Genomic DNA, 229,116 nt, shown 5'->3' with positions numbered 1-229,116 from the left:
AAGAAGAAGGGCCAGCGCGGCCCGCGGACCCTCGTGGTCACCGCCGGCCCGCTGACCGGCACCAAGATCACCCTCGGTGACCAGCCGATCCTCATCGGCCGGGCCGACGACTCCACCCTCGTCCTCACCGACGACTTCGCCAGCTCCCGGCACGCGCGGCTGACCAACCGCGGCGGCCAGTGGTACGTGGAGGACCTCGGCTCCACCAACGGCACCTACCTGGACCAGCAGCGCGTCCAGGGTCCGCTGCTGGTGGCCCCGGGCCAGCCGATCCGGATCGGGCAGACCGCGCTGGAGCTGCGGTCATGAGCCTCGTGCTCCGCTACGCGGCCCGCTCCGACCGGGGCCTGATCCGCGGCAACAACCAGGACTCGGTCTACGCCGGCCCGCGGCTGCTCGCCGTCGCCGACGGCATGGGCGGGCACGCCGCCGGCGACGTCGCCAGCAAGGTCGTCATCGCCGCGCTCGAGCACCTGGACGACGACACCCCCTCCGGCGACATGCTGCAGTCGCTGCGCGCGGCGGTCTTCGAGGGCAGCGAGCACCTGCGCGAGGTGATCCGCGAGGCCCCGCAGCTCGAGGGCATGGGGACGACGCTGACCGCCGTCCTGTTCGCCGGCGGCCGGCTGGCCCTCTGCCACGTCGGCGACTCGCGCGCCTACCTCCAGCGCGACGGCGTCCTGTCGCAGATCACGCACGACGACACCTTCGTCCAGACGCTGATCGACGACGGCCGGATCACGCCCGAGGAGGCCAACCACCACCCGCAGCGCTCGCTGCTGCTGCGCGCGCTCAACGGGCAGGAGGTCGAGCCCGACCTCTCGATGCGCGAGGCCCGCGCCGGTGACCGCTACCTGCTCTGCTCCGACGGCCTCTCCGGCGTGGTGAGCGAGGAGACGCTCGCCGAGGCGCTCAAGGACCCCGACCCGCAGTCGACCGCCGACCGGCTGATCGAGCTCGCGCTGCGCAGCGGCGGCCCCGACAACATCACGGTGATCGTCGCCGATGTCGTCGAGAACGGCGGCCAGCCCGCGCGGATCGACCCGGTCGTCGACGGCGCCGCCGGCGACAACGTCGGCCAGCGCCAGGTCGACCCGCGCTCGGCCGCCGGCCGGGCCGCGCTCGCCGATCCCACCCCGCCCGCTCCGCCGCCGACCGTCCAGTCCGGCGCCGCCCCGCCGCCCCGCCGCCGGCGGCCGCTGCGGCTGGCGCTGCTGGCCGTCGGGCTGGTCGTCGTCCTGGTGGGGGCCGGGATCGGCACGTACGCGTGGGCGCTGCAGCACTGGTTCGTCGGCGTCGACGGCGCCGGGGACGACGCCCACGTCGCGGTCTTCCGCGGCCTGCACACCTCACCGTTCGGCGTGGACCTCTACCGGATGGACGAGGCCACCGAGCTCCTGGTCAGCGACCTGACCCCCGCGGCGCGCAGCCGGGTGCGCGACGGCATCGAGGCCGACGACGCCGGCGACGCCGACCGCATCCTCTCCGCGCTGCGCGAGCAGCGGCTGCCGGTCTGCCGCACGAGCAGCGGCAAGGCCAGCACGCCCACCCCGTCCCGCCCCGCCACCTCCACGACAGCGACCCGGACGTCGTCGTCCGCCGAGCCGGGAGTGGACTGCCGGGAGGAGAAGTGATGTCGGGCCCGTCCACCGACCCGCGCGCCGTGGCCGCCAACGCGCCCAAGCGGCGCGGCACCGAGCTGGCGCTGCTGGCCTTCGCGCTCCTCATCACCCTCGCGGCGCAGTGCATCGTCGACCTCACCGTGACCGGGTCGCTGCGGCCCGAGCTGGCCACCTTCGGCGCGTGGATCACGGCCCTGTGGGTCGTGGCCCACCTGGTGATCCGCAAGTGGGCGCCCTACGCCGACCCGCTGCTGCTGCCCGCGGTCGCCCTGCTGGTCGGGCTCGGTCTCGCGGTCATCCACCGGCTGGACCTCGCCGAGGCCCAGGACGGCGGCGAACCGGGCAGCAGCGCCGCCACGCAGCTGCTGTGGGCCACGATCGGCGTCGCGCTGTTCGTCGCCGTCCTCGTGGTGATCCGCGACCACCGGGTGCTCTCCCGCTACGCCTACACGCTGATGCTGGTCGGGCTCGTCCTGCTCGCCCTCCCGGCGCTGCTGCCGGCGGCGATCTCCGAGGTCAACGGCGCCAAGATCTGGATCCGCGTCGCCGGCTTCTCCATCCAGCCCGGCGAGTTCGCCAAGATCTGCCTGGTCGTCTTCTTCGCCGCCTACCTGGTCGACAAGCGCGACGTCCTCGCGCTGGCCAGCCGCAAGGTGATGGGCCTGGAGCTGCCGCGCGGGCGCGACCTCGGCCCGGTGCTCGTGGCCTGGCTGCTGTCGATCCTCGTGCTGGTCTTCGAGCGCGACCTCGGCAGCTCGCTGCTGCTGTTCGGCATCTTCGTGGTGATGCTCTACGTGGCCACGGAGCGGGCCAGCTGGCTGCTCATCGGCCTGGGCCTGTTCGCCGGCGGCGCGTTCCTCGCCTACCAGATCTTCGGCCACGTCCAGGCCCGCGTGGACGTCTGGCTGGACCCGTTCGCCTACCGGGACACCTCGGGCTACCAGCTGGTCCAGTCGCTGTTCGGCCTGGGCACGGGCGGCCTCTTCGGCGCCGGCCTCGGCGGCGGGCGGCCGGATCAGGTGCCGGTGGCCAAGAGCGACTTCATCGCCGCCGCGATCGGCGAGGAGCTGGGCCTGTTCGGCCTGGTCGCGGTGATCATCGTCTACCTGATCCTGGTCGAGCGCGGCCTGCGCACCTCGCTGATCGTCCGCGACGCCTTCGGCAAGCTGCTCGCCGCCGGCCTGGCGTTCGCCATCGCCTGGCAGGTGTTCGTCGTCCTCGGCGGCGTCACCGGGCTGCTGCCGCTGACCGGCCTGACCACCCCGTTCCTGGCCTACGGCGGGTCGTCGCTGGTGGCCAACTTCGGCCTGGTCGCCCTGCTGGTCCGCATCAGCGACGCCGCGCGCCGCCCGGCCACCCCGCCGGCCCCGCAGCCGCCGCGGCTGGGCGATGCGCCGACCGAGATCGTGCAGTCGTGAACGCGCCCCTGCGCCGCGTGGCGATCAGCGTGCTCGTGCTGTTCACGCTGCTGATCATCAACGTCAACTACATCCAGGTGGTCCGCGCCGACAAGCTGCGCGAGGACCCGGCCAACACCCGCGTGCTGGCCGAGGAGTACGAGCGCGAGCGCGGGTCGATCGTCGTCGAAGGCAGCGAGATCGCGCTGTCCACCCGGACCGACGACCGGCTGACCTACCTGCGGCAGTACCCGCAGGGGCCGCTGTACGCGCCGGTGACCGGCTACTACTCGCTCGTCTACAACACCGCGGGGCTCGAGCGCGCCGAGAACGACGTCCTGGCCGGCAACGACCCGCGGCTTTTCGCCCGGCGGCTGGCCGACCTGTTCACCGGCCGCGACCCCTCCGGCGGCGACGTCGTCCTCACCCTCGACCCGACCGTGCAGCAGACCGCCATGGAGGCGCTCGACGGGGTCACCGGGGCGGTCGTCGCGCTGAACCCGAAGACCGGCGCCATCCTCGGGCTGGCCAGCACGCCCACCTACGACCCGAACCTGCTCTCCAGCCACGACCCGGCGGGGATCCGCGACTACGCCGCCCAGCTCGGCGGGGCCAGCCCGGACCCGCGGATCAACCAGGGCATCCACGAGCGCTACTCCCCCGGCTCGGTGTTCAAGGTCATCGTCTCCGCAGCGGCCCTCGAGGACGGCTACACCCCCGAGACCACGGTCCCCGCGCCGGACCTGCTGACCCTGCCCGGGACGAACACCACGCTGGAGAACTTCAACGGCGAGAGCTGCAACGGCGGCGCCGACCAGTCCCTGATCGACGCGCTCACGATCTCCTGCAACACCGCCTTCGCCCAGCTCGGCATCGACCTCGGCGAGGACAAGATCCGCAGCATGGCCGAGGCGTTCGGGATGGACGGCGAGGGCTTCGAGATGCCGCTCCCGGTCGTGGGCAGCACCATCGGCGAGATCGAGAACGACGCGCAGCTCGGGATCAGCTCGATCGGCCAGCAGGACGTGCAGATGACCACCATGCAGGGCGCGATGATCGCCGCGGCAGTGGCCAACGGCGGCTCGCTCATGCAGCCCTTCCTGGTCGACCAGGTGCGCGCACCCGACCTCACCGTCATCGACCAGACCGACCCCGAGGAGAAGAGCCAGCCGGTCTCCGAGGAGGTCGCCGGCGAGCTGCGGGACATGATGGTCAGCGTCGTCGAGAACGGCACGGGCCGGCGGGCGCAGATCCCCGGCGTGACCGTGGGCGGCAAGACCGGGACCGCCGAGGTCGGCGACGGGGTCAACCCGCACACCTGGTTCGTCGGCTTCGCCGGCGAGGGCGATCGGCAGATCGCCCTCGCGGTGTTCGTCCGCAACGGCGGCAAGAGCGGGACGGAGGGCACCGGGGGCGACATCTCCGCCCCGATCGCCCGTCAGGTGATGGAGGCCTATCTCGGGGAACAGGGGGGCTGATGACACTCTCCCTGGGCACCCTGCTCGCCGGGCGCTACGAGATCACCGCCCCCGTCGCCGTCGGCGGCATGGGGGAGGTGTGGCGCGCCCGCGACCGGGTCCTCGACCGCACGGTCGCTGCCAAGGTGCTGCGCAGCGAGTTCACCGGCGACCCGAACTTCCTCGCCCGCTTCCGGAACGAGGCCCGCCACACCGCGGCCCTCTCGCACCCGAACATCGCCTCGGTCTACGACTACGGCGAGACCGTCGACGAGCGCACCGGTGCCAACCTGGCGTTCCTCGTCATGGAGTTCGTCGAGGGGCAGCCGCTCGTGTCGATCCTCCACGACGAGGGCCGGCTGCCCGTCGACTGGACGCTGCACGTGCTCGGCCAGGCCGCCGAGGGGCTCTCCGCCGCGCACCGTGCCGGGGTCGTGCACCGCGACATCAAGCCGGGCAACCTCATGGTCCGGCCCGACGGCGTGGTCAAGCTGACCGACTTCGGCATCGCCCAGGCCCGCGACGCGGCGCCGCTGACCCGCACCGGCATGGTGGTCGGCACCGCCCAGTACCTCTCCCCCGAGCAGGCGCAGGGCTTCGAGGTCACCGCCGCCTCGGACGTCTACTCGCTCGGCGTGGTGGCCTACGAGTGCCTGACCGGCGTGCGCCCGTTCGACGGCGCCTCGCAGGTCGCCATCGCGCTCGCGCACATCAACCGGCCACCGCCCCCGCTGCCCGAGGACATCCCGCCGGCGGTCCGGGCGCTGGTCGAGCGCGCGCTGTCCAAGGACGCCGCGCAGCGGTTCCCGGACGGCGGGGCGTTCGCCGAGGCGATCCGCGAGGTGGCGGCGGGTGGCTCGGCGCCCGCGACGGGCGCGTCCACCGACGTCCTCGCCGTCCCGGAGGGGGCCACCCAGGTCTTCGGCGCGGCCACCGGCGCCGCCGTGGCCGCGGCAGCCGGCGCGCCGACGACGTCGCCGCGGCCGATGCCGCCGCTGCAGGGGCCGCCGGCCGACGAGGACGGCGCGGCCGGCGAGCCGTGGGAGGAGGAGCCCCGGCGCCGCCGCCGCTGGGCGCTGATCGCCGCGGTCGTGCTCGTGCTGCTCCTGCTGGGCGCCGGCGGCTGGTACCTGCTCGGCAGCGGCGGCGACGACTCCGGCGGCGGCAGCCAGGCGACCGCCTCGACGACCAGCAGCGCCCCCACCTCCGCGGGCACCGTGGCCATCGACACCGACAGCTTCATCGGCCGGGACTTCGACGACGTCCGGGCGCAGCTCGAGGGCCAGGGGCTGACCGTCACCCGCGCCGAGGCCTCCGGCGCGCTCCTGGCCGATCTGGGCCGGGAGCTCGACCGGAACGCCGTCGCCGGCTCCGACCCCGCGAACACGACCGTGCCGGTGGGCTCGGGCGTCACGCTCTTCGTCGCCTCCGACGGCTTCACCCCCGACAGCGGCGAGGGCGGCGACACCACCCAGCAGCCGCAGCAGACGACGACGTCCGCGGCCCCGACGACGGCGCAGCCGACCACGGACGAGCCCACGACCGACGAGCCGACGACCGAGCAGCCGACGACGGAGGAGCCGACGGAGCAGCTGCCGGGCGAACCCGCGGACCCCGGCGGTGGCGGTGGCGGTGGCGGTGGCGGTGGCGGCGAGCCGACCGGGGGCGAGACCCCCACGGCCGAGCCGCAGACGCCGCAGGCCGGTGCGGCCGTTGTGGAGGATGGGACGGCGTGATCGCCTTTCCCTGCGCATCCCGGTTTCGGGCGTCCGCAGCGGTTAGGCTGCCCGACGGCCCCCTCCGGCTCTGCCGGGGCGTCCCCCGGGGCGCGCACGGCACCACCCGAGAGGACCTCCGATGACCACCCCGCAAGTGCTCGGCGAGCGCTACGAGATCGGCGGGGTCCTCGGCCGCGGCGGCATGGCCGAGGTCCATCGCGGCCGCGACCTCCGGCTCGGCCGTGAGGTGGCCGTCAAGGTCCTGCGCCAGGACCTCGCCCGCGACCCCTCCTTCCAGGTCCGCTTCCGCCGCGAGGCGCAGGCCGCCGCGTCGCTGAACCACCCCGCGATCGTCGCCGTCTACGACACCGGCGAGGACCGCACCGCCAGCGGCGCCACCCCGTACATCGTCATGGAGTACGTCGAGGGCGAGACGCTGCGCGACGTCCTCCGGCGCGAGGGCGTGCTCACCCCCGAGCGGGCCATGAAGTTCGCCGCCGACATCTGCGGCGCCCTGGACTTCAGCCACCGCAACGGCATCGTGCACCGCGATGTGAAGCCCGGGAACGTGATGATCACGCCCTCGGGCTCGGTCAAGGTCATGGACTTCGGCATCGCGCGCGCGGTCTCGGACTCCGCGGCCACCATGACCTCGACCGCCGCGGTGATCGGCACCGCGCAGTACCTCTCGCCGGAGCAGGCCCGCGGTGAGGGCGTCGACGCCCGCTCCGACGTCTACTCCGTCGGCTGCCTGCTCTACGAGCTGGTCACCGGGGCGCCGCCGTTCACCGGCGACTCCCCCGTCGCCGTGGCCTACCAGCACGTGCGCGAGGACCCGCGGCTGCCGTCGTCGATCAACCCGGACGTGCCGCCGGAGCTGGACGCGATCCTGCTCAAGGCGATGAGCAAGAACCCGGCGAACCGCTACCAGTCGGCCGCGGACATGCGCAACGACCTCCAGCGGGCCATGGCCGGCCAGCGGGTCGAGGCCACGCCGGTCATGAACGACGCCGAGAAGACCACGATCCTGGCGGCCGCGCCCGGCGGGTACGGCGGCTACGGCCACGACGACGGGGACTGGGGCGAGGAGGACGAGGCCGCGCGCCGCAAGCGCCGGAACCGCATCATCGCGATCGCCAGCATCGTCGCCGTCCTGCTCATCGGCGGCGTGATCACGCTGGCCGTGCTGCTCGGCGGCAACGACGACAACACCCCGCCGGCCACGCAGCAGGTGACCGTGCCGAACGTCGTCAACGCGACCGAGGCCGACGCCCGCTCCCAGATCGAGTCGGCGGGCCTGGCCGTCGGCACGGTGACCCCGCAGCCCAGCACGCCGGAGCAGAAGGGCCTGGTGCTCTCCACCAACCCGGCCGCCGGCGCCAAGGCCGACGAGGGCGCGAAGGTCGACCTCGCCGTCGGTGCGGGCCCGAACACCCTGGCCATCCCGGCGGTCATCAACCTCGACGTGGACCAGGCGCGGGACAACCTCCGGGGCGCCGGTTTCACGGGGAACATCAACACCGACCAGGTGGACAGCCTCGAGGCCGAGGGCACCGTCGTCGACGTCGACCCGGCGCAGGGCTCGCAGGCCGCGCTCGACGCCGAGATCACGCTGTCGGTGTCCGACGGCGACGCGCCCATCCCGACGGTCGTCGGCCAGCAGCAGGACGCCGCCCAGGCGGCCCTCCGCGACGCCGGGTTCACCAACGTCACCGTGGAGCAGGCCGAGGACTCCACGCAGCCCGCGGGCACCGTCGTCGGCGTCAGCCCGGGCGAGGGCCAGCAGGCCAGCGCCGGCACCCAGATCACGCTCAGCGTGGCCACCGCCCCGGCCGCGCCCACCGAGCTGACCGTGCCCTCAACCGTGGGCCAGACCGAGGCGCAGGCTCGGCAGACCCTGGCGCAGGCAGGCTTCACCAACATCGTCACCCAACCCACGGAAAACGACGGGACGCACGAGGTCGGCACCGTTGCGAACTCCAACCCGGAGCCTGGTGACCAGGCCGCGCCCGACGACGAGATCACGCTGTTGGTCTTCGGCCAGCCCACCGTGGGCGGCTGAGCCGGCCGCTGACGCGATGAGGGCCCCCTCCCGATCCCGGGAGGGGGCCCTCGTGCGTTCCGGGGCTCAGGCGGGCGTGCCGACCAACCGGCGGGCGCTCGCGGAGGCGGCCTCCACCATGGCCTCGTCGGGCGCCAGGCCGCAGGCGGCCAGCCAGTTGGCGAGCATCCGGTGGCCGCCCTCGGTGAGCACCGACTCGGGGTGGAACTGCACGCCCTCGATCGGCAGCTCGCGGTGGCGCAGCGCCATGACGACGCCGGACTGCGTGGAGCCGGTGACCTCGAGTTCGGCGGGCACGGTCTCGGGGTCGACGGCCAGGGAGTGGTACCGGGTCGCGGTGAACGGCGACGGCAGGCCGGCGAGGACCCCGGCGCCGGTGTGCAGCACCTGGCTGGTCTTGCCGTGCAGCAGCTCCGGCGCCCGCACGACCTCGGCCCCGAAGGCCTCGGCGATGCCCTGGTGGCCCAGGCACACGCCGAACACCGGCGTGCCGGCCTCGGCGGCCGCGCGGACCATCGGGACGGTCACGCCCGCGTCGGCCGGGGTGCCGGGCCCGGGGGAGAGCAGGACGCCGGCCACGCCGAGGTCGGGGAGCTCGTCGACGGTGACGGCGTCGTTGCGCCGGACGATGCAGCGCACGCCGAGCTGGCCCAGGTACTGGACGAGGTTGTAGACGAAGCTGTCGAAGTTGTCGACGACGAGGACGGGCCGGGTCTCGGGCACCCCCCAGGTGTACACGCTCAGCGCGGGGCCGCGTACTGGAGGTCCAGCGATCCGGTGTACTTCGGCAGCGTGACCTGCGCCCGCTCGTGCACGGTGAAGGTGAGCCCGAACGCCTGCACGGCCTGCTGCAGGATCCCCACCTGCGGGGAGGCGGCCAGCTGCGCCCGCACGGCGTCCGCGTCGCCGATCGCGGTGATGACGAACGGCGGGGAGTAGGTGCGCCCCTGCAGCAGGAGCACGTTGCCCACGCAGCGGACGGCGCTGGTCGCGATCAGCCGCAGGTCCATGATCGCAACGCCGTCGGCCCCCGCCGCCCACACCGCGTTCACGACCGCCTGCACGTCGGACTGGTGGATCACCAGGTCGTCGGGGCGGGCGTTGGTCGGCAGCGTGCCGTCGGCGCGGGGCGGCGCGTCGTCGAGGGTGATCTCCACACCGGGGCCGGACAGCGGCACCACGGCCGCCGACAGCGCCCCCGCGTCGGCCGCGTCCCGGGCCGCGGCGACGTCCCCGTCCCGGGAGGCCGCCTGGTCGGTCAGCCGCTGCGCCTGCTCCTGCAGATCGTCGAGCAGCTGCTGCTGGCGGTCGTTGGCGCGGCTGCGCTGGCCGATCAGGCTGGAGAGCTCGGTGACGTCGCCGGCCCGAAGGTCGGTGCCCTGGGCTGTCCGGCCCGACGTGGCGAACAGCAGCCCGGCGGCGAGCGCGACCACTGGCACCAGCGCCGTCCACGCCGAGGGCCGCGAGAACCGCAGCCGGGCGGGCAGGAGGGAGCCGGAGCGGGCCACGGCACCTCCTCGAGCGGGGGCCCCGGGGGGCACGATCGGGCGGCCACGACATGGCGGAACGCGACGGTCGCCCGTTGGCAGCTTAGGCTGGGAGGCAGTGGCGGCCGGGGACGACGGACCGGCGCCCGCGGAGGGAGTTCGCACGGTGCCCAAGTCCAAGGTGCGCAAGAAGTCGGTCTACACGCCGCCGGAGGGCGCGCTGCAGTCCCGCGGGGCGCGGGCCGTGAAGCCCAGCCCCCGCTGGTACGCCGTCCTCATGGTGGCCCTCATGCTGCTGGGCCTGGTGTGGATCGTCGTGTACTACGTGGCCGGCGACAAGATCCCGCTGATGGTCTCCCTCGGCGCGTGGAACTTCGCGATCGGCTTCGGCGCCATGGTGGCCGGTCTGGTCATGTCGATGCGCTGGCGCTGAAGAAGCCCCCTCCTGCCCCCCCCTCGCACGCTCGGGGCGGGACCCTGCAGGAGGGCCGCCTCGCACGGCCCGAAGGCCCTCGTCCCCCTGGGACGAGGGCCTTCGGCGTTTCCGGGCTGGGGATGCTGTGCACAGACCGACGCTTCGTCCACAGGTCGACATGGCGCTTCACCCCCAGGGTTGTCCACCGAGTGTGGAGAGAGGGAACCGGTCGTCACATCGTTGACCTGCGCAAATGCGCTGGGAGAGGCCGGTGTGACGAGTCCGCCACGGTCGTAACTACACCGGTGTGAGTCTTTCCCCAGCTGTGCACACAGCTGTGGAGAAGTCGACATGTACGCCCGGACGAAGGCGGTGACCTGCACGTTTGGCGGTTCCGCACAGTCACTGTCCACACGCGACGACGTCACCACGCCGGCCTGGCAGCCTGGAGCCCGTGAAGTGGTCACCCAAGCCGGCCGAGACCGTGGCCCTCGCCGCCATCGGGCTCGGCCTGGCCCTCGCCGTCCCCCTCGTGGATCCGCTGGGGCGGGTGCTCGTCGGCGCCGCCGCACTCCTGGTGCTGGCACTCGCCGCGCGCGGCGCGCTGCTGCGTCCCCGGCTGTCGGCCGGCCCGGACGGCGTCGACGTGCGGACGGTGACCGGCCGCCGGCACCTGCCCTGGCCGACGCTGCAGGTGCGGGTGCGGGCCACGCAGCGCTGGGGGCTGCGCAGCCGCACGCTCGAGCTCGACACCGCGGCCGGGCCGGACGACGACGGCGTCCTGCTGCTGCTCGGCCGGCGCGACCTGGGGACGGACCCGGCGGAGGTCGCCCGCGCCCTGCACGGGCTCGCGCCCTAGAAACCGACCGTCGGCACCGCGAGGGCGAGGACGAGCAGGGCGAGGCCGAGCGCCGCCGTTCCGGCGATCTGGACGGCGGTATTCCGCCGACCGAGGACGAGCACCGCCGTGGCGAGGGCCCCGGCGAGCAGCCCGCCGATGTGCCCGAGCAGCGAGATCCCGGGGACGACCACGCTGATGACCACGTTGAGGGCGACCAGTGTCGCGATGCCGCGCAGGTCCTCGCGCCGGGCGACGGCCAGGACGCCGAACGCGCCCATGAGTCCCCAGATGCCGGTGGACGCGCCGGCCGCGAACACCCCGGGCGACGCGAAGAGCTGGATCGCCGCCGCCCCGCCGAGCACCGACAGGAGGTACACCGCGCCGAACCGCAGCCGGCCGAGCTGCAACTCCAGCTGGCTGCCGAAGACCAGCAGCGCCAGCATGTTGAGCGCCAGGTGGACCAGGCCGAAGTGCAGGAACGCGGCCGTGAACAGCCGCCACCACTGCCCCGCGTCGACCAGCGCCGGCACCTGCGCCAGCTCGGCGAAGATCCGCGAGTTGTAGTTGTCGAGGGGGTTCTGCCCCCCGAGCCCGGCGGAGATCGCGGTGAGCACGAACATCGCGACGTTGACCGCGATGAGCGTGAGGGTCACCGGCCCCCACCGCCGGCCCGCCGACCGCAGGCCACCGCGCTTCGGGGCGCGCACGTCGGCCCGACCGGCGCGGACGCACTCCGGGCACTGGAACCCGACCGAGGCCGGGATCATGCACTCGGGGCAGATCGGCCGCCCGCAGCGCGCGCAGGCGATGCCGGTGGGCCGCTCCGGGTGCCGGTAGCAGGTGGTGGTCGGCGGGGCCGGCTGGGGCTCGGTCAGCTGCGCTCCACCTCGACGGACTGGAGCACGACGTCCTCGACCGGGCGGTCGTTGCGGCCGGTGCTCACCTTGGCGATGCGGTCGACGACGTCCCGGCTGTCCTGGTCGGCGACCTCACCGAAGATCGTGTGCCGCATGTTCAGGTGCGGGGTCTTCGACACCGTGATGAAGAACTGCGAGCCGTTGGTGCCGGGGCCGGCGTTGGCCATGGCCAACAGGTACGGGCGATCGAACTGCAGCTCGGGGTGGAACTCGTCCTTGAACTGGTAGCCCGGGCCGCCGTAGCCCTGTCCCAGCGGGTCACCGCCCTGGATCATGAAGCCGTCGATGATCCGGTGGAAGATCGTGCCGTCGTAGAGGCGGTCGGTGGACTTCTGCCGCGACTCGGGGTGCGTCCACTCGCGACGCCCCTCGGCCAGGTCGGCGAAGTTGGCCACCGTCTTGGGGGCGTGGTCGGGGAACAGGTTCACGCGGATGTCGCCGTGGTTCGTGTGCAGGACGGCGCTGCGCGCCGGAGCAGTCGATTCGGTCACGACCTCCACTCTTCCACCCCGGCACGGCGCCGGGGTGACAGGGGAAGCTCGCGCAGAACCGCGAACAGCCAGATCGACGCGAACAGCATGCTGGTCAGGACGTCGGTCGGGTAGTGCGCGCCGCGGTAGAGCCGGGCGGCGGCCACCACGAGCACCACGAGGACGGCGAGGGCCGGGACCCAGCGCCGCCATCCTCCGCGTGCCGCGGCCACGACGAGGGCGGCGACGGCGCCGTACAGGCAGATCGCCGCCGCGGTGTGCCCCGAGGGGAAGCTGGACGTGGGCGGCAGCTGGGCGTCCAGGTGCGGCACGGGGGGCCGCGGCCGGTCGATCAGCGCCACCGTCGTCAGGAAGATGGCCAGCTCGCCGCAGAGAGCGACGGCGAGGAGGACGACCGGCCGCCAGGAGCGGAAGGCGAACCAGCCGGCGATCGCGGCGACCACGCCGACGCCCACCACCACCCAGGTGTTGCCGAGCTCGGCGGCCGGGCCGGAGGCGGCGTCGAGGAAGCCGATGCGGTGCGCGGCGAACCACTGCACCAGCGCGCCGTCCCGCTGCTCGAACGCGTCACCCTCCTTGGCGCGGGTGAGCAGCCAGCCGATGCCGAGGGTGAGCCCGAACAGGACGACCAGGGTGATGCCGAGGCGGACCGCGACCCGCCCCGCGTGGACCGGCGGGGCCGCGGACTGCCTGCTGGGTGCAGTGCTGCGAGCGGTCATGACCGAAGGGTCCCGCCGCGAGCTCGCATGCGCCGCTCGGACCGGGCGGTACCGGACGACGCAGAGCCGGTAGGGCCCGTTCCACGTGGAACGGCGTCGGGTCGGGGCCTGACCTGTTCGATCAGTCGGTGGAGACGAGGGGAATCGAACCCCTAACCCCCGCCTTGCAAAAGCCTTCCGAGGGCCCCGAGCAACTCGCATTTCCTGGGTTCTAACGCCGTCTGACCTGGTATTTCGCCGATCTCTGCCATTGGTCGTTCACGATCAACAACGGCCGTTTTCGGACGTCTTGCGGACTATCTGCGGACTTGGCGGACTGCAAGTGTCGTTCGCGCCGGGCGGCTCGCGACTCCCTCAGCGGATGACGCGGACGTCCACTCCCAGCTCCTCGGCCCACCGCTGCCATGCGCGGTCGGCGGTGAACGCGCGGCTCGACAGGCTCCGGGCGAGCGCCAGGCACACCCGGTCGCCGAGGCTCAGGTTCGAGCGATGCCGGTAGAACGAGGCGGCGAGCCGCGCGTCCAGGCGTCCGAACGGGCTGACAGTGATGCCGAGGGCTTCCAGGGCGGCGTCGACGTCCTCGGCGGACAGGCCGTGCTGGGCGGCCTTCTGAACGACCTCTGCATAGTTGACCGCGCTGAGCGTGGCGCTTTCCGTCGCGGCCGCTCCTGCCACGACTTCCCAGCCGGCCTCCCGGTGCAAGAGCGCGAGCAGCGCTGACGCGTCGAGGACGATCAATTGGCAGACGGAGCGTCGTCAGCTGCGGCCTCGCGCCGGCGGTCGGCGATCAGCTCGTCGCTGAGGCTCACGTCGCCCGCGGCCTGTCGGAACTGCTCCCAGACCGCCTCGAGGGCAGCGCGGCGCCGGGGGTCCCACCCGGCCAGAGGCTCAGCCCCTGACGAGCTGCTTGCGCTCATGATCACAGGCTACCGACAAACCTGTCGATGACGGCGCTTCCACCGTCGACTCCCCGCCATGGGTCGCGCCCGATCCCGATGCTCAGCCCACACACCTGGTGCATGTGCGGTGAGCGCGAGTCGTTGTGACGGTTTCCAGGACGTCACCCGGCCCGTTCGGGCTGAAGGGGCAGAAGCGCGGCACATCCGATGAGCCGTCCAGCTCGCGGCGTACATGGCCGACGCCTGACGCAAGGGCCTGCCCGTCGGGACCCGCGAGCGACCTCAGTACGCCAGCCCTGATCTTGGCGCGACACGAGGAGACCCCTGCTCCCAGGTGCTTGCGGCCGAGAGAGGAGTCCGCGCCCGCTGTCGGCGCCAGAAACCCGTGTCAACGCGTTCTCGACCAGACGGCACGCATGCTACCGAGCCGGTAGCGCCGACGAGGCCCGTCTCTCGGACCGGGTCGCCGCCTTCTCCGGCCCAGGCCGGCCGCCAGGGATTCGCTCTAAGCGGCCCGCTAACGGACACCTCCCGGCAGCGCCCGTCACAGGTTGGATGATCTTGCCACAGGGCACCGAATGGGTGAGGCGAGGACCGTCCGGTTGCGGAAGGCAATCGGTCCCACGAGCCTGCGCTGCGTGAAGACGTCTCCGAGTCGAAGAAGGCAGTTGGCTCTGGCTTGGGCCGGAAGTGCCCTGGTCTGGGCGATCTTTCTCCTGTTCGCGATCGCGAGGCACAGCACTCGGGGCACGGTCGTGTACAGCCTCTTCATCGCGCTATCCATCGCAAGCCTGATTTGGAATCTGCGGAAGTCCACCAGGCCCCAGCAGCCTGGTGTCGGACAGCAACCTGCCGACGGTCCCGACGGCCGAGCCACAGCAAGGGTGATCGCAGTCATGGTGGCTGGGGTGGTGGCTGGCGTCGGCATGCTGATCTTGGGCTATCGCCCGCCAGGTAAGCCGGACGTCGTCTTGATCGGCTGTGGGGCGATGGCCCTGATCGGCGTGGTGGTGATGCTCGTGGGCTGGGTGCAGCAATCCAGTCGAAGCCGAAGCCGAGGCGACCAGCCTGGGGGGAGCAAGGGGGGTCGGTCGTTCTAAAGCCGCCCTTAGAGCTACTTGGCGTACCCCCGCGTGGGGCCGCTCCCCGCCCTCATTGTCCTGGGGTGGCCGTTCGCCGGAAGGGCGCTGGCGCGTCCCTGCGGGATGGGCCTTCGGCCCACCCTTCCCCCTACCCGGCCACCCCACGGATCAGCGGCTACGGAGCGGCCGAGGAGTGTGGTCCGCCCCCGGCTCCCGTGCACAGGAGAAAAACTGAAGATCAACTAACTCGGCCACGCGCAAGCTGCCTTGATGAGCTCCAGCCTGTGTCAGAGGCCGGGGGCACCCTGAAAGCCTCCGCAGTCGCACTCCAGGAGACGCCATGGCGAGCATCGCGAGACGACCCGACGGGCGCCGGCGCCCCCGCTACCGCGACGCGGCCGGCAAGGAGCACGCCCGCCACTTCGACCGGAAGGTCGACGCCCAGGCCTGGCTCGATTCCGTCACCACGGCCGTAGGGACCGGCACCTACGTCGACCCGGGCCGAGCCAAGGTGACGGTGGGCGAGCTGGCGCCGGTCTGGCTCGCCGGGAAGATCAATCTCAAGCCGACCTCGCGGGCCCGGTACACGGACGTCCTCAGGACCCACGTCCTGCCGCGGTGGGGTGACATCCCGCTGGTACGTGTCACCCCGAGCGACATCCAGGCCTGGCTGGCGGAGCTCTCGGTGAGCGGTCTGTCGGGTGCCTCGGTGCGCAAGGCGCACGGGGTGCTGTCCGGCGTCCTCGGTGCGGCCGTCCGCGATCGCCGGCTGATGGCCAACCCGGCGCTCGGGATGAACCTCCCGCCGCTTGGCGGCAAGCGCCGGCGGTACCTGAATGCCGCCCAGGTCGAGGCTTTGGCCGAGGCCGCCGGTCCCGGACGTGTCGCCGTCCTCGTGCTCAGCTACTGCGGCCTGCGCTGGTCCGAGCTCGCCGCGCTCCGGGTACGCAACTTCGATCTCCTGCGCCGCCGGGTGATCGTCGAGGAGGCGGTCACCGAGATCGACGGATCCAGGATCGCCTGGGGGACGCCGAAGACGCACAGCCGGCGCTCGGTGCCGCTGCCGCGGTTCCTCGTCGACGAACTGGCCCGGACAGTGGTGAACCGCCCCGGCGACGAGCTGGCATTCCCGTCACCACAGGGCGCCGTGCTCCGGAATCGCAACGCTCGAGCGGCCTGGTTCGACGACGCCGCCCGCGCCGCCGGAATCCCGGGGCTCACACCGCACGAGCTCCGGCACACTGCCGCGTCCCTTGCCGTGCACGCGGGCGCCAACGTCAAGGCCGTCCAGCGGATGCTCGGACACGCGTCGGCAGCCATGACCCTGGACCGCTACGCCGACCTCTTTGACGACGACCTGGACGACGTCGCCGACCGGCTGGACCGCCTCCGGAGTGAGGTCTGCGGACCGGCTGCGGACTTTTTGCGGACTGAGCACCCTCGGCGGCCACCTACCGCTCAAGATCGAAAGTACGAAAGCGCAGGCCAGAAGCCTGCTAAAGGAGTGGAGACGAGGGGAATCGAACCCCTAACCCCCGCCTTGCAAAGGCGGTGCTCTGCCAATTGAGCTACGTCCCCGGGGGCGGCGCGCCGGTCAGCGGGTGGTGGGAGTGCTGACCGCGCCGGGACCGCTGGTGGCCTCGTGCCAGAGATCGGCCTCGGTCCGGCCGGCAGAGCGCTTGCGGATCGCGGTGATCGCGCCGGCGATGACCGCCGCGAACGCCAACTTCTTCAGCACGCGGAGTACCTCCTCGGGGCACGCGGTGCCCGCGACGCGGGTCCTGCGTGCGTCACGGCACCGGGGGCACCGGCACACGGGTGGGCCTGGGAGGACTTGAACCTCCGGCCTCATCCTTATCAGGGATGCGCTCTAACCGCCTGAGCTACAGGCCCGTGAACCTCGGCAAGCTTACCTGCAGGGAATCGGTTCTCCGACGCGGGGGGCGGAGCCCTCCCGGTGGAGGACCGGGACGGGCTCATGGCGACTGGGGGACGGCGCCTGGCCGCGGTGCGATCCGGAGGATCGCGATGTCATCGCTCAGTCCCGTTCCGACAGCGTGACCTCGAGGCCGCCCACCAGGTCGGAGCAGAGGTTGTAGACGAACGTGCCAACGGTGCACAGCGCGGTCATCAGGATGACGTTGATCGCGCCGATCACCGCGGCACCGCCGAAGACGATTCCCGGGGTGATGACCTCGCTGCCGCCGCCGTCCGAGCCGGACGCGCTGCCCAGCTGGCCGAACAGGTCGTTGAGGGTGTCGAAGACGCCCAGCGCGGAGAGGACGCCGTAGAGGATCCCGACCGCGACCATCCAGATGAAGAACAGCGCGATCGACAGCACCAGCGAGATCTTGAACGCCGACCAGATGTCGACGTGCCGCAGCTGCAGCCGGGCCCGCCGCGGACCGCGACCGGCGGCCTTCTTCGCGGGCCGGGTCGTCCGGCCCTGCGCCTTCTTGGCCGGCACCGCGGCCGTGGCACCGGTCGACGGCGTCGCGCCGGTCGTGGGAGCCGCGCCGGCGGCGGGGGCCGAACCGGTGGCCGGAGCCGCCGGCGAGCTGCCGGTGGCCGGCGCACCCGTGGCCGGCGCGGCGCCGCCCTGGGCCCGCTGGGCGCCGGTGGCCGGGATGGCCTGCGTCGTCGAGACCGACGCCGGCGCCGGGTCGCCGGCGTCCTGCGTGCGCACCGAGCCCTGCCGGTCGCTCATGCCAGTCTCCCGTTCCCCGGCGGCTCGCGCCGCACGCTCGCGACCGGGATACCCAGGGCGTGCGGCGCAGCACCCGGGAACCGGTCAGTTCCGTGACTCGACAGGACGCGGTTCGTACGTCGCAGGTTACGACGCACGCCCGTACCTCTGCCTGTCCTGACGGTCACCCTAGGCTGCGGGCTCGTCATTGTCCGTCGTCCGGGCGATCGCCACGATGCTCACGTCCTCCGGCAAGTTCATGAGCTTGACGCCCATCGTGGCGCGGTCCTTGTTGTGCCGCACCCCGTTGACCGGCGTCCGGATGACGCCGCCGCCCGACGTGATGGCGTACAGCTCGTCGCCGAGCCGGACGGCCAGCGCGCCGACCAGGTTGCCCTTGCGGGCCTTCGGGTCGGCCGTGAGCACGCCCTTGCCGCCGCGGCCCTGGGCCGGGTAGTTCTCGATCCCGGTCCGCTTCGCGAAGCCGCGCTCGGTCGCCACGAGGACGTCGACGCCCTCCTCGACGACCATCATCGACAGCAGCCGGTCGTCCGACCCCAGTGAGATGCCGCGGACGCCCTCGGTGGCGCGGCCCATCGGGCGCAGCGTCGCGTCGTCGGCCTTGAACCGGATCGACATCGCGTTCTTGGTGACCAGCAGCAGGTCCTGCTCGGGGTCGATCAGCGCCGCCCCGACCAGCTCGTCGCTCTCGCGCAGGTTGATCGCGATGACGCCGCCGCTGCGCGGGGAGTCGAAGTCGGTGAGCCGGGTCTTCTTCGTCTGGCCGTTGGCGGTGGCCAGGACCAGGTACGGCGCGACCGTGTAGTCCTTGATCTGCATGACCTGGGCGATCCGCTCGTCGGGCTGGAACGCCAGGATGTTGGCCACGTGCGCGCCGCGGGCGGTGCGGTTGGCCTCGGGCAGCTCGTAGGCCTTGGCCCGGTAGACCCGCCCCTTGTTCGTGAAGAACAGGATCCAGTCGTGGGTGGAGCCCACGAAGAAGTGGTCGACGATGTCGTCCTGCTTGAGCTGGGCCCCCATCACGCCCTTGCCGCCGCGGCGCTGCGACCGGTAGAGGTCGCTCTTGGTCCGCTTGGCGTAGCCGGTGCGGGTGATGGTGACGACGACCTCCTCCTCCGCGATGAGGTCCTCCATCGAGACGTCGCCCTCGTTGGGCACGAACTTCGTCCGACGGTCGTCGCCGTACTTGTCGACGATCTCCTTGAGCTCGTCGCGGACGATCTGCCGCTGCCGCTCGGGCGAGGCCAGGATCGCCTGCAGGTCGGCGATGCGGGCCTCCAGCTCGGCCAGCTCGTCGAAGATCCGCTGCCGCTCGAGGGCGGCCAGCCGGCGCAGCTGCATGTCCAGGATCGCCGTGGCCTGGATCTCGTCGATGTCGAGCAGCTCCATCAACCCCGCGCGCGACGCGTCGGCCGATTCGCTGCGCCGGATCAGCGCGATGACCTCGTCGAGCATGTCGAGGGCCTTGGCCAGACCGCGCAGGATGTGCGCGCGCTCCTCGGCCTTGCGCAGCCGATAGCGGGTCCGCCGCTGGATGACCTCGATCTGGTGGTTGACCCAGTGCCGGACGAGCTCGTCGAGGCGCAGCGTCCGCGGGACGCCGTCGACGATCGAGAGCATGTTGCAGCCGAACGTCGTCTGCAGCTGGGTGTGCTTGTACAGGTTGTTCAGCACGACCTTGGCGACGGCGTCGCGACGCAGCGTGATCACCAGCCGGCGGCCGACGCGGTCGCTGGACTCGTCGGCGATCTCGCTGATGCCCTGCAGCCGGCCGTCGCGGACGCCGTCGGCGATCGCCTCGGCCAGGTTGTCCGGGTTGACCTGGTACGGCAGCTCGGTGACGACGAGCTGCACGCGGCCGCGAGCGTCCTCCTCGACCGTGATGACGGCCCGCATCTTCACCGAGCCGCGGCCGGTCCGGTAGGCGTCCTCGATGCCCTCGCGGCCGACGATCAGGCCGTGAGTGGGGAAGTCCGGGCCCTTGACCCGCTCCATGCAGGCCGTCAGCGCCTCTTCGGGCTCGGCGCCGGGGTGGTCGAGCATCCAGTAGACGGCCTCGGCGACCTCGCGCAGGTTGTGCGGAGGCATGTTCGTCGCCATGCCGACCGCGATGCCCGCCGAGCCGTTGATCAGCAGGTTCGGGATGCGCGCCGGCAGGACCAGCGGCTCCTGGTTCTTGCCGTCGTAGTTGGGCTGGAAGTCGACGGTGTCCTCGTCGATGCCGGCCAGCATCTCCATGGCCAGCGGGGTCAGCCGGGCCTCGGTGTAGCGCATGGCCGCGGCCGGGTCGTTGCCCGGGGAGCCGAAGTTGCCCTGGCCGTCGATCAGCGGGTAGCGCATGGACCAGGGCTGGGCCAGCCGCACGAGGGCGTCGTAGATCGCCGAGTCGCCGTGCGGGTGGTAGTTACCCATGACCTCACCGACGACGCGGGCGCACTTCACGGTGGCGCGGTCGGGGCGGAAGCCCTGGTCGTACATCGCGAAGAGGACGCGTCGGTGCACCGGCTTGAGGCCGTCGCGGACCTCCGGCAGCGCACGGCCGACGATGACCGACATCGCGTAGTCGATGTAGCTGCGCTGCATCTCCTGCTGGAGGTCGACCGGCTCGATGCGGTCGCGGAAGGGGGTCTCCGTCACGGTTCAGATCTCCACAAGTCAGTGCACAGTTGGGGACGAAGTCGCTGCTCAAGGACCCCTTTCTCCCGCCACCCGCAAGCTCGCGGCGGGGCCCTGAAAGGGGCCGAGAAGCGTTACACGTCGAGGAAGCGGACGTCCTTGGCGTTGCGGGTGATGAAGCTGCGGCGGGCCTCGACGTCCTCGCCCATGAGGATGCTGAAGATCTCGTCGGCCGCGGCCGCGTCCTCCAGCGTCACCTGCGACAGGATGCGCGACTCCGGGTTCATCGTGGTCTCCCACAGTTCCTTGGCATCCATCTCGCCGAGGCCCTTGAACCGCTGGATGGCGTCGTCCTTGGGCAGCTTGCGCCCGGCCTCCGCGCCGGCCTTGAGGACGGCGTCGCGCTCCTTGTCGGTGTAGACGTACTCGTCGCCGATCCGGGCGCCCCACTTGATCTTGTACAGCGGCGGGTTGGCCAGGTACACGTGCCCGGCCTCGACCAGCGGCCGCATGAAGCGGAACAGCAGGGTCAGCAGCAGCGTGCGGATGTGCTGGCCGTCGACGTCGGCGTCGGCCATCAGCACGATCTTGTGGTACCGCAGCTTCGACAGGTCGAACTCGTCGTGGATGCCGGTACCGAAGGCCGTGATCATCGACTGGACCTCGGTGTTCTTGAGCACCCGGTCGATGCGCGCCTTCTCGACGTTGATGATCTTGCCGCGGATCGGCAGGATTGCCTGGAACATCGAGTCGCGGCCGGACTTCGCCGAGCCGCCGGCCGAGTCGCCCTCGACGATGTAGATCTCGGAGTTGCGCGGGTCGGTCGAGCGGCAGTCGGCCAGCTTGCCCGGCAGCGAGTTGTTGTTGAGGACGTTCTTGCGGGCCAGCTTGCGGGCGTCCTGCGCGGCGCGGCGTGCGCGGGCGGCCGAGCTCGCCTTGGTGATGATCATCTTGGCTTCGGCCGGGTTCGCCTCGAACCAGTGCGTGATCTGGTCGTTGCAGACCCGCTGCACGAAGCCCTTGACCTCGGTGTTGCCGAGCTTGGTCTTCGTCTGGCCCTCGAACTGGGGGTCGCCCAGCTTGACCGAGACGACCGCCGCGAGGCCCTCGCGGATGTCCTCGCCGGTCAGCTTCTCGTCCTTCTCCTTGAGCAGCTTCTTGTCGACCGCGTACCGGTTCACGATCGAGGTCAGCGCGGCGCGGAAGCCCTCCTCGTGCGTGCCGCCCTCATGCGTGTTGATGACGTTGGCGAAGGTGTAGACGGACTCCGAGTACGCCTCCGACCACTGCATGGCGACGTCGACCGACATGCGCATGTCGTTCTTGCCCGTGCCGTCTGCGGCGAAGCTGATGACCGACTTGTGGATCGGGTTGCGCTTCGCGTTGATGTGCCCGACGTAGTCGACCAGGCCGCCGTCGTACTTGTAGGTGATCTCGGTGGCCTCGAAGGCCGCCGCCTCCGCCCCGGGCGCCGGCGCTTCCTCGGCGACCGAGGTCTCCTCGGCCAGGCCGGTCTCGGCCTTGCCCTGTCCGGGGCGCTCGTCGCGCAGGATGATCTTCAGGCCCTTGTTGAGGAAGGCCATCTCCTGCAGGCGCCGGTTGATCGTGTCGAACGAGTAGGTCGTCGTCTCGAAGATGCCGCCGTCGGCCCAGAAGGTGACCGCCGAGCCGCGCTTCTTCGTGGGGCCGACCTCATCCAGGGGGCCGGGCTTCGCCATGTCGTACCGCTGGAACCACTCGGCGCCGTCGCGCCAGACGTTCACCTCGAGCCGCGTGGACAGCGCGTTGACGACCGTGACGCCGACGCCGTGCAGACCGCCGGAGACGCCGTAGCTCTTGCCGTCGAACTTCCCGCCCGCGTGCAGGACGGTCATGATCACCTCGAGGGTGGGGCGCTTCTCCACCGGGTGCATGTCGACCGGGAACCCGCGGCCGTTGTCCTCGACCCGGACGCCGCCGTCGGCCATGAGGGTCACCTTGACGGTGTCGCAGAAGCCGGCCAGAGCCTCGTCGACGGCGTTGTCCACGACCTCCCACACCATGTGGTGCAGGCCGCGCTCACCGGTGGAGCCGATGTACATACCGGGGCGCTTGCGCACCGCCTCGAGGCCCTCGAGGACGGTGATGGAGCTGCCGGAGTACGAGTTCTCGGGCTTGGGTCGAGCGACCACGTGGGGCCTTCCTCTTGCGCAACCGGCGCACGACGACCCCGACGACGGCGAAGGGTCGAAGGCGCAGAACGGCGCTGAGCCGGTTGCTGGCGGTTTCTGCCGTCCAGTCTACCCGGGGCTACGACAGGAATGCCGCCGTCCACGCCCTGAGGGCGGATCTGCGCCACTCGGGACTCGTCAGCCACCACCGGTGCTGCCTCGCGGGCCGACACGCCGTCCCCGGGGCGCTGGGCCGGTCCGGCTCAGCCGGCCGCGTCGTCCCCGGACAGGCGGGTGGGGTCCAGGTGCCCGGCGTCCCGGCCGCGCGAGCGGTTCACCAGCACGGTGACCACCCACAGGACGACGCCGATGCCCAGCAGGATCCCGGCGATCCGGTACTGCTCCGCGGGCCGCCCGGACAGCGGCGTGGCGAGGAAACCGCAGGCCAGCGCGCCGACGACCGGCAGGACCGTCGGCGTGCGGAAGTGCTTCTCCTCGACCCGGTCGCGGCGCAGCACCAGGACGGCGACGTTGACGACGGTGAACACGCACAGCAGGAGCAGCGCCGTGGTGCCGCCGAGCGCGGGGACGGCACCGACGAACGTGATCAGGCCGAAGGCCAGCGCGGTGGTGAACAGGATCGCCGGCACCGGGGTCCGGCGGCCGCTGTGCACCCGGCCCAGCAGCGGCGGCAGCACGCCCTCCCGGGAGAGGCCGTAGACCAGCCGGCTGGCCATGAGCATGTTGATCAGCGCGGTGTTGGCGACGGCGAACATCGTGATGACGCCGAACAGGCCCAGCGGGAAGCCGGGCGCGCCGGCCTCGACCACCTGCAGCAGCGGGGTGTCGCCCTCGCTGAGCCGGTCGGCCGGTACGAGCGCGATCGCCGAGATCGACACCAGCACGTAGATCACGCCGGTGGTGAGCAGCCCGGCCAGCAGTACCTTGGGGAAGATCCGCCGCGGGTCCTTGCACTCCTCGGCCATGTTGACCGAGTCCTCGAATCCGACCATGGCGAAGAACGCCAGGCCGGTGGCCGCGACGACGCCGGCGAAGACCGTCTTGCCGCCGGTGTCGAACTCGGTCACGCGGGAGAAGTCGCCCGAGCCGAAGCCGAGCGCCCACAGGCCGACGCCGATGACGATCAGCAGGCCGGAGAGCTCCACGCAGGTGAGCACGACGTTGGTCTTCACGCTCTCGCCGACGCCGCGGAGGTTCACCAGCGCGACGAGGGTCATGAAGCCCAGGCCGAGCAGCGTGATGCCGAACCCCTCGCTGAACCCGAGGTCGAACACCTGGGCGAAGTTGGCGCTGAACGCGCGCGCCGCGGTCGACGCCGACGTGATGCCCGAGCTCATCACCGCGAAGGCGACGAGGAACGTCACGAAGTGCACGCCGAAGGCCTTGTGCGTGTAGAGCGCGGCGCCGGCGGCCTGCGGGTACTTCGTGACCAGCTCGAGGTAGCTGAACGCGGTGATCAGCGCGACCAGGAAGGCGATGAGGAAGGGCAGCCAGACGACGCCGCCGACCTCGGCGGCGACGGTCCCCGTCAGCGCGTAGATGCCGGTGCCCAGGACGTCGCCGATGACGAACAGCAGCAGCAGGCCCGGGCCCATCACGCGGCGCAGGGTGGGCTGCTGGCCCGGCGGGACGGCCTCGGTCTCCTGGGTGTGGGCCATCTGCGCCTCCTGCTCGACTCCGGTGATCGGGTGTTCCCCGAAGTCGATCGTGGTCGGTCGGCGGCGGCGCGGCGACTCGAAGCGGGGGCACCACCCGCACGAGTGGCCGGCACCCGCGTTCCACGTGGAACACCGCGCCCCGTCGCGCCGGCGGCTCACACCAGCAGCTGGGCGCTGGCGAGCTCGCGGTAGAGGGGGCTGGCGTCGACCAGCTCGGCGTGGGTGCCTCGAGCGACCGCCCGGCCACCGTCGAGGACGACGATCTGGTCGCTGTCGAGCACCGTGGACAGCCGGTGCGCGACCACGAGCAGCGACCGGTCGGCGGCGGCCGCGGCCAGCGTCTGCCGCAGGAGGCTCTCGTTGCGCGCATCGAGGCTGGCGGTCGGCTCGTCGAGCAGCAGCAGGGCGGGGCGGGCCAGCAGCGAGCGGGCGATCGCCAGCCGCTGGCGCTCCCCGCCGGAGAGCAGGACGCCGTCGTCCCCGACCGGCACGTCCAGGCCGCGCGGGGAGCGCTGCACGATGCCGGTCAGGCCGACGTCGGCCAGCACCGCCCACAGCTCGTCGTCCCCGGCCTCCGGCGCGGCCAGCAGCAGGTTCTCCCGCACCGTCCCGGCCAGCACCGGGGCCTCCTGCTCGACGTAGCCGAGCCGGGCCCGCAGCGCCGCGCGCGGCAGCTCGCGCACGTCGGTCCCCGCCCAGCGGATCGCCCCGCCGGTGAGCGGGTAGAAGCCCTCGATCAGCGCGAGCACCGTGGACTTGCCCGCCCCGGACGGGCCGACCAGCGCGACCCGGCTGCCCGCGGGCACGGTCAGCGACAGCCCGTGCAGCACCGCGGGGCCGTCGGCATAGCCGAACGAGACGTCGTCCAGCTCGAGCAGCGGGACGTCGTCGCCGGGCGCGGGCGTGCGGGGCGGGGCGGTCGCGGCGCCGCGCTCGGGGCGGTCGTCGCGCTCCGGCACGAGCGCCAGCACCTCACCGATCCGGCCGAGCGCGCCCAGCCCGGTCTGGATCTGCGTCCACGCCCCGATGGTCTGCCCCAGCGGGATGACCAGCAGGAACAGGTAGAGAATGAACGCCACCAGGTCGGCGACCGCGATCGAGCCGGTGGCGACGCGGTACCCGCCCACCCCGAGGACGGCGAGGAACGCCCCCTGGACGGCGATCGAGCCGGCCGGCGAGATCATCGCCTGCAGCCGCGCCAGCCGGACCCCGGCCGTGTACGCGCGGGTGGCGCTGGCGCCGACGACGGCGACCTCCCGCTCGGTCGCCCCGCTGGCCCGGATCGTGCGGACGGCGGAGAGCGCGCGCTCGACGGACGCGCTCATCGCGCCCACCTCCTCCTGCGCCTGCCGCGAGAGCCGGCGGGCGCCGCGGGCCACGGTGATCGCCACCGCGGCGCCGAGCGAGACCGCCAGCACGGTGACCAGCAGCAGCCACCCGTCGACGACGGCCATCGCGATCAGCGCCCCGATCCCGACCACCGCCGAGCCGGCGATCTGCACCACGCCGGAGGTGACCGTGGCGCGCAGCAGCGTGGTGTCGGCGCCGACCCGCGACATCAGGTCGCCGGTGCGGCGGCGGTCGTACTCGGCCACCGGCAGCCGCAGCAGCCGGTCGGTCAGGGTCCGCCGGGTCGTGAGGACGACGCCCTCCGCCGTCCGCTGCAGCACGTACTGCTCGACCGCGCCGAGGACGGCCGTCGCGACCAGGACGAGGACCAGTCCGCTGACGGCGGGGAGCAGCGCGGAGCCGCGGCCGACGGCCTCGATCACCCGGGCGACGAGCAGCGGCTGGGCCAGCGCGGCGCCCGCGCCGACCAGGCTGAGCGCGGCGGCGAGGCCGAGCGCGCGGCGGTGCGGGCGCAGCAGCGGGACCAGGTCCCGCGGCCGGGCGCCCGGGGCCGGCCCCTCCTGGCCGGCCGCGCTCACGGACGTCGCACGGACGCTCAGACCCCGGCCAGCGCGCCGACGACGGCGCCGAGCAGGCGGGCGTGGTGCTCGATCAGCGACGGCCGGTGCCCGTCGGGCCGGATCGCGGCCACGTACCCCGCCGCCGTCCAGAACTCGTCGCCGTCGTCGCTGCCCAGCAGCAGGCCGCGGACGGTCGGGTCCTGCACCAGGCGGCGCAGGTCGGGACTGTCCTCGGCGGAGAGCAGCACCCAGCGGGCGTCGAACTCCTCGTCCCCGCTCGGGATCTGCAGCAGCCCGCCGGTGCGGTGCTTCCAGAAGCGGGCCGGGGTCAGCCGCATCCGCGGCAGGGGCAGCAGCACCGGGGCGGCGGTGACGGCGTACTCGGGCACCCGGTAGCGGCCGGAGGCGTAGAGGACGTCGAACGCGACCAGTTCGAGCGTGCCGGCCCGGCCGCGCATCACGCCCGCCGGACGGTGGTCCCGGCCGAGGCGGACCGGCGCGGCCGCGATCAGCTCCGCGAGGACGGCGTCCTCCGGGCCGCTCCCGTCGCTGATCGTCCAGCCGTGCTGGAGCGCCCACCCCTGGGCCCCGACGACGTCGCCCTGGTAGCGGAAGACCGCCTGTCCCTCGGTGAGCCGCCGCCGCGGCGGGCCGAAGAACCCGCCGGCCGGCGCCTGCCCCTGCTCGGGGAGCGCGCCGGGGACGTCGCGCTGCGGTTCGGCCGGCGGCAGCGACCAGCCCGGCGGCTCCCAGTCGGCGCGGCCCGGGCCGCTCTCGTCGGCCGGCTGTCGGCCGCCCTGGCCCAGGTGCGCCGGCTCCTGCCAGCCGCTGCCCTCGTCGCGGCGGTCGTCGAAGCCGTCCCGGTCGCTGCTCATCGCTGCATCGTCCTCCCGGGAGCCGGCCGGTCCGCCGCCGTCTCCCTATCCGTACGTGTCCCGGGGCCCGCGGCCGCGCACCGAGCGCGGCCCCTTCTTCCAGCTGGGCGCCGTCGGTCCTACAACGCGCAACTTCGTCACGACGTCCCCGCCGACCGAGGCGCGCAGTTTGCCGAGGATCGTGGGGGCGAGCAGCCGCAGCTGGGTGGCCCACGCGGTGGACTCCGCGATGACCAGCAGCTCCCCCTCGGTGAGCGTCTCCGGCCGGCAGTGCGCGGCGATGTCCTCGCCGACGATCGCCGACCACCGGCCGAACACCGAGCCGACCTTGGTCCGCGCGGACCAGTCCTGCTGGGTCACCAGGGAGTCGACCAGCCGGCCGAGCAGTTGCGGGTCGTCGTCGCCCGGGCGGGGGCCGGTCCACGTGCGGCGCGGCCCGGCGATCCGCCGCCGGGTCGGCTGCGGTCGGGCGGCCGACGCGGCGCGGGCGGCCTCGAGCGCCGCGCGGGCGATGTCGCTGGGCCGCGCGGGGCGGTCATCGCTCACCGGGCACCTCCACGAGCTCGGTATCGGCGGCCGCGTCGTCCAGCGGCGTCGCCGTCCCCCCGGCCACCAGCACCACCGCACCCCGCAGCTCCACCGGCACGTCCTCCAGCACGGCGGCGGTGATCAGCGTCTGCTCGGCCGAGCGGGCCACCGCCGCCAGCGCCGCCCGGCGATCGGCGTCGAGGGTGGCGAAGACGTCGTCGAGCACGAGGATCGGCTCCTCGCCGTCGGCCCGGAAGAGGGCGAAGGTGGCCAGCTTGAGGGCGAGCGCCAGGGACCAGGACTCGCCGTGGCTGGCGAACCCCTTGGCCGGGACGGGGCCGAGGTGGATGACGAGGTCGTCCCGGTGCGGCCCGACCAGGGTCATCCCGCGGTCCACCTCGTCGCGTCGGCGTTCGTCGACCCGCGCGCGCAGGGCGTCGGCGAGCTCGGCGACCGTGGGCAGCGCCGTCCCCTCGGCGACCGGCGTCCCGTCCCCGGCGAGCGGCACCGTGCTGGCGTAACCCAGACCGGCCGCCGCGGCCCCGGGGCCGGCGACGCCGGCGTACGCGCGGGCCACGTGCGGGGCGAGGTCGGCGACCAGCCGCAGCCGGGAGGCGAGCAGCTGGCTGCCCAGGTCGACCAGGTGGCCGTCCCAGACGTCGAGCGTCGCCAGCGCGTCCCCGCGGGCCAGCCGGGCGGTCTTGAGCAGCGCGTTGCGCTGCTTGAGCACCCGCTCGTAGTCGCTGCGCACCCCGGCCAGCCGCGGCGTGCGGCTGACCAGCAGCTCGTCGAGGAAGCGGCGCCGCTCGGTGGGGTCGCCGCGCACGAGGGCGAGGTCCTCCGGGGCGAACAGCACGCTCTTCACGACGCCGATCAGCTCGCGCGGCCGCGGCAGCGGCGCCCGGTTGACCCGGACCCGGTTGGCCCGGCCCGGGTTGACCTCGATCTCGACGAGCAGCTCGCGGTCGCCGCGCCGCAGCGCCGCCCGGACCACCGCCTGGGGATCGCCGTGGCGCACCAGCGGCGCGTCGCTGGAAACCCGGTGGCTGCTCAGCGTCGCCAGGTAGCCGATCGCCTCGACGAGGTTGGTCTTGCCCTCGCCGTTGCGGCCGACGAACACCGTCGGACCGGGGCGCAGGGCCAGGTCGACCCGCTCCCAGTTGCGGAAGGAGCCCAGCTGCAGGTGCCGGACGTACACCCGTCACCCTCCCCCGGGGCCAAAGTGGCCACTTTGGCCCTCACGCTTCACGCGGGGCGCTCGGCCTCCTGCGCCGCGACGGCCCGCACGGCGTGCCCGCCGAACTGGTTGCGCAGCGCCGCGACCGCCTTCATGGTCGGGGACTCCTCCTGGCGCGAGGCGAACCGGGCGAACAGCGCGCCGGCGATCGCCGGCATGGGGACGGCGTGCTCGATCGCCTGCTCCACCGTCCACCGGCCCTCGCCGGAGTCCTCCGCGTAGCCCTTGATCCGCTCCAGCTTCGGGTCCTCCTGCAGCGCTCGGACCAGCAGGTCCAAGAGCCAGGAGCGGATGACCGTGCCCTGGGTCCACGAGGCGATCACGCCGGGGACGTCGTCGACGAGGTCCACGGCCTCCAGCAGCTCGTAGCCCTCGCCGTAGGCCTGCATCATCGCGTACTCGATGCCGTTGTGGACCATCTTCGAGAAGTGGCCGGCGCCGACCCGGCCGGCGTGCACGTAGCCCACGCCGGGCAGCTCCTGCCCCGACTCGTCGGTCGGCGACGAGGGCCGGAGGGCGTCGAAGATCGGCTGGACCTTCGCCACGTCCGCCGCGTCGCCGCCGACCATGAGCGCGTAGCCGTTCTCGAGGCCCCACACGCCGCCGGAGACCCCGCAGTCGAGGTAGCCGATGCCCTTGGCACCGAGGAGCTCGGCGTGGGCGGCGTCGTCGGTGTACCGCGAGTTGCCGCCCTCGACGACGACGTCCCCCGGCTCGAGGACCTCGGCCAGCTCGCGGACCGTCGACCGGGTGGGCTCCCCCGAGGGCACCATCACCCACACGACCCGGGGCGTGTCCAGCGCCGCGACCAGGCCTTCCAGGCTGTCGACGTCGCGCTTCTCGGAGAACCTGTCGTAGCCCACGACCTCGTGGCCGGCGCGGCGCACCCGCTCGGCCATGTTGCCGCCCATCTTGCCCAGCCCGATCAGCCCCAGCTGCACGGCGAAACCCTCTCTCGAACGATGTGCGGAGTCGTGTCCGCGGTGCCCCTGGCCGGTGCCCTTGACACCTGCGCGGGCGATCAACCGGGCAGGCGGACCGGCATGATCAGGTAGCGGTAGCTGCCGCCGCGCTCCGCGGGGCGGGCCGGCGCGCCGCCGGAACCGCTGCCCTCGTCGTCGGTCGCCGGCTCGTCGACCCCGGAGAGGACGGCGGGCTTGAGCGGGCTGGTGAAGTCCATGCGCGCCCGCGGAGTGTGCACCGCGGCCAGCCCGTCGAGCAGGAACGTCGGGTTGAAGCCGATGGTCAGCGGGTCGCCGTCGAACTCGACGTCGCAGCGCTCCTCGGCCTGCCCCTCGTCGTCGGTGCCCCCGGCCCGCAGCGTGACCTGGCCCGGCGTGAACTCGCAGCGCAGCGGGGTGCCCCGCTCGGCGACCAGCGCGACGCGCTTGGCCGCGTCGGTGAACAGTCCGACCGGCAGGATCGCGTTCGCGCTCGACTCGCTCGGCATGATCGCGCGGTACTTGACGAACTCGGCGTCCAGCAGCCGGGTGGTGGTCTGCCGGTCCTTGCCGGACAAGCCGAGGATGCCCTCGCCGGAGCCGCCCGAGGACAGCGAGACGACGATCTCCGGGCCGCTGGTCAGCGTCTTGGCCGCGTCGGCCAGCGTGCGCGCCGGCACCAGGACCGCGGCGGAGGTGCCCGGGGTCTCCGGCCGCCAGGCGAACTCGCGCACCGCCAGCCGGTACCGGTCGGTCGCGGCCAGGGTGATCAGGTCGTCCTCGATCTCCAGCCGGACACCGGTGAGCATCGGCAGGGTGTCGTCGCGGCCCGCCGCCACCGCCACCTGGCCGACGGCCTCGGCGAAGACGTCGCTGTCGACGACCCCGGCCGATGACGGCATGGCCGGCAGCGACGGGTAGTCCTCCACCGGCAGCGTCGGCAGGCTGAACCGGGCGTTGCTGCAGGCGATGGCCAGCCGGGGGCCCTCGGCGGTGATCTCCACCGGGTGCGGCGGCAGCGCGCGGGTGATCTCGGCGAGCAGCCGGCCGGGGACCAGCGCGCGGCCGGCCTCCGTGGCGTGCACGTCGACCTCGGCCCGGGCCGACACCTCGTAGTCGAAGCCGGAGACGGACAGCTGGTTGCCGTCGACCTCCAGCAGGATCCCGGCAAGGACGGGCACCGACGGCCGCGGGGGAAGGCTGCGCGCCGTCCACGCGACCGCGTCGGCGAGCACCTCACGTGCCACCCGGAACTTCATGACTGGACCCACTTCAGCTCTGCCCGGGCGGGTCGGCGACTGGCGTCGTCCTTCCCGTCCGCGGGATCTCCCGTGCTCTGTGCGGTGCTCATCGTGCCTGGTGCGGTCCGCCCGGGGGAAACCCCGGCTCCTCGATGCCCGTCTGGAGCCCCTCTGGCCCCATGCTCGGGCCGGCTTCCCCACCCAGAGTGTGGTTCGAGAAAACCTCGAGATATCTCCTTCATCCTCGTCATCACTGGTGTGGAAGCTGGGGACAACGGCCCTTCGCGCAGGTCAGCCCAGAAGTCGACATGTTGGCTCGCTGTGGGTGGGCGACGCGTCACCTGTGTCGACACGTGGACATCTCGACGGCCGTGCACATGGGCCCGTCGTCGTCCACGCGCTGTCCCCTGCGCACCCCCGGCTCGATCCCCAGGTCATCCGCAGGCCCATGACCCCGGGATGGGCGCGGTCGGGGCTCACCGGGCAGCTGAAGGCGAAAATGCAGGTCACAGGGGTGGAATTACATCGGACACCGAGCGAGGTCCGGCCGCGCGGCGCAAGGGTCACCCGCCCCCGGCGGGCGCGTCCCTGACCGGATGTGAGCTGGCACACACGAGATCTCCCCAACCTGTGCACATTCCTGGGGACAACTTCTCGACGAGTCGACGACGGCGACGCCGGCGACCGCCGCGGATCCGCGCAGGACGTGGGGTTACGCCATGCACACAGTTCCCCACAGGTGGGGATAAGTCGACCTGCGAAGGCGGGGTGACGTGCTGGAGCGGCTCCGTTCCAGGGGCCCGCCCTGAGCCTGCGAAGGGTGGGGAGGAACGGGGTCCCTCTACTGCCGGGCGCGGCTCTTGATGCGGGCGGTCAGCTCGGTGACCTGCGTGTACGTCGCCCGGCGCTCGCTCATCAGGTTGGTGATCTTCTTGACCGCGTGCATGACCGTCGTGTGGTCCTTGCCGCCGAACGAGGCGCCGATGCGGGGCAGGGAGAGCTCGGTCAGCTCGCGGCAGAGGTACATCGCGATCTGCCGGGCGTTGACCAGCGTGCGGCTGCGGTTGGTGCCCTGCAGCTCCTCCATGGTCACGGAGAAGTACTCCGCGGTGGCCGCCATGATGATCGCCGCGGTGATCTGCGGGCCCTGCTCGTCGCTGATCAGGTCCTTGAGCACGAGCTCGGCCAGGGGCAGGTCGACCTGCTGCTTGTTCAGGCTGGCGAACGCGGTCACGCGGATCAGCGCGCCCTCGAGCTCGCGGATGTTGGTCTGCACCTTGCTGGCGATGAACTCGAGCACGGCGTCGGGCACCTGCAGCCGCTCCCCCCACGCCTTCTTGCGCAGGATCGCGATGCGGGTCTCCAGGTCCGGGGCCTGGACGTCGGTGATCAGCCCCCACTCGAACCGCGTCCGCAGCCGGTCCTCCAGCGTGGTCAGCTTCTTCGGCGGCCGGTCGGAGGTGATGACGATCTGCTTGCTGGCGTTGTGCAGCGTGTTGAAGGTGTGGAAGAACTCCTCCTGCGTCCGCTCGGCGCGCTCCAGGAACTGGATGTCGTCGATGAGCAGGAAGTCGATGTCCCGGTAACGGCGGCGGAAGTCCTCGGCCCGGCCGGAGTGCACCAGGTTGATGAACTCGTTGGTGAACTCCTCGGTGCTGACGTAGCGCACCTTCACGTTGGGGAACATGCGCGCGGCGTAGTGCCCGATCGCGTGCAGCAGGTGGGTCTTGCCCAGCCCGGACTCGCCGTAGATGAACAGCGGGTTGTAGGCGCGGGCCGGGGCCTCGGCGACCGCGACCGCGGCGGCATGGGCGAACCGGTTGCTGTTGCCGATGACGAAACTGTCGAAGACGTACTTCGGGTTCAGCCCCGGGTCGGCCGCGGCGGCCGGCCGGCGGTCGGCGAACGAGGTGACGTCGCCGCCGCGGGCCGCGCCGGAGCGGGGCGCCTCGGGACGACGGGTCCGGGCGGCGCCGTTGGCGCGGCCGCTCTCGCCCGGGACGTCGAGATCGAAGGGCAGGACGTCGGCGGTGTGCTCCTCCGCGGCGAACGGCGCGGGCTCCTCGGCCGGGCCGGAGGTCCAGCCGGGCGTGCTCCAGTCCTCGGGGGCGCCGCGGTCGGCGGCCGGCCGGCTCGGGAGCTCGGCGCCGGTGTCGGGGCGGTCGGCGGGCGTCGGCTCGGCCCAGCTCTCGGCCGGCTCGCGCTCCCACACCGGGCTGCGGCCGGCGTCGGCCCGCACCCCGAAGGCGCTGCGCCCGTCGTCGGCGCGGTCGCGGGTCTCGCGGTCCTCCTCCGCCCGGCGCGCCTCGACCGACGACCACGGCCGGCGGGTCGGCGGCTCCTCGGCGGGGGCGGGCGGCTCGGCCGGGGCGTCCTCGAGCTGGACGGCGACCCGGATGTCGCGGCCGAACCGCTCGGACAGCGCCTCGGAGAGCACCCGCCGCATGCGGGACTCGAGGACGGTCTGGGTGAACTCGTTCGGCGCGGCCAGGACGGCGGTGTCCTCGACCAGCCCGAGCGGGCGGGTCAGGTTGAGCATCGCGTTCTGCTGCGGGGACAGGCTCGTGGCCAACCGCTCGCGGATCTGGTCCCAGACCGTCGCCAGGTCCAGCGTGGCATCGGTCATGCCCGTCGTCCTCCCCTTGCTTTCTGATGCCGGGCCGATGCCCGGCTCCCCCGTGGCGCCGCCCCGTGTCGGCGCGCCCCACCCCGCGGCACCGTCTCCGCCGCGTCCTGTGGATACCCGAACACACGGGTTCCACATCGCTGTCCACAGGGTGTGCATGACCGGGCACGGCCTCCCCCGGCGGCCGCGGACGGCGGTCCCCGGTCGAGGAGTATGTGCTGGTCATCGCCCTGGCGGGGCAGGTGGACGGGGGAACGGCGGGTCGGTGCGACCGACGGGTCGGCCCCGCGCCGGAGCCCGTCGGCGCGACGCGGAGCGACGGCGACGCTAACAGCCCTGTCCACAGCCCGGCAACGATCAGCGAACGTTCCCGGGCGCGTCGGACTCCGTTTCCACGGACGTCACTACGGCGTGCCTCGGGAGCCGTCCCGCGCGATTGGTGCAGCCTGGGCGGTCGCCGTCCGGCCGGCCACCGGGGGACGGCGATCCTCGGTTATGCTGGTCGGAGTCTGCAGAGCGCCCGGGCTCCTGCGCAGGTGGAACCTGCCTGCCGGTCGTCTCCGCAGGAACCAGCTTCCGGGGCTTCCCGGGTGCGGCTCGCGCCGCGTCCGCGTAGGGCCCCGAGCGTGTCCGTCGGCCGGCGGGCACGCGACCGCCGATGCCGTGTAGTGGGAGTACCTCGTGAGCAAGCGCACGTTCCAGCCGAACAACCGTCGTCGGTCCAAGACTCACGGCTTCCGGCTGCGGATGCGCACCCGCGCGGGCCGGGCGATCATCGCCGGCCGTCGGCGCAAGGGTCGCGAGAAGCTCTCCGCCTGAGGTGTTGCCCGCGCAGGCACGCCTGCGCCGGCGTCCGGAGTTCACCACGGTCGTCCGGTCGGGGCGGCGCGTCGGGCGGCCGACCATGGTGCTCCACTACCTCCCGCAGCGCCCCGAGCTCCCCGCCGGGGTCGATGGACCGCGCGCGGGTTTCGTCGTGGGCAAGGCGGTCGGCAACTCAGTGGTCCGCCACCGGGTGACCCGCCGGCTGCGCGCCGTCGTCCGCGACGAGCTGCACCGCCTGCCCCCCACCGCCGACCTGGTGGTCCGCGCCCGTCCCGAGGCCGCCGAGGCGTCCTCCGACCGGCTGCGCCGTGACCTGTCGGCGGGGCTCGACCGCCTCCTGCCCGAGCGGGTGCGGTCCTCGTGAGCGGCGCCCTCCTCGCTGCCGTCCGCTTCTACCAGCGGGCGATCAGCCCGGCGCTGCCCCCGCGCTGCCGCTTCTACCCCTCGTGCAGCGCGTACGCGCTCGAGGCGATCGAGCGCCACGGCGCCGCCCGCGGCACCTGGCTTGCGCTGCGCCGGCTGGTGAAGTGCGTGCCCTGGCATCCCGGCGGGGTGGACCTGGTGCCCGAGCCCCGGTCGCGCCGCCGTCCCGGAACCCCTGACCCGGGCCGCTCGTCGTCCACAGCGGCGCCCGTGCGGGTGCCCGACCTCGTCACCCCGCCGGCCCGACGGGCCCCGCAGGAGGAGTCCTCCCTTGCTTGACTGGCTCTACACCGCCATCTCGTGGGTGATGAAGCAGTGGCACGCCCTCTTCGCCACCTTCCTCGACCCGGCCGGCGGCCTCTCGTGGGCGCTGTCGATCATCTTCCTCGTCGTGACGATCCGGCTGCTGCTGTTCCGGCTGTTCATCCGGCAGGTGAAGTCGCAGCGGGCGATGCAGGAGATCCAGCCGGAGATCCAGGCCCTGCGCAAGCAGTACGGCAGTGACCGGCAGGGCTTCAGCCAGGCCGTCATGGCGCTGCAGAAGGAGCGCGGGGTCAACCCGCTGGCCGGCTGCCTGCCGATCCTGCCGCAGATCCCGGTCTTCATCTCGCTGTTCCACGTGCTGCGGAGGATCCAGCCCGGGGCGGCAGGGCTGTACAGCTGGTCGTACGAGCTGACCCAGCAGGCGGCTACCGCCAAGCTGTTCGGCCTCGCGCCGATCTCCGCGTCGTTCGTGATGCAGGACCCGAAGAAGTCCGCCGTCCTCGAGCTCACCAACGGCAGCTACACGCCGATCCGCGTGGTCGCGATGGTGCTCATCGTGATCATGTGCGTGACCACGTTCTTCACGCAGAAGCAGATCATGAAGCGGTCCGGCCCCGTCGAGGGTCAGGCGGCGATGGTCCAGAAGTTCATGCTCTACGGGATGCCGCTGAGCCTGTTCGTCTCGGGCTTCTTCTTCCCGATCGGCGTCCTGCTGTACTGGTTCACCAACAACCTGTGGACCCTCGGCCAGCAGTTCTACATCCTCAAGAAGATGCCGCCCCCGCCCGGATCGCCGGCCGCCAAGGCCGCCGCCGAGGCGGAGCGGGCCGCCCGCGGCCCCCAGTCGCTCGCGCCCAAGCCGGGCGCCAAGCCCGTCCGCGGCAAGGGCGGCCGCCCGGTGACCCCGCCGGCGGCGCCGTCCGGTGACGGTGCGACGGCCGGCGGCTCGGACGGCGGCACCGCTCCGGCCACGCCGGCGGCGGGCGACGCGTCCACGGGTGACGGCACGCAGCCGAACGGTGGCCGGCCGGGCAGCGGCAAGCCCGGCGAGTCCGGCCCGTCCGGCAAGGCGAAACGAAAGCGCCGCTGACCGGCGCCCCCGCGTCCTCGCCGGACGCCCGCCGGCGCGCGCCGGCCCCAGACCACCCGGACCGACGAGGAGGAACCTCCGTGAGTGCTCCGCAGCAGCCCGCGACCGACACCGCCGCCACGGCCGAGGCGACATCGGGCGCCGTCCTGAGTCCCGCGCCCGCGGGCGGGCCGGTCGACCCCGACGGCCGCCCCGGCCTGCCGGACGCCGACGCCGCCAGCGACGACGCGCTCGTGGACGACGCCGACGACCAGGACGAGGACGACGACGCGGACGACCCGGAGGACGACCCGGAGGACGACCCGGCCGAGGACGACCCGGCCGAGGACGACGACCTGCTCGTCCGCGAGGGTGACGTGGCCGGCGACTACCTGGAGCGGCTGCTCGACATCCTCGACGTGGACGGGGACATCGACCTCGACGTCGAGGGTGACCGGGCCTCGGTCGCGATCGTCGGCGGCAAGCTGGACAACCTGATCGGCCCCGACGGCCAGGTGCTCGAGGCGCTGCAGGAGCTCACCCGCCTCGCCGTCGCCCAGTCCACCGGCGTCCGCAGCCGGCTCATGCTGGACGTCGGTGGCTTCCGGGCCAAGCGGCGCTCCGACCTGTCCGCGCTCGCCGGCGAGGCGGCCCGGCGCGTGGCGCAGAGCCGGCAGCCGGAGCGGCTGACCCCGATGAACCCGTTCGAGCGCAAGGTCGTGCACGACGTCATCGCCTCGGTCGCCGGGGTGCGCAGCGAATCCGAGGGCGAGGAGCCGAACCGGCGCGTCGTGATCCTGCCGGACGCGTGAGCAGTACGGACGGATCTGTTCCACCGGCCCCGGAGGCGGCACGCGCCGTCTTCGGGGCCGCTCTGCCCGCCGCGGAGCGCTACGTCGCGCGGCTGGCCTCGGACGGGGTGACCCGCGGCCTGATCGGGCCGCGCGAGGTGCCCCGGCTGTGGGAGCGCCACGTCCTCAACAGCGCCGCCGTCGCCGAGGCGGTGCCGACGGACGCCCGCGTGGTGGACGTCGGCAGCGGGGCGGGCCTGCCCGGGATCCCGCTCGGCCTCGCCCGGCCCGATCTCACGCTCACCCTGGTCGAGCCGATGGCCCGGCGGGTGGAGTTCCTCGAGGAGGCGGTGGCCGAGCTGGCGGCGCCCTGGCGGGTGGTGCGCGGCCGCGCCGAGGAGCGGTCGGTCGCCGCCGCGGTGGGCGCTGTGGACGTGGTCACGGCGCGGGCGGTGGCCGCGCTCCCCCGGCTCGTGGCCTGGTGCCGCGGGCTGCTCAGGCCCGGCGGCCAGCTGGTCGCGCTGGTCGGGGCCCGCGCGGTCGAAGAGCTGCCCGGACTGGTTCCGGAACTGGAGGCCGCAGGCATGCGGAACGTGCACGCGCGGGCTGTCGGTGCGGAGTTGGGGGACGCTGCCACTACCGTGGTGGTCATGACGCGCGGGGCACGATGACCGGAGCGTCGCAGACGATGACCCGTCCGCTGTTCCACGTGGAACCCAGACCCTTGCCCGCGCCCGTTCCACGTGAAACGCGCCGCGGTACGAACGGCAGGAAGGACCCGCGATGACCGACCCGGGTGAGCGGTTGCGGAGCAGTCTCACCGCCGATCAGCCCGCTCCGGGGACGGAGTTCGACAGCCCCATCGCGATGGAGGCGCTGCGGGCCACCCGCGTCCTGCACGCGGCGGACCAGGATCCCTTCCCGGCGCCCGGCCGGCTGCGGGTCATCACGATCGCCAACCAGAAGGGCGGCGTCGGCAAGACGACGTCCGCGGTGAACCTCGGCGTCGCGCTCGCGCTCTACGGGCTGCGGACCCTGGTGATCGACCTCGACCCGCAGGGGAACACGAGCACGGCCCTCGGCGTCGAGCACACCGTCGGGACGCCGTCGGTCTACGACACCCTGATCGGCGACAGCCCGCTGTCGGCGGTCACCCACCCCACCACGGCGAGCCCGCTGCTCTCCTGCGTCCCGGCGACGATCGACCTGGCCGGCGCCGAGATCGAGCTGGTCTCCGTGGTCGCCCGCGAGTACCGGCTGCGCCGCGCCATCGAGGCGTACGTGCACTCGCTGCCGGAGGACAAACGGCCGCAGTACGTGCTCATCGACTGCCCGCCGTCCCTGGGGCTGCTCACCCTCAACGCCCTGGTGGCCGGCGACGAGGTGCTCATCCCCATCCAGTGCGAGTACTACGCGCTGGAGGGGCTCGGGCAGCTGCTCAACAACATCGACCTGGTCCGCGCGCACCTGAACCCGGGCATCGCCGTCCGCACCATCCTGCTGACCATGTACGACGGGCGGACGAAGCTCGCCGACCAGGTGGCCGAGGAGGTCCGCAACCACTTCGGGGACCTGGTGCTCACGGCGGTCATCCCCCGCAACGTGCGGGTGTCGGAGGCGCCGGGCTACGGGCAGTCGGTGCTCACCTACGATCCCGGGTCGCGCGGCTCGACCAGCTACGTGGAGGCGGCCCGGGAGCTCGCCGAGCGCGGCGTCGGGCTGCCGCCCCTGGAGCGCGCGCCGGCGGGCGTCGCTCCGCATTCCTACGCAGACCCGGTCATCCCCACTGACCCCTCGACGGAGAACCGATGACGAAGCGTGGCGGGCTCGGCCGCGGCCTGGCGGCCCTGATCCCCACCGCTCCTCCCCCGCCGGAGTCCCCGGCCGCCGAACGGCCGTCCGTCGTCGCGGCGCCGGTTCCCGCGGCGGTTCCGTCGTCCGATGACGAGCCGGCGGAGGAGCCGGCCGCGCCGGTCCGCCCGGCGGTCGCGCCCGCGCCGGCCGAGGAGGCCGTCGGCGTCCCCGGGGCGCAGCTGCGCGAGGTCGCCGTGGACGACGTCGTCCCCAACCCCAAGCAGCCGCGGCAGGTCTTCGACGACGAGGCGCTGGAGGAGCTCACCCACTCCGTGCGGGAGTTCGGCCTGCTGCAGCCGATCGTCGTCCGGGAGAAGTCCGACGGCGGCTACGAGCTCATCATGGGCGAGCGGCGGCTGCGGGCGGCCAAGGCCGCCGAGCTCACGACCGTGCCGGCGATCGTCCGGGACACCACGGACGACGCCCTGCTGCGCGACGCGCTGCTGGAGAACATCCACCGGGTGCAGCTCAACCCGCTCGAGGAGGCCGCGGCCTACCAGCAGCTGCTCGAGGAGTTCGGCGCCACCCACGAGGAGCTGGCCAGCCGGATCGGCCGCAGCCGGTCGCAGGTCACCAACACCATCCGGCTGATGAAGCTGCCGGTGAAGGTGCAGACCCGCGTCGCCGCCGGCGTCATCTCCGCCGGGCACGCCCGCGCGTTGCTCGGCCTGGCCGACGCCGAGGCGATGGACGCCCTGGCGACCCGCATCGTCGCCGAGGGCCTGTCGGTGCGGGCGACCGAGGAGGCCGTGGCGATCGCGGCGGCCGAGGAGCCGACCGCCAAGCGCCGGCCGCGGAAGATCAGCGCGCCGGGGGTCGAGGACCTCGGGGCGCGGCTGTCCGACGTCTTCGAGACCAAGGTGAAGGTCCAGATCGGCCGGGCGAAGGGCCGCATCGTCGTCGAGTTCGGTTCGGTCGACGACCTGCAGCGCATCGTGGGTCTGATGGCACCCGACATCACCGGCCGCAGATCCGACTCCTGACCAGCAGTTACGAGGAAGGCCCCATTACGTCACGGACGTAATGGGGCCTTCCTCGTCGGGCGGTCGGCGCCCGAGGTTCAGCGCGGGGTGCCGGCCCGGCGGGCGAGCAGCCGGCCGAGGACGTCGCCGAGGTCGTGGCCGGCCGCCTCGACGGCCATCGGGAACATCGAGGTCTCGGTGAGCCCCGGGGAGACGTTCACCTCGAGGAAGTGCACCTGCCCGTCCGGCGAGACGATGGCGTCGGTGCGGGAGAGGTCGGCGAGGCCGAGCACCTCGTGCACCCGGACGGCGAGCGTGGCGGCGCGCTCGGCGACGTCGTCGGTCACCCGGGCCGGGGTGTGGTACTCGGTGAGCCCGGGCGTGTACCGCGCGGTGTAGTCGAAGACGCCGGACTCGGGGGCGATCTCCACGGCCGGCAGCGCGACGGGCCCGTCGCCGAGGTCGACGACGGACAGCGCCAGCTCCACGCCCTCGACGTAGCGCTCCACCATGACCGTGTCGCCGTAGGCGAAGCAGCTGACCATGGCCGCCGGGAGGTCCTCCACCCGCGCGACCTTCTGCACGCCCAGCGACGAGCCGCCGGACGCCGGCTTGACCATCAGCGGCAAGCCGAGGCGGGCGACGATCAGGTCGAGGACCGCGCCGGCGCCCAGCTCGCGGAAGGTGCTGTGCGGCAGGGCCACCCAGTCCGGCGTCGCGATCCCGGCGGAGGCCACGACGGACTTCGCGGCCGGCTTGTCCCATGCCAGCCGGCAGGCGGCGGCCGGCGAGCCCACGTACGGCACACCGGCGAGGTCGAGGACCGCGCGCAGCGACCCGTCCTCCCCCGTGGCGCCGTGCAGGGCGATGAAGACGGCGTCCGCCGGCGCGGCGGTCAGGCCGGGCAGCAGCTCGGCGTCGGCGTCCCGCAGCTCGGCCTCCAGGCCGTGCCGGGTGAGCTCCTCGACCACCTGGGTGCCGGAGGAGAGGCTGACCTCCCGCTCGAAGGTCAGGCCCCCGGCCAGGACGACGGCGCGCAGCGGGTGCGGTGCCTCGTCGGCTGCCTCGGTCGGGGCTGCTGCGGGCTCGGTTGTCACCGGCGGTCCTCGTATCGGTCGCTGTTGGCAGGGCCCACGAACGGCTCGACGTCCGGCACCGTCGGCGGGTGGGTGCCCGGGATGGCCCGGAACGTGCCCGTGTCGATCTTGTCGAACGTGGAGTGCAGGTCCAGCTCGGCCTCGATGACCCGCGCCAGCCGGCGCACGCCCTCCCGGATCTGGGCCGGCTCGGGGTAGCAGTAGGACAGCCGCATGTACTCCCGGCCCGAGCCGTCGGCGTAGAAGCCGATGCCGGGCACGTAGGCGACGTGGGCGTTGACCGCCCGCGGCTGCATGAGCTTGGCGTCCAGGCCGTGCGGCAGCTTCAGCCAGACGTAGAAGCCGCCGTCCGGCTCCGTCCACGTCGTCCCGGTCGGCATCAGCGCGGCCAGCGACTCGAGCGTGGCGTCCCGGCGCTCGCGGTAGAGCTCGGCGAACAGCTTGATCTGCTGCTGCCAGGGCTGGGTGTCCAGGTAGCGCGCGACGGCGTACTGGGTCAGGGACGGCGGGCAGAGCACCTGCGCCTCGGTGGCCAGGACCAGCTTCTCCCGGACGGCGAGCGGCGCGAGCACCCAGCCCACCCGCAGGCCAGGGGAGAACGTCTTGGAGAACGAGCCGAGGTAGATGACCCGCTGGGAGTTGCGCGCACGCAGCGCCGGCATCGGCTCGCGGTCGAAGCCGAGCAGGCCGTACGGGTTGTCCTCGATGACCAGCAGGTCGTAGCGGTCGGCGAGGTCGATGATCGCCCGCCGGCGCGGCTCGGAGAGCGTGACGCCGGCCGGGTTGTGGTAGTTCGGCACCGTGTAGAGGAACTTCACCCGGTCGCCGTTGGCGCGGCACTCCAGCAGCGCCTGCTCCAGCGCCTCGGGGATCAGGCCGTCGTCGTCCATCGGGACGTGCCGCACCCGCGCCTCGGCGGCCTGGAAGACCCCCAGCGCGCCGACGTAGGACGGGCCCTCGGCGAGGATGACGTCACCGGGGTCGCAGAAGACGCGGGTGACCAGGTCCAGGGCCTGCTGCGAGCCGACGGTGACGACCACCTCGCTGGGGTTGGCGTCGGTGATCCCCTCCAGCGCCATTACGTCGCAGATGCGCTCGCGCAGCCGCGGATCACCCTGGCCGGAGCCGTACTGCAGGGTCTGCGCGCCCATGCCCGAGACCAGCTCGCCGATCATCGAGCCGACGGCGTCCAGCGGCAGGGCGGTGACGGCGGGCATGCCGCCGGCGAGGGAGACAACCTCGGGCCGGCTCACCACCGAGAACAGCGCGCGGATCTCCGAGGTCTTCATCCCGTGGGTCCGTGCTGCGTACCGGTCCGCCAGCGGGTCGAGCCGCGGATGCCGCGGCGTCACGTGCGAGTGCGGGTGCGCACCGGGACCGGACGGGGTGGAAGCCACCTTCAGGAGTGTAGGCAGTGCACTTCGTCGTCCTCCGGACGACACCGCGGCCCGGTGCCGGAGCTGGCCTCGTCAGGCCTGGGCGGGCAGGACGAACGTGCCGGTCGGCGGGTCGGCCTCGGGCGCGAGGTAGAGCCGCTGGACGGCGGCGAGGACGGCGTGGGCGAACGTGCTGCGCAGCCGGGCGTCGAGCAGCAGCAGCCGGTCGACCGGGTGGGAGAGGTAGCCGCAGTCGATCCGGACGGCGGGCATCCGGGACATCCGCAGCAGGTCCCAGGTCTTCGGGTGCGAGCCGAGGTCGAGCATGCCGGTGCGGGCGATGACCTCGCGGCGCACCAGGTTGGCGAACTGCTCGCCGACGGTGGAGGAGGCTCCCGAGCCGGTGCCGTAGTAGTAGCTGGCCACCCCGCGGGCGTGCTCGGAGGTGTGCGCGTCGAGGTGCAGCGAGAGGAACAGGTCGGCGCGCGCCTGGTTGGCGAAGCTGGTGCGCTCGGACGGCGTCGGGTTCTGGCGCCGTCCCCGGGTCAGGTACACGGTGGCGCCGGCGGCGGCCAGCCGTCCCTCGATGCGCGAGGCGAGGTCGAAGACCAGGTCGGCCTCGGTCGTCTCGCCCGCGGTGTAGCCGGTGTCGGGGCCGCCGTGGCCGGGGTCGATGACGATGCGCCGGCCGATGAGGTGCGGCCCGCTCTCCACGAACGAGGCGCTCTGCCGCAGCAGCTGGGGCCGTCCTCCGACCACCTTGCGGCCGAGCTGGCGCAGCGCCCGGAGGGTGGCCGGCCCGCAGGTGCCGTCGGAGGTCAGTCCGTAGTCGCGCTGGAAGGCGCGCAGGCCGGACTCGGTCTCGGGGCCGAAGACGCCGTCCACCGGCCCGGCGTCGTAGCCGAGCTCGTGCACCCGCTCCTGCAGGCCGGTGACGTCGTCGCCGCGCATCGGCCGCTCCGGGTCGTAGCGCAGCAGCCGGTCGCCCAGCGACCAGCGCGCCTCCGACAGGGCTCGGTAGGTCTCCTCGCCCACCCGCCCGTCGACGGACAGGCCGCGCACCTGCTGGAAGTGCCGCACCGCCAGTTCGGTGGCCGCGTCGTAGACGGCCGAGTCGGTCGGCGCCGCGTCGGCGGGGCCGTCGGGGGCAGGGGGAAGCAGGCCCAGGGTGCGCAGCGCGGCGTGCACGTCGGCCACGGCCGGGCCGCGGTCCCCGGTGCGGAGGGGCTGCATGCGGCTGTCGCTCATCGTGGGCCGATTGTCGCCCGCCGTGGCAGGCGCGGCCCAGCGGGGGTCCGCCCGGACGTGTCAGGGCCCGTCCGACCGGGTGGTCGGACGGGCCCTGTGGTCACGCTGCGTACGGGGTCCCTGATCAGCCGATGTAGTCGGCCAGGTCGGAGAGGATCGCACCCTTCGGCTTCGCGCCGATGATGCTCTTCACCGGCTTGCCGCCCTGGAAGACGGTCATCGTCGGGATGGACATGACCTGGTAGTCGCGGGCGATCTGCGGGTTCTCGTCGATGTTCAGCTTGGCGATGGTGAGCTTGTCGCCGTGCTCGGCGGCGATCTCCTCGAGGACCGGGGCGACCATCTTGCACGGCCCGCACCACTCGGCCCAGAAGTCCACGAGGACGGGCTTGTCGCTGCCCAGCACCTCGTTGGCGAAGCTGGCGTCGGTGACCGTCACGGTGTTGCCTGCCATGGTCGTACTCCCTGTTCTGTTGCTCGAAGTCGCTGGTGGAAGAACCAGCTCGGTGGTCGTTCTATGCCCGGAGCGAGCGCTCAGCGCTCGTCGAAGGTCTCGGCGAGCCAGCGCTCGGCGTCGATGGCCGCCGCCGCGCCGGTGCCGGCCGCGGTGATCGCCTGCCGGTAGATGTGGTCGACCACGTCGCCGCAGGCGAAGACACCGTCGATGTTGGTGCGGGTCGTCGGGTGCTCCACCAGGACGTATCCGGCGTCGTCCAGCTTCAGCTGGCCGGCGAACAGCTCGCTGCGCGGGTCGTGCCCGATCGCGACGAACACCCCGCTGACCGTCATCTCCTCGGTGCCGCCGCTCTCGACGTCGGTCAGCTCGACCCCGCGGACGGTGTCGTCGCCGAGGACGTCGGTCACCTGCTTGCCCAGCGCCCAGCGGATCTTCTCGTTGTCCTGCGCGCGCTTCTGCATGATCTTCGAGGCCCGCAGCTCGCTGCGGCGGTGGACGACGGTGACGCTCTTGGCGAAGCGGGTGAGGAAGGTGGCCTCCTCCATCGCGGAGTCGCCGCCGCCGACCACGACGATGTCCTGGTCGCGGAAGAAGAAGCCGTCGCAGGTGGCGCAGGCCGAGACGCCGCGGCCGAGCAGCCGCTGCTCGTTGTCCAGGCCGAGGTAGCGGTACTTGGACCCGGTCGCCACGATCACCGCGTGCGCGAGGTGCGTCTCGTCGCCGACCTTGACCACCTTGGGGTTGGCGGTGAGGTCGACCTCGGTGACGTCGCGGGGCTGCAGCTCGGCGCCGAAGCGCTCGGCCTGCGTGCGCAGGTCGTCCATGAGCTGCGGGCCCTGGATCCCCTCCGGGAAGCCCGGGAAGTTCTCGACCTCGGTGGTGGTCATCAGCGCGCCACCGAACTGCGAGCCCTCGAACACGAGGGGGTGCAGGTTCGCCCGGGCCGCGTAGGTCGCCGCGGTGTAGCCCGCCGGGCCGGACCCGATGATGATCAGGTCGCGGATGCCGTCGTGCTCGGCCGGGGGGATGGCGGGATGCGCCGGGTCGGTGCCGACCGCCGGTCCGGGCGTCGGCTGGGGGTTCGTCGTCACGGGCCGCACAACCCCGATGGTAGGGGCGGCATTCCCCCGCGGCCCCCGGACGCGTTTAGCCGGCGGTGCGGACGACGACCTCGGCGAGCTCCCCGCTGAACCCGTCACCGCTGTCGACCAGGCCGGTGACCCACACCAGCACGAAGCGGGCCGTGGTCGGCTGGGCGAAGGTCATGTCGGTGGTGCCGTCCACTGTGCCGGACGCGGCGACCGCGTAGCTGTCCAGGCTGCCGTCGGGGCTGCCGCCGGTGCGCACGTCGACGGTGATGCCCGGCGTGCTCGTGGTGAGGGTGACGGCGGCCAGGTTCTGGTCGCTGCCCAGGTCGTAGAGGATGCCGACACCGGGCTTGAGGTTGCCGAACGCCGGCGAACCGCGGTAGTGCAGCGTCGACCAGGAGGTCGACGGGTCGTTGTCGTAGCTGTTCGGGACCTCGTCGTCGTTCTCCGGCTGGCCGTCGCCCTCGGGGTCGAAGACCTCCGCGCTGACGATCGCGGCCGGGGCGCCGGCCGCAGGTGCGGCGCTGCTCGATCCGGCGCCGGCCGACGTGCCGGGCGGCGGCGTGGAGCCGCCGACCTCGTCGACGGAGCCGGCGACGGAGAGCACGTTGCTGCCGAACCACCAGGCCAGGGCGATCACCACGGCGAGGGCGGCCACGGAGATGCCGACGACGGCGAACCGGCGGCGCGCGCCGGGCTCCTCGGTCTCGCCGATGTCGGTGCTGCCGGTGTCGTGGTAGTCGTCGTCGCCGTACCCGTCGTCGGCGTAGTCCTCGTCGTCGTACCGCTCGTGGGCGTAGCCGCGGGCCGGGAGGACTGCGTCGAGGTGGTCGGAGGTGCGGGTCCACGGCTGGTCGGCGGGGGGCGGCCCCGTCGGCGGCAGCGGCCGGGGCGGGGGCACCGGCGGCAGGGTCTGCGGATCCAGCCGGACGGGGGAGTCGACGCTGATCGTCGGCGCCGGCGGCTCGTCGGCGGCCGGCGGCGCGGCTGCCTCGGCCGGGTCGTCGTCGGCGTGGCCGGCCCGGTGGGCGTCGTCCTCGCGGCGGCGCAGGTGGCGCAGCCAGCCGCTGTCGGACTCGGTGCGGTCGGCGGGCACGGGGCCGCCGGTGCGCGGCCGCTCGTTGAGCAGCGACACCATGGCGGCCACGCTGGAGAGGCCCTGGCCGGGCTCGGTGGAGCGGGCGCGACGGACGAGCGCGGCGAGATCGGGCGGCACGCCGGGCCCGGCGCCGCGACGGGTGCCGCGGCCGGCCGCCTCGACCGCCTGCGGGCCGCCCAGGCAGGCCTCCAGCAGGGCGCCGAGGGCGGTGATGTCGCCCTGCACGGTGCCGCTCGCCGCGGGCACGGCCCGCAGCCCCACGAGACCGTTCGGGCGCAGGACGACGTGCTCGGGGGTGAGGCCGCCGACGGCCAGCCCCACGCGGTGCGCCTCGGCGACGCCCTCGGCCAGGCGGCGGATGATCGTGCGCGCCTCCCGCTGCGGCAGCGGCCCGCGCTGCAGCCGGTCGGCCAGGCTCTCGCCGTCGATCCACTCGTTGACGACGTACGCGGCGCTGCCCGGCGCCTGCGCGTCGTCGGTGCCCTCCGCCGCGTCGTAGACCATCGCGAGCGCAGGGGTGGCCAGCCCGCCGGCGGTGAGCGCGCGGGCGATCCAGGCGTGCGCGGCGGGACCGCCGGGGGTGTGCACGCGGATCGCGACGTCGCGGTTGAGCACGCGGTCCTTGGCCCGCCACGAGCGGATGACGCCGGTGGGCGTGGGCTCGTCGGCGCCGACCTGGTCGAGCGGGCGGTAGCGGTCGGGAAGACCGGTCGTCGTGGACGTCACGGACGACCCCCTCTTCCTGTCACTCCCGGCGGCGCCGCGCCCCGGGGACGGCGTGTCTCCTGACGGGGTCACGCCCGACCACGCCCCAGCCGGGACCGGACCGCTTCGAGCGGCTCCCGGACCTCGGGGACGCGGGCGACGACGAGACCTCCCACGACCGCGACGCCGATGACCACGGTACCGACCAGGAGAGTGACGAGCGAGCCTGCCACCGATGTGCCCAAAACGTGATCGAGCAGCGTGACCACGCCCCAGCCGACGAGCCCGGCGGCGGCCGATACGGCGGCAATCCGCAGGACAGGGGCGAGCGTCTGGCGGGTCGGCAGCGCGCCCAGGGTGCGCCGCAGGGCGACGTCCCCCAGGATCCAGCCGGCCACGTAGGTGAGCGAGGTCACGAGCATCAGGCCGGCCACGACGTGCTCGGGATCGGCGACGACCGGGACGAGCAGCAGCAGCGGCACCCGCACCGCGACCATCCCGAGCTGGATCAGCGTGGGCGTGCGGGCGTCCTTCATCGAGTAGAACACCCGCAGCTGCAGCAGCGTGATCGCCATCGGCAGCAGCCCGAAGGCGCCGATCGCCAGCGCGGTGCCGATGCCGCGCGCATCGGCGACCGAGGTGTTGCCGCGCGCGAAGACGACGGTGGCCAGGGCAGGTCCGAGCACGACGAGCGCCGCGGTGACCGGGAGCAGCCCGAGGGCGGACAGCCGGGTGCCCAGCGCCAGGTCCTTGACCACGCCGGGGACGTCGCGCCGGGCTGCGGCCCGGCTCATCCGCGGCAGCAGCGCCGTGAGCAGGGCGACGCCGATGATCCCGTAGGGCATCTGGAACAGCAGGCTGGCCGTGGCGTAGGCGGCCGAGCCGAGGGCGCCCTCGCGGCCGGCGCTGTTGGCCACGTTGGTCGCCACGACCACGCCCACCTGGCTGATCGCGACGTAGCCGATCACCCAGAGCCCGAGCGTGCCGGCCTCGCGCAGGCCGGTGTTCTTCAGCCCCCACCGCGGGTGCAGCGGCACGCCCGCCCTGGGCAGCAGCGGCAGCAGGACCAGCGCCTGGACGGCGATGCCGAGCGTGGTGCCGATCCCGAGCAGCCAGACCTGGCCGGCGGTGATCGTGGCCGGTGTGAGGTCGCCCGGACCGCTGGCGGCGATGAACAGCACGCCGGTGGCGATCACCACGACGTTGTTGAGCACCGGCGCCCAGGCCGGCGGGCCGAAGACGTCGCGGGAGTTCAGGATCGCCGTCGCCAGGGCGCCGATTCCGTAGAAGACGATCTCGACCAGGAGCAGGCGGGCCAGCCAGTTGGCCAGGTCCACCTGCTCGGCGTCCCCACGGATGCCGTAGAGCCAGGTGAGCGCGGGGGCGGCGAGGACCGCCAGCACCGTGACGCCGGCCAGCCCGGTGACCGCCAGGGTGGCCAGCCGCTGCGCGTAGGCGGCCCCGCGGTCGGCGTCGCGCTCCTGCGCGTGCACCAGCAGGGGGACGACGACCGAGGTGAGCACGCCGCCGAGCAGCAGCTCGTAGACGATGTTGGGCAGCGTGTTCGACGTGTTGTAGGCGTCGTTGACCAGTCCGACACCGAGGGCGGCGACCAGCACCATCGTCCGCAGCAGCCCGGTGATCCGGGAGACCAGCGTGGCGACGGCCATGGTGCCGGCGGCCCGGAGGATGCCGCGGCTGGCGCCGGGGGCGCCCTCCCGCTGCTCGAGCTCCTCCTCCGTCTCGCCGGTGGGCCGCGGAACCGGCGGCAGCACCGGGATGACCTGGGTGAACTCCTCCTCCGGATGCGGCACGAAGCGCCGCCGCGGGGACGGCGGCACCGGCGGCAGGGGCATCCGGCGGGGGCTCGGCTCGGGCGCGGCCGGGTACGGCGGCGGAGGCAGCTCCTGGGGCCGCTCGTCGGCCACGCGCGGCCGGGCGCCGGTGAGGGCGTCGGCCGAGGGGGCCGATGCCGGCGGGGTCTCGCGGTAGGGCGGCGGGGGCAGCGGCGCGGCGCCACGGGGTGCCCGGGTGCGCGGCGCGGCCGGCGGGACCGGCGGCAGGGGCCGCGCGGCGCCGTCCCCCTGCTGCTCGTCGCGGACCGGGACCTCCTCCTCGTCCACCGGGTGCCTGTCCGCGGTCACACCGGGCTCCGGGTGGGCGGCAGCGGGACGGCGGCACCCTCGGGACCGGGCGCGCCCACGATGTCCTCGGCCGGCGGGCCGCCGCGGCGGCGGCTCAGGAGGAACCGCACCAGCCGGCGCAGGAAGAGCAACCCGAGCAGCACGGCGGCCCCGATCGTGATGATCAGCGAGATCGAGCCGTAGGCGGTGCTCTTCACCTGGATCTGCACGGGGTCGCCGAGCTTCCCGCCGCTGGGCGTGGTCAGGGTGGCGGTGACCGCGAACCGGCCGGACTGCCGCACCGAGGTGGGCACCTGCAGCGTCGTCCGCTCGCCGGGCGCGAGCTCCTGGACGCCGATGTCCTCGATCTGCAGGCCCACGTTGCCGCGGGTGCGCAGCTGCAGCAGCACCCGGACGGCGAAGGGCAGGTCGTTGCGCACGGTGAGGACGAGCGGGGCGTCGCTGGAGGCGAGGCTGTAGGTGCCGTCGGCGGGGGCGAGCAGGGTCACCCGGTCGCGGAGCCGGTCGACGGCGCCGTGCAGCTGCTCGGCCGCGGTCACGAAGCCGGCCGGGTCGGCCCGCCACGCCACCGAGACGGTGCGGGCGATCGCGGCGTCCTCGGGCGCCAGCGCGGCGTCGGGGGAGCCGACGACGGCGCCGGCGAGGTCGTCGCGCACCGCCACCGCGGCGGCGACCTCGGCGAGGCCGGCGCCGTCCAGCGCGGGGCCGGTGGGGGCGGCCAGCTGACCGGCGTCAGCCGCCGGCCCCGCCGCGACGTCCTCGACCGTGGCCGCGCGCAGCCAGGGCAGCTCGGCGGTGTCGGCCATCATCGCCCGCACGCCGTCGGGGTCCGCGCCGACCGCCCGGGGCGGGGCCACGAGCACGGTCGGGCCCAGGGCGGGGTCGGCCGGCGCCTGCAGGCTCAGCAGGGCGAGGTCGGCCAGGTAGCGCTGCTCCGCGATGCGCGCGCCGCCGGCGACCGCCTCGGTGGAGGCCGCGACGCCCCCCAGCGCGGTATCGGCGACCAGCGCCTCGACCGAGCCGTCCGCCAGCGGCACCGTCGTGCGCGCGGCGGCGGTGCCGGCGCGCAGCCCGAGCGCCCGGTCGCCGTCGGTGAGCGCGGCGGCGTCGACCACGACCTGCTGGGCGCCCCCGGTCCGGAGCGCGGCCAGGGTGTCGGCGGAGACCGTGCCGGCGGCCACCCACGCCAGGTCCGTGCGCGGCTCGACGCCGAGCGCGTCGGCCAGGATCCGCGCGCCGGCGCCCTCGTCCTCGGGCGGTGCGGACGCTCCCGTCGTCGCCGGGGCCGTGCCGTCGGCGAGCGGGTCCTCGGCCGTGCCCGCGGCGGTGCCGGGCAGGCTCCGGGTGAGGACGTCGGACAGGCCGGTGCGCACCAGCGCCTCGGCGTCGACGTCCCCGTAGGGCAGCGCGACGACGGGGTGGACGGCGGCGACCCCCCGCAGCCGGTCGAGGAAGGCGTCGGCGGCGGCGGTCCCCCGGCCGGCGTTCCTCTCCCCCGCGACCGCGTACGGACCGGCGGCCATGATCTCCAGCTCCTCGACCAGCGCCGGGTCGATCGCCAGCGTCACCGGCACCGCCGGCACCGGGTCACCACCGGCTGCGGGAACGGTGCCGGGCAGGTCCTCGACCACCGACAGCGCCCGGTCCAGCCGGCCGCCGGAGCGCACGGCGCCGGTCAGGTCGTCGTCGGCGAAGCCGCCGGAGGCGGTGCGGTGGCTGCGCTCGGCCAGCGGCCACAGCCAGGCCACCGTCGTCCGCCCGGCCGGGATCGCCGGCTGCTGCACGAGGTAGGTGGACAGCTCACCGACCCGCCGCCGCCCGCCGCCGTCGACGGTGCCGTTGACGTTGAGCAGCGCCGGGTAGACGCCGTCCCGGGTGAGGCCCAGCTGGTCGGAGGGGACGGCGTAGCTGAAGGAGAGGGAGTCGCCCGGCTCCAGGCGGCCGGACAGGTTCTGGAAGCCGGGCTCGACGGTCGTCGCCGGGTCGGGGTCGCTGTCGGCGGCGGCGAGCTCCGCCCGCGTCGTCAGCACCTCGCCGCGCTGCAGCCGCACTCCGAGGTCGCTGACCGCCTGGTCGCCGGTGTTGGTCAGCGTGCCGGTGACGGTGACGGTCGAGCCGGGGACGACGGTGCGCGGCTCGAACCGGGTGACGTCGATGGCGACCGGCCGCTCGGGGTCGGTGGTGTCGTCGGGCGCGGGGGCGGCGGCGGCCGGTCTCGGCGCCAGCAGGACGACGCCGCCGAGCACCGCCAGGCAGAGGAGCAGGACCGCTGCGCTCCGGGGTTGCGACCGGTGTCGGCCGTCGGCGGGAGCGCGGCCGGCAGCCGACTGTTTCACGCGCTGTCGGCCAGCAGGGCGGGCGCCCGCTCGACCAGGGCCCGCTCGTCGGCGTAGGCCAGCCGCTCGGAGAGCTCCGACAGCGGCACCCAGGCGACCTCGGTCACCTCGACGTCGGCGTCGGACAGCGCTCCCCCGATCGCGCGGAGCAGGAAGTGGTGCACCGTCTTGTGCACCCGGCGGCCGTCGGCCACGAACCAGAAGTCGATGATCCCGAGCGGCGCGACCACCTCGCCGATGATCCCGGTCTCCTCGGCGACCTCCCGGACGGCGGTGTCCTCGGGGGTCTCGCCCTCCTCGATGTGCCCCTTCGGGAGGGACCAGAGCAGGCGTCCGCGACGGTCCGTGCGCCCGATGAGGGCGGCACGCGGTTCCGATTCGCCGTCGTCGGCCACCACCAGGCCCCCGGCGGAGGTCTCGTCGACCCGGCGCAACCGGCGGCCGGGGCGTCCGCGCCCGCCCGTCCCAGCCATGCCCAGGAGGGTAGCGCGCGCTGCGGCACTACCCTGGCTCGTCGTGTCCGCTGTGCCCCCGAGTCGCCCTGATCCCGAGCCGGTGCCGCCGGCCGTCCAGGAGACCGTGCGCGCGCTCGTCGACGTCTCTCCCGTGCTGCGCGAGCTCGGCGAACGCTTCGCGGCGGCCGGATTCCAGGCGCACCTGGTGGGCGGCTCGGTGCGCGACGCGCTGCTGGCCGCCGGCTCGGGCGCGTCGCGTGTCCCCGGCGACCTCGACGTCACGACCGACGCCCGGCCCGAGCAGACCCTCGAGGTGCTGCGCGGGTGGGCGGGTTCCACGTGGAACACCGGCATCGCGTTCGGCACGGTCGGCGCCGAGGTGCGCGGCGTCCGGCTGGAGATCACCACCTTCCGGGCCGACCGCTACGACCGCGAGTCCCGCAACCCGGAGGTCGCCTGGGGCACCTCGCTGGTCGACGACCTGGCGCGGCGGGACTTCACGGTGAACGCGATGGCGGTGTCCCTCGGCCCGGACCGCACGGTCACCGACCCGTTCGGCGGGCTCGGCGACCTGCTCAAGCGGCGGCTGCGCACGCCCGGCGCCGCCGTCGACTCCTTCCTCGACGACCCGCTGCGGATGCTGCGCGCCGTCCGCTTCGTCGCCCAGCTGCAGGTGACCCCGGACGACGAGGTGGTCGCCGCGATGACCTCGCTCGCGCCGGAGCTGAAGCGGATCACGCCGGAGCGGGTGCAGCAGGAGCTCTCGAAGACCCTGCTCCAGGACTCACCGCGCGCCGCCCTGGAGCTGTTCGTGTCGACCGGCCTGGCCGACGCCGGTGACGTGCTGCCGGAGCTGGCGGCGCTGCGGATGGAGATCGACGAGCACCACCAGCACAAGGACGTCTACGCGCACTCCCTGACCGTGCTGGACCAGGCGATCGCGCTGGAGAAGGCCGACCCGGACGCCGAGTCGCCGGACCTCGTGCTGCGGCTGGCCGCGCTGCTGCACGACATCGGCAAGCCGGCCACCCGCCGGCACGAGCCGCGCGGGCGGGTCTCCTTCCACCACCACGAGGTGGTCGGCGCCAAGCTGGTGCGCAAGCGGCTGACCAAGCTGCGCTACTCCAAGGAGATCACCGAGGCGGTGGCCCGGCTGACCTTCCTGCACCTGCGGTTCCACGGGTACGGCCGCGGCGAGTGGACCGACTCCGCCGTCCGCCGGTACGTCACCGACGCCGGCGACCTGCTCCCCCGGCTGCACAAGCTCGTGCGCTCGGACTCCACGACCCGCAACAAGCGGCGCGCCGCGGCGCTGGCGGCGACCTACGACTCGCTGGAGAAGCGGATCGGCGAGCTCGCCGCGGCCGAGGACCTGGCGCGGGTCCGGCCCGACCTCGACGGCAACGCGATCATGGAGATCCTGGGCCTGCCGCCGGGCCGGGAGGTCGGCGAGGCGTGGCGCTTCCTCAAGGACCTGCGGCTCGAGCGGGGGCCGCTGCCGCCGGACGAGGCCGAGGCGGAGCTGCGCGCGTGGTGGGCCACCCGCTCCTGAGCCCGGTTTCCCCCGCGCCGCCTGCTGGGGCAGCATGGCCGGATGGCGGACGACATCTGGCCCGTGGTGCACGCCGAGCGCAAGGCGCTGGCCACCGACCTGGCCTTCGTGACGCCGGAGCAGTGGTCCACCCCGTCGCTGGCGGCCGGCTGGACGGTGCACGACGTCCTGGCGCACATGACGGCGACGGCGTCGATGACCCCGCCGGCGTTCCTGCTCAAGATGGCCCGGTCCGGGTTCCGGTTCAGCGCGTTCGCGGACAAGGAGATCGCGCGGGTCGGCGCCGACGGGCCGGCCGCCACGCTGGAGAAGTTCCGGGCGGTGGAGACGTCGACGTCCGCCCCGCCCGGGCCGAAGCTGAGCTGGCTGGGCGAGACTCTGGTGCACGCCGAGGACATCCGCCGTCCGCTCGGTTTCGCGCACGAGTACCCGGTGGACGCCGTCACGCGGGTGATCGACTTCTACGCCGGCTCCAACGTGCTGATCGGCGGCAAGAAGAGGGTCGCGGGGCTGACGCTGCGGGCGACCGACACCGACTGGTCCCGCGGCAGCGGCCCGGTCGTGGAGGGGCCGGCGATCGCGCTGCTGCTGGCGACCGCGGGCCGGACGAGCGCCCTCGACGACCTCACCGGCCCCGGCCTCGTCCAGCTGCGCTCCCGTTGAGCGGAGTCGCTCGGTGACGGTTTCCGCCACGGAGCGACTCCATGAGACGCGGTCCTGTGGATGACGCCGACGGGGAAGGGCGGCGGCTGGTGATCCTGCGGTCGTGCAGCGCCTCCCTTCGTTCGGCCGCGACGACGTGGCCCGCCGGCAGCAGCTCACCGAACGCGGAGTGAGCGCCGGCCGGATCCGCCGTGCCGTGGCCGCCGGCCGATGGCAGGAACCCGTTCCGGGAGTGCTGGTGGGGCACGGTGGCCCGCTCAGTCAGCGGCAGCGTTGGCTCGTGGGCATCCGACATGCCGGCAGCAACGGCTGCTTGTCACATCGCAGCGCACTTCTCGCAGTCGGATGCCGGGTTGAGGAGCTGGCGGCGGCACGGCGCGTTGCAGGGGTGCGCGGGCGCTACTCGGATCCACACGAGGGTGGGCTGGTCGAGGTGTCGGTGCCGCATGGACGGCATCTCCGGTCCTCCGGATTCGTCGTCGTCCACCAGAGCCGGCGCCCCCTGGAACCTGTCGAGGTCGACGGATTGCCCATGACGAGGGCGGCACGCGCAGCGGTAGACGTGGCAGTCACCGCCAGTCGCCGGTCCGAGGTCGATCACGTCATCTCGCATGTCCTCCAGCGCGGGCTGGCCACCGTCGAGCAACTCGCGGAGGAGACGCGCGCACTTGGTCGGCTCGCGACCACGTGGTTGCGCGCTGCGGTCGACGATGCCGCACGCGGCATGCGATCCGTCGGCGAGAGCGACCTGCGTCGAGTGATCGTGAGCGCGCGTCTGCCGGAGCCCGAGTGGAACGCTCCTGTCGAGACCCCCCAGGGCACGTACTACGTCGATGCGCTGTGGCGGGATCGTGGTGTCGGAGCCGAGGCGGATGGTTCTGCGTTCCACCTCTCGGCCGAGGACTGGTCGAAGGACATCCTGCGGCAGAACGCGATCCACGGTGTCGGCATCGTGCTCATGCGCTTCCCCGTCAGGCGGCTGCGGGGCGCGCCGACGACGTGCGGCGCGGAGCTCTGGTCGGTACTCGGCCGTTGATGGAGTCGATCAGTGACGGTTTCCGCGCACGAGCGACTCCGCAAGCGTCAGTGTTTGTGGGTGATGCGGGCGTACACGACGGCGGTCAGCAGGTAGCCGGCGCCGACGGCGACGAGCATCGGGTAGGAGATCCCGGACGGCGGCAGGACGAACGCGCCGACCAGCAGCGCCCCGACGAAGGTGACGTTGAACAGGGTGTCGTAGACGGAGAACACCCGGCCGCGGAAGTCGTCGTCCACGGACTCCTGCAGCGTGGTGTCGACGCAGATCTTGATCGCCTGCCCCACGAAGCCGAGCACCAGCCCGGCCCCGACGATCGTCGGCGCCACGAACGGCAGCCCGAGCCCGAGCTGGGCCAGGCCGCCGCCGACGAGCAGCAGCGTGATCCACCGGGGCTTGCCGATGTGCCGCACCACCCACGGGGTCACCGCCGCGGCCAGCAGCGTGCCCACGGCGCCGGCGCCGAGCACCTCGGCCAGCCCGACCAGCCCGCCCGGGAAGAGGCCGGCCGTGTCGGGGAACGTGTTCCGGTACAGCAGCAGGGTCATCAGCGTGAGGACGCCGTAGAACAGCCGGTGCAGGCTGATCGCGGTCAGCGCCGCGGCCGCCGGCGGGTGCGCCCACGCGTGCCGGGCCCCGGCGACCATCCCGACGGCCACCTCGCGGGCCGAGAGACGTGCCGAGCGGGCCATGTGGTCCGGCCCCAGGTAGGGACGGGTGAACCCGGCGACGACGGCGGCCGCGCCGAGGTAGGGCAGCGCCGCCGCCAGGGCCAGGGCCGCGTAGCCGGCGTCGCTGGTGCCGGTCAGTTGGAGCAGCCCGAGCGCCGCGCCCCCGCCGATGACGGTCGCCACCGCCCCGGACGTCGTCGACAGCGCGTTCGCCGACACCAGCGACGGTTCGTCCACCGTGTGCGGCAGCCCGGCCGACAGCGCCGCCAGCACGAACCGGTTGACCGAGAAGACGGCCAGCCCGGCGATGTAGAACGGCGTGCCGGCGACCCCGCCGAGCACCAGCGCCGCGACGACGGCGACCAGCGCCGCGCGCACCAGGTTCGCGCGCAGCAGCACCTGCCGCCGGCTCCAGCGGTCCAGCCACACCCCGGCGAACGGGCCCACCAGCGAGTAGGGCAGCAGCAGGATCGCGAAGCCCGCGGCGACGTCGATCGGGTCGGCGGCGCGCTGCGGGTTGAACAGCACGGTTCCGGCCAGCGCGGCCTGGAAGACGCCGTCGCCGAACTGCGAGAGCAGGCGGGTCGCCAGCAGCCGCCGGAAGTCCCCCCGCAGGAGCAGATGGCGCACGGTCGTCGGCGCCTGCTGCTGCATCCGGTCACCCTACGGGCCGGGAAACATTCGTCCACGTCACCGACGGGCCGAGTCCAGCGGGCGTCCAGGCACTTTTCAGCCGCAAAGTGGCCGTCGTCCTCTTGACGGCGCAGCCTCGACCTCCCCCGGGCTCGGTGGTGGGGCACACTGGACGAGATGACTCCGGTGCCTTCGTCGCCCGACCCTGAGTCCGGTCCGCCCACGCGGCCCGCGACCGGTCGCCGCCGCGCCGACGCCGTCCCCCCGCTGTCGATCGGCGGCATGGAGGACGTACGCCCCGGCGCGCTGCTCGTCGCGATGCCGACGCTGTCCGACCCCACGTTCGCGGGCACCGTCGTCTACGTCCTCGACCACACCGACAGCGGCACGCTCGGCGTCGTCCTCGGGCGGCCCAGCCAGGTCGAGATCCGGGACGTGCTGCCCGGCTGGTGCGACCTCGCCGTCGACCCGGGGGTGTTCCACGTGGGCGGCCCGTGCGAGACCGACACCGCCCTCTGCCTGGCCACCTCCCCCGCCGCGGTCGCCGACGAGGACAGCGGCCTGCGGCGCGTCGCCGGCGACGTGTACCTGGTCGACCTCGACAGCGATCCGGCGGCGCTGGACGGGCAGCTGGCCGGGCTGCGCGTCTTCGCCGGCTACGCCGGCTGGTCGCCGGGGCAGCTGGCCGTGGAGGTCGCCGAGGGCTCGTGGGCGGTCGTGCCGGGGAGGCCGGCCGACGTGCTGAGCCGGATGGCCGGCCCGCAGCTGTGGCGCGCGGTGATGGGCCGGCAGCGAGGGCGGCTGGCCGTGCTGTCGACCGCACCGGCCGACCCGTCGGCCAACTGACACGCCGCCAGGGGAGGCGTGCGGCGCCGACTTCTGGTAGGAAAGGTCCGGGAAGGGGCGGTCTGGGGAAGAGGCCGCCCCTTCCTGCTGTCCTGGTCCAGGGACCAGGACCTTCAGACGCCCACTTCCGCCGCGACCTCCGGCTGGTCGGCCGCGTTCAGCGTCTCGTCGTCGGCCGGCAGGTCGATCGTCCGGTCCCCGTGGTCGGAGAGCGTGATCGTGACCTCGAAGTCCTGGTCCGGCAGCGGCGTCACGTACTGCACGAGCAGCTTGTCCGACGAGGACACCGCGACCGTCTGGCCGCCGCTGAGCGCGAACACCGACGCCAGCTGGCTGTCGATCGAGCGCTGCCCCTGCCAGGTGTAGTGGCCGTCGAGGAACGCCCGCGGGTCGTCACCGGCCCGCGCGGAGAGGTTGAGCACCAGCTGCGCCAGGACGTCGACCAGCGACGCCGTCCCCTCGGCGGACGTCGCCATCGGACGGCGGACGTAGGCCACCTCGGGCAGACCGCGGGAGGCCAGGGCGTCGGCGAGGCCGGGGACGTCGCCGAACCAGAGGTCGTCCGGCGTGAAGAACAGCGTGCGCGTCTCGTCGGGGCGGCCGTCCTCGAAGGTGGTCACCGCCTGGGCGCGGCCGATCGAGCGGACGAAGTCCACCTCGCCGGTGAGCGTGAGCACGGCGCCGTCGCCGTAGGGCGCGGACTCGACGAAGTCCGCGCCGCCGTGCTCGAAGTTCTGGTGCAGCAGCTCGGCGAGCACGTTCGCCTCGTCCCGGGTGATCTCGTCCCCGGGGTTGCGCGCGACGGCGGAGCTGTCCGAGCAGCCGGCCAGCAGGGCCAGCACCAGTCCCAGGGCGAGCAGCAACGGACGACGGCGGGACGGCATGCCCGCCAGCGTAGGCAGCCGACCTGTCAGCCCCCGGGAACGCCACCGGGCCCGCCCCCCGACGGGGAGCGGGCCCAGGTGAGGTCCTTCGATCAGCGCTCGAGGTCACCCCGGATGAACGCCTCGACGGCGTCGCGGGCCTCGCTGTCGCTGTACTGCTCCGGCGGGCTCTTCATGAAGTAGGACGACGCCGACAGCAGCGGGCCACCGATGCCGCGGTCCTTGGCGATCTTCGCCGCGCGGATCGCGTCGATGATGATCCCGGCCGAGTTCGGGGAGTCCCAGACCTCGAGCTTGTACTCCAGGTTCAGCGGGACGTCGCCGAACGCGCGGCCCTCGAGGCGCACGTAGGCCCACTTCCGGTCCGAGAGCCACGGCACGTGGTCCGACGGGCCGATGTGCACGTTGCCGACGCCCATGTCGCGGTCGACCTGCGAGGTCACCGACTGGGTCTTGGAGATCTTCTTGGACTCCAGCCGCTCGCGCTCGAGCATGTTCTTGAAGTCCATGTTGCCGCCGACGTTGAGCTGCATCGTGCGGTCGAGCCGCACGCCGCGGTCCTCGAACAGCTTGGCGAGCACCCGGTGGGTGATCGTCGCGCCGACCTGGCTCTTGATGTCGTCACCGACGATCGGCAGGCCCGCGGCGGTGAACTTGTCCGCCCACTCCTTGGTGCCGGCGATGAAGACCGGCAGCGCGTTGACGAACGCGACGCCGGCGTCCAGCGCGCACTGCGCGTAGAACTCGGTGGCCTCCTGCGAGCCGACCGGCAGGTAGCAGACCAGGACGTCGGCGCCGGACTCGCGGATCGCGGCGGCGACGTCGACCGGCTGCTCGTCGGACTCCTCGATCGTCTCCCGGTAGTACTTGCCCAGGCCGTCGAAGGTGTGGCCCCGCTGGACGGTCACGCCGAGCGGCGGGACGTCGCAGATCGAGATGGTGTTGTTCTCGCTGGCGACGATCGCGGCCGACAGGTCCTGGCCGACCTTCTTGGCGTCGACGTCGAACGCCGCGACGAACTCCACGTCGGAGACGTGGTACTCGCCGAAGCGCACGTGCATCAGGCCGGGCACGGACGTCGTCTCGTCGGCGTCCCGGTAGTAGTGGACGCCCTGCACGAGCGACGCGGCGCAGTTGCCGACGCCGACGATGGCGACCTTGACGCTTCCCATGGATTGCTCCTCTTTCTCGGACCGCGACGGTCCGGTGACAGGGACCGGAGGCGGTCCTGCGACGTGCGTACGGGTGAGTTCAGGTGGTGCTGGGCGGATCGGACGGCGGGTCCGCGCGCGGTTTCACGGACGGGTCGGGCGGGCGGTCCTGCCTCGCGCTGCGGCGTTCGGCGTCGATGAGCTCGGACAGCCAGCGGACCTCGCGGTCCACCGAGTCCAGGCCGTGCTGCTGGAGCTCGAGCGTGTAGCGGTCGAGCCGCTCGCGGGTGCGGGCCAGCGAGGCGTGCAGGCCCTCGCGCTGCTGCTCGACGGTGCGGCGGCGGCCCTCGAGGATCCGCAGCCGGGCATCGGCGGCCGTGTGGCGGAAGAACGCCAGGCGGACGCCGAACAGCCCGCTGTCGTCGTACGCCTCCGGGCCGGACTGGCCGGCCATCTCGTGGAAGCGCTCCTTGCCCTCGGCGGTGATCGTGTAGACGATCTTGCCGCGCCGTCCGGTGAGCGGCGGGGCGTCGGCCGGCAGCAGCGCCTTGCGGTCGGGCGCCGCGGTGGTGATGTAGCCCGCCGCGTGCAGCCGCTTGAGCGCGGGGTAGAGGGAGCCGAACGAGATGCTGCGCAGCCCGCCGAGCAGTTGCGCGAGCTCTTTGCGCAGCTCGTAGCCGTGCATCGGCGACTGCTGGAGCAGACCCAGGATGGCGAACTCGAGCATCTCGCCTCCCGTCCCGGCCGGATCGATGTCCGGATCGATGTATCGAGACGATACATCGGGCGATGAACAGCAGCACAACCGGTGCCGAACGGGCGGGCGTCGACGGCGTGCGCCGAAGCGCCGCGTCAGAGCGCTGGTGCGTACATTGACGCCGTGCCCGGACGCCGATCCGTCGTGGACTACTCGCTGCAGCGGCGAGCCGTCCTCGCGGACGTGTACGCCGGGCGGACGGGCCTGTTCGAGGTCTGCGACGCCAGCCCCTACCTCTCCCGCGCGGCGAAGTACCACGGCGAGGCCACCGACACGGCCTGCCCGGTGTGCCGCAAGGAGCGGGTGACCCTGGTGAGCTACGTCTACGGTGAGCACCTCGGCCCGACGGCCGGCCAGGCCAAGACCGAGGCCGAGTTGGCCCGGATGGACGCGATGCAGGACGAGTTCTCCGTCTACACCGTCGAGGTGTGCCGGGGTTGCGGCTGGAACCACCTGGCCTGCTCGTACGTCCTCGGCGCGGAGCCGGAGCCGGGCCGCCAGCCGCGCAGGCGGCGCCGCGCAGCGACGGAGTAGTTGCTCACACCGGGGAATGCCCCGGTCACGCCGGACCCTTCCGTCACACGTGTCCCGTGACGCGTGCGGTTCTTGCGCGTTGTCCCCGTGATCCACAGCTGAAGACGACACCCTTGCGGCCGGGGCCTACCCCGGTCCCCGATACACGACTGTCCGAGAGGGGCCCACTGCGTGCCTTCCCACGACGAGACCTCCCCCGTCGCGCCGCGCGCCGGCTCGGTGCGCCGGCCGCCGTCCGCCCGTAGTTCCAGCACGGGTGGTGGTGGCGCCGGGGGCACTCGCCGACCGGCCGCCGGTGGCGGTCGCGGACGGACGACGGCCTCGCGGTCCGCCCCGGCCGGCGGAGCCGGCGGCACCCGTCCGCCCGGTAGCCGCCCTCCGGGTGGCCGCCCGACCGCGCGCACGCGCAAGCCGCCGCGCTCGAAGAAGCAGCGCCGTCAACGCAGGCTGAAGATCGCCCTGGCGACCATGCTGGGGCTCTTCGTCCTCTTCGGTGTCTTCATCGGCGTGGTCTACGCCAGCACCGAGGTCCCGGACATCAACGCCGTCCAGAACGCGCAGACGACGGTCGTCTACTACTCCGACGGCACCACGGAGATGGGCCGCCTCGGCAACGAGGGCCAGAACCGGACCAACGTCACGCTCGAGCAGGTCTCCGAGCCGGCGCGCAACGCGATCCTGGCCGCCGAGAACCGCAGCTTCTACACCGACCCGGGCATCTCCTTCACCGGCATCGTGCGTGCCGCGTGGAACAACGTGACCGGCGGTGCGACGCAGGGCGGCTCGACGATCACCCAGCAGTACGTGAAGAACGCCTTCCTGACGCAGGACCAGACGTTCAGCCGCAAGTTCCAGGAGCTGTTCCTGTCGATCAAGCTGGACAACAACTACTCGAAGGACCAGATCCTCGAGAACTACCTGAACACCATCTACTTCGGCCGCAGCGCCTACGGCATCGAGGCGGCGGCGAACACCTACTTCGGCGTCTCGGCCTCGGAGCTGACCGCCGAGCAGGGTGCCGTCCTCGCCGTCATGGTCCGCAACCCCTCGCGCTACGACCCGGCGAACGACCCCGAGGCCGCGCAGGACCGCTGGGGCAAGGTGCTCGACGCGATGGTCGACGAGAACTGGCTCTCGCAGAGCGACCGGGACGCCTCGGTGTACCCGCAGGTCCTGCCGAAGACCGGCTCGGGGCTCGGCGTGCCGGAGGACCCGTCGGGGCTCATCGTCCAGCAGGCCGTGGCCGAGCTGGAGAGCAAGGGCTACAGCGAGCAGCAGATCCGGGCCGGCGGCCTGCGGATCACCACGACGGTCGACCCGCGGATGCAGGACGCGGCCGAGACCGCCGTCGCCGACGTGATGGACGGCGAGCCGAACGAGGTCCTCCGGGAGGCGCTGGTCGCCGTCGACCCGCACACCGGCGCGGTCAAGGCGTACTACGGCGGCCCGTCCGGCGTCGGCAACGACTACGCGCAGGCGCAGCGCCAGCCCGGCTCGTCGATGAAGCCCTACGTCCTCGCGACCGGCCTCGAGCAGGGCATCGGCGTCAACGCCCGGCGCGACGGCAGCAACCACCAGAAGTTCCTCGACCGCGATGCGCCGGTGAACAACGCCGGCGGCGCGTCCTGCCCCGCCTGCACGCTCAAGGAGGCGATCACGCGGTCGCTGAACACGACGTTCTACGGGCTGGCGTACGAGGTCGGCCCGGACAACGTGCGGGACGTCGCGCTCCGGGCGACCGGCCTGCCGGACCAGTGGGCCGGCGGCGCCCTGGAGGGCAACAAGACCCTCGCCGCGCCGAGCGGCGCGACCGGTTCGTCGATCGGCATCGGCGAGTACGAGATGCGCCCGATCGACCAGGCGGTCGGCTTCGGGACCTTCGCCAACGGCGGCATCCACCACGCGCCGTTCTTCGTGGCCCGGGTGACCGACAGCGCGGGCGCCGTGATGCTGGAGAACGCCGGCGACGCCGGTGAGCAGGCGGTGCCGGCCGACGTCGCGAACGACGTCACCTACGCCATCAAGGGCGTCGCGGACTACTCCCACCGCCCGCTCGACGGCGGTCGCCCGGTCGCCAGCAAGACCGGCACGCAGGGCAAGGGCGGCAGCACGGTCGACAACACCGACGCCTGGATGGTCGGCTACACGCCGTCCCTGTCGACCGCGGTCTGGATGGGCAGCGACGGGCAGGCCGCGATCCAGAACGCGCAGCAGGGGCCCATCTTCGGCTCGGGGCTGCCCGGTGCGATCTGGCAGGAGTTCATGAACGCCGCGCTCGACGGCACGCCGGAGGAGTCGCTGCCCACCAAGGCGCTCATCGACGGCGACACGGGCGAGGGCGTGCCGGCCCCGACGACCGAGGCGGCGCCGACGACGCAGGCCCCGGCGCCCACCACCACGACGGCGCCGGCGCCGACCCAGGCCACGCCCTCGGACACGACCGAGGAGCCGCCGGTCCCCGGCGACACGGACGGCGACGGCATCCAGGACGACTTCAACGGCGACGGCGTCCCCGACAGCACGGGCAACCAGGACAACACCGGGGAGCAGCAGCCCGACCCGGACACCGGCGTCGCCGACCCCAACGCGCCCAACGCTCCCGGCGCCCCCGCGCCCGGGGACCAGCGCCAGGGCCGGGATCAAGCCACCGGCTGACCCCGGCGCGGCAGACTGAGGTCGTGAGCCAGCCGCGCACGGACGACACCCCCACGGACCCCTCCGGCTTCCGAGCCGAGGGGTCCGTGGCGTCTGCGGCCCCGGGCGGCGGCCCGGGCTGGCCGGACCGGGTGGTGCCGAGCTGGGCGGATCCGGTCGTGGCCCAGGCCAGCGAGGCGGTGGGGGGCCCGTGGGGCCGGCACGCGGTCACCGGCCGGGCGCTGTTCTGGACGCCGCTGCGGGTCTGCCTGCTGTTCACCACGCTGGTCCTCGCGCTCGCGTGGCTCAAGCAGGCGCCCTGCGCCAGCGGCAACTGGGCCGGGTTCGTCCAGTACACGCACTTCTGCTACTCGGACACGATCCCGCTGTACGGCCTGCGCGGGCTCGACAGCGGCCAGGTGCCCTACCTGGACTCCGCCGTCGAGTACCCGGTGCTCACCGGCGGCTTCATGGCGCTGGCCGCGGGCATCGCCGGCGGCTACGACGGGCTGGCCCGCTCGTTCGGGCTGCTGCCGCTGGTGCCCCCGGTGGAGAGCTACTACATCGCCACGTGCCTGCTGCTCTCGGTGTGCGCGCTGCTCACCACCCGGGCGGTCCTGGGCTGCGCCGGACGCCGGCCGTGGGACGCCGCGATGGTCGGGCTGTCGCCGGTGCTCTTCGTGCACGCGTTCACGAACTGGGACCTCTTCGCGATCGCCCTGTCCACGCTGGGGCTGTGGGCCTGGGCGCGGTCCCGGCCGGCGCTGGCCGGCGTCCTGATCGGGCTGGGCGTGGCCGCCAAGCTGTACCCGGTGCTGCTCCTGGGCGGGCTGTTCCTGCTGTGCCTGCGGGCCGGGAAGCTGCGGGTGTGGCTGCGCGCGGCGGTCGGCGCCGGCCTCGCCTGGCTGGTCGTGAACGTGCCCATCGCGGTGCTGGCCCCGGAGAACTGGGCCCGCTTCTTCGCCCTCAACGGCAGCCGGCCGGCCGACCCGGACACGGTGTGGAACCTGCTCCTGGCCGCGACCGACCAGCGGCTCTTCGACGGTCCCCTCGCCGAGGGCCAGACGCCCTCGGTGCTCAACGCGGTGGTCGCCGGCTCGCTGGTGCTCTTCCTCGCGGGCATCGCCTGGCTGACGCTGGCCGCCCCCGTCCGGCCGCGGGTCGGTCAGCTGGCCTTCCTGCTGGTGGCCGGCTTCCTGCTGCTGAACAAGGTCTGGAGCCCGCAGTACTCGCTGTGGCTGCTTCCCCTGGCGGTGCTCGCGCGGCCGAGCTGGCGGGCACTGCTGCTGTGGCAGGCCACCGAGGCGCTGCTCTGGGTGCCGCGGCTGCTCTGGTACCTCGGCACCGACAACAAGGGCGTCAAGGTCGAGTGGTTCTTCCTCGCCGTCGGCATCCGTGACGTCGCCGTCGTCGTCCTCATGGCCCTGGTCGTGCGCGACGTCCTGCGGCCCGACGAGGACGTCGTCCGCCGGTCGTGGCCGGGCGTCGACGATCCTGCGGGCGGCGTGCTGGACGGCGCGGAGGATCGGGTGGTCCTGCGCCGCTCCGCGTCGCACCGCGGCGAGGTGCCGTCCCCCGGCTGAGCCGAGCCCCGGCCTCCGCTCGTCACGACAATGCTGCTCGCAGCGCTTGGATCTCCTCGGCGTGCGCTGGCCCGTCCCCGGGGGTCTCCAGGATCACCGGGCAACCGGCCGCCCGGACGACCTCGACGAGCAGCTCGGCCGGGATCTCGCCGTCGGCCAGCGGCGCGTGCCGGTCGCGGCTGGAGCCGTGCGGGTCGCGGCTGTTGTTCAGGTGCACCAGGTCGATCCGGCCGGTGATGGCACGGACGTCGTCGATCGCCGTGGCGAGGTCCCAGCCGGCGGCCCAGGCGTGGCAGGTGTCGAGCACGAAGCCGGCGCCGAACTCGCCGACGGCCTCCCACAGGCGGGCAATCGCGTCGAGGTCGCGGGTCATCGCGTTGCCGCCACCGGCGGTGTTCTCGAGCAGGATCGGCAGGGGGAAGCCGCCGTCGTCGGCCTGGCGGCTGAACGTCTTGCGCCAGTTGTCGACGCCGATCGCCGGGTCGTCCTTGGCCAGGACGTGGCCGCCGTGCACGACCATCCCCGCGGCGCCGATCGCGGCGGAGGCCTGCGCGTGGGCGGCGAGCAGCTTGCGGCTCGGGATCCGGATCCGGTTGTTCGTCGTCGCCACGTTGAGCATGTACGGCGCGTGGACGACGACCATGACGTCGGCGGCGTTCAGGGCGTCGGCGTCCGGGCGCGGTTTCGGGGTGGCGTAGCTCTGCGGGTCGGTCAGGAAGATCTGCACCCCCTCGGCGTCCATCTCGGCCGCCCGGGCGAGCGGGCCGCCGTCCAGGAGCTCGTTGTCGTCGGTGAGGCCGGGGCCGACGTGTACGCCGATCGGGTGAATCGCCACGGGGTCCGACCCTAGTTCCGAGGCGGGTGCAGGTTTAGCCGTAACCCCGCTCACACATAGTCGTTCCTGCAGCGTGACGGGGGTTACCCGGCGGTAGACGCGCAGCTGGAGGGGCGGAGCAGATGGCAACCGGTCGGATCCGGCGGACGGCGCGGCGCGGCATCGTCGTCCTCGTGCTCGGCTGGCTGGCCGTGCTCGTCGCGGCGGTGGCCTTCGCGCCAGGCGCGAGCGCGGCACCGACCGCCACGGTCGACATCAAGACGCTCACGCCGCCCGTGGTGAGCGTGGACGGCGGCGGGACGGTCACCTTCGTCAACCACGTCGCCACCTACGACTCCGGGGTGACGCTGCCCCTCGTGGGCGGCGTGACGGCCACGGTCTTCACGGACGTGTCGGTCACCTTCTTCGGGGAGAGGCGGGACCTGTGGTTCGGCCGGTCCACGCAGTGGACCTTCCCGTCGACGACGGTGGGCACGATCACCTACACGTACCGGATCGTGCCGCAGGCCGGGCTCGCGGCGAACCTGGTCGACCAGGTGGTCGACGGGGTCGCGGCGTCCCTGCCCCCGCTGCCGGCGCCCGTCCCGTACGTCGTCGAGACCCTGGTGCCGCTGCCCACGCTGCCGAGCACCAACCTGCCGGACCCGCCCGAGGTGAACGTGCAGGTGCCCGGTGTGCCGGACGCGCCGGTGGGCGGGCCGGACGGAACCCCGCAGCCGCCGACCGGCGGGGTGATCGACGTGCCGCAGGGCGGCACGACCGGTGAGACCCCGCAGAGCATCCCGGGGACGCAGTACACCTACGACACCGGCAGCGGCGCCCCGCAGATGGCGCCGGTCGACACCGCGGCCGCCGCCGCGTTCGACCCCGCGCGCTTCTACGTGCCCGGCCGGAGCACCGGCACGCCGGACCGGTTCACCGGCTCGGCGGCGGGCGCCGGGGGTGTGGCCGGGAACTACGACGGGGCCACCGTCCCGGTGTTCGGTCAGCTGGCCGGCCTGGACGGCTCCGGCCTGGACGAGGCGGACAGCGCGGTCGCGGCGCCGGGGGCCGCGTCGGGCGCCGGCCTGCCCGTGCCCGCGCTGGCGGCCGTCGTCGCGCTGGCGGCGGTGACCGCGGCGCTCGTCCGGACCCAGCAGGCGCACCGCGCCGCCCGGACGGCGCACCGCTCCCGCTGACCGTCGTCCCCACCGGCGGAGCGGCCCTGCCCTCGACGCTGGTAGCCTCGTACCGGCGCGTTCCGTCGGTTCAGGTGACCGGCCGGGGCGCGCGACGCGTGTACGACCCTCCTGCTGCAGAACGACTGCAGCCGCCCAGACCAGAGGAGGTGGGGTTCTCCGTGCGTCATTACGAACTGATGGTCATACTCGACCCCGAGCTCGAGGAGCGGACGATCGCTCCGTCGCTCGACCGGTTCCTGACCGTCGTGACCAAGTCCGGCGGAACGGTCGGCAAGGTCGACATCTGGGGCCGTCGCCGGCTCGCCTACGAGATCAGGAAGCAGATCGAGGGCATCTACGCGGTCATCGACATCGATGCCGAGCCCGCGGCCGTGGCCGAGCTCGACCGGCAGCTCAACCTGAACGAGTCGGTGCTGCGCACGAAGCTGATGCGGCCCGAGGTCCACTGACCATGGCCGGCGAGACCGTCATCACCGTGATCGGCAACCTGACCGCCGATCCGGAGCTGCGCTTCACGCCCTCGGGCGCCGCCGTCGCCAACTTCACCGTGGCCTCGACGCCGCGCACCTTCGACCGCCAGTCGCAGGAGTGGAAGGACGGCGAGGCGCTGTTCCTCCGCTGCAACGTCTGGCGGCAGGCGGCCGAGAACGTCGCGGAGTCACTGACCCGCGGCTCCCGGGTCATCGTGAGCGGCCGGCTCAAGCAGCGCTCGTTCGAGACGAAGGAAGGCGAGAAGCGCACCGTCGTCGAGCTGGAGGTCGACGAGATCGGCCCCTCGCTGCGCTACGCCACGGCCAAGGTCACCCGCGCCTCGCGCGGTGAGGGTGGCGGCGGCTTCGGTGGCGGCGGCGGTGGCGGCTTCGGCGGTGGTGGCGGTGGCGGCGGCGGCGCGAGCGACCCGTGGTCGACGCCCGCTGGGCCGACCGACGAGCCGCCCTTCTGATCCTTTCGACCCTCATACCTTTTCTGGAGAACCCGGTGCCCAAGCCACCTGTTCGCAAGCCCAAGAAGAAGGTCTGCCAGTTCTGCAAGGACAAGGCGACCTACATCGACTACAAGGACACGACCCTGCTGCGGAAGTTCATCTCCGACCGCGGCAAGATCCGTGCCCGCCGCGTGAGCGGCAACTGCAGCCAGCACCAGCGCGACGTCGCCACGGCCGTGAAGAACAGCCGTGAGATGGCCCTGCTGCCCTACACCTCCACGGCGCGCTGACCATGAGCACGATGAAGCTGATCCTGACGCAGGAGGTCACCGGTCTCGGGACCTCCGGCGACACCGTCGAGGTCAAGGGCGGCTACGGCCGCAACTACCTCCTGCCGCGCGGGCTGGCCATCAAGGCCACCCGGGGCGCCGAGAAGCAGATCGACTCCCTCCGCCGGGCGCGCGCCGCCCGTGAGGTGCGCTCGAACGAGGAGGCCCAGGCCGTGGCCGGCCAGCTGGCGAACCTGAAGGTCCGCGTGCCTGCGCGGGCCGGTGCCGAGGGCCGTCTGTTCGGTCGCGTGACCACCGCCGACGTCGCCGCTGCCGTCTCGGCCGCCGGCGGCCCGGAGCTCGACCGTCGCCGGATCGAGCTGCCCAGCAGCATCAAGACCACGGGCCAGCACACCGTCACCGTGCGGGTGCACCCGGAGGTCACCACCCAGCTGGTCATCGAGGTCGTCCCCAGCTGAGGTAGTCAGCACCGCCCGCGAGGGGCGTCGGACTGCGGTCCGGCGCCCCTCGCGGCGTTCCGGGCCGCTAGCCGACGGCCGTGGCCTCGATCTCGACCATCAGCTCGGGGAAGGCGAGCCGGGTGACGCCGACCAGCGTGCTCGTGAGCGTGCCGCCGGCGGCCTCGAAGCGCTTGGTCATGCCCTCTCGGGCGCCCAGCATCGCGTCGACGTCGGTGGTGAAGACGTTGATGCGGACGACGTTGCCGAGCGTCATGCCGGCCTGGCGCACCACGGTCTCGATGTTGTCGACGGCGAGAGCGGTCTGGGCGGGCAGGTCGCCGATGTGCTGCGGGGAACCGTCGGCCGCGGTGGCAGCCTGCCCGGAGAGGACCAGGACGCGGCTCGCGCCCTCCACCAGCTCGGCCTGGTTGAAGCCGAAGGCCAGCGACCACGGCCACGGGTTCACGGGGGTACGGCCGCCGTTCCCGACACGGCGTCGGCAGCCGCGCTCCGCGGTCCTCGCGGTCCCATCCGTGGGCGGCCGGGGCCTGTGGACAGTGGGGCGGATGGGCACCGACGGACGGCATCCGCGACACGCCGGGGGACGACGCGCGGAGTTTTTCCGGCTTTCTCCCGTCCACAGCCCGTGCAAGGCATACGCCCAGGTGACAGGCGGGGATACGGGCAGCGACGCGCATGTGTCCCCGCGGCGATCCACATGTCGACAAGCGTCCATCCACCGACTTGTCCACAAGTTGTGCAGAACGACGTCCCCATCGGTGTTGGACGGGTCCGTCCGCTCTTCCTAACGTCGTCCTCGCTCCGCCGGACGCGCGAACTGTCGCTGCCCGGCGGTAGAACTGACCCGAACACACGTTCGAGTCGTGCGTATCGCGTCCTGGTGCTTCCCCCACCAGACCCCGGCCGGCGGCCGGGGTCTGTTCGCGGGTGCGCAGGTGAGTGGATGGAGGGGTTCGGCGTGGCAGTCGCCGACGAGTTCAGCAGGCCCGCACCGACGGCGCCCGAGTACGACCGGCAGCCGCCGCAGGACGTCGCGGCCGAGCAGTCGGTGCTCGGCGGCATGCTGCTGAGCAAGGACGCGATCGCCGACGTCGTCGAGGTCCTGCACGGCAACGACTTCTACCGGCCGGCCCACCAGGTCATCTTCGACTGCATCCTCGACCTCTACGGCCGCGGTGAGCCGGCCGACGCCATCACCGTGGCCGCCGAGCTCAACCGGACCGACCAGCTGTCGAAGATGGGCGGCGCGGTCTACCTGCACACGCTGATCCAGTCGACGCCGACCGCGGCCAACGCCGGCTACTACGCCGCGATCGTGGCCGAGCAGGCGGTGCTCCGGCGCCTGGTCGAGGCCGGCACTCGCGTGGTCCAGCTCGGCTATGGCGCGGCCGGCGGCCGGGGCGACGTCGACGACATCGTCGACCGCGCCCAGCAGGAGATCTACGACGTCACCGAGAAGCGGATGTCCGAGGACTACTCGCGCCTCGAGGACATCCTGCAGCCGACGATGGACGAGCTCGACGCCATCGCCTCGCGCGGCGGCGTCAGCCGCGGCGTCCCCACCGGCATCCGCGACCTGGACGAGCTCACCAACGGTCTGCAGGCAGGCCAGATGATCGTCATCGCGGCCCGTCCCGGTGTGGGCAAGGCGCTGGCCCTCGACACCCCCATCGCGACGCCGTCCGGCTGGACGACCATGGGCGAGCTCCGGGTCGGCGACCGTGTCATGGGCTCCGACGGCTGTCCGACGACCGTCGTGGCCGCCACCGACGTGCTGACCGACCGGCCCTGCTACGAGGTGCACTTCTCCGACGGCTCGGTCATCGTTGCCGACGCCGAGCACCAGTGGCTCACCGAGACCCTTGCCGGTGACCGCGCCGTCCGGACGACGGCGCAGATCGCGGGCTCGCTGCGGAGCGGTTCACGGGCGAATCACGCGGTGGCCAACACTGCGCCGCTGACGCTGCCCGAGGTCCAGTTGCCGCTGTCCCCCTACGCCCTCGGGATCTGGCTCGGCCATGGGGCATTGCGCAGCTCCGACCCGGAGATCACCGCGTTCCTCGAGGCGGAGCTGCCCGAGAATCTGGACGTCGCGGCCCAGCTCGGCGCCCTGGGTCTGCTCAAGTGCCCGCACATCCCGCCCGCCTACCTTCGGTCGTCGGCCCGGCAGCGCCGCGAGCTTCTCGCCGGCCTCCTGGACAGCTCCGCGACGGTCAGCCCGGCCGGTGACATCCGGCTGATGGTCACCAGCCGTCGGCTGGCGCAGGACGTGCGAGAACTGGTTCACGGTCTCGGCCATCAGCTGCCGGAGGCGGCCGAAGCCGGTCACACGCTGGCCTTCGCCACCGACGACGACGTCTTCCGGGTCGAGAGCAAGCAGCTCCTGCACAAGGAGGCGCGCGTCCGCTCGGTCTCTCCGCAACGGGTCCGTTTCATCACCGACGTGAAGCCGATCGCCGGCGTGCCGGTGCGCTGCATCCAGGTGGCTGCCGAGGACCACCTGTTCCTGGCTGGCCGCAGCTTCATCCCGACGCACAACTCGACGCTGGGCCTCGACATCGCCCGCTCGGCGGCGATCAAGAGCCACCAGGCGACCTGCATCTTCTCGCTGGAGATGAGCAAGCACGAGATCACGATGCGTCTGCTCTCGGCCGAGGCGAAGGTGCCGCTGCACCACATGCGCGCCGGCACGCTGTCCGACGAGGACTGGTCCAAGCTGGCCCGCCGCATGGGCGAGGTCGCCGATGCGCCGCTCTACATCGACGACTCGCCGAACATGACGATGATGGAGATCCGAGCGAAGGCCCGGCGGCTCAAGCAGCGCAACGACCTCAAGCTCGTGGTCATCGACTATCTGCAGCTGATGACGTCCGGGAAAAGGGTTGAAAGCCGGCAGCAGGAAGTGTCGGAATTCTCCCGGGCGCTCAAGCTCCTGGCGAAGGAACTCGAGGTTCCGGTGATCGCGATGAGCCAGCTCAACCGTGGCTCCGAGCAGCGGCAAGACAAGAAGCCGATGCTTTCTGACCTTCGCGAATCGGGTTCGATCGAACAAGATGCGGATATGGTCATGATGATTCACCGCGAGGACATGTACGAGAAGGAATCGCCGCGAGCCGGCGAGGCGGACATCATGCTCGTGAAGCACCGGAATGGTCCGACGGCGAATGTCACCGTCGCTTTCCAGGGCCACTACAGCCGCTTCGTGGACATGGCGAACTGACCTCTCCTCCACACGTGCGACGGCGCCTCCGCTTCGGCGGGGGGCGCCGTTCGCGTGTCACGGCGAACAGTCGGTGCGGGCAGGGCAGCAGCGAACGCGCAGAACCGGGTCCGCAGCAGCCGTGACCTGCGGTTTCTGTCAGACCCCTCTGTCACGGTGCAGGCATGAAGCTGCTGACCGCGACACCTGAGGGGCAGGGCGAGCGGACGGGCGACTTCTGCTACGCCACCGAGGGTGAGCTCGTCCTGCTCGGCTTCGTCTGCGCGACCGACCAGGCCGACCCGGACGGCGGCTGCGGCTGCGGCCGGGCGTTCTCCGGCATGAGCTCGCGCAAGGCCACCACGACCGCACTGGTCCGCGACCTCGACCTGTCCGTCGACGACGTCCGGCTGGCCGTGGAGGGCCACCACACCGCGGGCGGGCTGAGTTCCGACGTGATCGGGACGGGGAGTTCGCCGAGCTGGTGTCCGCGACCGTCGACGAGATGGGCGTCGGTGGCGGGTGGTGGCCGGAGGGGACGTTCGTGGGGCGGCGCCTGGACCAGCTCGTCCGCCGCTGACCCGGACCCACGGCTGGACGTCACCTGCCGTTCAGCCTCCGCACAACTCCGGCGACGAACGTGGCCGGGGAGCGGTCCCCAGGGGACCCGAGATCGAGGAGGTGGCCCATGGACGACGAGCTGCAGCAGACCGTGTGGCGGGAACGCGTCGGCGCGCACGCGTGGGTGCGCTCGCCCGCGCCGGTCGATCTGCGCACCGACCTGGTCGCGGCCGCGGTCGCCCGTCGGCGCGCCCGGCGCCGCCGCCCCTGACCGGGAGGCGCGAGCGCCCGGTTCCGGACCGCCGGGCCCCCGTGCCGCCTGTGTGCCACGTGAAACCTCAGGCGGACCGGCGGACGTCGGTCACGGGCTCCCGACCTCGGCCGGTCCCCGCCAGTCCGGCGGATCGGCGGGGTGCACCGCCGGGTCGTCGGCGGCGAGCGTCCGGACCGGCCCGGGCGCGGTCAGCGGCCCCTCGAACCGCACCGTCACCCGCCCCAGCCCGCGGCCCCAGACCCAGCCCGGCCCCAGTTCGTCGTGGCAGACGTCCTGCCCGGGCCACCACCGCGCCTCTGCGGGCCGCGGCGCCTCCTCGGCCGGCGCCACGACGGTCTCCTCGGCCGCTGGCTCGTCGGCCGACCCGTCCTCCGCCGCGAACAGGTCGCCCTGCGCGTACACCGACAGACCCGAGACGCCGACCCCGAGCAGCCTCAGGCCCCCGCCCGTCCCGGTCTCGGCGAGCAGCCGCCGGGCGATGGTCGCGACCGTCCGGGTGTCGTCGGTGGGCTGCGGAAGCGTCAGTGACCGGGTCAGCGTCGTGAAGTCGTACCGGCGCAGCTTCAGCGTCACCGTCCGCCCGGACACCCCGGAGGACCGCAGCCGCTCCCCGACCCGCGCGGCCATCGCGTCGATCTCCCGCCCGAGCACCGTCAGGTCGGTGAGGTCGCGCTCGAAGGTCTCCTCCTGCGACACCGACTTCGCCTCCCGGTCGGCCACCACCGCGCGGTCGTCCTCGGCGCGCGCGAGCGCGTACAGCCCTGCCCCGTGCGCCCTGCCGACCAGCGCCACCAGGTCCGGCAGTGACTTGGCAGCGAGGTCGGCCACCGTCCGCACGCCCACCGAGTGCAGCCGCTCGGCCGTCGCCGGCCCGACCCCGCCCAGCCGGGTCACCGGCAGCGGGTGCAGCACCTCCAGCTCGGTGCCCGGCCGGACGACGACCAGCCCGTCCGGCTTCTCCATGTCCGAGCCGAGCTTCGCCATCAGCTTCGACGTCCCGATGCCCACCGAGCCGGTCACCCCGCCGGTGGCCGCCGCGATGCGCTCCTTGAGCCGCCGGGCCAGCGCCGTCACGCCGTCCACGGACAGGTCGTGCCCCGGTCCGGCCGCCAGGTCCACGTACGCCTCGTCGATCGACACCGGCTCGACCAGCGGCGAGAGCTCCCGGAGCAGCTCCATCACCACCTCCGACGTCCGCCGGTATGCGCCGAACCGGCCGCCGAGGAACGCCGTCCCCGGTGGGCACCGCCGCCGCGCCTCGGCCGTCGACATCGCCGAGCGCGCCCCGTACGCCCGCGCCTCGTAGGACGCCGTCGCGACCACCCCACGGCCCCCGACGCCCCCCACCACGACCGGGCGGCCGCGCAGCGACGGCTTGTCCCGCTGCTCGACGGCGGCGAAGAAGGCGTCGAGGTCCAGGTGCAGGACGCTCGCCTCCCGCCGCACGCCCGCACCTCCCCGACACCGCAGAACCGGCTCCCATGATCCACGGGCCCGGCTCTCAAGGTCCGGACGGCGGATGACGATGCAGGGAGGGTCAGCGCCCGACCTCCCGCGGAGACCCCGATGCCCCGGCTCCTCCCCCGCACGCCCCGGCCCGGCCGGCGCGCGCGCCGGCTGACGCTGGCCGCCTCCGGGGTGGGCGCCCTCGCCGTCGCCGCGACCCTGGTCTGGCAGTCCGCGTACGCCGCCTTCACCGCCAGCACGCCCACCTACACGACCACGTGGAGCACCGGCAGCGTCGCGATCGCCGACGACGACGCCGGCGCCGTCATGTTCTCGGCCACCGGGCTGCGGCCCGGCGCGAGCCAGACCCGCTGCATCACGGTGACCACCACCGGCAGCGCGCCGTCCGTCGTCCGGCTCTACGGCACCGGGAAGGGCAACACCCGCACGCTCGCCAGCTACCTCACCGTCGCCGTCCAGGCCGGGACCGGCGGCTCGGCCGCCGGCTGCGCCGGCTTCGTCCCGGCGGCCACCGTCTACCGCGGCACGCTCGCCGCCTTTCCCACCACCTACGCCACGGGCGTGGGCCCGTGGACGACGGCCGGCAGCACCACCGGGGAGAGCACGACGTACGCGTTCACCTACAGCCTCTCCCCGACGGCGCCGGTCAGCGCCCAGGGCGGCACCGCCGCGATCGCCTTCACCTGGGAGGCGCAGAACGCATGACCGAGCCCGCCGCGTGGCGTACGGGCTGGGCCGCCCTCGTCGCCAGCGCCGCCGCCCGCCTCGTCCTCGGCGCCCTCGCGCTGCTGGTCGCCGTCTCGGTGGTCCTCCCCCTGGTCGCCGGCTGGCAGTCCAGCGTGGTCATGTCCGGGTCGATGGCGCCCACGCTGCGGCCGGGGGACGTCGTCGTCGTCCGGCCGGTCGACGCCGCGGACCTCACCGCCGGCGACGTCGTCCTCGTCGACGACCCAGACGTGCCCGGTGAGCTGCGGCTGCACCGCATCGTCGACGCCGGGCCCGGCGGCCTGCGGCTGCGCGGCGACGCCAGCGCCACCCCCGACAGCTCCCTGGTCGACCCCTCGGCGGTGCACGGCGTCGGGACGCTGCGCCTGCCGGCGCTCGGCTCCCCCGCGCTGTGGATCGCGGAAGGCCGGACGACGTCCCTCGTCGTCGCCGGCCTCGCGCTGGCCGGCCTCGTCGCCCTGGCCCTGCTGCACCGCGGCCCCGCCGGGGAGCCGCGGCGACGACTACCCGCCCGGCCGGTCGCGCTGGCCGCGGCCGCGGTCGCCCTCGTCGCGCTGCCCGGCGCCGCGGACGCCCGCGCCGTCTTCAGCGCCAGCACCGGCACGCCCGGCAACAGCTTCGCCGCCGGCTCCTCCTGGACCTGCGCCGCGGCCGCCTCGGCCGCGGGCGCGGTGCAGTACTACGGGCTCCAGGAGACCGGGGGGACGACGGCGGTCAACGCGGGCACCCTCGCCGGCGCCAACGGCACCTACAGCAGCGGCGGGGTCACCTACGGCGTCGCCGGACCGCGCTGCGGCACCGGGGAGCCCAATGCCGTCCGCCTGGACGGTGCCAGCGGCCAGATGTGGACCTCCCGCTCGTACACGAACCCGCAGACCTTCTCCGAGCAGATCTGGTTCGCGACCGCCACGACCAGCGGCGGCAAGCTGATCGGTTTCGGCAACGGCGCGAACGGCGCGCTGTCGGGCAACTACGACCGGCACATCTACATGACCAACAGCGGTCAGCTGGTCTTCGGCGTCTACGACGGCTCGGCCACGGACGTCGCCACCAGCGCCGGCCGCTACAACAACGGGCGCTGGCATCTGGCCGCGGCCACCTTCTCGGGCACGGCCGGCATGACGCTCTACGTCGACGGCGTCCAGGTCGCCCGCAACGCCGCCGCGACCGTCGCCGAGACCACCACCGGCTACTGGCGGGTCGGCTACGACAACCTGTCGAACTGGCCCACCCCGCCGACCAGCTCCTTCTTCGCCGGCTCCGTCGCGCACGCCGCCGTCTTCACGACCGTGCTCAGCGCCGCCGAGGTGGCCAACCAGTACGGCGCGGGGCCGTGGACCTGTGCCACCGCCGCCGGGCCTGCCGGCGGCGGCGCGGTGCAGTACCTCGACCTGCAGGAGGGGGCCGGGCCGACGGCGGCCAACGACGGCACCGCCGGGGCGGCCGGCAACGGCACCTATGCGGGCGGGGTGACCTACGGCGTCGCCGGGCCCGCCTGTGGTCCGGGCGGCGGCTCGGCGGTGCGCCTGGACGGCGCCACGGGGCAGGTCTGGACCAGCCGGCTCGTCGCCGACCCCCAGGAGCTGTCGGTGCAGCTGTGGTTCGCGACGACGACCACCCGCGGCGGCAAGCTGATCGGTTTCGGGTCCGGCGCCACCGGGAGCGCGTCCGGCCAGTACGACCGGCACGTCTACATGACCAACACCGGGCAGCTGACCTTCGGCGTCTACCAGGGCGCCGTCTACACGGCGACCAGTCCGGCCGCCTACAACGACGGCAGGTGGCACCTGGCCACCGCGACCTACTCGCCCGGCACGGGGATGCGGCTCTACGTCGACGGCGCCCTGGTCGCCCAGAACGCCTCGCCGTCCACCGCGGAGCACTACTCGGGCTACTGGCGGATCGGCTACGACAGCCTGGCCAGCTGGCCGAGCCCGCCGACCAGCAACTTCTTCGCAGGGTCGGTCGCCCACGCTGCTGTGTTCGAGCGGGTGCTGACCGCCGACGAGGTCGCCGGTCAGTGGACCGCCGGCGGCTGAGCCCGCCGGTCAGGCGTCGGTGAGCGCGGCCGCGGGCAGCCAGTCGGCGTCGAGCAGCCCGGCGATCTCCTGCAGCGAGGACGTGTCCGCGCCGGCCGTCGAGCCGCTCACCGCGAGCCGCTCCACCATCACCCGGGCCACCTGCTCCTCGACGGTGTCCTCCGCGTAGGCCACGCGCCACGGCGAGTTCTTGCCGTCCCGGTGCGTGCGGCCGGTGACCTGCCGTGCCTGGATGCCGGAGAACCGCGGCTGGTGGAACAGCCCCACCCGCGGGGTGTCCGAGGCGCTCGTCCCGTCGGGCAGCAACTCACCGGCGTGCAGGCTGATCGAGGCCGTCACGGTGAACACGCACACCGGCGCCTTGCCGCTCTGGAAGCGCAGCCGTTCGCTCTCGACGTCGAAGCGGTCGCGGCCGTAGATGCCGGCGACGGCGATGCCGGCCTCGAGCAGCGCCTCGCGGATCGGGTCGGCCGCCGTCTCGACGAACTCCACCGACACCGCGACCTGCCGCTCCGCCTCGACCTGCGCCTTGACCCAGTCCACCGTCGCCTGGACGCGGATCAGGCCGGCCTTCTGCCGGAACCGCAGCAGCGCCGCCCGCCCGCGGGCGGTCTGCCGGCCCTTGCGGGCCAGCTGCATCTCGGCGCGGAACTCCTGCCACTCCGACTCGTAGGAGGCCCGTTCGGACGGCGTGAGCGCGACCGGCGTGCCGGTGACCGACACCGGGCCCCACGGGGCCGGTCGGTGCAGCGTGGCGGGCGGGTCGGCGTCGGCCAGCCAACCCTGCAGGCGGGCGAGGTCCGCGCGGCGGGCGTCCGGGTCCTCGGTCCACTGCCAGCCGTAGCGGCCGCGTTCCACGTGGAACCCGTGCGCGGCCAGCCGGGCCGGCAGGTCCGCCCAGGAGCGCAGCGGCTCGCCGTGGTGCTGGGCGAGCTGGGGAGCGAGGTAGGGCAGCTCCAGCGGCGTGTGCGCCGGGGTCGCGGTGGCGGCCAGCACGAACGGCGCGCCCTTGACCCGGCCGGCGCCCGACACCGCCCTCCAGTGCTTCCACCGCTGGGTGGTCGTGTGCCGGACCATGTGGGCCTCGTCGGCGATCACCACGTCGAACGGCTGTTTCGCGACCTTGGCCAGCCGGTCCCACGTGGTCACGCACCAGCGCAGCCCGCCGTCCCCGAACCCGGCGATCGAGCGGGTCCAGTGCGGGATGGTGATCGCGGCCGGACGGTCGGCGACGACGAGCACCCGGCTGCCGCCGCGCCGCTCGGCGATCTCGCGCGCGGCCAGGATCGCGGTGCCGGTCTTGCCGACGCCGGGGTCGTCACCGAGCAGGAACACCCGGCCACCGGCGGCGGCGTGCGCGACCACCGCGTCGGCTCCGGCCCACTGCTCCTCCCGCGGCGTCAGCGGCCGGGGCGACGGCAGCGGCCGCGGGCTGTCGTTGAGCTCGTCCTCCAGGAAGCGCTCGAAGGTGTACGCCGGCGGGTCGTAGGGCGCCAGCTCCGGCGGCAGCTCCCGGCCGACCCAGACGTGCGCCTGCAGCCCCGGGTGCCACTGCGCGCCAGGCGCCGGGGCGCGGAACGGCACGGCGAGCACCCACACCCGCTCGCCCGGCCCCGCGGTGGGCAGCTCCGCGGTGGGCTTCGCCGCCGTCGAGCGCTTCGCGGGGGTGCGTGCGGACGTCGTCCGGGACGAGGCGGACGACGACGAACGCCGGCGGGTGGTCGAGCTGCTGCGGCGGCGCCGTCCGGGCATGGGGGGTGCGGTCCTTTCCGAGGGCGGAGCCCGCAGTGTGCGTGCCGGGACCGACGGTTCCGGGCATCTGGCGCCGGGTGTCGCGCGGGCTGGTGGAATGAGGCCGTGACGGAGGAGCTGAGCCAGGACGAACGGCTGGCCTCGCGCACGGTCGGCACCGAGGGCCCGCGGGTCGTGTTCGTCCACGGGCTGTTCGGCCAGGGCAAGAACTGGACGACGATCGCGAAGGCGCTGGCCGACCGGCACCGCGTCACGCTGCTCGACCTGCCCAACCACGGGCACTCGCCATGGACCGACACCGTCGACTACGTGGACATGGCCGAGATGGTCGCGGCGGAGCTGGAGTCCTACGGCGAGCCGGTGACCCTGGTCGGGCACTCGATGGGCGGCAAGGTCGCGCTGCAGGTCGCCCTGCGCCGGCCGGAGCTGCTCCGGGCGCTGGTCGTCGTCGACATCGCGCCGGTGGAGTACCCGGTCTCCGGCGCCCGCACCGAGGACCCCGACGAGGAGCTGTCCCCGTTCGCCGACTTCATCGCGGCGATGAAGGCCCTGGACCTCGAGAAGCTCGAGCGCCGCGAGGAGGCCGACGAGGCGCTGCGGGCCGCCGTCCCGAGCCGGATGGTGCGCAGCTTCCTGCTGCAGAGCCTGGTCCGGGAGGGCGTCGGCGCCGACGGCACCTGGCGCTGGCGGCTGAACCTGGACCTGCTCGGCCGGGACCTGGAACGGCTGCGCGGCTTCCCCGACCCGCCGCCCGGCGCCCGCTACGACGGCCCGGTGCTGTGGATCGCCGGCGCGAACTCGCACTACGTGCTGCCCGAGGACCGCGAGCGGATAGACCAGCTCTGCCCGTCGACCCGCCTGATCCGCATCAAGAACGCCGGGCACTGGGTGCACTCGGAGCAGCCGGAGATCTTCACCGAGACCCTGCGTCGCTTCCTGGACAGGGTGGAGCACCCGGCGTCTTCGTGAGCCGCGTGGCGGAGGCCACCGTGGATGCGAAGCCTGCCGCGACGGCCGATCAGCCGGCCGGTGCGACGGAGAGCATCCGCGACACCGTGAACACCCGCTCGTCCTGCCGCAGCTCGCACCAGGCGTACACCGTGGCCCCCACCAGCTCGGGATCGCTGATCACCCGGTGCGTCACCGCGCCGCTGGCCGCCCGGTAGGTGATGGCGACCCGACCGCCGTCCTCCAGCACGTCGGACAGCAGAGCGAGCTGACCGAGAGGGAGCTCCGGCGCCAGAGCCCGGAGTTCGCGCAGCCGCCACGGCGTCGGCGCCGGGACGGCGGCGGGCCCCGCGGCGAGCAACCGGCTCGCCAGCCGCGAGACATCGACCGCCTCGGACGACGGACGGAGCGGGCGCGCCGCCGGAGCCTTCTTCCCGCGCGCACCGCTGTCGCCCTCGCGCGGCGTCCGCGCCGGCACCCCCTCCGCGACCGGGAAGTGGCCGACCGCCCGCAGACGCGCCAGGGCTTCGTCGACCGGCACCGAGCAGGCGAGCACCGTCGGCGCCAGCAGCGTCAGGCCGAGCCGACCCAGCCGCCGGTCCGCCGCGACCTCGGCGAGCAGCGCTTCGTCGTCGCTGCGGATCAGCGAGACGGCGGGGTACACCTTCAGCCGGCCGTGCCGCCGCCCGACGTCCTGGATGAGGAAGCTGAGCGTCTGCGGCAGCTCCCGACCGGACAGTTGGGTCAGGTCGGAGACCAGGCCGTCAGCACTCGCGCCGTCGTCGAGCGCCCGCCGGATGCTCCCCGGGCCGAACCGCCAGGTGACCGCGCCGCCGCTGCTCTCCCGGTCCGCACAGCTGTCCAGCAGCGCCGAGGCGCGCGCGACGTCCCCGACACCAGTGCGGTGAGGTCCGACCCGAAGCGAGCGGTGTCGCTGGCGGCGGGCAGCATCCTGCGCAGCCGGTCCACGAGCGCCGGGCCGTCCTCGGCGAGCAGGGCCGCACCCAGCGGACCGAGCGCCCCCGCGGCCACGGCGCCGAGGAGTTCGGCCTCCCGCCACACGGTCGCCAGTGGTGCATCGGCGTCCTGCGGCAGCACGTGGATCTGCGGGCGGTGCCAGCGGGCCGTGGCGGCGAGGTCGGCGATGCCTGCTACGTGACCGGCAGGGAGTCCGCCCGCCGTGTGCAGCAGCACCATCCGAGCCGCCGGGAAACCGCCGTCCACAGGCAGATCTCGCACGGGTCGCGTGCTCGGGCCAGGATCGGCGCATGAGCGACAGCCGCGCCGGACAGCCCGCCTCCCCCGCCGACCTCGTCGACGTCGCCTCGCTGGTCACCGCGTACTACTCGCTGGAGCCCGACCCCGCCGATCCCGGCCAGCAGGTCGTCTTCGGCACCAGTGGGCACCGCGGCTCCAGCTTCGACGCCGCGTTCAACGAGGGGCACATCGTCGCCACGACGCAGGCCATCTGCGAGTACCGGGCCGCGCAGGGCTACGACGGGCCGCTGTTCCTCGGCCGCGACACCCACGCGCTGTCCGAGCCGGCCTGGACCAGCGCGCTGGAGGTGCTGGTCGCCAACGACGTCACCGTGCTCGTCGACGCCGCCGACCGGTACACGCCGACGCCCGGCGTCAGTCACGCCATCCTGCGGGCCAACAAGGGGCGGTCCAGCGGCCTCGCCGACGGCATCGTCGTCACCCCGTCGCACAACCCGCCCCGGGACGGCGGGTTCAAGTACAACCCGCCGAACGGCGGCCCGGCCGACACCGACGCCACCAAGGTGATCGCCGACCGCGCCAACGAGCTGCTCCGCGGCGGGCTCAAGGAGGTCCGCCGGGTCCCGTTCGCCCGGGCCCGGGCCGCCGCCCGGCCGCACGACTTCCTCGGCGACTACGTCGCCGACCTGCCGGACGTCCTGGACGTCGACGCCATCCGGGACGCCGGCGTGCACATCGGCGCCGACCCGCTCGGCGGGGCGAGCGTGGACTACTGGGCCGCGATCGCCGAGCGGCACCGCCTGGACCTCACGGTGGTCAACCCGCTGGTCGACCCCACGTGGCGGTTCATGACCCTCGACTGGGACGGCAAGATCCGCATGGACTGCTCCTCGCCGGCGGCCATGGCCTCGCTGATCGACAAGCGGGAGCAGTTCCAGATCGCCACCGGCAACGACGCCGACGCCGACCGGCACGGCATCGTCACCCCCGACGCCGGCCTGATGAACCCCAACCACTTCCTCGCCGTCGCCATCTCCTACCTGTTCTCCCACCGCCCCGGCTGGGGAGAGAGCACCGCCGTCGGCAAGACCCTGGTCTCCAGCTCGCTGATCGACCGGGTCGTCGGGGGCCTCGGCCGGCGGCTGGTCGAGGTGCCGGTCGGCTTCAAGTGGTTCGTGCCGGGGCTGCTCGACGGCTCGGTCGGGTTCGGCGGCGAGGAGTCCGCCGGCGCCTCCTTCCTGCGCCGCGACGGCAGCGTCTGGACGACGGACAAGGACGGCATCCTGCTCGCGCTGCTGGCCAGCGAGATCCAGGCCGTCACCGGCCGGTCCCCCTCCCAGCTGCACGCCGAGCTCACCGAGCGGTACGGGGAGTCGGCGTACGCCCGCATCGACGCGCCGGCGACCCGCGAGCAGAAGGCGGCGCTGGGCAAGCTCTCCCCCGAGGCCGTCGCCGCCACCGAGCTGGCCGGCGAGCCGATCACCGCCAAGCTCACCCGCGCGCCCGGCAACGGCGCCGGCATCGGCGGGCTGAAGGTGGTCACGGAGAACGCCTGGTTCGCCGCGCGGCCCTCCGGCACCGAGGACGTCTACAAGGTCTACGCCGAGTCCTTCCGCGGACCGGACCACCTCGCGCGGGTTCAGGAGGAGGCCAAGGCCGTCGTCAGCGCCGCTCTGGGCGCATGACCGCCGCCGCCATCGACGTCGTCGGGCTCCTCCGGGAACTGGTCCGCCGGCGCACGATCTCCGGCGACGCCGGCGCCCAGCGCGACGCCATCGGGACGGTGACCGAGGTGCTCCGGGAACGGGCGCCGCACCTGGAGGTGGTCTCCTCGGACGACCCGGACCACCCGTGGGCGCTGCTGCGCACCCCGGCCGACCCGGCCCTGCCGCAGCTGCTGCTCGCCTGCCACGTCGACTCGGTGCCGGTGCCCGACCCGGGCGTCTGGCAGCGCGACCCGTTCGGCGCCGACCTCGAGCAGGGCCGGGTGTGGGGTCGCGGCGGCAGCGACATGAAGGCGGGCGTGGTCGCCGCGGCCGCGGCACTGGCGGCCGCTGAGCCGACGCGGCCGGTCGCGCTGCTGCTCACCAGCGACGAGGAGATCGGCTCGCACGGCGCCGCCGCCGCGGCTGCCGCGGTGGCCGACCAGCGCATCGGGGCGGTCATCGTCCCCGAGGCGACCGGCAACGAGGTCGTGCTCGGCCACCGGGGCGCGCTGTGGCTGGCCGTCCGCACCGCCGGCAGGGCGGCGCACGGCAGCACGCCCGAGCGGGGGCACAACGCCGTCCTCGACCTGGCCGCCCTCCTCGGCCGCGCGGGCGGCGGGCTGCCGCTGCGGACCGACCCCTTCCTCGGCACCGAGACGTGGAACCCGGGCGTCGTCTCCGGCGGCACCGTGCCCAACGTTGTGCCCGATCGGGCCGAGGCGGTCATCGACATGCGCACCGTCGCCGACGGCGAGCCGCTGCTGCGCTGGTGGCGGGAGCAGCCGGAGGTCGCCGACGTCGAGGTGCGGGTGGACCTGCCGCCCGTGGGGACGCCGGCGGAGGACCCGTGGGTCGCCGGCCTCCCGGCGGCGGTGCGGCCCACGCCCGCGACCTACTTCACCGACGCGTCCGTGCTCGCCGGTGTGGTCGGCGGCGCGCCGATCGTCGTGTGGGGGCCGGGCACCCCCGCGGTGATGCACGCCGTCGACGAGTACGTGGAACTGGCCGAGCTGGAGCAGGCGGCCGCGGCGTTCGGCGCCGTGGCGAACCGCTGGCCCGCGTGAGCGGCGCCGACCGGGCCGCTCGGACACCCACTCGGGGGACGGTCAGCGCGGGGTCCTGGGCAACCGGCCCGGCGGGCCCCACACTCGCGGGCATGAGCGGAGGCGTGCGCGAGCCGCTACCGAGCGTGGTTGCGCCGTGGCCGTACGGGCCCGGCCGGCCGGGCGTGGCGGTCGCCGCCGCGTCGCTCGGATTCGTCCTCGCCGGCGGCCTCGCGATCGTCGGTCTGGGCGAACTGGCGCTCTGGTCCGGCGGTTCCCCGTCCTGGCTCGCCGTCGCGGCGCCGCTCTGTGCCGCGGGCCTGGTGGCCGGAGGTGTCCTCCTTCTCCGGCAGCGGGGCTCCGGCGTCCTGCTCGTCGCCGCGCTGACCGCAGTCGCCACGGCGGCGGCCTTGACGCTGCTCGCCGACGTGGACCCGGCCGACTGGCTGGCAGCCCTCGCGGCGCTCGTGTTCACGCTGCCCCTCCCGGTCGCGACCGCCGTGTACGCGGCGCTGCCCCGGGTGCGCGGCTGGGCCGGCCGGCGCCCGCACCCCTCAGGACCGCTCCCGTACGCCCCGCCGCCGCCGGGGTGGCCGCCGCACGCCTGGCCCTACGGCAACCCGCGTCCCGGGGCAGCGACGGCCGGCGCCGTACTGGGCTTCGTCGGCGCGGGGCTGCTCGCCTACGTGGTGATGTTCGACCTGCAGTTGAACCTCGCCGACCGCTTCCTGGTGGAGTTCAGCCTCGTGCAGGCGCTCGCCCTGCCGTGCGCTGCGGGGCTGGTGGTGGGCGGCCTGCGGCTCCTGCACCGGCGGGGTCGCGCGACGCTGGTCGTCTCGGCCCTGGGCGTGGGAGCCGCGGCCCTCGCCGCCCAGGTGACGGCGGCAGCGACCGGGTACGGCGTCGGAGAGACGCTGCCGGACGCCGTCCTCCTGCTTCCGCTGCCGGTCCTGGCCTCGATCTGCGCCCGGCAGCCCGCGGTCCGGACGTGGCTCGCCCGGGCGTGAGTCAGCGGCGGCGGGCGGCCTTGTCCGCGTACATCGCGTCGTCGGCCTCGCGGACCACCCGCTCGTAGACCTCGTCGGGGTCGGAGCCGCCCGGCGCCGAGCCGGTCCCGATGCTCATGCCGATCGACATCGTGAGGTCGCCGATGACCAGCGGGTCGGTGACCGTCGTCCGCACCCGGTCGGCGAGCACCTGGGCCTCGGGTCGCTCGGTGTTCTCGCAGACGATCGCGAACTCGTCGCCGCCCAGCCGGGCGGCGGTGTCGCTGGCCCGCAGCACCGAGGTGAGCCGGCCGGCGAAGGACACCAGGACGGCGTCGCCCATGGGGTGGCCGTGCTCGTCGTTGATCGCCTTGAAGCCGTCGAGGTCGATGATCAGCACGCAGGTCGGGGTGCGCTCGCGGTGGCCGCGGTCCAGTGCGTGCCGCAGCCGGTCGTGGAACAGGATCCGGTTGGGCAGCCCGGTCAGCGGGTCGTGCAGCGACCGGTGGACCAGCGCCGCCTCGAGCGCCTTCCGGTCGGTGATGTCGTCGATGATCATCACCAGGTGGGCCGGATCGCCCGTCTCGGACTCCGCGACCCAGGACGTCGCGAGCTGGACCGGGACGGCGGTGCCGTCGGCCCGCAGCATGCGGCACTCGTAGCGCATGGGCCGGTCCGGATCGCGGAGCAGGTGCCCCCGCGCCTCCCGCGCGCCGGCGACGTCCTCGGCGTGGATCAGCTCCAGCAGCGACTGGCCGCGCAGATCGAGCGGCGTGTGGCCCAGCAGGCGGCCGAGGGCCGGGTTCGCGTCGGTGATGACGCCCTCGGTCGTGCAGATCGCGACCCCCATGGGGGCGTTGGCGAAGGCGCTGCGTGGGTCCGCGGGAGGTGCCGTGTCCACCACGTCCGTCACGCCGCCACCCCCTCCCCGCCGGTCCGACCTGCTCCTTACCACGAATCGCAGACTGCGAGTGTCTCCCCTACCGGCGATCTTTCGCCGCTCCTGGGGTGGAGGATGCACACGGGACACCCGAGACGGTCAGGGAGGCTGCCGTGAACGATTTCGACCTGGTGCTGCCCGCCCAAGTGGACATCCGCGAGGTCGGCATGCGCGACGGGCTGCAGCTCGAGGCGCCGGTCCCCCTGGAGGCCAAGCTGGCCATGCTGGAGGCTCTTGTCGCCACCGGCGTCCGGCGCATCGAGGCCACGTCCTTCGTCTCCCCGCGCGCCGTGCCGGCCCTCGCCGACGCCGACCAGGTCGCCGCCGAGCTGTCCCGGTGGGGCGACGTGCACTGGTCGGCGCTGGTCGCCAACGCCCGCGGCGCGACCCGCGCCGTCGACGCGGGCGTGGCGAACCTCGAGTACGTCGTGTCGGCCTCCGACGGGCACAGCCGGGCCAACGCCGGGCGCAGCACGGCCGAGGCGGTCGGCGCGGTCGGCGAGATCGCCGGCCTGGCGCACGGCGCGGGCGGCTCGCTCGAGGTCATCATCGCCACCGCCTGGGACTGCCCCTTCGACGGCCGGACGCCGGTCGCGCGCACCGTCGACGTGGCCCGCGCCGCGGTGACCGCGGGCGCCGACCAGCTCTGCCTCGGTGACACCATCGGGACGACGACGCCGCTGCGCGTGGTCACGCTGCTCGACGCGGTCCGCCGCGCCTGCCCCGGGATCGCCGTCGGCGTGCACTTCCACGACACCCGCGGCACCGGGCAGGCCAACGCGCTGGCCGCCGTCCAGGCCGGCGTCACCCAGCTGGACTCCTCCGTCGGCGGCCTCGGCGGCTGCCCGTTCGCGCCGGGCGCGAGCGGCAACATCGCCACCGAGGAGCTGGTCTACATGCTCGAGGAGTCCGGCGTGCGCACCGGGCTGGACCTCGACGCGGTGCTGGCAGCCGCCACGGTGACCGAGCAGGCGGTGGGGCACGAGCTGCCCAGTTCGCTGTACCGGGCCGGTGGGCGGTCCGTCCCCCGGGAAGCGGCCGCCCGCTAGCAGGGGTTGGCTGTCGGCGTGACTGCGTCCGCGGAGGTCCCGGACCCGGTCGACCCGCGGGTGATGCGCGAGGTCCTCGGCCACTTCGCGTCGGGGGTCACCGTGGTCACCGCCGACACGGGGACCGGGCCGATCGGGTTCACCTGCCAGTCGTTCAGCTCGCTGTCCCTGGATCCGCCGCTGGTCGTGTTCGCGCCCGGCCGGGCGTCGCGCACCTGGCCGCAGCTGCGCGAGATCGGCCGGTTCTGCATCAACGTGCTCGCCGAGGAGCAGACCGGGCTCTCCCAGGCGTTCGCGCGGTCGGGGATCGACAAGTTCGCCGGCGTCCCGTGGACCCGCAGCCGGCACGGCTCCCCGGTGCTGGAGGACGTCGTCGCGTGGATCGACGCCGAGCTGTGGGCCGAGTACGACGGCGGCGACCACACGGTCGTCGTGGCGCGGGTGCTCGATCTCGGCGCCGACCCCTCCCGTCGTCCGCTGCTGTTCCACCGCGGCACGTACGGCCTGCTCGACGTGCCCCGCGCCGACGGCTGACCGGCCCGCCCGGCGGCGGTGAGACGGCTGGGACGGGTGGGGGGCCGCAGGTCACGAGCCGGTCACCGGCGAGCGCGCCCGTTCCGGCACCGAACCGTCCTGTTGCTTTCCTGTGCCCCGGATCACGGGGTCCGCGGCGCCGCCGCGGGGCCGACCGGGTCCACCGGGTCCGGAGGAGGCACGGGGTGGCGGGCGGGGACGAGGCCGGACGGCGGACATCCGAGTGGGCGTGCGGGAAGGACCTGGAACGGGCCGCCCGGTACGTGCACGAGGTCCGGACGGCGCCCACCCCCTCGGTGCGGCTGCGCGCCGCCGCGTCCCGCGAGGGGCTGGCCGCGGTGCGGTCGCTGCTGCGTGAGCTGCCGGTGCACCCCGTCGCGTTCTCGGACACCGCGGCCGGGGCGGAGATGCGCGCCTGGTTCCGGCCCGACCGCCGGCTGCCGTTCAACCGCGCCCCCATCGCCGTCCTGCCCCTGCCCGGGACGTCGGCCGAGTACCTCCGCGGCCGCGCGCGGCAGGCCCTGCGCACCAACCTGACCCGCGCCGCCGCGGCCGGCCTGGAGTGCGCGCCGGTGGACTCCGCGCGCGACCTCCGCCGGATCTCCGCCGCCGTCGCCGCCCGCCGCGGCACGACCGGCGAGCAGATGGTCCCGGCGGACCTCGTCCCCGGCCCGCAGCGCCCGTTCTGCGTCGCCCACGACGCCGCGGGGGACCCGGTCGCGCTCGGCCACGCGGTCGTCGACGGCGACCGGGCCGGGCTCATCCTCATGGTCACCGCGGTCGGCCACGCCCAGGCCACCCTGGTGCGCTACGCGCTGCACGCCGACCTGGTGGGCCGGCTGATCGGGCAGGGCGTGACCAGCCTGACCGTCGGCGGCTCGATGCTGCTGACCAGCGAGGGCACCCGCTACTTCCAGCGTCGCACCGGGTTCGTGCCGGTGCGGGTCCGGGTGGACGAGCCGCGGGCCGGCTACTCGAAGCGGACGGCGATCAGCGCGACGTCGTCCCGGCCGTCGAGGGTGCCGGCCACGGCGGCGTCGCAGAGCTCGCGCGGGCCGGCGTCCACCGGGGCCGCGGACAGCCGGGCGCACAGCTCGGCGATCCCGCTGTCGAGGTCCGAGCCCGGGCGCTCGATGAGCCCGTCGGTGTAGGCGATCAGGGTGGCGCCGGCGGGGACGTCGGCGGAGACCGTCGCCCGCCGGCTGCTCGGGTCCACCCCGACCAGCAGGCCCGTGGCGCCGTCGAGCAGCCGCACCGTGCCGTCCGGGGTGCGCAGGATCAGCGGCGGGTGGCCGGCGTTGGCCACGTGCACCCGCCACGGCGCCCCGGCGTGCGGGGGCGGCACCGCGCGGGCGTAGACCATGGTCGCCATCGGGGCCACGTGCAGGCCCTGCACCAGCCGGTCGACCCGGGTGAGCACCGTCCCCGGATCGGGGTCCTCGGCGTCCCAGAGGCACGCGCGGATCAGCCCGCGCAGGTGGCCCATCGCGGCGGCGGCCGCGACGTCGTGGCCGACGACGTCGCCGACCACCATCCCGATCGAGCCGTCGGGCAGGCGGAGCAGGTCGTAGAAGTCGCCGCCGACGTCGGCGGCGGCCGACGCGCTGATGTAGTGCGCCGCCGCGCGGATGCCGGGGATCTCCGGCAGCTCCGGCAGGAGCGAGCGCTGCAGCGTGTCGGCCACCGTGTGCTCCTGCTGGTAGAGCCGCACGTTGTCCATGGCCAGGCCGGCCCGCCGGGCGAGGTCCTGGACGAGGTCGACGTCCTCGTGGGTGAAGCTGCGCTCCTCCGACGTCATCACGAGGGCCATCGCCCCGAGCGTGCGGCGCCGCGCCATCAGCGGCACGGTCAGGGCCGACGTCCCGCCGAGCCGACCGAAGAGCTCGCGCCCGGTCGGGGAGACGACGATCCGTTCGATCCGCTCGGGCGTCAGGGGGTCGATCAGCACGGGCTGGGACGTCGTCAGGCTGCGCCGGCTCGGGGAGCCCTCGGGCAGGTGCATGGCGTGTGCCGTGCCGAAGGCACGCAGCTCCGCCGCGAGGCCGTCGCGGTGCCGGGCCGCGGTGGCGCGGACCTCCCCGGAGGCGTCGACCAGCGTGATGAAGACCCAGTCGGCCAGGAGCGGGACGCAGACGCCGGCCAGCCGGTCGAGCAGGTCCGGCATGTCCAGCGTGGCCATCAGCATGCTGGTCGCCTCGGCCATGAGGGCCAGCCGGGTCTGCGCCCGCTCGGCGACCGCCCGGGCGAGCTCGGCCTCCCGGCGGGCGGCCTGCTCGGCGGCGAAGGCCGCCGCCCGCTCGTCCTCGACCCGCACCCGCTCGGTGACGTCGGTCTGCACGCCCACGAAGCTGACCAGCTCGCCGTCGCCGTCGAAGACCGGGCTGATGGACAGCTGGTTCCAGAAGGCGGTGCCGTCCTTGCGGTAGTTCAGCAGGGTGGTGCTCAGCGTGCGCTGCTCGGCGAGGGCCGCGCGGATCTGCGCCACGGCCCGCGGGTCGGTCGCCGGCCCCTGCAGGAACCGGCAGTTGCGGCCGACCGCCTCGTCGTACCCGTAGCCGGTGATGCGGGTGAACGACGGGTTGACCCAGACCAGCGGGTTGTCCGGCTGCCGCGGGTCGGTGATGGTGAAGGTGATGTCGGTGGCGATGACCGCGCGGTCCCGCAGCGCCTGCAGGGTGGCGTCGGGGTCCTCGGCCACGTCGAGCTGCAGGAACACCACCAGCGCCAGCTGCTGCTCGCTGCCCACCTGGGACAGCGGGAACCCGGTGACCCAGAGCAGCTGATCGGAGAGGCCGTCGTCCTGCCGGGCGCGCTCGGGCTCGGAACTCGTGCCCGGCCGCAGCCGCACCGCCTCGCCGGTGACCGGCTGGCCCTGCGCCACCAGCGAGAGCGGGCCGCTGGTGCGGGCCAGCGGCTCGCCGCCCAGGTCGGTCAGCCCGGCCGCGGCCCCCCACGTGTCGACGTCCACGGGCAGGGACACGTTGCCGGCCAGCTCGACGGCGGCGACGTTGGCGTAGACGACCGCGCCGGCCTTCTGGTCGATCACCAGGACGGCGACCGGGACGTCGGCGAGGACGCCCGGCAGCGCGGCGTGCGCGCCGGCTTCGGTCCGGTGCTCGGAGACCACGGCACTGGCGGCGGTGACGATCCCGGCCTGCCGGTCCAGGTCGGCCCCGGCCTCGGCCGGAGCCCCGGACACCACGGCCGCCGCTTCCGGGGGGACGGCGGGCTCCTCGACCCTGTCGTGACTCGGCGGCACACAACCAATCTAACCGGACCGTTCCGATGGGGAAACCGCAGGTGACCAGGCCCTGGCCAGCACGTTCGCCTCCCCCTGACCGCGCAACGGTGGGTTCCGCCCCGGATCGGGCAGGACCACACTGGCGGCGTCCCCGGTGTCCCGACCGGCCCCGGCTCCCGACGGGACAGGGACCGGGACGCCGGCCCCGTGCCGCGGGACAGCGGTTCCCGGCAGCCTCGGCGGCACACGCGCAGCTCTCCCGTGCAGGCCGGCACGAAGGACACGACCATGGACGCCATCTCCCGGGCGGGCGCCGGGATGAGCCGGGGCGTCCCGCGCCGGCGGGCGCTGCTGGCCTGGACCGTGCCGGCCGCCTGCGCCGCGCTGGTGGGGGCCGGGTTGGTGATCGGCAGCCGCATCGACTCCGTGCCGCATCCGCTCGCCGATCCCGAGGTGCTCGTCGTGATCCCCCTGGCACCCGGGCTGGCCGTGCTCGGGGCGCTGATCCTCAGCCGCCGCCCGCGGCACCGGCTCGGTCGCCTCTACGCCGGAGCGGCGCTCGCGATGGCCGGCGCGCTGTTCGCCTATGCCTACGCCTGGTACGGCCTGGTGACCGCGCCGGGAGCGACGCCCGGTGCGCTGGCCGTCGGCTGGGTGTCGTCGTGGATCTGGACGCTGGGGATCGCGTCGGCACTGACGTTCGGCCTGCTGCTCTACCCCGACGGGCGGCTGCCGTCGGCCCGCTGGTGGCCGGCCGCGGTCCTCTCCGCCGTGGCCATCGCGGCACTGATCCTCAGCGCCGCCTTCTCCCCCGGCCCGCTGCTCGGCTACCCGGCCGTGCCCAACCCGCTCGGCATCCCGGGCACGCGCGCCGTGCTGGCCGCGGTCCGCTCGGTCGCCGAACCGCTCGTCCTCGTGGCCTTCGCCTGCGGGGTCGCGGCGCTGGTCACGCGGTTCTGGCGGGCGCCGCGGGGCGCGGTCGAGCGGCGGCAGGTCGCGCTGCTCGCCCTCGCCTCGGCGATCGCACTGGCGGTGGCCTTCCTGCCGTCCGACGGGTCGCCGACCTGGCCGGCCGCGGTCGCCGTCGTCGCCGCGTTCGCGCTGATCCCGGCGGCCATCGGGGTCGCGATCCTGCGCCACCACCTCTACGACATCGACGTCGTCCTGAACCGGGCGCTCGTCTACTCCGGGCTGACCGCCGCCGTCGTCGGGCTCTACGCCGCCGTCGTCTGGGCCGCGGCGGCGCCCCTCGGGCCGGGAACGGCGCCCGGCCTGCTGGCCACCGGCGTCGCGGCCGCGGCGGTCCTCCCGCTGCGCACGCGGTTGCAGCGCCTGGTCGACCGCGCGATGTACGGCGAACGGGGGGACCCCTACGCCGCGGTGTCGCGGCTGACGACACGACTGCAGGCCGCCACCGCGCCGGGCGACGCGCTCTCCGGCGTGGCCGAGGCGGTGGCGTCGTCGCTGCGGCTGCCCTACGTCGCGGTGGAGAGCGCGGGCGGCGTCGTGGCCGCGCACGGCGTGCCCACCGGGGGACAGCGGCACGTCGTGCCGCTCAGCCACCAGGGGGAGGACGTCGGCCGGCTGGTCGTCGAGGGCCGCGACGGGAAGCCGCCGGCCACCCGCGACCTCGCGCTGCTCGCCGACCTGGCCCGCCCGGCCGGCGCCGCCGTCCAGGCCGCCGCCCTCGCCGACGCCCTGCGGACCTCCCAGCGGCGGCTGATCGAGGCGCGCGAGGAGGAACGCCGCCGGCTCCGCCGCGACCTGCACGACGGCCTCGGGCCGACGCTGGCCGGGTTCGTCCTGCGCCTGGACGCCGCCGCCGGGCTGGTGTCGACCGATCCGGCCCGGGCGCAGCGGGTGCTCGCGGCGCTCAAGGACGAGACCAGCGCCGCCGTCGACGACGTCCGCCGACTGGTCTACGACCTGCGCCCGCCCGCGCTGGACGAGCTGGGGCTGCTCGGCGCGGTCCGGCAGCAGGCGGAGCGGCTGGCCTCCGGCGGATCCGGGATGGACGTGCGGGTGACGGCGACCGGCCCGCTGCCGCGTCTCGGGGCCGCCACCGAGGTCGCCGCCTACCGGATCGCGCTGGAGGCGGTCACCAACGCCGCCCGGCACGCCGCGGCGCCGCACTGCGACGTCCTGCTCGCGGCGGACGGGCAGCTGCGCGTCGAGGTCACCGACGACGGGCGGGGCATCGCGGCCGGTGCCCGCGCCGGCGTGGGCCTGGCCGCCATGCAGGAGCGCGCGGCCGAGGTCGGCGGCCGGTGCACCGTGTCCGCCGTCGTCCCGAGCGGGACCCGCGTGCTCGCCGTCCTCCCGCTGGAGGCCCGATGACCGGCAACGCGCTCACCATCCTGGTCGCCGAGGACCACCCGCTGTTCCGGCAGGCGCTGGTCGACCTCCTGGGCAGCCGGCCCGGCTGGGCGGTCGTCGCCGAGGCCGAGGACGGCGTGGGCGCGGTCACCGCGGCGCACGCCGAGCAGCCCGACGTCGTGGTCATGGACCTCAAGCTGCCCCGGCTGGACGGGATCGAGTCGACCCGGCGGATCGTCGCGGCCAGCCCGCACATCGCGGTGCTGGTGCTCACCATGTTCGACGACGACGCCTCGGTGTTCGAGGCGATGCGCGCCGGCGCCCGCGGCTACCTGCTCAAGGGCGCCGACCAGGCCGAGGTGGTGCGGGCGGTCGCCGACGTCGCCGACGGCGGTGCGGTGTTCGGGTCGGCGGTGGCGCGCCGCGTGCTCGACTACTTCGCCGCACCGCGACCCCCGGCCGTCCCCGACGCGGTGTTCCCGGAGCTCACGGCGCGCGAGCACGAGGTGCTCGACCTGATCGCGGCCGGGCGCAGCAACGCCGACGTGGCCGCCGCGCTCGTGCTCAGCCCCAAGACGGTGCGCAACCACGTGTCCAACATCTTCGCCAAGCTGCACGTCGCGGACCGCTCCGCGGCGATCGTCAAGGCCCGGGAGGCCGGCCTCGGCCTCTCCGGCGGTCCACGCTGACCCCTCCTCCGCCGTCCTCCTCCACCGGGCGCGGCCCGGGACCCCGATCGGGACGCCGGGCCCGTGTGCCGGGACGCCGCCCGCCCCCACCGTCGGAGCCGACCAGGGGGCCACCGGCACCGGAGGAGACCGAGATGTCGTCGAACAGGCGAACCAGAACCGTCGGGAGCGCGCTGCTCGCCCTGCTGCTGGGCGGCGCAGCGGCCTGCGGGCAGGACCCCGCCGAGCGGGCCGGGCCGGGCGGCCCACCCGCCCTGCACCTGGCGTGGGCCGACTGCGGGACGGCGGACGAGGGCCGCGCCGCCGGCGTCCAGTGCGCCACCGCGGACCTGCCGCTGGACTACGACGACCCGGACGGCGCACAGGTCCACCTCGCCGTCAGCCGGGTGCCGGCGACCGGTCCCGGACCCCGCATCGGCTCGCTGTTCGTCGACCTGGGCGGCCCCGGCAACCCGGCGGTGGGCCGGATCCAGGCGGGCGGCGCCGGGCCGCTGGCCTCGCTGAACCAGCGGTTCGACATCATCGGCTTCGACCCGCGCGGGGTGGGGCAGTCCACGCCGTCCGTCGACTGCCGGGTCGACCAGGAGACCGACGGGGCGACCCCGCGGCCGTGGCCGGTGCCCGCCGGCCCGGACCCCGCCGCCGTCGTCGGGCACGCCCGGGCCTACGCCGACGCGTGCGCGGCCGCGAACGGCGACCTGCTCGAGCACGTCTCCACCGCGAACGTCGCCCGGGACCTGGACGCGCTGCGCGCCGCCGTCGGCGACGAGCGGCTGAACTACCTCGGCTACTCCTACGGCGCGTTCCTGGGGAGCACCTACGCGAGCCTGTTCCCCGACCGCTTCCGCGCGCTCGCGCTGGACGGACCGGTGCCGTCGGCGCAGTACGTCGAGGACCCGGTGGCCGCCAGCACCGCGGCGGGCGCCGGCATCGAGGACGCGCTCGGCCGCTTCCTCGCGGCGTGCGCCGCGGACCGGACGGCGTGCTCCGGCTTCGGCGGGGCCGACCCGGCCGGCGCCTTCGACGCGCTGCTCGCCGCCGCGGCGGACGCCCCGATCCCGGCGGACGGCTATCCCGCCGACCCGCGCCCGGTGACCGCCGACGACCTCCGCGACGTGACCGGGAAGCTGCTCTACGGCAAGCCGGACTGGGGCACCCTCGCCGGCGCGCTGGCCCTGGCCGCGGCCGGGGACGGCTCCGCCGTCCGGGCGCTCGCCGACGAGGTCGTCTTCGCGCGGGGCGAGGACGGCAGCACCGATCCGCAGCCCGACCGCTACGTCGCCATCACCGCCGTCGACCAGCAGTGGCCGACCGATCCCGACGTCTACCTGGCGCGCGGGGCCCGGGAGCGGTCCGACGTGCCGCACTTCTGGGGCCGGTTCGGCTACACGGAGCTGGTCCAGGCGTTCTGGCCGGCGGACGACGAGGACGCCTTCGCCGGGCCGTTCACCGTGGCCGCGAGCGCGCCGACCGTCCTGGTGGTCGCCACCACGCACGACCCCGCCCTGCCGTACTGGGGCGCGGCGCCGTTCGTGCGGGAGCTGGGCAACGCCCGGCTGCTCACGATGGACGGCGACGGGCACACCGCCTACGGAGGCAACTCCGCGTGCATCGACGCCGCCGTGGACGCGTACCTGGTCGACGGCACGCTGCCGGCCGACGGAACCGTCTGCGCCCAGGACGTGCCCTTCGCCGCGCCGGGCCCCGACGACGTCCCCACCGGCACGCCCTGACGGGCCCGTCGGACGGTGAAGGAGAGGATCCCCATGTCCACCACGACCACGCACGCCCCGGTCCGCCGTTCCGCGGTGGCCCGGCACCCGATCACCGCGTTCCTGCTGCTCGTCTGTCCGCTGACCGTCGTCGCGGTGTTCCTGCCGGTGCCCGAGGAGCTCCGCGGCCCGTTGGAGAACGGCCTCGGCGTCGCGGTCCCCGCACTCGTGGTGACGGCGGTCGTCGCCGGGACCGGCGGCCTCCGCGAGCTGGGCCGCCGCTGCCTGCGCTGGCGGGTGCCGCTGCGCTGGTACCTGGTCGCCCTGCTGCCGCTGCCGGTGCTCCTCCTGACCCTGGTGCCGTCGATGTACGGCGCGCAACCGCTGCACGCGCTGGCGGACAACTGGCTGCTGCTGGTGACCTCGTTCCTGCCCACCTTCGTCCTGATGCTGGTCCTCGACACCTTCCCGGAGGAGGTCGGCGCGACCGGATTCCTGTTCGCCCGGCTGCAGGGCCGGTACGGCGCGATGCGTGCCGTGCTGCTCACGACCCTGTGCTTCTGGCTGTGGCACGTGCCCGGCGTCGTCCGTGACACCGGCACGCTCCGGGACGCCGCGTTGGTGCTGGCCGTCTTCCTGGTGGGCCACCTGGCCAGCCGGGTGGTGGTCGGCTGGCTCTACAACGCGGCCGGTGCCAGCGTGCTGGTCGGCGCGCTCTTCCACGCCATGTTCAACGCCACGGTGAACCCGACCGGCCTGGGCGTGGCCCTGCTCGGGCTGCCGCAGGGGGACGTCGTGGTCCTGGCCACCGGGATCACGGTGCTCGTCGCGGCTGCGGTCGTGATCGGCACCCGGGGTCGCCTCGGCACCCCGCGCCCCGCGAGGTGAGCGAGCAGTCCTTCCGGGTAGGCGCAGCCGTTCCGGGTAGGCCCGGAACGGCTGCGCCGTGCCACCCGTTGGCCGCGCGGGAGACCCACAGGGAGGCACCACGATGGGACTGCTCGACCGGCTCTTCGGCCGCCGGAACCGCTCCGACGACCGGTACGACTCCGGATACACCCGCTACGAGGACGCTCCCCGGCGCCGCGCCCCGACGACGGACCAGCAGGCGATCGAGCGCTACCGCTACCTGCTGCGCACCGCACCGCCGGACCAGATCGAGCAGGCGCACGCCGAGGCCTTCGCCCAGCTCACCCCCGAGCAGCGGCGCCAGGTGCTCGACCAGCTGGCGGCCGCGGGCGAGCGCGCGCCGGGCGACGACCCGCGCAGCCTCGCGCGCGCGGCCACGCGGGCCGAGCTGCGCCAGCCCGGCATCCTCGAGCGGGCCTTCGGCGGCGGCTACGGCCGGGGGTACGGGCCCGCGTACGGCGGGGGCTATGGCGGCGGGTACGGCGGCCCGGGCTTCGGCAGCATGGTCGGCGGCAGCCTGCTGGGCACGATCGGCGGCCTGGTGATCGGCACGGCCGTCGCCGACGCGCTGTTCGACACCGGGCTGGGGGACGGCGGCCTGTTCGGCGGCGGCGACGAGGAGGCCTACGCCGCCGGCTACGAGGAGGGCGCCCAGGACTTCGGCGACGGCGGCGGCGGGGACTACGGGGGCGGGGACTACGGCGGCGACTTCGGGGGCGGGGACTTCGGCGGCGGCGACTTCTGACCCGCCGTCAGGCGTCCTCCGCCGCCACCTCTGCCTGGTGGCGCAGCCACAGCAGGCCGAGCACGGGCAGCACCAGCGGCACGAACCCGTAGCCCCGGCCGTACACCGACCACACCGTCGCGTCCGGGAAGGCGGCGCGGTCGACCAGCGACAGCGTCCCGACGACCAGCACCCCCGCCAGCTCCACCGAGCAGGCGACCAGCGCCGTCCGCCGTCCGCTCCGGCCGCCGCGGACCAACCCGATCGTGGCCACCAGGTAGATCACCGCCGCCAGGGCGGAGAGCAGGTAGGCCAGCGGCGCCTCGTCGAACCGGGTGGCCAGCTGGACGGCGGCCCGGGCGCCCGCCGCGAGGGTGAACAGCGCGTAGATGGCCACCAGGACGCGCCCCGGTCCCGTGGCCGTGCCGGCGGGCTCAGGCACCGGTCGCGTTCCACAGCTGGACGAGCCGCCACACCATGACGGCGACGACGAGCGCGGCCACCGCGAGCACGGTGCCGGCCCACCGGGTCGGCTCGGTGCGCGCCCAGAGGACGCCGGCGACCGGCACCAGCACGACCCCGACGAGGTAGCCGAGGAACGCGGCGGTCTCCGGCGGCCGGTGCCCGCCGGCCAGCCCGACGACCGCGACGACGACCTGCACGAGCAGCACGGCCTCGAGCAGCGCAGCCCCGGCGAGGTGCACCGTCCCGATCCGCCGCCGGGCCGCGGTGGAGGCCAGCCCGACGGCGGCGAGCAGCACCGCGACGACCGTGGCGGCGACGGCGAGGAAGGTGGTCACGGGCGCGGCGACGGGAGGACGGCGGACGGCACCCCGCCATCCTCCCTGGCCGCTCGCGCCGGCCGGTCAGCGGTGGATCGGCGACATGTCCGGGTAGCGGTTGCCCTGGGCCGCGCCGAGCGGGGCGGCCTCGTCCAGCCGGCGCAGGTCGTCGTCGGTCAGGACGACGTCGGCCGCCGCCGCGTTCTCCTCCAGGTAGCGCACGCGCTTGGTGCCCGGGATCGGGACGACGGCCGGGTTGCCGCCGCGGTCGCTCTGCGCCATCACCCAGGCCAGCGCCAGCTGGGTGGCGGTGACCCCCTTGTCGGCGGCGATCTCGCGCACCCGGTCGACCAGCTGGAGGTTGCGGGCGAAGTTCTCGCCCTGGAAGCGCGGGTTGTGCCGGCGGAAGTCGTTCTCCTCCAGGTCGTCGAGGCTGCGGATCTGCCCCGACAGGATTCCGCGGCCGATCGGCGAGTACGCGACGAAGCCGATCCCGAGCTCGGCGCAGGTCGCCAGGACGCCGTCGTCCTCGGGGTCGCGGGTCCACAGCGAGTACTCGGTCTGCACCGCGGCGACCGGCTGCACCGCGTGCGCCCGCCGGATCGTCTCCGGCGCGGCCTCGGAGATGCCCGCGTAGCGGATCTTCCCGGCCTCGACCAGCTCGCGCAGCGCGCCCCAGGTGTCCTCGATCGGCACCGAGGTGTCGACGCGGTGCTGGTAGTAGAGGTCGATCACGTCGACGCCCAGCCGCTGCAGGGAGGCGTCGCAGGCCCGGTGCACGTACTCCGGCCGGCCGTTGATGCCGAGCCGCCGGCCGTCCGGGGTGCGCTCGTTGCCGAACTTGGTGGCCAGGACGACCTCGTCCCGGCGGCCGGCGATCGCGCGGCCGACCAGCTGCTCGTTGGTGAACGGCCCGTACATGTCGGCGGTGTCGAGGAACGTCACGCCGAGGTCGAGGGCCCGCTGGATGGTGCGCTCGGCCTCGGCCTGGTCGCCGGTTCCGTAGAACTCGCTCATCCCCATGCAGCCCAGTCCCTGGGCCGCGACGGTCAGGCCGCCGAGTGTCCGTGTCTGCATGCCCCCGACCCTACGCGGAGGCGCCTCCGGTAACCGGGGGGTAACCGGAGGGCGGGTGGCTCGTTCAGGCAGACCACGAGAGCGTCGCCCCGCCCGATCCGAGGAGTGCCATGAGCCGGTCCCGTCGAGTCCTGGGGGTGGGGAGCCTGGCGGCGCTGGTCGCCGGCGTCCTCGCCGCGTCCCCCGCCCAGGCCGCTCCCCCGTCCGCCGCGCTCGCGCCGGTCCAGGACTTCCTGGCCGACCAGCTCGCCGCGCCGGCCGGCGCCGTCCCGACCACCGTCCTCGTGCACGGCACCGACATCGGCGCCGCCCGGGCGGCCGTGGCCGCGACCGGCATGCGGCCGATCACCGAGTTCGCGAAGATCGGCGTGGCCGTCGCCTCGGGCACCGCCGCGCAGGTCGAGGCGGCTCGCGGCGAGCCGGGCGTCACCTACCTCGAGGGCGACAGCCCGATCGCGTTCCTCGACCAGACGTCCAACACCGCGACCCGCGGCGCCGAGGCGGTCCGCAGCCTCACCGGCGCGAACGGGCAGCAGTTGGACGGCAGCGGCGTCTCGGTGGCGGTCATCGACTCCGGCGTCGACCCGACCCACCCGTTCCTGCGGAACCCCGACGGCAGCAGCGCCGTCGTCGCCAGCTACAAGAGCGTCTGCCTCGACGAGTCCAACACCAGCAGCGACTGCGTGCTGAAGGTGCCGAACGGCCTCGACACCGACACGATCTCCGGCGGCGGCCACGGCACGCACGTCAACGGCATCGTCGCCGGCCGGCCCACCACGCTCTCCGACGGCACGCGGCTGCAGGGCGCGGCGCCCGGCGCGAGCCTGGTGTCGATCTCCACCGGCGCCGTCCTGCTCATCGTCGGCGCGGACTCGGCGCTGAACTGGGTGCTGGAGCACCACGACGCACCGTGCGGTGCCGGCGTCCCGGCGAGCACCTGCCCGCCGATCAAGGTCACCAACAACTCCTACGGCCCCACCGGCGGAGGGGCGTTCGATCCGAACTCGGCGACGGTGAAGCTGCAGCGGGCGCTGGCCGCCGAGGGTGTCGTCACCGTCTGGGCGGCTGGCAACGACGGCGGCGACGGGTCGTCGTCCCTGACCAACCCGCCGGGCCAGGACCCGACCGGCGGCATCCTGTCCGTCGCGTCCTACTTCGACCAGGACACCGGCACCCGGGACGGCGTGGTCAGCGACTACTCCTCGCGCGGCGCCGCGGCCGACCCGTCGACCTGGCCGGACCTCTCCGCCCCCGGGGAGAACATCACCAGCTCCTGCCGGCTCTACCTGCCGATCTGCATGACCGGCCTGGCGCCGCAGAACGGCCCGGGCGCCCTGGACGTCGGCACGTTCAACACGATCAGCGGCACCTCGATGGCCGCGCCGCACATCGCCGGGATCGTCGCCCAGCTCTTCCAGGCCGACCCGACCGCGACCCCGGCGGAGATCGAGGCGGCGCTGAAGGGCACCGCGTACCCGTACACGAACGGCGCCGCGTACACGTCGGTGGGCGCGTACTCGACGTCCTTCGACAAGGGCACCGGCCTGGTCGACGTCGTGGCGGCGGTGCAGCGCCTCACCGCCTGAGAGCGGACGCCCGGCCACGATCACCGGAGCTGATCCCAGCGGCTCCTGGCTCACGTCCGGAGGTGAGCCAGGAGCCGCTGCGGTGATCTGAGCTGATCGTGCGGGGCCGCGCGTTCCACGTGGAACACCGGCCGGTGCCAAGGATGTGACTTGGGCCCTCCCGCGCATGCCCGCGCGGGAGCGGGTTAGATCAGAGTGCATGTGCGGCCTCTCCGGCGAGATCACCTTCGACGGCTCCCTGGCCGACACGGGCGCGGTGGACCGCATGGTCTGCGCGCTCGTCCCCCGCGGCCCGGACGGCCAGGGCTCGTGGAGCGCGGGCCGGGTGGCGTTCGGCCACCGCCGCCTCTCGGTCATCGACCTCTCCCCGCACGGGGCCCAGCCGATGGTCGACAACGAGCTCGGGCTCACCGCCGTCTTCAACGGCTGCATCTACGACTACCAGGAGCTGCGCGCCGAGCTGGAGGGGCACGGCTACCGCTTCTTCTCCACCAGCGACACCGAGGTCCTGATCAAGGGCTACCACCACTGGGGCCTCGACTTCGTCGACCACCTGCACGGCATGTTCGCCGTGGTCCTCCACGAGCGGGACACCGGCCGGGTGGTCATGGCCCGCGACCGGCTGGGCATCAAGCCGCTCTACCTGGCCGAGTCGCCGGGCCGCCGGCTGCGGTTCGCCTCGTCGCTGCCGGCCCTGCTGAAGGCCGGGGATGTCGACACCTCCGTCGACCCGGTCGCGCTGCACCACTACCTGACCTGGCACGCCGTCGTACCGGCGCCGCGGACGATCCTCACCGGCGTCCGGAAGCTGCCGCCGGCGACGGTCCGGGTGATCGAGGCCGACGGCACCAGCCGCGAGCACCGCTACTGGCAGCCGCGCTACGAACGCCGCGAGGAGCACGCGGGATGGACGGCGCGCGACTGGGAGGACGCCGTCGAGGAGGCGCTGCGGGTCGCCGTCCGCCGGCGGCTGGTCGCCGACATCCCGGTCGGCGTGCTGCTCTCCGGCGGCCTGGACTCCAGCCTGATCGTCGGCCTGCTCGCCGAGGAGGGGCAGACCGGGCTGGCCACCTACAGCATCGGGTTCGAGGCCGTGGCCGGGCAGGAGGGCGACGAGTTCCGCTACTCCGACGTGATCGCCGAGCACTTCGCGACCGACCACCACCGCATCCGGGTGGCCTCCGACGAGCTGGCCGGCGCGCTCGACCACGCGGTCGGCGCGATGAGCGAGCCGATGGTCAGCCACGACGTCGTCGCCTTCGACCTGCTCAGCGAGCGGGTGAGCCAGACGATCAAGGTCGTGCAGTCCGGCCAGGGCGCCGACGAGGTGTTCGCCGGCTACCACTGGTACCAGCCGCTGGCCGGGCTCTCGCCTCAGCAGGGCAGCGCGACCTACGCGGAACGGTTCTTCGACCGCGGCCCCGCCGACATGCGCCGGCTCGTCGCCGACCGCTACAGCGTGGACGACGACCCGTCGATGGCCTTCGTCCGGGCGCACATGGGCGCACCCGGCGCCGCGACGGCGGTGGACGCCGCCCTGCGCCTCGACAGCGAGATCATGCTGGTCGACGATCCGGTCAAGCGGGTCGACAACATGTCCATGGCGTGGGGCCTCGAGGCGCGGGTGCCGTTCCTCGACCACGACCTGGTGGAACTCGCCGCTGCCTGCCCGCCCGAGCTCAAGCTCGCCGACGACGGCAAGGGCGTGCTCAAGGCGATCGGCCGGCGGATCATCCCGCCCGAGGTCATCGACCGGCCCAAGGGCTACTTCCCGGTGCCGGCCATCACGCACCTCGAGGGCAAGGTGCTCGCCCTGGTGCGCGACGCGCTGAGCAGCGCCGCGGCCCGCGAGCGGGGGCTGTTCCGCGACGGGTACGTCGACGCGCTGCTGGCCGACCCGAACGGCGAGCTGACGCCGCTCAAGGGCAACAAGCTCTGGCAGCTGGGCCTGCTGGAGCTGTGGCTGCAGACCCACGGGGTGTGAGCCGGTGACCTCCCCCCGGATCGCCGGCGCCCGCCGCCGCACCCGCGCCCGTGGCTTCACCGACCGCTCCACCCGCCGTCCGTCGGCGCACGAGCGCCGCGGCATGCGCACCGACGTCGTCCTCGACATGGGCTGGGGCCGGCTGGTCTTCGGGCACACGTTCGGCGACCTGCGCGGCGTGCTAGACGCGCTGCGCGCGGAGGAGTCCGGACGGCGGGACATCTGCGTCTACCCGCGCGACCCGCAGGTGCTCATCGGGCTGGCGCCGGACGAGCTGTTCCTCGACCCGTCGCTGACCTTCCGGCTGGACCTGCACCGCTACCGGGCGCGCGGCGAGCTGATCCGCGGCGTCTTCGTGCGCACGGTGACCTCGCGCGCGGAGATGGCGGCGGTCAACGACATCTACGCCCGCAACGGCATGGTCACCGCCGACGCGGACACCATGTGGGCCAACCACCGCACCCGCGCGTTCACCTACCTGGTGGCCGAGGACCGGCGGACCGGCCGGATCGTCGGCACCGTCACCGGGGTCGACCACGCGCTCGCCTTCGCCGACCCCGAGGGCGGCACCAGCCTGTGGTGCCTCGCCGTCCACGCCCAGGACGCGCCGCCGGGGGCCGGGGAGGCGCTGGTGCGCGTGCTGGCCGAGCGGTACGCCGCCCGCGGCCGCGCCTACCTGGACCTGTCGGTGATGCACGACAACGCCCCGGCGATCGCGCTGTACCGCAAGCTCGGCTTCACCCAGGTGCCGGCCGTCTGCGTGAAGCGGAAGAACCCGATCAACTCGCCGCTGTTCGCCGCCCGGCCGCCGGAGCTCGACGACCTGAACGTCTACGCGCGGATCATCGCCGACGAGGCGCTGCGGCGCGGGATCCGCGTCGAGGTGACCGACGCCGACTCCGGCGAGCTGCGGCTGTCCCTCGGCGGCCGCAGCGTGCTCACCCTGGAATCCCTGTCGGAGCTGACCTCCGCGGTGGCGCTCGCCCGCTGCGACGACAAGCGGGTGACCCGACGGATCATGCAGCGCGCCGGTGTGCGGGTGCCCCGCGGGGCGCCGGCCCGGGAGGACGACCTCGACGACGCCGCCAAACTGCTCGACGAGATCGGCGAGGTGGTCGTCAAGCCGGCCCGCGGCGAGCAGGGCAAGGGCATCACCGTCGGCGTGCGCGACCGCGACGGGCTCGAGCGCGCGGTCGAGCTGGCGCTGCCGTTCTGCCAGGACGTGGTGGTGGAGGAGCTGGTCGCGGGCGACGACCTGCGGGTCGTGGTCATCGACCACCGCGTCGTCGCGGCCGCCGTCCGCCGTCCCGCCGAGGTGATCGGCGACGGCCGGTCGACCGTCGCCGACCTGGTCGAGAAGACCAGCCGCCGCCGTGAGCGGGCGACCGGCGGGGAGTCGAGCATCCCGCTCGACGACATCACCGCCGAGGTGGTGGCCGGCGCCGGGTTCGCGCTGGACGACGTCCCGTCGAAGGGCGAGCGGATCCGGGTGCGCCGGACGGCGAACCTGCACACCGGCGGCACGATCGAGGACGTCACCGACCGGCTGCACCCGGAGATCGCCGCGGCGGCGGTGCGCGCCAGCCGCGCGATCGGCATCCCGGTGACCGGCCTGGACTTCCTGGTCCCGGACGTCGACGGCCCCGAGCACGTCTTCATCGAGGCGAACGAGCGTCCCGGGCTGGCCAACCACGAGCCGCAGCCCACCGTCGCCCGCTTCGTGGACCTGCTCTTCCCCGAGACACGGGCCTGACGGCGGTCAGACGAGCCAGCCGGCCAGCATCCATCCCAGGGCAACCGCGCCCAGCCCCCCGAGCAGGCTGGCGACCACATTGGCCAGGGCGTAGAACCGCGACCGCTCCTCCAGCAGCCTGAGGATCTCGTAACTGAAGGTCGAGTAGGTGGTCAGCGCGCCGCAGAAGCCGGTGCTCAGGGCCGCGGTCACCGTCGGGGCCAGGTGCGCGGTCGCCGCGACGAGGAACCCGAGGATGAACGAGCCGACCAGGTTGACCGTCAGCGTGCCCCACGGGAAGACGCTGTCGTGCCGGGTCTGCACCATGCGGTCGGTCAGGTAACGGGCCGGCGCGCCCACCGCGGCACCGACGGCCACCCACAGCGGGATCACGGCGTGGCCCGTCGCAGCCGCAGCCATGCCGCAGCCGTTCCGCGGGTGAGCAGCATGCCCAGGAAGGCCGCGAGGACGGCGGCGGCCAGGGTGGCGAGCAGGTAGCCCAGGGCGGCGCCGTCGCGGCCGGCGAGCGTCAGCTGCTGCACGTCGACCATCGCGGTGGAGAACGTCGTGTAGCCGCCGAGGATCCCGACCCCGAGGAACGGGCGGACCAGCCGGTGCGGCGAGGTCAGCTCGGTGATCACCACCATGAGGACGCCGATGAGAAAACAGCCGCTGATGTTGACCAGCCACGTGGCCATCGGCCACTGGCCGGGCTGGTGCGGCAGCAGCACGCCCATCCCGTAGCGCGCCTCGGCCCCCAGCACGCCCCCCACCGCGATCGCGGCCAGCACCGCCGGGTCCCAGGTGCGCTGGCGGCGCTGCTCGGGCACGTGCAGGTCGACGTCGGAGTCGACCGGTTCCACCGGCGTGCCCCGTGTCGTCATCGGCTGCCTCCCCGAGCCCCAGGGAGGGGCCTTCCGCGACCCCTTCGGCTCTCGCGACGGGCGAGCGAGCTTACCGCCGCACGCTGTGCTCATCCCCCCCGACCGCGCCGGTGATCATGCCTGCGCGTGCCTGAGGGACGCCGGATCGATAGGGTCGGTGCGGTGGCGGACGCAGGGGGAGAACACGTGCGGGCGGACAGCCCGGTCGTCGTCGTCGCGAACCGGCTTCCGGTCGACCAGGTGACCGACCCGGACGGGACGACGCGCTGGCAGCGCAGCCCCGGCGGGCTGGTGACGGCCCTCGAGCCGTTCGTCGCGGGCCGCGGCGGGGCCTGGGTCGGCTGGTCGGGCTCGGCCGGTGAGGCCCCGGAGCCCTTCGAGTCCGGTGGGATGTCGCTGGTACCGGTAGAGCTCTCCGAGGAGGAGGTGGACCGCTACTACGAGGGCATGTCCAACGCCTCGCTGTGGCCGCTCTACCACGACGTCGTCGAGAAGCCGGAGTACCACCGGGCCTGGTGGGACACCTACGTCCAGGTCAACCGGCGCTTCGCCGAGCGGGCCGCCGAGGTCGCGGCCGAGGACGCCATCGTCTGGGTGCACGACTACCAGCTGCAGCTGGTCCCGGCGCTGCTGCGCCAGCGCCGGCCGGACCTGACGATCGGCTTCTTCCTGCACATCCCGTTCCCGCCGTACGAGCTGTTCACCCAGCTGCCGTGGCGGCAGGCGATCGTCGAGGGGCTGCTCGGGGCCGATCTGGTGGGCTTCCAGCGGCCGGCGGCGGCGAGCAACTTCGTCCAGCTCGCCCGCCGGCTGCACGACCTGGGGACCCGCGGCAGCGTCATCGAGTACGACAGCCGGACCGTGATGGCCAAGGCCTTCCCGATCTCCATCGACACCGCGTCGTTCGACCGGCTGGCCTCCTCCGAGGAGGTCATCGCCCGCGCCAAGGAGATCCGCGCCGAGCTGGGCAACCCGGAGAAGATCGTCCTCGGCGTGGACCGGCTGGACTACACCAAGGGCATCAGCGTCCGGCTCAACGCCTTCCAGGAGCTGCTGGAGGACGCCGTCGTCGCGGCCCCCGAGACGGTGCTCGTGCAGGTCGCCACCCCGAGCCGCGAACGGGTGGAGCACTACGTGCACATGCGCGAGACCATCGAGCAGCAGGTCGGGCACATCAACGGCGTGTTCGGCTCGATCGCCGGCCCGGCGGTGCACTACTTCAACCAGTCGATGCCGCGCGAGGAGCTGGCTGCGCTCTACCGGGCCGCCGACGTCATGCTCGTCACCCCCTACCGCGACGGCATGAACCTGGTGGCCAAGGAGTACGTGGCCGCGCGCGGCGACCTGGGCGGCGCGCTGGTCCTGTCCGAGTTCGCCGGCGCGGCCGCCGAGCTCAAGCAGGCGTACCTGGTCAACCCGCACGACATCACGGGGGTCAAGAACCAGCTGGTGCGCGCGCTGCGGCAGGAGCCGGCCGAGGGCGCCAAGCGGATGCGCGCGATGCGCCGGCACCTGTTCCGCCACGACCTCGAGCACTGGGCGAGCTCGTTCTTCGACGCGCTGCGCGCCCAGGCCGACGGCCCCGACCCGGCCACGGGGCGGGCCGGGACGCAGGCATGACATCCGGGCCGCCGGAGCTGCACGCGGCGTTCGCCGACGTCGCCGCCCGACGGCCGCTGCTCGTGGCCAGCGACTACGACGGCGTGCTGGCCCGGCTGGTGGGCGACCCGTCGGCCGCCGTCCCGGAGGCCGGTGTCGCCGCGGTGCTCGGCCGCCTGGCCGCCGTCGACGGGGTCGTCGTCGCCCTCGTCAGCGGCCGCGGGGTGGCCGACCTGCAGCGCACCAGCGGGCTGGCCGGGCCGTACCGGTGGGTGGGCAGCCACGGCGCGGAGTTCGACGGGCCGCTGACCGCGGAACTGGCCGAGCGGCGCGACGTGCTGGCCGAGCAGCTGGCCCCGGTGGTGGGCGAGGTGCCCGGCGCCCGGCTGGAGGTCAAGCCCGCCAGCGTGGCGGTGCACGTGCGGCAGGTCGCAGATGCCGCCACGGGCGACGCGCTGCTGGCGCGGGTCAGTGCGCTGGCGGATTCGTCACTGACGAAGAAGCCGGGCAAGGCGGTCCTGGAGCTGGCGGTCACCGACGCCGACAAGGGCAGCGCGCTGCGCCGCCTGCGGGCCGAGCTCGGGGCGGACGGCGCGGTGTACTTCGGCGACGACGTCACCGACGAGGACGGCTTCCGGGCGCTGGAGCCGGACGGCGTCACGGTGAAGGTGGGCGAGGGTGAGACCGCCGCCCGCTACCGGGTGGCCGATCCAGCGGCCGCCGTCGCGGCCCTCGAGGACCTCGCGGCCCTGCTCGGCTGACCTCCGCCGCGCCGCAGCCCGGTCCGGGGTGACCGTGCCTGCGCCGAGGGCGGTCGTCGTCCTGGCGTGTCGACACCTGCGGGTGCCGGGGCGCCGGAACGGGCGAACGGCGGCGGCCCCAGCTGCGCGTTCCGCCGCCGCGCCCCCATTCCATCGGCAATTCGGAAGGTATTCCGGGTTGTCGACATGTTTCTCGGCGCGGGACGCCGACGCGCATTTCTGGTCACGATTCCGAAGACTTCATGGAATCAACCCGGTGAGCGTGGCTGGAGTGGCAACAATCTGCGTGCGCATCAAGTCGCCACCACAGCAATTCAGGGAGACCCCGCATGAGCACCACCGCTATTCCTCCGCGGTCGGGTCGGCCGCCGGGCTGGTTCGCCAACCGGCCGCTCGCGCAGAAGTTCGGCGCCCTCATCGGGGTCGTAGTACTCGCTCTGGCCGGCCTGCTGACCGCCGTCCTCATCGGCAACTCCCACGTGCAGCAGGCGAGCGCCGACGTGGCCAACCTGGGCCAGGCCCAGGCGCTGGTCCTCCAGCTCGACACGCGCGCCAGCGAGCTCAAGGTCGACGGCTACAAGGCGCTGGTCCGCACCGACCCGGCCGGTGAGCTGGAGGAGCTGGCCGGCGACGGTGAGACCGCGCAGGGCCTGATCGAGGAGCTGAGCGTCATCCCCCTGACCGGGGACAGCGCCACCGCGGTGGACGCGCTGGAGGACAGCTTCACGCAGTACACCGACGACATCACCGTCTTCGTGAACAAGGCGGTGGCCGACCAGGCCGGTACCCGGCTGATCTGGGAGGACATCCAGAAGGCCAACGACGTCACCGACAGCGCCGTGAGCGCGGCCAAGGACACCCTGGCGACGGACACCCAGGCCGCGTCGGAGGCGCTCGAGACGGCGATCAGCACCGCCCAGCTCGCCTCGGTGCTCGCGGCCGCGGCCGGGCTGCTCCTGATCGTGGTCATCAGCGTGTTCACCATGCGGTCGATCACCCGGCCGGTCCGGATGGTGAAGGCCTCGCTCGAGGCGCTGGCCACGGGTGACCTCACGATCGACACCCACGTGCGCAGCACCGACGAGATCGGCCAGATGGCCACGGCGCTGGACGCCGCCCAGGCCAGCCTGCGCGACGTCATGGCGCTGGTCGCGGGCTCGGCCGGTGCCGTCGCCGGCAGCGCGGAGGAGCTGTCCGCCTCGGCCACGCAGATCGCGGCCTCCGCCGAGGAGACCAGCGCGCAGTCCGGCGTCGTCTCCGCCGCGGCGGAGGAGGTGTCCCGCAGCGTCGAGACCGTCGCGGCGGGCGCGGAGCAGATGGGCGCGTCCATCCGCGAGATCGCCACCAACGCGGCCGAGGCCAGCCAGGTCGCCAACAAGGCCGTGGCCGCGGCCGCCGCGACCACGGTCACCGTGGCCAAGCTGGGCGAGTCCTCCACCGAGATCGGCAACGTGGTCAAGGTGATCACCTCGATCGCGGAGCAGACCAACCTGCTGGCGCTCAACGCGACCATCGAGGCGGCGCGCGCCGGGGAGGCGGGCAAGGGCTTCGCGGTCGTGGCCAACGAGGTCAAGGAGCTGGCGCAGGAGACGGCGAAGGCCACGGAGGACATCGCCCGCCGGGTCCTGGCGATCCAGGGCGACACCTCGGCGGCCGTGACCGCGATCGAGGAGATCTCCGAGATCGTGGCGCAGATCAGCGACCGGCAGGCCACCATCGCCTCCGCGGTCGAGGAGCAGACCGCCACCACGCAGGAGATGTCCCGCTCGGTGACCGAGGCCGCCAGCGGCTCGGGCCAGATCGCCGAGAACATCGTCAGCGTCTCGTCGGCGGCCGGCGACACCACCCAGGCACTGAGCCAGACCCGCGTCGCGGTGGACGAGCTGTCCCGCATGTCCTCCGAACTGCGGACGACGGTCGGGCGCTTCAGCTACTGACGCGGCATGCGGCGGGGGTGGCCGGCGTCGGCCACCCCCGCCCGCTCTCCCCCGTGTCGATACGTCGAAATGGCGATCCGATCGATTGCCTGGCGACAGGTCGACACTTCTGAAACGGTCATCGAACGAATATCCCGAGCCATTCCGACACACCCTTGGAATGCTCGTCACATCGCTCCGGGACGACCTAGTTTCGTCGCCGCAACGCCTGTGACACGTGGGTCGGACGGACCCGGGCACGGCGCGGCACACCCGTCGGTCCGTTCCCAGGAGCTCCCCCATGTCCGCTGTTCCCAGTCGCCGCGCGCGCTGGTTCACCGACCGGTCCGTCGGGACCAAGATCGGCGTCCTCGTCGCCCTGATGGCCCTGGTCGGCGTCGTCACCGCGGTGCTCGCCGTGCGCGGCGCGCAGTCCCTGCGCGACGGCGAGACGCGCCTGCAGGAGCAGAACGTGGCGCCCCTGGTGACGCTGGGCGCGATCCAGCGCGGCTTCCAGGGCGACCGCGTGCGGATCATCTCCTACAACGTGGCCGACCCGGAGGGCCGCGCGAGCCTGCGCGAGGACCTGACGAAGCGGCAGACCGAGCTCCAGGACCTGATCCGGCAGTACGACGGCCTGCAGGCCGACGACGCGTCGTGGGCCGCCTTCACCCAGGGCATCGACGCCTACTACGCCGCCACCGACGGGGCGCTGGCCGCGATGGACGCCGGAGTCAGCTTCCGCTTCGCCGACGAGAAGCCCCTGGCCAGCGCGGCGATGGACCCCTACGCGCTGGAGAGCGACGCGCAGGCGCAGGCCGCCGCGGACCAGGCGGCGGCCGGCGAGGACCTGGCGGGCGACGTGATGCTGCAGGTCGCGCTCACCCTGGTGATCGGGATCGTGCTCGTCGCGGGCCTGGCGGTCGTCGTCGTCCGGCTCATCACCCGCACCGTCCGCTCGGTGCAGCGGACGGCCGAGGCCATGGCGGCCGGCGACCTGACGGTGACGCCGGACGTTGCGTCGGACGACGAGCTGGGCCGGATGGCGCGCTCGCTGGCGGAGGCGCAGGCGAACCTGCGCGGGGTGCTGTCGTCGGTGGTGGCCTCGGCGGACGCGGTCGCGGCGTCGTCGGAGGAGCTGTCGGCGTCCTCGGCGCAGATCTCGGCGTCGGCGCAGGAGACCTCGGCGCAGTCCGGCGTCGTGGCCTCGGCGGCCGAGGAGGTCTCCCGGAGCGTGCAGACGGTCGCCGCGGGCGCGGAGCAGATGGGGGCGTCCATCCGGGAGATCGCCTCGAACGCCGCCGAGGCCTCGCAGGTGGCCGCCCGTGCGGTGACCGCCGCGGAGACCACCACCGCCACGGTCGCCAAGCTCGGCGACTCCTCGGCCGAGATCGGCAACGTCGTCAAGGTCATCACCTCGATCGCCGAGCAGACGAACCTCCTGGCCCTGAACGCCACCATCGAGGCGGCGCGGGCAGGGGAGGCCGGCAAGGGCTTCGCGGTCGTGGCCAACGAGGTCAAGGAGCTGGCGCAGGAGACGGCGAAGGCCACGGAGGACATCGCCCGCCGCGTCGAGGCGATCCAGGGCGACACCGGCGCCGCGGTGGACGCGATCGCCGAGATCTCCGCCATCGTGGCCCAGATCAGCGACCGGCAGACCACGATCGCCTCCGCGGTCGAGGAGCAGACGGCCACCACCAACGAGATGTCGCGGTCGGTCACCGAGGCCGCCGGCGGCTCGGGGCAGATCGCCGAGAACATCACCAGCGTCTCCACGGCAGCGGACTCGACGACGCAGGCCCTGGGCCAGACCCGCACCGCGGTCGACGAGCTCTCCCGCATGGCCGCCGACCTGCGCAGCACTGTCGGCCGCTTCACCTACTGACCCTCCCCTCCCTCCCCTCCCCCTGCTCTTTCCAGGAGACCCGAAGATGCGTGTCCGTTCGTCGTCGCGGCGGTTCCGCGACCTGTCCGTCGCCGTCAAGGTGACCATCGCGGTGGGCCTCGCCGTGGTCGTCGCGGTGCTCACCGGCGTCCTCGGTCTGGGCGCGCTGTCCGCGTCCGCCGACCGCGCCGACGCCATGCAGCAGCAGAACGTCCTCGGCACCCAGCTGGCGGACGAGATCCGGTTCCAGTTCCTCGCGAGCCGGTTCAACTCCACGAACGCCACCTACTCCAGCGACCCCGCGGCCAAGCAGGCCTACCTCGGCCAGCGCGACGAGGCCCGCGCGGCGCTCTCGGACGCCGCCGACCGCCTGGTCGCGGAGACGCGTCCCACCGCCGCGATCCGGACGGCGCTGGCGACCGCCACGGAGGACATCGCCACCTACATCGACCTGGGTGAGCAGCTCGACGCGCTGGCCGCCGCCGGCAAGGCGCAGAGCCCGGAGTTCAACGACCTGCGGGCGAACAAGGTCGCTCCGCTCGGCCAGGGGATCGTCGAGGAGCTGCAGGCGCTGTCCGAGATGCAGGGGACGACGGCCGAGAAGAGCGCCGCGGCCGCCGCCGAGGAGTACGCCTCCACCCGGACCTTCCTGATCGTCGTGATCGTCGTCGGCGCGCTCCTGGCGCTGGCCTTCGGCATCCTCGTGGCCCGGGGAATCACCAGGGCGCTGGACCGGGTCCGCGGGTCCGCCGAGCGGCTGGCCGAGGGTGACCTGACCCGGCGGGCCGGCATCGACCAGCGGGACGAGGTCGGCCGGATGGCCCTCGCCCTCGACGCCGCCCAGGACAGCCTGCGGGAGGTCATGGCCTCCGTGGTGGCCTCGGCGGACGCGGTCGCCGCGTCGTCGGAGGAGCTGTCGGCGTCCTCGGCGCAGATCTCCGCCTCGGCCGAGGAGACGTCGGCGCAGTCCGGTGTCGTCGCCGGCGCCGCGGACGAGGTGAGCCGGAACGTGCAGACGGTGGCCGCCGGTGCCGAGCAGATGGGCGCCAGCATCCGCGAGATCGCCTCGAACGCCGCGGAGGCCTCCGAGGTGGCGGCGCGGGCGGTGACGGCGGCGGAGACCACCACCGCCACGGTCGCCAAGCTGGGCGACTCCTCGGCCGAGATCGGCAACGTCGTCAAGGTGATCACCTCGATCGCGGAGCAGACCAACCTCCTGGCGCTCAACGCGACCATCGAGGCGGCCCGCGCCGGTGAGGCGGGCAAGGGCTTCGCGGTCGTGGCCAACGAGGTCAAGGAGCTGGCGCAGGAGACGGCGAAGGCGACCGAGGACATCGCCCGGCGGGTGGAGGCGATCCAGCACGACACCGGGGCCGCGGTCACGGCGATCGAGGAGATCAGCTCGATCGTCGCGCAGATCTCCGACCGGCAGACGACGATCGCCTCGGCGGTGGAGGAGCAGACCGCGACGACGAATGAGATGTCGCGCTCGGTGCAGGAGGCCGCGGGTGGGACCGGTCAGATCGCGGAGAACATCACCAGCGTCTCCACCGCGGCCGACTCGACCACCCAGGCGCTGACCCAGACCCGCACCGCGGTCGACGAGCTCTCCCGCATGGCCGCCGACCTGCGCGGCACCGTGGGCCGCTTCACCTACTGACAGCTCCATCCGACCACGGACACGAACGGGGACCAGGTCCACCGATGAACACGACCCTTCCGCCCGGCGCCCGGCGCCACTGGCTGCGCGATCGCGGCGTCCGCGCGCGCATCCTCGGGCTCACCGGCGTCCTGCTGCTGGGACTGCTCACCTCGACCGTGACCGGCGCGATCAGCGGCCGGCACGTCGACGACCTGCAGCGCGAGGTCGAGACGGCAGAGGGGGTCCAGCGGCAGGTCGAGGCCGCCCGCTACGACCTGCTCTGGGCCGCCAACTGGCAGAACATCACCGCCTGGAAGTCGCGCGTCGAGGGCGGTGCGGTCGCGGCCGCGCCGGGCGGTGACAACGTCGCGGCCTACCAGGACGGGGCGACCGGCTTCGAGAAGCTGTTCGCGATCGACCGCAGCCTGCTCGACGAGAAGGCCCGCCAGAGCCTGGACACCATCCAGGACAACTGGCAGAAGATGAGCGACTACAACGACCAGATCTTCGCCTTGTGGGCGCAGGGCCGGCTCGATGAGGGCGACGCGCTCTCGAGCGGGGACAAGTGGGACGTGTTCTACGTCCTCGACCAGGCGATGACCGACCTGGTGTCGTCGGTCGACGCGCGGGTGGCCGGCTCGCGGGCCGACGCGGAGGCCGCGGCCGCCCGGACGACGATCATCGCCGTCTCGGTGGCCCTGGTGACCCTCGTGCTCGGCCTGGCCGTCGCCGTCGTGGTGTCCCGGCGGATCTCCCGCGGGATCGCCGCGGTCCAGGACGGTCTCGAGCGGGTCGCCGGCGGTGACCTGACCGTCCGGCTGCCCGTCCACGGGCAGGACGAGATCAGCCGCATGGCCTCCGCCCTGAACACCGCGGCGGACGCGATGGCCACCACCGTCGGCGAGATCGTCGCTTCGGCGGACGCGGTGGCGGCGTCGTCGGAGCAGCTGTCGGCGTCCTCGGCGCAGATCTCGGCGTCGGCGCAGGAGACCTCGGCGCAGTCCGGCGTGGTCGCCGGGGCGGCGGAGGAGGTGTCGCGCAACGTGCAGACGGTGGCGGCCGGCGCGGAGCAGATGGGGGCGTCCATCCGGGAGATCGCGTCGAACGCCGCGGAGGCCTCGCAGGTGGCGGCGCGGGCGGTGACGGCGGCGGAGACCACCACCGCGACGGTCGCCAAGCTGGGCGACTCCTCGGCCGAGATCGGCAATGTGGTGAAGGTGATCACGTCGATCGCGGAGCAGACGAACCTGCTGGCGCTCAACGCGACCATCGAGGCGGCCCGCGCGGGTGAGGCGGGCAAGGGCTTCGCGGTCGTCGCGAACGAGGTCAAGGAGCTGGCGCAGGAGACGGCGAAGGCCACGGAGGACATCGCCCGCCGGGTCCTGGCGATCCAGGGCGACACCTCGGCGGCCGTGACCGCGATCGAGGAGATCTCCGCCATCGTGGCGCAGATCAGCGACCGGCAGACCACCATCGCCTCCGCGGTGGAGGAGCAGACGGCCACGACGAACGAGATGTCGCGGTCGGTGCAGGAGGCCGCCGGCGGGACCGGTCAGATCGCCGGCAACATCACCGGGGTCTCGGCGGCGGCGGAGGCCACCACCCAGGCGCTGGGGCAGACCCGCACCGCGGTGGGCGAGCTCTCCCGGATGGCGGCGGACCTGCGCGGCACGGTGGGGCGCTTCACGTACTGAGCGCGCTCGCGCTCGGACCCCGAGAGCGGGATGCCGGTGGATTCGTCCACCGGCATCCCGCTCTCGCCATTTCCGGGAGCATGCACATCGGCAAGTCGACACCGCAATTCCGCTGACCATTCGCAGCGATCGACGCCACAGGGTTCTCAACTATTGGAAGAAGAAAAACGGCCGTAGTTCTCCCTGGCACCGCGGGATGTCATCCCGTTCGAGGAACCGAATTCCAGGAGCACGCACCCAGTGAGCACCACCCCCCACGCCGCCGTCGACGAGCGCCGCCCGTCCGCGCGGCGCTTCCGCGACCTGCCCGTCGCCGCCAAGGTCACCATCGCGGTCGGCCTGGCCGTGGTGGTCACGGTCGTCACCGGCGTCCTCGGCATGCGGGAGCTCGGCGCCGCCGCCGATCGCACCGACGCCATGTACCGGCAGAACGTCCTCGGGACCCAGCTGGCCCAGGAGGTCCGCTTCCAGTTCCTCGCCGGCCGGTTCACCTCGACCAGTGCCGCGTACGCACCGACCGCGGAGGCCAAGCAGCGGTTCGTCGCCGACCGCGCCGCGTCCCGGGACGAGCTGGCCGCCGCCGGCGCGCGGATCCTCGAGGAGACCGACCCGACGCCGGCCGTGCGCGAGGCCGTCACGACGGCGCTGGCCGACATCGACACCTACATCGACCTGAGCGACCAGCTCGACGCCCTCGCCGCGCAGGGCCGCATGGCGGAGTTCGACACGCTCCGGGCCCAGCAGGTGGCGCCGCTGAGCCAGGAGATCGTCGAGGAGGTGCAGGCGCTGGCCGAGCTCGAGGCGGCGACCGCCGAGAAGCAGGCCGTCGCCGCCGCCGACGAGTTCGCCTCCACGCGCACGTTCCTGCTCGCCGTCATCGTCGTCGGCGCGCTGCTGGCGCTGGCCTTCGGCGTGCTGGTGGCCCGCGGCATCACGCGGGTCCTGGTCCGCGTCCGCACCTCCGCCGAGCGCCTGGCGGAGGGGGACCTGACCCACAGGTCCGGCATCGACCAGCGGGACGAGGTCGGCCGGATGGCCGCGGCCCTGGACATCGCCCAGGACAACCTGCGGGAGGTCCTGGCCTCCGTGGTGGCCTCGGCCGATGCGGTCGCCGCGTCGTCGGAGGAGCTGTCGGCGTCCTCGATGCAGATCTCCGCCTCGGCGGAGGAGACCTCGGCGCAGTCCGGCGTGGTCGCCGGGGCGGCGGAGGAGGTGTCGCGCAACGTGCAGACGGTGGCGGCCGGTGCCGAGCAGATGGGCGCCAGCATCCGGGAGATCGCCTCGAACGCGGCCGAGGCCAGCGAGGTGGCGGCGCGGGCGGTGACGTCTGCGGAGACGACGACGGCCACGGTGAGCAAGCTTGGTGAGTCCTCGGCGGAGATCGGCAACGTCATCAAGGTCATCACGTCGATCGCCGAGCAGACGAACCTGCTGGCGCTCAACGCGACCATCGAGGCCGCCCGCGCCGGGGAGGCGGGCAAGGGCTTCGCCGTCGTGGCCAACGAGGTCAAGGAGCTGGCCCAGGAGACGGCCAAGGCGACCGAGGACATCGCCCGCCGGGTGGAGGCGATCCAGGGCGACACCTCGGCCGCGGTGACCGCGATCGAGGAGATCAGCTCGATCGTCGCGCAGATCAGCGACCGGCAGACCACCATCGCCTCGGCCGTGGAGGAGCAGACCGCGACCACCAACGAGATGTCGCGCTCGGTGCAGGAGGCGGCCGGCGGCACCGGGCAGATCGCCGAGAACATCACCAGCGTCTCGACGGCGGCGGGCAGCACGACGCAGGCGCTGACCCAGACGCGCACGGCCGTCGACGAGCTGTCGCGGATGGCCGCGGACCTGCGCACCACGGTGGGGCGTTTCACCTACTGAACCCAGCAGGTCCCGGCGGGGCCGTGCGGACGACGACGTCCGCACGGCCCCGTGTGCTTTCCCGGACGGTCAGCGGCCAAGGGAATGCACTTGTCGACAAACGGCAGAATGAACCGTGGTCGGCAAGAAATTGTCGGGCATCGGCGACGCGCCGAAATGAATGGCGCGCGGTCGCGCAGAGCCACGCTTATCGTCGAGCCATCGATGCAGCCGATGACGGCCATCGGAACTCGCTGGAGCCACCGTCGCCACCACCGCGAGCACAACGTCCTTTCCGCCGCGGCGGTTGTTCGAGGAGCGCCTCCATGTCCACATCCCTGTCCGACGATTCGCTCGCCGTGTCCAGGCCGCCGGCCCGGTCCACGGCCTGGTGGGCCGATCGGGGGGTCAGCACCAAGATCCTCACCGCCGTCGGCACCGCCGGCGTGGTCGCCGCCGCCGTCGGGGTGATGGGCATCTCGGCACTGGGAAGCTCGGCGGCTGCGACACAGAGGCTCTACGACGGCAACCTCGCCGGGATCGCTGCCCTCGACGACATGATCACGACGGTCGGGGAGACCCGGAAGCAGCTGCGCGACGCCCTCATCATCCCGGACCCGGCCGAGGCACAGCGGCTGCTCGACGGCCTGACCGACCTGCAGGCGCAGTTCCAGCAGCAGCACGACGCCTACGACGCGACCGGGCCCGACGCCGGCCAGGCGCAGCAGCTCGATGAGGCCAAAGCGGCCTACGACCAGTACGTGACCACCGCACAGACGGTCCTCACGCCGTTCGCGCTCGCGAACGACAACGCCGGCTTCTACGAGGCGAACAAGGCGCAGGTGTCGCCGTTCGCCCAGGACGCCGAGGACGGCCTCGATGCGCTCGCGGACGCCGAGGACGCCGACGCCCGCGAAGCGGCGACGCACGCCCAGGACCAGTACGAGAGCCAGCGGACCCTGGCGATCGTGCTGCTCGTGGCCGGTATCGCGGTCGCGCTCGGCATCGGTCTGCTCATCGCCCGCGGCATCGCCGGCGGCGTGCGCCGGGTGCAGGACGTCGCCGAGGGGCTGGCCGCCGGTGATCTGACGCGGACCAGCGGCCTGGCGACCCGGGACGAGCTCGGTCGGATGAGCCAGGCGCTCGACACCGCGGTGGGGAACCTGCGCGGTCTGATGGGCTCCGTGGCTGCTTCGGCGGACGCGGTGGCCGCCTCCTCGGAGGAGCTGTCGGCGTCCTCGATGCAGATCTCCGCCTCGGCGGAGGAGACCTCGGCGCAGTCCGGCGTGGTCGCCGGGGCGGCGGAGGAGGTGTCGCGCAACGTGCAGACGGTGGCGGCCGGTGCCGAGCAGATGGGCGCCAGCATCCGGGAGATCGCCTCGAACGCGGCCGAGGCCAGCGAGGTGGCGGCGCGGGCGGTGACGTCTGCGGAGACGACGACGGCCACGGTGAGCAAGCTTGGTGAGTCCTCGGCGGAGATCGGCAACGTCATCAAGGTCATCACGTCGATCGCCGAGCAGACGAACCTGCTGGCGCTCAACGCGACCATCGAGGCGGCCCGCGCGGGTGAGGCGGGCAAGGGCTTCGCCGTCGTGGCCAACGAGGTCAAGGAGCTGGCCCAGGAGACGGCCAAGGCGACCGAGGACATCGCCCGCCGGGTGGAGGCGATCCAGGGCGACACCTCGGCCGCGGTGACCGCGATCGAGGAGATCAGCTCGATCGTCGCGCAGATCTCCGACCGGCAGACCACCATCGCCTCGGCGGTGGAGGAGCAGACCGCGACGACGAACGAGATGTCGCGCTCGGTGCAGGAGGCGGCCGGCGGGACCGGCCAGATCGCGGAGAACATCTCCGGCGTCTCCACCGCGGCCGACTCGACCACCCAGGCGCTGACCCAGACGCGCACCGCGGTCGACGAGCTCTCCCGCATGGCCGCGGACCTGCGCACGACGGTCGGCACCTTCACCTACTGATCCACCGCTGGCCCTCGAGGCCGTGCGGACGACCACGTCCGTGCGGCCTCGAGGGCACGTCCGGGAGTCCCCACTCGCTACGAGCTGCTGTGGGCCGCAACCGGCAGAACATCACCGCCCGGAGTTCCGCGCGGACGGCGGCGCGGTCGCCGCCGACCCAGCCGGTGACGACGTGAAGAACCACTCCGACAGCGCCACCGGCTTCGGGAAACTCGTCGACATCGACCGCAGCCGGTTGGACGCGACGTGCCGCACGAACCTCGCCACGCTCCCGGAGAACGCGTCCTCGGCCAGGCGATGCCGCAGCTGAGGACGTTCGTCGACGCGCGCGTCGCGCAGACCCGCCAGACGCCGCCCGCGCCAACGCGACCGCCCAGGTGGTCACCCCTCGGTGACCGGCCCCCGTGGCGCTCGGCCTGCCGGTGCCTTCCTCGTCCCCAGCCGGATCGATGTCGGTGCAGGACGGCCTCGAGCGGGTCCCCCCCGGCGACCTCACCGTGACCCTGGACGTCCCGGCGGACGACGAGGCGGGCTGCCGAGATCGGGACGGTGGACAGGGTGATCACAGCCTCGTCGAGCAGACCATCGGGGAGCCCAGACCTGTGACCGGTCGACCTCCATCGCCTCGGCTGCGGGGGAGCGGACGGCGACGACCAACGAGATGTTGCGGTCGGTCCAGGAGGGCCGCCGGCCGCACCGCGCAGATCGCCACGAAACGTCTCGAGCGTCTCGGGCGCGGTCGAGTCATGACGCAGGCGCTCGGCCACTCGCCCGGCGCCGTCGACGAGCTGTCGCGGATGGCGGCCGACCTGTGCGCCGCGGTGGGTCGCTGCACGTACTGACGGACGCCCTCTCTCGGGGCGCGCGGACGACCGTCCGTACGGGCCCCGATTTCCTTCACCGGTCGGAACGCGGGACAGAAATGTCGACCCGGAGACACGGAAAAGCAGACGACAGGCATTGGTACTCGCAGGTCGTGGCCTCCCCCGAGGGGCTGGGTGCAGCCGAGACCTGGGAAATCTTGGCCAATATGGATCTGAAGGTGTCGACAAATCAGCGCGGAAGAATTCATCAACGATCCCGATGGTGCCCATCGAATACCCGCGCGGCCGACTTCCCGGGGGCGCTGAAATTCAGCCCTACAGTCTGGATCCCGAGATATCCCACCCGGGTGTCGGTCGGGCGCGGACCACGAGGGAATGCCGCGCAATGAGGAGAAAAGGGACGACCATGGAAAGCGGCAGCACTGCCCGCCACCGCACCCGCCGGGCGCTGGGCGTCCGCGGGATGATCATCGCGGTCGGCGCCGTCGGGATGGTGGCGGCGATCATCGTGGGCTGGGTCGGGCTGGGCGGCCTCAGCAGCGCCGGCCAGGCGCGCGATGACATCCAGAAGCTCAACGACGTGCAGGTGCACACCCAGGAGCTCGAGTACTTCAACGCCGACGTGAGCGGGTGGCAGACCGCCTACGCCTGGGACGCGCGCAAGATCGGCCCCGTCGCTGCGGTAGCCCCCGCCAGTGAGAACCGCAAAGGGTTCCTGGACGTCCTTGACGCCCTCAAGGCCGAGCTGAAGAAGATGCCGACCGCGCACCTGAGCCCTGGCGAGGCGAGGACGTTCGAGGCCATCCAGGCCGAGTGGGGCAACTTCTACGCGATCGACGACCAGGCGGTCGCGCTCTACAACCAGGACACCCCGGCCTCGACGACCGCCGCCGACACCCTCATCACCGGTGACGGCTATGACGTCTACTTCAAGCTCCTGGACCTGACCAGGAAGCTCCGGACGTCGGTGGACGAGCGCGTCGCGGCCGCCGGCCGGGCGGCGGCGGACCAGCAGGCGAGTGCGACCCGCTTCATGCTCGGTGCGATCGTGCTGGCCGCGCTGGTGGCGCTGGCCGGTGCGCTGCTCGTCGGGCGCCGCATCGTCCGTCCGCTCGCCGCGGTCATGGAGGTGGCCACCGCCCTCGCCCGGGGTGACCTGACCCGCTCGAGCGGTGTCCAGCAGAACGACGAGGTCGGCCGCACGGCTGCCGCGCTCGACGAGGCCACCGCCTCGTTGCGCGGGGTGCTCGCCACGGTGGTCACCTCGGCCGACGCCGTGGCCGCCTCCTCGGAGGAACTGAGCGCGTCCGCGGCGCAGATCTCGGCGTCGGCGGAGGAGACCTCGGCGCAGTCCGGTGTCGTGTCCTCGGCGGCCGAGGAGGTCAGCCGCAACGTGCAGACCGTGGCCGCCGGCGCGGAGCAGATGGGCGCCTCGATCCGCGAGATCGCGACGAACGCCGCGGAGGCCTCGGAGGTGGCCGCCCGCGCGGTGACCGCCGCCGAGACGACCACGGCCACGGTGAGCAAGCTGGGCGAGTCCTCGGCCGAGATCGGCAACGTGGTGAAGGTCATCACGTCGATCGCGGAGCAGACCAACCTGCTGGCGCTGAACGCCACGATCGAGGCCGCGCGGGCGGGTGAGGCCGGCAAGGGCTTCGCCGTCGTCGCCAACGAGGTCAAGGAGCTGGCGCAGGAGACCGCGAAGGCGACCGAGGACATCGCCCGCCGGGTGGAGGCCATCCAGGCCGACACCGGGGCCGCGGTCACGGCGATCGAGGAGATCAGCTCGATCGTCGCGCAGATCAGCGACCGGCAGACCACCATCGCCTCCGCGGTCGAGGAGCAGACCGCGACGACGAATGAGATGTCGCGCTCGGTGCAGGAGGCGGCCGGCGGGACCGGTCAGATCGCCAACAACATCACCGGCGTCTCCACGGCGGCGGAGTCGACCACCCAGGCGCTGACCCAGACGCGCACCGCCGTCGACGAGCTCTCCCGCATGGCCGCCGAGCTGCGTACGACGGTCGGCACCTTCACGTACTGAGGGCCGCCCCGGCCGGTCACCCGCCCGGCCGGGGACGCCGCCGGCGGTTCACCTCCACATCGGGTGAGAAGCCGCCGATAAGTGATCCGGAGCCTGCTGGGCTCCGGTCGAGAACGAGAGAAGAGAGAACTGTGGACGGTCTGGACGACATCGTCGAGGAGTTCCTGGTCGAGAGTCACGAGAACCTCGATCAGCTGGACACGGACCTCGTCGCCCTGGAGCAGGAGCCGAACTCGCGGGAGCGGCTCTCCAGCATCTTCCGCACCATCCACACGATCAAGGGCACCTCGGGCTTCCTGGCGTTCAACCGCCTGGAGGAGGTCACCCACGTCGGCGAGAACATGCTGTCCCGGCTGCGGGACGGCGAGCTCGAGCTGACCCCGCACCGCACCAGCGTGCTGCTGCGCATGGTGGACACCGTCCGCTCGCTGCTGACCTCCATCGAGGCCAGCGGCGGCGAGGGCTCGGTCGACGTCGCCGGCGTCGTGGCCGAGATCAGCGCGGCCATGGAGGACGGCGCCCCCGCCGAGGAGCCGGCGCCCGCCACCGAGCTCGCCGCGCCCGCCGCCAAGCCGGCCGCGACCCGCGCCCGGAAGGCCGCGGCCAAGGCCGCCCCCCGGACCCCGGCGGCCAAGGCCGCCCCGAAGGCCGCCGCCCCCGCCAAGGCCCCCGCCCGCAAGGCCGCGGCGAAGAAGGCCCCGGCCAAGGCGGCCGCCGCACCGGTCGAGGACGTCGTCCCCGAGGATGCCGTGGCCTCCCAGGTCGACGCCCCCGTCGCCGAGGTGCCCGTGCCGCAGCCGCGGCCGGCCGCGGACGACGCCGCCGAGCACGCCGACGGCGAGGGCGTTCCCCCCGCCGAGGGCGGAGCCGGCCAGGCCGGCCGCCGCGGGGTCGCCGACAGCACGATCCGCGTGGACGTCGACCTGCTCGACGAGCTGATGCTGCTGGTCGGTGAGCTGGTGCTCACCCGCAACCAGATCGTCCAGTACGTCGGCCGCACCAACGACACCGACCTGCTGCGCGCCTCCCAGCGGCTCAACCTCATCGCGAGCGAGCTGCAGGAGGGCGTCATGAAGACGCGCATGCAGCCGATCGACCACATCTGGTCCAAGCTGCCGCGCGTCGTCCGCGACCTCGGTCTGCAGCTGAAGAAGACCATCCGCCTGGAGATGGAGGGCCGGGACACCGAGCTCGACAAGACCCTCCTCGAGGCGGTCAAGGACCCGCTGACCCACCTGGTCCGCAACTCCGTCGACCACGGCATCGAGGCCGCCGACGTCCGCAAGGCCAAGGGCAAGCCCGCCGAGGGCGTGCTCACCCTCCGGGCCCGGCACGAGAGCGGGCAGGTCGTCGTCGAGGTCGCCGACGACGGCGCCGGCATCGACCCCATGAAGATCGGCGCCAAGGCCGTCGAGCGCGGCCTGATCTCCCCCGACGCGCTCAACCGGATGGGCGCGCAGGACCTCCTGCAGCTGATCTTCCTGCCGGGCTTCTCCACGGCCGCCGCGGTCACCAACGTCTCCGGCCGCGGGGTCGGCATGGACGTCGTCAAGACCAACATCGAGGCCATCGGCGGCACCATCGAGGTCGAGTCGCAGCCCGGCGAGGGCACCTGCATGCGGCTGCGCATCCCGCTGACGCTGGCCATCGTCCCCGCGCTCACCGTCGAGTGCGCCGGCGACCGCTACGCCATCCCGCAGATCAGCCTGCAGGAGCTCGTGGCCCTCGACGCCGAGAAGGCGGCCACCGCGGTCGAGGAGGTCGGCGGCGCGCCGGTCTACCGGCTGCGCGGGGAGCTGCTCCCCCTCGTCCGGCTCACCGACGTCCTCGACCTGCCCAGCGACCGGCACGACGGCCACGTGGTCATCGCCGTGCTGCGCTCCGAGGGCCGGCGCTTCGGCCTGGTCGTCGACCGCGTCCTCAACACCGAGGAGATCGTGGTCAAGGCCCTCGGCGGGCAGCTGAAGTCGATCGGGCTGTTCTCCGGCGCCACCGTGCTCGGCGACGGCACCATCGCGCTGATCCTCGACGTGCAGGCTCTCTCCCGCCGGGCGCTGCGGACCGAGACCGCCGAGCGGCACGAGGCCCGCGCGGCCCTCGCCGCGGCCGCCGCGGCCGGCGAGTCCGACCGCCAGCGGATGCTGCTGGCCGCCATCGGCGGCGGCCGGCGCGTGGCGATCCCGCTCGACACGGTCACCCGCCTCGAGCAGGTCCGCACCGAGACCGTCGAGAAGGTCGGCAACCGCGAGGTCGTCCAGTACCGCGGCGCGATCCTGCCGATGGTCCGCCTCGACCGGCACCTCGGCGCCTACGGCGAGACCGACCGCGAGGTGCTCGAGGTGATCGTCTACTCCGACCACGGCCGCAGCGTGGCCATCGTGGTCGAGGAGATCCTCGACATCGTGGACGGCGAGGCCGCGGTCCGCAGCGACATCGACGACATGGGCCTGCTCGGCTCCGCCGTCCTCGGCGACAAGGTCACCGAGCTGCTCGACGTCCGCGCCGCGATCCTGGCCGCCGACCCGGCGTTCTACACCGTTCCCCCGTCCCTGCCGGCGACCGACGTCGTCGCGGCCCCGCTGCTGGAGGTCTGACCCGTGTCCGCTCCGACCGAGCTCAAGGCGCCCGCCACGGGCGGCCAGCTGGCCACCTTCTGGCTGGACGGCGACCTCTACGGCGTCGAGGTGGCGCACGTGCAGGAGGTGCTCAAGAGCCAGGGCCTGACCCGGGTGCCGCTGGCGCCCCCGGCCGTGGCCGGCCTGATCAACCTGCGCGGCCAGGTCGTGACCGCGATCGAGCTGCGCGAGCGGCTCGGCCGCCCGGCGCGGCCCGAGGGTACCGACGCCGTCGTCATCGTCGTCCGGCTGCACGGGGAGGCGGTCAGCCTGCTCGTGGACTCGATCGCCGACGTGGTGGACGTCGACGCCGCGGACTTCGAGGCCCCGCCGGACACCCTCGACGGCCAGGCCCGCGAGCTGATCCGCGGCGCCTACAAGCTGGACGGCCAGCTGCTGCTGGCCCTCGACGTCCAGAAGGCCGTCTCGGCCTAGTCACACAGAGCGATCGGCTGCACACCAGATGCAGCCGGACACGCGGCCGTCACCCACCGGTTCTCCGGCTATCGGGTGACGGCCGCGTGGCGTTCCGGGGCGATGACCGTCAGCATGGGCTGGCCCACTTCCCGGGAACCTCTGGAGGCGCTGCCGTGCCCTACTCGCTGGTCAGTGCCGCCACGCTGGGATTCGACCTGGTGCGCCTGCCCTCCGGCCGCCACGTGGCCGAGGTGCTGCTCACCGGGCTGAACGCGGACGCCACCACGCTCCAGCGCCTCGCCGCCGCCCACCCGGGCCGGGAGGCCTCGCCCGAGCACCGCGGCGTCCTGGCCGTCCGCTCGCGGCGCGCCCGGGAGCTGGCCTCCGGCGTGCCGCACGTCAGCGGGGTGGCCGGGCGCACCACCGCGGCCGAGGACCGCACCGCCGTCCTCGTCGACCAGCTCGAGCGCGGCACCATCGGCAACGCCCCCACCCTCGAGCGGCTGCTCCGCGAGGACGTGCTGGGGTACGAGCACGCAGCCGCCGCCTCCGTGGCCGAGGAGGTCCGTGCCGAGGCGGCCGACGTCCTCGCCGACGCGGCGGTCGGCTTCTGGGCCGAGGAGGTCCTGCCGCCGCTGGTGCACCGCGAGCTCACCGCCGCCTACAACCGCGCCGCGGTGGGCTGGGGCGGCCTGCCGGACCTGGGCCCGGCCACCGTCGAGCTGACCGAGCTGCTCGCCGCGATCGCGGGGCTGGACGGCGCCGGCCGCGGTCGCTGGCGCGCCGCGGTCGACGAGGGCCGCGCCGAGCACCGGCCGTGGGCCTCGGCGATGCACGACGCCTGCTGGGCCGCGCACGTCTCCGGCCGCACCCGCACGGTCGCGACCGCGCAGCTGCACGCCGTCCGTGCCTTCGTCGACGGCGGCTTCGACGGCCGGGACGGCGCGCACGGCGTCTGGAACGCCGTCGCCGGCTGCGTCCAGGGCGTGGCCATGGCCGACCTGCTCGACGAGGGCTCGCTCGCCGTCCTGCGCGCGCCGTGGCTGCGGATCAGCGGCCGCCCCTGAGCCCCGCTCGCCAACGCCGTCCGCACGACCGGTCGACGGGCACCGTCCGTGCCCGCGGAAATGTGTCGACTTCTGCGGTGATCGAATTTCCTGTGTCGACTTCCCGACAATTCTGATGCGCTGACCGCACGCATAAAAAAGCGTTCGGCGCGTCGGCGTTTCGCGCGCCCGGACGTCTTCGCATGCGTCACTCTCGTCGCGCACACAACAGCAGTCCCGGGCTTGTTGCGCGAACTCCTTTTCCGCGAATTCGCTCAACTCGGACGCCGTTGATGCCGATACGGAAAAGGAACGGCCTGCTGGGTGGCGGCCCGGCAGAAAAGCAGGAGGACACGCGTGGACCCGATCCGGGTGATGGTCGTCGACGACTCGGTCGTCGTACGCAAGATCGTGACCGACGTGCTGTCCGATGACCCCTCCATCGAGGTCGTGGGCACCGCCGTGAACGGCAAGGTGGCCCTCGCCAAGCTCGAAGCGCTCAAGCCCGACCTGGTCACCATGGACATCGAGATGCCGGAGATGAACGGCATCGAGGCGGTGCGGGCCATCCGGGCCATGCGCAGCCGCGTGCCGATCATCATGTTCAGCACGCTCACCGAGCGCGGGGCGTCGGCGACGCTCGACGCGCTGTCCGCAGGGGCCAACGACTACGTCACCAAGCCGGCCAACGTCGGCAGCGTCGCCCAGTCGATGGAGAGCGTGCGCGAGCAGCTCATCCCGAAGATCAAGGCGCTGCTCGGCCGTCCGGTGGGCCCCGGCCCGCGGGCCGCCGCTCCCCCGCCCCCGGCGCCGCGCCCGCCGGCCCCGCGCACCGGGCCGGTCCGCAAGCCCGCCGTCCTGGTCATCGGCTCCTCCACCGGCGGCCCGGAGGCGCTGGCCCGCGTGCTGCCGGCCCTGCCGGCATCGCTGCCGGTGCCCGTGCTGCTCGTGCAGCACATGCCCCCGGTGTTCACCCGCCAGTTCGCGCAGCGGCTGGACCGGCTCTCCGCCCTCCGCGTCGTCGAGGCGGTCGACGGGACGCCGCTGCAGCCCGGCACCGTCCACCTCGCGCCCGGCGACCGGCACCTCGTCGTCCGGCCGTCCGGCCGCGGCCCGCACACCGCGCTGACCCAGGACCCGCCGGAGAACTTCTGCCGCCCCGCGGTGGACCCGCTGTTCCGCTCCGCGGTGTCGGTCTACGACGGCGCCGTCCTCGGCGTCGTGCTCACCGGCATGGGCCACGACGGCCGGGTCGGCGCGGGCGCGATCCGCGCGGCCGGCGGCACGGTGCTGGTCCAGGACCAGGCCACGTCCGTCGTCTGGGGCATGCCCGGCGCGGTCGCCCAGGCCGGCTACGCCGACGAGATCCTGCCGCTCGACCGCGTCGCAGAGGCCATCCACCGGCACCTGTCGGGTCTGCCCAGCGGGTCCACCGCTCCTGCAACAATCGGAGGCCGGCGATGACGCTGCCCACCACGAGCTTCGACTGGGTGCGCCAGCTGGTCCACCGGGAGAGCGCGATCGTCCTGCAGCCCGGCAAGGAGTACCTGGTCGAGGCCCGGCTGCTGCCCGTCGCCCGCTCCATGGGGCTGCCCGACGTCGGCAAGCTGGTCGACACGGTGCGCAGCCGGCCCAGCCCCGACGCCACCCGCAAGATCGTCGAGGCCCTGACCACGAACGAGACGTCGTGGTTCCGGGACGGCGACCCGTTCACCGCGCTGACCTCGACGGTGCTGCCGGCCCTGCTGGCCGCCCGCGGGCCGGTCGAGCCGCTGAAGATCTGGTCGGCGGCCTGCTCGAGCGGTCAGGAGCCGTACACGATCGCGATGCTGCTCGAGGACGCGCTGCCCAACGCGGCGTCGCGGGTCTCGATCACCGCCACCGACATCTCCCGCGAGATGGTCGAGCGCACCCGCGCGGGGCGGTTCAGCCAGCTCGAGGTCAACCGCGGCCTGCCGGCCCCCATGCTGGTCCGGCACTTCTCCCGGGCGGGCACCGAGTGGGAGGTGGCCCCGGGGCTGCGTCGCATGGTGACCGCCTCGGAGTGCAACCTCGCCGCTGCGCTGCCGCGGATGGGCCCGTTCGACGTGGTCTACCTCCGCAACGTCCTCATCTACTTCGACCTGAGCACCAAGCAGGCGATCCTCCGGCGGGTGCGCGAGCTCATGCGCCCCGACGGGTGGCTGTTCCTTGGCGCCGCGGAGACGACTCTCGGCGTCGACGACTCCTGGGAGCGGGTCGTCATCGGCCGCAGCTCCGCCTACCGCCCGCTGAAGGGGGCCTGAACGTGCGTGCTCTGGTGATCGACGACTCCCGCGCCATGCGCCGGATCGTCACGGGAATCGTCGAGGGCCTCGGCTTCGAGGTACGCGACGCCGGCCACGGCCGGGAGGGGCTCGACGTCCTCGACGAGGGCTGGATCCCCGACCTGTGCTGCGTGGACTGGAACATGCCGGTGATGGACGGCCTGCAGTTCGTCTCGGCCGTCCGGGCCAACCCGGCCTGGCGGAACGTGACGATCATGATGGTCACGTCCGAGAGCGAGCACACGCAGATCGTGCGGGCCCTGGCCGCCGGCGCCCACGAGTACGTGATCAAGCCGTTCACCGCCGACGCCATCCGCGACAAGCTCGCGCTGCTCGGCCTGCTCCCCCAGGAGGTCGTCCTGTGACGGCGTTCGACACCGGTGAGCGCCGCCGCGCCGGCGACGCGCGCCCGCTGATCACCGGGCTGATCGACGAGACCACCGTGCTCTCGATCGCCGAGGAGGCGTGGGTCGCGCTCGTCGGGGAGGACGAGGTGCTCGTCCCGGTGCCCGAGCCGCTGCCCGCCGACGTGCTCTCCAGCTGGGTCGACGTGGTCGGCCCGTGGACCGGCAGCGTCGTCCTCACCGCCGGCCGGCAGACCGCCGCCGAGCTGACCCGGGCGCTGCTCGGGGAGTTCGCCCCGGAGCTGCTCGAGCACGAGGACGTCGCCGACGCCTTCGGCGAGATCGCCAACGTCGTGGGCGGCAACGTCAAGGCCGCCCTCCCCGGCCCGTCCGCCCTCGGCCTGCCCGAGGTCGGCGACGCGCCGGCCGTCCGGAACCCCGCCGACGTCGTCCGCATCGACGTCCTCTGGCGGGGCCAGCCGGTCATCGTCTCCGTGCAGGGCGCGCTGCCGCCGCTGCCGGTGTCCCACCCCTGAAAATCCGCATCACGGAAGTAGGTGTCCCTGTGAAGATCCTCGTCGCCGACGACAGCCGCGTGATGCGGCAGATCGTCATCCGTACGCTCCGCCAGGCCGGCTACGACGACCACGACATCGTCGAGGCCGAGGACGGCGCCGACGCGCTGGCCAAGGTCGGTTCGGAACAGCCGGACCTGGTCCTGTCCGACTGGAACATGCCCAACATGACCGGCATCGAGTGCCTGCAGGCGCTGCGCTCGTCCGGCTCCGACGTCCCGTTCGGGTTCGTCACCTCGGAGGGCTCGCCCGAGATGCGGGACAAGGCGGCCAACGCCGGCGCCCTGTTCCTCATCGCCAAGCCGTTCAACGAGGAGACGTTCAAGGACGTCCTCGACGGGGTGATCGTGTGAGCACCGTCCTCCTGCCCGCAGCGAAGGACGTCCGCGACATGCTCGCGGGCCTGCTCGGCAAGCCGGTCACCGTCAACCCGGGCCCGCCGGTCACCCCGACGGAGAAGAAGCCGGTGTCGGTGGCGGTCTACGTCGACCCGCAGATGGCGATCAACGCCCTCTGCGTGATGGACCTCGCCGCCTCCGCCTACACCGGCGGCGCGCTGGCCCTGCTGCCCCCCGGCGGCTGCCAGGACGCGGTCGAGGAGGACGGCGAGCTCACCGGCCTCATGACCGAGGCGCTGCACGAGGTCGTGAACGTGCTCTCCGCGATGCTCAACGTCCCCGGTGCGCCGCACTCCAAGCTGCACAAGCTCTACGCGCCGGGCGAGGAGCTGCCGGGTGACGTGGCCGGCATGCTGGCCAACTTCAACCGGATCGACCTCGCCGTCGAGGTGCCCGGCTACGGCAAGGGCGGCCTGTCGCTCGTCCTGCCGTGACGCGATGACATCGCGATCCTCCGGATCGCACCGCGGCCCACTGCCCGGAAGGACCCCGCTGCCCCCCGCGTCTCGCACGCTCGACGCGGGCCCCTGCACCGGGGCCACCTGATGCGTTGAGCCGCTTCCGTCGCTGCTCGTCGGAGACCCTCCGGGCCCCCCGTTCGCAGCGACATGTCAGGTCCCCCTGACTTCACCAGGCCCCGGCCCGCTCACCCGAGCGGGGCGGGGCCTGGTGTTGCACGTGGAACAGGCCGGCCGTCAGACCAGGGCTGCTTCGCGCTCCTCGATGGTGCTGGGCAGGCAGGCCCACACGTGCTTGCAGGAGCCGTCGACGTACCAGCCGTGGGCGACCGACAGCCGCGCCACCAGGTGCAGGCCGAGCCCGCCCTCGGAGGGGTCGCGGTCGACCGCCGGCGCGGGCATCGCGTCCGCGGCCCGGTCGCTGACGTCGAGCAGCCAGCCACCGCTGCCGGCGATGACCGTGGCCACCACCGGGCACGCTCCGTGCCGCAGCCCGTTCGAGGCGAGCTCATCGAAAGCGAGGATGAGGCGCTCCGCCGCTGGGTCGTCCTCGTCGCGCGGGAAGCCCACGTCGTCGAGCCGGCTGCGCAGGACCGACCGCGCGGCCGGGAGTTCCGCGATCCCGCCGAGCTGCCAGCGCCAGACCTCCCCGCGGCCATCCGGCAGGGGCCGTAATGGCCAGGTCACTCGAGCCATGCCTCCTCCGTCGCCGTCCGCTGTCTCGGACGCTCCTGAAGTGCCCAGGATTCCGCCGGTCCAACCGCCGGACGCGGTCCGCACCCCGCCGGGGTGGGTCAGCGGGGCGGAGCGGGCTGCAGCTGGACGGCGACCAGGGCGACGTCGTCCTGCGGGGTGCCGTGCAGCATGTGGTCGAGCAGCTCGTCGCACAGCTCGTCCAGCGGGCGGTCGGCCAGCTCCTCCAGGCAGGCGCGCAGGCGGGCCAGGCCCTCGTCGATGGTGCTGCCGCGGCGCTCGATCAGGCCGTCGGTGTAGAGCAGCACGGTGCTGCCGGGCGCGAGGTCGGCGACCGACTCCGCGCGCACGACGTCGGCGTCCACACCGAGCATCAGGTCGCCGAGCCGGCCGCCGAGCACGGTGACCGTCCGGTCGGGGGAGAGCACGAACGGGGGCGGGTGGCCGGCGTTGGCCCAGCGCAGCCGCAGGCCGTCCGCCGTCCCGGCCGTCGTCGCGTCCAGGCCCTCCAGGAGGGCCACCGCCGCGGTCGCCAGGGCACCGGTGTGCATCGACTCGACCGCCTCGTCCAGCCCGCGCAGCACCTCCGCCGGCCCGGCGCCGCTGTGGTGCGCGATGCCCCGCAGCAGGGCGCGCAGCTGGCCCATCGCCGCCGCGGCGGCGGTGTCGTGGCCGACGACGTCGCCGATGACGAGCACCGGCGTCCCGTCCCGGTGCAGGAAGGCGTCGTACCAGTCGCCGCCCACCCGGGCGGCCTCGGCGGCCGGGACGTAGCGGACGACGACCGTGGCCCCCGGGATCGCCGGCGGCTCGGTGAGCAGGCTGCGCTGCAGCGCCTCGGCCAGCTGCGCCTGCTGGCTCTGCCGGTGCACGCGGTCGATCGCCCGGCCGGCCTGGGCGGCGACCTCCCGCGCGGTCTCGATGTCCTCCGCGTCGGTCGCGCGCCCCGGGTCGTCGTACATGGTGAGGACGCCGACCGTGCGGTCCGGCGCCGGCAGCGGCAGCACGACGGCCCGCTCCGGCCCGAGCTGCTCGAGCAGCTCGCGGGCCGGGCCCGGCCGCATCAGCGCGAGGACGTCGGCGACCGACTCGGTGACCGAGGTGCCCGCGGTCAGCGCCAGGGCGACCGGCGAGGTGGGCGGCAGCGTCTCCAGCCGCACGGCCGCGTACTGGCGCAGCAGGTCGCGGCGGCGCGGGTCGGCGTGCCACGACCCCACGTCCCGCGCCCGCCCGTCCCGGTCGACGACCGTGACGATGCAGGCGTCGGTCAGCGTCGGGACGACGAGCCGCGCCAGCCGCCCCAGCGCGGAGACGCTGTCGAGCGCCCCCGCCAGCTCGGCGTTCACCCGCGCCAGCAGGCCCAGCCGGGCGGTCGAGCGCCGCGCCGCCTCCTGGGCCGCGTGCCGGGCCGTGACGTCGAGGAAGTAGACGGCCAGCCCGTCCGGGCGGGGCCAGGCCCGCACCTCGTACCACCCGGAGCGCTCTCCCCGGTACGGGGCCTCGAAGGCGACCGCGCGGCCCGTCGACACGGCCTCCCGGTAGGCGGACTCGAACCGGCTGCCGACCATCCGGGGATAGACGTCCCACATCGACCGGCCGAGGATGTCCTCCCGCGCGTCCGGCATCATGCGGTCCATCTCGGCGTTGATGTACCGGAACCGCCACTGCCGGTCGAGCAGGAAGAAGGCGGCGGGCATCGCCTCGAGGATGTCCGCGAGGGCGTCGTGGTCGATGTGCCCGGCGGCGCCCACGACCATCCGGAGCGAGGGGCCGGGGTCCGGGAGGGACGCCGGGACCTGTTGTTCCGTCACCTCAGCCCTCCAGCAGTCGGCCCCATCGCGGCCCCGCTGTTGGAGCGCGTCCTGCCCCGCGCCGTGCGGGCAGGACGGATACCGCAGATTGTGGCCGCGGTCACGACCGCTGCCAAGGATCAACGCTGTGCGTCCGGAAACGATGCGGTCACGGGGGGTGCCGACGCGGCGTGCGGCCGCACGCCGGGGTCAGCGCGTGGCCGCCGTCCGCAGGGCGTCGGCGATCGCGGCCACGCCCTGCGGCGCCCAGACGATCGAGTCGTGGTTGGTGTCGGCCACGGGAACGGCGGTGACGCCGGCCCGGTCGGCGCACAGGCGGGCCAGCCGCCGCTCGTCGTAGAGGCCCTGCGGTTGGTCGGTCATGCCCCGCGGCGCCCACAGCAGGGTGGCCGGCACCGGCAGGTCCGCGGTGGCCTGCAGCACCCGCTCGTCGAGCAGCATGTCCGCGCCGTCCACCCGCACCGCCTCGGGGACGACGGAACTGTGCAGCCGCGGCGGCGCGCCGGCGACGTCCCGCGCCAGGAACGCGGCCACCGACGGGACGTCGACCCACGGCCCCACCGTCGGGTGCCGCGCCCAGAACGCCCGCACCGCGGCGAGGTCGGGGAACGTCGTCCCCAACCGGTCGAGGGTGCTGCCGAGCATCGCGGTCAGCATCGCGTCGGTGTCCTCCCCCGGTGGCTGAGGGAAGGGCAGGCCGCCGTCGACGAGGACCAGGCCGCGGACGCGGTAGCGGGCGACGTCCGCTGCGGCGAGGGCGGCGACGAAGCCGCCCATCGAGTGCCCGCCGAGCACCGCCTCGCCGAACCGGTCGAGGACGGCGGTGACGTCGGCGGCGTGCGCGGCCAGACCGTAGGGCCCGGGCAGCCCCGCCGAGCCGGCCCGCCCGCGCAGGTCGGGCGCCACCACCTCGACCTCCCCGGCGAGCTCGTGCGCGACCCGCGCCCAGACCATCGCGTTGGAGGTGATGCCGTGCAGCAGGACGGCGACGGGCGCGCCGGCGGAACGGGCCGCCCAGTGCAGCACCGAGAGCTCGCCCCCGGCGACGGGCACGGTCAGCTGCTCGGGGTCCCGGAGATCGGTCACCGGTCCAGTCTCACCCGGCGAGGTCGATGGCGAAGGCGACGAGGAAGCCGACCGCGGCGATCACCCCGGTCCACGTGCGGGTGCGCTCGAACGCCTCGGGGATCATCGTGTCGGCGATCATGGTGAGGATCGCGCCCGCCGCGATCGCCGTGATGATCGTGACCACCTCGGGCGGCGCCCCGCCGAGCGCGACGTAGCCGACCAGCGCGGACAGCCCGCTGATCACCGCGATGCCGGTCCAGACGCCGAACACGTACCGGGCGGGGCGGCCGGCCGCCTTCATCCCGGCCGCGCTGGAGAGGCCCTCGGGCACGTTGGAGATGAAGACGGCGGCCAGCACCGACAGGCTCACCGCGCCGCCGCCCAGCAGCCCGATCCCGAGGACGACGGACTCCGGCACGCCGTCCAGCAGCGCTCCGACCGCGATCGCCATGCCGCTGCCGGCCTGCTCGTGCTCCGAGGGCTGGGCCTCGTCCGGGTTGCTGCCCGAGCGCTTGCGGTGCTCGGCCCCGCGCCGGGTGAGCAGCCGGTTCGCCCCGACATAGGCCATCGAGCCGGCGAGGAAGCCGAACCCGGCGGCGGTCAGCCCGCCCTCGTCGGCCGCCTCCTCCATCAGGTCGAAGGCGACCGCGGAGATCAGCACGCCGGATCCGAACGCCATGATCGAGGCGATGGCGTCGCGCGGCACCCGCCCGAACCAGGCGATCAGCGCGCCCAGCACCAGCGCGCCGCCGCCGAGCAGCCCCCACAGCCCGGCCTCCAGCCACGTCGGCACGCGCACCCCCGTCGTCGTCCACCCGGGCGACGGTTGCCCTCGGCCAACGATCCCTAACCACGTGCTTTGTCGCGATGAAGCACGCGTGCTTCATCGCGACAAGGCACGGTCACTCGGGGTGGCGCAGGAGGTAGCGGCCGAAGTGCGGGACGGTGAAGGCGATCTGGCCGCGCTCGGCCGAGTAGACCAGCCCCTTCTTGATCAGCGAGTCGCGCGCCGGGGACAGCGACGCCGGCTTGCGACCCAGCGAGACGGCGACCTCGGACGTCGCCACCGCGCTGCCCTGCGACCCGCCGAGCTCGGCCATCGCGTGCATGTACTCGCGCTCGGCGGGCGTGGCGCGGTCGTACCGGGAGCCGAAGAAGCCCACGGCCAGCTCGGCCTCGGCGACCGGGGCGGCCATCGCCACGTCGTCCGCGGTGATCGGCGAGGCCGCCGCGACGTCCCAGGTGACCTTGCCGTAGGCCTGCACGAAGTACGGGTAGCCGTCCGCGGCGGCGTAGAGGGCGTCGAGCGCGGCCGGCTCGAAGGTGACCTCCTCCCGCTCGGCCGGGGCGAGCAGCGCCCGGTCGGCGGCGGCGCGGTCGAGGCGGTCGATGCGCAGGTAGCGGAACAGCCGCTCGGAGTAGCTCTTCGACGCCGACAGCACCGCCGGCAGGTGCGGCAGGCCGGCGCCGACCACGATCAGCGGCGCGCCCTGCTGGGAGAGCTCGTGGCAGGCCGCACAGATCGCCGAGACGTCGTCGGGCTGCACGTCCTGCATCTCGTCGATGAACAGCGCGATGCCCTTGCCGACGTCGGCCGCCAGCCCGGCCGCGTCGCTGAGCAGCTCGACCAGGTCGATCTCCATGTCACCGGAGTCGGCCCGGCCCAGCGCCGTCGGCACGTCGATGCCGGGCTGCCACCGGTCGCGCACCTTCGCGTCCGGGGTCGCCTGCCGCAGCGCGAACGCCTTGAGCACCCCGAGGACGGCGTCCATCGACTCCTGGTCGGGGTGCCGGAGCTCGCGCAGCGCCATGTGCAGCGCCGAGGACACCGGCCGGCGCAGCGACTGCTCGGGCCGCGCCTCGATCTTGCCGGTCCCCCACCCGCGCCCGATCGCCGCCGAGCGCAGCTGGTTGAGCAGCACGGTCTTGCCCACGCCGCGCAGCCCGGTGAGAACCAGCGAGCGCTCCGGGCGGCCGTGGGCGATCCGCTCCAGGACGACGTCGAAGGCGGTCAGCTCCGTGTCGCGGCCGGCCAGCTCGGGCGGGCGCTGCCCGGCGCCGGGCGCGTAGGGGTTCCGCACGGGGTCCACGGCGAGCACCGTATTCCGCTGTCTAGCGATCGCCGTAGACATCCGTAGAACAGCACAGGGCGTGTCGTCGATGCGGTCGTCTGCGGCCGTCTAGTTCCGACGCTAGACGGCGGTAGAGCGGCGAAGAGGCCGTTGACCGGCCTGGCGGCGCTAGCGTGATCGCGTGATCAAATTTCTGATCAAGGTCGTCCTCATGGCGGTCGTCTTCTACTTCGTGGCGAAGTACGTGCCGGGGATCGCCGTGGACGAGAACCCCAACGCCGTGCTGGGGCTGTCGATCACCTTCGTCTGGCTGGCCCTGCTCTTCGCGGTGGTCAACGCGATCATCGGGCCGATCATCAAGCTGCTCTCGCTGCCGTTCCTCATCCTCACGCTGGGGCTGTTCTACCTCGTCATCAACGCGGCGCTGCTCGGTCTCACCGCCCTGCTGTCGACCAAGCTGGACGTCGACGGCTTCGGCGCGGCGATCATCGGCGGCCTGATCCTCGCGGTCGCGAGCTGGGTCTTCGACCTCCTCCTGCGGCGGGACTGATCGCCGTCACGGCGACCCGCCGCGTCGCCGTGACGCCCGCCACCGTCGGGGTTAGCGTGGGCCTCCATGGCGACCACCACCGGCGTCGTCCCGGAGACCCCGGGGGGCGCGCGGGAGGACGACGTCCCCCCGGCCGACGAGCCGGCGGCTCCGACCGAGCTCGCCGCCCTCGAGGCCGAGCGGGACGAGAAGCGACGGCTGCTCGACCGCGCCGCCGAGACCGCGGTCGAGGGCGGGACACCGCCTCCCCTGCCGGCCGGCTGCGCCCCCTCTGACGTCCCCGCGCTGCTGCAGCGCTACTACTGGAGCGAGCCGGCCGCCGAGGTCCTCGGCCACGACCCGGCCGACCTCGCCGCCCTGGCGCTCGGTCACCTGAGGCTGGCCGAGGTCCGCCCGCAGGGTGCGGCGACCGTCGACGTGCAGCGGCTCGCGGACGGGCGGGCGATCGTCCGCATCGTCACCGACGACATGCCCTACCTGGTCGACTCGGTCACCGCCGAGGTGGTGCGGCAGGGCGTCGGCCTGCAGCACGTCGTCCACCCGGTGGTCGTCGTCCGCCGGGACGTCACCGGCCGGATCCGGGCCTTCTGCGACAGCTCCTCCCCCGAGGCCTGCGGCGCCGACGCGCTGCCCGAGTCGTGGATGGCCGTCGTCCTCGACGGGCCGGTGGACGACGAGGCGGCGGGCGACCTGGTCGTCGGCCTGCGCACGGTGCTCGCGGACGTGCGCGCGGTCGACGAGGACGCCGACCGGATGCACGCGCGGGCGCTGCAACTGGCCGACCGCCTCGAGCAGCTCGCGGCGAACGGCACCGGCGGCGACGCCTCCGACGACCCGGCCGAGGCCGCCGCGCTGCTGCGCTGGCTCGCCGACGGCAACTTCGTCTTCCTCGGCGCCCGCGACGTCGAGCCGGCGCCGTCGCGGGGCAAGAGCGCCGTGCGCGCCGTCCCCGGCACCGGGCTCGGGGTGCTGCGCAGCGACACGGACATGAGCGCCGCCGTCCTCACCGCGCCGGAGGCCCGGCGCTCCACCGGCACGCGCCTCGTGACGGTGACCAAGGCCGACGCCCGTTCGCCGGTGCACCGGCGGGCGTGGATGGACCTGGTCGTCGTCACCCTCCCCGACCGGGACGGCAACCCGCGCCAGCACCGGCTGGCCGGCCTGTTCCCCACCGCCGCCTACACGACCAGCGTGCTCGACGTGCCGCTCGTGCGCCGCCGGGTGGCCGAGGTGATCGCCCGCTCCGGGGTGCCGGCCGACAGCCACACCGGCAAGGCGCTGCTCGACGTCCTCGAGACCTATCCGCGCGACGAGCTCATGCAGGTCGGCACCGACGAGCTGCTGCCCGTCGCGATGGCGGTGCTGTACCTGCAGGAGCGCCGGCAGCTGCGGCTGTTCCTCCGCCTCGACCCCGCCCGCCGGTTCTGGTCGGCGCTGGTCTACCTGCCGCGGGACCGCTACACGACCGAGGTCCGCACCCGCATGCAGCAGCTGCTGCTCGAGCGGCTGGGCGGCACGGCGATCGAGTACACGGCCTGGTCGACGGAGTCGGTGCTCACCCGGCTGCACTTCGTCGTCCGGGTGCCGCAGGGCCGCCGGGGCGCGCCGCGGCCGCCGGACGTCGACGTCGAGGCGCTGCAGGCCGAGCTCGCCGCCGTTGCCCGCAGCTGGACCGACGAGCTGGCCGAGGCGCTGCACGCCCGCCACCCCGCCGCCGAGGCCGAGCGGATCCTGGCCCGCGTCGCCGACGCCTTCCCCGCCGCCTACCAGGAGGACTTCCCGGCCGCGCGCGCCGTCGCCGACCTCGAGCAGCTGGAGGGGCTGGACGCCGGCGGGCTGGCGCTGCGGCTGTGGACGCCGCCGGACGCCGCCGCGTCCGAGCGCCGGCTGACCATCTACCGGGTCGGCCAGCGGCTGCTGCTCTCCGACGTCCTGCCGGTGCTGCAGCACATGGGCGTCGACGTCGTCGACGAGCGCCCGTACGAGATCGACCGGATCGGCGCGCCGCTGGCCTGGATCTACGACTTCGGGCTGACCACCTCGGTCGAGGACCTCCCCCTGCTGCGCTCGCTGCCGGAACGGTTCACCGAGGCGGTCAGCGCGGTCTGGCGCGGGGACGCCGAGGACGACGGCCTCGGCGCGCTGGTGCTGCTGGCCGGGCTGAACTGGCGCCAGGTGACGGTGGTGCGCGCCTACGTGCAGTGGCTGCGCCAGACCGGGCTGCCGTTCGGGCAGGACTACGTCGAGGCGACGCTGGCCGCCCACCCGCAGATCGTCGGGCGGCTGGTCGCGCTGTTCGAGACCCGCTTCTCCCCCGGCCGGGACGCCGGCCGCGCCGCGCGCCAGCAGGAACTGGTCGAGTCGCTGCGCAGGGCGATCGGCGAGGTCGCGTCGCTGGACGCCGACCGCGTCCTCACCGCGCTGCTCGCGGCGGTCACGGCCACCCAGCGGACGACGTACTACGCCGGCGGGCCGCTGGCGCTCAAGCTGCACCCGGCCGACGTCCCCGACCTGCCCGAGCCCCGGCCGCAGCGGGAGGTCTGGGTCAGCTCACCGCGGGTGTCGGGCATCCACCTGCGGTTCGGCGCCGTGGCCCGCGGCGGGCTGCGCTGGTCGGACCGGCCGGAGGACCTGCGCACCGAGGTGCTCGGCCTGGTCAAGGCGCAGATGGTGAAGAACACCGTGATCGTGCCGACCGGCGCCAAGGGCGGCTTCGTGGTCAAGCGGCCGCCCGCTCCGACCGACCCCGCCCACCCAGCCTCGCGGGACGCCGTCCTCGCCGAGGGGCAGGCCTGCTACCGGCTGTTCATCGGCGCGCTGCTGACGCTGACCGACAACCTGGTCGACGGCCGCGTCGTCCCCCCGGAGCGCGTCGTCCGGCACGACGGCGACGACTCCTATCTCGTCGTGGCCGCCGACAAGGGCACCGCCACCTTCTCCGACCTGGCCAACGAGGTCGCGCTCGAGCGCGGGTTCTGGCTCGGCGACGCCTTCGCCTCCGGCGGGTCGGTCGGCTACGACCACAAGGCGATGGGCATCACCGCCCGCGGCGCGTGGGAGTCGGTGACCCGGCACTTCCGCGAGCTCGGCGTCGACGTGCAGCAGGAGGACTTCACCGTCGTCGGCGTCGGCGACATGTCCGGCGACGTGTTCGGCAACGGGATGCTGCTGTCGGAGCACATCCGGCTGCTCGGCGCGTTCGACCACCGGCACGTCTTCGTCGATCCCACCCCCGACGCGGCGACGTCCGTCGCCGAGCGCCGGCGGCTGTTCGCCCTCCCCCGCTCCTCGTGGGCCGACTACGACGCGGCGCTGATCAGCCCGGGCGGTGGCGTCTGGCCACGGACGGCGAAGGCGGTGCCGGTGTCGCCGCAGATGCGGGTCGCCCTCGGGCTGGCGGACGACGTCGAGTCGCTCTCCCCCGTCGAGCTGATCCGCGCGATCCTGCTCGCGCCGGCCGACCTGCTGTTCAACGGCGGCATCGGCACCTACGTCAAGGCCCGCGAGGAGAGCGACCTCGACGTCGGCGACAAGGCCAACGACGCCGTCCGGGTGGACGGCGAGCAACTGCGGGTCCGGGTGGTCGGCGAGGGCGGCAACCTCGGGCTCACCCAGCGCGGCCGGGTCGAGTACGCGCTGGCCGGCGGCAAGGTCAACACCGACGCGATCGACAACTCCGCCGGCGTGGACACCTCCGACCACGAGGTCAACATCAAGATCGCGCTCAACGCGGCGCACGGCCTCTCCCCCGACGGTCGCGCGGCGCTGCTCGGCGAGATGACCGACGAGGTCGCCGTCGCCGTCCTCACCGACAACCACGCGCAGAACGCGACGCTGGCCACGGAGGTGAGCTCGGCCCGGTCGCTGCTCGACGCGCACGAGCGGTTCATCCGCTCGCTGGAGCGCTCGGGCCGGCTGGTGCGCAGCGTCGAGGCGCTGCCCGACGAGCGCGGCCTGTCCGAGCGGCGGCGCGACGGGCAGGCGCTGACCAGCCCGGAGCTGTCGGTGCTGCTGGCCTACGCCAAGCTCGAGACGGGCGACGCGGTCCTGGCCTCGGCGCTGCCGGACGACGCGGCGCTGGAGGACCTGCTCGTCGGCTACTTCCCCACCGCGCTACGGGAGCGCTTCCCGGCCGCGATCACCGGCCACGCCCTGCGGCGGGAGATCATCGCGACCGCGCTGACCAACCGGGCGGTCAACATCGCCGGGGTCACCGGGCTGTTCCGGTTGCGCGAGGAGACCGGGGTGCCGCTGGCCGCGGTCGTCCGGGCGCACACCGTCGCGCTGGACGTCTTCGACGTCGAGCGGCTCTGGACCGCGGTCCGGCCGCTGGACAACCAGGTGCCGGCCGCCGTGCAGGTCGAGCTGCGCACCGAGGCGACCCGGCTGGCCGAGCGCGCCGCCCGGTGGCTGCTGCGGCTGCCGGAGGTGACCGGCGAGTCCCCGGCGCCGCTGGCGGACGTGGTCGGGCGGTTCACCGCGCCCGTGGCCGAGGTGCGGTCCGGGATGCCCCACTGGGTGCTGGGCGCGGAAGCCCGGGCGTACGCCGAGCGGGCGGCGCGGCTGCAGGAGGTCGGCGTCCCCCCGGAGCTGGCCGCCGAGGTCGCCGCGGCCCATCTGCTGCCCGCCGCGCTCGACCTCGCCGTCGTGGCCGAGGAGACCGGCGCGCCGATCGCGCTGGCCGCGCAGGTCCAGCAGCGGCTGGCCGAGCGGCTGGCCGTGGTGCCCCTGCGCGAGCGGATCATCGCGCTGCCCCGGGACCGCCGGTGGAACGCCATGGCCCGGGCCTCCCTGCGCGACGACCTGACCGCGGAGCAGGCCGCGCTCACCGCCGAGGTCCTGCGGCTGCGCTCCTCGGACACCGACCCGGCCGACCGGCTCGTGGAGGCCTGGGCCGCCTCCTGGGACGCCGTCCAGCGCCGCGCGGCCGGGCAGCTGACCGACATCGCGGCCGGGGACCGCCAGGAGCTGGCCGAGCTGCTGGTCGCCGTCCGGACCCTTCGCGGCCTCCGCCACCGGTGAGGGGCCGGCCGGGATCAGCTGGGCTGATCGTGGCGTCTCCTGGCTCACGGTGGGACGTGAGCCAGGACGCGCTGCGGTGAGCCAGGACGCGCCGCCGCGCCGGGTTGTGAGCGCTCCGTGGGGCTAGCCGCGTCTCGGGCTCTCTAGCCGAGCCGCTAGAGAGCCGTAGACCACGACAGAGGCCCGGCGAGCGAGGAGGGCGCCGTCTAGCGCCACCGCTAGAGAGCGGTAGAACGGCTCAGAGAGGCGGACGGCGGTCGCCGAAGCGGGTCGCCTGCTCGAAGGCGTGCCCCACCTCGAGCACCCGCCGGTCGGCGCGCGGCGCCGTGACGATCTGCAGGCCCACGGGCAGCCCGTCGGGGGTGAACCCGCCGGGGACCGACAGCGCCGGGCAGCCCGTGGGGGAGAGGATCGTGCAGGAGCGCATCCACTCCAGGTAGTTCTCCTGCGGCACCCCGCCGATCTCGGTCGGGTACTCCAGCTCCACCGGGAACGGCAGCACCTGCGTCGTCGGCGCCAGCAGCACGTCGTAGCGCTCGAAGAACGCCACCACGCGCTCGTACAACTGCGTGTGCGCCACCTCGGCCCGGGCGATGTCTGCGCCGGTGAGCTTGGCGCCCATCTCGGCGTTCCACCGGATGCTCTCCTTGACCAGCTCCGGCGTCCGCCGCGACTTCTCCAGGTGCGCCTGCTCGAACAGCCAGGCTCGCAGCGTGGAGAAGACCTCGTCGGCGCCGGAGAGGTCGGGGCAGTCCTCCTCGACGGTCGCGCCGAGGTCGGTGAACACGCCCACGGACGACGACAGCACGGAGGTGATCGCCGGATCGACGGTCACCCGGCCGCCGAGGTCCGGCGTCCACGCGACCCGGAGCCCGGCGAGCGAGGCGTCCAGCGGCCCGGCGAAGGCCGACCCCGGCGACTCCAGCGAGATCGGCACCCGCGGGTCCGGGCCGGCGATCGCGGAGAGCTGCAGCGCGACGTCGGCGACGGTTCGGCCCATCGGCCCCTGCACCGACAGCGTCGACCAGCCGAGCGGCGACGGCCACATCGGCACCCGCCCGGGCGTCGGCCGCAGCCCGACGACGTTGCAGAACCCCGCCGGGTTGCGCAGCGAGCCGCCCATGTCCGACCCCTCGGCCACCGGCACCAGCCCGGCCGCCAGCGCCGCCGCCGCTCCCCCGCTGGACCCGCCGGCCGACAGGCCGTGCCGGTACGGGTTGTGGGTGGCGCCGAAGACGGTGTTGAAGGTGTGCGACCCGGCGGCGAACTCGGGCACGTTCGTCTTGCCCACGCGCACCGCCCCGGCGGCACGCAGGCGGGCGACGATCAGCTCGTCGCGCGCGGGCACGGTGCTGGAGAACAGCGGCGAGCCCCACGTCGTCCGCATGCCGCCGGTGGCGTGGGTGTCCTTGTGCGCGACGGGCAGCCCGTGCAGCGGGCCGACGTCCTCCCCCGCCGCCAGCGCCGCGTCGGCGGCGTCGGCCGCCGCCCGCGCGCCCTCGGCGTCGAGGGTGACGATCGCGTTCACCCGGGGGTTCACCCGTTCGATGCGCTCGAGGTGGGCGTCGAGCAGCTCGCGCGCCGAGATCTCGCGCGTGCGGACCAGCGCGGCCAGCTCCGTCGCCGGCCGGAAGCAGAGGTCGTCGGTCACCCGGCGAGGTTCCCACGCTGAGCGCGGGTTGTGACCACCTGGTCGGCCGGGACGACGAGGGTCAGCGCCGAACCGCCGTCGTGCTCGACGGCCCAGCCGTTGCGCCGCAGCAGCGCCCGCAGCCGGCCGACGTCGGTGGGCTCCGCCGTCGTCGTCGCCAGGAACCGCGCCAGCCGGCCCTTGTGTGCCTTGTTGAAGTGGCTGACCACGGCCCGCGCGCCGTCCGGCCGCTCGCTGAGCACGGTCACGGACACCGCGCCCGGCACCGGCGCGAGTGCCGCGTACGAGCCGCTGCGCAGGTCGACCACCAGCTCGTCGACGCCGGCCAGGACCGGGCCCAGCGCCGGCTTCCACAGCGCCCGCAGCGTCGGCAGGCCCGGCAGCTGCGAGCCGGCGGAGAGCCGGTAGGCCGGGATGCGGTCGCCGTCCCGGACCAGCCCGAACAGCGCCGAGCCGACCGCCAGCCGCGTCGCGGCCCGGGCGCGCTGGGCCTTCGTCATCGACCGGATGCCGAGCGCGTCGTACAGGACGCCGGTGTAGCGCTCCAGCGCCGCTGCGGTCGGCGCGGACCGCAGCGCCGCGTTGCGGGCGATCTCGCCGTCCTGCTGCGCCGAGAGGCCGAGCGCCGCCCGGGCGGCGGGGACGTCGCCGGCGAGCGCGACCAGCGCCTCGACCAGCCGCGCGCGCACCGGCGTCAGCGCGGGGGAGGAGAGGGACTCCAGGTCGAGCGGGGCGCCGGACCCGCCGGGGGACTTGGTCTCGGACGGGGGGAGCAGGACGAGCACGAGGGGCCAGGTTACGTGCGGCTACGGACGGCGGGCCGGAAGCCGGCGGGCGGGTCGGCCGCGGAGGCGCTGGGAACTTCCTGGCAGGGCGGCGGAGAGCCTGGCGAAGCGCGGCCGGACGGCGCAGCATCGTGGGTGGCACGAGCCGCGCAGCCCTCCGAAGGGAGAGGACGCCATGACCACTCCACGCCCCGGGACCTCACCGGAGCGGCCCGGCAATGCCCGGCCGGCCGAGATGTCGCTGGAGGAGAAGCTCGCGTGCGAGCGCGAGGCCCGCCACGACGTCGCGGCCCGCGGACGCATCGCCGACATCGCACCGGTGCAGCACTACCTCGAGCACTCCCGGTGCGAGGACCACCGTCATCCCTCGGCCGGTGGCGAGCACCGCGCGCCCCACCGTCACGAACGTCCCGCCCCGACGGCGCTGTCGGGCTGGCTGCGCTGGGGCGAGGACGGCACGGGGAGCGACCACGCGGTCGTCCCGCCCGTCTGACCCGGTCGGTTCCCGACCTCGGTCCGCCGCCCGGACGGCGACGGGCGCGAGGTCGCTCACTCCTTCGCTCTCTCGGTAGTCGATGAGGGCTGCGTCCACCTGCGCGGCGAACGCTGGGACGACGAAGATCCGCATGCGCCCGAGCGCTCGGTCCCGACGACTCGGCCGCCCGGCGTCGCTTCATTGCGACACGCCCGAAATGCGCATAGCCCCTGCGGTCCCCATATAGCGGGGGCCTCCAATCCGACACGCCCGAGAACTGAGCGACCGGACACCATATCGGTGCAATTGCGGGGCAACGCGCCCGAGATGCGCAAAAGCGCCCGGCCGTCATGTGGCAGTGGCTGCAATACGACACGCCCGAAACGCACTCCATGCAGTTTCCAATATTGCGGTCCAGGCGGATCGTTCGCCGACACGCCCGAGAAGCAACGAATTTCGCCGTTCAGCATGGCGGGTCGAGCGGTAAAAGCCCAGGTCCACGTGTTGGTGCATCGCCGAACTGCGTCACGGAATCTTCTTCCGGCGCGATTCTGGGAATGGCGACAGGTGGGGTGGGGAACCCGGGCTTCTGCCCAACCACTCGACCGAGGAGAAGTCGGTGCGTATTCGAAGCCTTACCGCAGCCAGCATTCTTGCCGCAGGGGCGACCGTCGGCCTGGCAGCCCCGGCCGCTGCGGCGCCGCCGAATCAGCAGGGCCTGGTCAACGTCAACATCTCCGACCTGAACGTCCAGATCCCGATCGGGGTGGCCGCCAACATCTGCGACGTCAACGTCGCCGTGCTGGTCCAGGACCTCGTCGACAACGCGGCAACGTGCAACGCGGCCGCCAATCCCACTGCGACCGACATCACGACCGGCGGCGGAGGTGCGCCCGGCACCCAGAACGGTCTGGTGAACGTCAACGTCTCCGACATCAACGTGCAGGCCCCCATCGGCGTGGTGGCCAACGTGTGCGACGTGAACGTGGCAGTCCTCGCGAACCTCGTGGGCGACGCTGCGGCCCCGTGCGTGGGCAGCGCCGACCCGACGTCGACGATCACCCTCGCCTGACGCGACACCCAGCGCCTCGCCCCCGTGGTCCTCGATCGCGGGGGCGAGGCATCGGGTCTCCGGTCAATGGTCAGTCCGTCAGCCGGACGGCGACCGGCGCGTGGTCGCTCGCTCCCTTGCCCTTGCGCTCCTCGCGGTCGATGAGGGCGGCGTCCACCCGCGCGGCGAACGCGGGGGAGCCGAGGACGAAGTCGATCCGCATGCCCTCCCGGCGGGGGAAGCGCAGCTGCGTGTAGTCCCAGTACGTGTAGACCCCCGGCCCGGGCGCGTACGGCCGGACGACGTCGGCGTACCCGGCGTCCACGATCGCCCGGAACGCCGCCCGCTCCGGCGGTGACACGTGGGTGGCGTGCGCGAACACGGCCATGTCCCACACGTCGTCGTTCTCCGGCGCGATGTTCCAGTCCCCGACCAGCGCGAGCGGCGCGTCCGGGTCCTTCTCCAGCCATCCCGCGGCGGTCTCCCGCAGCGCGGCCAGCCACTCGAGCTTGTAGCGGTAGTGCGGGTCGGAGAGCGTCCGCCCGTTGGGCACGTACAGGCTCCACACCCGCACGCCGCCGCAGGTGGCGCCGAGCGCGCGGGCCTCGGTGTCGGGGTCCTCGCCCCAGCACGGCTGGCCCGGGAAGCCGATCTCGACGTCCTTCAGCCCGACCCGGGACAGGATCGCGACCCCGTTCCACTGCGAGAACCCCACGTGCGCGACCTGGTAGCCGAGCTCGGTGAAGCGTTCCTCGGGGAACTGGTCGTCGCGGCACTTGGTCTCCTGCAGCGCCAGGACGTCGACGTCCCGGCGCTGCAACCAGGCGGCCACCCGGTCGACCCTGCTGCGGATGGAGTTCACGTTCCAGGTGGCCAGTCGCACGGGACCAACCTAGGCACTTCCGCCGACAGTCCTGAGGCGGCCAGGGTGACCCCCATGGACGTCGACGCACGACTGCGCGAACTCGGCATCGAGCTCCCCACGCCCCGCCCCCCGGGCGGCAACTACGCCCCGGCCGTGACGGCCGGCAACCTCGTGTACCTCTCCGGCGCCGGGCCCGCGCGTCCCGACGGCAGCATGGTCACCGGCAAGGTGGGGGACGGCGGGCTGAGCGTCGACGAGGCGCGCGAGGCGGCCCGGCTCACCGGGCTGCAGCTGCTCGCGGTGCTCAGGGAGGAGATCGGCGACCTCGGCCGCGTGCGTCAGGTCGTCAAGCTGCTCGGCATGGTCAACTGCCGGCCCGGGTTCAACCAGACGCCGGCGGTCATCAACGGGTGCTCCGACCTGCTCGTCGACGTCCTCGGGGACGCCGGCCGCGGCGCCCGATCGGCGGTGGGCATGGCCGAGCTGCCCTTCGACATCAGCGTCGAGGTCGAGGCGATCGTGTTGATCGGGTGATGCCGTTCATTCCTTCGCGGCGGCGCGGGCGCGGGCCCGCTCGCGGCTCTCGACGAAGCGGGTGGCCTGCGCGTCCAAGCCCTCGAGGAAGGTGGCCAGCTCCTCGCGGGCCTTCTCGCCGGCGGGGCCGAAGTCGTCGCGCTCGAAGACCCTCCACGCCCGCAGCACCGGGCTGACCACCTCGTCGTGGTGCAGCCGCAGGTCGTAGATGCCGGCCTTGGCGATCAGCATCGAGTTGCGGCGGAAGCCGGCCATGGTGGCCCCCGGCATCTCGAAGCCGGTGACCTCCTTCGTCACCGCCTGCATGGCGAGGTCGGGGTCGACGTCGAAGGCCGCGGCCACGAGGTTGCGGTAGAAGACCATGTGCAGGTTCTCGTCTGTCGCGATGCGGGCGAGCAGCTTGTCGGCGATCGGGTCGCCGGTGGCACGGCCGGTGTTGCGGTGCGAGACGCGGGTGGCCAGCTCCTGGAACGAGACGTAGGCGATCGCCTCGAGCGGGGTCTTGTCGCCGGAGTCGTAGCCGGTGCTCATGTAGTCCATCCGGGCCCGCTCCAGCTCCACCGGGTCGACGCCGCGGGTGACCACGAGGTAGTCGCGCAGCGCGATCCCGTGCCGGTTCTCCTCCGCCGTCCACCGGCCCACCCACTGGCCCCACGCGCCCTCCATGCCGAAGCGGGTGGCGATCTCGCGGTGGTAGCTCGGCAGGTTGTCCTCCGTCAGGAGGTTCGTGATCATCGCCGCCTTGGCGGTCTCGTCCAGCCGGGACTGCTCCGGTGACCAGTCGTCCCCGCCGAGGAAGGCGAAGTTCCGCCCCTCCGACCACGGGATGTAATCGTGCGGGTGCCACTCCTTGGCCAGGGAGAGGTGTCGGTCGAGGTTCTGCGCGACCACCTGCTCCAGCTCGATGAGGACGGCGCTCTGCGGGGACGTGCTCGTCATGGGACCCTCCGGCTCGCCTACGACTCCGTAACCTACGCTTCCGTAACCAACGGGCGTTATCAACGGGTAGTGCCCGGATGCGACCCAGCTCACCCCCGAGCGGGTGCTCTGTCCAGGCCCAAGGTCCGTGGCAAGGCTCCTGACAGCTTTCGGTGGGAGCATGGCCGGATGACCTGGGGTTCCTGCGAGGCAGACGCGTGACGGCGAACGTCGACGCACCCCCGTCCGCGGGCGCCGGGGACCACGGGCGCCGCCCCCCGCACCGCCGCCGGACCGCCCGCAGCTTTCCCGCTGCGCTCGGCCTCACGGTCGTCGGCGCGATCGTCCCCGGGACGGCGTTCCTCGCCGCCGGGCGCCGCAAGCTCGGCGCGCTGACCCTGCTGCTGTTCCTCGCGCTGGTCGGTGGCGGGATCTACCTGGCCACCGCCGGGCGGCGGATCGCCGTGCAGCTCGCCGTGGACGCGAGCTCGTTGCTCTGGGTGATCGGCGGGATGGCCCTCGTCGGGCTGCTGTGGATCGCCGTGATCGCCGCCGGCTACCGGATGCTGACGCCGGCCGGCACCCGCCCGGCCAAGCACGTGCTCGGCGTCCTGCTCGTCCTGCTGCTCGCCGCCGGCGTCGCGCTGCCCGCGTACTACGGGGCGCGGCTGGCCGGCGCCCAGCGCGGCCTGCTCGAGGGCCTGTTCGCCGACGACCGCGAGTCGGCCACCGTCGTCGACACCCCGAACCCCTTCGGCGACAAGAAGCGGGTCAACGTGCTGCTCCTGGGCGGCGACTCCGGGCCGGGCCGCGAGGGACTGCGCACCGACACCGTGATCGTGGCCAGCATCGACACCCACACCGGCGACACGATCCTGTTCAGCCTGCCCCGCAACCTCGAGAACCTGCCGTTCCCCGAGGACAGCCCGCTGGCCGAGGTCTACCCGAGCGGCTTCGACGCCGGCAGCGAGAGCGAGAGCCTGCTCAACGCCGTCTACGGCAACGGGCCGCGGGACCACCCGGACATCCTCGGCCCGACCGACGACCCGGGCGCCGACTTCCTCAAGCTCGGCGTCGGCGAGGCCCTGGGCCTGCACATCGACTACTTCGTGCTGGTCAACCTCGAGGGGTTCAGCCGGCTGGTCGACGCGCTGGGCGGCATCACCGTCAACATCAACTACTGGGTGCCCATCAACGGCGACCCCGGCACCGGGGAGCTGCCCGACGACTACTTCGCCCCGGGTCCGAACCAGCACCTCGACGGCAACGACGCGCTGCAGTTCGCCCGCGGCCGCTACGGCCTCACCGACTACGACCGGATGGCCCGCCAGCGCTGCACCATCGACGCGATCATCGAGGCCGCCGACCCGGTCACCCTGCTGCGCCAGTATCAGGAGATCGCCGACACCACCCAGGACATCGTCAGCACCGACATCCCGCGGTCGGCCCTCGACGACTTCGTCGACCTCGGCTTCCTGGTCAAGGACGCCGAGGTGAGCAGCGTCGTCTTCGACACCAACCTGATCAACCCGGCCTACCCGGACTACGACGAGATGCGGCAGATCGTGCAGGACGCGATCGACCCGCCGGCGAGGACGACCCCGCCGACCACCAGCGCCCCGGCCGACGGGACGACGTCGGCGGCGCCGTCCGCGGGGGAGACGCCTCCCGCGGCGGACTCCCCGGTCGCCGAGGTCGGCGACGCCTGCGCCTACGACCCCGCGCAGGCCGCGGAGGCCCGTGCGGCGGGCAAGCCGCCGTCCAAGGCCGACTGACTCGAAGAGCCCTCGAGGCCCGGGGCACCCTTCGGAGACGACGCCGATTCTCTCCTGGGGGTCGTCATCGCGCGTCGATGACGACCCCCAGGCGAATCTCGACGCAGGCCGTCCGGCCCGCCGGGCGCCGGCAGTGCCCGAGCGGCTAGGCGGCCAGAACGACGACCAGGGTCCGGGGGCCGTGCACGCCCTCGACCCGCGAGAGCTCGATGTCGCTGGTCGCCGAGGGGCCGCTGATCATCGTCAGCGGCGCGACCGGGTCCAGCCGGGCCAGGCCCTCCGGGACGCCGCCCACGACCTGGTCGGCGGTGACGACGCAGACCAGGCAGTCGGGCAGCAGGGAGACCGCCCGCCGCCCGGTGGCCGGCGTCCCGTCGAGGACCAGCGTGCCGGTCTCGGCGATCGCGACCGCGACGCCGGTGACCACCGCGGCGAACCCGGCCAGCTCCACCGCCGGCCGCCCGTCGTCCTCGGACACCCCGTCCGGCCGCCAGTCGGCGGGCAGACCCGGCGCGACGACGACGTCCGCCGGTCGCCAGCCGGCGCCCAGCCCGGCGTCCAGGGCGGCGGCGACCGTCGCCGCGATGGCGTCCGGCGCGCAGCGGAGGACCTGGGCCTTGTAGTCCTCGAGCCGGTCGACCAGGACGTCGCGCAGCACCTCGGGGGAGCGGTCGTCGGCGGTCCGGTAGCCGCGGGCGATCTCCGGCAGGGGCGCGCGGTCGGCACCCAGCGCCGTCCGGATCCGGCCGAGCACCTCCTCGCGCGCGCTCATCGGCCGTGCTCCTCGGCCCACTGCTGCGTGAACGTCTTCGCCGGCGGAGCCGGCAGGTCGCGGCTGCGGGTCCACTTGGACACCGGTGGCGGCAGCGCCGCGGGCAGCACCGGCTTCCCGCGGGCGAGGAACCGGCCCAGCCCGGCGGCCTTCTGCGCCGCGTGCCACAGCCGCGGGTTGCTCATCGCCTTCGCCAGCCAGCGGAAGCCGAGCGCCTCGACCGTCGTCCGCTCCTGGGCCTCGACGTGCTCGGCGCGCAGGTGCACGAGGATCGACGGGATGTCGATCGCCACGGGGCAGACGTCGTAGCAGGCGCCGCAGAGCGAGGACGCGTAGGGGAGCGAGGCGTTGTCCTCCACGCCGGTGAGCTGGGGGGAGAGGACGGCGCCGATCGGGCCCGGGTAGACCGAGCCGTAGGCGTGCCCGCCGGTGCGCTCGTAGACCGGGCAGACGTTCAGGCAGGCCGAGCAGCGGATGCAGTGCAGCGCCGCGCGGCCGACCTCGTCGGCGAGGGTCGCCGTCCGGCCGTTGTCCAGCAGCACGAGGTGGAACTCCTGCGGCCCGTCGCCGGGGGTGACCCCGGCCCACAGCGAGGTGTAGGGGTTCATCCGCTCGCCCGTGGAGGAGCGGGGGAGCAGCTGCAGGAACACCTCGAGATCGCGCCAGGTCGGCACCAGCTTCTCGATGCCCATGACGGTGATCAGCGTCTGCGGGAGGGTCAGGCACATCCGGCCGTTGCCCTCGCTCTCGACGACGGCGAGCGTGCCGGTCTCGGCGACGGCGAAGTTGGCCCCGCTGATCGCGACCCGGGCGCGCAGGAACCGCTCGCGCAGGTGCGCGCGGGCGGCCATCGCCAGCCGGCGCGGCTCGTCGGTGAGCGACGGGTCGACGCCGGGCATCGTGCGCAGGAAGATCTCGCGGATCTCGGCCCGGTTCTTGTGGATCGCCGGCACCAGGATGTGCGAGGGCTTGTCCTCGCCGAGCTGCACGATCAGCTCGGCCAGGTCGGTCTCGTGGGCGGCGATGCCCGCGGCCTCCAGGGCCTCGTTGAAGCCGATCTCCTGGGTGGCCATCGACTTGACCTTGACCACCTCGTCGGCGCCCGTGGCGCGCACCAGGTCGAGGACGATCGCGTTGGCCTCGTTCGCGTCGCGGGCCCAGTGCACGGTGCCGCCGCGGGCGGTCACCTGCTTCTCCAGCTCCAGCAGGTGCTCGTCGAGCCGGGCCATGGTCGCGGCCTTGATCGCGCGGCCGGCCTCACGGAGCTGCGCCCAGTCCGGCACCTCGCCCACCACCGCGGCGCGCTTGCGGCGGATCGTCGACGTCGCGTGCCCGAGGTTGGCGCGCAGCTGCCCGTCGCGCAGCTTCTCGCGGGCGGCGTCGGGGAAGGGCTGGTCGCCGCGCAGGTGGCCGACGCCGCGGGGGGCGGTGGGGAGGCCGAGGAACGTGGTGGTCACGCGTTCACCGCCGGTCGGGTGGACTGCTGGGGGCTGACTTGGTCCTCGGTGGAGGCGAGGATCTCGGCCAGGTGCACCGTGCGGGTGCCCGAGCGCAGCCGGGAGAGCCCGCCGCCGATGTGCATCAGGCAGCTCGCGTCGCCGGCGGTGCAGACCTCGGCGTGGGTCGCGAGCACGTTGGCCATCTTGTCGGTGAGCATCGCCGTCGAGGTGTCGGCGTTCTTGACAGCGAACGTGCCGCCGAAGCCGCAGCACTGCTCGGCGCCGGGCAGCTCGACCAGCTCCAGCCCGCGCACGGCGCGCAGCAGCTGCAGCGGCCGGTCGCCGACCCGCAGCATGCGCAGCGAGTGGCAGGTCGGGTGGTAGGTCACCCGGTGCGGGTAGTACGCGCCGACGTCGGTGACGCCGAGGACGTCGACCAGGAACTGCGAGAGCTCGTACGTCCGTTCCGCCAGCGCGGCGGCGTCGTCGGCCAGCGCCGTCTCCCCGGCCCGCCGCAGGACCATCGCCTGCTGGTGGTGGATCGACGCCACGCAGGACCCGGACGGCGCCACCACCGCCTCCGCCCCGCGAAAGGCGCGCACGTGGTTGGCGACGATCGGCACCGCCTCGCGCCGGTAACCGGTGTTGACGTGCATCTGCCCGCAGCAGGCCTGCCCCGGCGGGACGACGACCTCGTGGCCCAGCCGCTCCAGCAGCACCGCCGTGGCGCGGGCGACCTGCGGCGCGACGGTGTCCACCAGGCAGGTGGCGAACAGCGCGACCCTCATGCGGTTCCTCTCCGGGCGGCCGCGCGGGGGCGGCGCACCATGCTCGACTCGCGGACGACCAGCGTCGGCTCGAATACCAGCTGCTGGTGCAGGTGGGTCTCTCGCTCGTTGGCCTCCTCGATCAGCAGCTCCGCGGCCCGGCGGCCGAGCTCCTGACGCGGCTTGCGGACCGAGGTCAGCGGCACCGCCGCGGCCCCGGCGAAGTCGATGTCGTCGTAGCCCACGATGGCGAAGTCGTCGGGGACGCGCACCCCGTGCCGCACCATCTCCTGCAGCAGGCCCAGCGCGATCAGGTCGTTCGCGCAGACGGCCGCGGTCGGCCGCCGCGCCTCGGGCATCCCGACGATCTGCGCTCCGGCCTCCCGGCCGCCGGCGACGGTCAGGGTCTCGGGGGAGAAGACGGTCAGCGCGTCGTCCGCGCCGAGGCGCTCCACGACCGCGCGGGTCACGCCGGCGTGCCGCTCCTGCACCTGGGGCAGGCCGGAGGACCCGCCGATGAAGGCGATCCGCTCGTGCCCCCGCTCCAGCAGGTGCTCGGCGGCCAGCTGGCCACCGACGGCGTCGTCCACGGCGACCGAGCACTGGTCCGGGCCGGTCGCCCGCCGGTCGACCAGCACGACCGGGACGCCGCGCGCCCGCAGCGCCTCCAGCTCGGGGGAGAGCGTCGCGGTCGGCGTGATCAGCACCCCCTGCACCCGCTGCTCGGCGAGGACGGCGAGGTAGGCCGCCTCCTTCTCGGGGCGGTCGTCGGAGTTGCAGAGGATCAGCGCCAGCCCCTGGGCGGTGACGACGTCCTCGACCCCGCGGGCGACATCGGTGAAGAACGGGTTGGCGATGTCGAGCACCACCAGGCCGACCGTGCGGCTCGAGCCGGCGCGCAGGTGGCGGGCCGACTCGTTGCGGACGAACCCGAGCTCGGCGATCGCGGCCAGGACCCGCTCGCGGGTGGGCGGGCTGACCACCTCGGGCCGGTTCAGGACGTTGCTGACCGTGCCGACCGAGACACCGGCCCTCGTCGCCACGTCCCGGATGCTCGCGGTCAGGTGTCCTCCTCGTCGGTCGTGAGCGCCGAATCCTTCGCCACGTTCTGAACCGTGTCAATCACGCTGGGTCGAGCCCCGACGCTCGCTGGGCATATCGCGAGGCAGCGGTTGACACGTGTCTAGCAGGCCTTCTATGGTCTGCGCCACAGACGTTCCTGAAACGTTTCATGCGGAGGTGGCCGTGGCGCACGACGACGTGTCAGCGACGCCCGGACCGGTCGTCCTCGCCCTCGAGGAGGTCAGCAAGTCCTTCGGCGCGGTGGCCGCGCTGCGCGGCGCCCGGCTGGAGCTGCGGGCGGGCGAGGCGCACGCGCTGGTCGGGGAGAACGGCGCGGGCAAGTCGACGCTGGTCAAGATCCTCGCCGGCGTGCACGCTCCCGACTCCGGCCGCGTGCTCCTCGACGGCGAGCCGGCCCACCTCGACAGCCCCGCGGCCGCGCGGACGGCGGGCATCGCCGTCATCTACCAGGAGCCGACGCTGTTCCCGGACCTCTCGGTCGCGGAGAACATCTTCATGGGCCGCCAGCCGCTCGGCAGCGGCCGGCGGATCGACCGCAAGGAGCTCACCGCCCGCTGCCGGGCGCTGTTCGAGCGGCTGGGCGTCCACCTCGACCCCGACCGGCCCGCCCGCGGCCTGTCCATCGCCGACCAGCAGATGGTCGAGATCGCCAAGGCGCTGTCCTTCGACGCCCGCGTGCTGGTCATGGACGAGCCGACCGCGGCGCTGTCCGGTGTCGAGGTCGAGCGGCTGTTCACCGTCGCCCGCGCCCTGCGCGACAAGGGGGCGGCGGTGCTGTTCATCTCCCACCGCTTCGACGAGGTCTTCGACCTCTGCGACCGGATCACCGTCATGCGCGACGGGCAGTGGGTCTCCACCGATCCCACCGCGGAGCTCACCGTCGACCAGGTGGTGCGCCGGATGGTCGGCCGGGAGGTCTCCTCGCTATACCCGAAGCAGGACGTCGAGCCCGGCGACGTGATCCTCGAGGTCCGCGGCCTGACCCGGCACGGCGTCTTCAGCGACGTGTCCTTCGACGTCCGCGCGGGGGAGATCGTCGCCCTCTCCGGCCTGGTCGGGGCCGGTCGCAGCGAGGTCGTGCGCGCGGTCTTCGGCGTCGACGGCTACGACGCGGGCTCGGTCCGGGTCGACGGCACGCCGCTGCGCAAGGGCAGCCCCTCCGCGGCCATGGCGGCGGGCATCGCGCTCGTGCCGGAGGACCGCCGGCAGCAGGGGCTGGTCATGGAGCTCTCCGTGGAGCGCAACGCCACCCTCACCCGGCGGTGGAACCTGGCCCGGCTCGGCTGGCTGTCCCGCCGCCGCGAGCGCGCCACCGCGGCCGAGTGGTCGCGGCGCCTGCAGGTGAAGGCGGGGCGCCTGTCCGACCCCGTCTCGACGCTGTCCGGCGGCAACCAGCAGAAGGTCGTCCTCGCCAAGTGGCTGTCCACCGAGCCGCGGGTGCTGATCGTCGACGAGCCGACCCGCGGCATCGACGTCGGCACCAAGGCCGAGGTGCACCGGCTGCTCTCCCAGCTGGCCGCCGAGGGGCTGGCGGTGGTCATGGTCTCCAGCGAGCTCCCGGAGGTTCTCGGCATGGCCGATCGCGTGCTGGTGATGCACGAGGGCCGCCTGGCCGACGACATCCCGCGCGCCCGCGCGGACGAGGGCACGGTCATGCTGGCCGCGACCGGCCAGGGCGCGACGGCGGTGGCCTCGTGAGCGCCGCCCCCACCCGCCAGTCCGAGGCGGTCGACCCCGAGCTCGCGCCGCCGGAGCGGACCGGCCGGCGCGGCGCGGCCCTCGTCCAGCGCCTGGTCGTCGTCCGGGAGCTGGGCATCGTCGCGGCGCTGCTGCTGCTGATCCTCATCACCGTCATCGCCAACCCCCGCTTCCTGTCCGCCCAGAACATCCGCGACCTGCTGCTCTCCGCCTCGATCCTGACGGTGCTGGCCGCCGGCCAGACGATCGTGATCATCACGCGGAACGTGGACCTGTCGGTCGGCTCGGTGCTCGGCCTGTCGGCCTACGCCTCGGGGACGCTGCTGGTCGAGTTCCCCGGCGTCCCCGTCGTCCTGGTGGTGCTGGCCGGCATGGCGGTCGGCGCGGTCTGCGGGCTGGTCAACGGGGCGATCGTCGCCGTCGCCAAGGTGCCCTCGCTGGTCGTCACCCTCGGCACCCTGTACGCCTACCGCGGCCTGGTCTCGCTGTGGGCCAGCAGCAGCGACCGGCTGCAGATCAACGCCGCCGACATGCCCGCCGGGTTCAAGTCGCTGGGCACGGCCCGGCTGCTCGGCATCCCGGTGCTGGCGCTCATCGCGCTGGTCGTCGTCCTGGTAATGGGCTTCTACCTCCGCTCCTACCGCAGCGGCCGCGAGCTCTACGGCATCGGCTCGGACCCCGTGGCGGCGCGGCTGTCCGGGATCCCGGTGGGGCGCCGCGTGCTCACCGCGTTCGTCGTGAACGGGGCGCTGGCCGGCCTGGCCGGCGTCCTCTACGCCGCCCGCTTCCAGACGCTGGACGCGACCGCCGGCACCGGCCAGGAGCTGTTCGTCGTCGCGGCCGCCGTCGTCGGCGGGGTGGCGATCTTCGGGGGCAGCGGCTCGGTCTACGGCGCGGCGCTGGGCGCGCTGCTGCTCACCACGATCGGGACGGCGCTGCCCCAGCTGGGGATCAACCCGTTCTGGCGGGACGCCGCCGTGGGCGCGCTGATCCTCGCCGCGATCATCCTGGACCGGACGCTCTCCCTGCGCCTGGCCCGCCGCCTGCGAGGGAGGAACGTCCGTGGCAGTTGACACCGCCCCGGCCGCCGGCGGCGCGGCCGCCCGGCCCGCCGCACCGGTCTCCCGCCTGCGGGTGCTCGGCAGCGGGGACGCCGTCATCACGTTCGTCCTCATCGCGTTCCTGCTGGTCGCCTCGCTCACCGTCGACGGCTTCGCGTCGGCGCGCAACACCGGCTTCCTGCTGCTGGACGTCGTCGTCATCGTGCTGATCGCGCTGCCGCTGACGCTCGTGATCATCACCGGGGAGATCGACCTGTCGGTGGCCAGCGTCGTGGGGCTGTCCAGCGCGGTGATGGGCAAGCTGTGGTTCGCCGGCCTGCCGCTGGAGCTGATCCTCCCGCTGTGCCTCGTGCTCGGGGCCGTGCTCGGCGCGGTCAACGGCTTCCTGGTCACCCGGCTCGGGCTGCCGTCCCTCGCCGTCACCATCGGCACGCTGGCGCTGTACCGGGGGCTCGCGTTCGTCGTCCTGGGTGACCAGGCCATCGCCGACTTCCCGCGGTCGTGGACGACGTGGGCGATCAGCTCCATCGGCGAGACCGGGATCCCGGTCGTCGTCGTCCCGCTGCTGGTCCTCGTGGTGATCACCGGGTTCGTCCTGCACGCCACCCCGATCGGCCGCTCGCTCTACGCGATGGGCAACAGCGAGGACGCCGCCCGCTTCAGCGGCATCGGCGTCGCGCGGACCAAGTTCTGGCTGTTCGTCGTGACCGGCGCGGTGGCCGCGCTCGGCGGCATCTACTGGACGCTGCGCTTCGGCAGCGCCCGCGCCGACAACGCCCAGGGCCTCGAGCTGCAGGTCATCGCGGCCATCCTGCTCGGCGGCGTGTCCATCTTCGGCGGCCGCGGCGGGCTGCTCGGCGTCCTCGCCGGGGCGCTGCTGCTCGCCTCGGTGCGCAACGCGCTGCAGCTGGCCAACGTGCCGGCCGACGTCCTCAACATCGTGACCGGCGGGCTGCTGATCGTCGCCGTCGTCGCACCCCAGGTGACCGCCTGGGTCCGGGCGAAGGCCCGGCCCCGGGGCCCGGGCACCCCGTGAGCGCACCACCCCCGCGTCCAGGGACGGACGCGGACCCGTTTCCCTACCCCGGCCCGCCGCGGCGCCGGCGCACAGAGAGAGGAACCCGATGACGAGCTTCCTGACCCGCCGGCGCCTGCGCGGCGGCCTGACCGGGATCGCGGTCGCGGCCCTGGTCCTGACGACGGCCGCGTGCGGCGGCACCACCCGCGGCGAGGACGACGGCGGCGGCTCCGGCGGCCAGGCCAGCGCCAGCGCCAACCCCGAGGCCGAGATCCCCTCCGGCCTGAAGGTCACGTTCCTGCCGAAGCAGGTGAACAACCCCTACTTCGACGTCGCCGCCAAGGGCGGGGAGACCGCGGTGGGGCAGTTCGACGGCGAGTTCGCCCAGACCGGGCCGTCGGAGGCCAGCGCCTCCTCGCAGGTCAGCTACATCAACACGCTGACCCAGCAGGGGGTCGACGCGATCGTCGTGTCGGCCAACGACCCGAACGCGATCTGCAGCGCGCTGGACCAGGCCCGCTCGGCCGGCGCCAAGGTCGTGACCTTCGACTCCGACACCAGCCCCGACTGCCGCGACGTGTTCGTCAACCAGGCGACCGCCGACGGCATCGCCCAGACCCAGGTCGACCTGATCGCCGACCAGATCGGCGGCTCCGGTCAGGTGGCGATCCTCTCGGCGACGGCGAACGCCACGAACCAGAACGCCTGGATCGAGGTCATGAAGAGCTACGCCGCCCAGAAGTACCCGGACCTCGACATCGTCACGACCGTCTACGGCGACGACGAGGACGAGAAGTCCTTCCAGGAGACTCAGGGTCTGCTGCAGACCTACCCGGACCTGAAGGGCATCATCTCGCCGACCACGGTCGGCATCGCCGCCGCGGCCCGCTACCTGTCCGGCTCGGAGTTCAAGGGCAAGGTCGCGCTGACCGGCCTGGGCACCCCGAACCAGATGCGCGAGTTCGTCAAGGACGGGACCGTCACGGCCTTCGCGCTGTGGAACCCGGAGGATCTGGGGTACCTGGCCGCGTATGCGGGCGCCGCCCTGGCCGCCGGCCAGATCACGGGTGCGGAGGGCGAGAAGTTCACCGCCGGTGACCTGGGCGAGTACACGATCGGCGCGGACGGCGTCATCGTGCTCGGCGACCCGACCGTGTTCAACGCCGACAACATCGACGACTTCGACTTCTGACGTCGTCCCCCTGCCGCCGCCGGCCCGCCCGGCCGGCGGCGGCAGGTCCCCTTCGGAAAGGAACTCCACCGTGCCCCGCGTCTGCTTCACCCTCCAGGTCCGGCCGGACCGGCTGGAGGAGTACCGCGCCCGGCACGCCGCCGTCTGGCCGGAGATGCTGCGCGCGCTCCGCGACGCCGGATGGCGCGACTACCAGCTGTTCCTGCGCGAGGACGGCCTGCTCGTCGGCACCGTGGTGACCGACGACCTCGCCGCCGCGCAGGCCGCGATGGACGCCACCGAGGTGAGCGCCCGCTGGGAGGCCGAGATGGCCCCCTTCTTCGACCTGCCCGCCGGCCAGGACGGCCGCGGGAAGTCCCAGCTCGACCTGGTCTTCGACCTCGACGCCCAGCTCCGGGCGGTCGGGGAGAGCCCCACCGCACCGATCGGAGAGACCCTGTGACCGACATCCGCGCCCGCGCGCTCGACGCGCTCGCGGCCCAGACCATCGAGCTGCCGTCGTGGGCGTTCGGCAACTCCGGCACCCGCTTCAAGGTGTTCGGGCAGCCCGGCGTCGCCCGCGACCCGTACGAGAAGCTCGAGGACGCCGCCCAGGTGCACAGGTACACCGGCGTGGCGCCGCGGGTGTCGCTGCACATCCCGTGGGACCTCGTCGACGACTACGGCAAGCTCGCCGCGCACGCCGCCGACCTCGGCGTGCAGATCGGCGCGATCAACTCCAACCTCTTCCAGGACGACGACTACCGGCTGGGCTCGCTGACCCACGCGGACAAGCGCGTGCGGGACAAGGCGATCGCGCACCACGCCCAGTGCGTCGACGTCATGCGGCAGACCGGCTCGACGGACCTCAAGCTCTGGCTGCCCGACGGCACCAACTACGCCGGGCAGGACGACCTGCGCGCCCGGCAGGACCGGCTCGCCGACTCGCTGCAGCAGATCTACGCGCTGCTCGACCCGGGGCACCGGCTGCTGCTCGAGTACAAGTTCTACGAGCCGTACTTCTACGCGATGGACATCCCGGACTGGGGCACCTCGCTGCTGCACTGCATGGCGCTGGGCGACCAGGCGACCGTCGTCCTCGACACCGGGCACCACGCGCCGGGCACCAACATCGAGTTCATCGTCATGCAGCTGCTGCGCGTGGGCCGGCTCGGCGCGTTCGACTTCAACTCCCGCTACTACGGCGACGACGACCTGATCGTGGGCTCGGCCGACCCGTTCCAGCTGTTCCGGATCATGAACGAGATCGTCGAGGCCGACGCGCTGCGTCCGGAATCGAAGGTCAACTTCATGCTCGACCAGTGCCACAACATCGAGCCGAAGATCCCCGGCCAGATCCGCTCGGTGACGAACGTGCAGGAGGCCACGGCCAAGGCGCTGCTGGTGGACCGCGAGGCGCTGCGGGAGGCACAGCTCTCCGGTGACGTGCTGGCCGCCCACGGCGCGCTGACCGACGCGTACAGCACCGACGTCCGTCCCCTGCTGGCCGAGCTGCGCGAGTCGAAGGGCCTCGACCCCGACCCGTACGCGGCCTACGCCCGCTCCGGCTACCAGGAGCGCATCGCCCGCGAGCGCGTCGGCGGCCAGCAGGCCAGCTGGGGCGCCTGAACCCCCTCACTCCGCGCTTTATCGCGACGAAGCACGCGTACTTGATCGCGATAAAGCACCCTGTCGACGATCGAAGGAACTCCCTGCTGTGAGCAACCCCGTGGTCAGTGACCTCATCGCCCGGTCCAACCGGCTCGGCGCGGACCCGCGCAACACCAACTACGCCGGCGGCAACACCTCCGCCAAGGGCAGCGAGACCGACCCGGTCACCGGTCAGCCGGTCGACCTGGTCTGGGTCAAGGGCTCCGGCGGCGACCTGGGCACACTGCAGGAGAGCGGCCTCGCCGTCCTGCGGCTGGACCGGCTGCGCTCGCTGGTCGACGTCTACCCGGGCGTCGAGCGCGAGGACGAGATGGTCGCCGCGTTCGACTTCTGCCTGCACGGCCGCGGCGGCGCCGCGCCGTCCATCGACACCGCGATGCACGGCCTGGTGACGGCCCCGCACGTCGACCACCTGCACCCCGACTCCGGCATCGCCCTGGCGACGGCGAAGGACGGCGAGGCGCTCACCCGCGAGTGCTTCGGCGACCGCGTGGTCTGGGTGCCGTGGCGGCGGCCCGGCTTCCAGCTCGGCCTGGACATCGCCGCGATCGCCGAGAAGAACCCGCAGGCGATCGGCTGCATCCTCGGCGGCCACGGGATCACCGCGTGGGGCGAGACCAGCGAGCAGTGCGAGGCCAACAGCCTCGAGATCATCCGGACGGCGGAGCGGTTCCTCGCCGAGCGCGGCAAGCCCCAGCCGTTCGGGGAGGCCCTGCCCGGCTACGAGGCGCTGCCCGAGGCCGAGCGCCGGAACAAGGCGGCCGCGCTGGCGCCGGTGGTCCGCGGTCTCGCGTCGACCGACAAGCCGCAGGTCGGCCACTTCACCGACAGCGACGTCGTCCTCGACTTCCTGGCCGCCGCCGAGCACCCGCGGCTCGCGGCGCTGGGCACCTCCTGCCCCGACCACTTCCTGCGCACCAAGGTCCGCCCGCTGGTCGTCGACCTGCCGGCCACGGCCCCGGTCGAGGACGTCGTCGCGCGGCTGAAGGAGCTGCACGAGGAGTACCGCGCCGAGTACGCCGCGTACTACTCGCGCCACGCCGCGCCGGACTCGCCCGCCATGCGCGGCGCCGACCCGGCGATCGTGCTGGTCCCCGGCGTGGGCATGTTCAGCTTCGGGGCGAACAAGCAGACCGCGCGGGTGGCCGGAGAGTTCTACGTCAACGCGATCAACGTGATGCGCGGCGCCGAGGCGGTCTCCACCTACGCGCCGATCGACGAGAGCGAGAAGTTCCGCATCGAGTACTGGGCGCTGGAGGAGGCCAAGCTCCAGCGGATGCCGAAGCCCAAGCCGCTGGCCACCCGGGTCGCGCTGGTCACCGGCGCGGCGAGCGGCATCGGCAAGGCGATCGCGCTGCGGCTCGCGGCCGAGGGCGCCTGCGTCGTCGTCGCCGACCTGGACCTGGCCAAGGCGCAGGCGGCCGCGGAGGAGATCGGCAGCGCCGACGTCGCGGTGGGCGTGGCCGCGGACGTGTCGGACGCCGAGGCCGTGGCGGCGGCGTTCCGCGAGGCCGCGCTCGCCTTCGGCGGCGTCGACCTGGTGGTCAACAACGCCGGCCTGTCGATCTCCAAGCCGCTGCTGGAGACCAGCGAGAAGGACTGGGACCTGCAGCACGACGTCATGGCCAAGGGCAGCTTCCTCGTCTCCCGCGAGGCGGCCCGCGTCATGATCGAGCAGGGGCTCGGCGGCGACATCGTCTACATCTCCAGCAAGAACTCGGTCTTCGCCGGCCCGAGCAACATCGCCTACTCGTCGACCAAGGCCGACCAGGCGCACCAGGTCCGGCTGCTGGCCGCCGAGCTCGGCGAGCACCAGATCCGGGTCAACGGCATCAACCCGGACGGCGTCGTCCGCGGGTCGGGCATCTTCGCCGGCGGCTGGGGCGCGAAGCGGGCCGCGGTCTACGGCGTCCCCGAGGAGGAGCTCGGCCAGTACTACGCGCAGCGCACGCTGCTCAAGCGCGAGGTGCTGCCCGAGCACGTGGCCGACGCGGTCTTCGCCCTCACCGGCGGCGAGCTCACCCGGACGACGGGCCTGCACATCCCGGTCGACAGCGGCGTCGCGGCCGCCTTCCTCCGCTGATCGAGGGGCCAAAATGGCCATTTTGGCCCCTCGGGGGGACCGGTGAGCAGGGAGCTGACCTTCGCGGCCGTCGACCTGGGCGCGTCGAGCGGCCGGGTGATGGCCGCGCGGGTCGGCCCGGAGCGGCTCGACCTGCACGAGGTGCACCGCTTCCCGAACCGCCCGGTGCGGATCGGGGGCCGGCTGCACTGGGACGTGCTGGCCCTCTACGGCGGGATCCTCGACGGGCTGCGCGCGGCCGGCCGGGACGCCGGACGGCTGGACGGCGGTGGGCTCGACGGGGTGGGCATCGACAGCTGGGCGGTCGACTACGGCCTGCTCGACGCCGACGGCGCACTGCTCGGCAACCCGGTGCACTACCGCGACACCCGCCACGAGACCGCGGTGCCGGCCGTGCATGGCGTCGTCCCGGCCGACGAGCTGTACCGGGTCAACGGGCTGCAGCACCTGCCGTTCAACACGGTGTTCCAGCTCGCCGCGGCCCGCGGCACGGTGCAGCTGGACGCCGCTCGGCAGCTGCTGCTGATCCCGGACCTGCTCGCCCACTGGCTCACCGGGGAGGTCGGCGCCGAGGTCACCAACGCCTCGACGACCGGCCTGCTCGACGCCACGAGCCGGGAGTGGGCCTGGGAGCTGGTGGACCGGCTGGGGCTGCCGCGCCGGCTCTTCCCGCCGCTGCGGCAGCCGGGGGAGCGGATCGGGGAGCTCACCGCCGAGGTGCTCGAGGAGACCGGCCTGGCCGGCCCGGTGCCGGTGACCGCGGTCGGCTCGCACGACACGGCCGCGGCGGTGGTCGGTGTGCCGGCGTCCACCGAGCGGTTCGCCTACATCTCCTGCGGCACGTGGTCGCTCGTGGGCGTGGAGCTGGACAAGCCGGTCCTGTCCGAGGAGAGCCGCGCCGCCGGGTTCACCAACGAGCTCGGTGTGGACGGAACGGTCCGCTACCTGCACAACGTCATGGGCCTGTGGCTGCTGCAGGAGTCGCAGCGCACGTGGACGGCGTCCGGGCTGATCGCGGACCTGCCCGACCTGCTCGCCGCCGCCGCGCAAGTGCCGGCCTTCACCGCCCTCGTCGACGCCGACGACCCGCGGTTCCTGGCGCCGGGGGACATGCCGGCCCGCATCGCGCAGGCCTGCACGCGGACCGGGCAGACCCCGCCGCAGAGCCAGGCGGAGACGGTGCGCTGCATCCTCGACAGCCTGGCGCTGGCCTACCGGCGCGCGGTCCGCGCGGCCGCCGAGCTCTCCGGCCGGGACGTCGAGGTGGTGCACCTGGTCGGCGGGGGAGCGCGCAACACCCTGCTGTGCCAGCTGACCGCCGACGCCTGCGGGCTGCCGGTGCTCGCCGGCCCGGTCGAGGCTGCCGCGCTGGGCAACGCCCTGGTCCAGGCGCGGGCGGGCGGAGTGGTCTCCGGCGGGCTGGACGAGCTGCGCGCGCTCCTGCGGCACACCCAGGACGTGCGGCTGCACCTGCCCACGCCGGGCGCCGAGGCCTCCTGGGCCGCCGCCGAGGAGCGGGTGAGGTCGTTCCGCCTCTAGCCTGACGGCCATGATCGGACGCGCGCCGTTCGGCGCGACCGGGCACGAGTCCAGCCGGGTCGTCTTCGGCGCCGCGGCGCTGGCCCGGGTCGCGAAGGCCGACGCCGACCGCGCGCTCGACGTCCTGCTCGAGCACGGGATCAACCACATCGACGTCGCGGCCAGCTACGGCGACGCGGAGTTGCGGGTGGCGAGCTGGCTGACGCGTCATCCGGGCACGTTCTTCCTCGCCACGAAGACCGGGGAGCGCTCGTACCGGAAGGCCCGCGACGAGATCCACCGGTCGCTGGACCGGCTGGGCGTCGACCGCGTCGACTCGATCCAGCTGCACAACCTGGTCGACGTCATCGAGTGGGAGACGGCGCTGGGGGCCGGCGGCGCGCTGGAGGCGGCCGTCGAGGCGCGCGAGGAGGGCCTGGTGCGCTTCATCGGCGTCACCGGGCACGGCCTGTCGGTGCCGGAGATGCACCGCCGCAGCCTGGAGCGCTTCCCGTTCGACTCGGTGCTCGCTCCGTACAACTGGGTGCAGATGCAGGACGAGCGCTACGCCGACCGGTTCGAGGCGCTGGCCGCCGCGTGCGCCGAGCGCACCGTGGCGCTGCAGACCATCAAGAGCCTGGCCCGGCGGCGCTGGGACGGCCGGTCCGCGACGGCGGCCACCTGGTACGAGCCTCTGCGCGAGCCGGCCGACATCGACCTGGCCGTGCACTGGGTCCTCGGCCGGCCGGAGGCGTTCCTGCTGACCACGGGGGACGTCGAGCTGCTGCCCCTGCTGCTGGATGCCGCGGAGCGCTTCGAGCGGCGGCCGTCCGACGAGCAGATGGCCGAGCTGGCCGCCCGCGAGGAGGCGACGCCGCTGTTCGTGTAGGGGCTCAGTGCGCGAACGCCGGGGCGGCCGCGCCCTCCTGTGGCTCGGGCAGCTGCCACGGCCGGACGACGGCGACGAGGACGGCGACCGCGAGGGCGAGCACCGCGAGGATCACCCCGCCCATCGCCACCGCGTCGTTGCCGAGCAGGCCGACGGCGGGGGAGATCGCCGCGCCGACGCCGAACTGGACCGCGCCCAGCATCGCGGCGGCCGAGCCCGCGGCGTCCCCGTAGCCCGACAGGGCGAGCGCCGGGGCGTTCGGCAGCGCGATGCCGGCGAAGAAGAGCACGACCCAGAGCGGGATCACCACCGAGAACAGCCCGCCGGTGCCGATGAGCGACAGGGCCAGCAGCACGCCGCCCGCGACCGCGCCGGCGATCGTGCCGGTCATGAGGATCGTGGCCGGCGACCAGCGGCGCAGCAGCAGCGGGTTGAGCTGGGTGGCCGCGATCAGCCAGACCGCACCGGCGCCGAAGAGCAGGCCGAATTCCTGCTGGTCGAGGCCGAACTGCCGCTGGTAGACGAACGACGCCCCGGCGACGTAGGTGAACAGGGCCGCCATCGACAGGCCGGCGACGACGACCAGCCCGACGTAGGCCCGGTCGCCGGCCAGCATCCGGTAGGTGCGGACCGTGGCGCGGACGCCCCCGCTGCGCCGGCGCTCCGGCGGGAGCGTCTCGCGGATGGCGAAGCGGCCGAGGACCAGCAGCACCAGGCCGTAGGCGGCGAGGACGGCGAAGACGCCGCGCCAGGAGGTGAAGCGGAGGACCTCGCCGCCGATGGTCGGGGCGACCACGGGCGCGACGCCCATGACGAGGAACAGCCGGGAGAGCATGGTGGCCGACGCGCGCCCGTCGAACAGGTCGCGCACGATCGCCAGGGCGACCACGCCGGTGGCCGCCGTCCCGACCCCCTGCAGCACCCGCAGCACCCCGAGGACGGCGAGGTTCGGCGCCACCAGGACCAGCAGGGACGCGAGCACGTGCAGCGCCGTCCCGGCGAGCAGCGGGCGCCGGCGGCCCAGGGAGTCCGACCACGGGCCGATGACCAGCTGACCGAGGGCCAGGCCGGCCAGCGTCCCGGTGAGGGTCAGCTGGACGGCGGCCGACGTCGTCCCCAGGTCCGCGCGCAGGATGGGCAGCGCGGGCAGGTACATGTCGATGGTCAGCGGCCCGATGGCGACGAAGGCGCCGAGGGTGAGGGCCAGGCGCGCCATGCTGGGAGCCGGGGCGGCGGGGAGCTGCGGTGCGGCGGTCACACGGTTCCTTCGTGAGGATGGCGAGAAGCGAGCCTCCGTCGGCCCTACGACGAAAAGCCAAGATGCCGCCGCGCCGATTCATTCCGGACGGCGGCGACTCACATGGCCGCGATCTGGATCAGGTTGCCGCAGGTGTCGTCGAGGACCGCGGTGGTCACCGGCCCCATCTGTGCCGGCTCCTGCGTGAACCGCACGCCCAGCCCCTTCAGCCGGTCGAACTCGGCGTGGACATCGGCCACCGCGAAGGAGGTGAACGGGATGCCGTCGGCGACGAGAGCCTCCTTGAACGGGCGGACCGCCGGGTGGGCGTCGGGTTCGAGGACCAGTTCGACGCCGTCCGGGTCCTCGGGGGAGACGACGGTCAGCCACCGGTGCTCGCCCAGCGGCACCTCGGTCTTCTTCACGAAGCCCAGCACCTCGGTGTAGAAGCGCAGGGCCTTGTCCTGGTCGTCGACGAGCACGCTCGTCAGGTTGATCCGCACGTCCGCTCCTCCTCAGTCGATGTGCCACCGCTCGACGATGGCCTTCAGGGGCGAGGTGTCCAGGTCGTGGAACTTGTAGCGGCCCTCGCGGCGCGACCGGACCAGGCCCGCCGCCTCGAGGACCTCCAGGTGCTGGGAGACCGCCTGCCGCGTCGAGCCGAGCCCGTGCCGGGAGATCAGCCGGGTGCACAGCTCGAACAGCGTCTGGCCGCCTCGTTCCTGCAGCTCGTCGAGGATGGCGCGTCGGGTCGGGTCGGCGAGCGCCTTGAACACGTCGCCCACGACGGAACAATAGGCAAGCGGCTACTTGCCTGACAAGTCTGCCGGGCGCCCCCCGGCGTGGTGGTGCCCGCTCTCGGCGGGCGGCGGGATCAGCCCGTCCTCCACCGCACGCACGTAGAGGTCGCGCCGGGTCGGCGCCGGCCGTCCGACCTCGGCGTACTTGGCCCGGATGCGGCGCAGGTGGGTCTTGAGCGTCTCCCGGTCCATGCCGAGCTCCCGGGCGACCGTGGGGAGGAGGTCGCTGCCGGCGACGTAGGCCATGAGCACCTCCCGCTGGCGCGGCGCCAGCCGCGGCCGGCGCAGCCCCGGGACGCCGGCCGGACGGCGTTCGAGCGCCGCCCGCAGCGCCGCCGCGGGATCGGTCCCGGCGCGGGCGACCACGACCGTCGCGCCGCGCTCGCGCAGCCGGGCCGCCTCCTCCCGGCCCGGCGGGACCGCGCAGACGCAGACGTCCATCCGGGTGCCGAGGACGAACAGGTGCCCGACCTTCTCCGACCAGGCCACCACGTGCGTCTCCGGGACGGCGGTGAGTGCGGCGAGGAAGGCGTCCCGGGTCGCGGAATCGGTGGCGACCACGGCGACCCGGTGCGGTTCGCGTCGCTCGTCCCGTTCCACCGTGCCCCTTCCCTCGGCCCCGGGTACGGTCTCACCGGTTCCGGATCCGCGCAGGTCGGCTCGGCGTTTCGGCACCGGTGGCGTCGACGGGGAGGCAGTGGGTGACGGGGGCAACGCCGGCACACCGCACGGTGTCGCTGCACGAGTGGCACACCGTCGGACCCGACGGGCTGCCCGCGGGCCACCGCACGCTGCACGTGCTGCGGGCGCTTCGGCCGGGTCTGGCGCGCTACACGTACCGCTCCGACAGCCGGGAGGCGATGGTCCGCGGCCTGCGGGGGTGCCGGGCCGCCGAGCCGCGGCGGGACGCCGACGGGCTCTGGGCCGTCGACCTGGAGCTGCCCCGCCCCCTGGCCGCGGGGGAGACGGCGTCGCTGGAGTACGAGACGGTCTTCGAGTGGCGCTCGGTCCCTCCACCGCAGCTGCGCCGCGCCATGCGCCAGCGGGTCGAGCGGCTCGACATGCGGGTGGAGTTCTCCCCGCTGCGCCTGCCGGAGCGGCTGGAGTGGGCGCTGTGGGACGGGTTCGGCCCCGACGCCCAGGTGCGGGCCGCCGAGCAGGTCACCCTGGACGACGAGTACGCGGCACACCGGTTCGTCGACGCCGCCGAGGGTGTGACGGTCGGCTTCACGTGGCGCTGGGCGCCGGGTCAGGAGCCGGTTCCCCCGATCGGGTGACGAGGCTCACGTGGAAGACGTCTGAGACGACTGGCACAGTGGCGTCAGGCCTCGGGTGCGCCATCGTCGTCGCGCCCGAGGACTGCGACTGATCGGTCATCCGGCGAGGTGCGCGACCTGCGCGCCGGCCAGGATCGCCCCGGCGCCGTCCCGGACCCCGACGGAGACGGTGCCCTGCGGAACCGCCGCGGTGCCCGCCCCCGCGACCAGCGGGAAGCTGCTCAGGACCCGCCGGCCTGCGCCGTAGGTGTCGGCCGTCGCGCCGTCCCGCGGCCCGCTGACCACCAGCCAGCCGGGCGGCACGTCGTCCGGGGGGAGCGGGATCCGCGAGATCGCCCACCCGGCCGGGACGGCGATCACCCGCTCCAGCAGCGGCGTGCCCGCCGGTGCCGGCGCGGTGGCCATGGTGCGCCAGAGCGGGCTGCCGGTGCCCGCGACGCTCAGCCAGGCGACGGTGGCACCCGAGGGGAGGGTGGCGCCGACCAGGAGCGCGGCGTCCCCGGCCTCGCCCACCGGACCCGCCGCCAGCAGGACGGGGGAGACCTGGTCGGCGGTGAGGCCGTAGGCGCCGATCAGCTCGTGCAGCAGCGCCTGGAGCTGGTGCTCGTCGGCCCGCCCGCGCAGGCCGCGCGGGTCGGCGGGCTCGACCGGCGCCTCCGCGACCGCCTGCGCGCGGGCGCTCAGCACCGGGCTCACCACGCTCGTGCCGGCCGACCGGGTGGCGACGACCCAGCCCTCGCTGCGGCCGCCGTTCACCGTGGCGACGGGCGGGCCGACCGGCGTCAGCACGACGCCGTCCCGGGCTGTCAACCGGACGCGGACCTCGGACTCCTCGCCCGCGGTGTCCACGAACCGGCCCGAGACGAACGCCAGTTCGTCGTCGGGCCCGGCGACCACGACGAGCAGCCCGCCGGTCCACGCCCGCTCGGGGACGTCCCAGAGGACCAGCGGCTCGGCCGGGTCCACCGGGTACGGCGCCACCACCGGCGTCATCTCCTCGGGGCCCGCGTCGGCCGGGCCGGTCAGCCACGCCGCGACCGCGTGCCCCTCCGCGCGGGCGAGCACCAGCGCGATCCGCTCCTCGGGCACGTCACCGGCGAAGGCGACGTGCCGCTGCTCCGGGAGGTCGGCCAGGGCGTCCAGCGACGCCACGGCGGCGAGCCAGCCCGCGTCGCCGGCGAGCGATCCCCGGGTGTCGAGGTCGAAGGCGTCGGTCGCGCGGGCGGCCACGACCGGCGTGGGGTCGGCGTCGACGCGGCCCGGGGGAGGGGCCGGCGAGCTGGTCAGCCGGACGGCGGCGAAGACCAGCACCAGGGTCAGCGCGGCACCGAGCGCCCCGCCGGCTCCGCGGCCCCTGCGCGTGCGCGCGCCGTCCATCGGCTCAGGGGCGGACCGCGGGTCTCACGGACATGCCGTGGATGGTCCCGCAGGTTCCGCCCGAGTGGGGCCCCGGTTTCGCCGGCGGCGCGCGGGGAAGCACAGGCGCCGACGGCGCCGAGGCGGACGCGCCGGAAACGAGAGGAGCGGCGTGAAGATCGCCAAGCAGGAGCTCGTGCGGGTGCTGCGGACCGAGGGTGACAACGACACCGCGGACAAGGTGGAGAGCCGGCTGTCCGACGAGATCGACACCGACGCGGACGCCGACGCCCTGGAGGCCGCCGGCCTGGACCGGACGCAGTTGCAGGCCAAGCTGGCCGGCGGCTCGCTGGGCGGAACGGTCGCCCCCTGACGGGGTCCTTGTTCAGGCGCTGTAGGGGCGCTCCCGCCCGAGCTCCTCGCGGGCCACCGACCGGATGTGGACGGCGTCCGGCCCGTCGACGATGCGCAGCGTGCGGGCGCTGGCCCACATCCGCGCCAGCCGGGTGTCGTCGCTGACGCCGGCCCCGCCGTGCACCTCGATGGCCCGGTCGATGACGGCCAGGCAGACCCGCGGCGCCGACACCTTGATCGCGGAGATCTCGGTGCGCGCGCCCTTGGCGCCGTACTTGTCGATCAGGTCGGCGGTCTTGAGCACCAGCAGCCGGGCCTGGTCGATCTCGATGCGCGAGAGCGCGATCAGCTCGCGGACGGTGCCCTGCTCGGCCAGCGGCCGGCCGAATGCGACCCGGGACTTCGCCCGCTCCACCATGAGCGCGAGAGCCCGCTCGGCCATGCCGATGGCGCGCATGCAGTGGTGGATGCGGCCGGGGCCGAGGCGGGCCTGGGCGATCATGAACCCGTCGCCCTCGCCGGACAGGATGTTGGACACCGGCACGCGGACGTCGGTGAACCGCAGCTCGCTGTGCCCGTGCTGGTCCTGGTAGCCGAAGACCGGCAGGTGCCGGACGATCTCCAGGCCCGGGGTTTCACGTGGCACCAGCACCATCGACTGCTGCCGGTGCGGCGGCCCGTCGGGGTCGGTCTTGCCCATGACGATGAAGATCTGGCAGCGCTCGTCCGCGGCGCCCGTCGTCCACCACTTGCGGCCGTTGATGACGTACTCGTCGCCGTCGCGGACGATCGACGTCTGGATGTTGCGGGCGTCGGAGGAAGCGACGTCGGGCTCGGTCATCGCGAAGCCGGAGCGGATCTCGCCCTCCAGCAGCGGGTTCAGCCACCGCTCCTTGTGCTCGGGCGTGCCGAACAGCATGAGGGTCTCCATGTTGCCGGTGTCCGGCGCCCCGCAGTTGGTGGCCTCGGGGGCGATCACCGGAGACCAGCCCATGATCTCGCAGACCGACGCGTACTCCAGGTTGGAGAGGCCGCCGAGCTCGTGGTGGAAGAGGTTCCACAGCCCGCGCTTGCGGGCCTCGGCCTTGAGGTCGTCGAGGACCGGCGGGTGGTCGTGGTTGTCGTGGCCGCGGGCGGCCCGCCACTCGTCGTACACCGGCTCGGCCGGGAAGACGCTCTCGCGCATGAAGTCCCACATGCGGCCGCAGACCTCTTCGGCGCGCGCGGACAGGGCGAAGTCCATGACCGCAACGTAGAGGGCGGCGGCGGCCCTGTCGCGGCGGGGGTGGCTCAGCCCTCGGGCGGGCGCAGGTCGTCGGCGCAGCTGTAGCACCAGCAGGCCAGCACGGGAGAGGCCAGCAGCACGATCCCGCCGACGGCGGCGAACGCGGCGAGGCCGAGCGGGATCGTGGCGAGCGCCAGGAGGGCGACGGCGAGCCCGCTCACCAGCGCCCGCAGCACCCAGCGAGGCCGGCGGCGGGCGCCCGCCGCCGGCCGGACCTCGGGCTCGGGGGTGCTCGGCTCGGGGACGGCCGGCGCCGTGTCGGCGGGCCGGTCGTCGGCGGCCGTCCGCGGCACGACGGGCGTGGGGCCGACCTGCAGCAGTGCCGCGAGCCGCGGGTCGTCGCGCTCGAGCGCGGCGCCCAGCGCGCGCAGGACGGGATCGTCGTCCATGGCGACCCCCTCTCCTCGTCCGAGGGGCTCCGGGAAGGCGGCCGGCGGTGCCCGAGGTGGTGCACCCCGGATCAGACGCGCGATGCCGTTCCCCGGACAGGGCATCAGGGCCCTGCCCGCACGGCCGTCCGACCCCGTTCCGGAAGAGGCGCCCGCACATGCGTCGAGGCCGGGCTCCACGCGGAGCCCGGCCTCGACGCGGAGGGGATCAGACCGTGCGCGCCGTCCCGCCGACGGCGGTGCGCACCGGGGCGAGCGCGATGACCAGACCCACCACGGCGGTGGCGAGGTGCAGGACGTTGTCGGCCCCGTTGAGGTTGAGGAAGTCCCATCTCTCGCCGACGGCGAACAGGCCGTAGACGAAGGCCGCGGCGTAGCCCACCGCGAGCAGCCAGCCGTAGGTGCGCGCCCCGGCGAGGGTGCGCGCCAGGAGCAGGCCGGCGATGCCGATCACGATGTGCACGATGTTGTGCAGCGGATTGATCATGAAGAACAGGAGCATCTCGTCCTGTCCGTGACCGGCGAAGTTGTCGAAGCCGGTGATGAAGAAGCCGACGATCCCGACGAGCAGGTACACCGCGCCGAAGACGAGCGCGAGCAGCTGCGGCCAGGGGCGCGAGCCGGTGCTGGTGTTGCCGGCCGAAGCGGCCATGGGGGTCCTCCTGAGGGTCTGTCCTCCGCCAGGTCTCGACGGAACGGGGTCGGGATACCCGGGTCGGACGTGCAAAAACTCATGTCACTCGGCCGGGTAGCGCGCAACCGATCGTCGGCGGACCGGTCCGCCGACGCCGAACGGCCGGCCGTCCCGCGACAGGAGTTCGTCGCCGGAGGGCCGGCCGGTTCACTTCTCCCGGCGGCGCCGGGTCAGCGCGGTGTCGGCCGGGGACGGCGGACGACGAAGGGACCGATCGCGAGCAGGTCGACCGGCGCGGAGCCGAAGCACTCCAGGGCGTCGCGCGGGTCGTCGACCATCGGCCGGCCCGCGGTGTTCAGGCTGGTGTTGACGACGATCGGCAGGCCGGTGCGCCGCTCGAAGCACTCGAGCATGCGGGCGACCAGCGGCTCGTCGGCGCGGTCGACGGTCTGGATGCGCGCCGTCCCGTCGACGTGGGTGACCGTCGGGATGCGGTCCCTCCACTCCGGGGCGACGTCGTGCACGAACAGCATGTAGGGGGAGGGGATCGGTCCGCGGCCGAAGATCTGGTCCGCCCGCTCGGCGAGCACCATCGGCGCGACCGGGCGGAACTGCTCGCGGCCCTTGACGTTGTTCATCCGCTCCAGGTTGGCCTCGTGCCCGGGGTGGGCGAGCAGCGAGCGGTGGCCGAGCGCGCGGGGACCGTACTCGCTGCGGCCCTGGAACCAGGCGACGATCCCGTTGTCCGCCAGCACCTCGGCGACCGCGTCCGCGACGTCGTCGGGCCGCTCGTAGTCGATGGCGGCGGTCTGCAGCCACTGCTCGATCGCCTCATCGCTCCAGCCGCGGCCGAGCGCCGCGCCCGGCATCGGCTCGGTCCGCTCGCCGAGCTCGTGAGCGACGTGCAGGGCGCTGCCGAGCGCCGTCCCGGCGTCCCCGGCGGCGGGCTGCACCCAGACCTCGTCGAACGGGCCCTCGGCGAAGATGCGGGTGTTGGCCACGCAGTTGAGCGCGGTGCCTCCGGCGAGGGTGAGGACGCGGTCGCCGGTCTGCTCGTGGACCCAGCGGGCGAGGTCGAGCAGCACGTCCTCCAGCCGCTGCTGGACGCTGGCGGCGAGGTCGGCGTGCGCCTCGGTCCACTCCTCGCCGTCGTGCAGGCGGGGGGCGAACTCGGTGAAGTCGATCCGCTCGGTGACGAAGCCGCCGTCCCCGGTGGCCCGGATCAGCTCGGCCAGCTCGCCGGCGAAGCGCGGCTTGCCGTAGCTGGCCATCGCCATGACCTTGTACTCGTCGGAGCTGCGGAGGAAGCCGAGGTGGTCGGTGAGCTCCTCGTACAGCAGCCCGAGCGAGTGCGGCAGGGCCTGCCCGGCGAGGATCTCCAGCTCCCCGTCGACGTAGCGGCCGGCCAGGTGGCTGTGCGCCTCGCCGCGGCCGTCGAGGACGAGCACCGCGTTGTCGCGCTGCGGGGCGGCGAGACCGGCCGAGGCGGCGTGCGCGACGTGGTGCTTGACGAAGCGGACCGAGGCCGGGTCGAGGCCGGGGAGCGCGTGGGCCAGGAAGTCGGGCGCCATCTCGGCGTACTTCTTGCGCATCACGTCGCCGTCGTCGAAGAGGCCGGACTCCTCGGGCGTGCTCATGAGGGCGGGGTCGAAGGAGTAGGCGACGGCGTCGAGCTCCTCGGGCCGGATGCCGGCCTGCTTCAGGCACCAGCGGGCCGAGAGCTCGGGCAGCTCCCAGGCGCTCCAGGGCAGCGGGCGCTTGCCGTGCTTGCGCCGGCTGAAGCGTTCCTCCTCGGCCGCGGCCACGACCTTGCCGTCGACGACCAGTGCAGCCGCGGGGTCGTGGTAGATGGCGTTGATGCCGAGGACCTTCACGCGGGGACTCCCTTCGCCCGGGCGCCGCGCCCGGCTGTCTCGTGCCGATGATCAAGCCTCGGCGATCGCCCCGCAGGGTGAGCGCTGCGAGAGCGGGTCAGGCGGTGCGGGCCCTGAGCAGGCCGTGCTCGGTGACGGCGGCCAGCGCCAGGGTCTTGTAGCCGACCTCGTCGAAGAGGACGACGAGCCGGTCGTCCTCGACCCGCATGACCACGCCCGGGCCCCACTCGGCGTGCTCGACCGGCGTCTCGACCGGGAAGGGGGTCTCGTCGTCCTCGGGCTGCTGCTGGGACAGGCCGGCCGAGCAGTTGTCGCAGTTGCCGCAGGGCTCCTCGAGCTGTTCGCCGAAGTAGCCGAGGAGGAACTGCCGCCGGCAGTCGGTGGTCTCGGCGTAGCCGCGCATCATCTCGACCCGGCTCTGGTCGACCCGCTCGTGGTGCTCGGCGAGCTCGCGGGCGGCCGCGGCGGCGTCGGCGGGCTTGGCCGCGCCGTCGGCGGGGTGCGCGGCGCCGTCCTCGTCCAGGACGACGGCGGAGACCTGCTCGAGCAGGTTGAGGTCGCGGGCGAGGGGAGTGGCGCCGCGGCCGGTCTCCTCGCGGAGGTCCTTGACGTCGACGCCGTCGTCGATGCCGGCGGCGTCCGCGGCCGCGACCAGGCCGGCGACCTGCTGCAGCTCCTCCTCGGCGGGGACCCCGGCGGCGAAGAAGCGGCGCAGGCCGAGGTCCTCCTGGCGGTAGACCAGGACGGCCAGCGCCGGCTGCCCGTCCCGCCCGGCGCGGCCGATCTCCTGGTAGTAGCTGTCGACCGAGTCGGCCGGCTCGGCGTGGACGACGAAGCGGACACCGGGCTTGTCGATGCCCATGCCGAACGCGGTGGTGGCGACGACGACGTCGAGCTCGTCGTCCATGAAGGCCTGCTGGGTCTCCTCGCGCTCGGCCGTGCGCAGGCCCGCGTGGTAGGCGCGGGCGCGCAGGCCGCGCTCGGTGAGCTCCTCGGCGAACTCCTCGGTGCCCTTGCGGGTGGCGCTGTAGACGATGCCCGGCAGCTGCCCGTCGCCGATCAGCTGCAGCACCCGGTCCAGGACGGCGTCCTGCTTGCCGCGGGCGTCGGCGTGCTGGTCGACCTCGAGCCGGATCTCCGGCCGGTCGAAGCCGGCGACCACGATCTCGGGGTCGCGCATCTCGAGCCGCTCGACGATCTCGGCGCGCACCGGGGGCGCGGCGGTCGCGGTGAGCGCGAGGACGGTCGGGTGGCCGAGCTGCTCGATCACCCCGCCGAGGCGCAGGTAGTCGGGGCGGAAGTCATGGCCCCAGGCACTCACGCAGTGCGCCTCGTCGACGACGAACAGGGCGGGCCCGGCGTCGCGGATGGCGTCGACCACCTCGGGCTTGGTCAGCTGCTCGGGGGCGAGGAGCACGTACCGGACCGTTCCGTCCTGCAGGCTCTCCAGCACCTCGCGCTGCTCGCCCGCGGGCAGGCTGGAGTTCAGCAGGCGGGCGACGCCGACGTCCGGTCCGAGCTCCTCCAGCCGGTCGACCTGGTCGCGCTGCAGGGCGATCAGCGGCGAGACGACCACCACCGGACCGTCGAGCAACGGGCCGGCCACCTGGTAGATCGCGGACTTCCCCGCGCCCGACGGGAGGACGGCGAGGGTGTCGCGGCCGGCTGCCACCGACTGCATCGCGCGCTCCTGGCCGGGCCGGAACTCGTCGAACCCGAGGACGTCGCGCGCGATCTCCCGGATCCGGCGGGTGCGCACCGACGCGGAGTTGCCGGCGGGATTGTCGTCGTCGGGCTCGCGTCGGCGTGGTGGCACCGGCTCAGGCTGCCCGGGGCCCCCGACCGGCAAACGGTGCCGCTCGCCACGTACCCCCGCTGCCGCCGGGAGCGCCGGCTACAGGCTCACCGCCACGGTGGCCGCCAGCTCCCGGACCGACTCCAGGTCCTCCGCGCCCGGCGCGCCGACGAGGCTGAGCGGGGCGGCGACCTGCTTCCACCGCAGCGCCCCGGTGATGCGGCCGATCGCGGTCAGGGCGCCGGCCGTGTCGTCGTTGCCGTGCACGTAGACGCCGAAGGGCAGGCCGACCGTGGCGTCCAGGCACGGGTAGTAGACGGTGTCGAAGAAGTGCTTCATCGCGCCGGACATGTAGCCGATGTTGGCCGGCGTGCCGAGCAGGATCCCGTCGGCGTCGAGCACGTCCGCCGCCCCGGCCGACAGCGCGGGCCGCAGGGTCAGCTCCGCCTCCTCCACCATCGCGACGCCCTCCTTGACCGCCTCCAGCACCGCCTGCAGGGCAGGGGAGGGCGTGTGGTGGACGACGAGCAGGCGCGGCACCCGGGCATCATCGCCTGCACCGGCCGGCCGCGTCCGGCGCGGGGCGGGTCAGCCGGCGTCCCTCTCGCCGCGGTCCGTGGGCTCGGCGGTCTGCTCCGCGGATCGACTGCCTGGGCCCGATGGGCCGGCGCCGTCCCGCTGCCCCGACCCGTGCTCGTCGTCGTGGTCGTACCCGTCGTCGTGGTCGTACCCGTCGTCGTGGTCGTAGTGGTCGTCCTCGTCCTCGTCGTCGCCGTCCCGACCCTGGCGCCAGGGCGGGTCGGCGGACGACGTCATCGGCGTGGGCTCCGGGGTCGGGGTCTCGACGGCGGGCGAGCGGGGCGCCGGGCTGGTGGGCGCAGGCGACGTGGGAGCCGGCGGGAGGCTGCTCGTCGAGGCCGCGATGGCCGTTGCCGTTGCCGTTGCCGATTCCGTTGCCGGTGGCGGCACCGGCACGGACGCCGGCGCGGAGCGCGTCGCCCCAGGACGGCTGTGGCGTCCGGTCCTCGCGGCGGATTCCGTCCTCGTGACCGGGCCGGCCGGGGAGACGGCCGGGGATCCGGCCGGGGAGACGGAACGGGCGGCACCTGCGGCGGTGACGATGGGCCGGGGGATGGTGGGCACGGCCGTGGCCGCGGCGACCGCCGGGGCGGGTCCGCTCGCGGGCGGGCGCGGCACGGGGTCCTGACCCGGTCGGTCGGCGCCGCGGACGGGAGGAAGCTCCCCGGCGGCGCGCGGTCCCCCCATCACCGTCGTGGCGTCGCCGCCCGACGCGCCGGAGGTCGACAGCTCCTGCCAGCCGGTCCACACGGCCAGCACCGTGACGAGGGCGAGGAGGCCGAGCGATCCGAGCAGCGGCAGCAAGCCGGACCGCTCACCTGCCCGCTCCCTGCGCCGGCGCGCCCGGACCGGCGGCGCAGACACCCGCAGGACGACGGGCCGGTGTCGCGGATCGCGGCGCTCGACGGGCCGGGCGACCCCCGACCGGCGCGCGCGGTGGGCGGGGCTCAACGGAGGGCCCCGCCGCGGGCGCCGGCCGAGGGCAGGTGGCGCTCGGCCCAGAGTGCCGCCTGGGTGCGGTCGGTCACCCCCAGCCGCTGGAAGATGTGCGTCACGTGCGCCTTGACCGTGCGCTCGCTGATGCTCAGCCGGCGGGCGATGTGCTTGTTCGGCTGTCCCTGCCGGACCAGGTCGAGCACCTGGCGCTCCCGTTCGGTGAGCAACTCCGCCTGGCCGCCCTCGCGCACGCTGGTGAACAGGGAGCGAGCGACGGTGGGGTCGACCGGCGTGCCGCCGCCCGCGACCGCGCGGACGCCGTCCAGGATCTCCTCGGCCTCGCAGTGCTTGAGCAGGTACCCGTCGGCGCCGGCGTGGACGGCGTCCATGACCAGGTCTGCATCGGCGAAGGAGGTGAGCACCAGCACGCGCACGGTCCGCTGACCGGCGCGCAGGGCGCGCAGGACGGCCACGCCGTCCTGGCCCGGCATGGACAGGTCGAGCAGGAGGACGTCCGGCGTCAGCCGGTCGACCAGTTCGAGCGCCGCCGCGCCGTTGGCCGCCGTCCCGACGCAGGAGATGTCGTCGCTGTACTCCAGCACGGCCGCCAGGCCGCGGCGCACCACGTCGTGGTCGTCCACGACGACGACGCGGATCACCGGACCGCCTGCACCGGGACAGCCCCGCCGACCAGGGGCATCGTCACCACGAGCCGGGTGCCCTGACCCGGGGCGCTGTGGACCACCAGCGAGCCGCCCGCGTCGGCCAGGAGATCGCCCAGCGCACGCAGCCCGAGGTGACCGGCCGTCCGGCTCTCGGCCAGGCGCTCCTCGTCGAAGCCGCACCCGTCGTCGTCGATCATCATCATGACGTCCCCCTGGTCGCGCTGGACGGTCACCTCGACCGTCGTCGCACGGCTGTGCGCCTCGACGTTGCGCAGCGCCTCCTGGGCGCATCGGTAGAGGAGCGAGGCCACGGGCACCGGGAGCTGCCCGGTGCCCTCCGCCCGCACCAGCACGGTGACGCCGGAGCGCCGTGGGCCCGCGGCGAGCGCCTCGAGCGCCGACCCCAGATCCCCGTCCGGCAGCCGGACGGGGGCCAGCGACACCAGCAGCATGCGGAGATCCGAGACGGCGGACCGCACCCTGCGGGCCGTCCGGGCGAGCAGCCGTTCGTCGTCACCGTTGCGCAGACCGCTCTGCAACCGCGCGACGTCGAGGTCGTAGGCGAGGCCGGTCAGGTCCTGGACGACGTGGTCGTGCACGTCCCCGGCGATCCGGCGGCGCTCGGTGTCCGCCGCGTCCGTCGCCGACTGCCGCAGCAGCTCCTCCGCCTCCCGGGCCCGCCGCAGGCGGCCGGCCAGACGCCAGCCCAGCGGTATGAGGACGAGCTCGAGGAGGATCAGCGCGCTCAACGCGACCGGAGCGAAGCGCAGCCAGGCCGCGCGGGCGTCGTCCGTCGCGACGGCGCCGGGCTCGTAACTCACCACCAGCAACGGCGCCCCGTGCACGTCCCGTACCCCGACGACGGTCATGAGCACGTCGGCGTCGTCGCTCGCGAAGCCGTTCCCGTCCGGCGATGGATCGATCACGGCCGAGCGTGCCGCGCCGGCTCGCGAGGGCGCGCCGGGCCCCACGGGGAACGTCCGCCCCTCCACGCGGGGATCGCTGGACCAGAGCACCCGGCCGGACGGCTGCGCGACGTCGATCCTCAGGGCCGGCCCGGCCGCGACGACGGCCGCGAGCTGCCGGCGCAGCGTTGGCGTGGTTCCCGGATCGGCCGCGGGGTCGGTGTCCAGCAGCGGCGACAGGACCGCCGCGGTGACCAGGGTCAGCTCCCCGGACGACTCCCGGGCCAGGTCGGCACCGTCGCGCCGGGCCAGCAGCCCGGTCGCGGCTGCCAGCGCGAAGATCACGACCAGGCCCGCGACCGTGAACCGCCCGACCCAGGTTCCTACGGAGACCGGCGGATCGGAGGACCGGCGGGCACCGAACAGCGGCGTGGAGCGAGCCACGCCCCACGCTAGGACGGCGGGGTTTCGCGGGACCGGGTCCATGCGCCTCGTCTCGGATCGTTTCGTCCCGGCCCGGTAGTTCCGAAGGGCCCTGGCCTCCAGGGCCCGGAGTGCTAGCCCCTTGGTCGCCTGGCGGGCGCGACCCGGAACGCCCCAGGGTCGTCGGCATGTCGGCCCACGCCGCGCCGCCGGTCCGGGGGGCTCTCCGGGTCGCGGGGCCCTACGTCCGGCCGCAGTCCGGACGGCTCGGGTTCGCCGCGGGCACCGCGGTGCTCGAGATCGGTTGCCAGCTGATCGCGCCCTGGCCGCTGGCGATCGCCGTCGACCACGCCCTCGAGGGCCGTCCCCTGACGGGACCGCTGGCGTTCCTCACGGGGCTCGGGAGCACCGGGTTGCTCGTGGTCGCGGGCGTCTGCTTGCTGATGCTCACCGCGGTCGCCGCGCTCCTCGGCCTGTGGACAGAGGTGCTGGCGGCCCGGGCCGCGCAGCGCATCGGGGGGACGATGCGCCAGGCGCTGTTCGACCGGGTGGTGACGTTGTCGTTGCGCTGGCACGACCGGATGCGCACGGGGGAGGTCGTGTCCCGGCTGACCACCGACGTCACCCGCGTCACGGACGCGGTGAGCAGGACGTTCACCAATCTCCTCCCGGACGTCCTGCTGCTGGCCGGAACGCTCACCCTGATGCTCCTCATCGACCCCGGCCTGACCTGGCTGGGGCTGGCGGCCGTGCCCGTGATCGCCTGGTTGAGCGCTCGCCAGCGGCGCCGGGTCCGGGCCGCCGAGATGGCGGGGCGCAGGGCCAGCGGCCACCTGTCCGCGGTCGTCGTCGACCTGCTGCGGAACGTGCGGGCGGTCCAGGCCTTCGGCCGGCGGGAGGAGGCGTCACGGCTGTTCCGGAGGCCCAACGACGCGCTCGTGGCGGCGCAGGTCCGCGCCGAGATCGTCGGTGCCCGGTGGGCACCCGTGCTGGACCTGGTCCTCGCCGCCGGTTCCGGTGTCGTACTGGTGGCCGGCGGCGTCCGGGTGGTGCGCGGTGACCTGACGACGGGGCAGCTCCTCGTGATGATGTCCTACCTGTCCGGCCTCCAGTCACCGGTGCGGGGGATGGTCCGGCTGGCCGGGGTCCGCGCGAAGGCGACCGTCAGCGCCCTCCGCCTGAGGGAGGTGCTCGACTCCACCGAGGCGGTGGCCGAGCCGGCCGCGCCACGACCGGTGCCGGCGGTCCGCCACGGACTGCGCCTCGAGGGTGTTCGCTTCGCGTACGTCCCGCACCGACCGGTGCTGCGGGACTTCGACCTCGCCGTCGCTTCGGGCGAGACGGTCTGCCTCTTCGGCCCGAGCGGCGCGGGCAAGAGCACGGTGCTGCACCTGCTGCTGCGGCTCTACGACCCCGACGCCGGCCGGGTTCTCCTCGACGGCATCGACGTCCGGGAGTTCTCCACCGTGGAGCTGCGCCGGCAGATGGCGTTCGTGCCGCAGGATCCGTGGCTGCTCGACGGCACGATCGCCGAGAACATCGCCTTCGGTGATCCGTCCGCAACGCGTGCCGAGGTCCTCGCGGCGGGGCGTGCCGCCTGGGTGGACGAGTTCGCATCCGCCCTGCCGGAGGGCTATGACACCCCCCTCGGCGAGAGCGGGGTCATGCTCTCGGGCGGCCAGCGGCGCCGCGTCGCGCTGGCGCGGGCCGTCGTGTCCCCGGCGCCGGTCGTGCTCCTCGACGAGCCGACGACCTCGCTGGACGCCGAATCGGCGCGCCAGGTGATGGGTGCGATCCGCTCGGCCACGCGCGACCGGACGGTTCTGCTCGTCACGCACGACCCGCTCCTGGCCGCCATCGCGGACCGGACCGTGCCCGTCGCGCGCGGGGGGCGCTCTGCCGCCGCGCCCACGGGCGTCGACCTCGCCGATCCGCACGACACGGCACCCGCTGCATCGGGGCCGGTGTCCGTGCGAATCGGCGAGCCGGTGTCCGCTGCCGGCCGAGACCGCGTCCCGGTCCCGGCCGGCCCGAGGGGGACGGGGGGAGGTGAACCCCATGAGTTACAGGAACCACGACGATGACGGGAACGACAACAACCACCGCCACGACCATCACCACCGTCGGCACGGCCGGCACGGATCCACCACGTCCGAGTCGGAGGAGCGCCGCCATGACGACTGCGACTACTGAGGTCGACGCCGTCAACGCTGTCGTCGTCCCGCCGGAAGCTCTCCGGCGGGACGACGGTCGTCCTGGAGCAGAGGAGCAGCGCGTGGACCCCGTCCCGCCGCCGGTGCGGCGCGAGCCCCGGGACGGTCGGCCGGGCTGGGACCCTGCCCCCGGGACTCCGTTGCTGCCCGGGTTGCTGGCATGGCACCGCCTCGTCGTCGGTCGCCGCCGCGAGACGTGGCTGTGCTGGTCGGTTCCGTTGTGGCAACCGGCCGTGGTCAAGGTGGTCCGGCCGGACTGGGCGCGTCCCACGCACACCCGGGCCCTCGATCGCGAGGCGCGGGCACTGCGCGGCCTCGGGCACCCTGCGTTCCCGCGGCTGATCGCCGACGGGACCGGCAGCGCGCTGCCGCACCTGGTCACGGACTACTTCAACGGGCCCGCCCTCGACGAGGAGATCGAGGACGGACGGCTCAGTGCGCGCAGCGTCGCCAACGTGGCCGTGGACGTCCTGGCGGCGCTGCGGTACCTCCACGCGTCGGGAACCGGCCACCTGGACATCTGCCCCGACAACGTGGTGACCGTCGACCGCCGGTCGCGGCTCATCGATCTCGGCGCGGCGCGCCGGCTCGGTTCGGCTCTGGCACCCGGAGAGCAACTGGGCACCCACGGCTACCAGGCCCCGGAACTGGCCGGGTGGCCGGGCGGGCCGGTGACGGCCGCGATGGACCTGTACAGCGTGGGCGCGACGATGCGCACGGCGCTGGAGCCGGGCACCGACGAGACGGGTGCTGTCACCGCGGTGATCGAGCGGCTCACCGATCCCGACCCCGGTCGCCGCCCCACCACGGACGCCTCGCTGGCCATGCTGGTCCGCGCCGCGGGCTCCCGGGCCACCCGTCCCTGGCCGTGGTGGGCCGACCGGCACCTGAAGTCGCCGCGGCGGCCGCGTCCCGCCGGCCCACCAGTCGGTCGGCCGCACGAGGACCTGGCGACCGCGCCCGCGGGCGGCAGCTGACAGAAGCAGCTGGTCAGCGGCTCATCGCGTGCCCGCGGAACGTCCACCGTCAGCGCAGGGACGACCGCCGGGTGCCCACGTCGGCGCGCTCCGCGGCGGCGCGGCCGGCGTACCAGCCGCCCGCGTCGACGGAACCCCGGCTCCGCGAGGTGTGCACCCGCGGGAACAGCTCGGCGACCCGCTCCTCGACGGCTGCCTGGCGGGAGCGCAGCACCGGCAGCAGGTCGACACCGTGCGCGGCCGACGCCTCGGCGGTGGCCTGCCGCCGCGCGGCGGTCAGCCGCTGGCCGATCCGGTGCGCGTACCCCAGGAGGAACGCCCGGCGGAACGACCGCGACGCCGAGCGCTGCCCGGCGGCCCCCTCCGCCGCCGCGAGGGCCTGCGCCACCTGGAGCAGCAGCGACGTGAACAGCAGCTCGACCGCGTCCAGGTCGCCCGGCATGCCGACGAGGTTCGCGATGCCCAGGCTCCGGTACCAGACCAGCCGCACGTCGTTCGCCTCGGCGACCGCTCCGAGCAGCTGCATCTTCGCCCGCACGTAGGGGTCGTCGACGTGCACCCGCCGCGTGCCGACGCCGGTCCGCGGCGGCCCGTGGGCGCCCGCGTCGAGCAGCGCGACGTCGACCGCGTGCCGGGCCATCAGCTCCTGCGCCTTGGCCGTCAGTGCCTCGGCCTCCTCGGGGAACCCGGTCGACTCGGCCTTGGCCAGCAGGCCGCGGATCCGCCGGAGCACGCGGTCGTCCCCGGGACCGGCCTCGACGTCGGGACGCGCACTGGCTGCCCCCCAGCGCGAGGGCGGCGGGACGAGCTGCTCGATCCGGACCGCGGTCCGCAGCAGGCCGGTGAGTTGCAGGACGATCCGCCACGCGTCGGCGGGAGCCCGCCGCGCCGCCCGGTGCCACGAGGACACCACCGCGGGATCACCCGGCGCCAGCGCGTCCAGCTCGCGCAGCTGCTCGACCCAGACGTCCGGCGCCCGCGACGCCGCGTTGCTGCGCCGGGCGTGCTCGCCGATCAGCGCGACGGCCAGCGGCACGGAACCGGCGGTCGCCCCCTTCCGCGCGGCGTGCACGACATCGGCCGGCTGCCAGCCCCGCTCCCAGATGTCCGCCAGGGCCTCGAGCAGCGCGCGGGTGGCGATCCCGCGGCTGTCGACGCCGGGATCGTGCGCCGCCAACGCGGCTCCCAGCTCCTGTGCCAGGCCGGCGTCGGTGAGCATGCCGCTCCGGTGCTGGAGGAGGTCGGTGAGCCACGCGTCGTCCGTCATGCGGCGCATGCTGCCTGCCGCCGCGGACGTCGCGAGGAACCTCCTGTGGACGACCGGCGCGCGTCCACAGGTCAGCGGCGGACGGCGAGGACCAGGTACCGCTGCTCCCCGTCGTCGACGGAGGTGCACGTCCAGCCGCTCGCCGCCAGCGCGTCGCGGATGCGCGGCTCGGACCGGATGTCCTCGGGATCCACGGTCCGCCCGTGCCGTTCGGCGAGCGTCGCACGGCCGACGGGGTGGAAGACGGCCAGCGTGGCCCCCGGCCGGCAGACCCGCGCGAGCTCGCGCAGGCCGCGCCGCGGGTCGCGGAGGTGGGAGATCAGGCCGGCCGCGAGGCAGGCGTCGAACGCGGCGGTCGCGAACGGGAGGTCCTGAGCGTCGCCGACGACGAGCGAGGCGTGCGCGCGGCGGCCCCGGCGGTCGGCCTCCGCGAGCATCTCGGGCGTGAGGTCGAGGCCGACCACCCGCCCGTCCGGGCCGACCGCGGCGCGCAGCGGCGGCAGCCCGCGTCCGGTGCCGCAGCCGACGTCGAGGACGGCGCCCCCGCGCGGCAGCGCCAGCGCCCGGACCGCCGCGTCGAACAGCGGGCCGTCCTCGGGGAAGCGCTCCTCCCACCGCTGTGCCCGCTCGGCGAAGAACGCGACGGTGCCACGCGGCTCGCGCGGTGGGTCCGGGGTGCTCACGGATCCTCCAGCGCGCTCAGCGCGGCCAGGTGGCTGCGCACGGCCGTTCGCGTCATGCACACCAGGATGCGGTCGCCGTCCCAGACCGCCACCGTGGCGGTCGCGGTCGGCACGTCCGCGCCGGCCCCCGCTAGATTCCTCCCGTGGCCGCCTCCTACCGGATCGCCGAGGCGGCGGAGCTGCTCGGGGTCAGCGACGACACGGTGCGCCGCTGGATCGACAGCGGCCGGCTGCCGGCGCGGCGCGAGGGAAACGGCCCGGCCGTCGTCGACGGCAGCGAGCTGGCCCGCGTCGCCGCGCACCTGCACGAGCCTCCCGAGCCCGGCACGACCCGGTCGTCGTCGGCCCGCAACCGGCTCACCGGCATCGTCACCCGCGTCGTCCGGGACACGGTGATGGCCCAGGTCGAGATCCAGGCCGGCCCGTTCCGCGTCGTGTCGCTGATGTCCCGGGAGGCCGCCGACGAGCTGGGGCTCGAGGTCGGCGTGCGTGCGGTGGCGACGGTGAAGGCCACCCAGGTCAGCGTCGACGTCGCCTGACGTCAGGCACCCGCCGGCCGGGCGAGCAGCTCCGCGCAGTCCGACGCATACGAACCGAGCGTGAGCAGATGGGCGAACGGAAAGCCCGTGACGACCTCCGCGAGCTCCTCCGCCGCAACCTCGGTGCTCATCCCGTCAGCCCAGGTCCGGGGATCCGGGTTGCTGTCCTTCATCAGTCCTCGACGCCGAGCATCACCTCGGTGGACTTCACGAGGACGACGACCGCGTCGGCCATGGAGATCGGTCCCCTCCCGGGTCCCGCCCCGAGCGTGCGAAGAGTGGGGAGGAGGGGTCCTTCTACTTGACGGTGCTCATGACCGAACCGGGAGTGATGGCGGCGACGGCGCCGGACGGCTGGTTGCGGGTCGACAGGCGCACGAATCCTCGACAAGCCGGGCGGGATACGCGAATGCGGACTGTAGTGCCGATCCGCCTTGCGCAACTACGTGATGATCTGGTCTCTTGATCCGCAGACGCGGCGCCGCGACACGGCCGGCGCCGGCGACGTGGAGGACCGGATGAGGACCCGATCGCTGCTCGCGCTGCCCGCTGCCGCCCTGTTCGCGCTCACCGCCTGCGGCGGCTCCTCGTCGGACGACTCCGCGGCGACGTCCCCGTCCGCGGCGACGTCGTCCGGGGGAGGGCTCTCCGGCCCGGTGACCGTGTTCGCCGCCGCCTCGCTGACCGACGTCTTCACCGACCTCGGGGACCAGCTGATGGCCGACAACCCCGACCTGAAGATCACGTTCAACTTCGCCGGCAGCTCGGCGCTGGCCACCCAGATCACCGAGGGGGCGCCGGCGGACGTCTTCGCCAGCGCCAACGAGGCGCAGATGAAGGCCGTCACCGATGCCGGGCTGAACGCCACGGACCCGACGATCTTCACCGAGAACGTGCTGGAGATCGCCGTCCCCGAGGGCAACCCGGCTGACATCACCGGCATCCAGGACTTCGCCGACCCCGACCTCACCCTCGCCGTCTGCGCACCCGAGGTGCCGTGCGGCGCGGCGGCGGAACAGGTCTTCGCGGCGGCCGGCGTCGACGCGCGGCCGGACACGCAGGAGGAGGACGTCAAGGCGGCGCTGACCAAGGTGCAGCTCGGGGAGGTCGACGCCGCGCTGGTCTACACGACCGACGTCATCGCCGCGGGCGACCAGGTCGAGGGCATCGAGTTCCCCGAGGCCGAGCAGGCGATCAACAAGTACCCGATCTGCACGCTGAAGGACGCGGCCGACCCGGACGCGGCGCAGGCGTTCGTCGACCTGGTGAACTCCGACGACGGGCAGCAGGCGCTGGAGGACGCCGGCTTCCGCGCGCCCAGCTCCTGACCGGCTGTGGTCTGCTGCTGCCCGTGACGGTCGACTCGAGCACTGCCGCCGTCCCCCGCACCCGTCGGCGGCGGGACGGCGGCGGCGTTCCGTGGCCCCTGATGGTTCCCGCGGCCATCGGCGTTCTCTTCCTGGTGCTGCCGCTGCTCGGCCTGGTGATCCGTGCCCCCTGGTCCCAGCTGGTTTCCCACCTGACCCAGCCGGAGGTCCGTCAGGCGCTGCGGCTGAGCCTCGTCTCCGCGACCCTGGCCACCGGCATCTCGCTCGTCCTCGGGGTGCCGCTGGCCTGGGTGCTCGCCCGCAGCACCATCCGCGGCCGGGCCGTCCTGCGCGCGCTGGTCACCGTTCCGCTCGTGCTGCCGCCGGTCGTCGGCGGGGTCGCGCTCTTCCTGGTCCTCGGCCGCCGCGGCATCGTCGGGCAGTGGCTGTTCGAGACGACCGGCATCACGATCCCGTTCACCACCACCGCCGTGGTCATCGCCGAGACGTTCGTCGCGATGCCGTTCCTCGTGATCAGCGTCGAGGGGGCGCTGCGCGCCGCCGACGCCCGGTTCGAGGAGGCCGCCGCGACCCTGGGCGCCGACCGGTGGACGACGTTCCGGCGGGTGACGCTCCCGCTCATCGCACCCGGCGTCGCGGCGGGCGCGGTGCTCTGCTGGGCCCGCGCCCTCGGTGAGTTCGGCGCGACCATCACCTTTGCCGGCAACTTCCCGGGGACCACCCAGACGATGCCGCTGGCCGTCTACCTCGCCCTGCAGAGCGACCCCGACGCGGCGATCGTGCTCTCCCTGGTCCTGCTGGTCGTCTCGCTGACCACCCTGCTGCTGCTCCGCGAACGCTGGCTCGGCCGGGCCGCCGCGGCATGACGCTCCTCGCCTCGATCCGCGTGCGGCGAGGCGCGTTCACCGTCGACATCGACCTGGACGTCGCCCACGGCGAGGTGCTCGCCGTCCTCGGCCCCAACGGCTCGGGCAAGTCCACGGTGCTGCGGGTGCTCGCCGGCCTGCTACCGCCGGAGGGCGGCCGGGTGGTCGTGGACGGCGACGTGTGGGACGACGTCGCCGCCGACGTGCGCGTGCCCCCGCACCGCCGCCGGCTGGGCATGGTGTTCCAGGACTACCTGCTCTTCCCGCACCTCTCCGCGCTGGAGAACGTCGCGTTCGGGCTGCGCACGCGGGGGATCCCGCACGCCGAGGCCCGCACCCGGGCCGCCGCGTGGCTGGAGCGGGTGGGGCTCGGCGACCTCGCCGACCGGCGGCCCGGCCAGCTCTCCGGCGGCCAGGCCCAGCGGACGGCGCTGGCGCGCGCCCTCGTCACCGACCCGGCGCTGCTCCTGCTCGACGAGCCGCTCGCCGCCCTCGACGCCCGGACCCGGCTGACCGTGCGCGCCGAGTTGCGTCGGCACCTCGCCGACTTCGGCGGGAGCACCGTCCTGGTCAGCCACGACCCGGTGGACGCGATGGCGCTGGCCGACCGGGTGATCGTGGTCGAAGGCGGCCGGGTCGTCCAGGCGGGCACCCCGGCCCAGGTGGCCCGTCAGCCGCGCACCGACTACGTCGCGCGGCTCGTCGGGCTCTCCCTGCTGCCGGGCGCCGGCGAGGGGACGACGGTGCGGCTGGACGGCGGCGGTCGCGTGGCCGTCGCCGAGGAGACGGCCGGGCCGGTGTTCGTCGCCGTCCGCCCGGAGTCGGTCGCGCTGTACCTCACCCGGCCCGAGGGCAGCCCGCGCAACGTCTGGCCGGCGCACCTCACCGGTGCCACCCCGCACGGGGCGACGGTCCGCTGCGAGCTCGACGGCGAGGTGCCGCTGATCGCCGACGTCACCGCGACCGCGTTCGCCGAGCTCGGCCTGGCGCCGGGGGTGCAGGTGTGGGCGACGGTCAAGGCCTCCGAGGTCGCCGTCTATGCCCGCTGAGTAGGGGCCAAAATGGCCATTTTGGCCCTGGAGGGATGCGTGAGCCGGTCGAACGTCGCCGCCGTCGTCCTCGCCGCCGGGGGCGGCCGCCGCTACGGCATGCCCAAGGCCCTGGTGGAGTACGACGGCAGCCTGCTGGTCGAGCGGGCGGTCCGGACGGCGCGGGCGGTCTGCGACCCGGTGCTCGTCGTCCTCGGCGCCCGGGCGGTCGACGTCTGGCGGCAGGCCGACCTGGACGGCGCCACCGTGCTGGCGAACAAGGAGTGGGAGACCGGCATGGCGTCCTCGCTGCGCACCGGCCTGGACGGGCTGCGCGCGTGGCCCGGGCGGATCGACGCAGCTCTCGTCACGCTGGTCGACATGCCGGGCATGACGCCGGCCGCGCTGGCCCGGATGGCCGAGCACGCGGGCCCCGGCGCGCTCGCCGTCGCCACCTACGACGGCGTCCGCGGCCACCCGGTGCTGCTCGGCCGCGAGCACTGGGCCGGGGTCGCGGAGACCGCCACCGGCGACGAGGGCGCCCGCCGGTACCTCGCCGCGCATGACGTCACCGAGGTCGACTGCACGGGGCTCGCGGACCCCGCCGATCTCGACGTCCCGCCGGCGTAGCGGGGGGTACCTTGCCGGGCGTGAGCTCCCCGCAGATCGCCCGGGTCGTCGACGAGCCGCTGTCGGTCCAGCAGCACGAGGACGCCGTCGCCGACAAGGCCGCCGGCGCGGTCGTCTCGTTCGCCGGCGTCGTCCGCGACCACGACGGCGGGCGTTCGGTGACCGAGCTCGAGTACGTCGGCCACCCCACGGCCTCGGACGTGATCGCCGAGATCGCCGCCGAGTTCGCCGCCCGCCCCGGGCTGATCGCCGTCGCGGTCTCCCACCGGATCGGGATGCTCGGCATCGGCGACGTCGCCCTGGCGGCCGCGGTGAGCGCGGCCCACCGCGGCGAGGCGTTCACCGCCTGCGCCGACCTCGTCGACGAGGTGAAGAAGCGGCTGCCGATCTGGAAGCGGCAGGTCTTCACCGACGGCGAGGAGGAGTGGGTCGCCTGCCCCTAGGTTCGGCAGCAGGGTGATGGATGTGCGCAAGTCGCGCGGCCGTCATGCCCTGCCCCCGTGCGTCAGCCCGGTCGGGCCGGCGGGGCCGCGGAACCCATGGCGGCGCTTCATCACCCGCTCGTGCTCCGTGGCGTAGCCGCCTCCGCATCGCTGGCAGCGGCGCCGGCGGCAGCCGCACGGCGCCGCCCGGCCGGCCCAGGGCGGTGCGCTGCGCCAGCTGCCGGACGGCGGCCTGCAGCCGCTGCTCGTGCCGCCGCAGCCGCTCCTTCGCCGCGCGCACCGCGGCGTCGTTGTCCACGCAGGTGCTGCCCGCGTAGCGGGAGGGGCTGCCGAACCGAGCCGACCGGGTCTGCTGCCGAACCGACCTGCCCCTGAGCGTCAGTGCTCGAGCCGCGCCTCCACGATCTTGGTGGCGCCCGCGGCCCGGGCCTGCACGTCGTCGGCGCGCTCGCGGACCCGGTCGAGCATCTCGGTGTCGCTGATGGGCATCGTGGCCACCAGCCGCTCGGCCCCGTCCACCTGCGGCGACTCCAGGACGGCGTCGACGAGGCGGGTGCGGGTGCCCTCGGGCAGCTGACCGGCCTCCACGTGCAGGGCCGAGCGCACCACGCCCGGCTCCTCGTCGGGCCGGACGTCGGCGGCGGCGAGCATGCGCCCGTTCTCGCGCAGTTCGATGGTGGTCCGGTCGTCGGATCGAGTCATGGGTGTCTCCGCAGGGCTCGGTCGGGAAGGGGCACCGGCCCGACGGACCGGCGCGGGCGGCCCGGATCCGGGCCACGGCGACGACGCGACGCTGCAACGTCAGGAGCGAGGCTGCCCGCCCGGGCGGTGTCCCGCACCCGGATGCTCCGGTCCCGCGGAGTGGCGCCGCGCTCCGCGCGGGCTCGATCGCGAGGCGCGACGCCGGGCCGGCCGGTCAGCCGGCGAACTCGCGCACGGGCTGGCCGGCCACGCCGGGATCGACGGCGAACAGGGCGCCGGCCAGCGGGTCCTGGCCCGGCGGCAGGTTCTCCCGGGACGTCGTGATGTAGAGCCGGTCCAGCCGCGGGCCGCCGAACGTGCAGGCGGTCACCTTCGCCGCGGCGACCTCGACGACGCCGTCCAGCCGGCCGTCGGGGGTGTACCGGCGAACGACGCCGGCCCCGTACAGGGCCACCCACACCCCGCCCTCGGCGTCGACGGTGAGCCCGTCGGGGTTCTCGTCGTCACCGAGCTGCACGAAGGTGCGCCGGCCGGTCAGGCCGCCGTCGGTCGAGTAGTCGAAGACGGCGATCTGGTGGGTCGGGGTGTCGTCGTAGTAGGCGAGCGACCCGTCCGGGCTCCAGTCGAGGCCGTTGGAGATCGTCACGCCGCCGAAGGCGACCGCGACCGTGCCGTCGGGGTCCAGCCGGTAGAGGCTCGCCGCGCCCGGCCGCTGGTCGTAGGCCATGGAGCCGCACCAGAAGCGGCCGTCGGGGTCGCAGCCGCCCTCGTTCATGCGCACGCCCGGGTCCGACCACACGGGCGGCAGGGTCGTGACGGTGCCGTCGGCGTCCTCGAGGGCGAACCCGCGCTCGACGCCGATGACCGCGCCGCCGTCCCGCCGGGGCCGCAGCGCCGCCGCGACGTCGCCCACGTGCCGGCGGCTCACCATGCCGTCGCCGAGGGAGAGGACGTCGCCGGCGAGCATGTCGACCCACCGCAGCCCGCCCCAGCGCGGCGACCAGACCGGCCCCTCGCCGTGGTAGGCGACCGGGTCGGTCACCTGCTCCGCGCGCACCGCCGGGTCAGCGGGCGCCGGCCAGGCCGTCGTCGTCGGATCGTCGCTCGGCGGCCTCCTCGGCCTCCTCGCGCTCCTCCTCGACCTCGCCCTCCAGGCGGACGGCCTCGCCGTGCAGCTCAGCGGCGGCGTCCCCGTGCGACTCCCCGTAGATCTGCTCGGCGCGGCCGAGCAGCTCGTCCCACTTGGCCTTCGCCCTGCCCCAGACGCTCATGCGGTCATCCTCCCGCGAACGGGGGCAGCACATCGACGACGGCCCCGGGTGCCAGCGCCAACGACTTGTCACGGGTGGTGGTTCCGTCGACCAGGAAGGAGCAGGCGGTCAGCACCCGCCCCAGCTTCTCGCCGTGCTCACCCACGATCTGGCCGACCAGCTCGTCGAGCGTGGCGGCGTCGCGGGTCTCGGTCTCGACGCCCGCGGCCGCCCGCGCGCCGGCGAAGTACCGGACGGTGATGCTCATCCGCCGATGGCCGACATCGGCCGCGACGGCTGCAGGAAGCTCGGGTCGTCGATGCCGTGGCCGGGCAGCTTGCCCAGCGTGGCGATCCGCCAGCGGTCGGCCAGCTCCGCGTCGGTCGCGCCCTCGCGCATCGGCGTGCGCAGGTCGGACTCCTCGCGGGCGAACAGGCAGTTGCGCACCTGGCCGTCGGCGGTCAGCCGGGTGCGGTCGCACGCCCCGCAGAACGAGCGGGTCACCGAGGCGATGATCCCCACGGTCGCCGGCCCGCCGTCGACCAGCCACCGCTCGGCGGGGGCGGAGCCGCGCTCCTCGTCGTCCGGCGTCAGGGTGTAGGCCGCCGACAGCGTCGCCAGGATGTCCTCGGCGGTGACCATCCGGCCGCGGGTCCAGGCGTGGTGGGCGTCGAGCGGCATCTGCTCGATGAAGCGCAGCTGGTAGCCGTGCCCGAGGCAGAAGTCCAGCAGCGGGACGGCGTCCTGCTCGTTCAGGCCGTGCAGCAGGACGGCGTTGACCTTGACCGGGGTCAGGCCCGCCGCCTGCGCCGCGGCCAGGCCCTCCAACACGTCGTCCAGCCGGTCGCGGTGGGTCAGCTGCTTGAACCGGTCGCGGTCGACGGTGTCGAGGCTGACGTTGATGCGGTCCAGCCCGGCCTCGGCCAGCGCGGGCGCCACGCGGGTCAGCCCGATCGCGTTGGTGGTGAGGCTGACCTCGGGCCGCGGCTCCAGCGCGGTGGCCGCCTGCACCAGGCCGACCAGGCCGGGGCGCAGCAGCGGCTCCCCGCCGGTGAAGCGGACCTCGCGGATGCCCAGCTGCTCGACGCCGATCCGGATCAGCCGGTTGATCTCGTCGTCGGTGAGCACCTCCTGCTTCGGCAGCCAGGGCAGCCCCTCCGGCGGCATGCAGTAGGTGCAGCGCAGGTTGCAGCGGTCGGTCAGCGACACCCGCAGGTCGGTGGCGACCCGGCCGTGCCGGTCCACCAGGCCGCCGCTGCCCGGGACGCCGTCGGCTGGGCGCACCCAGGGGTCGGGCAGCGAAGTGGCGGTCACGCCCGCGAATGTAATAGCGAGCGCCGACGCCGTCGCCGAGTTCGGCGATCACGACCCCGGAGACGCCGCATCCGCGGCTCCCTGGTGAGCGGGGAACCGCGGATGCGGGATCGAGCGCTGCACGGACGTTGCATCCGGCAGGGGAGGGGTCAGCCGATGGGCGCCGGGTCGACCGGGTCCGGCGGCACCGGGAGCGAGCCGCGGATCTGGTTCTGCGCCTGGCAGTCGCTCGTGCAGTTGGTCGCGCCGGCGGACAGCTCGATCGCGTCCTCGCCGAGCACGCCGCCCAGGCGGCCGCCGGAGGTCACCGACCAGCGGGTCGTCGTCCCGTCCTGGAAGAGCTTGGTGGCCACCTGCGGGCTGTCCTTGCCGAGCAGCATCTGGTGCGTGCCGTCCCCGCTCACGCCGTCGCCGAAGTTGACCTTCCCGGTGAACGGGTTGACGAAGTAGAACAGCCCGCTGCCGAGGGTGTGGACGAACTCCACCGCGGTGCCGAACTCCTGCTCCATCTGGAACAGCCCGCCCTGCGGCCCGTCCTTCGCCTGGATCTTGAGCGTGCCGGCCGCGGTCGAGAACTCGGCGACGAGCGCGTCGTCGCGCAGCCGCAGGTCCGCGAGGCGCACGCCCGAGCGCTGGGCGGCGGTGAGCACGGGGACCTTCGAGGCGAAGACGACGGTCGGCGCGGTGACCATGCGCTGCGGGTCCGGGGCACCGGTCAGCGCGTAGTCGTACACGCCCAGCGTGGCCGGGTCGATCGTGAAGGTCACGTGGCGGCCGCGGACGGCGATCGGGCCGGTGGGGACGACGTCCTGCAGCCGGGTGTCGCGGCCGGCCGCCGGGTTGTAGCTGCGGCCGTTGACCGTGACGGCGAAGTCGCCGGCCGTGGCGCTCGTGCCGCCTCCGCCGGAGTCGTCGCCGGTGTCGTCCCCGCCCTTCGCGGCGGCGACACCCCCCGGCAGCAGGACGGTCAGCGCCAGGACGGCGACGAGCAGAGCGCGGAGCGGGGCGGGGAGGCGGCGCGTGCGGGGCACAGGCGGGTCCTTCGCGGCTGGTAGCGGAAAGTGTGCGCGAGGTTACAGAGAATGCATGACGCTTCAAGCAGACCGCGCCGAGCGGCGCGCAAAATCGGCGGCCAGCGTCGGGGGTCGTTGCTACCGTCGGTTCGCCGCCCGAGAGTCCGGCGGGGCATTCCCCGCACTCGCCTGTGGCCAGGAAGCGCGAGAGAACCGTGTCGCCCCGCACCGTCTTCAGCCCCTACGCCCGGTTGTTCGACGTCCCCGGAGCCGTGGCGTTCTCCCTCGCGGGCTGGCTGGCCCGCCTCCCCATGCCGATGGTCGGCCTCGGCACCGTGCTCATGGTCGCCGGCGAGACCGGCAGCTACGGCGTGGCCGGCGCGCTGTCCGGGACGCTGGCGCTGGTCTTCTCCTTCGCCAGCCCGCAGTGGGCGCGGCTGATGGACCGCCGCGGCCAGGGGTCGGTCCTCCGGCTGGCGGTCGCGGCCTACCTGGTCAGCGGGGTCGCCTTCACCATTTCCGTCCTGGCCGGCGGGCCGCACTGGCTGTGGTTCCTCCTCGCCGGCCTGACCGGCGCTACCGAGCCGAACATCGGGGCGATGGTCCGGGCCCGCTGGGCCGCCGTCCTGGACGGCCCGAGCCGGCAGACCGCCTTCGCGTTCGAGTCGGTGGTCGACGAGGTCGTGTTCGTCATCGGCCCGCCGCTGGTCACGGTGCTGGCCACGGCGATCACCCCGTCGGCCGGCTTCCTCGCCGGCCTGCTCTTCGGCGTCGTCGGCGGGCTCTGGCTGGCCGGGCTGCGCACCACCGAGCCGCCGGTGCAGGCCGTCGACCCCAGCGGCCCGTCGCGGCGCGCCGCGCTGCTGAGCCCGGCCGTGCTGGTCGTCGGCGTCGTCTACCTCGCGATCGGCACGGTGTTCGGCGCGGTGGACGTCGTCGTCGTCGGCTTCGCCCAGGAGGAGGGCGCGCCGGTCATGGCCGGCGCCGGGCTGGCCCTCTTCGCCTGCGGCAGCCTGGTGGCCGGCCTGGTCTACGGCGTCGTCCGGCTGCCCGGCTCGCTGGCCGCCCGCTACATCGGCTGCGCGGTGTTCTTCGCCGTCGCCGTCCAGCTGCTGCTCGGCGTGGACTCGCTCGCCGTGCTGCTCCCCGTGGCGTTCCTCTCGGGCCTGTCGATCGCGCCGGTGCTCGTGTCGGGCACGTCGCTGGTCGAGTCGCGGGTGCCGCGGGCGGCGCTCACCGAGGCGCTGTCCTGGACGACGACCGGGCTGACCCTCGGCGTCACCGCGGGGTCGGCGGTCGCGGGCGCCGCCGTGGACGCCTGGGGCGCGGAGACCGCGTTCGCCGTCCCGGCGATGGCGGCGGGGCTGGCCGGCGTCCTCGCGCTCGCCGGGGCGCCGCTGCTGCGCACCCGGACGGCTGACCCGGTGCCGGAGCCCCTTCCGGCCGCCGGGAGCGGAGGGTGATGCTGCCCCGGTGAGCACCCGACGGCTGCACGGGCAGGCCGCCCAGGCCGTCGGCGACGGCGGGCCGGCCGAGCCGATCGTCGAGTTCGCCGAGGTCACGCCGTACGAGCAGTACGTCGGCGTACGCCAGCTGCAGGCCCTGGTGCGCCCGGTCACCGGCTCCCCGGCGGAGCCGGCGTTCCTGGTGGTCACGCAGGTCATGGAGCTGTGGTTCATCCTCCTGCGCCGCGAGTGGGAGCTCGCCCAGCGGCGGCTGCGGATCGACGACCTGGACGGCGCGGTCGCCGCGATCCAGCGCTCGGTGCACCACCTGCGGTCGCTGAACGCGTCGTGGGGCTCGCTGCTGTGGCTGACGCCGGCGGAGTTCAACGCCTTCCGCGAGCAGCTCGGCGAGGCCTCCGGGTTCCAGTCCTACGAGTACCGGCACGTGGAGTTCCTGCTGGGGCTCAAGGCGGAGTCCGTCGTCCGGCCGCACCGCGCGCTGCCGGCGGTGCACGCCGACCTGCTGCGCGCGCTGGCCGGCCCCTCGCTGGAGGACGACGTCCTCGCCTTCCTCGCCCGGCACGGCCGGCCGGTGCCGGCCGAGGTGCTGACCCGCGACCGCACGGTGACCCACGAGGCGCACCCGGCGGTCACCGCGCTCTGGGCCGACGTCTACCGCGACCCCCGCCCCGGCAACGAACTGTTCGTGCTGGGCGAGGCGCTGACCGACGTCGCGGAGGAGTTCACGACCTGGCGGCAGCGGCACGTGACCGCGGTGCGCCGCGCCATGGGCGACAAGCCCGGCACTGGCGGCTCGGCCGGGCTGGCCTGGCTCGAGCGCAGCGCCGCCCGCCCCGTCTTCCCGGACCTGTGGGCGGCGCGGACCGCGATCTGATCGGCGGGTTGAGCCGCAGCCCGCCGGGTAGGCGGCGAGGGGGCCGAGCGTGCCGACGACGGCGCCGCCCCTCCCCTGACGACGAACGAGAGGAATCCCCGTGGCATCCGTGCCCACCGTCCGCCTGAACAACGGCGTGGAGATCCCCCAGCTGGGCTTCGGCGTCTTCCAGGTGCCGCCCGACCAGACCGTGGACGCCACCCTGGCCGCGCTCGAGGTCGGCTACCGCCACATCGACACCGCGCAGATGTACGGCAACGAGAAGGAGGTCGGCGAGGCCATCCGGCGTTCCGGCATCCCGCGGGACGAGGTCTTCGTGACCTCCAAGGTGAGCAACAAGTGGCGCGAGCGCGACGAGATGCTGCGCTCGTTCGACCAGAGCCTGGCCGACCTCGGCTTCGACCGGCTGGACCTGCTGCTCATCCACTGGCCGCTGCCCACCCTGGCGGACTACGTCAAGCGCTGGACGGTCATGGAGGAGATCTACGCCGGCGGCCGGGTGCGCGCGGTCGGCGTCTCCAACTTCCAGCCGCAGCACCTGCGCGACGTGCTCGCTGCCTCGGAGCTGCGCCCCGCGGTCAACCAGGTCGAGGTGCAGCCGTACCTGACCCAGGACGAGGTCCGCGCGTTCAACGCCGACCACGAGATCGTCACCGAGGCCTGGTCGCCGATCGCCCGGGGCAAGGTGAACGACGACCCGGCGATCCGGGCGGTCGCCGAGCAGGTCGGCCGCACCCCGGCGCAGGTGACGCTGCGCTGGCACATCCAGCGCGGCGACGTCGTCTTCCCGAAGTCGGTCACCCGCAGCCGGGTCGAGGAGAACTTCGCGATCTTCGACTTCGAGCTCGACGAGTCGCAGATGGCCGTGCTGTCCGGGCTCGACCGGGGCGAGCGCACCGGCCCGGACCCGGACACCTTCGCCTTCATCCCCGACTGAGCGGAGTGGATTCGTCGGTGTTACGCCGATGTCCAGTCTCGGTGCGGACCAGGGCGGCGCGGACGAGGGCGACGACGGCTTCCTCGTCCAGCCCCTGATCGTGGGCGACCCGCGCCAGCTCCGCGGCCGCCCGCCGGACCGGGTCGTCCGCTCGGGCAGGGGATGGACGATCGGCGACGACGGTGCCGGTCCGGCGCCGGCTGGTGACCACGCCGCCGTCCTCCAGCTCCCCGTAGGCGCGCGCGACGGTTCCGACGGCGACGCCGAGGTCGGCGGCGAGCGCGCGCATCGTCGGCAGGCGGGCGCCGGGGGCCAGCAGGCCGCCCTGCACGAACGCCGCGATCTGCCGGCGGATCTGCTCGTAGGGCGGAACCGGGCTGTCGACGTCGACCGCGATGTCCAGTGCCACGACTCAGCTCCCGGCGGCGACGGGCTCCGCCGCGGGCACCCGCGGCGCCGGCCAGCACAGCACCACCAGGCCGGCCAGCTGCAGTACGAGCCCGACGAGGCCGCAGACCGTGCTCAGCAGCAGGGGGGTCCACCCGACGGCGGTCAGCCCGCTGCCGGTCATCGCGAGCACCGGTCCGGCGAGGACCAGCAGCGCGGCGCCGGGCCCGCGCAGCACCCGGTGCGCCGAGGCCCCGCGCAGCGCCGTCTCGATGCGCTCGTCGTCCGTCGCGACCGCCGGCCGGTTGACCACGAGCCACAGCGCGACCGCGACCGCGACAGCCAGCAGCACCAGTTCCGTCGTCAGGACGCCGCCGTAGTGAGGGCCTGGCCACGGGCTCCTGGTCCTGGTGAGGGGACCGTCGGTGGCGGTGATGCTCCGCCCGTCGGGGGCGCTGAGCAGGGCGCCGAGCGCCAGCAGGGCGACCAGCACGCCCGTCGCGGCCAGGGTGAGCCGGAGCAGGCGGCGCGGCACCAGATCGGCCAGCCGCCGCCGCACCAGACGGGCGCGGCGGACGGAGCCGGTCGGCCGCGGCCAGGTCAGCTCGCCGACGGCCAGGACGACGGTGTGCGCGACGGCGAAGGCCAGCGGCGCGAACGCGGCCGCGTCGCTGATCGAGCCCGGGAAGCCGTGCCCCGGGTCCGCCGCGGCGACCAGCAGCCAGGCGACGACGACGAGACCCACCACGACGGCGGCGATCGAGACGACGAGCGCGTGCCGGCGGGCCGCGGCGACCGCCGCCTCCGGACTCGGCCCGGGGCGACCGCCCATGGTCACCGCCAGGCCGACGATTCCCACGAGTGCGAGCACCACCACCGCCGGCAGGCCTGCCACGCCGCCCTCCTCATTGAGTCAATGCATCAAGCGATTGACACAATGACAGGACGCTCCGGAGCAGGCAAGCCCCTGGCCCGTCCAGAGGCTCCCCGAGCTTGCGAGGGGTGAGGAGGACGGGGTCCTTTCTCAATCCGTCGTGACGAAGTCGATGAGCTCCTCGACCCGGCCGATCAGGGTCGGCTCCAGGTCGGTCCACGTCGTCACGCGGGCGAGGATCCGCTGCGCCCAGACGTAGCCGGTGTCGTCCTCCCAGCCCAGCCGGCGGCAGACGCCCTCCTTCCAGGACTCGCCCTTCGGGACCACCGGCCAGGCCTTGATGCCGACGACGGACGGCTTGACCGCCTGCCAGATGTCGATGAACGGGTGGCCGACGACGAGCGCGTGCTCACCGGTGACCTGCTCGGCGATCCGCGACTCCTTCGACCCGCGGACCAGGTGGTCGACGAGGACGCCGAGCCGCCGCCCGGCGCCCGGGCGGAAGTCCCGGACGATCGACGGCAGGTCGTCGACACCGTGCAGCGGCTCCACGACGACGCCCTCGATGCGCATGTCGTGGCCCCAGACCTTCTCGACCAGTTCGGCGTCGTGCTTGCCCTCGACGTAGATGCGGCCCTCGCGGGCCACCCGCGCGCGGGCGCCGGCGACGTAGGTCGACCCCGAGGCGCTGCGGGTCGGTGCGGCGGGGGCCGTCGGCCGGGGGCGGACCAGCACCACCGGCCGGCCGTCGACCCAGAAACCGGGGCCGAGGGGGTAGGCGCGGACCTTGCCGAATCGGTCCTCGAGGTGGACGACGTCCTTCTCGCACCGCACGACCGCGCCGACGAACCCGCTGCTCGGGTCCTCGACCACGAGGTCGCGCTCCGCGGCGATCTGCGGGACCGGCTTCTTGACGGTGCGGGGGTGGACGAGGTTGTCGTACGGCGAGCGGGGAGGCACCCGACCATGCTGAGCAGCAGCGGCCCCGACGTCCCGGCGACGCGCCGGGGAGGGGGCACGACACGCCCGGGCCGGCCCCGCTCGACCTGAGGCTGTCGGCCCTCGGCCGGGCGTCGGCAATCGGATGGCACACCACAGAATCGCCCGCCGACCTGCAGAAACGTTCCAGCGGACGCCGCCATCCCGACGTGAGCCCCCCGCCGTCCGCGCCTCTCGGATCGGGATTTGTCCTGGACGGGACCGTTTCGCACCGCCTGCTCCGGTCACCCATTCGAGTGACCGTGAACCCCTGCTCGGATGGGAGCGAGAACGACGATGATCGGCACCGAGACCATCAGCCGCGTGATCGGCAAGGACGTCTACGACGAGTCCGGCCAGAAGATCGGCTCGGCCTCCGAGGTCTACCTCGACGACGAGAGCGGCCAGCCGGAATGGGTCACGGTGCGCACCGGGCTCTTCGGCACGAAGGAATCCTTCGTTCCGATCCGGGACGCCGACCTGACCGACGACGGCCTGCGCGTACCGGTGAGCAAGGACCGGGTCAAGGACGCGCCGAAGATCGACGCCGACGGCCACCTGTCGCCGCGGGAGGAGCAGGAGCTCTACCGCTACTACGACCTGGACGCCACGTCGGGGAACGGCCGGGACGGCTACCGGACGACGGACACGACGTCCTACTCGACGGCCGACACGACGACCGACTCGACGACCGGCATGGCCACGACCGGGCTGACCGACACCGACACCGGGCGCTCCGGCTACACGGACACCGACACCGGGCGGGCGGGCCACACCGACACCGATGCCCCGGGCACCGTCGGCCGTGACACCTCCGGCCCGACCACCGACGACGCCATGACCCGCTCCGAGGAGCGGCTGAACGTGGACACCCGCTCCGAGGAGGTCGGCCGCGCCCGGCTGCGCAAGTACGTGGTCAGCGAGAACGTCACCGAGACGGTGCCGGTCGCGCGCGAGGAGGTCCGGGTCGAGCGCGAGCCGATCACCGACGCCAACGTCGGCGCCGCCTTGGACGGCCCGGCCATCAGCGAGGAGGAGCACGAGGTCACCCTCCGCGCCGAGCGGCCGGTCGTGGACAAGGAGGCCGTCCCGGTCGAGCGGGTCCGCCTGGACAAGGAGACCGTGACCGACGAGGAGACCGTCTCCGCCGACCTGCGCAAGGAGCAGATCCAGGTCGACGGCGACACCGACCGGCGTATCTGACGCAACCCCCGCGTAGCCGCGCGGGGCCGCCGACGACGGTGACCGGCCGAGGACAGGACTCGGCCGGTCACCGTTTCCACGTGCGGGTGGGATGCTCGGGGGCGTGACCGAGCCCACCCTCCCGACCGCCGAGGCCGATCTGCCCTCTGACCTGTCCAGCCCCGAGAAGCTGGCCGCGGCGCTGGAGGCCACGGGCTACCTGCCGGACGAGGGGCTGGCCACCGCCGCGTACCTGGCGCTGGTGATGCACCGGCCGCTGTTCCTGGAGGGCGAGGCCGGCGTCGGCAAGACCGCGCTGGCCCATGCGCTGGCCGAGGTCACCCAGCGGCCGATCTACCGGCTGCAGTGCTACGAGGGCCTGGAGGCCAGCCAGGCGCTCTACGACTGGGACTTCGGCCGCCAGCTGCTGCACCTGCGCGCCGCCGAGGCCGCGCACGCCAACGACAACCCCGAGGCGCTCGAGGCCTCGCTCTACGACCGCCGGTTCCTGCTCGCCCGCCCCCTGCTGCAGGCGCTGGAGGACTCGCCGTCCGTGCTGCTGGTCGACGAGGTGGACCGCGCGGACGACGAGTTCGAGGCCTTCCTGCTCGAGGTGCTCTCGGACTTCACCATCTCCATCCCCGAGCTCGGCACCGTCCGCGCGCAGACCCCGCCGCTGGTCATCCTCACCTCCAACCGCACCCGCGAGGTGCACGACGCCCTCAAGCGCCGCTGTCTCTACCACTGGCTGCAGCACCCGGACTTCGACCGCGAGGTGGCGATCCTGCGCCGCCGGCTGCCCGAGGTGACCGAGCAGCTGGCCCGCGAGGTGGCCCGGGCGACGGCGAAGCTGCGCACCCTCGACCTGCTCAAGCCGCCCGGCATCGCCGAGGCCATGGACTGGGCCACCGCGCTGCACACCCTCGGCGCCCGCGACCTCGACCCCGACGTCGCCGCCCGCACGCTCGGCGCGGTGCTGAAGTACCGGGAGGACACCGAGCGGGTGCAGATGCAGGTCCGCGGGGCGCTCTTCGGTGGCTGAAGGACTCCGTCCCCCTCACCCCTCGCAGGCTCGGGGCGAGCCTCCGGACGGGGCCGTGCCGGCACGACGCCGGGACATCGTCGACACCGTCCTCGGCTTCGCGCGCACGCTGCGCGCGGCGGGGGTGGCCGCCTCACCGGACCGGGTCGAGGCGATGCTGGCCGCCGTCGGCTCGCTCGACGTCCTGGACCCGACGCACGTGTACTGGGCCGGCCGGCTGACCCTGTGCGCGGGCCCCGACGACCTCGACCGCTACGACGCGGCGTTCGTCGCCTACTTCGCCGGGGAGGCGCCGCGGCGGCCGCGGTCCGCGCCGCCGGAGCGGCAGATCGTCTCGGCCATGGCGCCGCTGGACGCCGGCTCGGGCGAGGGGGAGGAGTCCGCCGACCGCCAGGACCTCGCCGTGCAGGCCAGCGCCGACGAGGTGCTGCGCCACCGCGACATCTCGGAGCTGACCGTCGCCGAGCGCGAGCACCTGCGCCGGCTGTTCACCCTGCTGCGGCCGGCCACCCCGATGCGGCCGTCGCGCCGGCGGCGGCCGAGCCCGCTGGGCGCCGTCCACCCCGCCCGCACCGTGCGGCGGGCGCTGCGCGACGGCGGCGAGGTCACCCGGCTGCTGCACCGCCGCGCCGCCCCGCGCCCGCGGCGCGTCGTGCTGCTGGTCGACGTCTCCGGGTCGATGAGCCCCTACGCCGACGCGCTGCTGCGCTTCGCGCACGCCGCGGTGCGGGCCCGGCCGTCGTCCACCGAGGTGTTCACCATCGGCACCCGGCTGACCCGGGTGACCAGGGAGATGCGGCTGCGCGACCCGGACAAGGCGCTGGCCGCCAGCGGCTCGGCGATCCCCGACTGGTCCGGCGGCACCCGGCTCGGCGAGGTGCTCAAGGCGTTCCTCGACCGGTGGGGCCAGCGCGGCATGGCCCGCGGGGCGGTGGTCGTGATCTGCAGCGACGGCTGGGAGCGCGGCGGCACCGAGCTGCTGGCCGACCAGATGGCCCGGCTGCGGCGGCTCGCCCACGCGGTGGTGTGGGTGAACCCGCACAAGGGCCGGGAGGGCTACGAGCCGCTGACCGGCGGCATGCAGGCCGCGCTGCCGTCGATCGACTCGTTCGTCGCGGGGCACAGCCTGGCCGCGTTCGAGGAGCTGTCGGGAGTGATCCAGCGTGCGTGAGGCGTTGTGGAGGAGATTCGTGGGGGTTACGCCGACGAATCTCCTCCGGAAGGGATCTGGGAATGCGTGACGTGCTCGAGGACCTGGTCGGCTGGTGGCAGGCCGGGGAGACCGTGGGGATGGGCACCGTCGTGGCCACCTGGCGCTCGGCGCCGCGGCCCGCCGGCGCCTCGATGCTGGTCGGCCCCGACGGCACCGCCGTGGGCAGCGTGTCCGGCGGATGCGTCGAGGGCGCGGTCTACGAGGAGGCCAAGGACGCCGTGGAGACCGGCGAGGTCTCGCTGCAGCGCTACGGCGTGAGCGACGACGACGCCTTCGCGGTGGGCCTGACCTGCGGCGGGATCCTCGACGTGTTCGTCGAGCCGGTGTCGCGCGAGTCCTTCCCGGAGCTGGGCGAGATCGCGGAGTCGGTGGCGGCGCACGAGCCGGTCGCCGTCGTCACCTGCGTGAAGGGCCCGGAAGACCGCCTCGGCCGGCGGATGGTGCTCTGGCCGGACCGGGCGTCCGGTTCGTTCGGCCTGCAGCGCATGGACGACGCCGTCGCCGCCGACGCGCGCGGCATGCTCGCCGCCGGCCGTACCGGGATGCTGCACTTCGGCCACGACGGCGAGCGCCGCGGCGACGAGCTCGAGCTGTTCGTGAACTCCTTCGCCCCGCCGGCGCGGATGGTCGTCTTCGGCGCCATCGACTTCGCCGCCGCCGTCGCGCGGGTCGGCTCGTTCCTCGGCTACCGGGTGACCGTGTGCGACGCCCGCCCGGTGTTCGCCACGCCGAAGCGCTTCCCGGACGCCGACGAGGTGATCGTCGAGTGGCCGCACCGCTACCTGCAGGGCGAGGTGGACGCCGGCCGGATCGACGGGCGCACCGTGCTGTGCGTGCTCACCCACGACCCGAAGTTCGACGTCCCGCTGCTGGAGGTTGCGCTGCGGCTGCCGGTCGCCTACGTGGGCGCGATGGGGTCGCGGCGGACGCACGACGAGCGGCTGGCCCGGCTCGAGGAGGCGGGGCTGTCCAAGGAGGAGCTGGCACGGCTGTCCTCGCCGATCGGGCTGGACCTCGGCGCGCGGACGCCGGAGGAGACCGCGGTGTCGATCGCCGCGGAGATCATCGCCGGCCGCTGGGGCGGCTCCGGCGAGCGGCTCACCGGCACGGAGGGCCCCATCCACCGCACCGCCGAGCGGTAGCACAGGGACTTTTTCGGGCTCAAGTCCCCGCACTTGAGCCCGAGAAAGTCTCCGTCATAGCGGAGCAGGTATACCGTTTCCGGTATGCCGCCGTCGCCGCGCCGCAGCCGCTTCCCCGGCCTGGAGGGCCGCTCGGAGCGCCGCCGCGAGCTGATCGAGGAGCTGGTCCGCGCCCGCCGGGAGAGCGAGCTGAGCCAGACCGAGATCGCGGCCCGCATGGGGACGTCGCAGTCCGCGGTCGCTCGCCTGGAGAGCGGGGAGCTCGACGCCCGGCTGTCGACGCTGGAGCGCTACGCGGCCGCGCTGGGCCGCACCGTCGACTGGCAGATCCGCCCCTCCGAGGAGTCGCCATGACCCGTCCCACCGGCACGCCGTCCGCGACCTGGCCGCCCGTTCCGCCCGGACCGCCGCCGGAGCCGTTCCCGCCCCGGCCGCCGCAGTACCCGCAGCCCTCGCCGTGGCGCCCCGAACCGCGCCCGCCGGCGCCCGGGTCGGCCTCGGTGTCGGTCGTCGTGGGGCCGTCGGACTGGCTGGCCGAGCGGCTGCTCGAGCAGCGGCTCGTCGCCCTCGCCGGCCGGCTGGACGACGACGACGTGAACCGCGCGGTCGCCGAGCTGGCCCTGCTCGACGCCAACGGCGACGAACCCGTGCGGCTGCGTCTCTCGGGGGTGAGCGCCGACCTGGGCGCCGCGCTGACCCTCGTCGACGCGCTCGACCTCATGGGCGTGCCGGTGCAGGCCACCTCCCTCGGCACGCTCAGCGGCGCGGCCGTCGCCGTCCTCGCCGTGGCCTCGCAGCGGGCCCTGGGTGCGCACGCGCTCGTGCAGCTGGTCGAGCCGAGGGCGCCGCGCGGCCGGCTCGGGCGGGACGTCGAGCTCGAGGCCCGCGAGCACGCCCGTCAGCTGCGCCGGCTGCAGGAGCGGCTCGCCGAGGCGTGCGGCCGCGACGTCGAGCAGATCGCGGCCGACATGCGCGCCGGGCGCCTCCTGTCGACCGAGGAGGCGCGGGAGTACGGCCTGATCGACCCCTGAAAAGGCTGTTCAGGGGGACGATGTGAGCCCGTGACGACCATCCTCCTGGTGGACGACGAGGCGGCGATCACCGACAACCTCGCGCCGTTCCTCAAGCGCGCCGGGTTCTCGGTGGTCGTCGCCTCCGACGGGGAGGAGGCGCTCTCCCGGCTGCCGGCGGTCAGCCCCGACCTCGTGGTGCTCGACGTCCTGCTCCCCGGCATGGACGGGCGCGAGGTGCTGCGCCGGGTCCGGCACGAACGGCGCCAGGTGCCGATCATCCTGCTCACCCAGGTCGGCGAGTCCGGCGAGCGGACCATGGCCCTGGAAGAGGGCGCGGACGACTACCTGAACAAGCCGTTCGACCCGTACGAGCTGGTCGCCCGCATCCGCGCGGTGCTGCGCCGCGGCGGGCGCAACGACCCCTCGCTGCGCGGCGCCCAGCGACTCCGCAGCGGCGACGTCGTGCTGGACCGGGCGTCGCAGCGGGTGTTCAAGGCCGACCGCGAGGTGGCGCTGACGCCGCGGGCGACGGTGCTGCTCGGGTACCTGATGACCCATCCCGACGAGGTGATGACGCGGGAGCGGCTGCTGGAGGCGGTCTGGGGGTGGTCGTACCAGAGCAGCACCCGCTCGGTGGACACCCGCGTGGCCGAGCTGCGGCGGGCGCTGGAGCGCGACTCCGGCTCGCCCGAGCTGATCACGACGGTGCCCGGCCTCGGCTACCGGTTCTCCGCCCGGGTCGAGAGCGTCTGAGTCGTGCGCCGGCTCCGCTGGCTCCTGGCCCTGCTCCCCCTGGTGGCGGGCGCAGGGCTGTGGGTGGCGGCCCGGGCCGGCGGGATCCCCGACGACCGGCTGCTGATCAGCGTCAGCGCGTTCCGCGGCGACTGGCTGCTCTCCCTCGGGGCCCTGCTCAGCCTGCTGGCCTGCGCAGGGCTCGCGATCTTCGGCCGCCGCGAGGGCCGCGCACGCCGGCAGCTGCGGGAGCAGGCCGACGCGTACGCCCGGGACCGCCGGCTGCTGCTCTCCCGCCTCGACCACGAGCTGAAGAACCCGCTCACCGCCATGCGCGCCGCGGCGGCGAACGTCGCGGCGGCCGGGCCGGACGCCGACCGGGCGGCCGCCGTCCGCAGCATCGACGAGCAGGTGCTGCGCCTCTCCCGGCTGACCGCCGACCTGCGCAAGATCGCCGACGTCGAGAGCGGGTCGCTCGACCGCCGTCCGGTCGACCTGACCGCGCTCCTGGAGGAGGCGGTGGACGTCGCCCGCGAGCAGCCCGGCGCCGACCGGCTGGAGATCAGCCTCGACCTGCCCCACGCCCCCTGGCCGTTGCCCAAGGTGCCCGGCGACGCCGAACTGCTGTCGCTCGTCGTCGGCAACCTGCTGGACAACGCGGTGAAGTTCACGCCGGCCGGCGGCCGCGTCGAGGTGCGGGCCCGGGAGGCGGGCGGCGACGTCGTGATCGAGGTGGCCGACACCGGCTCCGGGATCGAGCCCGCCGACGAGGCCCACATCTGGGAGGAGCTGTACCGGAGCCCGCGTTCCCGGACCGTCCCCGGCAGCGGCCTCGGCCTCTCGCTGGTCCGCACCGTGGTCGAGCGGCACGGGGGCACGGCCGCGGCGGAGAGCCGGGTGGGCCGAGGCACGGTGGTCCGGGTCCGGCTGCCCGCCGGGCCGAGTGAGACCTGAGGTCAGAACGCCGCCGAGCCGGGGACGTAGGCGTTCTGCTGGATCAGCCCGTGCTGACAGACCGGCCCGAGCGACCACGGCCGCAGCAGCGCCGTCGTCCGGTCCGGGGGCGTGATGACGACGGCGGTGGCCGTCGGCTCGCAGGCCGCGCCGTTCTCGCCGCCGGCCGGCACCGAGGCCCAGTGCAGCAGCGAGCGGGCGGAGGCGCCGGGCGTGAGCGTCACGGTGTGCGGCGCCGGGGAGGCGACGCGGCGCAGATCGGTGGGCACGCCCTGGCCGGGCGCGCCGAGCAGGGCGAGCCCGCCGTAGCCGGTCACCGAGCAGGTCCGTCCGCTCGCATTGGTCAGGACGACGGTGGCGTACCGCTGGCCGGCGCCGGGGGAACCCGGCAGCAGCCGCGCGCTCAGCTGGGCGGTGCTGCACCTCGGGGTGGCGCTGCTCGCGCCGGCTGCGGGCACCGCTGCCGCGGTGATCAGCCCGAGGCCCAGCGTCGCAGCGCCGGCCAGCCCGATCGCCCGCAGCTTCGTTCGCAGGTTCATCACTGCCTCCCGTGGTCGTCGGTGTGTGCTCGACGCTAGGAAGCCGGTGTGGCGCGACGGTGCCGCCGATGTGCGGGGTTCGACACGGCGTGTGCCGGGCCTGACACGGGTCAGCCGGCGGTGTACGGCTGCTGGTCGATGCTGCCGGCCTCGCAGACCGGCCCCTCGGTCCAGGCGATCGACAGCGGCGAGGTCTCGTCGGGCGGGATCACCTGCAGCGCGGCGGGGTTCGGCTGGCAGTCCCCGCTCGCCGCGTCGCCGGTGCCCGGGACGGCGCCCCAGTGCAACTGTGAGCTCGCCGAGTCACCAGGCTTCAGCGTCACCGTCGTGGGGGCGGGGGAGACGCGGTCCTGGTGGGTGGGCAGCGCGGCGCCGGAGGCGTCGGTCAGCCCGATGCCGCCGTACCCCGTGATCGTGCAGGTGCGGCCGCCGGTGTTGCGCAGGACCACCGTGGCGTAGCGCTGCCCGGCGCCGGGACTGCCTGGCTGCAGGCTGCCGGTCAGGTCGGCGGTGTGGCAGCGGCCGATGCTCGCGGCTCCGCTCGAGGTGGTCGAGCCGGCCGGGACGGTCCCGGTCGGCGACGAGCCGCTGGTCACCGGGGCGGCGGAGGGCGACGGCGCAGCGCTGGTACTGGTCGTCGTCCTGCGGGAGGACGAACCGGAACCGTAGGCGTCGGTGATCGAACCCCGGAACGAGCAACCGGCCACGGCGACCAGCAGGAACGCCGCAAGGAGCAGCCGACCCAAGGCGTGCCTCACCCCTCCCACGCTAGAGACTTCGGGTGACCGCGGACCGGTTGTCGTGTGACCGTTCCGGGACGTCGGGCGCCGGAACGGACACAGGGAGGGCAGCGGATGCCGGAGGCGTTGCCGTACGCCTACGACGTGGAGATCGTCGGCCTGCTCGCCTCCCCGGAGCACCGCTACGACGGCCGGCCGGCCGGCCGCGTGCCGGCGCAGGACGGCGACCGGCGTGCGGAGCTGACCGTCCGGGGCGGCCACGGCATCGTCGGCGACCGCTACGCCGGCCGGGCGGCGCACCGGGACGCGCACGTCACCGTCCTCGCGGCGGAGGGGATCGAGGAGCTGGCCGCCGAGCTGGGGCTGCCGGTCCCCGAGCCGCTGCTCGCCCGCCGCAACGTCGTCCTGCGGGGTGCGGAGGTCGAGTCACTGCGCGGACAGGAGTTCGCGCTGGACTGCGGCGAGGGGGAGGTGCGGCTGCGCGGCGGGCGCCCGGCCAACCCGTGCGCCTGGCTGGACATTGCGCTCGCCCCTGGCTTCCACCGGGGCCTGCGCGGGCGGGCGGGGATCCGCTGCGCGGCGGTGAGCGACGGCGTCCTGCGGCTCGGTCCCGCCGTCCTCCGGTCCGCCGTCCCCCTCGACGCGTCGCGGGCCGGGGCGGTCAGGCGGCCGACCCTGCGCCCGCGGTGATCTGCTCGCGCAGGATGTCGGCGTGCCCGCAGTGCTGGGCGAGCTCACGGAGCATGTGGAGGTACACCCAGCGCAGCGGCAGCGGACCGCGCCGGTTGCCGCGGAGCACGTCGTCCAGTCCCAGGGACGACGCCGCCCGTCGGGAGGCCTCGCACGCCTCGCGGTGCGCCGCCTGCACGGTGGCGACGGTGTCCGCGGCGTCGAGGACGAACGAGTCGTCCGGGGTCGCGGGGATGCCGATCTCCGCCCGGGACCGGCAGGTCACCGCCTCGTCGAACCAGACCTTCTCCACGAAGGTCGCGTGCTTCACCAGCCCGAGGAGTGTCGTGCGGGAGGGCACCAGGGAGCGGCGCGCCTGCTCGTCGGTCAGCCCGTCCAGGCAGGAGGTGAGCGCCTCCCGGTGCTCGTCGAGAAACGCCTCGAACTGCGCCCGGGCCGGCTGATGGATGACGTCCTCGGCGGACGTGACGGGACGGCGAGCCATCCGCGGAGGATGTCACTGCAGCACGTGGCACGGGAGAGCCGGGGCTGGCCTTCCCGGGCGCGGTGGAGTAGGGACGGGAGCATGTCCGCGACCGAGGTGTACCGCGCTGCCCGAGACTCCCTGCTCGCCCTGCGCGGCGACCACGCGAAGGCCGCCGCCGAGTTCCGCTGGCCGACGTTCGACGGCCCGTTCAACTGGGCGGTGGACTGGTTCGACGCCTACGCGCGCGGCAACGACGGCACGGCGCTGCACATCGTCGAGGAGGACGGCCGCGCCGCGCGGTACACCTTCGACACGATGGTCCGCCGTTCCGACCAGGTCGCCGGCTGGCTGCGCGCGAACGGCGTCGGGAAGGGCGACCACGTCGTCCTCATGCTCGGCAACCAGGTCGAGCTGTGGGAGTCGATGCTCGCGGTCATGAAGCTCGGCGCGGTGATCATGCCGACGACGACCGCGCTCGGCCCCGCCGACCTGACCGACCGCATCGAGCGCGGCGGCGCGCGGCACGTGATCGTCAACGCGGCCGACGCGGCCAAGTTCGACCAGGTCGCGGGGGACTACACCCGGATCGCCGTGGGCGAGGCCCCGCAGGGCTGGCTCGCCTACGCCGACACGCAGGCCGCGGACGACGCCCCGCCCGGCCACCCCGGCACGCTGCCCACCGACCCGCTGCTCCTCTACTTCACCAGCGGGACGACGAGCCGGCCCAAGCTCGTCGAGCACACGCAGGTCAGCTACCCGGTGGGCCACCTGTCCACGATGTTCTGGCTGGGCGTGCAGCCCGGCGACGTGCACCTGAACATCAGCTCGCCCGGCTGGGCCAAGCACGCGTGGAGCTGCTTCTTCGCCCCGTGGATCGCCGAGGCGACGATCTACCTCTACAACTACACGCGCTTCGACCCCGCGGCGCTGCTCGGCCGGATCCGCGAGGACGGCATCACCACGTTCTGCGCGCCGCCGACCGTCTGGCGGATGCTCATCAAGGCCGACCTCTCCGGCGGCCCCGGCGCGATCCGCGAGGCGGTCGCCGCGGGGGAGCCGCTCAACCCGGAGGTCATCGAGCAGGTCAAGGCCCAGTGGGGGCTCACCCTGCGGGACGGCTACGGCCAGACCGAGACGACGGCGTCCGTGGGCAACACCCCCGGCTCGACGGTGAAGCCGGGTTCGATGGGCCGGCCGCTGCCCGGCGTTCCGGTGGTGCTGGTCGAGCCGGTCAGCGGCGAGCTCGCCGACGAGGGGGAGATCTGCCTCGACCTGTCGGCGTCCCCGCTCACCCTGATGACCGGCTACCAGGGTGACGAGGAGCGCAACGCCGAGGCCATGGCCGGCGGCTACTACCACACCGGCGACGTCGCCCAGCGCGACGACGAGGGCTACATCACCTACATCGGGCGCACCGACGACGTCTTCAAGGCCAGCGACTACAAGATCAGCCCGTTCGAGCTGGAGAGCGTGCTGATCGAGCACCCGGCGGTCACCGAGGCGGCCGTCGTCCCGGTGCCGGACCCGGTGCGCGCGGCGATCCCCAAGGCCTACATCGCGCTCGCGCCGGGGCACGAGCCGACCCGGGAGACGGCGTTCGCGATCCTCAAGCACTGCCGGGAGCACCTCGCCCCGTTCCAGCGGGTCCGCAAGATCGAGTTCTACGAGCTGCCGAAGACGATCAGCGGCAAGATCCGCCGGGTGGAGCTGCGCGAGCGCGAGGAGCAGCTCGCTCCGGAGGGCAGCGGCACCGAGTACACCGACACCGACTTCCCCGAGCTGCGCGGCTGAGTTCACTCCGCTCGGACTCAGCCCAGCAGATCGCGGACGGCGGCCGGCGCCAGCGACGGCCGGTGCAGCGGCGCCACCCGCCCGCCCCCGGCCGCGGCCAGCGCCGCGCAGGAGGCGGCCGCCTCCTCCTCGGCGGAGAGCGCGAGCACCGAGAGCCGGGCGGGGATGCGGGCGAGCGCCGAGGCGGCGTTCACCGGGTCGGGGCTCTCGGTGGCCACGCCGTCGGAGAGCAGCAGGACCTGCCGGTCGGCCGCGCGGGAGCGGGCCACCTGCGCGGCCGCGGTCTGCAGCGCCAGCTCGAGGTCGGTGGTGCCGCCGCCGCGCAGGTCGCAGAGCCGGTCGATGACGACGTCGACGCGCGGATCGGGCGAGAGCGGCCGCAGCACGACCGCCTTCGACCAGAACGCGACGACGCCGAGCTCGTCGCCCGGGCGCATCCGCTGCACCAGCGCCGAGGCGGTGAGCACGGAGGCGGCCAGCTCGTCGCCGGCGACCGAGCCGGAGGCGTCGACGAGCAGCAGCAGGGCGCGGCCGGTGGAGCGCCAGCCGCGGGTGTGCAGGTGGGCGGCCTTCCAGTGCGGTTCGGCGCCGCGCGCGGCCAGGGTGGCGTCGAGGTCGACGTCCGACCCGGTCGGGTCCTGCCGGGTGACCATCCGGCTGACGCCCGGCCGGTCGGCGACGCCGGTGCGGGGGTTGCCGACCGGCAGCCGGGCGGCCAGGGCGCGGGCCGCCGTCCGCAGGGCGGGGTCGAAGGCGCGGGCGGCCTGGGCGAGCACCCTCGCCGCGGCGTCGGGGTCGCGCTCGGCCAGGTCGGCCACCGCGGCGGCGTCGAGCTGCCCGGCCTCGGGGGAGATCGCGTCGAAGTCCGGGTTGCTGCGGGAGAGCTGGTCCCGGCTGGCCCGGCGGGCGGCGGAGTTCTTGAGCAGCTCCTCGACCTCGGCCGGGTCCTCGACCACCCGCGGCCGCTGCGGGCGGCCGCCGGGCGGCTCCCCGCCCTGGCCGGGGGGCGGTGGGGGCCCGGGCTCGTCGTCCCCGGGCGTCAGGCTTTTCCCAGCTCCTCACCGGCCCGCCGCCAGACGTCGGCGACGACGTCCTCGACCGGGCGGGCGACGCCGTCCCCGAGCGTGACCTTGCCGGTGAGCGCCGCCAGCGCGGCGTCCAGCCCGGTGCCCTCCTCGACGTCCTCGGACCCGCGGACGACGGCCAGCTCGCGGGCGATGAGCACGCTGTCGATGGCGCCGCGGACGGACGCGCCGATGCGCAGCTCGGGGTGGTCGCGGGTGATCCGCACGGCGCGGACCGCCCGGGCGACGAGGTCGTCCGGTCCGCTCGTCACCGCGGCGACCACGGCCAGCTCGGCCTCCTCGTCCTGGTAGCCCATGGCCACCCGGCAGGAGCGGTCGTAGAGGGCGGGGGTGACCCGGGCGGTGCCGACGGCGTCGAACGGATTCATCGCGGCGACCAGGCGGAAGGTGGGCCGGGCGGCGACCCGGCCGTAGCGCGGCACGTGCATCTCGCGCTCGGAGAGGACCCCGAGCAGCACGTTCATCGTCTCCTCGGGCACCCGGTTGAACTCCTCGACGTAGAGCAGCGCGCCCTCCGTCATGGCCCGGGTCAACGGCCCGGGCACGAAGTTCTCGGGGCGGTAGTCCTCGGAGAGCACCCGGGAGGCGTCGTGGTGGCCGACCAGCCGGGTGGGCGTCAGCTCGGCGTTGCCCTCGACCAGCACCAGGGGGACGCCGGCGCCCTGGGCCAGCGAGCGCAGCAGCGTGGTCTTGCCCGTGCCCGGGGGCCCCTCGAGGACGACGTTGCGGCCGGCCGACAGCGCCGCGGCGACCACCTCGGCCTCCCGCAGCCGCGCGACCACCCGCTCGCGGGCGACCCGCACCATGCCGCCGACGTCCAGCCGGGATGCCGTCGTCGTCCCCACCCGGTCTCCTCCCTCGCGTCAGCGCCTCCTGGCTCACCGTGGGACGTGAGCCAGGAGGCGCTGGGATCAGTTCAGCTGATCGTGGCCGTTCAGTCGTAGATGATCACGCCGCGGATGTTCTTGCCGGCGTGCATGTCCTCGTAGCCCTGGTTGATCTCGTCGAGCGTGTACTTCTTGGTGATCAGCTCGTCGAGCTTGATGTTGCCCTCCTGGTAGAGCCGCAGCATCCGCAGGATGTCGGTGTGCGGGTTCGAGTCGCCGAACAGCGCGCCCTTGAGCTCCTTGGCGAACAGCGTGAGCTCGCCGATGGAGATCGGCACGCCGACCTCGGTGATGTCGCCCAGGCCGGTGACGACGACGGTGCCCGCCTTGCGGATCGCCTGGAACGCCTGCCCGACGTGCTCGGGCTTGGTCACGCCGACCGTGACGATCGCCTTGTCCGCGCCCTGGCCGTTGGTGATGCTCTTCGCGAACTCGTCGGCCTCCTCGATGCTGGCGAACGTCTCGGTGGCGCCGAGCTCGCTGGCCTTCTCCCGCTTGAAGGCGACCGGGTCGACCGCGATCACGTGGCTGGCGCCGGCGTGCGCCGCGCCCTGGACGGCGTTGATGCCGATCCCGCCGATGCCCATGACGATCACGACGTCGCCGGGCGCGACCTTGGCGGCCTGCACCGCCGACCCCCAGCCGGTGCCGACGCCGCAGCCGGTGAGGCAGGCGACCTCGAGCGGGATGTCGTCCGGGATCTTGATCGCGGAGTCCACGTTGACCGTGGTCACCTGGGAGAACGTGCTGATGCCGCACATCTGGCCGACCGGCGTGCCGTCCTTGAGCTGCAGGCGGAAGCTCTCGGGGTCGTCGAAGCGGGCGCCGAGGAGCAGCCCGGCGCCCAGGTCGCACAGGTAGGACATGCCGTTGGCGCACCACCGGCACTTGCCGCACGCGGGCAGGAAGGAGAAGACGACGTGGTCGCCCTCCTTGAACCCCGTCACCCCGGGACCGACGGCGGTGACGACGCCGGCGCCCTCGTGCCCGCCGGCCATGGGGTAGTGGCCGACCGGGATGTCGCCGGTGGCCAGGTGGTCGTCGGAATGGCACATGCCGGAGGCGGCCAGCTTGACCTGGATCTCGCCCGCCCGGGGATCGTCGACCACGAGGTCGACGACCTCGAACTTGCCGGGTGCTTCGCGGATGATCGCGCCGCGGGACTCTACGGGCACCGTTGACCTCCTCGTCGCCCTCGTCGAGGGCCCGTCTCTGGGCATGCGCGAGCGCGCATGAACACCCCGACGTTATGGCCCCCGTCACACCCGGGGGAAGAGCCCTGCAACGTTCTTCGCTACGTTCGCGGCGCGAGCTCGAACCGTGGTACGTCCCGGCGGTCAGACTGGGCCGGTGACGGTCGTCCCGGTGGTCGTGGTCGGCGCCGGGCCGGTGGGGCTCACGGCGGCGCTGCTCCTCGCCCGCCGCGGCGTGCCGGTGCTCGTGCTGGAGCGCTACCGCGAGCCGTATCCGCTGCCGAGGGCCACGCACCTCGACGACGAGGTGTTCCGGGTCCTGCAGGACGCCGGGGTCGCCGACGAGGTCGCCGCCATCAGCCGGCCGATCGCCGGGATGCGGCTGGTGGACCGGCGGCTGCGCACGCTGGCCGAGTTCCCGCGTCGCGCCGAGGACGCGCGGCACGGCTGGCCACCGGGGGTGCTGTTCCGCCAGCCGGAACTCGAGGCCGTGCTCCGTTCCGCGGTCGCGTGCACACCCGGCGTCGAGCTGCGCGCCGGCTGCGAGGTGACCGGGCTGACGCAGGACGGCCACCGGGTCGTCCTCGCGACGGGGGACGGCGCCGTCGCCGCCTCGTTCGTGGTCGGCTGCGACGGGGCCAACAGCACGGTCCGGCGGCTCATCGGCGCGGGCATGCGCGACCTGGGCCGGCCGGACCGCTGGCTGGTGGTCGACGCCCGCTGGCCGGGCGCCACCCCGGTGTGGCCGGGCGTCCACCAGGTCAGCGATCCGCATCGGGCGGCCACGTTCATGCCGGTCACCGGCGACCGCTACCGCTGGGAGTTCCGGCTCCACCCGGGGGAGACGGCGGAGTCGGCCGACCTCGCGGCCCTGCTGGCGCCGTGGGGCGCCGCGGACGCCGAGATCGAGCGGGCGGCCGGCTACGAGTTCCGCGCTCAGGTCGCCGACCGGTGGCGAGCCGGTCGCGTGCTGCTCGCCGGGGACGCCGCGCACCTCACCCCGCCGTTCATCGGGCAGGGGCTCGGCCTCGGCCTGCGCGACGTGCACCAGCTGACCTGGAAGCTGGCCGCCGTCCTGGCGGGGACGGCGAGGGAGGAGCTGCTGGACACCTACGCCGCCGAGCGCGCGCCGCACGCCCGCGCGCTGATCCGGGTGGCCGTGCGGCTCGGCGGGCTGATGACCGGCGGCGGCCGGGCGGGGGACGTCGTGCGGCGCGTGGTGCTGGCCGGCTACCGCCGGGTCCCGGCGGTGGCCGCGCTGGCGCGCAGCAGCCGGACGCCGCCGCTGCGCCGCGGGCCGCTGGTGGAGCGGCACGGCCGGGCCGGCCGACGGCTGGCCGGCGCGCTCGTGCCCCAGCCGGAGGTCCTCGCCGGCGGACGGCGGTGCCGGCTCGACGACGTCCTGGGGGCGGGTTCGGCGGAGCTGTCCGTGGACGGCGGCCGGCTCACCGTGCGCCCGCTCGAGCCGGCCGGGCCGCCGGTCGCGATCGAGGACCCGAGCGGCCTGCTGGCCGGGTGGCTGGAGGCCGCCTCCGCCCGCGCGGTCGTCGTCCGCCCGGACCGGATCGTGCGCTCCGCCCGCTGAGCAACAGCCTGGGCGGAGCTTGGCGGTTCCTTAGCGTCGCCTTTCCCTGGGCGGAAGCAGAGTTCCCGCCATGAAGAAGAAGACGATCCTCACCGCCGCCACCGCCGCCCTGAGCGCCGGCCTCATCGGCTTCGCCGCCGTCTCCGCGTCGGCCGACTCGTCGCCGTCCTCCTCCGACGACTCGACCCGCACCGTCTCCTCGGTCGTGCAGAACCGCGGCGGCGCCGACGACCCGGTCACGCACGACCTCGGCGACGACCACGGCTCCGGCGGTCACGGTGCGGACGACGTCGTCCGGACCCAGGCGCCCGCCCCTGCTCCCGTGAGCAGCGGGCGCGGCGGTGGGGACGACCCGGCGACCCACGACGTGGGTGACGACCACGGCTCGGGCGGCCACGGTGCGGACGACGTCGTCCGGACCCAGGCGCCGGCGCCGGCCGCGGCTCCCGCCAGCAGCGGTCGCGGCGGCGCGGACGACCCGGCGACCCACGACGTCGGTGACGACCACGGCTCGGGTGGCCACGGTGCCGACGACCCGGCGACCCACGACGTTGGCGACGACCACGGCTCGGGTGGCCACGGTGCCGACGACCCCGCCGGTGACGACCACGGCTCCGGCGGTCACGGCAGCGACGACTGAACCGCCTCGAACATCTGGCCCCTCCCGCGTCCTCCACCGAGGACCCGGGAGGGGTCCTGTCATGCCGAGCGGACGCCCGACCTGACCTCGACGGGCGCATCCGAGCCCTCGACGCCCAGGCGCCGCTCGAAGCCGGGCGGCAGGACGAGGTCGTCGCGGCGCAGCTGGTCGATCGACTCACGGCCGAGGCCGACCATCGCCGAGCCCAGCCCGTCGCGCAGCAGGTCGAGGACGTTCTCGACGCCGGCCTGGCCGTTGGCGGCCAGCCCCCACAGGTAGGCGCGCCCGATCATGACCGCCTTCGCGCCCAGGGCGAGCGCCTTCGCGACGTCGGCGCCGCGGCGGATGCCGCCGTCCAGCAGCACCTCGACCTGGTCGCCGACCGCCTCGGCGACCGCCGGCAGCGCCCGGATCGAGGCGGGGGTGCCGTCGAGGTTGTTGCCGCCGTGGTTGGACACCGAGATCGCGGTGACGCCGGCGTCGATCGCCCGCTTGGCGTCGTCCACCCGCATGACGCCCTTGAGCATGAACGGCGCCTCCGGCCACTGCTTGCGCAGCCAGGCGACGTCCTCCCAGGTCGGCATGGGCGACTGCATCCACATGCCGTAGGCCTCGAAGAAGGTCGGCGCCGGCTGCGCGGGGTCGCCGACCATGTTCGGGACGGTGAGGTCGGGCAGCTTCCTGGTCCGGGCGAAGTCGAGCAGCCAGCGCGGCTTGAGCGCCACCTGCGGGGCGTAGCGGCGGACCGCCTCGAAGTTGATCTTCTCCGGGATGAACGGGCTGCCCCAGTCGCGGCCGTAGGAGAACGACCAGTCCAGGGTGGCGATGATGCCGGCGGCGCCGGCGCGGCGGGCTCGGTCGACCTTGGCGGCCATCTGGTCGCGGTCGCCGACCCAGTACAGCTGGAAGAACGTCTTCGGGTTGGCCTCGATGACCTCCTCCATCGGCTTGCTGGCCATCGAGGACAGGCCCATCGCGGTGCCGCGTGCGGCGGCGGCGCGGGCGACGGCGACCTCGCCGTCCGGGTGCACGGCCTGCACGCCGGTGGGGCTGATCAGCACGGGCAGGGTGATGTCCTGGCCCATGACGCGGGTGGCCATCTGCTTGGCGTTGGCCAGGCCGGCGGTGTGCGGGGCGAAGCCGATCTCGTCGAAGGCGGCGGTGTTGTCGGCCGCCGTCAGGCCCTTCTCCGCGCCGGCGACCAGGGCCCCGTAGACGCCCTTGGGCAGCCGGCGCTCGGCCCGCCGCTGTGCCTCGGCCACCGTCTCGAACCAGGCGTTCGCCATCTGCACGCTCCCGTTCTCGCTGTCAGGGTGGTCATCGTGGCACTGAGTGCCACGACGTGTCAGGTGCGGGCGGGGGATCCGCCGTCCAGGGAGGGGAAGGCGCCGGCGAGCTCGCTGAAGGCGGCGCCGAGGTCGTCGGCCAGCCGGGTGCGGCCGTCGGCCAGCCAGACCGCGAACGCGGTGGTCGCCGCGGCGCGCGTCGTCGTCGCCACCAGGCGGGGGAGCAGCGCCTCGGCCGTCGTCCCCGTCCGGCGGGCGACGTGCTCGGCCACCACCCGGTCGATCTCGGCGTAACGCAGCTGCGAGTGCGCCTGCAGCGCGGGCTCGGTGAGGATCAGCCGCATCCGCTCGCGCAGCAGCGGCAGGTCGTCCTCGGCGTAGTCGTTGACCTCGACGTAGGCGGCGCAGATGCGGGCGAGCACGGGGCGGTCCGGCTCGTCCTCCGCGAGCAGCCGCGCGAGCCGGGCGACGTGGCCGCCGAAGTCGCCCCACACGGCGTCGGCCTTCGTCGCGAAGTACCGGAAGAAGGTCCGGCGGCTGATGCCCGCCTCGGCCGCGACGTCGTCGATCGTGACCTGCTCGAACCCCTTGACCGTGAACAGGTCGAGGGCCGCCTGCTCGATGCGGGCGCGCGTCCCCCCGCGCGGGTCCGACCCGGTCTCGGTCACCCCGCCATCTTCCGCTCTCGCCGGTCCGCGCGGGGTCTCCCGGCGGGCGGGCCCGTTGTTGCCGGTGGCACCGGGTGCCACTAGCGTCCGACGTGACCCACACCACTCCGGCTCCTGGAGGCCCGCATGCCCGAGACGACGACCCCCGCCGACGTCGACACCGAGGTTCCGGCGCCCGCCGCCGAGGAGACCGTGGTCGAGGAGTCGCTGGTCGAGGAGGTCTCGATCGACGGCATGTGCGGCGTCTACTGAGCACTCTCGTGGACGAGTTCGACCCGGGCCTGCCCTGGCAGCGGGCCCGGTCGGTCGCCCTGCGGCCCGAGCCGTTCGGGGCGCTGGTCTACCACTTCGGCAACCGCAAGCTGTCGTTCCTGAAGTCCAAGCTGCTCGTGCAGGTGGTCGAGTCGCTGGGCGAGCACCCGAGCGCCACGGCGACGTTGTCCGCGTGCGGCGTCGCCGAGCCGCAGCGGCCGGCCTACGTCAAGGCGCTCGCCGACCTCGCCCGTTCGCAGATGATCGAACCCCGGGAGTCCGCGTGACCGCAGTGCTTCCCCAGCGTCCCACCGGCGGGCGGCTGATCGACCAGTTCGAGTACGGCCTGGACGCCCCGATCTGCCTGACCTGGGAGCTCACCTACGCGTGCAACCTGGCGTGCGTGCACTGCCTGTCGTCGTCGGGTCGGCGGGACCCGCGGGAGCTGTCCACCGCCGAGGCCGAACGGGTCATCGACGAGCTGCAGCGGATGCAGGTCTTCTACGTCAACGTCGGCGGCGGCGAGCCGACGGTGCGGCCGGACTTCTGGCACCTGCTGGACTACGCCATCGGCCACGACGTCGGCGTCAAGTTCTCCACCAACGGCATCAAGCTGGACAGGGCGCGGGCCGAGCAGCTGGCCCGCACCGACTACGTCGACGTCCAGATCTCCTTGGACGGCGCGACCGCCGAGGTCAACGACGCCGTCCGCGGCGCCGGCTCCTTCGCCACCGCGACCCGCGCGCTGGAGAACCTGGCCGGGGCGGGGATGAAGGACTTCAAGGTCTCCGTCGTCGTCACCCGCGAGAACGTCTCCCAGCTCGACGACTTCAAGGCGCTCACCGACCGCTACGGCGCCCAGCTGCGGATCACCCGGCTGCGCCCGAGCGGCCGCGGCGCCGACGTCTGGGACCAGCTGCACCCCACCGCCGCCCAGCAGCGTGAGCTGTACTCGTGGCTGCTGGCCAACGGCGACAACGTGCTGACCGGCGACTCGTTCTTCCACCTCTCCGCCTACGGCGAGGCGCTGCCGGGCCTGAACCTGTGCGGCGCCGGGCGCGTGGTGTGCCTGATCGACCCGGTCGGCGACGTCTACGCCTGCCCGTTCGCGATCCACGAGCAGTTCCTCGCCGGCAACGTGCGCTCGCCCGGCGGCTTCCGGCGGGTCTGGCAGGAGAGCGAGCTGTTCGCCGAGCTGCGCAGCCCGCAGACCGGGGGCGCGTGCACGAAGTGCGGGCACTTCGACGCCTGCCGTGGCGGCTGCATGGCCGCGAAGTTCTTCACCGGCCTGCCGCTGGACGGCCCCGATCCCGAGTGCGTGCAGGGCTACGGCGAAACGGCCCTGGCCGCCCGCGACGGCGCCACGCCGCGCAGCCACCTCGACCACTCGCACACCGGGCCGGTGCGCGGCCAGCCCACCCTGCTGGGCATGCCGTCGATCCCCGCCAAGCTCTGCGACGAGTCCCCGCTGGCGGGCGCAGACCTGGGCTGAAGGGCTGTTGACCGCGGCCGGACGACCTTCGAGAGTGTGGCGCACACCACACGATCGAGGAGGCGGTCATGACCGCACAGGTGGACACCCGGATCGACGACGTCCTGCGGCACGCGGTCGAGAGCGGCGCGGTACCCAACGTCGTCGCCGTCGCGGCCGACACCGACGGCCCCTTCTACGAGGGCGCGGCCGGCAACCGGACGGTCGGCACCGACCAGCCGCTGGACGGCGGCACCGTCTTCCGCATCGCCTCCATGACCAAGATGGTCGCGACGACGGCGGCGCTGCAGCTCGTCGAGCGCGGCGAGCTGGACCTGCAGACGCCGATCGACACGCTCGTGCCCCAGTGGGCGGAGCTGGAGGTCCTCGAGGGCTGGGACGGCGACACCCCGCGCACCCGACCCCCGGCGACCCGCGCCACCGTCCACCACCTGGTCACCCACACCAGCGGCCTCGGCTACTGGTTCTGGAACGCGGACCTGGTCCGCTGGGAGGCGGCCACCGGCACGCCGAACGTCCTCGTCGGCAGCCGGGCCTGCTTCAGCGCGCCGCTGGTCGCCGACCCGGGGACGCAGTTCGAGTACGGCATCAACACCGACTGGCTGGGCCTGGTCGTCGAGGCGGTCTGCGGCCGCACGCTGGACAAGTACCTGGAGGAGAACGTCCTCCAGCCGCTGGGCATGACGCAGACGACGTTCAGCCCGACGGCCGAGCAGCGGGCCAACCTGACGCCGGTGCACATGAAGGACGAGAACGGCCAGTGGGTCGCCACCGACCTCGACTGGTCCCCGGAGCCGGAGTGGTGGGCCGGCGGGCACGGCCTGTACTCCACGCCCCGCGACTACCTGCGCTTCCAGCGGATGCTGCTGGGCAACGGCGAGGTCGACGGCGTCCGCATCCTGCGGCCGGAGACCGTGGACGCCGCGTTCACCAACCAGATCGGCGATCTCGACTTCCCCAGCCACATCCCCACCGCCGACCCCGCCTCCACGCACGCCTGGAACGGCCCGGCCGGGATGAAGTGGGGCTACGGGCTGCTGCTCACCACCGAGCAGGAGCCGGGCATGCGGGCGGTCGGCAGCGGCGCGTGGGCCGGCATCTTCAACACGCACTTCTGGGTCGACCGCGCCAGCGGGGTCACCGGCGCCATCTACACCCAGTTCCTGCCGTTCATCCCGGAGGAGGCCATGGCGGTCTACGCCGACTTCGAGCGGGCGGTGTACGCGAGCCGCTGACCTGCCCCGGCTAACCTCGCGCGGTGCGCAGCCTCGGGGACGTCGTCTGGCCGGACGTCCCCGAGGCGCCGCTGCTCGTCGTCCCCCTCGGCTCGGTCGAGCAGCACGGGCACCACCTGCCGCTGGCCACCGACACCATCGTGGCCTGCGCCGTCGCCGGGTCGGCTGTCGACCGCCTGGACGGCGCGCTGCTCGCGCCCGCCCTCGCGTACGGCGCGAGCGGCGAGCACGAGGGCTTCCCCGGCACGATCTCGCTCGGCACCGAGGCGCTCACCGGGCTGCTCGTCGAGTACGGGCGGTCGGCCTGCCGCTGGGCCGGCCGGGTGCTGCTGGTCAACGGCCACGGCGGCAACCTCGACGCGCTGGTCGCGGCCGGCACCGTGCTGCGTGCGGAGAGCCGGGACGTCGCCTGGTTCCCGTGCGGCGTCCCGGGCGCCGACGCGCACGCCGGGCGCACCGAGACGTCGCTGATGTTGCACGTGGAACCGGAGGGGGTGCAGGGGGAGCGCGCGGTCGCCGGCGAGACCCGGCCGATCGGGCAGCTGCTGCACCGGCTGCGGATCGAGGGGGTCCGGCCGGTGAGCCCCACGGGCGTCCTCGGCGACCCCGCGGGCGCCTCCGCCGAGGAGGGCGCCGGGCTGCTGACCGCGCTCGCCGACCGCCTGGTCGACGCCGTCGCCACATGGGACGTCGACGCGAACGGCCGCCTGCGTGCTTCATCGCGATAAAGCGCGTGATTAGGGTCCGCAGCATGACGCAGCAGCCGACGCACGAGCTGGTCTCCGAGGCGCCGACACCGCGCGTCGCCGTCGAGACCAACGGCATCAACGTCATCGCCGAGGACGAGCGCAAGGGCACCCCGCGCCAGCTGTTCTGGCCGTGGTTCGGCGCCAACGTCAGCGTCTTCGGCCTGGCCTACGGCTCGTTCCTGCTCGGCTTCGGCATCTCCTTCTGGCAGGCGCTGATCGCCGGCGTCGTCGGCATCGTCGTCTCGTTCCTGCTCTGCGGCTTCGTCGCGATCGCGGGCAAGCGGGGCTCGGCCCCGACGCTCGTGCTGAGCCGGGCGGCGTTCGGGGTGAACGGCAACCGGGTCCCCAGCGTGCTGTCCTGGGTGCTCACCGTCGGCTGGGAGACCGCGCTGGTGTCGCTCGCGACGCTGGCCACCGCGCAGGTGTTCGACCAGCTCGGCTGGAGCGGCGGGACGGCGACCAAGGTGGTCGCCCTGCTGGTCGTCGCCGCGCTGGTGGTGGCTGGCGGCGTGCTCGGCTTCGACGCGATCATGCGGATGCAGACGGTGATCACCTGGGTGACCGGCGTCCTGACCGTGGTCTACCTCGTGTTGGTGGCCGACCACGTGGACTGGTCGGCGGTGTCCTCGCTCCCGGCCGGGTCGACGGCGGCGGTGGTCGGCGCGCTGATCCTGGCCATGACCGGCTACGGGTTCGGCTGGGTCAACGCGGCCGCCGACTACTCCCGCTACCTGCCGCGGACCGCCTCCACCCGCGGGGTCGTCGGCTGGACGACGTTCGGCGGCGCGCTCGCGCCGGTCCTGCTGCTGCTGGCCGGCTGCTCGCCGGCTCGGATCCCGACCTGTCCGCGCAGATCGGGCTGGACCCGATCGGCGCCCTCGGCACGCTCCTGCCCACCTGGTTCCTCGTGCCGTTCATCGTGGTCGTCGTCCTCGGCCTGATCGGTGGCGCGCTGCTGGACATCTACTCGTCCGGCCTGTCGCTGCTGGCCGCCGGGCTGCGGGTGCCGCGCCCGGTCGCGGCCACGATCGACGGCACGCTGATGGTGATCGGCACGGTCTTCGTCGTCTTCGTCGCCGACAGCTTCATCGGGCCGTTCCAGGGCTTCCTGATCACCCTCGGCGTCCCGATCGCGGCCTGGTGCGGCATCTTCCTGGCCGACCTGGCGCTGCGCCGCCGCCCGTACGCCGAGCCCGAGCTGTTCGACCCCCGCGGCCGCTACGGCAGCGTGCAGCCGGTCCCGCTGCTGCTCCTGGTGATCGGCACCGTGCTGGGCTGGGGGCTGGTCACCAACACCTTCGCCGGCTGGCTGGACTGGCAGGGCTACCTGCTCGGCCCGCTCGGTCTCGGCGGCAAGGACGGTTCCTGGGCGTTCGCCAACCTCGGCGTCCTCGCCGCCTTCCTGGTCGGGCTGCTCGGCACGCTGGCGCTGCGCCGGTCGGCGGTGCGGGCGCAGGAAGCGGCCGCATGACGCCGCCGGGCTGGCTGGTCGTCGTCGACCTGCAGCGGGTGTTCGCCGACCCCGGTTCGCCGTGGACGACGCCGCGGTTCGAGGAGGTGCGGCCGCGGATCCGCCGGCTGGCCGGCGCCTTCGACGGCTGCGTCGTCTTCACCCGGTTCGTGGCCCCGGCGCAGCCGGTCGGCGCCTGGCGCGAGTACTACGACACCTTTCCGTTCGCGCTCCAGCCGCCGGACGCGCCGCTGTACGAGCTGGTCGAGGACCCGGGCGCGGCCGAGGTGCTCGACGTGACCACGTTCGGCAAGTGGGGCCCCGACCTCGCCGAGATCGTCGGCAGCGGCCCGCTCACGGTCGCCGGCGTCGCCACCGACTGCTGCGTGATCTCGACCGTGCTGCCGGCCGCGGACGCCGGCGTGCCGGTGCGGGTGGTCACCGACGCCTGCGCCGGCTCCAGCGACGCCGACCACGACCGGGCGCTGCGGGTGATGTCCCTGTACGCCCCGCTGGTCGAGCTGACGACGACCGACGAGGTGCTCGCCGCCCGATGAGCGTCGGCGCGCCGCCGGAGGACCGGCTGCCCGACGGGTTCGCCGTCCGGCTGGACCCGGCGGTGCAGCGGCGGGACGGCGGCGCCGCGCTGCTCGGCGGCTCGCCGCTGCGGCTGCTGCGCCTTGCGCCGCGGGCCCTGGCGCTGCTGTCCGGTGACCGGCTCGTCGTCCGGGACGCGACGAGCGCCGTCCTGGCCGCCCGGCTGCTCGACGCCGGGATGGCCGTCCCCGACCTCGGTGCGCGGGCCCCCGACGACGTCACGGTCGTGATCCCGGTCCGGGACCGGACGGCGTCCCTCGCCCGGCTGCTGGCCGCCCTGCGCGCCGATCCGTCCACCGCCGGCGTCCCCGTCCTGGTCGTCGACGACGGCTCGACCGATCCCGGCGCGGTGGCGACCGTGGCCGCGGCGCGCGCCGCCGACGTGCTGCGCCAGGCCCCCGCACGCGGACCGGCCGCCGCCCGCAACGCCGGCCTGCGGGCGGCCGCGACCGCCACGGTGGCCTTCGTCGACTCCGACTGCGTGCCGCGGCCGGGCTGGCTCGACGCGCTGGCCCCGCACCTGGCCGACCCGCGGCTGGCGCTGGCCGCCCCGCGCATCGTCGGGCTGCCGCCGGAGCGCCCGACCTGGCTCACGCCGTACGAGTCGGCGGTCAGCGCGCTCGACATGGGCGACCGCGCCGCCCCCGTCCGGCCGCTGTCGGCCGTCTCCTACGTGCCCAGCGCCGCCCTGCTCGTCCGCCGCACGGCGCTCGGGGCCGGCTTCGACGAGTCGATGCAGGTGGCCGAGGACGTCGACCTCGTGTGGCGGCTGACCGGCGCCGGCTGGCGGGTGCGCTACGAGCCGGCGGCCGAGGTGGCGCACGACCACCCGTCCGCGGCCGGGGCGTGGCTGCGCCGCCGCGCGTTCTACGGCACCGGGGCGGCGCCGCTGGCCGCCCGGCACGGCCGCGCGGTCGCGCCGCTGGTCATCTCCCCGTGGTCGGCGGTCGCCTGGGGGCTGCTGCTGTCCGGCCGGCGGGGGCTGCTGCCGGCGGCCGCCGTCCTGGGTGTGGCCTCGGCCCGGCTGGCCCGCCGCTTGTGCCGGCCGGGGGAGGCGCCGCCCGTCCTCTTCGCCGCGGGCCTGGTGCTGCGCGGCACGGCGACGGCGGGGACGACGCTGGCCCGGGCGGTCACCCGCCACCACTGGCCGCTGGCGCTCGCGGCCGCCGTGGTCTCCCGCCGGGCGCGCCGGCTGGTGGTGGCCGCGGCCGTGGGCGACGCCGCCGTCGCCTGGTGGCCGCACCGGCGCGCGGTCGGGCCGCTGCGCTTCGCCACCGCCCGGCGGCTGGAGGACCTCGCCTACGGGGCCGGGCTGTGGGCCGGAGCGCTGCGGGCCCGCGACCCGCGGGCGCTGCTGCCGGCTGCGCCGCCCACGTTCGAGGCCGTCAGAGGCCGCCGGCGACCCGGAGCACCGCGCCGCTGATGTAGGACGCCTCCGCGCCGAGCAGCCAGCCGACGGCCGGTGCGACCTCGTCGGCCTCGCCCGGCCGGCCCATCGGGATGCGCGCGGCCACGCGGTCGGGCCGGCCCGGGTCGCCGGCGTCCGCGTGGATCCCCGTGCGCACGAGGCCGGGGGCGACGGCGTTGACGCGGATGCCGTCGTCCGCGAGCTCCTTGGCCAGCCCGACGGTCAGCGCGTCGACGCCGGCCTTGGCCGCGGCGTAGTGCACGTACTCGTGCGGCGAGCCGAGCGTGGCCGCGGAGGAGGAGACGTTGACGATCGCCCCGCCGGCGCCCCCGCGCCGGGTGGACATCACCTGCGCCGCGCGCCGGCAGCACAGCAGCACCGCGACCAGGTTGAGGTCGAGCACGCGGCGGACGACGTCGACCGGGGTGTCCGCGAGGTCCCCGAGGTGCAGCGTGGCGCCGGCGTTGTTCACCAGGCCGGTGGGTGGCCCGAGCCGCTCGGCGACGGCGTCGAACAGCCCGTCCACCTCGCGCTCGTCGGTGACGTCGGCCCGGACGGCGACCGCGCGGACCCCCCGCTCGGCGGCCCTCGCGGCGGTGCGCTCGGCGGCGCCGGCGTCCCGGACGTACCCGATCGCGACGTCGTGCCCGAGCCCGGCGAGGTGCAGCGCCGTCGCCGCGCCGATGCCGCGCCCCGCCCCGGTGATCAGCGTGATCGGTCCTCCGCGGTCGGCCACGCAGCCATGCTGCCCGATCCGCGGCCCGCTGGGACGGACCGGTCCGGCTTCGGGTGGGCGCTGGTGGAAACGCTGGTCAGCGGTCACGATGGGCGCGACATGTGCTTCCGGTCTCGCAGCGTGGCGGGTCGATGACGACGACGAACCCCTGGCTGGCCCTGCCCCTGGGCCGGCCCAGCCCCGGGCTGACCCGGCGGCTGCGGGCTGCGCACGAGAACTTCGTGACCGGGGCCCCGCCCGCGCCCGGCGCCGTCCGCACCGTGGTCGTCGACTCCTGGCGGCGCAGCCTCGGCAGCGGCGTCGACCCCGACGGCGGCGCGCCGCCGGTGGAGCTGCTGGACGGCGACCTGCTGGCCTACCGGGAGGCGCATCCCCTGGCCCCGGTCATGCCGGTGATCCGCCGGCTGCTGGTCGAGGACGCCGAGGCCGACCGCATGATCGTCGCGGTGACCGACGCCGCAGGCCGGATGCTGTGGGTGGAGGGCGACGCCGGGCTGCGGTCCCGGGCGGCCGGCATGCACTTCGTCGAGGGCGCGCGGTGGGCCGAGGACGTCGCCGGCACCAACGCCCCGGGGACGGCGCTCGCGGTGGACCACGCGGTGCAGATCTTCGGCAGCGAGCACTACCGCCGGCCGGTGCAGCCGTGGAGCTGCTCGGCGGCGCCGGTGCACGACCCGATCTCCGGCGCCCTGCTCGGCGCCATCGACGTCACCGGCGGCGACCACGTGGCCAGCCCGCACATGCTCACCCTCGTGCGCGCCACCGTGGCCGCCGTGGAGTCGGAGCTGCGGCTGCTGCACCGCGAGCCGGCCGCCCGCCCCCCGGCCGCGCGCGCCGTTCCGCAGCTCGACGTCCTCGGCCGGGACCGCGCCCGGCTCACCCTGCCCACCGGGCGGATCGCGCTCTCCCTCCGCCACTCCGAGCTGCTGCTCCTGCTGGCCGAGGCCGCGGCCGCCGGGGAGGGGCGGACCGCCGAGCAGCTCGCCGCCGAGTGCCACGCGGGCGGGACGGCGGCGGTCACCGTCCGCGCCGAGCTGTCCCGGCTGCGCCGCCTGGTCGGCCCCCGGCTGGTCGGCTCGCGGCCCTACCGGCTCTGCGGCCCGCTGGAGACCGACCTCGACCGGGTCCGCCGGCTGCTCGGCCGCGGCTCGGTCGGCGCGGCGCTGGAGCGGTACCCGGGCGCGGTGCTGCCCGCGTCGCACGCGCCGGGGGTGGCCGCCGCGCGCGAGCGGCTGGCGGCGCTGCTGCGGCACCACGTGCTGCGCAGCCGCCGTCCCGAGCTGCTGCTGCGCTACAGCACGCTGCCCGAAACCCGGGACGACGTCGTCGTCTGGCAGGCCTGCCTCGACCTGCTGCCGGTCAGTTCGCCGCGGCGGGCCCAGGCCGCCGCGAACCTGCTCCGCCTGCGCCGCGCCCCCCGCTGACTCCCGCGGGCTTCTGTACCGAAAGCCTGGTCACACCCGGGAATGCCGGTCGGCGGGCGGCGCCTTGCCACTGCTACGTGAGTTCCGAGCCGACGTCCGCCCCATCCCGAGTGACCATCCGGACCGTCGTCGCGATCGCCGCGCTGGCCGTCGGTGGCTTCGCCATCGGCACCACCGAGTTCGTCACGATGGGCGTGCTGCCCGACATCGCCCAGGGCGTCGGGGTGAGCATCCCGTCCGCCGGGCACATCGTCAGCTTCTACGCGCTCGGGGTGGTCGTCGGCGCCCCGGTGATCGCCGCGCTGTCGGCACGGTTGCCGCGCCGGGCTCTGCTCGTCGGCCTGATGGCCGCCTTCCTCGTCGGCAACGCGGCCAGCGCGCTCGCGCCGGGGTTCGGCACGCTCTCCCTGGCCCGCTTCGTCAGCGGGCTGCCGCACGGCGCCTACTTCGGCGTCGCCTCCCTGGTCGCCGCCTCGCTGGTGTCCCCGCGGCTGCGTGGCCGCGCGGTCAGCTCGGTGCTGCTCGGCCTGTCCGTCGCGATGGTCGCCGGGGTCCCGCTCGCCACGTGGCTCGGGCAGCAGGTCGGCTGGCGAGCCGCCTACTGGCTGGTCGTCGTCCTGGCCGCCCTCACCATGGCCGCCGTCCTCGCCGTCGTGCCGCACTCGCCGGGCCGGCCCGACGCGACCGTCCGCGGCGAGCTGGAGGCGCTGCGCCGTCCTCAGCTCCTGCTCACCCTGCTCGTCGGGATCGTCGGGTTCGGCGGCATGTTCGCCCTCTACAGCTACATCGCGCCGGTCGCGACGGACGTCGCCGGCCTCGCCCGCGGCGACGTCCCGTGGGTGCTGCTCGCCTACGGGGTCGGCGGTCTCGCCGGGACGGCGCTCGGCGGCCGACTGGCCGACCTTGCCCTGTTCCGGTCGCTGGTCGGCAGCATCGTCGTCCTCGGGGTGCTGCTGGCCGCGGTCGCGCTGACCTCGACCTGGCCGCCCGCGCTGTTCGTCGGGGTCTTCCTCGTCTCGGTCGCCGCATCGACCCTGGCCATCTGCCTGCAGCTGCGGCTGATGGAGACCGCCGGCGAGGCGCAGATGCTCGGCGCCGCGCTCAACCACTCGGCGCTGAACATGGCCAACGCGCTCGGAGCCTGGCTCGGGGGCGTGGTGATCGCCGCGGGCTTCGGTTACCGGGCGCCGAGCGTGGTGGGTGCCGGGCTGGCCGTCGCGGGCCTGCTGCCGCTGGTGGTCTCCGCGGTCCTGCGCCGCCGCACGCTGCGGGCGACCGCGGCGGTGCAGCAGCCGGAAGAGGCCTACGCCGCGGCGGGCTGACCCTCCCGGCGCGAGCCGCGCTGCAACGAGGCTGCAACGTTGCCGGGTTCCGCATCCGCCGGTGCTCCCTGGCCAAGGCTCCGCAGGTGCGGAACTGGTCTTCCGTGGCCGGCCGGCGATGGCGGCGGCAGGCCGTCGTCCGCGCAGCTAAGCGTGGCCTAAGTCACTCCTGGCGAGTAAGACTCCGCTCGGGGCCCCGGCACGACCGGGGACACATCGCCCTCTGATCCGAGCGGAGGATTCGTGACACAGATAAACGTGCGGGTCGACGGCGCGTCGTACACGGACGACGTCGAGCCCCGGACCCTGCTCGTCCACTACCTGCGCGAGCAGGTCGGCAAGGTCGGGACCGTGGTCGGCTGCGACACCAGCAACTGCGGCGCCTGCACCGTCCACCTCGACGGCGAGGCCGTGAAGAGCTGCACCGTGCTGGCCGTGCAGGCCGACGGCTGCGAGGTCACCACCATCGAGGGCATCGCGCAGAACGGCACCCTCCACCCGATGCAGCGGGCCTTCCACGAGATGCACGGGCTGCAGTGCGGCTTCTGCACCCCGGGGATGATCATGGCCTCCATCGACCTGGTGAAGGACAACCCGAACCCCACCGACGACGAGGTGCGCGAGGGCATCGAGGGCAACCTATGCCGCTGCACCGGCTACCAGAACATCGTCCGCGCCGTGCAGCAGGCCGCGCGCGAGATGAGCGGGAGCGCCACGCCCGAGACGACGGGAGCCCAGGCATGACCGTCACCGAGGACCGCCCGGACACCGCCGCCCCCGAGGCCCCGGCGCGCGAGGTCGGCCAGGCCCGCCGGCGCAAGGAGGACGCCCGGCTGATCACCGGCCGGACGCAGTGGACCGACAACCTGGTGCTGCCCGGCATGCTGCACCTGGCGATCGTCCGCAGCCCCGTCGCGCACGCCAAGCTCCGCGCCGTCGACGTGGAGGCCGCCCGCTCGGCACCCAACGTCATCGCCGTCTTCACCGGCCGCGACTTCGCCGAGGAGCAGGGCTCGATCCCCTGCGCCTGGCCGGTGACCCCCGACATGGTCAACCCGGGGCATCCCTCGCTGGCCGTCGAGGAGGTCAACCACGTCGGCGAGGCGGTCGCGGTCATCGTCGCCCGCAGCAAGGCGGCGGCGCAGGACGCCGTCGAGCTCGTCGACGTCGACTACGACCCGCTGCCGGTCGTGCTGCACATGGAGGAAGCGCTCGGCCGGGAGCCCGGCCAGCGGGAGGCCGAGCGGCTGCCGGTCGTGGTGGACGTGGAGCGAGGGGTCGCCACGCGGGGTGGACCGGACCTCATCCACGACCACCTCGAGTCCAACGAGAGCTTCCGCTTCGTCTTCGACGCCGGTGAGGCAGGCACCGGGCAGAACACCGACGAGGCGTTCGCGAACGCCGACGTCGTGGTGAGCCGGCGGTTCGTCCAGCAGCGGCTGATCCCCGCGTTCATGGAGCCGCGGGCCACGGTCGTCCAGCCGCAGGGCGAGAACTACACGATGTGGTCCTCGACCCAGGTCCCGCACATCCTGCGGCTGATGCTGGCGATGATCACCGGCACGCCGGAGCACAAGCTGCGGGTCATCGCCCCCGACGTCGGCGGCGGCTTCGGCGGCAAGCTGCAGGTCACGCCGGAGGAGGTCATCACCCTCCTGGTGGCCAAGCGGCTGGGCAAGCCGGTCAAGTGGACGGAGACGCGCAGCGAGTCGCTGATGAGCGCCCACCACGGCCGCGACCAGATCCAGTACATCGACATCGCGGCGGACCGAGAGGGCAACATCAAGGGCCTGAAGGTCCACATCCTCTCGGACATGGGCGCCTACCTGCGGCTGGTCAGCCCGGGCGTGCCCGTGCTCGGGGCCTTCATGTACCCGGCCATCTACAAGTTCCCGGCCTACCGGTTCGACTGCCAGGGCGTCTTCACCAACAAGACACCCACCGACGCCTACCGCGGCGCCGGCCGGCCCGAGGCGACGTTCGCGATCGAGCGGATCATGGACGAGCTCG

General features: G+C 73.9%; 209 protein-coding genes, 2 tRNA genes and 2 pseudogenes (2 of these 213 cut by a window edge). 120 read left to right on the top strand and 93 right to left on the bottom strand.

Annotation, left to right across the window (positions count from 1 at the left end):
• The 6 genes from AB3388_RS27700 to pknB all read left to right on the top strand — a co-directional run.
• Positions 1–309: the 3' portion of an FHA domain-containing protein FhaB/FipA gene (locus AB3388_RS27700; protein WP_448626219.1), read on the top strand. The gene continues 153 nt to the left of window position 1, outside the view; the window shows 309 of its 462 coding nt (coding positions 154–462); the start codon falls outside the window, past its left edge; it ends in the stop codon at positions 307–309.
• Positions 306–1,634, top strand: a complete 1,329-nt coding sequence (locus tag AB3388_RS27695; protein WP_495408558.1) for a PP2C family protein-serine/threonine phosphatase — start codon at positions 306–308, stop codon at positions 1,632–1,634. Before AB3388_RS27700 ends, AB3388_RS27695 begins: the two co-directional genes overlap by 4 nt.
• A complete protein-coding gene (locus tag AB3388_RS27690) occupies positions 1,634–3,040 on the top strand; it encodes an FtsW/RodA/SpoVE family cell cycle protein (protein ID WP_495408557.1) in 1,407 nt (468 codons plus the stop codon). The genes AB3388_RS27695 and AB3388_RS27690 overlap by 1 nt, the downstream gene beginning before the upstream one ends.
• A complete protein-coding gene (locus tag AB3388_RS27685) occupies positions 3,037–4,497 on the top strand; it encodes a peptidoglycan D,D-transpeptidase FtsI family protein (protein ID WP_495408556.1) in 1,461 nt (486 codons plus the stop codon). Before AB3388_RS27690 ends, AB3388_RS27685 begins: the two co-directional genes overlap by 4 nt.
• Positions 4,497–6,212, top strand: a complete 1,716-nt coding sequence (locus tag AB3388_RS27680) for a serine/threonine protein kinase (RefSeq protein WP_495408555.1) — start codon at positions 4,497–4,499, stop codon at positions 6,210–6,212. Before AB3388_RS27685 ends, AB3388_RS27680 begins: the two co-directional genes overlap by 1 nt.
• 121 nt (positions 6,213–6,333) lie before the next feature.
• Positions 6,334–8,256, top strand: a complete 1,923-nt coding sequence (gene pknB, locus AB3388_RS27675; protein WP_495408554.1) for a Stk1 family PASTA domain-containing Ser/Thr kinase — start codon at positions 6,334–6,336, stop codon at positions 8,254–8,256.
• Positions 8,257–8,322: 66 nt separating this feature from the next.
• On the opposite strand, the gene AB3388_RS27670 is transcribed toward pknB, so the two are convergent.
• Both AB3388_RS27670 and AB3388_RS27665 read right to left on the bottom strand, forming a co-directional pair.
• A complete protein-coding gene (locus AB3388_RS27670; protein ID WP_495408553.1) occupies positions 8,323–8,979 on the bottom strand; it encodes an aminodeoxychorismate/anthranilate synthase component II in 657 nt (218 codons plus the stop codon).
• A gap of 17 nt (positions 8,980–8,996) precedes the next feature.
• Complete coding sequence (locus AB3388_RS27665; protein ID WP_495408552.1) at positions 8,997–9,764, bottom strand: DUF881 domain-containing protein; 768 nt, start codon at positions 9,762–9,764, stop codon at positions 8,997–8,999.
• Between the two features lie 145 nt (positions 9,765–9,909).
• Between AB3388_RS27665 and crgA the strand changes: the two genes are divergently transcribed.
• Together crgA and AB3388_RS27655 are read left to right on the top strand one after the other, a co-directional pair.
• Entirely contained in the window at positions 9,910–10,176 is a 267-nt protein-coding gene (crgA, locus tag AB3388_RS27660) for a cell division protein CrgA (RefSeq protein ID WP_495408551.1), read from the top strand.
• A 436-nt stretch (positions 10,177–10,612) separates the two neighbouring features.
• Positions 10,613–11,017, top strand: a complete 405-nt coding sequence (locus tag AB3388_RS27655; RefSeq protein ID WP_495408550.1) for a PH domain-containing protein — start codon at positions 10,613–10,615, stop codon at positions 11,015–11,017.
• On the opposite strand, the gene AB3388_RS27650 is transcribed toward AB3388_RS27655, so the two are convergent.
• The 4 genes from AB3388_RS27650 to AB3388_RS27635 all read right to left on the bottom strand — a co-directional run bounded on the left by AB3388_RS27650 (position 11,014) and on the right by AB3388_RS27635 (position 13,864).
• On the bottom strand, positions 11,014–11,652 hold the full coding sequence (locus tag AB3388_RS27650) for a rhomboid family intramembrane serine protease (protein ID WP_495408549.1): 639 nt from the start codon (positions 11,650–11,652) through the stop codon (positions 11,014–11,016). The genes AB3388_RS27655 and AB3388_RS27650 overlap by 4 nt on opposite strands.
• Before the next feature lie 218 nt (positions 11,653–11,870).
• On the bottom strand, positions 11,871–12,407 hold the full coding sequence (locus tag AB3388_RS27645; protein ID WP_495408548.1) for a peptidylprolyl isomerase: 537 nt from the start codon (positions 12,405–12,407) through the stop codon (positions 11,871–11,873).
• Complete coding sequence (locus tag AB3388_RS27640; RefSeq protein ID WP_495408547.1) at positions 12,404–13,126, bottom strand: phosphatase PAP2 family protein; 723 nt, start codon at positions 13,124–13,126, stop codon at positions 12,404–12,406. The genes AB3388_RS27645 and AB3388_RS27640 overlap by 4 nt, the downstream gene beginning before the upstream one ends.
• Before the next feature lie 354 nt (positions 13,127–13,480).
• Complete coding sequence (locus AB3388_RS27635; protein ID WP_495408546.1) at positions 13,481–13,864, bottom strand: type II toxin-antitoxin system VapC family toxin; 384 nt, start codon at positions 13,862–13,864, stop codon at positions 13,481–13,483.
• A gap of 1,583 nt (positions 13,865–15,447) precedes the next feature.
• Here AB3388_RS27635 and AB3388_RS27630 point away from each other — a divergent pair.
• A pseudogene (locus AB3388_RS27630) lies at positions 15,448–16,395 on the top strand (tyrosine-type recombinase/integrase); the annotation flags it as partial.
• A gap of 217 nt (positions 16,396–16,612) precedes the next feature.
• Here the strand turns inward: AB3388_RS27630 and AB3388_RS27625 are convergent.
• The 14 genes from AB3388_RS27625 to dnaA all read right to left on the bottom strand — a co-directional run bounded on the left by AB3388_RS27625 (position 16,613) and on the right by dnaA (position 33,617).
• A tRNA-Ala gene (locus AB3388_RS27625) sits at positions 16,613–16,685 on the bottom strand.
• Positions 16,686–16,701: 16 nt separating this feature from the next.
• A complete protein-coding gene (locus AB3388_RS27620) occupies positions 16,702–16,845 on the bottom strand; it encodes a DLW-39 family protein (protein WP_495408545.1) in 144 nt (47 codons plus the stop codon).
• An 81-nt stretch (positions 16,846–16,926) separates the two neighbouring features.
• Positions 16,927–17,000: transfer RNA gene (locus tag AB3388_RS27615), tRNA-Ile, on the bottom strand.
• 145 nt (positions 17,001–17,145) lie between these two features.
• Positions 17,146–17,814 (bottom strand): DUF3566 domain-containing protein, encoded by a 669-nt coding sequence (locus tag AB3388_RS27610; RefSeq protein ID WP_495408544.1) that lies wholly within the window; start codon positions 17,812–17,814, stop codon positions 17,146–17,148.
• A gap of 168 nt (positions 17,815–17,982) precedes the next feature.
• Positions 17,983–20,451 carry a DNA gyrase subunit A gene (gyrA, locus tag AB3388_RS27605; RefSeq protein WP_495408543.1) on the bottom strand — a complete coding sequence of 823 codons (2,469 nt, stop codon included), beginning with the start codon at positions 20,449–20,451 and terminating at the stop codon, positions 17,983–17,985.
• A gap of 113 nt (positions 20,452–20,564) precedes the next feature.
• The gene (gene gyrB, locus AB3388_RS27600; protein WP_495408542.1) at positions 20,565–22,601 is read right to left on the bottom strand and encodes a DNA topoisomerase (ATP-hydrolyzing) subunit B; all 2,037 of its coding nucleotides are present in this window, start codon (positions 22,599–22,601) and stop codon (positions 20,565–20,567) included.
• 242 nt (positions 22,602–22,843) lie between these two features.
• A complete protein-coding gene (locus AB3388_RS27595) occupies positions 22,844–24,259 on the bottom strand; it encodes an APC family permease (RefSeq protein WP_495408541.1) in 1,416 nt (471 codons plus the stop codon).
• 155 nt (positions 24,260–24,414) lie between these two features.
• Positions 24,415–26,187, bottom strand: a complete 1,773-nt coding sequence (locus tag AB3388_RS27590) for an ABC transporter ATP-binding protein (protein ID WP_495408540.1) — start codon at positions 26,185–26,187, stop codon at positions 24,415–24,417.
• 17 nt (positions 26,188–26,204) lie between these two features.
• Positions 26,205–27,044, bottom strand: coding sequence for a hypothetical protein (locus AB3388_RS27585; protein ID WP_495408539.1), 840 nt, complete (start codon positions 27,042–27,044; stop codon positions 26,205–26,207).
• 45 nt (positions 27,045–27,089) lie between these two features.
• Positions 27,090–27,590 (bottom strand): DciA family protein, encoded by a 501-nt coding sequence (locus AB3388_RS27580; RefSeq protein WP_495408538.1) that lies wholly within the window; start codon positions 27,588–27,590, stop codon positions 27,090–27,092.
• Positions 27,580–28,770: a DNA replication/repair protein RecF gene (gene recF, locus AB3388_RS27575; protein ID WP_495408537.1), complete on the bottom strand. Its 1,191-nt coding sequence runs from the start codon at positions 28,768–28,770 to the stop codon at positions 27,580–27,582. Before recF ends, AB3388_RS27580 begins: the two co-directional genes overlap by 11 nt.
• A 47-nt stretch (positions 28,771–28,817) precedes the next feature.
• Complete coding sequence (gene gnd, locus AB3388_RS27570) at positions 28,818–29,834, bottom strand: phosphogluconate dehydrogenase (NAD(+)-dependent, decarboxylating) (RefSeq protein ID WP_495408536.1); 1,017 nt, start codon at positions 29,832–29,834, stop codon at positions 28,818–28,820.
• Complete coding sequence (gene dnaN, locus AB3388_RS27565) at positions 29,831–31,009, bottom strand: DNA polymerase III subunit beta (RefSeq protein WP_495408535.1); 1,179 nt, start codon at positions 31,007–31,009, stop codon at positions 29,831–29,833. The genes gnd and dnaN overlap by 4 nt, the downstream gene beginning before the upstream one ends.
• 823 nt (positions 31,010–31,832) lie before the next feature.
• Positions 31,833–33,617, bottom strand: a complete 1,785-nt coding sequence (gene dnaA, locus AB3388_RS27560) for a chromosomal replication initiator protein DnaA (protein ID WP_495408534.1) — start codon at positions 33,615–33,617, stop codon at positions 31,833–31,835.
• A 681-nt stretch (positions 33,618–34,298) separates the two neighbouring features.
• On the opposite strand from dnaA, the gene rpmH reads away from it, so the two are divergent.
• From rpmH to AB3388_RS27520, 8 genes are all read left to right on the top strand, one after another.
• On the top strand, positions 34,299–34,436 hold the full coding sequence (rpmH, locus tag AB3388_RS27555; protein WP_089305879.1) for a 50S ribosomal protein L34: 138 nt from the start codon (positions 34,299–34,301) through the stop codon (positions 34,434–34,436).
• Position 34,437: 1 nt separating this feature from the next.
• On the top strand, positions 34,438–34,806 hold the full coding sequence (gene rnpA, locus AB3388_RS27550) for a ribonuclease P protein component (protein ID WP_495408533.1): 369 nt from the start codon (positions 34,438–34,440) through the stop codon (positions 34,804–34,806).
• On the top strand, positions 34,803–35,144 hold the full coding sequence (gene yidD / locus AB3388_RS27545; protein WP_495408532.1) for a membrane protein insertion efficiency factor YidD: 342 nt from the start codon (positions 34,803–34,805) through the stop codon (positions 35,142–35,144). Before rnpA ends, yidD begins: the two co-directional genes overlap by 4 nt.
• A complete protein-coding gene (gene yidC, locus AB3388_RS27540; protein WP_495408531.1) occupies positions 35,137–36,219 on the top strand; it encodes a membrane protein insertase YidC in 1,083 nt (360 codons plus the stop codon). Before yidD ends, yidC begins: the two co-directional genes overlap by 8 nt.
• 80 nt (positions 36,220–36,299) lie before the next feature.
• Positions 36,300–37,010 carry a Jag family protein gene (locus AB3388_RS27535; protein ID WP_495408530.1) on the top strand — a complete coding sequence of 237 codons (711 nt, stop codon included), beginning with the start codon at positions 36,300–36,302 and terminating at the stop codon, positions 37,008–37,010.
• Positions 37,007–37,660 carry a 16S rRNA (guanine(527)-N(7))-methyltransferase RsmG gene (gene rsmG, locus AB3388_RS27530; protein ID WP_495408529.1) on the top strand — a complete coding sequence of 218 codons (654 nt, stop codon included), beginning with the start codon at positions 37,007–37,009 and terminating at the stop codon, positions 37,658–37,660. Before AB3388_RS27535 ends, rsmG begins: the two co-directional genes overlap by 4 nt.
• A 112-nt stretch (positions 37,661–37,772) precedes the next feature.
• A complete protein-coding gene (locus AB3388_RS27525; protein ID WP_495408528.1) occupies positions 37,773–38,801 on the top strand; it encodes a ParA family protein in 1,029 nt (342 codons plus the stop codon).
• Entirely contained in the window at positions 38,798–39,826 is a 1,029-nt protein-coding gene (locus tag AB3388_RS27520) for a ParB/RepB/Spo0J family partition protein (protein WP_495408527.1), read from the top strand. The genes AB3388_RS27525 and AB3388_RS27520 overlap by 4 nt, the downstream gene beginning before the upstream one ends.
• Positions 39,827–39,903: 77 nt before the next feature.
• On the opposite strand, the gene AB3388_RS27515 is transcribed toward AB3388_RS27520, so the two are convergent.
• The 9 genes from AB3388_RS27515 to AB3388_RS27475 all read right to left on the bottom strand — a co-directional run bounded on the left by AB3388_RS27515 (position 39,904) and on the right by AB3388_RS27475 (position 51,828).
• On the bottom strand, positions 39,904–40,902 hold the full coding sequence (locus AB3388_RS27515) for a D-alanine--D-alanine ligase family protein (protein WP_495408526.1): 999 nt from the start codon (positions 40,900–40,902) through the stop codon (positions 39,904–39,906).
• Entirely contained in the window at positions 40,899–42,299 is a 1,401-nt protein-coding gene (locus AB3388_RS27510) for an aminotransferase-like domain-containing protein (RefSeq protein WP_495408525.1), read from the bottom strand. Before AB3388_RS27510 ends, AB3388_RS27515 begins: the two co-directional genes overlap by 4 nt.
• Before the next feature lie 72 nt (positions 42,300–42,371).
• A complete protein-coding gene (locus AB3388_RS27505) occupies positions 42,372–43,526 on the bottom strand; it encodes an N-acetylmuramoyl-L-alanine amidase (RefSeq protein WP_495408524.1) in 1,155 nt (384 codons plus the stop codon).
• 124 nt (positions 43,527–43,650) lie between these two features.
• A complete protein-coding gene (gene trxA, locus AB3388_RS27500; RefSeq protein ID WP_448626260.1) occupies positions 43,651–43,980 on the bottom strand; it encodes a thioredoxin in 330 nt (109 codons plus the stop codon).
• Positions 43,981–44,060: 80 nt separating this feature from the next.
• Positions 44,061–45,074, bottom strand: a complete 1,014-nt coding sequence (gene trxB, locus AB3388_RS27495; RefSeq protein WP_495408523.1) for a thioredoxin-disulfide reductase — start codon at positions 45,072–45,074, stop codon at positions 44,061–44,063.
• 55 nt (positions 45,075–45,129) lie between these two features.
• A complete protein-coding gene (locus tag AB3388_RS27490) occupies positions 45,130–46,896 on the bottom strand; it encodes a protein kinase family protein (RefSeq protein ID WP_495408522.1) in 1,767 nt (588 codons plus the stop codon).
• Positions 46,897–46,964: 68 nt separating this feature from the next.
• Complete coding sequence (gene murJ, locus AB3388_RS27485) at positions 46,965–49,019, bottom strand: murein biosynthesis integral membrane protein MurJ (protein WP_495408521.1); 2,055 nt, start codon at positions 49,017–49,019, stop codon at positions 46,965–46,967.
• Positions 49,016–51,355 (bottom strand): DUF6049 family protein, encoded by a 2,340-nt coding sequence (locus AB3388_RS27480; RefSeq protein WP_495408520.1) that lies wholly within the window; start codon positions 51,353–51,355, stop codon positions 49,016–49,018. The genes murJ and AB3388_RS27480 overlap by 4 nt, the downstream gene beginning before the upstream one ends.
• On the bottom strand, positions 51,352–51,828 hold the full coding sequence (locus AB3388_RS27475; RefSeq protein ID WP_448626265.1) for an NUDIX hydrolase: 477 nt from the start codon (positions 51,826–51,828) through the stop codon (positions 51,352–51,354). Before AB3388_RS27475 ends, AB3388_RS27480 begins: the two co-directional genes overlap by 4 nt.
• Before the next feature lie 43 nt (positions 51,829–51,871).
• On the opposite strand from AB3388_RS27475, the gene AB3388_RS27470 reads away from it, so the two are divergent.
• The 3 genes from AB3388_RS27470 (at position 51,872) to AB3388_RS27460 (ending at position 55,061) form a co-directional block, all read left to right on the top strand.
• Positions 51,872–53,362, top strand: coding sequence for a CCA tRNA nucleotidyltransferase (locus AB3388_RS27470; RefSeq protein WP_495408519.1), 1,491 nt, complete (start codon positions 51,872–51,874; stop codon positions 53,360–53,362).
• A 42-nt stretch (positions 53,363–53,404) separates the two neighbouring features.
• Positions 53,405–54,025: a maleylpyruvate isomerase family mycothiol-dependent enzyme gene (locus tag AB3388_RS27465; protein WP_495408518.1), complete on the top strand. Its 621-nt coding sequence runs from the start codon at positions 53,405–53,407 to the stop codon at positions 54,023–54,025.
• A gap of 103 nt (positions 54,026–54,128) precedes the next feature.
• Entirely contained in the window at positions 54,129–55,061 is a 933-nt protein-coding gene (locus AB3388_RS27460; protein WP_495408517.1) for a putative endonuclease domain-containing protein, read from the top strand.
• 47 nt (positions 55,062–55,108) lie between these two features.
• Here AB3388_RS27460 and AB3388_RS27455 read toward each other — a convergent pair whose 3' ends face one another.
• The gene (locus AB3388_RS27455) at positions 55,109–56,386 is read right to left on the bottom strand and encodes an MFS transporter (protein ID WP_495408516.1); all 1,278 of its coding nucleotides are present in this window, start codon (positions 56,384–56,386) and stop codon (positions 55,109–55,111) included.
• Between the two features lie 156 nt (positions 56,387–56,542).
• Here AB3388_RS27455 and AB3388_RS27450 point away from each other — a divergent pair, with 156 nt between their 5' ends.
• Positions 56,543–57,211 carry a YqgE/AlgH family protein gene (locus tag AB3388_RS27450; protein ID WP_495408515.1) on the top strand — a complete coding sequence of 223 codons (669 nt, stop codon included), beginning with the start codon at positions 56,543–56,545 and terminating at the stop codon, positions 57,209–57,211.
• A 113-nt stretch (positions 57,212–57,324) separates the two neighbouring features.
• Here AB3388_RS27450 and AB3388_RS27445 read toward each other — a convergent pair whose 3' ends face one another.
• The 3 genes from AB3388_RS27445 to AB3388_RS27435 form a co-directional block, all read right to left on the bottom strand.
• A complete protein-coding gene (locus AB3388_RS27445) occupies positions 57,325–58,095 on the bottom strand; it encodes a hypothetical protein (RefSeq protein ID WP_495408514.1) in 771 nt (256 codons plus the stop codon).
• Positions 58,096–58,187: 92 nt separating this feature from the next.
• Positions 58,188–59,267 (bottom strand): inositol-3-phosphate synthase, encoded by a 1,080-nt coding sequence (locus tag AB3388_RS27440; RefSeq protein WP_495408513.1) that lies wholly within the window; start codon positions 59,265–59,267, stop codon positions 58,188–58,190.
• A 79-nt stretch (positions 59,268–59,346) separates the two neighbouring features.
• Positions 59,347–59,973: a PadR family transcriptional regulator gene (locus AB3388_RS27435; RefSeq protein WP_495408512.1), complete on the bottom strand. Its 627-nt coding sequence runs from the start codon at positions 59,971–59,973 to the stop codon at positions 59,347–59,349.
• Positions 59,974–60,126: 153 nt separating this feature from the next.
• On the opposite strand from AB3388_RS27435, the gene AB3388_RS27430 reads away from it, so the two are divergent.
• The 3 genes from AB3388_RS27430 (at position 60,127) to AB3388_RS27420 (ending at position 64,754) form a co-directional block, all read left to right on the top strand.
• Positions 60,127–60,537, top strand: a complete 411-nt coding sequence (locus tag AB3388_RS27430; RefSeq protein WP_495408511.1) for a DUF5318 family protein — start codon at positions 60,127–60,129, stop codon at positions 60,535–60,537.
• Positions 60,538–61,005: 468 nt separating this feature from the next.
• Positions 61,006–63,192, top strand: coding sequence for a transglycosylase domain-containing protein (locus AB3388_RS27425; RefSeq protein ID WP_495408510.1), 2,187 nt, complete (start codon positions 61,006–61,008; stop codon positions 63,190–63,192).
• A gap of 23 nt (positions 63,193–63,215) precedes the next feature.
• Positions 63,216–64,754: a glycosyltransferase family 87 protein gene (locus AB3388_RS27420; RefSeq protein WP_495408509.1), complete on the top strand. Its 1,539-nt coding sequence runs from the start codon at positions 63,216–63,218 to the stop codon at positions 64,752–64,754.
• A gap of 22 nt (positions 64,755–64,776) precedes the next feature.
• Here the strand turns inward: AB3388_RS27420 and AB3388_RS27415 are convergent, their stop codons facing one another.
• A complete protein-coding gene (locus AB3388_RS27415) occupies positions 64,777–65,589 on the bottom strand; it encodes a deoxyribonuclease IV (RefSeq protein ID WP_495408508.1) in 813 nt (270 codons plus the stop codon).
• Between the two features lie 122 nt (positions 65,590–65,711).
• Here AB3388_RS27415 and AB3388_RS27410 point away from each other — a divergent pair, with 122 nt between their 5' ends.
• The 5 genes from AB3388_RS27410 to rplI all read left to right on the top strand — a co-directional run bounded on the left by AB3388_RS27410 (position 65,712) and on the right by rplI (position 68,443).
• A complete protein-coding gene (locus AB3388_RS27410) occupies positions 65,712–66,767 on the top strand; it encodes a hypothetical protein (protein ID WP_495408507.1) in 1,056 nt (351 codons plus the stop codon).
• Positions 66,768–66,928: 161 nt separating this feature from the next.
• Positions 66,929–67,219: a 30S ribosomal protein S6 gene (gene rpsF, locus AB3388_RS27405; RefSeq protein ID WP_495408506.1), complete on the top strand. Its 291-nt coding sequence runs from the start codon at positions 66,929–66,931 to the stop codon at positions 67,217–67,219.
• 2 nt (positions 67,220–67,221) lie between these two features.
• The gene (locus AB3388_RS27400) at positions 67,222–67,713 is read left to right on the top strand and encodes a single-stranded DNA-binding protein (RefSeq protein WP_495408505.1); all 492 of its coding nucleotides are present in this window, start codon (positions 67,222–67,224) and stop codon (positions 67,711–67,713) included.
• A 35-nt stretch (positions 67,714–67,748) separates the two neighbouring features.
• Positions 67,749–67,985 carry a 30S ribosomal protein S18 gene (rpsR, locus tag AB3388_RS27395; RefSeq protein WP_073422051.1) on the top strand — a complete coding sequence of 79 codons (237 nt, stop codon included), beginning with the start codon at positions 67,749–67,751 and terminating at the stop codon, positions 67,983–67,985.
• 11 nt (positions 67,986–67,996) lie between these two features.
• Positions 67,997–68,443: a 50S ribosomal protein L9 gene (rplI, locus tag AB3388_RS27390; protein ID WP_495408504.1), complete on the top strand. Its 447-nt coding sequence runs from the start codon at positions 67,997–67,999 to the stop codon at positions 68,441–68,443.
• Positions 68,444–68,510: 67 nt separating this feature from the next.
• On the opposite strand, the gene AB3388_RS27385 is transcribed toward rplI, so the two are convergent.
• Positions 68,511–68,891: a RidA family protein gene (locus tag AB3388_RS27385; protein ID WP_495408503.1), complete on the bottom strand. Its 381-nt coding sequence runs from the start codon at positions 68,889–68,891 to the stop codon at positions 68,511–68,513.
• Positions 68,892–69,389: 498 nt separating this feature from the next.
• On the opposite strand from AB3388_RS27385, the gene dnaB reads away from it, so the two are divergent.
• From dnaB to AB3388_RS27370, 3 genes and pseudogenes are all read left to right on the top strand, one after another.
• The gene (gene dnaB, locus AB3388_RS27380; protein ID WP_495411484.1) at positions 69,390–71,666 is read left to right on the top strand and encodes a replicative DNA helicase; all 2,277 of its coding nucleotides are present in this window, start codon (positions 69,390–69,392) and stop codon (positions 71,664–71,666) included.
• Positions 71,667–71,830: 164 nt separating this feature from the next.
• Positions 71,831–72,091: pseudogene (locus AB3388_RS27375) on the top strand (DUF7715 family protein); the annotation flags it as partial.
• A gap of 242 nt (positions 72,092–72,333) precedes the next feature.
• Positions 72,334–72,477, top strand: coding sequence for a hypothetical protein (locus AB3388_RS27370; protein ID WP_495408502.1), 144 nt, complete (start codon positions 72,334–72,336; stop codon positions 72,475–72,477).
• A gap of 90 nt (positions 72,478–72,567) precedes the next feature.
• Here the strand turns inward: AB3388_RS27370 and AB3388_RS27365 are convergent, their stop codons facing one another.
• Entirely contained in the window at positions 72,568–73,926 is a 1,359-nt protein-coding gene (locus AB3388_RS27365) for a DNA polymerase IV (RefSeq protein WP_495408501.1), read from the bottom strand.
• A 120-nt stretch (positions 73,927–74,046) separates the two neighbouring features.
• Between AB3388_RS27365 and AB3388_RS27360 the strand changes: the two genes are divergently transcribed.
• On the top strand, positions 74,047–74,652 hold the full coding sequence (locus AB3388_RS27360; protein WP_495408500.1) for a hypothetical protein: 606 nt from the start codon (positions 74,047–74,049) through the stop codon (positions 74,650–74,652).
• On the top strand, positions 74,649–76,712 hold the full coding sequence (locus AB3388_RS27355; RefSeq protein WP_495408499.1) for a LamG-like jellyroll fold domain-containing protein: 2,064 nt from the start codon (positions 74,649–74,651) through the stop codon (positions 76,710–76,712). Before AB3388_RS27360 ends, AB3388_RS27355 begins: the two co-directional genes overlap by 4 nt.
• 9 nt (positions 76,713–76,721) lie before the next feature.
• Here the strand turns inward: AB3388_RS27355 and AB3388_RS27350 are convergent, their stop codons facing one another.
• Positions 76,722–78,464, bottom strand: a complete 1,743-nt coding sequence (locus AB3388_RS27350; RefSeq protein WP_495408498.1) for a DEAD/DEAH box helicase — start codon at positions 78,462–78,464, stop codon at positions 76,722–76,724.
• A gap of 105 nt (positions 78,465–78,569) precedes the next feature.
• On the opposite strand from AB3388_RS27350, the gene AB3388_RS27345 reads away from it, so the two are divergent.
• Positions 78,570–79,433, top strand: coding sequence for an alpha/beta fold hydrolase (locus AB3388_RS27345; protein ID WP_495408497.1), 864 nt, complete (start codon positions 78,570–78,572; stop codon positions 79,431–79,433).
• A gap of 49 nt (positions 79,434–79,482) precedes the next feature.
• Here the strand turns inward: AB3388_RS27345 and AB3388_RS27340 are convergent, their stop codons facing one another.
• A complete protein-coding gene (locus AB3388_RS27340; RefSeq protein WP_495408496.1) occupies positions 79,483–80,682 on the bottom strand; it encodes a helicase-associated domain-containing protein in 1,200 nt (399 codons plus the stop codon).
• Between AB3388_RS27340 and pgm the strand changes: the two genes are divergently transcribed.
• The 3 genes from pgm to AB3388_RS27325 all read left to right on the top strand — a co-directional run bounded on the left by pgm (position 80,681) and on the right by AB3388_RS27325 (position 84,386).
• Entirely contained in the window at positions 80,681–82,315 is a 1,635-nt protein-coding gene (gene pgm, locus AB3388_RS27335) for a phosphoglucomutase (alpha-D-glucose-1,6-bisphosphate-dependent) (protein ID WP_495408495.1), read from the top strand. The genes AB3388_RS27340 and pgm overlap by 2 nt on opposite strands.
• A complete protein-coding gene (locus AB3388_RS27330; RefSeq protein ID WP_495408494.1) occupies positions 82,312–83,400 on the top strand; it encodes a M20 family metallopeptidase in 1,089 nt (362 codons plus the stop codon). Before pgm ends, AB3388_RS27330 begins: the two co-directional genes overlap by 4 nt.
• Before the next feature lie 92 nt (positions 83,401–83,492).
• Positions 83,493–84,386, top strand: coding sequence for a hypothetical protein (locus AB3388_RS27325; RefSeq protein WP_495408493.1), 894 nt, complete (start codon positions 83,493–83,495; stop codon positions 84,384–84,386).
• Between the two features lies 1 nt (position 84,387).
• Here the strand turns inward: AB3388_RS27325 and AB3388_RS27320 are convergent, their stop codons facing one another.
• Positions 84,388–85,278, bottom strand: coding sequence for a diguanylate cyclase domain-containing protein (locus tag AB3388_RS27320; RefSeq protein ID WP_495408492.1), 891 nt, complete (start codon positions 85,276–85,278; stop codon positions 84,388–84,390).
• A 140-nt stretch (positions 85,279–85,418) separates the two neighbouring features.
• On the opposite strand from AB3388_RS27320, the gene AB3388_RS27315 reads away from it, so the two are divergent.
• Together AB3388_RS27315 and AB3388_RS27310 are read left to right on the top strand one after the other, a co-directional pair.
• Positions 85,419–86,354 (top strand): hydroxymethylglutaryl-CoA lyase, encoded by a 936-nt coding sequence (locus AB3388_RS27315; protein ID WP_495408491.1) that lies wholly within the window; start codon positions 85,419–85,421, stop codon positions 86,352–86,354.
• A gap of 18 nt (positions 86,355–86,372) precedes the next feature.
• Positions 86,373–86,888 (top strand): flavin reductase family protein, encoded by a 516-nt coding sequence (locus tag AB3388_RS27310; protein ID WP_495408490.1) that lies wholly within the window; start codon positions 86,373–86,375, stop codon positions 86,886–86,888.
• Between the two features lie 970 nt (positions 86,889–87,858).
• Here the strand turns inward: AB3388_RS27310 and AB3388_RS27305 are convergent.
• The gene (locus AB3388_RS27305) at positions 87,859–90,087 is read right to left on the bottom strand and encodes a PP2C family protein-serine/threonine phosphatase (RefSeq protein WP_495408489.1); all 2,229 of its coding nucleotides are present in this window, start codon (positions 90,085–90,087) and stop codon (positions 87,859–87,861) included.
• Positions 90,088–90,417: 330 nt separating this feature from the next.
• Between AB3388_RS27305 and AB3388_RS27300 the strand changes: the two genes are divergently transcribed.
• The 5 genes from AB3388_RS27300 to AB3388_RS27280 all read left to right on the top strand — a co-directional run bounded on the left by AB3388_RS27300 (position 90,418) and on the right by AB3388_RS27280 (position 96,500).
• Positions 90,418–92,466, top strand: coding sequence for a sensor histidine kinase (locus AB3388_RS27300; RefSeq protein ID WP_495408488.1), 2,049 nt, complete (start codon positions 90,418–90,420; stop codon positions 92,464–92,466).
• Positions 92,463–93,134: a response regulator transcription factor gene (locus AB3388_RS27295; protein ID WP_495408487.1), complete on the top strand. Its 672-nt coding sequence runs from the start codon at positions 92,463–92,465 to the stop codon at positions 93,132–93,134. Before AB3388_RS27300 ends, AB3388_RS27295 begins: the two co-directional genes overlap by 4 nt.
• 134 nt (positions 93,135–93,268) lie before the next feature.
• On the top strand, positions 93,269–94,867 hold the full coding sequence (locus tag AB3388_RS27290; protein ID WP_495408486.1) for an alpha/beta hydrolase: 1,599 nt from the start codon (positions 93,269–93,271) through the stop codon (positions 94,865–94,867).
• Positions 94,868–94,900: 33 nt separating this feature from the next.
• Positions 94,901–95,734: a CPBP family intramembrane glutamic endopeptidase gene (locus AB3388_RS27285; RefSeq protein WP_495408485.1), complete on the top strand. Its 834-nt coding sequence runs from the start codon at positions 94,901–94,903 to the stop codon at positions 95,732–95,734.
• A 103-nt stretch (positions 95,735–95,837) separates the two neighbouring features.
• Positions 95,838–96,500 carry a hypothetical protein gene (locus AB3388_RS27280; RefSeq protein ID WP_495408484.1) on the top strand — a complete coding sequence of 221 codons (663 nt, stop codon included), beginning with the start codon at positions 95,838–95,840 and terminating at the stop codon, positions 96,498–96,500.
• A gap of 7 nt (positions 96,501–96,507) precedes the next feature.
• On the opposite strand, the gene AB3388_RS27275 is transcribed toward AB3388_RS27280, so the two are convergent.
• The 3 genes from AB3388_RS27275 to AB3388_RS27265 form a co-directional block, all read right to left on the bottom strand.
• Complete coding sequence (locus tag AB3388_RS27275) at positions 96,508–96,921, bottom strand: hypothetical protein (protein WP_495408483.1); 414 nt, start codon at positions 96,919–96,921, stop codon at positions 96,508–96,510.
• Positions 96,914–97,279 (bottom strand): hypothetical protein, encoded by a 366-nt coding sequence (locus tag AB3388_RS27270; RefSeq protein ID WP_495408482.1) that lies wholly within the window; start codon positions 97,277–97,279, stop codon positions 96,914–96,916. Before AB3388_RS27270 ends, AB3388_RS27275 begins: the two co-directional genes overlap by 8 nt.
• A gap of 66 nt (positions 97,280–97,345) precedes the next feature.
• Positions 97,346–98,338 carry an aldo/keto reductase gene (locus tag AB3388_RS27265; protein ID WP_495408481.1) on the bottom strand — a complete coding sequence of 331 codons (993 nt, stop codon included), beginning with the start codon at positions 98,336–98,338 and terminating at the stop codon, positions 97,346–97,348.
• A 110-nt stretch (positions 98,339–98,448) separates the two neighbouring features.
• On the opposite strand from AB3388_RS27265, the gene AB3388_RS27260 reads away from it, so the two are divergent.
• The 3 genes from AB3388_RS27260 to ngg all read left to right on the top strand — a co-directional run bounded on the left by AB3388_RS27260 (position 98,449) and on the right by ngg (position 103,661).
• Positions 98,449–99,924, top strand: coding sequence for a S8 family serine peptidase (locus AB3388_RS27260; RefSeq protein ID WP_495408480.1), 1,476 nt, complete (start codon positions 98,449–98,451; stop codon positions 99,922–99,924).
• Positions 99,925–100,123: 199 nt separating this feature from the next.
• Positions 100,124–101,908: an N-acetylglutaminylglutamine amidotransferase gene (locus AB3388_RS27255; RefSeq protein ID WP_495408479.1), complete on the top strand. Its 1,785-nt coding sequence runs from the start codon at positions 100,124–100,126 to the stop codon at positions 101,906–101,908.
• A gap of 4 nt (positions 101,909–101,912) precedes the next feature.
• Positions 101,913–103,661 carry an N-acetylglutaminylglutamine synthetase gene (gene ngg / locus AB3388_RS27250; RefSeq protein WP_495408478.1) on the top strand — a complete coding sequence of 583 codons (1,749 nt, stop codon included), beginning with the start codon at positions 101,913–101,915 and terminating at the stop codon, positions 103,659–103,661.
• A 6-nt stretch (positions 103,662–103,667) separates the two neighbouring features.
• On the opposite strand, the gene crcB is transcribed toward ngg, so the two are convergent.
• Together crcB and AB3388_RS27240 are read right to left on the bottom strand one after the other, a co-directional pair.
• Positions 103,668–104,060 (bottom strand): fluoride efflux transporter CrcB, encoded by a 393-nt coding sequence (crcB, locus tag AB3388_RS27245; RefSeq protein WP_495408477.1) that lies wholly within the window; start codon positions 104,058–104,060, stop codon positions 103,668–103,670.
• A complete protein-coding gene (locus tag AB3388_RS27240; protein ID WP_495408476.1) occupies positions 104,030–104,524 on the bottom strand; it encodes a fluoride efflux transporter FluC in 495 nt (164 codons plus the stop codon). Before AB3388_RS27240 ends, crcB begins: the two co-directional genes overlap by 31 nt.
• A 186-nt stretch (positions 104,525–104,710) precedes the next feature.
• Between AB3388_RS27240 and AB3388_RS27235 the strand changes: the two genes are divergently transcribed.
• From AB3388_RS27235 to AB3388_RS27150, 18 genes are all read left to right on the top strand, one after another.
• Positions 104,711–106,144, top strand: a complete 1,434-nt coding sequence (locus AB3388_RS27235) for an alpha,alpha-trehalose-phosphate synthase (UDP-forming) (RefSeq protein ID WP_495408475.1) — start codon at positions 104,711–104,713, stop codon at positions 106,142–106,144.
• Positions 106,141–106,884 carry a trehalose-phosphatase gene (otsB, locus tag AB3388_RS27230; protein WP_495408474.1) on the top strand — a complete coding sequence of 248 codons (744 nt, stop codon included), beginning with the start codon at positions 106,141–106,143 and terminating at the stop codon, positions 106,882–106,884. The genes AB3388_RS27235 and otsB overlap by 4 nt, the downstream gene beginning before the upstream one ends.
• A 329-nt stretch (positions 106,885–107,213) precedes the next feature.
• Positions 107,214–108,821, top strand: coding sequence for a methyl-accepting chemotaxis protein (locus AB3388_RS27225; RefSeq protein ID WP_495408473.1), 1,608 nt, complete (start codon positions 107,214–107,216; stop codon positions 108,819–108,821).
• Positions 108,822–109,101: 280 nt separating this feature from the next.
• Entirely contained in the window at positions 109,102–110,685 is a 1,584-nt protein-coding gene (locus AB3388_RS27220; protein WP_495408472.1) for a methyl-accepting chemotaxis protein, read from the top strand.
• 46 nt (positions 110,686–110,731) lie between these two features.
• Entirely contained in the window at positions 110,732–112,345 is a 1,614-nt protein-coding gene (locus AB3388_RS27215) for a methyl-accepting chemotaxis protein (RefSeq protein WP_495408471.1), read from the top strand.
• 44 nt (positions 112,346–112,389) lie between these two features.
• Complete coding sequence (locus AB3388_RS27210; protein ID WP_495408470.1) at positions 112,390–114,021, top strand: methyl-accepting chemotaxis protein; 1,632 nt, start codon at positions 112,390–112,392, stop codon at positions 114,019–114,021.
• A 240-nt stretch (positions 114,022–114,261) separates the two neighbouring features.
• A complete protein-coding gene (locus AB3388_RS27205) occupies positions 114,262–115,896 on the top strand; it encodes a methyl-accepting chemotaxis protein (RefSeq protein WP_495408469.1) in 1,635 nt (544 codons plus the stop codon).
• Positions 115,897–116,201: 305 nt separating this feature from the next.
• Complete coding sequence (locus AB3388_RS27200; protein WP_495408468.1) at positions 116,202–117,848, top strand: methyl-accepting chemotaxis protein; 1,647 nt, start codon at positions 116,202–116,204, stop codon at positions 117,846–117,848.
• A gap of 1,230 nt (positions 117,849–119,078) precedes the next feature.
• Positions 119,079–120,716 (top strand): methyl-accepting chemotaxis protein, encoded by a 1,638-nt coding sequence (locus AB3388_RS27195; RefSeq protein WP_495408467.1) that lies wholly within the window; start codon positions 119,079–119,081, stop codon positions 120,714–120,716.
• Between the two features lie 131 nt (positions 120,717–120,847).
• Complete coding sequence (locus AB3388_RS27190) at positions 120,848–123,310, top strand: chemotaxis protein CheW (RefSeq protein WP_495408466.1); 2,463 nt, start codon at positions 120,848–120,850, stop codon at positions 123,308–123,310.
• Between the two features lie 3 nt (positions 123,311–123,313).
• Positions 123,314–123,766, top strand: a complete 453-nt coding sequence (locus AB3388_RS27185; RefSeq protein ID WP_495408465.1) for a chemotaxis protein CheW — start codon at positions 123,314–123,316, stop codon at positions 123,764–123,766.
• 155 nt (positions 123,767–123,921) lie between these two features.
• Complete coding sequence (locus AB3388_RS27180; RefSeq protein WP_495408464.1) at positions 123,922–124,815, top strand: hypothetical protein; 894 nt, start codon at positions 123,922–123,924, stop codon at positions 124,813–124,815.
• Between the two features lie 336 nt (positions 124,816–125,151).
• Complete coding sequence (locus AB3388_RS27175) at positions 125,152–126,258, top strand: protein-glutamate methylesterase/protein-glutamine glutaminase (protein ID WP_495408463.1); 1,107 nt, start codon at positions 125,152–125,154, stop codon at positions 126,256–126,258.
• A complete protein-coding gene (locus tag AB3388_RS27170; RefSeq protein WP_495408462.1) occupies positions 126,255–127,079 on the top strand; it encodes a CheR family methyltransferase in 825 nt (274 codons plus the stop codon). The genes AB3388_RS27175 and AB3388_RS27170 overlap by 4 nt, the downstream gene beginning before the upstream one ends.
• A gap of 2 nt (positions 127,080–127,081) precedes the next feature.
• The gene (locus AB3388_RS27165; RefSeq protein ID WP_495408461.1) at positions 127,082–127,465 is read left to right on the top strand and encodes a response regulator; all 384 of its coding nucleotides are present in this window, start codon (positions 127,082–127,084) and stop codon (positions 127,463–127,465) included.
• Positions 127,462–127,980: a chemotaxis protein CheX gene (locus AB3388_RS27160; protein ID WP_495408460.1), complete on the top strand. Its 519-nt coding sequence runs from the start codon at positions 127,462–127,464 to the stop codon at positions 127,978–127,980. The genes AB3388_RS27165 and AB3388_RS27160 overlap by 4 nt, the downstream gene beginning before the upstream one ends.
• Positions 127,981–128,009: 29 nt before the next feature.
• Entirely contained in the window at positions 128,010–128,372 is a 363-nt protein-coding gene (locus AB3388_RS27155; protein ID WP_495408459.1) for a response regulator, read from the top strand.
• Entirely contained in the window at positions 128,369–128,851 is a 483-nt protein-coding gene (locus AB3388_RS27150; protein WP_495408458.1) for a hypothetical protein, read from the top strand. Before AB3388_RS27155 ends, AB3388_RS27150 begins: the two co-directional genes overlap by 4 nt.
• A 261-nt stretch (positions 128,852–129,112) precedes the next feature.
• On the opposite strand, the gene AB3388_RS27145 is transcribed toward AB3388_RS27150, so the two are convergent.
• From AB3388_RS27145 to AB3388_RS27125, 5 genes are all read right to left on the bottom strand, one after another.
• A complete protein-coding gene (locus AB3388_RS27145) occupies positions 129,113–129,571 on the bottom strand; it encodes an ATP-binding protein (protein ID WP_495408457.1) in 459 nt (152 codons plus the stop codon).
• Positions 129,572–129,669: 98 nt separating this feature from the next.
• Entirely contained in the window at positions 129,670–131,379 is a 1,710-nt protein-coding gene (locus AB3388_RS27140; protein ID WP_495408456.1) for a SpoIIE family protein phosphatase, read from the bottom strand.
• 189 nt (positions 131,380–131,568) lie between these two features.
• Complete coding sequence (locus tag AB3388_RS27135; RefSeq protein WP_495408455.1) at positions 131,569–132,465, bottom strand: alpha/beta fold hydrolase; 897 nt, start codon at positions 132,463–132,465, stop codon at positions 131,569–131,571.
• Positions 132,466–132,475: 10 nt separating this feature from the next.
• Positions 132,476–133,240, bottom strand: coding sequence for a ZIP family metal transporter (locus tag AB3388_RS27130; RefSeq protein ID WP_495408454.1), 765 nt, complete (start codon positions 133,238–133,240; stop codon positions 132,476–132,478).
• 109 nt (positions 133,241–133,349) lie between these two features.
• The gene (locus AB3388_RS27125; protein ID WP_495408453.1) at positions 133,350–134,537 is read right to left on the bottom strand and encodes a DUF8462 domain-containing protein; all 1,188 of its coding nucleotides are present in this window, start codon (positions 134,535–134,537) and stop codon (positions 133,350–133,352) included.
• Between the two features lie 163 nt (positions 134,538–134,700).
• Between AB3388_RS27125 and AB3388_RS27120 the strand changes: the two genes are divergently transcribed.
• Together AB3388_RS27120 and AB3388_RS27115 are read left to right on the top strand one after the other, a co-directional pair.
• Positions 134,701–135,069 (top strand): phage holin family protein, encoded by a 369-nt coding sequence (locus tag AB3388_RS27120; RefSeq protein WP_495408452.1) that lies wholly within the window; start codon positions 134,701–134,703, stop codon positions 135,067–135,069.
• Positions 135,070–135,135: 66 nt separating this feature from the next.
• Entirely contained in the window at positions 135,136–140,091 is a 4,956-nt protein-coding gene (locus tag AB3388_RS27115; protein ID WP_495408451.1) for an NAD-glutamate dehydrogenase, read from the top strand.
• A 238-nt stretch (positions 140,092–140,329) separates the two neighbouring features.
• On the opposite strand, the gene AB3388_RS27110 is transcribed toward AB3388_RS27115, so the two are convergent.
• Both AB3388_RS27110 and yaaA read right to left on the bottom strand, forming a co-directional pair.
• Entirely contained in the window at positions 140,330–141,742 is a 1,413-nt protein-coding gene (locus AB3388_RS27110; RefSeq protein ID WP_495408450.1) for an amidase, read from the bottom strand.
• Positions 141,739–142,527, bottom strand: coding sequence for a peroxide stress protein YaaA (yaaA, locus tag AB3388_RS27105; RefSeq protein WP_495408449.1), 789 nt, complete (start codon positions 142,525–142,527; stop codon positions 141,739–141,741). Before yaaA ends, AB3388_RS27110 begins: the two co-directional genes overlap by 4 nt.
• Positions 142,528–142,702: 175 nt before the next feature.
• Here yaaA and AB3388_RS27100 point away from each other — a divergent pair, with 175 nt between their 5' ends.
• Positions 142,703–143,020, top strand: coding sequence for a hypothetical protein (locus AB3388_RS27100; protein WP_495408448.1), 318 nt, complete (start codon positions 142,703–142,705; stop codon positions 143,018–143,020).
• A gap of 601 nt (positions 143,021–143,621) precedes the next feature.
• Positions 143,622–144,074 (top strand): hypothetical protein, encoded by a 453-nt coding sequence (locus tag AB3388_RS27095; protein WP_495408447.1) that lies wholly within the window; start codon positions 143,622–143,624, stop codon positions 144,072–144,074.
• 70 nt (positions 144,075–144,144) lie between these two features.
• Here the strand turns inward: AB3388_RS27095 and AB3388_RS27090 are convergent, their stop codons facing one another.
• Positions 144,145–144,936 (bottom strand): exodeoxyribonuclease III, encoded by a 792-nt coding sequence (locus tag AB3388_RS27090; RefSeq protein WP_495408446.1) that lies wholly within the window; start codon positions 144,934–144,936, stop codon positions 144,145–144,147.
• Between the two features lie 54 nt (positions 144,937–144,990).
• Between AB3388_RS27090 and AB3388_RS27085 the strand changes: the two genes are divergently transcribed.
• Positions 144,991–145,452, top strand: coding sequence for a RidA family protein (locus AB3388_RS27085; RefSeq protein ID WP_495408445.1), 462 nt, complete (start codon positions 144,991–144,993; stop codon positions 145,450–145,452).
• 6 nt (positions 145,453–145,458) lie between these two features.
• Here AB3388_RS27085 and AB3388_RS27080 read toward each other — a convergent pair whose 3' ends face one another.
• Entirely contained in the window at positions 145,459–146,391 is a 933-nt protein-coding gene (locus AB3388_RS27080) for an acyl-ACP desaturase (protein WP_495408444.1), read from the bottom strand.
• A 197-nt stretch (positions 146,392–146,588) separates the two neighbouring features.
• Between AB3388_RS27080 and AB3388_RS27075 the strand changes: the two genes are divergently transcribed.
• Positions 146,589–148,145: an LCP family protein gene (locus tag AB3388_RS27075; protein ID WP_495408443.1), complete on the top strand. Its 1,557-nt coding sequence runs from the start codon at positions 146,589–146,591 to the stop codon at positions 148,143–148,145.
• Between the two features lie 145 nt (positions 148,146–148,290).
• Here AB3388_RS27075 and AB3388_RS27070 read toward each other — a convergent pair whose 3' ends face one another.
• Genes AB3388_RS27070 through AB3388_RS27055 form a run of 4 tightly spaced genes read right to left on the bottom strand, consistent with a single transcriptional unit; the run spans position 148,291 to position 152,166 of the window.
• The gene (locus AB3388_RS27070; protein ID WP_495408442.1) at positions 148,291–148,917 is read right to left on the bottom strand and encodes a LutC/YkgG family protein; all 627 of its coding nucleotides are present in this window, start codon (positions 148,915–148,917) and stop codon (positions 148,291–148,293) included.
• Positions 148,914–150,374, bottom strand: coding sequence for a LutB/LldF family L-lactate oxidation iron-sulfur protein (locus AB3388_RS27065; protein WP_495408441.1), 1,461 nt, complete (start codon positions 150,372–150,374; stop codon positions 148,914–148,916). Before AB3388_RS27065 ends, AB3388_RS27070 begins: the two co-directional genes overlap by 4 nt.
• On the bottom strand, positions 150,371–151,144 hold the full coding sequence (locus AB3388_RS27060; protein WP_495408440.1) for a (Fe-S)-binding protein: 774 nt from the start codon (positions 151,142–151,144) through the stop codon (positions 150,371–150,373). The genes AB3388_RS27065 and AB3388_RS27060 overlap by 4 nt, the downstream gene beginning before the upstream one ends.
• Entirely contained in the window at positions 151,141–152,166 is a 1,026-nt protein-coding gene (locus AB3388_RS27055; protein ID WP_495408439.1) for a LacI family DNA-binding transcriptional regulator, read from the bottom strand. Before AB3388_RS27055 ends, AB3388_RS27060 begins: the two co-directional genes overlap by 4 nt.
• Positions 152,167–152,368: 202 nt before the next feature.
• On the opposite strand from AB3388_RS27055, the gene AB3388_RS27050 reads away from it, so the two are divergent.
• From AB3388_RS27050 to AB3388_RS27010, 9 genes are all read left to right on the top strand, one after another.
• Entirely contained in the window at positions 152,369–153,904 is a 1,536-nt protein-coding gene (locus AB3388_RS27050) for a sugar ABC transporter ATP-binding protein (RefSeq protein WP_495408438.1), read from the top strand.
• Complete coding sequence (locus AB3388_RS27045; protein WP_495408437.1) at positions 153,901–154,977, top strand: ABC transporter permease; 1,077 nt, start codon at positions 153,901–153,903, stop codon at positions 154,975–154,977. The genes AB3388_RS27050 and AB3388_RS27045 overlap by 4 nt, the downstream gene beginning before the upstream one ends.
• Entirely contained in the window at positions 154,967–156,001 is a 1,035-nt protein-coding gene (locus tag AB3388_RS27040; protein WP_495408436.1) for an ABC transporter permease, read from the top strand. Before AB3388_RS27045 ends, AB3388_RS27040 begins: the two co-directional genes overlap by 11 nt.
• An 88-nt stretch (positions 156,002–156,089) precedes the next feature.
• Positions 156,090–157,175: a rhamnose ABC transporter substrate-binding protein gene (gene rhaS, locus AB3388_RS27035; protein WP_495408435.1), complete on the top strand. Its 1,086-nt coding sequence runs from the start codon at positions 156,090–156,092 to the stop codon at positions 157,173–157,175.
• Positions 157,176–157,245: 70 nt separating this feature from the next.
• Positions 157,246–157,617, top strand: a complete 372-nt coding sequence (locus AB3388_RS27030) for an L-rhamnose mutarotase (protein ID WP_495408434.1) — start codon at positions 157,246–157,248, stop codon at positions 157,615–157,617.
• The gene (rhaI, locus tag AB3388_RS27025; RefSeq protein WP_495408433.1) at positions 157,614–158,783 is read left to right on the top strand and encodes an L-rhamnose isomerase; all 1,170 of its coding nucleotides are present in this window, start codon (positions 157,614–157,616) and stop codon (positions 158,781–158,783) included. The genes AB3388_RS27030 and rhaI overlap by 4 nt, the downstream gene beginning before the upstream one ends.
• An 88-nt stretch (positions 158,784–158,871) precedes the next feature.
• Entirely contained in the window at positions 158,872–160,908 is a 2,037-nt protein-coding gene (locus AB3388_RS27020) for a bifunctional aldolase/short-chain dehydrogenase (RefSeq protein WP_495408432.1), read from the top strand.
• Positions 160,909–160,950: 42 nt separating this feature from the next.
• Positions 160,951–162,447, top strand: a complete 1,497-nt coding sequence (locus AB3388_RS27015; protein WP_495408431.1) for a rhamnulokinase — start codon at positions 160,951–160,953, stop codon at positions 162,445–162,447.
• Between the two features lie 10 nt (positions 162,448–162,457).
• Positions 162,458–163,315 carry an aldo/keto reductase gene (locus AB3388_RS27010; protein WP_495408430.1) on the top strand — a complete coding sequence of 286 codons (858 nt, stop codon included), beginning with the start codon at positions 162,458–162,460 and terminating at the stop codon, positions 163,313–163,315.
• Between the two features lie 4 nt (positions 163,316–163,319).
• Here AB3388_RS27010 and AB3388_RS27005 read toward each other — a convergent pair whose 3' ends face one another.
• The 4 genes from AB3388_RS27005 to AB3388_RS26990 all read right to left on the bottom strand — a co-directional run bounded on the left by AB3388_RS27005 (position 163,320) and on the right by AB3388_RS26990 (position 165,952).
• Positions 163,320–164,573 carry a multidrug effflux MFS transporter gene (locus AB3388_RS27005; RefSeq protein WP_495408429.1) on the bottom strand — a complete coding sequence of 418 codons (1,254 nt, stop codon included), beginning with the start codon at positions 164,571–164,573 and terminating at the stop codon, positions 163,320–163,322.
• Between the two features lie 98 nt (positions 164,574–164,671).
• Complete coding sequence (locus tag AB3388_RS27000; RefSeq protein WP_495408428.1) at positions 164,672–165,055, bottom strand: VOC family protein; 384 nt, start codon at positions 165,053–165,055, stop codon at positions 164,672–164,674.
• 12 nt (positions 165,056–165,067) lie between these two features.
• A complete protein-coding gene (locus tag AB3388_RS26995) occupies positions 165,068–165,337 on the bottom strand; it encodes an ArsR/SmtB family transcription factor (protein ID WP_495408427.1) in 270 nt (89 codons plus the stop codon).
• Between the two features lie 21 nt (positions 165,338–165,358).
• Positions 165,359–165,952: a helix-turn-helix transcriptional regulator gene (locus AB3388_RS26990; RefSeq protein ID WP_495408426.1), complete on the bottom strand. Its 594-nt coding sequence runs from the start codon at positions 165,950–165,952 to the stop codon at positions 165,359–165,361.
• Between the two features lie 101 nt (positions 165,953–166,053).
• Here AB3388_RS26990 and AB3388_RS26985 point away from each other — a divergent pair, with 101 nt between their 5' ends.
• Complete coding sequence (locus AB3388_RS26985) at positions 166,054–166,629, top strand: hypothetical protein (RefSeq protein WP_495408425.1); 576 nt, start codon at positions 166,054–166,056, stop codon at positions 166,627–166,629.
• 96 nt (positions 166,630–166,725) lie between these two features.
• On the opposite strand, the gene AB3388_RS26980 is transcribed toward AB3388_RS26985, so the two are convergent.
• Positions 166,726–168,006: a hypothetical protein gene (locus AB3388_RS26980; protein ID WP_495408424.1), complete on the bottom strand. Its 1,281-nt coding sequence runs from the start codon at positions 168,004–168,006 to the stop codon at positions 166,726–166,728.
• A gap of 151 nt (positions 168,007–168,157) precedes the next feature.
• On the opposite strand from AB3388_RS26980, the gene AB3388_RS26975 reads away from it, so the two are divergent.
• Positions 168,158–168,358 carry a hypothetical protein gene (locus tag AB3388_RS26975; protein WP_495408423.1) on the top strand — a complete coding sequence of 67 codons (201 nt, stop codon included), beginning with the start codon at positions 168,158–168,160 and terminating at the stop codon, positions 168,356–168,358.
• Positions 168,359–168,370: 12 nt separating this feature from the next.
• Here AB3388_RS26975 and AB3388_RS26970 read toward each other — a convergent pair whose 3' ends face one another.
• The 7 genes from AB3388_RS26970 to AB3388_RS26940 all read right to left on the bottom strand — a co-directional run bounded on the left by AB3388_RS26970 (position 168,371) and on the right by AB3388_RS26940 (position 175,132).
• Positions 168,371–169,582, bottom strand: coding sequence for an acyl-CoA dehydrogenase family protein (locus tag AB3388_RS26970; protein WP_495408422.1), 1,212 nt, complete (start codon positions 169,580–169,582; stop codon positions 168,371–168,373).
• 47 nt (positions 169,583–169,629) lie between these two features.
• On the bottom strand, positions 169,630–170,013 hold the full coding sequence (locus AB3388_RS26965) for a hypothetical protein (RefSeq protein ID WP_495408421.1): 384 nt from the start codon (positions 170,011–170,013) through the stop codon (positions 169,630–169,632).
• 208 nt (positions 170,014–170,221) lie between these two features.
• On the bottom strand, positions 170,222–170,665 hold the full coding sequence (locus AB3388_RS26960; RefSeq protein ID WP_495408420.1) for a DUF4383 domain-containing protein: 444 nt from the start codon (positions 170,663–170,665) through the stop codon (positions 170,222–170,224).
• A 212-nt stretch (positions 170,666–170,877) separates the two neighbouring features.
• Positions 170,878–172,521, bottom strand: a complete 1,644-nt coding sequence (locus tag AB3388_RS26955) for a carbamoyltransferase family protein (RefSeq protein WP_495408419.1) — start codon at positions 172,519–172,521, stop codon at positions 170,878–170,880.
• 97 nt (positions 172,522–172,618) lie between these two features.
• Positions 172,619–174,337, bottom strand: a complete 1,719-nt coding sequence (locus AB3388_RS26950; RefSeq protein ID WP_495408418.1) for a RecQ family ATP-dependent DNA helicase — start codon at positions 174,335–174,337, stop codon at positions 172,619–172,621.
• A gap of 78 nt (positions 174,338–174,415) precedes the next feature.
• The gene (locus AB3388_RS26945) at positions 174,416–174,856 is read right to left on the bottom strand and encodes a flavodoxin family protein (protein ID WP_495408417.1); all 441 of its coding nucleotides are present in this window, start codon (positions 174,854–174,856) and stop codon (positions 174,416–174,418) included.
• A gap of 48 nt (positions 174,857–174,904) precedes the next feature.
• On the bottom strand, positions 174,905–175,132 hold the full coding sequence (locus AB3388_RS26940) for a hypothetical protein (protein WP_495408416.1): 228 nt from the start codon (positions 175,130–175,132) through the stop codon (positions 174,905–174,907).
• A gap of 4 nt (positions 175,133–175,136) precedes the next feature.
• On the opposite strand from AB3388_RS26940, the gene AB3388_RS26935 reads away from it, so the two are divergent.
• Positions 175,137–175,523 carry a hypothetical protein gene (locus AB3388_RS26935; RefSeq protein WP_495408415.1) on the top strand — a complete coding sequence of 129 codons (387 nt, stop codon included), beginning with the start codon at positions 175,137–175,139 and terminating at the stop codon, positions 175,521–175,523.
• Positions 175,524–175,842: 319 nt separating this feature from the next.
• Here AB3388_RS26935 and AB3388_RS26930 read toward each other — a convergent pair whose 3' ends face one another.
• Both AB3388_RS26930 and AB3388_RS26925 read right to left on the bottom strand, forming a co-directional pair.
• On the bottom strand, positions 175,843–176,490 hold the full coding sequence (locus AB3388_RS26930) for a response regulator (RefSeq protein WP_495408414.1): 648 nt from the start codon (positions 176,488–176,490) through the stop codon (positions 175,843–175,845).
• A complete protein-coding gene (locus AB3388_RS26925; RefSeq protein ID WP_495408413.1) occupies positions 176,487–177,845 on the bottom strand; it encodes a sensor histidine kinase in 1,359 nt (452 codons plus the stop codon). Before AB3388_RS26925 ends, AB3388_RS26930 begins: the two co-directional genes overlap by 4 nt.
• 167 nt (positions 177,846–178,012) lie before the next feature.
• Here AB3388_RS26925 and AB3388_RS26920 point away from each other — a divergent pair, with 167 nt between their 5' ends.
• Both AB3388_RS26920 and AB3388_RS26915 read left to right on the top strand, forming a co-directional pair.
• Entirely contained in the window at positions 178,013–179,908 is a 1,896-nt protein-coding gene (locus AB3388_RS26920; RefSeq protein WP_495408412.1) for an ABC transporter ATP-binding protein, read from the top strand.
• A gap of 362 nt (positions 179,909–180,270) precedes the next feature.
• On the top strand, positions 180,271–181,014 hold the full coding sequence (locus AB3388_RS26915; protein WP_495408411.1) for a protein kinase domain-containing protein: 744 nt from the start codon (positions 180,271–180,273) through the stop codon (positions 181,012–181,014).
• 49 nt (positions 181,015–181,063) lie between these two features.
• Here AB3388_RS26915 and AB3388_RS26910 read toward each other — a convergent pair whose 3' ends face one another.
• Complete coding sequence (locus AB3388_RS26910; protein WP_495408410.1) at positions 181,064–182,281, bottom strand: DUF2786 domain-containing protein; 1,218 nt, start codon at positions 182,279–182,281, stop codon at positions 181,064–181,066.
• Between the two features lie 71 nt (positions 182,282–182,352).
• Positions 182,353–182,964 carry a class I SAM-dependent methyltransferase gene (locus tag AB3388_RS26905; protein ID WP_495408409.1) on the bottom strand — a complete coding sequence of 204 codons (612 nt, stop codon included), beginning with the start codon at positions 182,962–182,964 and terminating at the stop codon, positions 182,353–182,355.
• A gap of 143 nt (positions 182,965–183,107) precedes the next feature.
• On the opposite strand from AB3388_RS26905, the gene AB3388_RS26900 reads away from it, so the two are divergent.
• On the top strand, positions 183,108–183,503 hold the full coding sequence (locus AB3388_RS26900) for a TOBE domain-containing protein (RefSeq protein WP_495408408.1): 396 nt from the start codon (positions 183,108–183,110) through the stop codon (positions 183,501–183,503).
• A 2-nt stretch (positions 183,504–183,505) separates the two neighbouring features.
• On the opposite strand, the gene AB3388_RS26895 is transcribed toward AB3388_RS26900, so the two are convergent.
• Positions 183,506–183,676, bottom strand: a complete 171-nt coding sequence (locus tag AB3388_RS26895) for a hypothetical protein (RefSeq protein ID WP_495408407.1) — start codon at positions 183,674–183,676, stop codon at positions 183,506–183,508.
• Between the two features lie 345 nt (positions 183,677–184,021).
• Between AB3388_RS26895 and modA the strand changes: the two genes are divergently transcribed.
• The 5 genes from modA (at position 184,022) to AB3388_RS26870 (ending at position 187,798) form a co-directional block, all read left to right on the top strand.
• Positions 184,022–184,831: a molybdate ABC transporter substrate-binding protein gene (modA, locus tag AB3388_RS26890; RefSeq protein WP_495408406.1), complete on the top strand. Its 810-nt coding sequence runs from the start codon at positions 184,022–184,024 to the stop codon at positions 184,829–184,831.
• Between the two features lie 101 nt (positions 184,832–184,932).
• Entirely contained in the window at positions 184,933–185,697 is a 765-nt protein-coding gene (locus AB3388_RS26885; protein ID WP_495408405.1) for an ABC transporter permease, read from the top strand.
• Positions 185,694–186,746, top strand: coding sequence for an ABC transporter ATP-binding protein (locus tag AB3388_RS26880; protein WP_495408404.1), 1,053 nt, complete (start codon positions 185,694–185,696; stop codon positions 186,744–186,746). The genes AB3388_RS26885 and AB3388_RS26880 overlap by 4 nt, the downstream gene beginning before the upstream one ends.
• Before the next feature lie 39 nt (positions 186,747–186,785).
• Positions 186,786–187,355 carry a nucleotidyltransferase family protein gene (locus tag AB3388_RS26875; protein ID WP_495408403.1) on the top strand — a complete coding sequence of 190 codons (570 nt, stop codon included), beginning with the start codon at positions 186,786–186,788 and terminating at the stop codon, positions 187,353–187,355.
• A gap of 20 nt (positions 187,356–187,375) precedes the next feature.
• Positions 187,376–187,798: a molybdenum cofactor biosynthesis protein MoaE gene (locus AB3388_RS26870; RefSeq protein WP_495408402.1), complete on the top strand. Its 423-nt coding sequence runs from the start codon at positions 187,376–187,378 to the stop codon at positions 187,796–187,798.
• Between the two features lie 378 nt (positions 187,799–188,176).
• Here the strand turns inward: AB3388_RS26870 and AB3388_RS26865 are convergent, their stop codons facing one another.
• The 6 genes from AB3388_RS26865 to AB3388_RS26840 form a co-directional block, all read right to left on the bottom strand.
• Positions 188,177–188,500, bottom strand: coding sequence for a hypothetical protein (locus AB3388_RS26865; RefSeq protein WP_495408401.1), 324 nt, complete (start codon positions 188,498–188,500; stop codon positions 188,177–188,179).
• A 214-nt stretch (positions 188,501–188,714) separates the two neighbouring features.
• A complete protein-coding gene (locus tag AB3388_RS26860) occupies positions 188,715–189,542 on the bottom strand; it encodes an SMP-30/gluconolactonase/LRE family protein (protein WP_495408400.1) in 828 nt (275 codons plus the stop codon).
• A 22-nt stretch (positions 189,543–189,564) separates the two neighbouring features.
• A complete protein-coding gene (locus AB3388_RS26855; RefSeq protein ID WP_495408399.1) occupies positions 189,565–189,771 on the bottom strand; it encodes a hypothetical protein in 207 nt (68 codons plus the stop codon).
• A 4-nt stretch (positions 189,772–189,775) separates the two neighbouring features.
• Entirely contained in the window at positions 189,776–190,018 is a 243-nt protein-coding gene (locus AB3388_RS26850) for a MoaD/ThiS family protein (RefSeq protein WP_495408398.1), read from the bottom strand.
• Entirely contained in the window at positions 190,015–191,064 is a 1,050-nt protein-coding gene (gene moaA / locus AB3388_RS26845; protein WP_495408397.1) for a GTP 3',8-cyclase MoaA, read from the bottom strand. Before moaA ends, AB3388_RS26850 begins: the two co-directional genes overlap by 4 nt.
• Positions 191,065–191,213: 149 nt before the next feature.
• Positions 191,214–192,095, bottom strand: coding sequence for a hypothetical protein (locus tag AB3388_RS26840; protein WP_495408396.1), 882 nt, complete (start codon positions 192,093–192,095; stop codon positions 191,214–191,216).
• Positions 192,096–192,292: 197 nt separating this feature from the next.
• On the opposite strand from AB3388_RS26840, the gene AB3388_RS26835 reads away from it, so the two are divergent.
• The 3 genes from AB3388_RS26835 to AB3388_RS26825 all read left to right on the top strand — a co-directional run bounded on the left by AB3388_RS26835 (position 192,293) and on the right by AB3388_RS26825 (position 195,354).
• Entirely contained in the window at positions 192,293–193,540 is a 1,248-nt protein-coding gene (locus tag AB3388_RS26835; RefSeq protein WP_495408395.1) for an MFS transporter, read from the top strand.
• A gap of 10 nt (positions 193,541–193,550) precedes the next feature.
• Positions 193,551–194,417 (top strand): tryptophan 2,3-dioxygenase, encoded by an 867-nt coding sequence (locus tag AB3388_RS26830; protein WP_495408394.1) that lies wholly within the window; start codon positions 193,551–193,553, stop codon positions 194,415–194,417.
• 100 nt (positions 194,418–194,517) lie between these two features.
• Positions 194,518–195,354: an aldo/keto reductase gene (locus AB3388_RS26825; protein WP_495408393.1), complete on the top strand. Its 837-nt coding sequence runs from the start codon at positions 194,518–194,520 to the stop codon at positions 195,352–195,354.
• On the opposite strand, the gene AB3388_RS26820 is transcribed toward AB3388_RS26825, so the two are convergent.
• The 3 genes from AB3388_RS26820 to AB3388_RS26810 form a co-directional block, all read right to left on the bottom strand.
• Entirely contained in the window at positions 195,341–195,763 is a 423-nt protein-coding gene (locus AB3388_RS26820) for a GntR family transcriptional regulator (RefSeq protein ID WP_495408392.1), read from the bottom strand. The genes AB3388_RS26825 and AB3388_RS26820 overlap by 14 nt on opposite strands.
• Positions 195,764–195,766: 3 nt before the next feature.
• On the bottom strand, positions 195,767–196,636 hold the full coding sequence (locus AB3388_RS26815; RefSeq protein ID WP_495408391.1) for a hypothetical protein: 870 nt from the start codon (positions 196,634–196,636) through the stop codon (positions 195,767–195,769).
• A gap of 129 nt (positions 196,637–196,765) precedes the next feature.
• Positions 196,766–197,575, bottom strand: coding sequence for a DUF3097 domain-containing protein (locus AB3388_RS26810; RefSeq protein WP_495408390.1), 810 nt, complete (start codon positions 197,573–197,575; stop codon positions 196,766–196,768).
• Positions 197,576–197,890: 315 nt separating this feature from the next.
• Between AB3388_RS26810 and AB3388_RS26805 the strand changes: the two genes are divergently transcribed.
• From AB3388_RS26805 to AB3388_RS26770, 8 genes are all read left to right on the top strand, one after another.
• Positions 197,891–198,796: a DUF2382 domain-containing protein gene (locus tag AB3388_RS26805; protein ID WP_495408389.1), complete on the top strand. Its 906-nt coding sequence runs from the start codon at positions 197,891–197,893 to the stop codon at positions 198,794–198,796.
• Between the two features lie 103 nt (positions 198,797–198,899).
• Complete coding sequence (locus AB3388_RS26800; protein WP_495408388.1) at positions 198,900–199,817, top strand: AAA family ATPase; 918 nt, start codon at positions 198,900–198,902, stop codon at positions 199,815–199,817.
• 55 nt (positions 199,818–199,872) lie between these two features.
• Positions 199,873–200,988: a vWA domain-containing protein gene (locus AB3388_RS26795; protein ID WP_495408387.1), complete on the top strand. Its 1,116-nt coding sequence runs from the start codon at positions 199,873–199,875 to the stop codon at positions 200,986–200,988.
• A gap of 62 nt (positions 200,989–201,050) precedes the next feature.
• A complete protein-coding gene (locus AB3388_RS26790; RefSeq protein ID WP_495408386.1) occupies positions 201,051–202,172 on the top strand; it encodes an XdhC family protein in 1,122 nt (373 codons plus the stop codon).
• Between the two features lie 84 nt (positions 202,173–202,256).
• On the top strand, positions 202,257–202,526 hold the full coding sequence (locus AB3388_RS26785; protein ID WP_495408385.1) for a helix-turn-helix domain-containing protein: 270 nt from the start codon (positions 202,257–202,259) through the stop codon (positions 202,524–202,526).
• Positions 202,523–203,203, top strand: coding sequence for an ATP-dependent Clp protease proteolytic subunit (locus AB3388_RS26780; protein WP_495408384.1), 681 nt, complete (start codon positions 202,523–202,525; stop codon positions 203,201–203,203). The genes AB3388_RS26785 and AB3388_RS26780 overlap by 4 nt, the downstream gene beginning before the upstream one ends.
• A 30-nt stretch (positions 203,204–203,233) precedes the next feature.
• A complete protein-coding gene (locus AB3388_RS26775) occupies positions 203,234–203,938 on the top strand; it encodes a response regulator transcription factor (protein ID WP_495408383.1) in 705 nt (234 codons plus the stop codon).
• A 3-nt stretch (positions 203,939–203,941) separates the two neighbouring features.
• A complete protein-coding gene (locus AB3388_RS26770; RefSeq protein WP_495408382.1) occupies positions 203,942–204,871 on the top strand; it encodes a sensor histidine kinase in 930 nt (309 codons plus the stop codon).
• A 2-nt stretch (positions 204,872–204,873) separates the two neighbouring features.
• Here the strand turns inward: AB3388_RS26770 and AB3388_RS26765 are convergent, their stop codons facing one another.
• Both AB3388_RS26765 and AB3388_RS26760 read right to left on the bottom strand, forming a co-directional pair.
• The gene (locus AB3388_RS26765; RefSeq protein ID WP_495408381.1) at positions 204,874–205,410 is read right to left on the bottom strand and encodes a DUF4232 domain-containing protein; all 537 of its coding nucleotides are present in this window, start codon (positions 205,408–205,410) and stop codon (positions 204,874–204,876) included.
• A 110-nt stretch (positions 205,411–205,520) separates the two neighbouring features.
• On the bottom strand, positions 205,521–206,168 hold the full coding sequence (locus AB3388_RS26760) for a DUF4232 domain-containing protein (protein ID WP_495408380.1): 648 nt from the start codon (positions 206,166–206,168) through the stop codon (positions 205,521–205,523).
• 96 nt (positions 206,169–206,264) lie between these two features.
• Here AB3388_RS26760 and AB3388_RS26755 point away from each other — a divergent pair, with 96 nt between their 5' ends.
• On the top strand, positions 206,265–206,840 hold the full coding sequence (locus AB3388_RS26755; protein WP_495408379.1) for an MOSC domain-containing protein: 576 nt from the start codon (positions 206,265–206,267) through the stop codon (positions 206,838–206,840).
• On the opposite strand, the gene AB3388_RS26750 is transcribed toward AB3388_RS26755, so the two are convergent.
• Entirely contained in the window at positions 206,812–207,324 is a 513-nt protein-coding gene (locus AB3388_RS26750; protein WP_495408378.1) for a DinB family protein, read from the bottom strand. The two genes, AB3388_RS26755 and AB3388_RS26750, sit on opposite strands and share 29 nt — an antisense overlap.
• A gap of 81 nt (positions 207,325–207,405) precedes the next feature.
• On the opposite strand from AB3388_RS26750, the gene AB3388_RS26745 reads away from it, so the two are divergent.
• Positions 207,406–209,097 carry an AMP-binding protein gene (locus AB3388_RS26745; RefSeq protein WP_495408377.1) on the top strand — a complete coding sequence of 564 codons (1,692 nt, stop codon included), beginning with the start codon at positions 207,406–207,408 and terminating at the stop codon, positions 209,095–209,097.
• Positions 209,098–209,114: 17 nt separating this feature from the next.
• Here the strand turns inward: AB3388_RS26745 and AB3388_RS26740 are convergent, their stop codons facing one another.
• From AB3388_RS26740 to AB3388_RS26730, 3 genes are all read right to left on the bottom strand, one after another.
• Positions 209,115–210,053, bottom strand: a complete 939-nt coding sequence (locus tag AB3388_RS26740; RefSeq protein ID WP_495408376.1) for a vWA domain-containing protein — start codon at positions 210,051–210,053, stop codon at positions 209,115–209,117.
• A gap of 83 nt (positions 210,054–210,136) precedes the next feature.
• On the bottom strand, positions 210,137–211,027 hold the full coding sequence (locus tag AB3388_RS26735) for an AAA family ATPase (RefSeq protein ID WP_495408375.1): 891 nt from the start codon (positions 211,025–211,027) through the stop codon (positions 210,137–210,139).
• Between the two features lie 89 nt (positions 211,028–211,116).
• Positions 211,117–212,244 carry an NDMA-dependent alcohol dehydrogenase gene (locus AB3388_RS26730; protein ID WP_495408374.1) on the bottom strand — a complete coding sequence of 376 codons (1,128 nt, stop codon included), beginning with the start codon at positions 212,242–212,244 and terminating at the stop codon, positions 211,117–211,119.
• A gap of 175 nt (positions 212,245–212,419) precedes the next feature.
• Between AB3388_RS26730 and AB3388_RS26725 the strand changes: the two genes are divergently transcribed.
• Together AB3388_RS26725 and AB3388_RS26720 are read left to right on the top strand one after the other, a co-directional pair.
• Complete coding sequence (locus AB3388_RS26725) at positions 212,420–213,847, top strand: bifunctional 3-(3-hydroxy-phenyl)propionate/3-hydroxycinnamic acid hydroxylase (protein ID WP_495408373.1); 1,428 nt, start codon at positions 212,420–212,422, stop codon at positions 213,845–213,847.
• Between the two features lie 70 nt (positions 213,848–213,917).
• A complete protein-coding gene (locus AB3388_RS26720) occupies positions 213,918–214,487 on the top strand; it encodes a hypothetical protein (RefSeq protein WP_495408372.1) in 570 nt (189 codons plus the stop codon).
• 59 nt (positions 214,488–214,546) lie between these two features.
• Here the strand turns inward: AB3388_RS26720 and mftD are convergent, their stop codons facing one another.
• On the bottom strand, positions 214,547–215,773 hold the full coding sequence (mftD, locus tag AB3388_RS26715) for a pre-mycofactocin synthase MftD (protein WP_495408371.1): 1,227 nt from the start codon (positions 215,771–215,773) through the stop codon (positions 214,547–214,549).
• A 59-nt stretch (positions 215,774–215,832) separates the two neighbouring features.
• A complete protein-coding gene (gene mftR / locus AB3388_RS26710; protein WP_495408370.1) occupies positions 215,833–216,441 on the bottom strand; it encodes a mycofactocin system transcriptional regulator MftR in 609 nt (202 codons plus the stop codon).
• A gap of 126 nt (positions 216,442–216,567) precedes the next feature.
• Here mftR and mftA point away from each other — a divergent pair, with 126 nt between their 5' ends.
• The 9 genes from mftA to mftF all read left to right on the top strand — a co-directional run bounded on the left by mftA (position 216,568) and on the right by mftF (position 223,639).
• The gene (gene mftA, locus AB3388_RS26705; protein WP_495408369.1) at positions 216,568–216,693 is read left to right on the top strand and encodes a mycofactocin precursor MftA; all 126 of its coding nucleotides are present in this window, start codon (positions 216,568–216,570) and stop codon (positions 216,691–216,693) included.
• Positions 216,694–216,701: 8 nt separating this feature from the next.
• Complete coding sequence (mftB, locus tag AB3388_RS26700) at positions 216,702–216,980, top strand: mycofactocin biosynthesis chaperone MftB (RefSeq protein WP_495408368.1); 279 nt, start codon at positions 216,702–216,704, stop codon at positions 216,978–216,980.
• Complete coding sequence (mftC, locus tag AB3388_RS26695; RefSeq protein WP_495408367.1) at positions 216,977–218,185, top strand: mycofactocin radical SAM maturase; 1,209 nt, start codon at positions 216,977–216,979, stop codon at positions 218,183–218,185. The genes mftB and mftC overlap by 4 nt, the downstream gene beginning before the upstream one ends.
• A 68-nt stretch (positions 218,186–218,253) precedes the next feature.
• Complete coding sequence (locus tag AB3388_RS26690) at positions 218,254–219,420, top strand: serine hydrolase domain-containing protein (RefSeq protein ID WP_495408366.1); 1,167 nt, start codon at positions 218,254–218,256, stop codon at positions 219,418–219,420.
• 23 nt (positions 219,421–219,443) lie between these two features.
• Positions 219,444–220,148 carry a mycofactocin biosynthesis peptidyl-dipeptidase MftE gene (gene mftE, locus AB3388_RS26685; protein ID WP_495408365.1) on the top strand — a complete coding sequence of 235 codons (705 nt, stop codon included), beginning with the start codon at positions 219,444–219,446 and terminating at the stop codon, positions 220,146–220,148.
• Positions 220,149–220,171: 23 nt separating this feature from the next.
• Complete coding sequence (locus AB3388_RS26680) at positions 220,172–221,110, top strand: purine-cytosine permease family protein (protein WP_495408364.1); 939 nt, start codon at positions 220,172–220,174, stop codon at positions 221,108–221,110.
• A complete protein-coding gene (locus tag AB3388_RS26675; RefSeq protein WP_495408363.1) occupies positions 221,077–221,640 on the top strand; it encodes a purine-cytosine permease family protein in 564 nt (187 codons plus the stop codon). The genes AB3388_RS26680 and AB3388_RS26675 overlap by 34 nt, the downstream gene beginning before the upstream one ends.
• The gene (locus AB3388_RS26670; protein WP_495408362.1) at positions 221,637–222,176 is read left to right on the top strand and encodes a cysteine hydrolase family protein; all 540 of its coding nucleotides are present in this window, start codon (positions 221,637–221,639) and stop codon (positions 222,174–222,176) included. The genes AB3388_RS26675 and AB3388_RS26670 overlap by 4 nt, the downstream gene beginning before the upstream one ends.
• A complete protein-coding gene (gene mftF / locus AB3388_RS26665; RefSeq protein ID WP_495408361.1) occupies positions 222,173–223,639 on the top strand; it encodes a mycofactocin biosynthesis glycosyltransferase MftF in 1,467 nt (488 codons plus the stop codon). Before AB3388_RS26670 ends, mftF begins: the two co-directional genes overlap by 4 nt.
• Here mftF and AB3388_RS26660 read toward each other — a convergent pair.
• Positions 223,602–224,360 carry an SDR family oxidoreductase gene (locus AB3388_RS26660; protein WP_495408360.1) on the bottom strand — a complete coding sequence of 253 codons (759 nt, stop codon included), beginning with the start codon at positions 224,358–224,360 and terminating at the stop codon, positions 223,602–223,604. The two genes, mftF and AB3388_RS26660, sit on opposite strands and share 38 nt — an antisense overlap.
• A gap of 131 nt (positions 224,361–224,491) precedes the next feature.
• Between AB3388_RS26660 and AB3388_RS26655 the strand changes: the two genes are divergently transcribed.
• The 4 genes from AB3388_RS26655 to AB3388_RS26640 all read left to right on the top strand — a co-directional run.
• Positions 224,492–225,784 carry a GAF domain-containing protein gene (locus AB3388_RS26655; protein ID WP_495408359.1) on the top strand — a complete coding sequence of 431 codons (1,293 nt, stop codon included), beginning with the start codon at positions 224,492–224,494 and terminating at the stop codon, positions 225,782–225,784.
• A gap of 110 nt (positions 225,785–225,894) precedes the next feature.
• On the top strand, positions 225,895–227,106 hold the full coding sequence (locus AB3388_RS26650) for an MFS transporter (RefSeq protein ID WP_495408358.1): 1,212 nt from the start codon (positions 225,895–225,897) through the stop codon (positions 227,104–227,106).
• A 243-nt stretch (positions 227,107–227,349) separates the two neighbouring features.
• The gene (locus AB3388_RS26645) at positions 227,350–227,850 is read left to right on the top strand and encodes a (2Fe-2S)-binding protein (RefSeq protein ID WP_495408357.1); all 501 of its coding nucleotides are present in this window, start codon (positions 227,350–227,352) and stop codon (positions 227,848–227,850) included.
• Positions 227,847–229,116 carry the beginning of a xanthine dehydrogenase family protein molybdopterin-binding subunit gene (locus AB3388_RS26640; RefSeq protein WP_495408356.1) on the top strand. It continues 1,307 nt past the right edge of the window, so only the first 1,270 of its 2,577 coding nucleotides appear in the window; its start codon is at positions 227,847–227,849; its stop codon lies beyond the right edge, outside the window. Before AB3388_RS26645 ends, AB3388_RS26640 begins: the two co-directional genes overlap by 4 nt.

It is taken from the genome of Geodermatophilus sp. SMS 5-13 (assembly GCF_059428245.1).
This window is presented reverse-complemented; position numbering and strand designations above follow the sequence as displayed.

What these genes read in the sequence shown, in the direction of transcription:
- AB3388_RS26910 (WP_495408410.1), bottom strand. Translation starts at nt 182,281, where the DNA reads ATGACGGACGACGCGTGGCTCACCGACCTCCTCCAGCACCGGAGCGGC.
- mftF (WP_495408361.1), top strand. Translation starts at nt 222,173, where the DNA reads ATGAGCGTCGGCGCGCCGCCGGAGGACCGGCTGCCCGACGGGTTCGCC.
- AB3388_RS27465 (WP_495408518.1), top strand. Translation starts at nt 53,405, where the DNA reads ATGGCGGACGACATCTGGCCCGTGGTGCACGCCGAGCGCAAGGCGCTG.
- AB3388_RS27225 (WP_495408473.1), top strand. Translation starts at nt 107,214, where the DNA reads ATGAGCACCACCGCTATTCCTCCGCGGTCGGGTCGGCCGCCGGGCTGG.
- otsB (WP_495408474.1), top strand. Translation starts at nt 106,141, where the DNA reads ATGACATCCGGGCCGCCGGAGCTGCACGCGGCGTTCGCCGACGTCGCC.
- AB3388_RS27475 (WP_448626265.1), bottom strand. Translation starts at nt 51,828, where the DNA reads ATGGCTGGGACGGGCGGGCGCGGACGCCCCGGCCGCCGGTTGCGCCGG.
- AB3388_RS27080 (WP_495408444.1), bottom strand. Translation starts at nt 146,391, where the DNA reads ATGACGAGCACGTCCCCGCAGAGCGCCGTCCTCATCGAGCTGGAGCAG.
- AB3388_RS27340 (WP_495408496.1), bottom strand. Translation starts at nt 80,682, where the DNA reads ATGCGCCGATCCTGGCCCGAGCACGCGACCCGTGCGAGATCTGCCTGT.
- AB3388_RS26785 (WP_495408385.1), top strand. Translation starts at nt 202,257, where the DNA reads ATGCCGCCGTCGCCGCGCCGCAGCCGCTTCCCCGGCCTGGAGGGCCGC.
- AB3388_RS27060 (WP_495408440.1), bottom strand. Translation starts at nt 151,144, where the DNA reads ATGAGGGTCGCGCTGTTCGCCACCTGCCTGGTGGACACCGTCGCGCCG.
- AB3388_RS27595 (WP_495408541.1), bottom strand. Translation starts at nt 24,259, where the DNA reads ATGGCCCACACCCAGGAGACCGAGGCCGTCCCGCCGGGCCAGCAGCCC.
- AB3388_RS26765 (WP_495408381.1), bottom strand. Translation starts at nt 205,410, where the DNA reads ATGAACCTGCGAACGAAGCTGCGGGCGATCGGGCTGGCCGGCGCTGCG.
- AB3388_RS27325 (WP_495408493.1), top strand. Translation starts at nt 83,493, where the DNA reads ATGAGCGGAGGCGTGCGCGAGCCGCTACCGAGCGTGGTTGCGCCGTGG.
- rhaS (WP_495408435.1), top strand. Translation starts at nt 156,090, where the DNA reads ATGACGAGCTTCCTGACCCGCCGGCGCCTGCGCGGCGGCCTGACCGGG.
- modA (WP_495408406.1), top strand. Translation starts at nt 184,022, where the DNA reads ATGAGGACCCGATCGCTGCTCGCGCTGCCCGCTGCCGCCCTGTTCGCG.
- AB3388_RS26850 (WP_495408398.1), bottom strand. Translation starts at nt 190,018, where the DNA reads ATGAGCATCACCGTCCGGTACTTCGCCGGCGCGCGGGCGGCCGCGGGC.
- AB3388_RS27400 (WP_495408505.1), top strand. Translation starts at nt 67,222, where the DNA reads ATGGCCGGCGAGACCGTCATCACCGTGATCGGCAACCTGACCGCCGAT.
- AB3388_RS27240 (WP_495408476.1), bottom strand. Translation starts at nt 104,524, where the DNA reads ATGACGACACGGGGCACGCCGGTGGAACCGGTCGACTCCGACGTCGAC.
- AB3388_RS27440 (WP_495408513.1), bottom strand. Translation starts at nt 59,267, where the DNA reads ATGGGAAGCGTCAAGGTCGCCATCGTCGGCGTCGGCAACTGCGCCGCG.
- pgm (WP_495408495.1), top strand. Translation starts at nt 80,681, where the DNA reads ATGAGCGACAGCCGCGCCGGACAGCCCGCCTCCCCCGCCGACCTCGTC.
- AB3388_RS27695 (WP_495408558.1), top strand. Translation starts at nt 306, where the DNA reads ATGAGCCTCGTGCTCCGCTACGCGGCCCGCTCCGACCGGGGCCTGATC.
- AB3388_RS27215 (WP_495408471.1), top strand. Translation starts at nt 110,732, where the DNA reads ATGCGTGTCCGTTCGTCGTCGCGGCGGTTCCGCGACCTGTCCGTCGCC.
- AB3388_RS27010 (WP_495408430.1), top strand. Translation starts at nt 162,458, where the DNA reads ATGATCGGACGCGCGCCGTTCGGCGCGACCGGGCACGAGTCCAGCCGG.
- AB3388_RS26670 (WP_495408362.1), top strand. Translation starts at nt 221,637, where the DNA reads ATGACGCCGCCGGGCTGGCTGGTCGTCGTCGACCTGCAGCGGGTGTTC.
- AB3388_RS26720 (WP_495408372.1), top strand. Translation starts at nt 213,918, where the DNA reads ATGAAGAAGAAGACGATCCTCACCGCCGCCACCGCCGCCCTGAGCGCC.
- AB3388_RS27280 (WP_495408484.1), top strand. Translation starts at nt 95,838, where the DNA reads ATGGGACTGCTCGACCGGCTCTTCGGCCGCCGGAACCGCTCCGACGAC.
- AB3388_RS27455 (WP_495408516.1), bottom strand. Translation starts at nt 56,386, where the DNA reads ATGCAGCAGCAGGCGCCGACGACCGTGCGCCATCTGCTCCTGCGGGGG.
- AB3388_RS26680 (WP_495408364.1), top strand. Translation starts at nt 220,172, where the DNA reads ATGACGCAGCAGCCGACGCACGAGCTGGTCTCCGAGGCGCCGACACCG.
- AB3388_RS27220 (WP_495408472.1), top strand. Translation starts at nt 109,102, where the DNA reads ATGTCCGCTGTTCCCAGTCGCCGCGCGCGCTGGTTCACCGACCGGTCC.
- rplI (WP_495408504.1), top strand. Translation starts at nt 67,997, where the DNA reads ATGAAGCTGATCCTGACGCAGGAGGTCACCGGTCTCGGGACCTCCGGC.
- AB3388_RS26970 (WP_495408422.1), bottom strand. Translation starts at nt 169,582, where the DNA reads ATGGACTTCGCCCTGTCCGCGCGCGCCGAAGAGGTCTGCGGCCGCATG.
- AB3388_RS27255 (WP_495408479.1), top strand. Translation starts at nt 100,124, where the DNA reads ATGTGCGGCCTCTCCGGCGAGATCACCTTCGACGGCTCCCTGGCCGAC.
- pknB (WP_495408554.1), top strand. Translation starts at nt 6,334, where the DNA reads ATGACCACCCCGCAAGTGCTCGGCGAGCGCTACGAGATCGGCGGGGTC.
- AB3388_RS27610 (WP_495408544.1), bottom strand. Translation starts at nt 17,814, where the DNA reads ATGAGCGACCGGCAGGGCTCGGTGCGCACGCAGGACGCCGGCGACCCG.
- AB3388_RS27200 (WP_495408468.1), top strand. Translation starts at nt 116,202, where the DNA reads ATGTCCACATCCCTGTCCGACGATTCGCTCGCCGTGTCCAGGCCGCCG.
- AB3388_RS26940 (WP_495408416.1), bottom strand. Translation starts at nt 175,132, where the DNA reads ATGACGTCGTCCGCCGACCCGCCCTGGCGCCAGGGTCGGGACGGCGAC.
- AB3388_RS27505 (WP_495408524.1), bottom strand. Translation starts at nt 43,526, where the DNA reads ATGAGCGACAGCCGCATGCAGCCCCTCCGCACCGGGGACCGCGGCCCG.
- AB3388_RS27355 (WP_495408499.1), top strand. Translation starts at nt 74,649, where the DNA reads ATGACCGAGCCCGCCGCGTGGCGTACGGGCTGGGCCGCCCTCGTCGCC.
- AB3388_RS27195 (WP_495408467.1), top strand. Translation starts at nt 119,079, where the DNA reads ATGGAAAGCGGCAGCACTGCCCGCCACCGCACCCGCCGGGCGCTGGGC.
- AB3388_RS26895 (WP_495408407.1), bottom strand. Translation starts at nt 183,676, where the DNA reads ATGAAGGACAGCAACCCGGATCCCCGGACCTGGGCTGACGGGATGAGC.
- AB3388_RS27680 (WP_495408555.1), top strand. Translation starts at nt 4,497, where the DNA reads ATGACACTCTCCCTGGGCACCCTGCTCGCCGGGCGCTACGAGATCACC.
- AB3388_RS27265 (WP_495408481.1), bottom strand. Translation starts at nt 98,338, where the DNA reads ATGCAGACACGGACACTCGGCGGCCTGACCGTCGCGGCCCAGGGACTG.
- AB3388_RS27585 (WP_495408539.1), bottom strand. Translation starts at nt 27,044, where the DNA reads ATGAGCAGCGACCGGGACGGCTTCGACGACCGCCGCGACGAGGGCAGC.
- AB3388_RS27260 (WP_495408480.1), top strand. Translation starts at nt 98,449, where the DNA reads ATGAGCCGGTCCCGTCGAGTCCTGGGGGTGGGGAGCCTGGCGGCGCTG.
- AB3388_RS27450 (WP_495408515.1), top strand. Translation starts at nt 56,543, where the DNA reads ATGACTCCGGTGCCTTCGTCGCCCGACCCTGAGTCCGGTCCGCCCACG.
- AB3388_RS27445 (WP_495408514.1), bottom strand. Translation starts at nt 58,095, where the DNA reads ATGCCGTCCCGCCGTCGTCCGTTGCTGCTCGCCCTGGGACTGGTGCTG.
- AB3388_RS27370 (WP_495408502.1), top strand. Translation starts at nt 72,334, where the DNA reads ATGGACGACGAGCTGCAGCAGACCGTGTGGCGGGAACGCGTCGGCGCG.
- AB3388_RS26885 (WP_495408405.1), top strand. Translation starts at nt 184,933, where the DNA reads ATGGTTCCCGCGGCCATCGGCGTTCTCTTCCTGGTGCTGCCGCTGCTC.
- dnaA (WP_495408534.1), bottom strand. Translation starts at nt 33,617, where the DNA reads ATGACCGATGCCACGCTGGACCTGGCGACGGTCTGGGACCAGATCCGC.
- AB3388_RS26865 (WP_495408401.1), bottom strand. Translation starts at nt 188,500, where the DNA reads ATGACTCGATCCGACGACCGGACCACCATCGAACTGCGCGAGAACGGG.
- AB3388_RS26755 (WP_495408379.1), top strand. Translation starts at nt 206,265, where the DNA reads ATGCCGGAGGCGTTGCCGTACGCCTACGACGTGGAGATCGTCGGCCTG.
- AB3388_RS27115 (WP_495408451.1), top strand. Translation starts at nt 135,136, where the DNA reads ATGGCGACCACCACCGGCGTCGTCCCGGAGACCCCGGGGGGCGCGCGG.
- AB3388_RS27350 (WP_495408498.1), bottom strand. Translation starts at nt 78,464, where the DNA reads ATGCCCGGACGGCGCCGCCGCAGCAGCTCGACCACCCGCCGGCGTTCG.
- AB3388_RS27085 (WP_495408445.1), top strand. Translation starts at nt 144,991, where the DNA reads ATGGACGTCGACGCACGACTGCGCGAACTCGGCATCGAGCTCCCCACG.
- AB3388_RS26690 (WP_495408366.1), top strand. Translation starts at nt 218,254, where the DNA reads ATGACCGCACAGGTGGACACCCGGATCGACGACGTCCTGCGGCACGCG.
- AB3388_RS26965 (WP_495408421.1), bottom strand. Translation starts at nt 170,013, where the DNA reads ATGGACGACGATCCCGTCCTGCGCGCGCTGGGCGCCGCGCTCGAGCGC.
- dnaN (WP_495408535.1), bottom strand. Translation starts at nt 31,009, where the DNA reads ATGAAGTTCCGGGTGGCACGTGAGGTGCTCGCCGACGCGGTCGCGTGG.
- AB3388_RS26750 (WP_495408378.1), bottom strand. Translation starts at nt 207,324, where the DNA reads ATGGCTCGCCGTCCCGTCACGTCCGCCGAGGACGTCATCCATCAGCCG.
- AB3388_RS27295 (WP_495408487.1), top strand. Translation starts at nt 92,463, where the DNA reads ATGACCGGCAACGCGCTCACCATCCTGGTCGCCGAGGACCACCCGCTG.
- AB3388_RS27435 (WP_495408512.1), bottom strand. Translation starts at nt 59,973, where the DNA reads ATGCTCGAGTTCGCCATCCTGGGTCTGCTCCAGCAGTCGCCGATGCAC.
- AB3388_RS26745 (WP_495408377.1), top strand. Translation starts at nt 207,406, where the DNA reads ATGTCCGCGACCGAGGTGTACCGCGCTGCCCGAGACTCCCTGCTCGCC.
- AB3388_RS27525 (WP_495408528.1), top strand. Translation starts at nt 37,773, where the DNA reads ATGACCGACCCGGGTGAGCGGTTGCGGAGCAGTCTCACCGCCGATCAG.
- dnaB (WP_495411484.1), top strand. Translation starts at nt 69,390, where the DNA reads ATGGAGGGGTTCGGCGTGGCAGTCGCCGACGAGTTCAGCAGGCCCGCA.
- AB3388_RS27100 (WP_495408448.1), top strand. Translation starts at nt 142,703, where the DNA reads ATGACCACTCCACGCCCCGGGACCTCACCGGAGCGGCCCGGCAATGCC.
- AB3388_RS26880 (WP_495408404.1), top strand. Translation starts at nt 185,694, where the DNA reads ATGACGCTCCTCGCCTCGATCCGCGTGCGGCGAGGCGCGTTCACCGTC.
- AB3388_RS26855 (WP_495408399.1), bottom strand. Translation starts at nt 189,771, where the DNA reads ATGAGCGTCTGGGGCAGGGCGAAGGCCAAGTGGGACGAGCTGCTCGGC.
- AB3388_RS26790 (WP_495408386.1), top strand. Translation starts at nt 201,051, where the DNA reads ATGCGTGACGTGCTCGAGGACCTGGTCGGCTGGTGGCAGGCCGGGGAG.
- AB3388_RS27070 (WP_495408442.1), bottom strand. Translation starts at nt 148,917, where the DNA reads ATGAGCGCGCGCGAGGAGGTGCTCGGCCGGATCCGGACGGCGCTGGGT.
- AB3388_RS27520 (WP_495408527.1), top strand. Translation starts at nt 38,798, where the DNA reads ATGACGAAGCGTGGCGGGCTCGGCCGCGGCCTGGCGGCCCTGATCCCC.
- AB3388_RS26980 (WP_495408424.1), bottom strand. Translation starts at nt 168,006, where the DNA reads ATGGACGGCGCGCGCACGCGCAGGGGCCGCGGAGCCGGCGGGGCGCTC.
- crcB (WP_495408477.1), bottom strand. Translation starts at nt 104,060, where the DNA reads ATGGCTGCGGCTGCGACGGGCCACGCCGTGATCCCGCTGTGGGTGGCC.
- AB3388_RS27330 (WP_495408494.1), top strand. Translation starts at nt 82,312, where the DNA reads ATGACCGCCGCCGCCATCGACGTCGTCGGGCTCCTCCGGGAACTGGTC.
- AB3388_RS26960 (WP_495408420.1), bottom strand. Translation starts at nt 170,665, where the DNA reads ATGGCCGCTTCGGCCGGCAACACCAGCACCGGCTCGCGCCCCTGGCCG.
- AB3388_RS27170 (WP_495408462.1), top strand. Translation starts at nt 126,255, where the DNA reads ATGACGCTGCCCACCACGAGCTTCGACTGGGTGCGCCAGCTGGTCCAC.
- AB3388_RS27300 (WP_495408488.1), top strand. Translation starts at nt 90,418, where the DNA reads ATGGACGCCATCTCCCGGGCGGGCGCCGGGATGAGCCGGGGCGTCCCG.
- trxA (WP_448626260.1), bottom strand. Translation starts at nt 43,980, where the DNA reads ATGGCAGGCAACACCGTGACGGTCACCGACGCCAGCTTCGCCAACGAG.
- AB3388_RS27145 (WP_495408457.1), bottom strand. Translation starts at nt 129,571, where the DNA reads ATGGCTCGAGTGACCTGGCCATTACGGCCCCTGCCGGATGGCCGCGGG.
- AB3388_RS27690 (WP_495408557.1), top strand. Translation starts at nt 1,634, where the DNA reads ATGTCGGGCCCGTCCACCGACCCGCGCGCCGTGGCCGCCAACGCGCCC.
- AB3388_RS26920 (WP_495408412.1), top strand. Translation starts at nt 178,013, where the DNA reads ATGTCGGCCCACGCCGCGCCGCCGGTCCGGGGGGCTCTCCGGGTCGCG.
- AB3388_RS27290 (WP_495408486.1), top strand. Translation starts at nt 93,269, where the DNA reads ATGTCGTCGAACAGGCGAACCAGAACCGTCGGGAGCGCGCTGCTCGCC.
- AB3388_RS27425 (WP_495408510.1), top strand. Translation starts at nt 61,006, where the DNA reads ATGCTGGGGCTCTTCGTCCTCTTCGGTGTCTTCATCGGCGTGGTCTAC.
- AB3388_RS26655 (WP_495408359.1), top strand. Translation starts at nt 224,492, where the DNA reads ATGACGACGACGAACCCCTGGCTGGCCCTGCCCCTGGGCCGGCCCAGC.
- mftA (WP_495408369.1), top strand. Translation starts at nt 216,568, where the DNA reads ATGCCCGAGACGACGACCCCCGCCGACGTCGACACCGAGGTTCCGGCG.
- AB3388_RS26780 (WP_495408384.1), top strand. Translation starts at nt 202,523, where the DNA reads ATGACCCGTCCCACCGGCACGCCGTCCGCGACCTGGCCGCCCGTTCCG.
- AB3388_RS27360 (WP_495408500.1), top strand. Translation starts at nt 74,047, where the DNA reads ATGCCCCGGCTCCTCCCCCGCACGCCCCGGCCCGGCCGGCGCGCGCGC.
- AB3388_RS27640 (WP_495408547.1), bottom strand. Translation starts at nt 13,126, where the DNA reads ATGACCGCTCGCAGCACTGCACCCAGCAGGCAGTCCGCGGCCCCGCCG.
- mftD (WP_495408371.1), bottom strand. Translation starts at nt 215,773, where the DNA reads ATGGCGAACGCCTGGTTCGAGACGGTGGCCGAGGCACAGCGGCGGGCC.
- AB3388_RS27210 (WP_495408470.1), top strand. Translation starts at nt 112,390, where the DNA reads ATGAACACGACCCTTCCGCCCGGCGCCCGGCGCCACTGGCTGCGCGAT.
- AB3388_RS27410 (WP_495408507.1), top strand. Translation starts at nt 65,712, where the DNA reads ATGGCAACCGGTCGGATCCGGCGGACGGCGCGGCGCGGCATCGTCGTC.
- AB3388_RS26805 (WP_495408389.1), top strand. Translation starts at nt 197,891, where the DNA reads ATGATCGGCACCGAGACCATCAGCCGCGTGATCGGCAAGGACGTCTAC.
- AB3388_RS27285 (WP_495408485.1), top strand. Translation starts at nt 94,901, where the DNA reads ATGTCCACCACGACCACGCACGCCCCGGTCCGCCGTTCCGCGGTGGCC.